We start from the raw sequence: 230,686 nt of genomic DNA on the forward strand, positions 1-230,686 counted from the left end.
CGGTGGTTCCGCATGGAAGGGCCATCGCTCAACGGATAAAAGCTACCCCGGGGATAACAGGCTTATCTCCCCCAAGAGTCCACATCGACGGGGAGGTTTGGCACCTCGATGTCGGCTCATCGCATCCTGGGGCTGTAGTCGGTCCCAAGGGTTGGGCTGTTCGCCCATTAAAGCGGTACGCGAGCTGGGTTCAGAACGTCGTGAGACAGTTCGGTCCCTATCCGTCGTGGGCGTAGGAAATTTGAGAGGAGCTGTCCTTAGTACGAGAGGACCGGGATGGACGCACCGCTGGTGTACCAGTTGTTCTGCCAAGGGCATAGCTGGGTAGCTATGTGCGGAAGGGATAAGTGCTGAAAGCATCTAAGCATGAAGCCCCCCTCAAGATGAGATTTCCCATAGCGTAAGCTAGTAAGATCCCTGAAAGATGATCAGGTTGATAGGTTCGAGGTGGAAGCATGGTGACATGTGGAGCTGACGAATACTAATAGATCGAGGACTTAACCATATAATATGAAGCAAATGTTATCTAGTTTTGAAGGAATATGCCTTCAATAGTTTGGTGATGATGGCAGAGAGGTCACACCCGTTCCCATACCGAACACGGAAGTTAAGCTCTCTAGCGCCGATGGTAGTTGGGACCTTGTCCCTGTGAGAGTAGGACGTCGCCAAGCAACCTTAAGACGAGTCAGAATGACTCGTCTTTTTTGTGTTTTTACATACTATTGTAAGTTTTACTAGATGTCTTATCAATTGAGAAAATAATACGGAATAAATCAGTTATACTATTGAAGAGAAAATATACCTTAATGAAACAATATGTATGAAAAGGGATTAGTGTTTTCTTTATAGCTTATTGGGAATTGAAGTTACAAACATATTCAACAGGGGAAAAATACATAATATATCTTTTTGAATGGGTGTGGAGATTTATGAAAGAGATAAGTATGTTACTGATAGCGATTATACTATGGGGAGTAGCGATTGCTCCAACAAAATGGGCGTTAGAGTCCATTCAACCATTCACCTTATTATTTCTTCGTCTTTGCTTTGCTGGTGGGATATGTTTATTGTTTTCTTTTCAGCAGTTACGAAAAAATATTATTAATGGGGATGTTCCGTGGAAACGGATAAGCGTATTATCTTTTACTGGTGTGGCAGGATACTTTATGTTTACCTCATATGGAATTTCTTTAACGAGTGGATTGCATGTTAGTATTATTGATGCTGCTTTACCGTTAGTTACGATAATCTTTTCGGCGTTATTTTTAAAAGAAAAGATTCAGTTAAACTATTGGATTGGGATTATATTAGGTTTTATTGGAGTAATATGTATTACTATTCCATCTGGTAACAATAATCAAAGTGCTTCTCTAGTTGGAGATATGCTTATTTTATTAAGTACTTTTTTATTTGCCTTTTATACAATATTATTAAAAACGCCAAAACAAGAAAAGAATCTATCAAATGAAGTGTTTACAACATTAACATTAATCATAGGGGCAATTATTCTATTCCCCTTTGCGATTATTGAAACTTTTTACAATGGTTTACCTCAAATAGATACATGGAAGGCTGGGCTTAGTTTTACGTATCTTGTTGTTTGTGCAACAATCCTATCTTATTGGTTTTGGAATAAGGCATTAGAAAGAGTTGCGGCATCAGTAAGTGGGTTATATTTAAATGCTCTACCACTTATAAGTATTATTGCTTCGATTAGTTTATTAAATGAATCCTTAACATGGAAAACTTTAATAGGTGGGGTGCTAGTTTTATGTGGAGTTATATGGGCCGATCAAGAAAAGCTACGCGTTCTAATAAAATCTGTAGATCGAAGAACTAAGGAATATAAAAAGTATAAAACATATTAATACAGAAATGTAAAAAGAGGATGTGTGATTCAGTGAATGCGACATCCTCTTTTTATTTGCTATAGTTATCGGTCTATCAGCAGGTTTTTTTGAAGAGGTTACTCGCTTTATTGCAATGCGCTTTTTTATGAAACAACGTGATTGGCAGTCTGAATTTTTATTCGGAGCAAGGCTATTTATCATTTCCCGACAGAAAACTCCCACCTCAAGGAATGGGTAGGACATGGTCCAATGAGTAGGTGGGAGATGAATGACGGTTAGATAAAAGTCTAACGGTTCTCCTTGCGGAAGAGTCAGTATGAGGCATCGGAATTTGTTCATTCCTATAGAAGGGAACTGATGCCGGAAGAAGTATTCTTACATATAAGGAATTGTTCCATTATAAAAGTCTTTCCATATGTATACATTTTTGAATGATGGCAGAGGAATTTCGACAAAAAAGAAGAAATGATACGAGAGAAGTATTTTTGAGTATATTCCGATATCGTTCTCATGCATATCGTGAAAAAAGCATGTAGAAAAACTAAAATAGAAAGTGGGGTGGAAAGTGGTGCTTGTCCATAAAGCGTATAAGTTCCGGATCTATCCTAATGCAGAACAAAAAATACGTATCGCAAAAACAATGGGGTGTTCTCGTTTTGTATTCAATTATTTTTTAGCAAAATGGAATGATAGATATAAAGAAACAGGGAAAGGATTCACCTATGGCACTTGTTCTTCGCAACTACCTGCCCTCAAAAAAGAATTTGTATGGCTCAAAGAAGTGGACAGCACGGCTCTTCAATCTTCTCTTCACAACCTCGCTGACTCGTATTCACGATTCTTCAACAAATAAAACAAAGCACCTCGGTTTAAGTCAAAAAACAATAAAGTCCAATCCTATACAACGAAGCACACAAATGGGAACATCGCGATAGTAGGGAATAAAATAAAGTTACCGAAACTGGGCCTTGTCACGTTTACCAAAAGTCGTGAGGTAGAAGGACGTATTTTGAGCGCTACTGTCAGAAGGAATCCAAGTGGAAGATATTTTGTCTCGATTCTTGCCGAAGTAGAAGTGCAAGAATTGCCAAAGACAGGTTCCGCTGTTGGTGTGGATGTTGGCATGAAAAACGTTGCGATTCTTTCAACGGGAGAAGTATTTGGTAATCCGAAATGGTTTCGGATATTAGAGAAGAAGCTCGCTCATGCCCAGCGCATTTTGTCTCATCGTACAAAAGGTGGAGCGAACTGGCATAAACGGCGAATCAAAGTGGCTCGTATACATGAACGAATCACAAATGCAAGAACTAATTACTTACAAAAACTATCTACGATGATCATCAAAAACAACGATGTGATTGGGATAGAAGATTTGCAAGTATCCAATATGTTACAGGATCACAAGCTCGCGAAAGCGATTCAAGAAGTATCTTGGTCACAATTCAGAGCGATAATTAATTTTATTTAATAAAAGCCATTGACTATTACTATATAGAAGTGTAATATTATACGAGTCGCCGATAGCAACAACGCAAAACGCGACAAACGAAATAAAAAACTTAGTTGACATTGAAATGAAGAAATGTTAACATAAGGAAGTCGCAAATAAGCGACAAACGAGTTCTTTGAAAACTGAACGAAACAAACAACGTGAAACGTCAATTTTTATTTTAGATGCTAGACAAACTAACTTTATTGGAGAGTTTGATCCTGGCTCAGGATGAACGCTGGCGGCGTGCCTAATACATGCAAGTCGAGCGAATGGATTAAGAGCTTGCTCTTATGAAGTTAGCGGCGGACGGGTGAGTAACACGTGGGTAACCTGCCCATAAGACTGGGATAACTCCGGGAAACCGGGGCTAATACCGGATAACATTTTGCGCTGCATGGCGCGAAATTGAAAGGCGGCTTCGGCTGTCACTTATGGATGGACCCGCGTCGCATTAGCTAGTTGGTGAGGTAACGGCTCACCAAGGCAACGATGCGTAGCCGACCTGAGAGGGTGATCGGCCACACTGGGACTGAGACACGGCCCAGACTCCTACGGGAGGCAGCAGTAGGGAATCTTCCGCAATGGACGAAAGTCTGACGGAGCAACGCCGCGTGAGTGATGAAGGCTTTCGGGTCGTAAAACTCTGTTGTTAGGGAAGAACAAGTGCTAGTTGAATAAGCTGGCACCTTGACGGTACCTAACCAGAAAGCCACGGCTAACTACGTGCCAGCAGCCGCGGTAATACGTAGGTGGCAAGCGTTATCCGGAATTATTGGGCGTAAAGCGCGCGCAGGTGGTTTCTTAAGTCTGATGTGAAAGCCCACGGCTCAACCGTGGAGGGTCATTGGAAACTGGGAGACTTGAGTGCAGAAGAGGAAAGTGGAATTCCATGTGTAGCGGTGAAATGCGTAGAGATATGGAGGAACACCAGTGGCGAAGGCGACTTTCTGGTCTGTAACTGACACTGAGGCGCGAAAGCGTGGGGAGCAAACAGGATTAGATACCCTGGTAGTCCACGCCGTAAACGATGAGTGCTAAGTGTTAGAGGGTTTCCGCCCTTTAGTGCTGAAGTTAACGCATTAAGCACTCCGCCTGGGGAGTACGGCCGCAAGGCTGAAACTCAAAGGAATTGACGGGGGCCCGCACAAGCGGTGGAGCATGTGGTTTAATTCGAAGCAACGCGAAGAACCTTACCAGGTCTTGACATCCTCTGACAACCCTAGAGATAGGGCTTCCCCTTCGGGGGCAGAGTGACAGGTGGTGCATGGTTGTCGTCAGCTCGTGTCGTGAGATGTTGGGTTAAGTCCCGCAACGAGCGCAACCCTTGATCTTAGTTGCCATCATTAAGTTGGGCACTCTAAGGTGACTGCCGGTGACAAACCGGAGGAAGGTGGGGATGACGTCAAATCATCATGCCCCTTATGACCTGGGCTACACACGTGCTACAATGGACGGTACAAAGAGCTGCAAGACCGCGAGGTGGAGCTAATCTCATAAAACCGTTCTCAGTTCGGATTGTAGGCTGCAACTCGCCTACATGAAGCTGGAATCGCTAGTAATCGCGGATCAGCATGCCGCGGTGAATACGTTCCCGGGCCTTGTACACACCGCCCGTCACACCACGAGAGTTTGTAACACCCGAAGTCGGTGGGGTAACCTTTTGGAGCCAGCCGCCTAAGGTGGGACAGATGATTGGGGTGAAGTCGTAACAAGGTAGCCGTATCGGAAGGTGCGGCTGGATCACCTCCTTTCTATGGAGAATTGATGAACGCTGTTCATCAATATAAGTTTCCGTGTTTCGTTTTGTTCAGTTTTGAGAGAACTATCTCTCAGAAATAAATGTATGTTCTTTGAAAACTAGATAACAGTGTAGCTCATATTTTTTAATTTTAGTTTGGTTAAGTTAGAAAGGGCGCACGGTGGATGCCTTGACACTAGGAGTCGATGAAGGACGGGACTAACGCCGATATGCTTCGGGGAGCTGTAAGTAAGCTTTGATCCGAAGATTTCCGAATGGGGAAACCCACCATACGTAATGGTATGGTATCCTTATCTGAATACATAGGGTAAGGAAGACAGACCCAGGGAACTGAAACATCTAAGTACCTGGAGGAAGAGAAAGCAAATGCGATTTCCTGAGTAGCGGCGAGCGAAACGGAATCTAGCCCAAACCAAGAGGCTTGCCTCTTGGGGTTGTAGGACATTCTATACGGAGTTACAAAGGAACGAGGTAGACGAAGCAGTCTGGAAAGGCTCGTCACAGAGGGTAACAACCCCGTAGTCGAAACTTCGTTCTCTCTTGAATGTATCCTGAGTACGGCGGAACACGTGAAATTCCGTCGGAATCCGGGAGGACCATCTCCCAAGGCTAAATACTCCCTAGTGATCGATAGTGAACCAGTACCGTGAGGGAAAGGTGAAAAGCACCCCGGAAGGGGAGTGAAAGAGATCCTGAAACCGTGTGCCTACAAATAGTCAGAGCCCGTTAACGGGTGATGGCGTGCCTTTTGTAGAATGAACCGGCGAGTTACGATCCCGTGCGAGGTTAAGCTGAAGAGGCGGAGCCGTAGCGAAAGCGAGTCTGAATAGGGCGTTTAGTACGTGGTCGTAGACCCGAAACCAGGTGATCTACCCATGTCCAGGGTGAAGTTCAGGTAACACTGAATGGAGGCCCGAACCCACGCACGTTGAAAAGTGCGGGGATGAGGTGTGGGTAGCGGAGAAATTCCAATCGAACCTGGAGATAGCTGGTTCTCCCCGAAATAGCTTTAGGGCTAGCCTCAAGTGTTAGAGTCTTGGAGGTAGAGCACTGATTGGACTAGGGGTCCTCATCGGATTACCGAATTCAGTCAAACTCCGAATGCCAATGACTTATCCTTGGGAGTCAGACTGCGAGTGATAAGATCCGTAGTCAAAAGGGAAACAGCCCAGACCGCCAGCTAAGGTCCCAAAGTGTGTATTAAGTGGAAAAGGATGTGGAGTTGCTTAGACAACTAGGATGTTGGCTTAGAAGCAGCCACCATTTAAAGAGTGCGTAATAGCTCACTAGTCGAGTGACTCTGCGCCGAAAATGTACCGGGGCTAAATACACCACCGAAGCTGCGGATTGATACTTACGTATCAGTGGTAGGGGAGCGTTCTAAGGACAGTGAAGTCAGACCGGAAGGACTGGTGGAGTGCTTAGAAGTGAGAATGCCGGTATGAGTAGCGAAAGACGGGTGAGAATCCCGTCCACCGAATGCCTAAGGTTTCCTGAGGAAGGCTCGTCCGCTCAGGGTTAGTCAGGACCTAAGCCGAGGCCGACAGGCGTAGGCGATGGACAACAGGTTGATATTCCTGTACCACCTCTTTATCGTTTGAGCAATGGAGGGACGCAGAAGGATAGAAGAAGCGTGCGATTGGTTGTGCACGTCCAAGCAGTTAGGCTGATAAGTAGGCAAATCCGCTTATCGTGAAGGCTGAGCTGTGATGGGGAAGCTCCTTATGGAGCGAAGTCTTTGATTCCCCGCTGCCAAGAAAAGCTTCTAGCGAGATAAAAGGTGCCTGTACCGCAAACCGACACAGGTAGGCGAGGAGAGAATCCTAAGGTGAGCGAGAGAACTCTGGTTAAGGAACTCGGCAAAATGACCCCGTAACTTCGGGAGAAGGGGTGCTTTCTTAACGGAAAGCCGCAGTGAATAGGCCCAAGCGACTGTTTAGCAAAAACACAGGTCTCTGCGAAGCCGTAAGGCGAAGTATAGGGGCTGACACCTGCCCGGTGCTGGAAGGTTAAGGAGAGGGGTTAGCGCAAGCGAAGCTCTGAACTGAAGCCCCAGTAAACGGCGGCCGTAACTATAACGGTCCTAAGGTAGCGAAATTCCTTGTCGGGTAAGTTCCGACCCGCACGAAAGGTGTAACGATTTGGGCACTGTCTCAACCAGAGACTCGGTGAAATTATAGTACCTGTGAAGATGCAGGTTACCCGCGACAGGACGGAAAGACCCCGTGGAGCTTTACTGTAGCCTGATATTGAATTTTGGTACAGCTTGTACAGGATAGGCGGGAGCCTTTGAAGCCGGAGCGCTAGCTTCGGTGGAGGCGCTGGTGGGATACCGCCCTGGCTGTATTGAAATTCTAACCTACGGGTCTTATCGACCCGGGAGACAGTGTCAGGTGGGCAGTTTGACTGGGGCGGTCGCCTCCTAAAGTGTAACGGAGGCGCCCAAAGGTTCCCTCAGAATGGTTGGAAATCATTCGTAGAGTGCAAAGGCATAAGGGAGCTTGACTGCGAGACCTACAAGTCGAGCAGGGACGAAAGTCGGGCTTAGTGATCCGGTGGTTCCGCATGGAAGGGCCATCGCTCAACGGATAAAAGCTACCCCGGGGATAACAGGCTTATCTCCCCCAAGAGTCCACATCGACGGGGAGGTTTGGCACCTCGATGTCGGCTCATCGCATCCTGGGGCTGTAGTCGGTCCCAAGGGTTGGGCTGTTCGCCCATTAAAGCGGTACGCGAGCTGGGTTCAGAACGTCGTGAGACAGTTCGGTCCCTATCCGTCGTGGGCGTAGGAAATTTGAGAGGAGCTGTCCTTAGTACGAGAGGACCGGGATGGACGCACCGCTGGTGTACCAGTTGTTCTGCCAAGGGCATAGCTGGGTAGCTATGTGCGGAAGGGATAAGTGCTGAAAGCATCTAAGCATGAAGCCCCCCTCAAGATGAGATTTCCCATAGCGTAAGCTAGTAAGATCCCTGAAAGATGATCAGGTTGATAGGTTCGAGGTGGAAGCATGGTGACATGTGGAGCTGACGAATACTAATAGATCGAGGACTTAACCATATAATATGAAGCAAATGTTATCTAGTTTTGAAGGAATATGCCTTCAATAGTTTGGTGATGATGGCAGAGAGGTCACACCCGTTCCCATACCGAACACGGAAGTTAAGCTCTCTAGCGCCGATGGTAGTTGGGACCTTGTCCCTGTGAGAGTAGGACGTCGCCAAGCAAAAACCTAAGTCATTTCGACTTAGGTTTTTTTGTGTATATTTTTATTCCGCTATTTACGGGTAGTAAGCCCCTTATCTCAAGATTCAGAGAGAAACGAGAAAGATGGGCGGGGGGGATCAACTAACTGCCCGTAAAAGCCCGATTGGTGAGGGATAATAATCAGTGAGGATGAAGAAAACCCCACTAATTAAAGTTTCACTTTATTTACCGAATGAAATAATCCATAAATTTAGCAATGCTAAGAATGAAAAAATAAGAAAGAAGAGGCTGTTTAAAATAATAGCAATTTGTTTTCGTTTCCCAGGCTTTCCGAACGAACTTAGAATAATTCCGATAATGGGACTAATTATTTCAATAAGCAGTATAGGTTTGAAGTAATGATAGTAGAAGAAATGAGATGTTATAAAAGAGGATTCAATAACTGCAGCAGTTACTGCGATAAAAAGAAATAAATATGACAACTTAGTAAGTTTCTGCATAATCAATCCACCTATAAATGAGTATGAGCTTATAGTAATAGTATCATAGGATTTACTTAAATATACAAAAACGTAATTATTTACACCTTGATTTGATCACTTTTTCATATGTTAAGATTATAAAGTAATATAGATTTGACAAAATAACGGTTATTGTAATGCGCTATAACTTTAGATAATTAAAATTCACTTAAATGATGGCTAAAGTATTGTATCGCTATACCACTAGATCCTCATGTAGTTACGCTTTGTATTCTTATCCTAATTTCCTTTCATACATGTATATATTTTCACTTCTTCTTTTGAATATAACTAAAACACGAACGTTATCAATTGCGAACAAAAAAACATTCGATTATTTGTTGACATTGTTCATGAAATATTGTTAATATAACCATAGAAACAATATTATATCGCACCTCATATAATCGCGGGGATATGGCCTGCAAGTCTCTACCTAACGACCGTTATTCGTTAGACTATGAGGGAAAGTCACTCGGTATTTTTCTATTCACAAGGGATACGTATGCCTGAGTAGAGCGCTTTCTCTCATAGTAAAAGAGAAAATGTTCTATGTCAGGCTTTTTTTATTTGAATCGGGGGGATTCTAATATGAAATCACTAGTTGGAGTCATAATGGGAAGCACGTCAGACTGGGAAACAATGAAATATGCTTGTGACATTTTAGATGAATTAAATATTCCGTATGAGAAGAAAGTTGTATCCGCTCATCGGACTCCAGATTATATGTTTGAATATGCAGAAACTGCTCGTGAACGTGGATTAAAAGTTATTATTGCTGGAGCTGGAGGAGCCGCTCACTTACCAGGGATGGTTGCAGCGAAGACAAATCTTCCTGTAATCGGCGTTCCTGTTCAATCAAAAGCGTTAAATGGTTTAGATTCATTACTGTCTATCGTTCAAATGCCAGGAGGGGTTCCAGTTGCCACTGTTGCGATTGGCAAGGCTGGTTCAACAAACGCGGGACTACTTGCAGCACAAATCCTTGGATCATTTCATGATGACATACATGATGCATTAGAACTGAGACGAGAAGCAATTGAGAAAAATGTGCGTGAAGGCAGTGAGTTGATATGACAAAAATCATTTTACCAGGAAAAACAATTGGAATTATTGGCGGTGGCCAGCTAGGAAGAATGATGGCGATAGCAGCGAAGGAAATGGGGTATAAAATTGCTGTTTTAGATCCAACAAAACATTCATCATGTGCACAAGTTGCTGATATTGAAATTGTGGCAGCATATGATGATTTGAAAGCGATTCAACATTTAGCAGAAATAAGCGATGTTGTGACATATGAATTTGAGAATATTGATTATAGATGTTTACAATGGCTTGAAAAACATGCGTATTTACCACAAGGCAGCCAGTTGTTAAATAAAACGCAAAATCGTTTTACAGAAAAGAATGCAATCGTGAGTGTTGGCTTACCAGTAGCACCATATAGACTTGTGCAGAGGCAAGACGAACTTTTAGAAGCAATTACGGAACTTTCCTTTCCTTGTGTGTTAAAGACAACAACAGGGGGATATGACGGAAAAGGACAAGTTGTTTTAAGAAGCGAAGCGGATGTTGCGAGAGCAACTGAACTTGTAAATCAAGCTGAATGTATTCTTGAGAAATGGGTGCCATTTGAAAAAGAAATATCAGTTATTGTAACTCGCAGTGTCAGTGGTGAAACGAAGGTATTTCCAGTAGCTGAAAATATTCACGTGAATAACATCTTACATGAATCTATTGTACCAGCTCGTATTACAGACGAACTTTCACAAAAAGGAATTGAATACGCACAGGTACTGGCGGATGAACTTCAGCTTGTGGGAACACTAGCGGTAGAGATGTTTGCTACAGCAGATGGTGAGATTTATATTAATGAATTAGCACCAAGACCTCACAATTCAGGACACTATACAATTGATGCATGTGAAACGAGTCAATTTGGGCAACATATTCGAGCAATCTGTAATTTACCTCTAGGAGAAACAAATTTGTTAAAACCAGTTGTCATGGTAAACATTTTAGGCGAACATATAGAAGGGGTCCTAAGACAAGTGAATAGATTTACCGGGTGCTATTTACACTTGTATGGAAAAGAAGAAGCAAAAGCGCAGCGCAAAATGGGGCATGTAAATATTTTAAATGAAAATATTGAAGTTGCTTTAGAAAAAGCGCAGAGTTTGCATATTTGGGACCATCAAGAACAACTTTTGGAGGGAAAAAGATGATTAGTCGTTATACACGCCCTGAGATGGGTGCGATTTGGACGGAAGAAAACAAATTTAAAGCATGGTTAGAAGTTGAAATTTTAGCTTGTGAGGCATGGGCTGAACTTGGTGATATTCCAAAAGAAGATGTAAAAAAACTTCGTGAGAATGCATCATTTGATATTGACCGTATTTATGAGATTGAGAAAGAGACACGCCATGATGTAGTTGCTTTCACTCGTGCAGTATCAGAAACACCAGCACTAGGTGAAGAACGTAAATGGGTACACTACGGCTTAACATCTACAGACGTAGTTGATACAGCGTTATCTTATATCTTAAAACAAGCAAACGAAATCTTATTAAAAGACTTAGAAAACTTCATTACTATCTTAGCTAACAAGGCAAAAGAGCATAAATACACAGTTATGATGGGAAGAACACACGGTGTTCATGCAGAACCAACTACATTTGGTTTAAAACTTGGTCTGTGGTATGAAGAAATGAAACGTAACTTAGAGCGCTTCAAACAAGCAGCTGATACAGTTCGCGTTGGTAAATTATCTGGTGCAGTTGGTACATACGCGAACATTGATCCATTCGTAGAAAACTTCGTTTGTGAGAACTTAGGATTAGAAGCAGCACCAATTTCAACACAAACATTGCAACGTGATCGCCATGCACATTACATGTCAACACTTGCATTAATTGCAACATCTATCGAAAAGATTGCGGTTGAAATTCGTGGCCTACAAAAGAGTGAAACACGTGAAGTAGAAGAGGCTTTCGCCAAAGGACAAAAAGGATCTTCTGCAATGCCGCATAAACGTAATCCAATCGGATCTGAAAATATGACTGGTTTGGCCCGCTTAATTCGTGGTTACATGCTAACTGCTTACGAAAACGTTCCATTATGGCACGAGCGTGATATTTCTCACTCTTCTGCAGAACGAGTTATCTTACCAGATGCAACAATCGCATTAAACTACATGTTAAACCGCTTTGGTAATATCGTGAAAAACTTAACGGTATTCCCAGAAAACATGAAGCGCAATATGCAAAGAACATACGGTTTAATTTACTCTCAGCGCGTAATGCTTACGCTAATCGACAAAGGTATGGTACGTGAAGAAGCTTATGATATCGTACAGCCTAAAGCGATGGAAGCTTGGGAGACACAAGTACAATTTAAAGAGCTTGTAGAAGCAGATGAGCGTATTACAAGCAAATTAACACAAGAAGAAATCAACGAATGTTTCAATTATGAACATCATATGCAACATGTTGATACAATCTTTGAACGTCTTGGATTGAACTAATTTGAAAATTTTATATGGCACAGAATAGAATCATTCTGTGCCATTTTTTATAAACATATTATTCATATTTTTCAAACTACAGGGGGCTTGCGAAATGCAAAAGCTAGAATTGCTGTATGAGGGTAAGGCAAAAAGAATTTATCGTACAGAAGCAGCAGATATGGTTTGGGTAGAGTACAAAGATAGTGCTACTGCTTTCAATGGGGAGAAAAAAGCGACAATTACAGGAAAAGGTCGTCTGAACAATGAGATTACAACTCTTTTATTCAGAAAGTTACAAGAAGTGGGAATTAAAACACATTTTGTTGAGAAGTTGTCAGATACAGAACAACTTGTGAAAAAGGTAAGTATTATTCCATTAGAGGTTGTCACAAGAAACGTAATCGCGGGAAGTCTTTCAAAACGCTTAGGAATGGAAGAAGGAACTGCACTTGCAGCACCAATCGTAGAATTGTACTACAAAGATGATGATTTAGGAGATCCGCTTGTAACAGAAGATCATATTCGTGTGTTAAACGTTGCAACGCCAGAGCAAGTAAGTACATTACGAGAAAAGGCTCTACAAATCAATCAAATATTGATTGAGCACTTCGCAAGCTGTCGTGTAAGATTAGTAGATTTTAAACTAGAGTTTGGACTAACAGAAGAAGGCGAAATCGTATTAGCAGATGAGATTTCACCAGATACTTGCCGCTTATGGGATGAAGCGAGCAATGAAAAATTTGATAAAGATGTATTCCGCCGTGATCTTGGCGATTTAACAGAGGCATATGAAGAAATTTTAAAACGTTTAGGGGGAGCTTCACATGTATAAAGTTAAGGTATATGTAACATTAAGAGAGAGCGTATTAGATCCACAAGGAACAGCAGTGAAAGGTGCTCTTCACAGTCTTTCATTCACAGAAGTGCAAGATGTTCGCATCGGTAAATATATGGAGTTAACAATTGATAAATCAGTGACTGATCTGGATACAAAGGTAAAAGAAATGTGTGAGAAACTATTAGCGAACGTTGTAATGGAAGATTTCCGTTACGAAGTTGAGGAGGTTGTCGCACAGTGAAATTTGCCGTAATCGTTTTTCCAGGTTCGAACTGTGATGTTGATATGTTTCATGCAATTAAAGATGAGCTTGGCGAAGAGGTAGACTACGTTTGGCATGATGCAGAGAATTTAGATGAATATGATGCAATTCTTTTACCAGGAGGTTTCTCTTACGGTGATTACCTTCGCTGCGGTGCCATTTCTCGCTTTGCAAATGCAATGAAAGCTGTGCAAAAAGCAGCTGAACAAGGAAAGCCAATTCTAGGTGTATGTAACGGATTCCAAATATTGGTTGAATCAGGGCTGCTACCAGGTGCATTAATGCGAAATAAAAACCTAAAGTTTATGTGCCGTACAGTGGGATTACGTGTTGAAAATAACGAAACGATGTTTACATCGCAATATGAAAAAGGTGCAGTAATCAATATTCCAATCGCACATGGTGAAGGGAATTACTACTGTGATGAAGCAACTCTTAAAGAATTAGAAGAAAAGAATCAAATTGCATTCCGTTATGTAGACAATCCAAACGGAAGCGTTTCAGATATTGCAGGTATTGTAAATGAAAAGGGAAATGTACTTGGCATGATGCCGCACCCAGAGCGTGCTGTGGATGAACTTCTTGGCGGCGCTGAAGGTTTAAAAGTCTTTCAATCTATTTTGAAACATTGGAGGGAAACATATGTCGTTAATGCTTGAACCAAATCCAACACAAATTAAAGAAGAACGTATATATGCGGAAATGGGGCTAACAGACGAAGAGTTTGCCATGGTTGAAAAGATTTTAGGACGTTTGCCGAACTACACAGAAACGGGACTATTCTCTGTTATGTGGTCAGAGCATTGTAGTTATAAAAACTCAAAACCTGTTCTTCGCAAGTTCCCAACAACAGGAGAGCGCGTATTACAAGGACCTGGTGAAGGTGCAGGGATTGTAGATATTGGTGATAATCAAGCCGTTGTATTTAAAATGGAAAGTCATAACCATCCTTCTGCAATTGAGCCATATCAAGGTGCGGCAACGGGTGTTGGTGGTATTATTCGCGACGTATTCTCTATGGGAGCACGTCCAGTAGCGTTATTAAACTCTCTTCGCTTCGGTGAACTACAATCACCACGTGTGAAATATTTATTTGAAGAAGTAGTTGCAGGGATTGCAGGATATGGTAACTGCATCGGGATTCCAACTGTTGGCGGAGAAGTACAGTTTGATTCATGTTATGAAGGAAACCCACTTGTAAATGCAATGTGCGTTGGTTTAATTAATCATGAAGATATTAAAAAAGGGCAAGCACATGGTGCTGGTAATACAGTTATGTACGTAGGTGCTTCAACAGGACGTGACGGTATTCACGGTGCAACTTTCGCATCAGAAGAATTATCTGAGAGTTCAGAAGCGAAACGTCCAGCGGTACAAGTAGGGGATCCATTTATGGAGAAACTTCTTATTGAAGCATGCTTAGAGCTTATTCAATCTGATGCTCTTGTTGGAATTCAGGATATGGGAGCTGCAGGATTAACATCATCTTCTGCAGAGATGGCAAGTAAAGCAGGAATGGGTATTGAAATGTACTTAGATGATGTACCACAACGTGAAACAGGTATGACGCCATATGAAATGATGTTATCTGAATCACAAGAACGTATGTTAATTGTTGTGAAAAAAGGTAGAGAGCAAGAGATTGTAGAGTTGTTTGAAAAGTACGGACTTGCGGCAGTTACGATGGGAAAAGTAACGGAAGATAAAATGCTTCGCTTATTCCATAAAGGTGAAATGGTAGCGGAAGTACCAGCAGATGCACTAGCAGAAGAAGCACCAATTTATCATAAGCCTTCAAAAGAAGCAGCGTATTTTAAAGAGTTCCAAGAAATGAAGATGGAAACACCGAAATTAGATAATTATAAAGAAACATTGCTAGCTCTATTACAACAACCAACGATTGCAAGTAAAGAGTGGGTATATGATCAATATGATTATCAAGTACGCACAAGCACGGTTGTTACACCAGGATCAGACGCAGCCGTTGTACGTGTGCGCGGGACAGAAAAAGCATTAGCAATGACAACAGATTGTAATTCTCGCTACATTTATTTAGATCCTGAAATGGGCGGTAAAATTGCAGTAGCAGAAGCAGCACGTAACATCGTATGTTCAGGTGGAGAACCGCTGGCAATTACAGATTGCTTAAACTTTGGTAACCCAGAAAAACCAGAGATTTTCTGGCAAATCGAGAAATCGGTAGATGGTATGAGTGAAGCTTGTCGTACACTACAAACTCCAGTTATTGGCGGAAACGTATCAATGTACAACGAACGTAGCGGTGAAGCTGTATATCCAACACCGACTGTTGGTATGGTAGGTCTTGTTCATGATTTAAAACATGTAACGACACAAGAATTTAAGCAAGCTGGGGATCTAGTTTATGTAATTGGAGAAACGAAAGCTGAGTTTGGCGGAAGTGAATTGCAAAAGATGGTATACGGCAAAATCTTTGGTCAATCACCAAGCATCGATCTAGAAGTAGAATCTAAACGCCAAAAGCAATTACTAGAAGCAATTCAAGCAGGACTTGTTCAATCTGCACATGATGTTGCAGAAGGCGGATTAGCAGTCGCAATTGCTGAAAGTGCAATTGGAGCTAAAGGATTAGGTGCTACTGTGAAATTAGCTGGAGAAGCAACAGCGGCGTTATTCGCGGAATCACAATCACGCTTTGTTGTAACAGTAAAACGTGAAAAGCAAGAAGCATTCGAGAAAGCAGTAGAAGCAATTCAAGTTGGGGAAGTCACAAATACAAATGAAGTAACAATTCGTAATGAAGAAAATGAAGTATTACTTACAGCAAATGTTGATGAAATGAGAAAGGCTTGGAAAGGGGCAATCCCATGCTTGCTGAAATAAAGGGGTTAAATGAAGAATGTGGCGTTTTCGGAATTTGGGGGCATGAAAATGCAGCACAAGTTACGTACTACGGATTGCACAGCTTACAGCACCGTGGACAAGAAGGCGCAGGCATTGTTGTAAATAATGGGGAGAAAATTGTTGGTCATAAGGGGTTAGGTCTAGTATCGGAAGTGTTTTCAAGAGGTGAGCTAGAAGGATTAAATGGAAAATCAGCAATTGGTCACGTACGCTATGCAACGGCAGGCGGAAGTGAGGTAGCGAATGTTCAACCACTACTATTCCGTTTTTCTGATCATAGTATGGCATTAGCTCACAACGGTAATTTAATTAATGCAAAGATGCTTCGCCGTGAATTAGAGGCAGAAGGAAGTATTTTTCAAACGAGTTCAGATACAGAGGTACTACTTCATTTAATTAAACGTAATACAAAAGGTTCATTAATTGAGAGTGTGAAAGATGCATTAAACAAAGTAAAAGGTGCATTTGCATATCTTTTATTAACAGGTAACGAAATGATTGTTGCGTTAGACCCGAATGGATTTCGCCCACTGTCAATCGGAAAAATGGGAGATGCATACGTTGTAGCATCTGAAACATGTGCTTTTGATGTAGTTGGTGCAACATACATTCGAGATGTTGAACCTGGAGAACTACTTATTATTAATGACGAAGGTATCCAAGTAGATCGTTTTACAAATGATGTAGAACATGCAATTTGTAGTATGGAATACATTTACTTTGCACGCCCAGATTCCAATATTGCTGGCATCAATGTTCATGCAGCGCGTAAAAGTATGGGGAAACGTTTAGCGGCGGAAGCTCCTATTGAAGCAGATGTTGTAACAGGGGTACCGGACTCTAGTATTTCTGCGGCAATTGGTTATGCAGAAGCAACTGGCATTCCGTATGAATTAGGATTAATTAAAAACCGTTATGTTGGTCGTACCTTTATCCAACCTTCTCAAGAATTGCGTGAACAAGGGGTAAAAATGAAGCTTTCGGCAGTACGAGGAGTAGTTGAAGGAAAGCGCGTCGTAATGATTGATGATTCTATCGTAAGAGGTACAACAAGTAAACGCATTGTCCGTATGCTTCGTGAAGCAGGAGCGACAGAAGTGCATGTGAGAATTGCTTCTCCACCACTTAAGTATCCGTGTTTCTATGGCATTGATATTCAAACGAGAAAAGAATTAATCGCAGCTAACCATTCTATAGAAGAAATACGTCAAATCATCGGCGCAGATTCTTTAACATTTTTAAGTGAAGATGGCTTAGTCGATGCGATTGGTCGTCCATATGAAGGGAAATACGGCGGCTTATGTATGGCGTACTTTAATGGGGATTATCCGACAGCCCTTTATGATTATGAACAAGAACTTTTAGAAAGTATGAAATAAAAAAGCGAGAAGCTTCTACTTGAGTTTAAGTAGAAGCTAGCTTTTTCCTAAAACATACTCTATAGAGAGTGCCCGCTTGGGTGGGAGAAATTAAAAGACGAGGTGTAAAAAACGATGGCGAATGCATATAAGCAAGCAGGAGTAGATATTGAAGCTGGATATGAAGCGGTATCTCGCATGAAAAAACATGTACAAACAACAATGAGAAAAGAAGTACTAGGCGGTCTTGGCGGTTTTGGGGGTATGTTTGATCTATCAAAATTTGCATTAGAAGAACCTGTATTAGTATCTGGAACAGACGGTGTAGGTACAAAGTTGATGCTCGCTTTCATGATGGATAAACATGACACAATTGGTATTGATGCAGTAGCAATGTGTGTAAATGATATTGTTGTCCAAGGAGCAGAGCCGCTTTTCTTCCTTGATTACATTGCTTGTGGTAAAGCAGAACCTAGTAAAATTGAAAACATCGTCAAAGGTATATCAGAGGGTTGTCGCCAAGCGGGTTGTGCGTTAATTGGCGGAGAAACAGCTGAGATGCCAGGTATGTATTCCACTGAAGAGTATGACTTAGCTGGTTTTACTGTTGGTATTGTTGATAAAAAGAAAATTGTAACAGGAAATTCTATTGAAGCAGGTCATGTATTAGTTGGCTTAGCATCTAGTGGTATTCATAGTAACGGGTATTCTTTAGTACGAAAAGTGTTGTTAGAAGATGGACAGTTATCTTTAGATCGTATACATGGTCGCCTAGAACTACCTCTTGGTGAAGAATTATTAAAACCAACGAAAATTTATGTCAAACCTATTTTAGAACTATTGAAGAAATATGAAGTGTATGGCATGGCACATATTACAGGTGGAGGATTTATTGAAAATATTCCACGTATGTTGCCGGAAGGAATCGGAGCAGAAATTGAACTAGGTTCTTGGCAAATTCAACCGATTTTCAGCTTACTTCAAGAGGTTGGAAAACTAGAAGAAAAAGAAATGTTCAATATTTTTAACATGGGTATTGGTATGGTAGTTGCGGTAAAAGAAGAAGATGCAGAAGCTGTTGTCAAGCTTCTTGCAGAACAAGGAGAAAAAGCACATATTATTGGACGAACTATTAAGGGATCGAGTGTTACTTTTAATGGAGGCACAGGACTATGAGTAGATTGGCAGTCTTTGCCTCTGGAAGCGGATCTAACTTCCAAGCATTAATGAATGCAGTGGAAGAAAAAAGCTTACATGCTGAAATTAGTTTGCTCGTATGTGATCAACCTGAGGCGCGTGTTATTGGACGGGCACATTATCATCATGTTCCGTGCTTTGCTTTTTCGGCGAAAGCATATGAATCAAAAGAAGCATTTGAAAATGAGATATTAAAAAAATTGCGAGAATACGAGATTGATTATGTTATTTTAGCAGGATATATGCGTTTGATTGGTCCTACATTACTGGAAGCATACGGCGGGAAAATCATTAACATTCATCCGTCATTATTACCAAGTTTTCCAGGGAAAGATGCTGTCAGTCAAGCGTTAGAGGCAGGAGTGAAAGTAACAGGAGTGACGATTCACTACGTAGATGCTGGGATGGATACAGGACCTATTATTGCTCAAGAAGCAGTAAAAGTTTCCGAAGCGGATACAAGAGAGAGTTTACAAAAGAAAATTCAGCAAGTTGAACATAGATTGTACGTAGCTACGGTGAACGAAATCGTTCAATCTATGAAAGAGAAGGCCGTTAAATAACATTCAACTAGGGGTGAAGGATAAATGAAAAAGCGTGCATTAGTAAGTGTTTCAAATAAAACAGGTGTTGTAGAATTTGTTAAAGGGTTACTTGAACAAGGGATTGAAGTTATTTCAACAGGTGGAACGAAAAAATTATTAGAGGAAAACGGCTTACAAGTAATTGGGATTTCTGAAGTAACTGGCTTCCCGGAAATTATGGACGGGCGTGTGAAAACATTACATCCAAACATTCATGGTGGTTTACTTGCAGTACGTGATAATGAAACACATGTGACGCAGATGAATGAATTAGGCATTCAGCCAATTGACTTTGTTGTTGTAAACTTATACCCATTTAAGGAAACAGTTGCTAAACCTGATGTGACATTTGCTGATGCAATTGAAAATATTGATATCGGTGGTCCAACAATGATTCGTTCAGCTGCGAAGAATCATAAATTTGTATCAGTAATCGTTGACCCAATAGATTATGATGTTGTACTAGTCGAGCTAAAAGAAAACGGCGAAGTTACAGACGAAACAAAACGTAAATTAGCAGCGAAAGTATTCCGTCATACAGCGGCATATGATGCATTAATTTCTAACTATTTAACGGAACAAATAGGAGAAGAAAGCCCAGAAACATTAACAGTAACATTCGAGAAAAAACAAGATTTACGTTACGGTGAAAACCCACATCAAAAAGCAACATTCTATAAAGCACCATTTGCAGCAACTTCTTCTGTTGCATATGCAGAGCAGTTACATGGAAAAGAGCTATCTTACAACAATATCAATGACGCGGATGCAGCGCTTAGCATCGTGAAAGAATTTACAGAACCAGCAGTGGTAGCAGTAAAACATATGAACCCATGCGGAGTTGGTGTTGGTACTGATATTCATGAAGCATATACACGTGCTTACGAAGCGGATCCAGTATCCATTTTCGGAGGTATTATTGCAGCTAACCGTGAGATTGATAAAGTTACGGCTGAAAAATTACATGAAATTTTCTTAGAGATTGTTATCGCACCTTCTTTCTCACAAGAAGCTTTAGAAGTGTTGCAAAGTAAGAAAAACTTACGCCTTTTAACTGTAAATATTGAAAAAGCAGTAAGTGCAAGTAAAAAATTAACTTCTGTACAGGGTGGCCTTCTAGTTCAAGAAGAAGATACGTTAGCGCTAAATGAAGATGCAATTACAATTCCAACAAAACGTGAACCAACAGAGCAAGAATGGGCCGATTTAAAACTAGCTTGGAAAGTTGTCAAACATGTAAAATCAAATGCAATTGTTTTAGCAAAAGATAATATGACAATTGGAGTGGGAGCAGGACAAATGAACCGCGTTGGTTCAGCGAAAATTGCAATCTCGCAAGCTGGTGACAAAGCACAAGGTAGCGCCTTAGCATCTGATGCATTTTTCCCAATGCCAGATACAGTAGAAGAGGCTGCTAAAGCAGGTGTTACAGCAATCATTCAACCAGGCGGATCGATTCGTGATGAAGATTCTATTAAAAAAGCTGATGAATATGGTATTGCTATGGTGTTCACTGGCGTACGTCACTTCAAACATTAATAGAGGAAGTTTAAAAAGTCCGGTCAAGATAACCTTCGCATTTCTTCGTTGCTTTGCCAGTCCGGTACTCATGTAGTAAAAGCTACACTCCGTATCCTCCTGGCCGCAGCGCCTTGAACTGCTCGGTTCTCTTGATCCTCCTTTTTAAATCCTTATTGTTAGAGGAAGTTTAAAAAGCCCGGTCAAGATAACCTTCGCATTTCTTCGTTGCTTTGCCAGTCCGGTACTCATGTAGTAAAAGCTACACTCCGTATCCTCCTGGCCGCAGCGTCTTGAACTGCTCGGTTCTCTTGATCCTCCTTTTTAAATTTTTATTGTTAGAGGGAGTTCAAAAAGTCCGATCAAGATAATCTTCTTTTTGAACAGGAACGAATAGAAACAAAATAAGAGCACTGCTCCTATTTTGTACTTATTTGAATAATGGAGGATAACATATGAATGTTTTAGTAATCGGCCGTGGTGGGCGCGAGCATGCTTTAGCTTGGAAGTTTGCACAGTCTGAGCAAGTTGAAAAGGTATATGTAGCACCGGGAAATGAAGGCATGAGAGATGTGGCAATGCCAGTTGATATTGATGAGAATGACTTTGACGCACTTGTTCTATTTGCGAAAGAAAATAATATAGGCTTAACGTTCGTTGGTCCAGAAATTCCTCTTATGAATGGAATTGTTGATCGTTTTGAAGCAGAGGGACTTCGCGTTTTTGGTCCGAATAAAGCAGCTGCTGTAATTGAAGGAAGCAAAGCTTTTACAAAAGAGCTTATGAAAAAGTATGATATTCCAACCGCAGCATATGAAACATTCACAAACTATGAGGAAGCGGTAGCATATATTCAAAAAGTTGGTGCACCTATTGTTATTAAAGCGGATGGTTTAGCAGCTGGTAAAGGTGTAACAGTAGCAATGACGTTAGAAGAGGCATTGCAAGCTGTAAAAGAAATGCTGCAGGATGTAAAATTCGGTGAAGCAAGTAAAAAGGTTGTTATTGAAGAGTTTTTAGATGGACAGGAATTCTCTTTAATGGCATTTGTAAATGGAAAAACCGTTTATCCAATGGTAATTGCACAAGATCATAAGCGTGCTTTTGACGGTGATAAAGGACCGAATACAGGCGGAATGGGTGCATATTCTCCAGTACCGCAAATTCCCGAATCAGCAGTTAGCGAAGCAATTGAGACAATTTTACATCCAACTGCTAAAGCGATGATTCAAGAAGGACGTTCATTTACAGGTATTTTATACGCGGGGCTTATTTTAACAAACGAAGGACCAAAAGTAATTGAATTCAATGCTCGTTTTGGTGATCCAGAAACAGAGGTTGTATTACCACGTTTAGAGAGTGATTTAGTCGACGTATGTAATTACGTATTAGATGGGAAAGAGCTAACACTTAAATGGTCTGAGGAAGCAGTTATTGGTGTAGTACTTGCTTCAAAAGGATACCCAGAAGCATATGAAAAAGGTGCTGTGATTTCTGGATTAGATACATTAGAAGATGCAATTGTTTTTCATGCAGGCACAGCTATGAAACATGGAGATTTTGTAACAAACGGTGGTCGTGTTTTATTTGTAGCTTGTAAAGGCAAGGATTTACAAGAAGCGAAGGATAACGTTTATAAAGAAATTAAGAAAATTGAGAGTGACGGTTTATTTTATCGAAGTGATATCGGATATCGTGCGGTTGCAAAGGTAGATTGTTAAGAGCTAACATAAATTATGTTAGCTCTTTTGATTTTATTTTGTATTTTTGGATAGGGAGGATTATATGTTTGCGATGGGAATTTTAATTATATATGTAATGATTTGTATCATACCTACAGCAGTATTAATTACCGGCTATGTATGGCAGAAGGAAAGAGGAAGAATATTCGGTGCGCTATGGACCTTAACAAATTCACTGTATGGAGGAATTTTATTACTCATTATAAGTTTCATAGGATACGTATATAATGCTTCTTTTTTTGGTGTGTTATCTTTTTTCTTAGTTATAGGTGGAATCATTAGCTTTGGAGAACATTGGAGAAAAAAGAAAATCAATTGATATAAACGGATACAGGGAATATTATTGATTACTAACTCTTTCCTGGATATAATTGTAAAAATATTTACAATTATATTATAATAGATATATGTTAAATATTGAGAGGAAGGTAGGGGGAACTATTGACTCAAATTCATGTACGTCCTGAAAAATTATTTCAACTGAGTAGAAAATTTACTCATTATGCTGAGGAAGTTAAACATGTAGAGCAAAAATTAGACAGTAACTATCAATCGATTCCATGGAGTGTAAAGGCTAAGTCAGTTGTAGATCAGTATTGGTATGAGGCACGAAGACAGATGAATGTGTCAATGCAAGTTGCTCATACATTAGCTCGTTCTTTAGAAGAGATTGCGAATAAATTTTTAGAAGTTGACAATCAGGGAACGGAAAAAGTTACTTCTGAGATGAAACAGAATGCAAAGGAAAAGAAGGAAGAAGGATTTTGGGAAAGTTTGAAGAACAAAGCCGAAGATTTTTTAGATAAAGCAACTGATAAATTAGAAGAAATTAGTGACTATATGGGGGATAAGGTGAGCGATGTCAAAGATTCTATTGAAAAAGGAGCCGATTTCGTAGGAGCAGCATGTACTGTAGCAACAAACTATTATATGAACAAAGTAGAAAATGCTTTTAAGACGATGAATACGATGACAAATATAATAAAAAATCATTACATAAGGGATTTTGAAATAAAAGTAAATGCTTTAAGAATGGGGGGGAATATGGTAATAAATCATTACGTAAATGAAGGGAAAAAGCTCTTTAATTATGTGACAGATCCAGACGGTCTATTAACTGATGTATCGACTTATGCTGGATACGCAGCAGCGGGCTTAGGCTTTCTTTCTGTGGCGACTTTATGGTTCCCTCCAGCTGCTGGTGCATTTGCAATAGGCTCTACTGCGGCAGGATTAGTAGCATTAGGTGCTGATAGTATACTATATTTTCTAGATAAAAAAGATGGTACAGCGGTAGCAGCCGATTTTTTAGGGGTTATTCCAGGTGTAGCTACAGCAGGAAAGACAATCCAAACTTTAAAAACTTTTACAGCTACTGAAAAAACGATAGGTTATTGGTTAAAACGGGGTATGACAGAAAAAGAAGCTATTGAACAGGTGAGAGACAATGTAACGGGTCTATGGAATTCAACTTTTGGAATGTGGGGGGCTACTAGGGATAGTACACCAAAGTAAGAGGAAGGCGTGAAAAAATGAAGTTACCAAAAAACTATTTTCCAGAACAGGCTACAAAGGAATACGGGAGCTTTTATGTATGGATGCGCTTTATTTGTATTATTGCATTTGCTAATACTGTATTAGTTTTAGGGTTCGGAAAATTAAATATTTTCACATTAGTAGTTATAATATTTTGTATTCCGTTTGGTTTTATTGGAGTTTATTTTGCGATCTTTCACTATATACGTTATTTAAGAAATTATATGAGACAAAAATAATAAAGGAGATAGACACAGTGCTGAGATTTATAAATGAAAGATATATTATGACGAGACAAATGAGATTAGATATTGAAGAATTTATGCCTCCGAAAGTCGGAGAAATCTTTATTAAAATTTATAAGTTAGCATTTTTAGTTTTTATATATCTTGGAATCATGTGCCTTGTGAATAATCTGATAGGAAAAGAGCATCCAATTAATGGACTGTTATTGAAAATAGAGATAATAGTAATTTCAATTATATCCATTTTTATCTTGTATTATTGTATATGCTATCGAGGTTATTATAAACGAAAAGAATAATATGTATTCTATATATAACTAAATATAGTATTCATTTGAAAGAAGGGAACTATAATGAGTGTGGAGACATGGTACCGATATACATTTCGGGAGAAACATTTTTCAATAGCTCTTCCCAATACATGGACATTAATGGAGACGGATCCTAAACATATAGAAAAGTTCACTTCAATATTTTTAGCTGAACAAGCCGAAGTGTTCCCACATATTGCTAAAAACTGGGAAGAGATCAAAAGGCAACTAGAATTTCTTCTTAAAAATCTAAAAGGAATGAAAGTGGAACTGTTTGCGTTACAAGGTCTTGTTGACGGAGAGAATGTTATACACTTTGCAGATGTGACAGTTTCAAGGTTTCCTTATGAAAAAGAGTATTCTTCTATTCAAAATATGGAAAAGCTACTAAAAGAAAAAGAGAAGAGTGAATTAGTATCGATTGAGGAGATTAAATCCCAGATTGGTAATGTCATACATATTCGTGAATTTACAACTGTTGAAATGGAAAATGAGAATATTAAAGCATGTACGAATCAATTTTTAATACCAGTATCTAAAGAGAATAATATATATAGTATTACGTTCTCTACATGGAATGTAGATGATGCAATGTTATTCGAACCTTCATTTTTTCAAATTGTAAATACGTTTAAACGAATGTCTCCCGAGAAAATAGGGCATTAGATGAAAAGCATCCTTTCTAAACAAAATAGAATTTAGAAAGGATGTTTTTTTAGGAGGAGAATATGAAATTACCAAAAAACTATTTTCCAGAACAGGCAGCAAAGGAATATGGAAGCTTTTATATATGGATGCGTTTGCTCATTATGAGTGCATGGGTAAGTGGTTTGTTAGCTTTAGGATATGGTCAATTCAGTATTATGGGATATACAGTTTTAATACCTCTTATCTTTTTTATAATAATCGGAGGCCATTTTATGATTTTTCACTATGTTCGTTACTTAAGAAACTATAAGAGACAAGAATAATTTATATTTTTGAAATAACATAACGTGTGCAAATTGCACACGTTATAAATTCTTGTTTTGCTATTGGTAGACAGTAATACTCCTACTTCAAAGTTCGGTGTAAGTAAGGAGATTAGGCGGGAGATAAACTTACTATAAGGTTAATTTGCGAGAGTTGAAGAAAATCTTTCATCATTACAGTTTCACGTCATTATAAATCCCGAGTTTCTCCATTTTTCTATATAATGTTCGTACACTAATCCCCAAAGCAGCCGCAGCTTGTTTTTTTCCTTCATAATCATAACCATAGTCATGAAGTTTTTGAATAATGCTTTCTTTTTCAGCTTCTTGCAATGCACCGTGTTGCTTTGTGGATGAGCACAGCAACTCCGAATGATTTTGAAGAAATGCTGGTAGTGATGATTCGGTTAATTGGCCACTTTTCTCCATATTCATGCTATATTCTAAAACATTCTCTAATTCACGAATGTTCCCAGGCCAGTGATATTGTTTTAATCTTGCTAGAAACGCCTCTGTGTAACTTTGAATGAATTTTCCTGTTCTTGTCTGTAATTTTTCAATTAAGAAAGGGACGAGTTTCTTTAAGTCTTCTTTTCGCTCGCGAAGTGGTGGTAAATGAATTGGAATCACATTGAGTCTGTAGTAAAGATCTGAACGGAATTGTTTAGATTCTATTAATTTTTCTAATGGTTGATTTGATGCAGCGATAATTCGGACATTCACTTTTTGGGGAAGCGTTCCACCAATTCTTTGTACAACACCATCTTGTAGTACTTTTAATAACTTTGGTTGTAAATGGAGAGGAAGATCTGCAACTTCATCTAAAAATAACGTGCCTCGGTCGGCCATTTCAAAGTAACCGGGCTTTCCTTTCTTTCTCGCCCCTGTAAATGCACCTTCCTCATAGCCAAAGAGCTCACTTTCAAATAAAGATTCAGGAATGCTGGCACAATTTATTTCAATGAAATCTCCCCTCTGGAATATGCTTTGTTCATGAATAAGCTTTGCCATCAAGCTTTTCCCCGTTCCCGTTTCTCCTGTAATAACGATGGATGAGGTACTACTTTTCATATTTTTTAAGATTTCTTTTATGTTTTGTAATGTATAACTGCTTCCAAGGATATATTCAGTTTGTTTTAATTTTGTCCCTATTTTGGAAGTAGAATAATTTGTTTCATGAATCATATCGGTAATAATCTCTTTTAACTTTTCCATCCAATAGATAAATTCTTTTTGCTGATCGAGTAATTTCTGTTGCTTATCTTTGGAAAAACTAACGAATGAAAGATAGCCATAGTGACGTTCATTTTGAATCATATTTTGTATAATTTCTGCAGTGGATGGACAGCTTTTTTGAAAGTGGCAACCATGACACATATTCATATGCCCCGGCTTATGTACAAAGGTAATAGGATGCTCGTATAGTTTTTGGAAAAAGGGGAGGTATACGCGTTCTCCTTTTTTCTTTTTATATTCTTCCGTTGAAGAAACTAATAGCCCTTCATGGTTGAAATAGGCGATTTCTATTTGTAAGAGTTCGGAAAAGGTATGAATCATTTTTGTGATTGCTGTGATTGTAGACAATTTTGAACCTCCTTTCTATTTATGTAATTATTGTATGATAATTCAGAAAAATACAAAAGTGTCAAATGTTTGTCAAAAATGTCAAATGATCGTATCAAAGTTGCTTACTACAATAAGGGTTTTTCACGTAATAAAATTGGCATGTTTTTTGCTTAATAAAAAGCAGATGCAAATAAAGGAGGTTTTTTTATGGAAAGAGATTATTTTCAATTAAAGGATAAAGTGGCGGTTGTAACCGGAGCGGCATCAGGAATTGGGTATGCGACAGCAACCATCTTTGCTGAAGTAGGAGCTACCGTCATTCTTTTAGATATTGATGAGGAAAAAGGTATGCAGGCCACGCAGAGTTTACGAGACGAGGGGCAGAGGGCAGAGTTTTTGAAGTGCGATGTAACAAGTGAATTAGATTGTAAGAATGTGAGTGAGCATATTAGGAAGGTATATGGAAGTGTAGATGTGCTGTTTAACAACGCTGGAGTTATTAGAAGAAAAACAGTTGTTGAATTAGAAGAAAGAGAGTGGGATTCAGTTATTAATGTGTCATTAAAAGGTGTATATCTTTTATCTAAATATATCATTCCAATTATGGCTGAAAAACAAGGGGGAAGTATTATTAACACTGGCTCTGGATGGGGACTAAAAGGGGGCGACAAGGCAGCTGCATATTGTGCTGCAAAAGCGGGGGTTGTGAACTTAACGAAGGCGATGGCAATTGATCATGGGTCGCAAAATATTCGAGTAAACTGCATATGTCCAGGTGATACAGATACGCAGTTACTACGCGACGAGGCGAAACAATTGAATGTAGAAGAAGGGTCGTTTTTGAAAGATTCAGCAATAAATCGGCCTCTATCAAGAATTGGTACGCCACGGGATATTGCAAAAGGTGTTTTATTTTTAGCTAGCGACTTGTCATCTTGGGTGACAGGGACAGAACTTGTTGTCGATGGCGGAGGCTTAGCATAATTGAATGAAATTTAACAAGGGGGTATTAAGATGACGAAAAAGGTACATCCTTACATTCCAAATATGGTACCTGAAGTAAAAGAAGAGATGTTAAAAGAAATCGGCGCTGAAACCGTGATGGAATTATACGCCTGCATACCAGAGGAACTCAAGTTAAAAGAGGAAATGAATATACCAAAGGCGCTTACAGAATATGAACTGCGTCGCCATGTTGAAGGGATACTTTGTAAAAATACGAGTACAAGTGAATATGTAAATTTTTTAGGAGCAGGTTGTTGGCAACACTTTGTACCAGCTGTTTGCGATGAAGTGAATCAGCGATCAGAATTTTTAACGGCATATGCTGGGGAACCGTATGAAGATCATGGCAGGTTTCAAGCTTTATTTGAATACCAAAGCTTAGTAGCGGAACTTGTTGATATGGATGTTGTAAACGTGCCTACATTTGATTGGGGGCAAGCAGCAGCTACATCAATTCGGATGGCTGCCCGTATAACGAAAAGAAAAAAGGTATTAGTAGCACAAACCGTGTCACCTGAGAGAATGAAAATTATCCAAAATTATGGGTCCCCAGATCTTGAATTTGTTTCTGTTGGTTATGATGATGAGAATGGTCTTCTAGATTTAGAAGATTTAGAGAATAAGATAGCTGCTAATGTAGCCGCAATTTATTTTGAAAACCCTTCCTATTTAGGATTTATTGAATCGCAAGGGATGGAAATTGCGGAAATTGCAAAGCAACATGATGCGCTAGTAGTTGTTGGTGTTGATCCGATATCGCTTGGAGTGCTAGCACCGCCAAGCCACTATCAAACAGATATTGTTTGTGGTGACTTACAGCCTCTTGGTATGCATATGAACTATAGCGGAGGGCAAGCTGGGTTTATTGCTACAAGAGATGAGGAAAAGTTTGTGAATGAATACCCTTCACGTTTATTTGGAATTGTCCCAACAGTAAAAGAAGGAGAGTACGGATTTGGAGATGTAGCGTATGACCGAACATCTTTTGCCCTTCGTGAAAAAGGAAAAGAATCAGTTGGTACACAAACAGCGTTATGGGGCATTACAGCAGGAGTTTATTTATCGTTACTTGGACCAAATGGTATGTATGAATTAGGTCAAACGATTATGCAAAATAGTCAATATGCAGTAAAACAATTGAACCAAATCCCTGGAGTGAGAGGTTCAAGATTAAGTTCTCCATTTTTTAAAGAGTTTCTTGTTGATTTTAATGAGACCGGTTTATCAGTAGAAACTATAAATAAGAGATTGTTAGAAAAACAGATATTTGGAGGAAAGGATATTTCGAAAGAGTTTCCTAAATTTGGTCAATGTGCCTTGTATTGTGTTACAGAAGTTCATACGAAGGAAGACATTGATCGGTTAGCTGCCGCTCTGCAAGAAATTGTGACAAATTAAAAAAGATGAACGGAAAGGAGAATCGACTGATGAAGAAAATTAAAAGGAATAGTAAAGTCCGTGACTTCCATCAAGCGAAATGGAATGAACCAATTATTTTTGAACTTCACCAGCAAGGAGAAAGGGGCGTAGAAGTTCCTGTAGCGGATGAAACAATTGTGAAAGAAGTTGGTGATGGAGTTTCAAAGATTCCTCATTCTATGTATAGAAAAGAAAGAGCGAGACTTCCGGAAATCGGTCAAGCACGTGTTTTAAGGCATTATGTGAGACTTTCACAAGAGACGCTAGGATCAGATTTCAATGTTGAAATTGGGCAAGGGACCTGTACGATGAAATATATTCCTAAAATTAATGAATTATTAGTACGGAATCCTAAAATAATGGAACTGCATCCTCTTCAAGATGAAAGTACGGTCCAAGGCATGCTAGAGATTATATACAAATTGGATCTTTGTATGAGAGAAATTTCTGGTATGGATCATTTTTCATTTCAACCGAGTGGTGGCACACAAGCCTTATTTGCTATGGCATCCATTGTAAGAAAATATCATGAATCTCGAGGGGAAGGGGAAAAGCGGAATGAAATTATTACAACCATTTTTTCTCATCCTTCACAAGCGGCTACAGCGGCTGTTAAAGGTTTTAAAATCATTACGCTTCATCCGGATAAAGATGGATTTCCTGACCTTGAAAAATTAAAAGCTGTTGTTTCAGAAAGAACAGCAGGATTTGTTGTAGCGAATCCTGAAGATACAGGGATTTTTAATTCGAAGATTAAAGAGTTTACGAGGGTTGTTCATGAAGCAGGTGGGATTTGCTATTACGACCAGGCAAATGCAAACGGCCTTCTTGGGATTACGCGGGCGAAAGAAGCAGGATTTGATATGTGTTTTTTTAATCTTCATAAAACATTTGCAGCTCCGCATATGTGTGGTGGACCAGCAACAGGTGCACTTGGTGTAAGTAAAGAGTTAAAAGAGTACTTACCAGGACCAATTGTCGAATGTGATGAGGAGAAATATTATTTAAATCATGAATTGAAACATTCGATTGGGAAAGTACGTGCTTTTCATGGTGTGGCACAAACGATTTTAAGGTCTTATGCATGGATTCGTGCTCTAGGACCAGAAGGGTTAAAAGAAGTGGCGACAACGGCTGTGTTAAACAATAATTATATGTATCATAAAGTACAAAAAATTCGTGGTGCAAGCGCTCCGTATGTGAAAGGGCAGCGGCTGGAACAAGTTCGTTATAGTTGGGAAGAGATGAACGATGAAACGGGTGTTACGACAGAAGATGTTCAGAGAAGGATGACGGATTTCGGTTTACACTACTGGACGAGTCACCATCCATATATCGTTCCTCAGCCGTTTACATTGGAGCCGACTGAGAGTTATTCTAAGGCAGATTTAGATGAGTATATTGCGGCACTTGAACAAATTTCGCAAGAGGCATATGAAAGTCCTGAAATTATTCGAAATGCTCCGCAAAATAGTACGATTCATAAATTAGATGAACAGGATTTTCTAGATGATCCGAAAAAATGGTGTATTACATGGAGAGCTTATCAGAAGAAAGTACAGTTACCGGAGTTAATTTAAGGTAGAGGGCAATCAAGAGATTTCTTGATTGTCTTTTTTCTTTCATGTTAAAGGATGTAACAATGATTGCTATTTGGAAAAATTAAACATTTTAAAAAATTCGAGGGTATTTTATATTTTTAGTACATCCATTTTCCAAAATAACATATGGAAAATAGTACTGAAATTGAAATAACTAATGTGATCGCAGCGCTATGTAAGTTCATTGATGAATGAAATTGTACAAGAGAATGCGAGAATCGAAAATATTCATAAGTAATGAAAAAAGACCGCTAAAACTTAGTGGTCTTTTTTCATTTAGGAATCTTGATCCTTTTTTAGTCTTCCCTTTTGTTTTGCCATTTCTCGAAGCAAATACTCGATGTGGGCGTTAACGCTGCGGAACTCATCATTCGCCCATTTTTCAATGATTGCGTGTAATTCAGGATCGATACGTAATGGGAAACTTTTCTTTTTAGCCATAATACCTACAACCTTTAATATAGACTTCCTGTATTAATAACTGGTTGTGCTCCTTTATCTGAAACGATGGCAACTAATAAGTTGTTAACCATGTTTGCCTTACGCTCATCATCTAAATCAAGTATGCCTTCTTCATCTAATTTTTGAATCGAGTCTTTCGCCATTTGAACGGCACCTTCAACAATTTCTTTACGTGCAGCCAATACAGCTTTCGCTTGCTGACGTTGAAGCATTGCATGAGCAATTTCTGTTGCGTAAGCTAAATGCGTTAGGCGAGTTTCTAATACTTCTACACCAGCAATTTCAAGACGCGCTTCTAACTCACGTTTTAATTCTTCAGAGATTTCTTCAGTATTTCCGCGTAACGTAACGCAATTATCATCTTGGAAATTGTCATAAGGATATTTTGTTGCAACGTGGCGGATTGCCGTTTCACTTTGGATTTCTACAAATCGATCATAATGTTCAACACCAAACATTGCTTTTGCAGAATCAACAACTTTATATACAATAACAGCTGCAATTTCAATTGGATTTCCCTCAACATCATTTACTTTTAATTTCTTACTGTTAAAGTTTTCAACACGTAAAGATACAGTTTGACGGAATGCGAATGGAATTGTTAAAAATAAACCATTTTGACGAATTGTTCCTAAATAATTACCGAAAAACGTAATTACTTTCGCTTGGTTTGGTTGAACAATTCCAATACCAGTTGCGAGAATCGCAGCTAAAAGAATAGTTAATGCTGCTACTATAAAAATTTCTTGCACAAGGCAGAATACACCGATAGTGGCTAAAATCAAAATCCCAATAATACCGAGAAAACCATTTACATAAAAAACTTGTTTTTCTTTCATATGATCGCCTCCTGATATAAAAATGATATCACTTTTATATCATTTTAAGCAAGGGGTTTATACCTAATTTTCTGAAAATATAACAAATAATTCCTGGTTACCTGTGTGATGGGTTTAAATATTACTTTTGCTTGTTAGATATTTTTTTCTAAAGTAATATATAAGGGTTATTTCAAGTTTTAATAAACAGCAGGGGGCGTACTTATGAAAAAAATGTTCAAATCATTGACTTTTATCATGATGATAGGGGTATTAATGAGCATGCTTACGGGATGTTCAAACCCAGATGATACTGTACAAGAATTTTTGACAGCAGTAAAAGGCGGGGACTTTAAAAAGGCCACTACTTTTGTGTACGAAAGCAATGATGGATACGATTTTAACAATTTAAACAAAGAGCAAGACGGTATTGATGGGAAGCAGATATTTAGCGTAATCGCAAAGAACTATAAATTTGAAAAGCCAGAGCAAGTGTCCAAGAAAGATGATACAGCAAAGGTTAAGGTAAAGATTACTTCGGTTGATATGGCTGTTGCCACTACAAAGACAATCGGAGAGATTATGCCTATGGCTTTTGCAAGTGCGTTTAGTGAAAACAAAGAGCAATCTGAAAAGACAATGGAGAAAATGATGACGACAACCCTTGTGAAGAACTTGTCTGATAAAGATGCGGCAATGGCAATTCGTGAAGTAACGCTGAATTTAAAGAAAGATAAAGAAGGTAACTATAAAATTGTTTCTGATGAAAATTTACAAGAAGCATTGCTTGCAAACTCAAAATCAATAGATAAAATGTTTGGCAATAAATAATTGCGATACATGGCGTTACAAAGAGATCACTCAAAGGTTTTGCTGCCGGGTGATCTTTTTGTTTACCGCGATAAAATGAAGAAGACTTAGCCGCCCACTGCAGCAGCTAAGTCCCTTTGAGAGCATCTTGCATCGTGACAAATGATTCAAAGCGGTTTTGCCAGGATTGCTTCCTCAATCGCTGACTCAATCTCTTTGTCAGAAGTATCATAACTTCCTTTTGACTTTTGTGTGTCATGGCTAGAAGTATGATTTACTTCTTCTTTAGCATTTCCCTTTTTATTAAAATCCATGCTAGGTATTTTAAAGGCACCCATGTTCATATATTTTCCAAATTTACATGCTTCCGTAATAGGACAGAAACGCAAGATTCCTTCTGCAATTTTCATTGCACTAAGCCATAGCAGAATCTTTGACCAAATGCACCATGGTTTGCGTGTAAGTTTAGCTGTGCTACAACTTAATACGACCAAACCGAGTGTAATACGAATTAGAGCATTCATTATGCCGATGTTTTGCTTTATCAAAGAAAACACTCCTTCTTCATCAGCTTAGAAATAGTAAACACTATTTCAGTTGTTATTATTCCATGTAAGTTTCGCGATATGTAATCCAACATTTGACGGTAAAAAAGATGTTGGATAGGGCGTGTGTATAGGTGTCTTTTTTTGTTATAATGTAAGAATGCATAAAAGGAAGTTTAAAAAGTCCGGTCAAGATAACCTTCGCATTTCTTCGTTGCTGTGCCAGTGCGGTACTCATGTAGTAAAGGCTACACTGCGTGTCCTCCTGGCTACAGCGCCTCGAACTGCTCGGTTCTCTAAATCCTCCTTTTTAAACGTGTGTTATAAAGGAAGTTTAAAAAGTCCGGTCAAGATAACAGTCTTTTTGAACAAGCGCATAAAGGTGATTAGATAAAAGAAAGGGTGTTTTCATGTACGATATTTCACAGTGGAAACATGTATTTAAGCTTGATCCGAATAAGGAATTAAGCGATGAACATTTAGAAATGATTTGTGAATCTGGAACAGACGCAGTCATTGTAGGCGGAAGTGATGGAGTAACAATTGATAACGTATTACACATGCTAGTAAGCATTCGTAGATATGCAGTTCCTTGTGTGTTAGAGGTTTCTGATCTTGAAGCTCTTACGCCAGGATTTGATTTTTATTACATCCCAAGTGTTTTAAATAGCCGAAAAGTGGAATGGATAACGGGAATTCATCATGAGGCATTGAAAGAATTTGGGGACATTATGAACTGGGATGAAATTTTCATGGAAGGATATTGTGTTTTAAATGCAGAAGCAAAAGTAGCTCAGCTTACAGCGGCGAAATGTGATTTAACAGAAGATGACGTTATTGCATATGCACGTATGGCAGACAAGCTTCTGAATTTGCCGATTTTCTACTTGGAATATAGCGGTACTTACGGAGATGTTGAACTTGTTAAAAATGTAAAAGCAGAATTACAACAAGCAAGGTTGTATTACGGAGGCGGGATTTCAAGTGCGAAAGAGGCAAAAGAAATGGCGCAGTACGCTGATACAGTCGTTGTAGGAAATGTAATTTATGATGATATAAAAGCAGCGTTACAAACAGTAAAAGCTGTAAAAGGAGAGTAGGTGTAGGCACATATGAGTATAACTGATAAATTATTAAGTGGTTTAAACCCTGAGCAACAAAAAGCGGTGCAAACAACAAACGGTCCACTTCTATTAATGGCGGGTGCTGGTAGTGGTAAAACGCGTGTGCTAACACATCGCATCGCATACTTACTTGGTGAAAAAGGGGTAGCACCTTGGAATGTATTAGCAATTACCTTTACAAATAAAGCAGCTCGTGAAATGCGTGAGCGTATCGATACGCTTGTCGGCCCGGAAGCAGAGGATATTTGGATTTCTACGTTCCACTCGATGTGCGTGCGTATTTTACGACGTGATATCGACCGTATTGGGATTAACCGAAACTTTACGATCTTAGATGCAAGTGATCAACTTACTGTTGTGAAGAAAATCATGAAAGAGCGAAACGTTGATCCGAAAAAATTCGATCCGCGTTCTATTTTATCTGGCATTAGCAATGCAAAGAATGAATTGTTATCTGCTGATAAATATGCAAAGCAAATTTCAATTGCTGATCCATTTGAGAAATTAATAAGTGATGTGTATATAGAATATCAAAAACGTCTTCTGAAAAATAATTCATTAGATTTTGATGATTTAATTATGACGACGATTCAATTATTTGAACGTGTTCCAGAAGTATTGGAATTTTATCAACGCAAATTCCAGTATATTCATGTTGATGAGTATCAGGATACGAACAGAGCACAATACATTCTTGTAAATAAATTAGCTGCTCGCTTTAAAAATCTTTGTGTTGTTGGTGATTCTGATCAGTCTATTTATCGTTGGCGCGGTGCGGATATTTCCAACATTTTATCGTTTGAAAAAGACTATGAGAATGCACAGGTTATCTTGTTAGAGCAAAACTACCGCTCATCACAAAATATTTTAAATGCAGCTAACGCTGTAATTGAAAATAATTCAAATCGTAAACCGAAAAAATTATGGACGGATAATCAAGTCGGAAGTAAGATTTCGTATTATCGTGCTGCAACAGAAAAGGATGAAGCATATTTTGTTGCGAAAAAAATTCGCGATGAAATTCAAATGGGGAATCGAAAATATACAGACTTTGCGGTTCTGTATCGTACTAATGCGCAGTCTCGTATGGTCGAGGAGATTTTCTTAAAGTCCAATATTCCGTATAAAATTGTCGGCGGTATCAAGTTCTATGACCGTAAAGAGATTAAAGATATTTTGGCTTACTTACGTTTAATCGCAAATCCGGATGATGAGATTAGCTTTGCACGTATTATTAACGTGCCGAAGCGGGGAATCGGTGCCACGTCTATCGATAAAATTATTAACTACGGCGTACAAAATGGTATTTCATTAACTGCTGTAATGGATGAAATTGAGCATGTTGGAGTAAGTGCAAAAATCACAAAAGCAGTAAAAGAATTTGCAAGTCAATTACACAATTGGGTAAATATGCAGGAATATTTATCTGTTACAGAACTGGTAGAGGAAGTTATTGAGAAAACAGGTTACCGCGATATGCTAAAGAATGAACGTACTTTAGAAGCGGAAGGAAGACTTGAAAACTTAGATGAGTTTTTATCTGTTACCCAAACATTTGAGTCACAAAGTGAAGATAAGAGTCTTGTCGCTTTCTTAACAGATTTGGCTCTTGTTGCAGATATAGATCGTGTGGATGAGGATCCAACTGCAGGTGAAGAAGTTATTTTAATGACGATGCACTCGGCAAAAGGGCTAGAGTTCCCGGTTGTCTTTATTATTGGCTTAGAGGAAGGGGTCTTCCCACATACTCGTTCTCTTATGGAAGAAGATGAGATGCAAGAAGAACGCCGTTTAGCTTATGTAGGTATCACTCGTGCGGAAGAAGAGTTATATTTATCAAATGCTCAAATGCGTACTTTATTTGGTAGAACAAATATGAATGCAGCATCTCGATTTATTTCAGAAGTTCCGGCGAATTTACTTGAACCATTAAATGAAACAACGCCAAAGCGCGAGACATTTAGTGCGAAAGGAAGGACAGCTGGGGCTGGGGCAACGACGACACGTTCTCGCTCTGCATTTGTGCGACCGGCAGTGAAAACAACAGGAGGAGAGCAAATTGGCTGGGCTGTAGGTGATAAAGCGTCCCATCAAAAATGGGGAGTTGGTACAGTTGTAAGTGTGAAAGGGGAAGGTGATGCAAAAGAGTTAGATATTGCATTCCCAAGTCCGATTGGTATTAAACGTTTATTAGCGAAATTTGCACCTGTAACGAAACAATAGAAAGGAGTAAGGATATGTCAAAAGAGGCGATAAAGCAGCGTATAGAAGAACTTCGTGATATGCTCAATGCATTCAACTATCAATATCACGTACTAGACAATCCTTCTGTTTCTGATGCGGAATACGACCGTGATATGCAGGAGCTTATAAAATTAGAAGCAGAGAACCCTGAATTTTTAACGGAAGACTCCCCAACTGTTCGAGTTGGAGGAGCAGTGCTTGATATATTTGAAAAAGTCACGCATAAATCACCGATGTTAAGTTTAGGAAATGCCTTTAATGAAGGAGATTTACGCGATTTTGATCGCAGAGTACGTCAAGGAATTGATGATTCAAATGTAAGATATATATGTGAACTAAAAATTGACGGTCTTGCTGTTTCCCTTCATTATGAAAAAGGACGCTTCGTTCAAGGAGCAACACGTGGTGATGGCGTAACTGGTGAGGATATTACGCAAAATTTAAAAACAATTAAAGCAATTCCTCTTCGTTTGAAAGAAGAAGTAACATTGGAAGCTCGCGGCGAGGCATATATGCCAAAGCGTTCATTTGTGAAATTAAATGAAGAGAAAGAGCAAAATGGTGAAGCTGTTTTTGCAAATCCACGTAACGCAGCAGCGGGATCACTACGTCAACTTGATCCGAAAGTAGCCGCGAAGCGCAAGCTATCTATGTTTGTGTACGGTCTTGCTGATGTGGAAGAAAAAACGATTGCATCACATAGCGAGTCATTGAACTTCTTAGGTGAACTTGGATTTAAAACAAATCCAAATCGTCGCACGTGTGAAACAATTGAAGACGTAATCGCTTATGTAGAAGAATGGCAGGAAAAGCGCCCAAATCTTGATTATGAGATTGATGGAATTGTAATTAAAGTAGATGATGTAGCTTTGCAAGAAAGCTTAGGAACAACAGCAAAGAGTCCGCGCTGGGCAATTGCTTATAAGTTTCCGGCAGAAGAAGTTGTAACGAGATTAACAGGTATTGAACTAAGTGTAGGACGTACTGGTGTTGTGACACCAACTGCAGAACTAGAGCCGGTTCGAGTCGCTGGAACAATTGTCCGCCGCGCATCTCTACATAACGAGGATTTAATTCGTGAAAAAGATATTCGAATTGGCGACTACGTTGTTGTGAAAAAAGCGGGAGACATTATTCCAGAAGTAGTTAACGTTATTTTTGATAAACGTACTGGTGAGGAAGATGAGTACCATATGCCAACGCATTGTCCAGATTGTGACAGTGAACTTGTTCGTTTAGAAGAAGAGGTAGCGCTACGTTGTATTAACCCAGCCTGCCCAGCACAAATTCGTGAAGGGCTGATTCATTTCGTTTCAAGAAATGCAATGAATATTGATGGCCTTGGAGAGCGTGTTATTACACAGCTTTTTGAAGCAGATTATATTCGGACATTTGCAGATTTGTATCCATTAACGAAAGAGCAATTGTTACAACTAGAGCGTTTTGGTGAGAAATCGGCATCTAAATTAGTACAAGCAATTGAAGCGTCTAAGGAAAATTCTTTGGAGCGTCTATTATTTGGACTTGGTATTCGTCATGTCGGTGCAAAAGCAGCTCGCACGTTAGCTGAGCATTTTGAAACGATGGACCACCTTGTGAAAGCAACTGAAGAAGAGTTAAAAGAGATTAATGAAATTGGCGAGAAAATGGCTCAATCAATCGTAACGTACTTTGATAATGAAGACGTGTTAGAGTTATTACAACAATTTAAAGAGTACGGTGTTAACATGGCCTACAAAGGCATAAAACGTGCTGATTTACAAAATATTGCATCTTACTTCGCTGGAAAAACAATTGTCCTAACAGGAAAACTAGAAGTCATGGGGCGCACTGAAGCGAAGAAAAAGATTGAAGAGCTAGGTGGAAAAGTAACAGGTAGTGTAAGTAAGAGTACTGATTTAGTCGTTGCTGGTGAAGCGGCAGGATCAAAATTAGCACAAGCAGAGAAACATAATATTGAGGTTTGGAATGAAGAGAGGTTCTTACAAGAGCTAAATAAGTAAGAGGTGCAAACTTACCATGAAAAAAATAGCATTAGCGGTATTAAGCCTAAGTCTACTTCTAAGTGGATGTAGTACAGGTATAAAAAAAGAAGAAAAAGTTATTGACAAATCGGGTAAATCAAAAGAACAAGCGATTGTTCCGAAATATTCTATTTCTGAGGATTATTACAAAACAACGGTGCCATTTGATCCAGGTTCTGCACGTGGCTTAGTTGTCCAAGGATTAAATAGCCGTCTGGATATAGATGAATTTGAAACAGGACTAATGCGTATTGCGAAAGAATCGTTTAGTACGAAAGATTATTTATTCCAGGGTGGTAAATTTTTAGAAAAAGAAATGGTTCAAATGCTTGTGAAAAGAAAGCGTACAGATGCTGAGCAAAAGGAACTAGAAGAGAAACTTGGTAAAAAAGAAGCAGATAAGCTTCCGAACATTGGATTGAACCCTGCTTTAGATCCAGGATCTGAATCATTAGAGGTACGCAATAGGAAAAAGCCAATTTATCTTTCGAATATTTTAGAACATGATTATTATGCGAGAAAAGGCGATCAAGTTGAATTAGGCGGAATTGTTATTGGTCTCGCGATGAATTCCGTTCATTATTACAATGAAGAACACGGATACCCACGTGAAGCTGAAATTAAGGAAGAAGAGATGCTAGCAGAGGGTAAACGCATGGCGCAAGAAATTTTATCTCAGTTACAACAGAAAAAGCCAGATGTGAAAAATGTCCCGATTACGTTTGCGATTTATCGTCAAGGAGCGAAATCAACACTTGTGCCAGGGAAATTTGTATCTTACGCTCAAGTCGATAAAGGTAGTGATAAAGTAGGAGATTGGAAAGCAATTAATGAAAAGTATTACTTGTTCCCTTCTGAATCAGCTAAGACGGATGTGCGTGAAGATTATACAACTGTAGAAAACTTTAAAGCAAAGCTGAGTGAGTATTTCAAAGGCGATTACACAGCTGTTGTAGGTACAGGATTTTATAAAGATGATCAATTAAAAGAAATGAAGATTGAAATTCCTGTTCAATTTAACGGAAAAGCAGAAGTGATTGGATTTACGCAATATGTGGCGGGACTTGTTATGCAATACTTCCCGAATTATGTGAAAGTACAGGTGACAATTAAATCTGTTGAACGTCCTGAAGCTATTATTATTCGTGATGCGAAGCAGGATGAACCATTTGTGAAAATTTTAGATTAAGAAAAAGCTGTTCCTTTCTGGAACGGCTTTTTTTCTTCTGTAATTTTGTTATAATTTCTAATGTTATGAACAAAAAGGGGTAAGGAGAAAAGACATGGATGAGTTAAGTTTACAGATTGTTGTATTACTCGTTGCTTTTGGTTTTTTGGCTGCATTTATTGATTCAGTTGTTGGAGGAGGGGGGCTCATTTCACTTCCTGCACTTATGTTTGTAGGATTACCACCAGCTTCGGCAATCGCTACAAATAAGTTAGCTTCGACAATGGGGTCATTAACAAGTACAGTTTATTTTATTCGTTCAAAGAAGGTTGATTTTCGTATAGTGGGAAAGTTAATCCCATTAACTATTATTGGGGCCATTATAGGAGCTTTAGTAGTAAAATTTATTCCACCGGATATTTTGCGTCCGCTTGTACTGGTAATGTTGGTATTTATTGCGATTTATATTATTGCAAAAAAGGATTGGGGAAGTGTTTCGACCTATAAAAAGATGACAAAAGGAAAAGCATTAATGTTTTACTTCGTTATTTTAATTATAGGATTTTATGATGGTTTTTTCGGACCGGGAACAGGATCTTTTTTAATTTTTGCATTTTTATTAATTGGTTTGGATTTTATTCGAGCAGCTGCGTCTGGAAAAGTTTTGAATTTTGTTAGTAATATTGTATCTTTAATTACATTTTTATTTTTAGATATTATTCATTTTGAATACGGTATTATTATGGGATTATCTATGATTTTAGGAGCATATTTAGGATCAAAGTTTGCTGTGCAAAAAGGTGTTGGGTATGTTCGTACTTTATTTTTACTAGTAACAATTTTATTAATTGGAAAAAATATTATGGAGTATGTTCATATTATTTAGCTTCATACGTACGTATGAAGCTTTTTTTTTATTTATTATATTTTAAAAATTAATTAATTTTTAAAATATAAGTCTAGGAATATTTGAATAAATCTAAATTATCGTGTAGAATAATGTTGTAAAATGTAAACGTTTTTCTAAGGGGAGGCTAAAAAGAATGGTAGTAGCATACAAACATGAGCCATTTACAGATTTTTCAGTAGAGGCTAACAAGTTAGCGTTTGAAGAAGGTTTAAAGAAAGTTGAATCTTATCTTGGACAAGACTATCCATTAATTATCGGGGAGAAAAGATCACTACAGACGAGAAAATCGTTTCTGTAAACCCTGCAAATAAAGAAGAAGTTGTAGGTAGTGTTTCAAAAGCAAGCCGTGAATTAGCTGAAAAAGCAATGCAAGTTGCGGATGAAACATTCCAAACTTGGAGAAAGTCAAAACCAGAAATGCGTGCAGACATTTTATTCCGTGCTGCAGCAATCGTTCGTCGTAGAAAACATGAGTTCTCTGCTATTCTTGTAAAAGAAGCAGGTAAACCATGGAATGAGGCAGATGCTGATACAGCAGAAGCAATCGACTTTATGGAATATTATGGTCGTCAAATGTTAAAATTAAAAGACGGTATTCCAGTAGAAAGCCGTCCAATTGAATATAATCGTTTCTCTTACATTCCATTAGGAGTAGGTGTAATTATTTCTCCTTGGAATTTCCCATTCGCAATTATGGCAGGTATGACAACAGCTGCATTAGTTTCTGGTAACACAGTATTATTAAAGCCAGCTAGTACAACACCTGTAGTAGCAGCGAAGTTTATGGAAGTTTTAGAAGAAGCAGGCTTACCAGCAGGCGTTGTAAACTTCATCCCTGGTAGTGGATCTGAAGTTGGTGACTACTTAGTAGATCGCCCTCGTACACGTTTCATTAGCTTCACTGGATCACGCGATGTAGGTATTCGTATTTACGAGCGCGCAGCAAAAGTAAATCCAGGTCAAATTTGGTTAAAACGCGTTATCGCTGAAATGGGCGGTAAAGATACAATCGTTGTTGATAAAGAAGCAGATCTTGAATTAGCTGCTAAATCTATCGTTGCATCAGCATTTGGATTCTCAGGACAAAAATGTTCTGCTTGCTCTCGTGCAGTAATCCACGAAGATGTATACGATCGCGTATTAAATCGTGCTGTTGAATTAACAAAAGAATTAACTGTAGGTAACCCAGCTGAAAAAGGCATGAACATGGGACCAGTTAATGATCAAGCTGCATTTGATAAAGTAATGAGCTATGTTGCAATTGGGAAAGAAGAAGGTAAAGTAGTAGCTGGTGGCGAAGGTGATGATTCTAAAGGCTGGTTCATCCAACCAACAATCGTTGCTGACGTTGCAGAAGATGCTCGCTTAATGAAAGAAGAAATCTTCGGACCAGTAGTAGCATTCTGTAAAGCAAAAGACTTTGATCATGCACTTGCAATTGCAAACAATACAGAATACGGTTTAACAGGAGCAGTTGTCTCTAACAACCGTGAACATATCGAAAAAGCACGTGAAGACTTCCACGTTGGTAACTTATACTTCAACCGTGGATGTACTGGTGCAATCGTAGGTTACCAACCATTCGGTGGCTTTAACATGTCTGGTACAGATTCTAAAGCAGGCGGACCTGATTACTTAGCACTTCACATGCAAGCAAAAACTACTTCTGAAACTTTATAAGAAATAGATGAAAAGGCCTTCCTATAATGGGGAGAGCCTTTTTCATGTAAGAAAGATTCCGATTAGAAAACAACTATCTTGCTTAAATAAAGTGTAAAAGAGTGAAAAGGAACAAAAGCGCTAAAAAATTAATTCATTCGTCATATTTTTCTGTATTATTTTTTTGAATTTCCTGTATAATTCAATTTGAAAGAAAATCTATGGTTAGACAAGAGAACACTGCTTTCAGTTTTGCTCACTGAAAGTAGTGTTTTTTATTTTAGCAGGTGTAACTTATAACAAATAGTAAGGTCGTAGTTCGCAAGGGGAGGTAGAGTGTAATACATAAAGTGGTGATGTTAAGCTGTAATTTGATACACTTCCTAGATCTTTAAAAGTTGAGTTCAATAGAAGTTCGGATCAAGCGGATGTAAATGTTGCTGGTCTGCTATATGAAGAGAAATTAAAGAATCAGTTGATTAGAGTAAGAGGTACAGGGAAAAATAAAGTGAAGAGGAAAGCGAGTTTGAGAGACTTCAAGTTATGATAACCTGTGAATAATAGTATAAAAGATCATGTCTTTATCCCGCCTTAACGGGAAGTAAGCCCCCACCTTAGGATTCAGAGATAGGCGGGGGATCAAGAACCCCACCACTGATTAAAGTTTCACTTTACAGACATAATCTTTTGTTTCAGATGGAGTTCCTAAAACTTAAAAGCTCTTCGGTACTCATAACATTTGCATATAGGTCATTTAAACTTGCTAAAATTGTATTATGGATATAGACAGCGGGAATCGTAGCATTTTTAAAGAGGAGATCTTTTGTTGCACATGCATCATGTACAACAGTGCAACGAAAACCGAAATCAAAAGCAGCTCTTACTGTGGCATCAATACACATATGAGTCATCATCCCACATATAATAACATGTTCAATTTCTAAGTTCTGCAATTGCTCTAGCAGGCCAGTTTCCCGAAAACTGTTTGGATAGTGTTTGAGAATAACAGTTTCATTCTTTAAGGGGCGAACATTTTCATGAATGTGAACACCTTCCGTATTCGGAAGAAAAAGGTAGCAGTTTCTTTAATAGATACATGTTGGATATGAAAAATAGGTTGGTTCACTTCTCGAAAATGCTGAAGTAGTTGACTTGCATACTCGCTAGCTTCAGCGGCACCACGTAGTTCCATCTTACCATTTGGAAAATAATCATTTTGAATATCGACGAGTAAAAGGGCTGTTTTCATATCAGTTATCGTCCTCCGTTTTATTTCTTATTCATGTAATGTTATTCAATTAGCAGCGGATATTTTCCTTTCCATAATCCTGATGAAAAATAAAGTTGTTATTTTCTGATATTTTTGTTGACTCTTACTTTTCAGAGTTTTATAATGGGACTTAATTAAACGACAATTAAATTGATACACTCTTATCCAGAGAGGTGGAGGGACTGGCCCTGTGATACCTCAGCAACGGATTATTTAATACCGTGCTAATTCCAGCAAGCTCTTAGAAGCTTGGAAGATGAGAAGATGTGAATGAGTATATAAGTGCTCTTCTTCTTATTTTTATTATGGATAAGGAGGAGAGCACTTTTTATTTTACCTCAAGGCTCTACTTCAAGTTGTTTCAGCATATAGGAGGGAAGACGATGATTTCTTTTAACAATGTAAGCAAAGTATATGAATCTGGTGGGAAACCTGTTCATGCGGTAGAAGATGTAACACTGTCGATTGGAAAGGGGAAATTTTTGGTATTATCGGTTTTAGTGGAGCTGGAAAAAGTACATTGTTACGTCTAGTAAACATGCTAGAAAGACCAACCGAGGGAACCGTTTTAATAGATGATAAAGATATTACATCATTAACAACGAAAGAATTACGAAAACTAAGACAAAGAATTGGGATGATTTTTCAAAGTTTTAATTTATTTAATTCAAGAACTGTTTTTGGGAATATTGCTTATCCATTAAAATTGGCGAAAGTACCGAAAAATGAAATAAAAGAAAGAGTAAATGAATTGCTAAAGTTTGTAGGTTTAGAAGATAAAGCGAACTATTATCCAGAACAGCTATCAGGTGGTCAAAAACAACGCGTTGGAATTGCAAGAGCGCTTGCAACATCGCCAGATATTCTCATTTGTGATGAGGCCACATCAGCGTTAGATCCAGAAACAACGACAGAAATTCTAAATTTATTAAAGAAAGTGAATCGAGAATATAATTTAACAATCCTTCTTATTACACATGAAATGCACGTTGTGAAAGAAATTTGTCACCGTGTAGCCGTTATGGAAAAAGGCAAAGTAATTGAAGAGGGAACATTATTCGATGTCTTTACGAAACCTAAAACGAAGACAACGCAAAATTTTGTGCGCTCTGTTATTAATGATCACTTACCAAAAAGTGTTTTGACAAAAATTCAAAATGGCGGAAGGATTTATCGCTTAACATTCACTGGTGAAGAGACGGGGCAACCTGTATTATCGTATATTGCTAAAAATTATAACGTGAATGTAAATGTACTCTATGGAAATATTATAGAACTACAAAATGTTCTATTCGGAAACCTTCTTGTAGAACTACAAGGAGAACAGAAAGAAATTCAAAAAGCGCTGCAACATTTAAGAGTGCAAGTACAATTGAAGGAGGTTGAAGCCCATGCGAGTTGATTGGAGTATATTTTGGCCTCGGATTTTAGATGCGGCAGGGGATACCCTTTTGATGGTAATTGTAACCCTTATATTCGCTATAATACTTGGTATACCTCTAGGTTTACTTTTATATGTAACGAGAAAAGGAAACTTTTTAGAAAACAAGCTGGTCTTTTCTATTCTTAATATTGTTATTAATACGATTCGTCCAATTCCATTTATTATCTTTTTAGTAACTTTAAGCCCAATAACAAGAACTGTTATTGGAACAACAATTGGAACGGCGGCAGCAATTTTTCCAATGACACTGGTCGCATCAATTGGAATTGCAAGAATGGTAGAAACAAATCTTGTTTCGGTTCCAAAAGGCGTGATTGAAGCAGCGCAAGCTATGGGAGCATCACCATTAAGAATTGTTTTCGAAATTCTTGTCCCAGAAGCAGTAGCACCATTAATTTTAGGGATTACATTTATGACAGTTGGTTTAATTGAATTTTCGGCAGTTGCTGGTCTTGTTGGCGGTGGGGGTCTTGGTGATTTAGCAATGACATATGGTTATCAACGTTTTGATACATCTGTTATGTTCGTGACAGTTGTATTACTTATTATTCTTGTGCAATTGGCTCAAAACTTAGGAAACTACTTTTCAAAAGTATTTTTACGTAGATCATAAAACGAAGAGGGGAAGAGAAGCATGAAGAAACTATTAGCATTTGCATTATCAACAATTGTAGGAATTACAGCTTTAAGTGGATGCTCAAGTGAAGATACAGGAGCAAAAGGAAAAGAAAAAGTAGTTCGTATCGGTGTAACAGGAACGGATGGAGACACTTGGACTATTCTTCAGAAGAAAGCTGAAAAAGAAGGGATTAAAATTAAACTTGTGGAGTTCTCTGATTATACAACACCAAATAAAGCATTAGCTGACGGTGATATAGAATTGAATTCATTTCAACATATTGCTTTCTTAGAGCAATTTAAAAAGGAGCATAAGTTAGATATTACAGCCGTTGGTACAACACAAATTGCGCCAATGGGATTATTCTCTGAAAAGTATAAAAAGACAAATGAAATTCCAGAGGGTTCAGAAATCGCAATTCCAAATGATCCAACGAACCAAGCACGTGCATTGAAACTTCTTGATGCATCTGGATTATTAAAATTGAAGAAAGACTTTGGACTATTTGGAGATCCAAGTGGTATTGCTGAAAATCCGAAAAAGCTAAAGATTACACCAGTAATTGCACAGCAAACACCACGTGTATTAAAAGATGTGGCAGCTTCCGTTATTAATAATGGTGTTGCGGGTCAAGCTGGTTTAGACCCAGTGAAAGACCCTATCTTCTTAGAAGATCCAAAAACGAAAATGCGAAACCATATATTAATATTTTCGCAGCTCGTACGAAAGATAAAGATGATCCAACGATCAAAAAAGTGATTGAATTGTACCATTCAAAAGAAGTAATAGATGCAATTAAGAAAGAAACAAAAGATGGTTCAATAGCAGTAAATCTTTCACTGGAAGAGTTAGAGAAAATCGTAAAATAATATGGGGTTAAACGGACTAACTGTAGGAACCCCTCCGTTGTTAGCTCGTTCGACATATAATCATACTTAACAGACGATACCCTAATTTTGTATCTTTCAATTCTGTATATCATAAAATCCAATGTTTGTTAGGTAAGATGAAAAGACCAGGGAAATTCCTGGTCTTTTTTATTTGATCAATTATTTTATTTATTCAATCGTAATGTTCTTTAAGTTACTAGTTGTAGGTCTCGTTGTTTCTTGCATACAAGAAGAAAGCTCTTCTTGTAAAATACTTAGCACTTTCTTTGCAGATTGCTGAACCGGAGTAGGTAATTCATTCATGATATACATTCCAACTTCCACCTTTGTACGAATTGCTTTTCTTAGTAAATCCTCACGCATGAACAGCACCTCCAAAGCGAATGTTTAATACATCCCCTTCAAATTTTGCACCTTGAACGGATAAGTGCGTTAATGTTTTGGGTAATGTAATGTTTCGTTTAACAGAGCCTGCGCGAATGATGAGTTCATCACCTTTTTGATTTAAAGAAAGCTCACTTTTATCTGAGAATGGAATAGAGAGAACAAAAATATATGCATCTCCATCTTTTTTACATATTGTGTACGCCCGTTAAATTTTACGGCGGTTGGTTCTGCATCATCTTTGAATAAAGCATCTCCTACACGCTCTAGCATAGGTAATCCAATTACTTCTTGTTCGAACATTGGAGCTTCATAAATAGGAAGTGGTTGAAAGCTATCTTGGATAAGTGCTTTATATTTCTTTTGGGCATCTTTCCATGCTTGGAAGTAGGAGTCAGTAACAGTATCAGGGATGACACGGTTAATCATGATGGCATCGACGTTATAATCATATAAATTTAAATAGGTGAAACTACGCTGTGCTTCTTTAATAACCATTTTTTCTGGATTTACAACAACGCGAATGCTCGTTACTTCTCGATTGGATAAAATATCCCGCATTTCCCCTAGCTGTTCAAGTGTATTCGTTAATTCATCCATAATATCATCAGTAGGGAGTGGGACGCCGAGGAGTGGTTGTGCAACAGGACGGACAACTTTTAAAACTTTTCTTTTAATCGGGAAGAGTTTTTCCATCCACCAACCGAGCATATCAGGAAAGCTTAACATAGCTAACGTTTCTCCCGTTGGTGCACAGTCAATAATGATGACATCATATGTTTTTTGTTTATAGTAATCGAGTACACGGAGTAAACTAATTAAGTCTTCCATACCTGGGAACATCGTTAATTCCTCAGTTGTAATATCGTCAGCTGCTTTTGATGTGAACAGCAATGTAATATACTTTTGTAATTTTCCCCAGCCTTTTTCCATTTCATAAATAGTATTGATTTCTTGCGCCCATAAATTTTCACGAATTTCTTGTGGTTCGGAAGATAATTTTATGCCGAATGAATCTCCTAAGCTATGAGCTGGGTCTGTACTCATGACTAATGTTTTTAGCCCTTGTTTGGCACTTTGAAGAGCCGTTGCTGCTGAAATGCTAGTTTTTCCTACGCCGCCTTTACCTGTATACAAAATAATTCTCATATTTATATCCCCTTTGTTTCGATTGTCGAATATTACGATTGTCGAAATATATTTGTGAATAAAAACCCATAAAGGGCTTTATTCGATCGGAATGTTTTTCATGTTAGGTGTAGAAAGCTTTTCGACCTGTTTTTGTTGTGACGTAGCGACGTGATTCATAATCTTTTGGAAGATTTGCAGTAAGAATGCCTTTTCTTCTTCTGATAATGCTCCTGTCACAAGATTAAAGTAATGAGCTGCGTTTTGTTTCACTTCTTGAACGAGTAACATACCTGCTTCTGTTAAGCGAATTAATACGATACGTCGATCGCTTTCATTTCGATAGCGCTCAATATATCCTTTTTCACAAGACGATTTACAACACCTGTTGTTGTACTCATTGGAATATCAAGAAGCTCAGTAATTTTTGTCATCGTAATATCTTTATTTCGCTCCATCCATAAGAGACAGAATACCTCCGTTTTAGAAAGTGATAAATCAAGGCTCACCCATTCTTCTGGATAGAAAAGCTTCTTGGCGTTATCTAGCAGTAAATCTAAAAAATGTTCATATTGCAACAATTATTTCCACTCCCGTATATTTCGAGATTCGTAATATTTATTTTTATTGTATGCATGTTTGAAATAAATGTCAAATGTATATTTTGTTTTTTTCAGATTAAATAAAAAATAAACTTTATAATAGAAAATAATTGTGATAGATCAGTATATTTTACATAAAAACCCATAACAGTAATATAATCACCTATAATTAATATGCAGCTACGAGGGGAGAACAATGAGAAGGAGAAATACGCAAGCGTTTACATTTTTAGCATGGACGTCCTTTGTTTGCGCACTTTCAGGTATGTTAATTGGTATTTATACATTAGATGAAACGCTTAGTGTAAAAGGGTACTATTTAATAGGTACATTATTTTTAACAATGTCATGTTTTGTGTTACAAAAAACAATTCGTGATAATGAAGAAGATAATGAAAGATTTCCCAAAAGCAAGCCGTCAGATAAAGAGTAATGTACGAAGAAAGGCAGAAGCCTTTCTTTTTTATGTAAAAATACTGTAAGTGCCGCGTGTTGACTTGCTTGAAGTACTGAAAATTTGGTATCATCAATAGTATTGTAGATTGAACGATATATTATGGAGGTGGCCTAGCCGTGTCAAGAATTTCCGTTGAAAATGTAAAGCATGTAGCGCATTTAGCACGTCTTGCAATTACAGATCAAGAGGCAGAAAAATTTCAAAAACAACTCGATGCAATTGTTACATTTGCAGAACAGTTAAATGAATTAGATACAACAAATGTAAAACCAACAACTCACGTATTAAATATGAGAAATATTATGCGTGAAGATGTACCAGAAAAAGGTTTACCAGTTGAAGAAGTATTAAAAAATGCACCGGATCACAAAGATAATCAAATCCGTGTTCCAGCAGTATTAGAATAGAGGAGGGAATTTCGATGTCATTATTTGATCATTCTGTATCAGAGTTACATAAGAAATTAAACAGCAAAGAAATTTCCGTTACGGATTTAGTAGATGAATCATATAAACGTATTGCGGATGTTGAAGACAACGTAAAAGCTTTTCTTACATTAGATGAAGAAAATGCACGCGTGAAAGCGAAAGAATTAGATGCGAAAATTGGTGCTGAAGATAATGGTTTACTATTTGGTATGCCAATCGGTGTGAAAGACAACATTGTAACAAATGGCCTTCGTACAACTTGTGCGAGCAAAATATTAGCAAACTTCGATCCAATTTATGATGCGACAGTTGTGCAAAAGCTAAAAGCTGCTGACACAATTACTATTGGTAAATTAAATATGGATGAGTTCGCAATGGGTTCTTCAAATGAAAACTCAGGTTTCTATGCTACGAAAAACCCATGGAATTTAGATTACGTTCCAGGTGGGTCTAGTGGTGGTTCTGCAGCAGCAGTAGCGGCAGGCGAAGTATTATTCTCTTTAGGTTCTGATACAGGTGGTTCTATCCGTCAACCAGCTGCATATTGCGGTGTCGTAGGTTTAAAACCAACTTATGGACGCGTATCTCGTTATGGTTTAGTTGCATTCGCATCTTCACTTGACCAAATCGGACCAATTACACGTACAGTAGAAGATAATGCATACTTATTACAAGCGATTTCAGGTATTGACCGCATGGATGCAACTTCTGCAAATATTGAAGTAGGCAACTATTTAGCTGGTTTAACAGGCGATGTAAAAGGTTTACGTATCGCTGTACCAAAAGAATATTTAGGCGAAGGTGTTGGCGAAGAAGCTCGTGAGTCAGTACTAGCTGCTTTAAAAGTATTAGAAGGCATGGGAGCGACTTGGGAGGAAGTATCTCTTCCACACTCTAAATATGCATTAGCAACGTACTACTTAATCTCTTCTTCTGAAGCGTCTGCTAACCTTTCACGCTTTGATGGCGTACGCTATGGCGTTCGTTCTGATAATGTGAATAACTTAATGGACCTTTACAAAAATACGCGCAGTGAAGGCTTCGGTGACGAAGTAAAACGCCGTATTATGCTTGGTACATTTGCGCTTAGCTCTGGTTACTATGATGCATATTACAAAAAAGCACAACAAGTACGTACATTAATTAAAAATGACTTTGACAATGTATTTGCTAATTACGATGTTATTATTGGCCCAACAACGCCAACTCCAGCGTTCAAAGTAGGCGAAAAGATTGATGATCCAATGACAATGTATGCAAATGACATTTTAACAATCCCAGTCAACTTAGCCGGTGTTCCAGCAATTTCTGTTCCATGTGGATTCGGTGCAAACAACATGCCACTTGGTTTACAAATTATCGGTAAACACTTTGATGAAGCAACAATTTACCGCGTTGCACATGCGTTTGAGCAAGCAACAGATTATCATACAAAAAAGCAAGTCTGTAAGGAGGCGAGCATAGATGAATTTTGAAACAATTATTGGTTTAGAGGTTCACGTTGAGTTAAAAACAAATTCGAAAATTTTCTCTGCGAGTCCAACAGAATTCGGAGCGGATCCAAATACACAAACAAGTGTAATTGATTTAGGATACCCTGGGGTACTTCCGACTTTAAATAAAGAAGCTGTTAACTTTGCAATGAAAGCTGCAATGGCATTAAACTGTGAGATTGCAACAGAAACGAAGTTTGATCGTAAAAATTATTTCTATCCAGATAATCCAAAAGCATACCAAATCTCTCAATTTGATAAGCCAATTGGAGAGAATGGTTGGATTGAAATTGAAGTAGACGGTAAAAAGAAACGTATCGGTATTACACGTCTTCATTTAGAAGAAGATGCAGGTAAATCAACGCATACAGGTGAAGGATACTCATTAGTAGACTACAACCGTCAAGGTATGCCATTAATCGAAATCGTATCTGAGCCGGATATGCGTACGCCAGAAGAAGCATATGCATACTTAGAAAAATTAAAATCCATCATTCAATATACAGGCGTATCTGATTGTAAGATGGAAGAAGGTTCCCTTCGCTGTGATGCAAACATCTCCCTTCGTCCAGTAGGGCAAGAGAAGTTTGGTACAAAAGCAGAGCTTAAAAACTTAAACTCATTCACTTATGTACAAAAAGGTCTTGAGTTTGAACAAGCTCGTCAAGAAAAAGAACTATTATCTGGTGGTATCATTCAACAAGAAACACGTCGTTATGATGAAGCAACGAAGAAAACAATCTTAATGCGTGTAAAAGAAGGATCGACGATTACCGTTACTTCCCAGAGCCAGACTTAGTTGAGCTTTACATTGACGATGAGTGGAAAGAAGAAGTTCGTGCTTCTATCCCTGAACTTCCAGATGCTCGTAAAGTACGCTATGTTGAAGAGCTTGGTTTACCAGCTTACGATGCACATGTATTAACATTAACAAAAGAGATGTCTGATTTCTTTGAAGCAACAATTGTGGACGGTGCAGATGCGAAGTTAACATCGAACTGGTTAATGGGTGAAGTACTTGCATACTTAAACAAACAACAAAAAGAATTAAAAGACGTAGCATTAACACCAGCTGGCCTATCTAAAATGATTCAATTAATTGAAAAAGGTACAATTTCGTCTAAAATCGCGAAAAAGTATTTAACGAGTTAATTGAAAAAGGTGGAGACCCAGAAGAAATCGTTAAAGCGAAAGGTCTTGTTCAAATTTCTGACGAAGGTACACTTCGTAAGGTTGTAACTGAAATTCTTGATAATAATGAACAATCTATTGAAGACTTCAAAAACGGTAAGGACCGTGCGATTGGCTTCTTAGTTGGTCAAATTATGAAAGCAACAAAAGGACAAGCTAATCCACCACTTGTTAACAAAATCTTGTTAGAAGAAATCAATAAACGCTAATAACGAGATAGCTTAGCTCGTAGAATCAAGAAGTTATTAAACAACAAAGATTAAACAGAGAAAGCACCCATATTTGGGTGTTTTTTCTGAGTTAATCAAACGTTTGTTTAAATTCAGAAATTATTTAAACAAACGTTTGATTAACTGACAAAAGTGAAAAAATGTTTGTATAGCAACTATGGTATGATAGTTGCAAAAAGGTGGAAATAATGATAAATCTAGACATAGAGAGTTTTTTCATCTCGTGAAATAATGGATAATTGTTAACTCCTTGTTTTATATGCAAGAAACAGAAAGTACTATGAAGAATGAAATGATATATATTGTCGATGTAAAGTGATAAGAGCCTAGGTTCTTACTTGTCCTTTTAAATGGGCTAAAAGAAGGATATGGAGATGAGAGGAGGTAGGCATAGGAACGCTGAATAAAAGTTTGGTGTATTCTTTTTCATAAAGAAGGAAATTCCTGTGCTAATGAATGATGAAGCGAGCAAGAATAATTTATAACCCTACTTCTGGTCGTGAGTTATTTAAAAAGAGCTTACCAGAAGTATTACAAAAATTAGAACAAGCTGGATATGAAACATCTTGTCATGCGACAACGGGTCAAGGAGATGCGACTGTGGCAGCGAGGCAAGCGGTAGAGCGTAAGTTTGATGTTGTCATTGCAGCAGGTGGTGATGGAACGCTAAATGAAGTCGTAAATGGTTTAGTAGGGCATGAACATCGTCCAAAGTTCGGTATCATTCCAGTTGGAACGACAAATGATTTTGCACGTGCAATTGGTGTGCCTCGTTCTATTGAAGAGGCTGCTGATATTATTTGCGAAGGTAATACAGTTCCGCTAGACCTTGGTAGAGCGAACGATACATATTTTATTAACATTGCTGGCGGCGGACGTATTACAGAATTAACATACGAAGTACCGAGTAAGTTGAAAACGGTATTAGGACAACTTGCATATTATTTAAAAGGTATTGAAATGCTACCGTCACTACATCCAACATATGTTGAAATCGAGTATGATGGAAAGCTATTGCAAGAAGAGATTACGATGTTTTTAATTACGAATACGCGCTCCGTTGGTGGATTTGAAAAGGTTGCACCATATGCCTCTATTAACGATGGCTTATTTGACTTATTAGTGCTAAAGAAGGGCTCTATTGCTGATTTAATTAAAGCAGCAACACAAGCACAGCGCGGTGAGCATATTAATAATCCAAAGGTTTTATATACGCAGGCAAATCGTATTAAAGTTCATTCGCCAGATAAATTAATGATTAATTTAGATGGTGAATATGGCGAGGATGCACCAATGGAATTTGAAAATATATATCATTGTCTAGAACTATTTGTTCCGAAGCATCAAGAGGATACCTTATAAAGGTATCCTTTTTATTATTCATACAGGAGCGTGCCCATGGAATATTTTCATAAATTTCTTTTGTAAATTGGGAGTAGTTTTGATTTTTATGGTATTTTTACAATTTTTTCATCCTACATCCACATTTACTTGTTACACTGAATGTAAGAAGCGCAGAAAGGTAGGGTGTTATGGAGAAAGTAAGAGCGATACTATTTGATAAAGATGGAACATTAATGGATTTTCATTCTATTTGGATAAAGGTAGCGGAAGAGCTTGTAGTTGAATTTGTACAATTATACAAATTGCCTGCATCACTGCAGGACGTTCTTTTACAAGAAATTGGTGTTGAAGGAGTGTTGGTTAATCCACATAGTGCATTAGCAGCAGGAACAAGTCTTGATATAGCACAAATCTTTTGTAAACATATATCTTCTATTGAAGAGTGTGACATGCATCATTGGATAAGTGAAAAAATATTTAAGCTTATGTACGAACATCGTTCACATATAAGAATGACTGCAGATTTACCAATAATTTTACAAACACTAAAAGATAAAGGATTTATTTTAGGTATTGTGACAGCTGATGATTTGGCGCCGACTGACCTCTTTTTAAAGCAGTGTCACTTAGAATCGTTTTTTGACTATATTGTAGCTTCAGATACATTTCCAGCCCAAAAGCCAGACAAGCAAATTGTAGAATCATTTTGTGAAAAGTTTGGATTATCTCCAAGGGAGGTAGTTGTTGTTGGAGATACGCCAACAGATTTACATTTAGCGAAAAATAGCGGGGCTTGCTATGCAATTGGTGTTCTTTCTGGGACGGGTGATCGTCAAACATTAGCACCACTTGCAGATATTATATTAGATTCTGTCGGTAATTTTATTTCTGATTCTGGAGAACTTATTTGGGAACGAGAAAAGTCTAATCTATAAATAAAATAAGTCTATATTGACTCGTAATGAGTCGATATAGACTTATTTTTATGTCGAAATCCTGAGAAAACTAGAAGTTTATTGTATTCATTAAATTGGCATACATCTTGCAATATAGAAAAAGAAAATCATAGCATAGAAAAGGATGGGAGAAACGATGAATACAAAATTTGCTAAAGTAAACGAACAAATTCCAGGACCGAAAGCAGCTTCTTTATTAGAACGCCGTCAAAATATCGTACCAAGGGGCGTGAGTAATGGAATTCCAACATTTGTACAATCAGCAGATGGAGCGCTTGTAACAGATGTAGATGGAAATCAATTTATCGATTTTGCGGGAGCAATTGGAACAATTAATGTAGGACATTGTCACCCTGCTGTGAAGGAGGCGCTTCATAAACAAGTAGATCAATATATTCATACTGGCTTTAATGTCATGATGTATGAGCCATATATTGAACTAGCAGAGAAGCTTGCTGCGTTAGCGCCTGGAAATTTTGAAAAACAAGTACTATTTTTAAATAGTGGTGCTGAAGCAGTTGAAAATGCTGTGAAAATTGCTCGTAAATATACGAAGCGCCCTGGAATTATTGCTTTTACAAAAGGATTTCACGGCCGCACTTTGATGACAATGACGATGACAAGTAAAGTAAAGCCTTATAAATTTGGATTTGGTCCATTTGCACCAGAAGTATATAAAGCGCCATTCCCATATGAATACCGTCGTCCAGAAGGCTTAACAGATGAGCAATATGATAACTTTATTATTGAAGAGTTTAAAAACTTTTTAATATCAGAAGTTGCACCAGAAAGCATAGCGGCCGTTGTGATGGAGCCAGTCCAAGGTGAAGGTGGCTTTATTGTTCCAAGTAAAAAGTTCGTACAGGAAGTACGTCGTCTTTGCTCTGAGCATGGCATCTTATTTGTAGCGGATGAAATTCAAACAGGCTTTAGCCGTACGGGAAAATACTTTGCAATAGATCACTATGATGTCGTTCCAGATTTAATTACTGTTTCGAAATCATTAGGAGCAGGAGTACCAATTAGTGGTGTTATTGGACGAAAAGAAATTATGAATGAATCCGCACCAGGGGAACTTGGTGGAACATATGCTGGAAGTCCATTAGGATGCGCTGCGGCATTAGCTGTTTTGGATATTATAGAGAAAGAAAAATTAAATGATCGAGCTGTACATGTAGGAAAAGTTGTAATGGGTCGATTTGAAGAAATGAAGAAAAAATATAACTGTATTGGTGATGTACGTGGTTTAGGGGCGATGTGTGCGTTCGAACTTGTTAAAGATCGTACAACGAAAGAAGCAGATAAAGTATTAACAGCAAATTTATGTGCTGAAGCAAATAAACGAGGCCTCCTCTTATTATCTGCTGGAACGTATGGGAATGTAGTTCGTGTCTTAATGCCACTTGTCATTACAGATGAACAATTAGAAGAAGGGCTTACAATTATTGAAGATTCCTTGCAAGCTTGTTATGAGCAAGCAGATATCGCTCGTGTGTAAATAATACGATATAAAAACCTTTCTTTTTTGGGGTGAGAGCATCTGTCGTGCATGGAAGCGGTCAGGTTCTCCTCTTGCCCCATACTAAGTGAAAATAAAGAGAAAAAATGAGCACGGGCCACGTTTTGTTTTTCGTAACAGTGATGTATATGCTGGAAAATCAAAATGAATATAAAACATATTTGTGACCATTCTAATTTGTCTCTTGAAAAAACAGAAAATTCCCTTAAATACAAGTTTCACTTTATAATGAAATATAAGCGATAATAAAGTGAAGCAATGGAACCTGAATTTGAGGAGTGGCTGGAATGGTTGCAGAAAAGGAACGAGCATTTATGGATTTAAAAGATGTATTTGAATATGCATTTGATGAGATCTTTGTTACGGATGAGGAAGGAACCGTTGTTCGTGTAAATAGTACATGTGAAAGGCACTATCAATTATCTGCTGAGGAGTTAGTAGGTAAGCATGTAAAAGAGTTACAAAAAGAAGGGATTTTTATCCATCTGCAACGTTGGAAGTAATTGAGAAGAAAAAGCCGATTGAACTTGTTCAGACAACAAAGTCGGGAGAGTATTTACACGTCCGTACAAGGCCTGTGTTTGATGAACAAGGGAATTTGCGAAGAGTCATTAGTTATTCTCGTGATCTCACTGAACTCTACCAATTAAGAAAAAAGTAGAGGAGATGGATAATCAGTTAAAGACATATAAGAAAGAGTTAAGAGAAACATATGAATATGAAGGGCTCATTTTTAAAAGTGTAGCTATGCAAAAAATAGTCGCAACAATCAAAAAGTATCTATGGTAGATAGCACGGTCCTTATTTTAGGTGAAACCGGAGTCGGGAAAAGTAGATTAGTGCGTCATTTACATGAAGTGAGTCATCGTAAAAATGAAATGTTTTATGAAATTAATTGTGCGGCATTGCCAACAAACTTAATCGAATCGGAACTGTTTGGCTATTCGGGTGGTTCATTTACAGGTGCAAATCGTGAAGGGAAAAAGGAATTTTAGAGCTAGCTCATAAAGGGACTCTTTTCTTAGATGAAATCGGTGAAATGCCGCTTGAAATTCAAGCCAAACTGTTACAAGTACTGCAGGAAAAAACATTCCGCGCAGTAGGAGGTAGGGAACTAAAGAAAGTAGATGTTCGTATTGTGGCAGCTACGAATAGAGATTTAGCTGAAATGGTAAGACAAGGTACTTTCCGAAAAGATTTATACTATCGTTTGAATGTAATACCGATTCAAATTCCTCCACTTCGCGAGCGAACAGAAGATATTTTACCGTTAGTCTATCATTATTTACATCACTTTAACGAAAAGTATGGACGTGATGTGAAATTGGCCCCTAGTACTTTACAAATGTTTGTAGGGTATCCTTGGGAAGGGAATAATAGAGAAATAGAAAATGTAATTGAAAGGATTGTTATTACTGCAGATGATATTGTCATGATAGAAGACTTACCATTATCTATGCAAGGGTCAACAGTTGAGCAGTCCGGTCAAAGCCTCTATAAAATGTTGGAAGAAGTAGAGCGGAATATTATCCTCAAAGCATATAAAACATATGGATCAAGCTATAAAGTAGCAGAGTTTTTGAAAATAAGCCAGTCTGCAGCAACTAGGAAAATTAAGAAGTTTATAGGAGAGGAAATTATATAAATACAGATTGAAAGCAGGTATATAATCTTTCTTTTTAGATGAGAGAGTACCCGTTCATGCATAGAAACCATCAGCATCTTTTTTGTCGAGGAGAAAACGAGTAGAGGTTACTTTGCGTACCTCATGGCAGTAACTTATATGTTGAAAAATCAAGGTGGATTTATATAGCTATAAGGATGGCTAATGACATTTGGATGAAAGTTTTTGGAGGGTATTTCTTTGTTCGAACGCCTTTTTGAAAGTATGATAGAAATATGGAAAAAAATGAAGTGAATATAAAGGAGGAAGAAAATAGTGAATAAGAAAGCGGCGTATGTAAATTTAGAGCAGAAAGCTATGTATATAAATGGAGAATGGATTCAGTTGCAGGAACAAATTGAGATTAATAATCCGGCGACGCAGGAAATCTTTGCAACTGTTCCAAAGGGCGGAGTCACTGAGGCAAAGCAGGCGGTAGATGCTGCACATGAAGCTTTTAAATCATGGTCAAAATTAACAGCAGCTGATCGTGCGCAAAAACTAAAAAAGTGGTTTACATTAATTGATGAAAACAAAGAAGAAATTGCGGTGATTATGACAAAGGAACAAGGGAAGCCATTTGCAGAAGCACTTGGGGAAGTGAACTATGCGAATAGTTTTGTAGAGTGGTATGCGGAAGAAGGGAAACGAGTATACGGTGACATGATTCCAGCTTCTCATCCGAATAAACGCATTTTAGTAACGAAGCAGCCTGTAGGCGTTATTGCGGCGATTACACCGTGGAATTTTCCAGCTGCAATGATTACAAGAAAAGTGGCACCAGCACTTGCAGCAGGCTGCACAGCAGTTGTAAAACCTGCAAGTCAAACACCGTTAACTGCATTGAAATTAGCTGAACTTGCACATGAAGCCGATATTCCAAAAGGTGTTTTAAATATTGTCACTGGTAGCGCCAAGGCAATTGCTGATACTTGGATGGAGGATGGACGCGTAAGAAAGGTTTCATTTACAGGATCAACTGAAATCGGAAAAGAATTAATGTCTGGAGCTGCGAAAACAATGAAGAAAGTTTCGCTTGAGCTAGGTGGCCATGCTCCATTTATTGTAATGAGCGATGCGGATTTAGATAAAGCGGTAGAAGCAGTAATTGGTTCGAAATTCCGTAATGCTGGACAAACATGTATATGTACAAATCGCGTATTTGTGCAAGAAGGGGTTTATGCAGAATTCGCGGAAAAATTCCAAAAAGCAGTAGGGCAGCTTAAAGTAGGCGATGGATTTGGAGAAGGTACGACTGTAGGGCCACTTATCGATGCGAATGCTGTAGAAAAAGTACAGGAGCATATTGAAGATGCAATCAAAAAAGGCGGCGAAATTCTATATGGAGGCCAAACACTTACAGAATTAAATGGCCATTTCATTGAGCCAACTGTCATTGGAGGCGCAAATGACACAATGTTATGTATGACTGAAGAAACATTTGGTCCTGTTGCACCAGTTGCGAAATTTGAAACGGTGGAAGAAGTTATTGAGCGTGCGAATAACACACCGTATGGCTTAGCGGCTTATGTATTTACAAAAGACATTAGCCAAGCATTCCAAATTAGTGAAGCATTAGAATACGGTATTATTGGTTTAAACGATGGACTTCCATCTGTTGCACAAGCGCCATTTGGCGGATTTAAAGAAAGTGGGATTGGTCGTGAAGGCGGTTATTTTGGAATCGAGGAGTATTTAGAAATTAAATATATTTCACTAGGATTATAATAAGGTGAAACTTTAATCAGTGGGAGCCTTACTACCCGTTAAAGCGAGGTAAAATGAAAAAGAGCTGTTTTCTAAGAAAGCAGCTCTTTTTCATTCAATCATTTATATTTTTAGAATGCCCAGTTTCCTTTACGGAAGATTGGCTCATGTCTTCCATCAGCTGTAATACCGTCGATATCAAGCTCAGCTGACCCGATCATAAAGTCTTCGTGTGTAATACTAGAGTTTGCCCCATTTTCAGCAAGCTCTTCTTTTGTCATTGTTTTACCGCCTTCTAAGTTAAATGCATAAGCATTTCCAATTGCTAAATGGCAAGATGCATTTTCATCAAATAACGTATTATAGAACAAAATATTTGTGTTAGAAATTGGCGAGTCGTGAGGTACCAATGCAACCTCTCCTAAGAAATGAGATCCTTCATCTGTCTCTACTAAATGTTTTAAAGCTTCTTCGCCAGTATCAGCTTTATAGTTTACAATACGTCCATTTTCGAATGTAAGTGTAAAATTATCAATGATGTTGCCTCCAAAAACTAATGGTTTCGTACTTGATACTTGTCCGTTTACACCTGCTTTTAATGGCATTGTAAATACTTCTTCTGTTGGAATATTAGCCATAAATGGTACGTTTTTTCATTTAAGCTTCCAGCTCCAGCCCATACATGTTTTTCTGGAAGTTCAATTGTTAAATCTGTCCCAGGCCCTGTATAATGAAGAGCTTTATAATGTTTTTCATTTAAGTAGTCTACTTTTTCATGTAATGTGTCATCATGTTCTTTCCATGCTTCCACAGGATTTTCTAAATTTGCACGAGTTGCTTGGAAAATTGCATCCCATAGCTTTTCTTCTTGCTTTTCTGGCGCAACATCAGGGAATACTTTTGCAGCCCATTCTTTCGTAGGTACAGAGATCACGCACCAGCTTACTTTATCTGCTTGTACATAATCGCGGTATACTTTCATTGCTTCACCAGCAACCTTATGAGCACTTGCAATTCGCTTTGCATCTACACCTTTTAATAGATCTGGATTCTCTGCATAGATAGACATAAATGCAGCGCCTTCTTTTGCAAGCTCTTCACGTGCATGTGCCTTCCAGGCAGGGAATTCTGAGAATGCTTCTTCAGGAGCTAAGTCAAATTTTAAACGTGTTAATACTTCATCGTTCCAATCTACATATACATGCTTTGCGCCTGATTTATATGCTTTTTCTGTAACAAGGCGGACAAATGGAGCTGCCTCAAGTGGCGCATTAATAGATAATGTTTGCCCAGGTTGAATATTAACACCGACATTTACTGCAAGAGCAGCATACTTTTCTAATGTTTGTTCAAATGACATATGTACGATCTCCTTTATTCAAAAGATTTATTATATACATAATACAAGAAAAATTCAAAAATATAAATAGAACTCAAATGAGATTGAGTTCTATTTTTTAGTTATTTAATAGAGCGTGTAAATTGTTCCACTGTTGTGGAATGATGTATGCGAACACGCTTCATTTTGAATAATTCGTTAGGCTCACCTTTCGTAATAAACCGTCCTGGCTTTGTCGTTGTTGCAAATTGATGATATTTTTTGTTTCTTCGACAACTTGATCATTTACATGACCAAATGGGTATGCGAAGGCAATGACAAGTTTGCCAGTAATCTTTTCAAGTTTTTCTTTTGGGGCTTTCAGCATATGTTGCTGTGTGTGATTGGACAGAGAATATACCTGAATCAACCATTTCTTTTATATTCGCGGTGGATAAAGAACCTTCTGCATCGACGTTATCAACAATCACATATTCGGTTGCAGTTGGCTTAAATGTAGCGTCTTTTTCTTTTTATAGGTTTGTTAATCGTGATAATAATGTAGCCGACAACAAATATGAAAGGGATTAAAAATACATAAATAGGGATGCCAAGAACATAATGACTTTTAATGCTTAAAAATAATAAATGTAGAAAATCCAAAAGAGCATGTAATTTCATTAAAGCCTCCAATAAACTTTTTACAAATTATAGCATTTGAAGGGAGGAAGCTACATGTTTAAGCCTATAATTTAAGCTAATTTTAAAGTTGGAGAATGAAATGGGGGAGTGACAGGATTGCTGTCATAGACCGCAAAGTAACTTTTGAAATTCCGAATAATCCGCAGATCCGCTTTTTCAACATCTTATATCTCCTTGTTCGATATTGTCATCTTTCATTGTCATAATTGAGAAATTGGGATTTATGCAACTATATGGACCGATTGCTGAAAAAGAAGTTCATTTTTTCTGAAAAATGTATATAAATTCAAAATGGATAATAAATAACCGAAATAGATTTTATATTTTCTTAATTTATTCCTTTTCATCTACATGAATCATTTATTACAACAGCTTTCACGCATAAAATAAGATGTTTTAACAAAGAATAATATAAGTATCTTTATAATGATTTTCCAATATAGTCAATGTGTTAATCAAAGGAACTCTGTGTTATTTTTGCTTTGCTACTAACTAATACAGCTTCAAATAATGGACAAAATTGCTACGTGCCAAATGTAATTTATTATTCATTCAAAATTTTATTTATTCAATTTTTCTAAAAATAAAAAAATATTAAACTCATAAATATACAAGTTATAATGAGGGCGTCGAGAGATAATCTATTACCTCGAAGAAAATATTAAACTTGGTTCGGATACAAAAATTTTAAAGACCTTGCAAGTAATCTTCTAAAATTGGACATACTGATACGATTTTTTCTCTAAGAAAGGTGTGTGATCAGAAGGGAAATTCATTCAACATGAAAATGGAAACGTTATCAGCTAGATTTTATTTTGAATTGGTCACTCTAATAACTTAGATTCAACTGCAATTAAAAATAATAAATGATGGGGGTGCTTATATAAACATGAATGTAGTATCTATTAAAGAAAAAAGGTTGTTAAATACAAAAGTTGTTTTGATGTAATTGGGCCGGTAATGATAGGTCCTTCAAGTTCGCATACTGCAGGTGCTTTAGCTATTGGAACAGTTGCCAATAAATTATTTCAAGGTCTTCCAAAAAAGTCGTGGTAAGGTATTATGAATCATTTGCTGAAACCCATAAAGGACACGGAACTGATTTTGCAATTATTGCTGGGATATTAGGATTTGCTGCCGATGACAGCAAAGTGCCAGATGCTATTAAAATAGCAGAATCTAAAGGAATTGATATTACCTTTATTGAAAAAGCAGGTGATAGTCCTGCCGGTCATCCAAATACGGCAGATGTATATTTAGAGGATGAAAATCGAAGTATTAGAACAGTGGGTATTTCGGTCGGCGGCGGATTAATTGAAGTCAAACATGTTGAAATTGACGGATTTAGCCTAGATTTACAGGGGCCATTACCAGTTATTATTGCGATTTCCGAAAGAGCTGACTTTGAATTTGTCTTACGCAGAATCTTTAAACAATATGATGTGGAAATTAACAACTTTCATAGTTTAGAAGAAAACGGAAAATATTTATATGTATTCGCTTTGGATTCGCTATTGCCTGGTAATGCTCAAAAGGAATTGGGAAGTGTAAGCAGTATAGCTAATATCATTATTCTTTAGTTATTAAGAGGTGAAAAAATATGTATATGACCATAAAAGAAATTGTAGATGCAGCTAATAAAAGGCAAAAGCCAATTTATGAATTAGCAATCGAACAGGAAATTGAACAAACTAAAACTTCTTATGAAGAAGTTTGGAGTAAAATGGAAAAAAACTTAGCGACTATGGAAAATGCCGTAAATAAAAGTATCGAGGGCAACGGGGTATTTTCTCCGACCGGTTTAACCGGAGGTGATGCTGTTAAAATAAAAAATATCGAGAAAGTGGAAAAACTCTTTCTGGAGATTTGATGGTGTTAGGGATTCAAAGTGCTATCGGTGTTAATGAAGTAAATGCTTCATTAGGAGCTATTTGTGCAACTCCAACAGCAGGTGCGAGTGGGACGATCCGGGAGTCCTATTTAGTATTAAAGATACGTTGCAGTTAAGCCATGAAGATATGGTCCATTTTCTATTCACTTCATCTTTATTTGGAATGATAGTCGCAAATAACGCTTGTATTTCCGGAGCGTACGGAGGATGCCAAGCTGAAGTAGGCAGTGCCTCAGCAATGGCTGCTGCAGCAGCGGTAGAAGCTGCCGGAGGAACAGCGCAGCAATCTTCTGAAGCTTTCTCAACCGCATTACAAAATTTACTCGGTTTAGTTTGTGATCCGGTCGCTGGTTTGGTAGAAATTCCTTGTGTAAAGAGAAACGCTATTGGAACGGCCAATGCTTTAGCAGCAGCGGACATCGCATTAGCCGGTGTAAACAATATCATCAATGCTGACGAAGTTATTGAAGCGATGTATAGAGTTGGAAGACAGATGCCTCGCGAATTAAGAGAGACAGGTTTAGGTGGAATTGCAGCCACACCTACAGGGATTGCCATTAAAAGTAAAATCTTTGGAGAGAAACAATTAAATAAATAAACAGTTATTGGAAATATTGTGAAATAGTTAACAATTCTATTCTCTATTGTTCTCCTAAGGGCGTCAGTATGCTAAAAGCCATTATCACTAAAATATACTACTATACAATTAAAGTATACTAATATATTATATAATTGAGTTGTTTTGTAAACGCTAACAAATCTATCAGGTTGGACATACGATGTGGCGCACCTTGTAAGCAATTCATTATTCAAGAATGGTCTATATTCCTAAGCCTTAAAAAGAGACGTAAGAATAGGATATAAGGAGGAATTATTATATGAATGGAAATACTGCAAAAAAATAGAATTTCAAGATGAAAACACTGCAGTAAAAAATGAGAAATATCTAGATCCTAAAAAGTGGCATAAACAGGATACTACCTGGGCATTGAGCCTTTTTGGAACAGCAATTGGAGCAGGAGTACTCTTTTTACCTATTAATGCAGGTTCAGGTGGTTTATTATCATTATTGTTAATTACCATACTTGCATATCCTGTTATGTATTACTCACATAGAGCGCTTGCTAAAATGATATACGCTTCTAATTCTGCTGATGAGGGGATTACAGGTACAATAAGAGAGTATTTCGGAAATAAGGCAAGTATAATTTTTAACATAGTATACTTCGTCTCAATTTATACGATCGTGCTGATGTATTCGGTTGCACTTACAAATACTGCAAGTAGTTTTATTGTGAATCAATTGCACATGCCAGAGCCTCCAAGGGCCATTTTATCGCTTGTATTAGTACTCGGTCTTATAGCTATACTAAATTTTGGACAAGATATCACCGTAAAGATAATGAGCATGCTAGTATATCCTTTCATAGCTTCTCTACTTTTTATCGCAATATCTTTGATTCCACAGTGGAATACGTCAATGCTTAGTTTTTCAAGTGTTTCTACTGCTTCAACAGGAACGGGATATTTAGGAACGATATTGATGATACTACCAATCGTAGTATTCTCGTTTAATCATTCTCCTATGATTTCATCATTTGTTATGAAACAGAGAGCAACCTATGGAATAGAAGCTACTGATGCCAAATGTGCTCAAATACAAAAAGCTTGTTATATCATGACATTCGCTGTTGTTATGTTCTTTGTTTGGAGCAGTACATTAAGTTTGACTCCAAGTGATCTTATAAAAGCAAAAGAAGAGAACTTGTCAATTCTATCATATCTTGCTAATGAGCTTAATTCGCCTATAATCACTATTGCAGCTCCTATCATTGCTTTTACGGCTATAACAAAGTCCTTCCTTGGCCATTATATAGGAGCATATGAGGTAATGCGTGACGTGATTATCAAGTTCGGTAAAAAACGCGGAAAAAATATGGGAGAAAAAACAGTTAAGACAATAATCCTTACTTTTGTCGTATTAACATGCTGGTATGTTGCTTATGCAAATCCAAGTATTCTTGGAATCATTGATGCTCTTAGTGGTCCGTTAGTTGCTGCTATCTTATGTCTATTACCAATGTATGCGATCCGCAAAGTACCAGTACTAGCTAAATACAGAGGGAAAGCGAGTAATGTATTTGTCATTATTATAGGTATACTTACTGTCCTAGCAAGTATTAAGTCATTATTCTAATTCACTATTGTAGGTTCTGGTGCAAAAATAGTGAGATATGAAAAAAGAACGAAAGATTCTTAGCGGAATTGAATTATATGCTGTTAAACCAAAGAGATCATGGATAAGATATATCTGTTTTTGGACAGACTTCTCACCTTGGAGAGTTTGTCCCTTTTTGGTCATATGCATAACTTTTATTCCAGCAACCACTTTTTAGCTGTTTGCAATGATTTTAATCCAAGCATATTGGGGTGCCGCCCCACATCTATCAACTTAAGGATTTAGACTATTTTTGAATTAAAAAGCACGTTACTATTCTCTTATGCTAATGAGAATAGTAACGTGCTTTTATGAATATGAACCAAAAACAAGCATTATCTTTATTGACCGAAGAGTTATATCGATATATGTCTCCCACTACACTTCCTTATCATTATGGTACTGGCTGTATTCAAACGGAAAGATAAACAAAAAGGTTCTTTATGTAAATGATATAACGGACTAAAGCAGCAAGCTGTGATTACTCCATGCCCATCAACTTAAAAATTCAAAATTACCCTAAAACGAAAAAAGCCTTACCTCTGTAGGTAAGACTCCACTAGTGTAGTTATATAGTATTTACATAACAATTAAGAAACTGTAAACATATAACACCAAGTAGCAGAACCCTAACATTCCGCCTACAGCTAATACCTGTTTAACCCAGCTCTTGAGTTTCAGATTACTATAAATCACTTGCATTCTTTCCATATCGTTTCCTCCTATTAAGGAGAACCCTTAAAGACTCTCACCTCGCTATGGTACCATTAAAGAATGAGTAATAGGGGTCTAATTTTTGTCTAAACGTATAAATATGTAATATTGCATATAGAAATGTATTGTTATAAATGTAAGCGCTTACTATAATAAAGGTATAAAGATTCACCACATCTTAATACGAAACAAGAGGAGGAAATAATATGGAAATCGCAATGACAGTTTTAAAGTTTATAGGTGGAGCAATCCCATTAGTTCAAGAACTTCTAAAAACATTTATGTAAATTCATTATTTAGCAATTATCTATAAAATTATCATAGCTTAATACGAACAAGAGGAGGAAATAATATGGAAATCGCAATGACAGTTTTAAAGTTTATAGGTGGAGCAATCCCATTAGTTCAAGAACTTCTAAAAACATTTATGTAAATTCATTATTTAGCAATTATCTATAAAATTATCATAGCTTAATACGAACAAGAGGAGGAAATAATATGGAAATCGCAATGACAGTTTTAAAGTTTATAGGTGGAGCAATCCCATTAGTTCAAGAACTTCTAAAAACATTTATGTAAATTCATTATTTAGCAATTATTTATAAAATTATCATAGCTTAATACGAAATAAGAGGAGGAAATAATATGGAAATCGCAATGACAGTTTTAAAGTTTATAGGTGGAGCAATCCCATTAGCTCAAGAACTTTTAAAAGCATTTATGTAAATTCATTATTTAGCAATTATCTATAAAATTATCATAGCTTAATACGAACAAGAGGAGGAAATAATATGGAAATCGCAATGACAGTTTTAAAGTTTATAGGTGGAGCAATCCCATTAGTTCAAGAACTTCTAAAAACATTTATGTAAATTCATTATTTAGCAATTATCTATAAAATTATCATAGCTTAATACGAACAAGAGGAGGAAATAATATGGAAATCGCAATGACAGTTTTAAAGTTTATAGGTGGAGCAATCCCATTAGTTCAAGAACTTCTAAAAACATTTATGTAAATTCATTATTTAGCAATTATTTATAAAATTATCATACAAATGATCTGTATATCAAAAATAAATTGATATGCAGATCATTTGTGTGAGCAAAGTCCCTTTAGCATGATTAAGGGACTTTTTCAAATCCATCATTGGCAAAATATCAAACAAGAGCGATTAGAATGTCACATTTATGGAAAGCTTATTGCTATTTTCCTATGTTCTTCTACAATGTTTAAGATGCGACAATTGATTTTACAAAAGAAACAAAAGGAATTAAGCGAATATAAAGCCATTGGAATGATACAAGATCATCTATACATCTTGTATCAAGCTATACAACAAAATACTCAAGAAATAACGAAAATCTTGTGCCGTCTATTCAACCCCTTACTGAAAAATGGACGAAAATCTCACCGATATGAGAAAAAAACATTCTTTGATATCCTGGGTGTTATTTATGAGTATAGTGGATTGGAAAAACAAAAGAAAAGGCTACTTTTTCATAAAAAGTAGCCTGAAAAATGATTAATACTTTTCTTTTACAAGTGAGATGAACTGCGCCATTGTTGTGTTAGGACCAACAAAATGACGTTTAATTAAGTATTGTTCGTTCGGTGAGCCTTTTGTAATGTGAGTTCCATGATCTGTCGTTACTGCAAATTGGTAATGTTTCTTTGTTTCTTCCACAGCTGGATCATTATAAGAACCTACTGGATAGGCAAGGGCGATGATTTTTTTGCCTGTAAGATTTTCAATTTTTTCTTTAGATTTACGTAATTCTTCATCATAGTTGTTTGTATAAGCCAACATTGCATGGTTAGCGGTATGAGATTGAATAGAAAAAATACCTGAATCAAGCATTTGTTTTACCTCGTCTGTTGTAAGACGATTTGGTTTATCAATATCATTTGAAACAAGGAATTCTGTTGCCGCTGGTTGGAATCTATCATCTTTTAATTTTTGTAAAATATGAAGAGCATTCATATTATTTTTTCGACCATCATCCATTGTTATAAAGATAGGTTTATTGACACGATTTATGTCACCCCAACGTTCAAACGTTAACATTGTATAACCGTTATCTTTTAAATACTGCATATGCTTTTCAAATTGCTCTGGTGGCACATATAAACCTAAATCGCCATCACTTGGTCCAGGGTATTTCTCAATGGCATGATACATAAGGAAAGGTACATACTGTTGGAATGTAATCGTAGATTTCACTAGAGGAACTTCTGTGTTATCTTCTTTTAATCCCACTGTTTCAATTTGAAATTCCCCGCGTTTTAAATGAAATGATTGTAAATGAAATGGGAGAGCGAAATCACGAGCTTTGTCGTGTGATACAAATGTTTGTTTACTTGCAGGTCCATCAGCTGTACGCCAAATATTGTAGCGCACTGTTTTAAATGAATCTTTTAAGTTTTTAGTGTAGAGTGTGGTGTTTTTTGCGTTGTAATCAAAGGGATCCCACGAAATAAGTCCTTGTGTTACAGGTATTTCTACTGCTTTTGCCTGTACTTCTTGCGTTTCCTTTTGCTTCTTGTAAGTTACTTCTTTTGTCTGCTTCTCACTAATGGTGCTAGTGTTACAACCTACGAGAATAGTAGAAGAAAGTAAAGCAATACGAGCATATTTTTTCATAATATCATCCTTCTATTGTGTTTTTATCGTGCTGTCTCTCATATGTAATCGATTCTTTATCTTTTTTGATTACAAGAGACTATGCATTCAAATATTTCTATTTGAATAATACCCTTGTTCATCATATCACTATGGCATATAGAGGGGAATATCTCTTTTGGGGGAATTCGACAAAGGTGATGTTCATTTACATAGGCTTTGTCTTATGTGAAATTTTTGTGAAGAAAAATAATTGTATGTATATATTACTTGATGAAAAAAGATACCTCCGAAAATAGCTATTTTCGAAGGTATCTTTAAAAACGTTTTTTCTTTTGGGGTTTTGATGTTGGATATTTCTTTCACTATAAACAGACAAAACATATCTTAGTGCCAATACTAGTATATATTTCTTTCTTGATTTACAAAAGAGAAATTGTGCTGAAGAGTGTATGCAATTTTGCATATCGTTACATTATTAGAATCGCTACTTTTGATTAAAAAAAATCACCCCTCTCCCTAATAAAAGGAGAAGGGTGATTCATTATTAAATAAATAATCCAGCAATCGTAGCGGATAAAATAGAAGCAAGTGTTGATGCAAATAACATTTTCCAACCAAACTTAGATACAACGCTTCCTTGTTTTTCAGAAAGGGCACGGATTGTACCAACAATCGCACCAATTTGGCTAATACTTGCGAAGCTAATTAAGAATACAGTAACGATTCCAACTGTACGTGGAGATAACGTTGTAGCAACTTCTTTTAAATCAAGAATAGCTACGAATTCATTTAAAACAATTTTTGTTCCCATGATTCCGCCAGCTGGGATAATATCATGAGCTGGAATACCCATTAGGAATGCAAATGGAGCAAGAATATAACCGAAGATTTGTTGCAGTGTAACAGCATGTCCCATTGCGCCTGAAGCTGCACTAATCACATAGTTTACAACTTCCATAACGCCAATAAATGCAATCATTAAAGCGGCAACGATACCAGCTACTTTTAAACCATCTAATGCACCGTTAATCATTGCACCGATCAAGCTGTCACCGAATAGACTTCTTTCAAATTTTTGAACCGTTTCTTCTTCTTTTTTCGTATCAACTGGTGTTAATAATGAACAAACAATTAAGCTAGAGAATAAGTTCAGTGGGAGTGCTGCTAGTACATATTTCGCATCTAGCATCATCACGTATGAAGCTGTAACAGAAGCTGAAACTGAGCTCATTGCTGAACAGCAAATGATAAACATACGGTTTTTATTAAAGTGTTTTAGGTCATTTTTAATTACGATTAATGCCTCGCTGGAACCGAAGAATACAGAGTTTACTGCATGGAATGATTCAACGCGTGGTAAACCAGTAATTTTGGAAATCGCACCACCGACAACGCGAACGATGAATGGTAAAACGCCTAAATAACTAAAAATAGAAAGAAGTGTTGAGAAAAAGATAATAATTAATAGCACGTTGAAGAAAAAGACAAAGTCTCTTTGAATTCCATTAAATAGGAAGTCAACACCTGTTGTACCAAGCTTAATCAACTTGTTGAAGACTTTACTAATAAAAATGATGATCTCTTGGCCAATTTTTGTGCCAAACATAAACCAACCAATTAAAATCTGGAAACCAATCATAATAGCAATTGCACGGAAGTTGATTTTACTTTTGTTGTTTGACAAAGCAAAACATAAACCTAACACGGCAAGAATACCGATAATGCTTATTACATATTGCATGTAGTAGCCCCTTTCAGAAGTTCGTATAAAGTTTTTACATAAAACGCTCGTTATATAACTAATAAATAAAAGTAGTAGAGGTTTCATGTCATACGTAAGATGTCTGACCTTTTAGAAAAGTGAAAAATAAAAAAAGACCCATATGGATTTACTTTCATCTATGAGAGAAAGCTAATCAATATGAGTCTTTGTATACACAAAAAAGCTAATATTCATTAGTTTCCCCATAGTCCAGCAATTTTCGGTTGCCGGGTAGAAACTCTCGATCCATATTATCGAGTATATATGAGGTAACATCGTCCGTATTAAATTAGTAGTAGCGTAACACTAATAGAGAAGCATCGTCAATAGGTTTTTTTCTTCCAATAGAAAAAGACTATATAAGTATGATAAAATGTAACGCAGTGTTATGAAAAAGAGAGGTCGGAAGATGAGTACTAAAATGAAGCCACCAGTTGAAAAAAACGAGTTTATAGATGTAGTATTTGAAGATTTAACACATGATGGTGCCGGTGTTGCGAAGGTAAAAGGATATCCTATTTTCGTAAAAAACGGATTACCAGGCGAAGAAGCACAAATTAAAATTATTAAAGTAAAGAAGAATTTCGCATTTGGTCGTTTAATGAAGCTTCATACAGAAAGCCCATATCGCAAAGATGCAGAATGCCCAGTATACAACCAATGCGGTGGTTGCCAGCTTCAGCATTTAACATATGAAGGACAACTAAAGGCGAAAGAAAAACAAGTGCGTGACGTGATGCAACGCATCGGCGGACTTCACGATGTACCAGTTCATCCGGTTCTTGGTATGGAAAATCCTTGGGTGTATCGAAATAAAGCACAAGTACCGATTGGAGAACGTGAAGGCGGGCTTGTAGCTGGTTTCTATCGTCAAGGCACGCATGAGATCATTAATATGGAAACATGCTTAATTCAAGCAGAAGAAAACGATACGTTAATTCAAGAAGTAAAACGTATTTGTGAAAAACACGGAATCACAGCGTACAACGAAGAACGTCATAAAGGCACACTTCGTCACGTAATGGCCCGTTACGGACAAGTAACAGGGGAAATTATGCTTGTCTTCATTACACGTACGGCAGAACTTCAAAATAATAAGACAATCATCGAAGAAATTACAGCGAAGTTCCCAAATGTAAAATCAATTGTTCAAAACGTAAACACGAAACGTACAAACGTAATCTTTGGAGACACAACAACAATCCTATACGGATCGGAATATATTTATGACTTTATCGGCGATATTAAATTTGCTATCTCGGCACGTTCTTTCTATCAAGTAAACCCAGAACAAACGAAAGTGCTATATGACAAAGCATTAGAATACGCAAAACTAGCTGGAAATGAAACAGTTATCGACGCATACTGCGGAATCGGATCAATCTCACTATTCCTAGCGCAAAAAGCGAAGAAAGTATATGGCGTTGAAATTGTTCCAGAAGCAATTGAGGATGCAAATCGAAATGCGGCATTAAACAACATGACAAACGCCGAATTTGCAGTAGGGGAAGCAGAAGTAGTTATTCCAAACTGGTATAAAGAAGGTGTAATCGCAGACACAATCGTTGTAGACCCACCGCGTAAAGGCTGCGATGAGTCCTTATTAAACACGATTATTGATATGAAGCCGAAGCGTGTTGTATATGTATCATGTAGCCCGGCGACACTTGCACGTGACTTAAAAGTATTAGAAGAAGGCGGATATAAAACGCAGGAAGTACAACCTGTTGATATGTTCCCGCATACTACTCATGTGGAGTGTGTGGCTTGGCTTAAGTTGGTATAATAGAAAAGCAGTTGATATAGAAAAAATCTATACCATCTGCTTTTTGGCTTATAAAAATACCATTTAGGCCCGATTGTAGTTAAAATAAACATTGCCGATTTTCACAAATTATAAATGTCCATATGTATTTGTGTTTGTGTTTGATAATAAGTTATGAAGTATGATATAAGTGTAACATTTGGCTTTATATTTTTTGACCGAGAGTTTGAAGTTTTGATCATAGTGAGAGGATTTGAGTTTGAAATGATAGATAATTTTTGGCGTGATTTACCACGACCATTTTTTGTACTTGCACCAATGGAAGATGTGACAGATGTTGTTTTTCGTCACGTAGTAAGTGAAGCCGGGCGACCGGATGTCTTTTTCACAGAGTTTACAAACTCGGATAGCTATTGTCATCCAGAGGGTATGAAAAGTGTGCGTGGCCGTTTGATTTTTACAGAAGATGAACAGCCAATGGTGGCACATATTTGGGGGGATAATCCTGAATATTTCCGTCAAATGAGTATTGGCATGGCAGAGCTAGGATTTAAAGGCATCGATATTAATATGGGCTGCCCTGTACCGAATGTGGCATCAAGAGGAAAAGGTAGTGGCCTTATTCTGCGTCCAGACGTTGCGGCAGAACTTATTCAAGCAGCAAAAGCGGGCGGACTGCCTGTCAGTGTGAAAACACGACTTGGCTATAAGGAGTTAAATGAGTGGGAGGCGTGGCTAACGCATATTTTAAAACAGGATATTGCGAACCTTTCTATTCATTTACGTACAAGAGAGGAAATGAGCCAAGTAGATGCGCATTGGGAGCTAATCCCGGAAATCAAAAAATTACGTGACCGTATCGCACCAAATACGCTACTAACAATCAATGGAGACATTCCTGACCGTCAAACTGGGCTGCAACTTGCCCAGCAATATGGTATTGATGGCGTTATGATCGGGCGAGGTATTTTTAAAAATCCTTTTGCTTTTGAAAAAGAGCCAAAAGAGCATAGCAGTAAAGAATACCTTGATCTTTTAAGACTACAGCTGGATCTTCAAGATCAATATGCGGAAGTACTACCACGTTCAATTACAGGGCTTCATCGCTTTTTCAAAATTTATGTAAAAGGATTCCATGGAGCTGCTGAATTAAGAAATCAATTGATGAGTACGAAATCAACAGATGAAGTGCGTGCATTGCTTGATAACTTTGGAAAAGAACAGTGTATTTGAGAAATCAAAGCACTGTTTTTTCTTTTATTTAATGTTAAGAGAGAAACCTTTTTATTAGCATACAACGAACAAGTAAGAGATCCATAGATACAATGGTGGAGAAAAGTTCGAGGGAGACTATAAAACCTATCTTTAAAATGTTAAAGTATTAATTTGGCAGACATTAACTGAAAGGTTATATTAAACATAATAGTTTAAAGCATGTTAGAGGATAAACTTTAACAGCTGTATAAATAATCAATATTTTAGGAGGACTAACAATGGCAATGAGCAACAACGATATATTAAAAAGAGTAAGATATGCTATGGATATAAAAGATATAGATATGGTAGAGATATTTAAACTTGGTGGCATGGAAGTAACGAAAGAAGAAGTAGTTGATATGCTTACAAAAGTAAAGAAAAGTCCACAACATGAAGCTGAAAATGCGGATGTAGTCGAAGATGATTATGTATTAACATGCGATATGATGATGTTAGAATCATTTTTAAATGGCTTTATTACTTTAAAAAGAGGAAAGCAAGATCCGAAACCGGGGCAACCTGCAGGACAAGCAGCACCTTTACAGGGTAATGAGAGTGCCAATAATCTTCTTTTAAAGAAAATGAAAATAGCACTATCATTAACGAGTGAAGATGTACTTGCTATATTAGATAGCGTGGGTGTTAAGGTGACAAAAGGAGAGTTAGGCGCTCTATTAAGAAAGAAAGGCCACAAGAATTACAAAGAGTGTGGTGATAGATACGCAAGGAATTTCTTAAAGGGATTAGCTGTAAAGTATAGAGGATAAGCATTGTAACATTCATGGTAAAGCAGTAAATGATATAATAGGTAGAGTAGGACGTTTATAGCCTACTCTTTTTTATTTGTAAAATAATAAGAACAAATACACTAGGTGATGAAATGATACATACATATATAGGTGAGACGATTAATTTTCATATAAATTATAAGAAGAAAAAATCCGTACGTCTTTATGTAGATTCTTATGGGAATGTTGAAGTGCAAGCTCCGAAAGGGACGCCAGTTGAATATATAATTCAATTGTTAGAGGAGAAATGGGATTGGATTCAGAGAACACGTAAGGAAATGCAGGAGCGAGTGCTTGGACCGCAGGAAAAGGCTTATGATCAAGGAGAGGGTTTTCTGTATTTAGGAAACACATATCCGATACAAATCTCTCAAGATGCAAGTATTGGGCAAGACAATGCAGTGTTTGAAGGTGATAAGCTGCATATATGTGTGAAAGAACTTGAAGATGAGAAAATAAAACAAGCTTTAAAACGGTTTTATTATAAGCAGTGTAAAGCGTTAGTAGAGAAGAGTATTAAATCGTATCAAAGCAACTTTAAAACAAAACCGCGTTCCATCCGTATTTCAGATAGTAACCGTACATGGGGAACTTGTGATTCAAATCTACAGTTAACATTTAATTGGAAGCTGGCAATGGCACCACAGAGGGTGATCGACTATGTAGTCGTTCATGAAATGTGCCATATGGTTCATCTAAATCATGATCGCTCTTTTTGGCGCCTTGTTGGGAAGATAATGCCTGATTATAAGGAGATGGAAAACTGGTTAGCGTTATCAAGTTGGAAGATGACTGTTTAGTGGCGGTTACTATTACTCTGGACATGTAGAGTATATGGCTTAAAATAACGTAGAACCCTAATTTATCCAGCTATTTGCGGGCAGTAATATTTCCGCTTCAAAACTGAGTGAAAGCATCGTCCAGTTCCAGTGGCTAGAATGTTCCGTGGCTTCGCTTCTTCCTGCGAGGTAAAAAACACCTCTACTTCAGAAGCTCCATCCCCTCACATTCTGGACGAGCCACTTCCACTTTTCTTTAAGAAGTTAGGCGGGAGATAAACTGCCCGTAAAAGCCCGATTGGTGAGGGCTAATAATCAGTGGGGGATGAAGAAGACCCCCACTGATTAAAATTTCACTTTATTGTCCAAACTTCACAATAAAATTCTCATCTATTTTCTCCATCTTATACCCACGATACCCCTCCGCAAGTAATGTCTGTTGTTCACTAGTATTATTCATCGGAACGCTTTTAATATCCGTCCAATCTCTTTCCTTATCTTTACGCAACTCCTTTACAAAAACATACCGCATACTACCGCCATACTTCTCCTTCAGCGCCGCAATTTCCATTCCTTGCGCAAATTTATCTTTTAAACTCGGAATGTTAAATGGCGCAACGGTGCAACAAACGTAATCGAATTTACCATCGGCTTGTTGTAACTTTTTCATAATGACTTTCGCTAATATTCTTTGCATGCCATTGCCACGATAGTCAGGGTGGACGTTTGAAATTTCTTGATAGATAACCCGCTCTAATTCTTCATGTGTTAAACCAATATCAAGTCCTAAATGATCCTCATCAATAGGAGGGACTAATAGGGCACGGAATGCGATCAATTGGTCTCCTGCAAAGGCACCTATCATCATGCCATTACTGTTTAATATGTATTGAAATTCTTCTAGTGTCAGAGGCTGCAGACGATCCTTATTTTCTAATGCTTCAATTATGATATCCTGTAATGATAGGATTTCCTCAACGTGATTTAACGATAATGTTGTAACTTGAAAGTTTTGCTCATTTTGTTTTAATGTTCCTTCATAAAGAATATCCATGGTGTAGTCCTCCTTTAGCGAACAACGTCTTGAAAGACAGTTAATTCACGTAATGTATCCTCGTTAACCTCAATACCTAATCCTGGCTTTTGGTTTAAACGAATAAATGGTATGTCGTAAGATAAATCTCCAATGTCTTTCGTGAATTTTAATGGTCCGGTCAGCTCAACACTTGTAATGATTTTTTTAGAGAAGGCAACATGAAATCCTGCAGAAGATGCAACAGATGATTCAACCATGGAACCAACTTGACATTCAATACCTGCCATTTCCGCTTGATGAGCGAGTTTCACAGCGGGGTATATACCGCCGCATTTCATTAGTTTTATATTTACCTTATCGGCTGCTTCCAGTTTAATAATTTGGCGCATTTCACGAGAGCTTTTTAGTCCTTCATCAATCATAAGGGGGATGTCTGTTTTAGAGCGAATATGAGCCATTGCATCAATATCATCTGCTACAACAGGTTGTTCAATCCAGTCGATGTTCAAATGCCCTAATGAACGAAGTGCTGTTAATGTATTTGCGCTATTTTTCCAACCTTGGTTTACATCGACACGAATGGCGATATCATTTCCTACACGCTTACGTACAGCTTCAATTCTTTTTACATCTTCTTTTACATTTGTACCGACCTTCATTTTGAAAGATTGGTAGCCTTTTTGAATCATGGAAGCAGATTCTTCTGCCATATCTTCTGGAGAAGCGATGCTTAAGACATGAGTGACAGGGAATTTTTCATGGTAGCGTCCGCCAATTAGTTGATATACAGGTTGGCCAAGTTTTTTCCCCGTTACATCAAAGCAGGCGATATCAATCGCAGCTTTTGCAGTAGGTACACCGTAAATTGTTTGACTCATGATGTCGTGTATTTTTTCGATATTCATTGGGTTTTTCCCAATTAGTGCTGGAGCCAACGTGTGTTTTAAAACATGGAAAGTACTTTCCCATGACTCACCTGTAACGTGATCATCAGCAACTCCCTCGCCGTAACCGATAATGCCCTCATCTGTTTCCAATTTTACGATAATAGATGGCATATCAGGATAAGAGCCATAGCTAATAACAAATGGGTTACGAAGTGGTAAACGAATTGCATAAATGTGAATAGCTGTAATTTTCATTGTATAATTCACGTCCTTTGTGTCATAGATTTAAAGTTATACGTATTCATAAGGAGTTTAGATAAATGATGAGTGATTTAAAAAGAATTTTCAGAATTTTAATCTTAATTATCTTATTATATTTCAAAAGAAATGAAGGGACAATCTCTTGACATTTAAGTGAATATTCAATATGTTTTTCGAAATAGGATTTTTTATAAACGAAAAACTGCTTCGAATTTAGGAAGGAGACTGGAAGGTTGAAAACTTTAGAGCTACAAGAGCGTTTAACAGAAATTTTTCAGCATTTACACGAAAACCCTGAAGTGAGTTGGAAGGAATATGAGACAACAGCTTATATTACTCAATTTCTAAAAGAAGAAGGAATTTCATATAAAACATTTGATGATTGCCCTGGAGTGATCGCAGAGGTTGGGGATGGGAAGCCAGTTATCGCGATTCGAGCTGATATGGATGCATTGTGGCAAGAAGTAGATGGAGAATTTAAAGCGAATCATTCATGTGGTCACGATGCCCATATGACGATTGCGATGGGGCTTATTTTACAATTGAAAAATGCCAGTTGGAAAAGCGGAACAGTTAGATTTATTTTCCAACCTGCAGAAGAAAAAGGGAACGGCGCTTTAAAAATGGTGGAGAAAGGTGTGGTTGATGACGCTGATTTCTTATTTGGTGTTCATTTACGTCCAATTGAGGAATTACCTTTTAAAAAAGCAGCACCATCTATCCGTCACGGAGCAGCAGGCTTCTTAGAAGCGAATATACATGGGGAGGATGCACATGGGGCACGACCGCATCAAGGTGTGAATGCAATTGATGTCCTTTCTATGATTAATATCGGATTAAAAAATATATGGCTATCTCCGCAAAAATCATATTCTGTCAAAATGACGAAATGCCAAGCTGGTGGCGATAATTTAAATATCATTCCAGGGAATGGACAATTCGGTTTAGATGTAAGAGCTGAGAATAATGCATTGCTCGAGGAGTTAATGAAAAAGATAGAGCATGTCATTCAGTCAGCTGAATCAATGGGAACAAAGATTTCTTACGAATGGGTTGATATTGCGCCTGGGGCACAGGTTTCGGAAGAGGCAGAACAAATCATGCGCAAAGGGATTATTGAAATATATGGGAAAGAAGGTTGTGCACCACCGCTTTATACTACAGGAAGTGATGATTTTCATTATTATACAGTCAAGAGACCGCATTTAAAAGCCGTTATGTTAGGATTAGGAGCAAATTTAAAGCCAGGGTTACATCACCCTTATATGAAATTCGATCATGCTTGCATAATGGATGGAGTAGAAATAATGAAGCAAACTGTGTTGGAAGTTTTAAACTAGTATTGTTTTTATTTTTTACATTTGAATCAATTTCATAATTGATCCTTTGCCTTGTTAGAGGACAAAAATTCAAATCGATAGAAATACAAACTAGCACAAATAGTTCCCGGTATTTCTATGAGAAAATTTTTTGAGTATAAGAATAACATTATAATTTCTTTACTTTATCGCGCTATCCCTACTTCAATGAGGAGGTAGGGATAGCCTGATTGGTTAGAGTTAATCATCAGATGGGGATGAAGAAATCCTCATCTGATGAAATCCCTGCTTTCTTCTAAAGAATTTCTTATCTTAATCCAATGATCTGATGTTGGGAAGGACACGTTCCCAAGAACGACAGCGTTTTTTGCACCTGTAGCATTTGGAACGTTACTTACATTACCATGGTAGGTTTCATTTGCAAGAAGAGCAAACGCTATAGCCTCTTTAGCCTCCGAAGAGTATCCTAATTCCTCTTGGGTGTAAATTTGAATTGACTCCCCAAGTAGTGATTGAATCATTTTCAGTAAAGTTGTATTATAGCTGCCACCGCCTCCAATAATGACTTCATCGATTTTAACTTGTGGAAGGATAAAGTTGCGATAGTTCTCTACAATAGATTGCGCTGTAAACATTGTTACAGTTGCTACTATATCGTGGCTTGAAAGATTATTAAACTTATTTAATAGTTTTTCAACATATTGCTTACCAAACAATTCTCTTCCTGTTGTTTTGGGAGGAGGGCTCATAATATAAGGGTGATTTATGCAGTATGATAGGAGCTGTTCATTTATTTTCCCTTGTTTCGCTAAATTACCACCTTCATCGTATCCTATGTTAAACAATTGGCGACATACCTCATCAATAATCATATTTCCAGGTCCTGTATCAAAGGCATATATGTTATCTAGTGAAGATTGCTTAGGTAAAACAGTTACATTTCCGATGCCCCCGATGTTTTGTAACAACCTTCCCTTTGTTTCACTCCGGTAAAGAACATATTCAGTATAAGGTACTAAAGGAGCACCCTGTCCACCCGCTGCTATGTCCATAGTACGGAAATTAGATATTACGGTTGTATTTGTTTCGTACGCAATTACCGAAGGTTCTCCAATTTGCAGAGTTGAGGGGACCAAGTTTTGTTCTTGCAAGGGCTGATGGTAAATCGTTTGCCCATGAGATCCTATAAGATCCAGCTGATCTAAAGGAAATCCGGCTTTTTTGCAAACTTCCTTTGTAGCATCTGCAAATAATTTTCCTAGTTTAAAGTTTAAACTACAAATTAGCTGCACGTTAGATGTATCTACAGACAATGACTGTATAATTTCTTCTCTAACATCTTTTGGAAAAGGATGTGTTATAAATTCAATCACTTCTAACTCGGTGTTTAGTTTGCTATTATTCACACGGACAAGCACAGCATCAATACCATCCAATGATGTTCCAGACATTAACCCAACAATGTACATTATCATAACACCTACTTTGCATAGATTTTTTTAATTCCTTGCTAAGCGACAATGGTGATTCTTATAAAACCATGATGAAACTTTAAGTGGAAGTAGTAGTGATTCACCTAAAAAATTCATATTGCCAATGAACCTAATTTTTTTAGAAATGTTTTCTTTACTTAATGGTATACATCCTTTTCTTATTTTTAGTTTATAAAAAATGTAAGCGTTGACAATTAGTTATTATACTCGCTAGTTTTCTAATTGTGTAGATTTATTGAAATTTTATTTTAAAATTATTTTTGATTATTGAAATTTATTTTTAACGATGCTATAGTCTTATTAAAGAAAGCGGTTTCAAAAAGCTTTTAGATTACGAATGATAGAAGGATGATTTATATGCTAGAACATTTAACAACGGAAGGGCGTAATGAAAAGACTATATTTTTAGATGAAATGAAAACGCTTAATCTATTGGAGGTGATGAATGAAGAAGATATGAAAGTTGCTTACTGTGTTCAAAAAGAACTTCCTCAAATTGCAAAAGCTGTAGAGATGATTGTTGCGGCGATGAAATGCGGCGGTAGATTAATCTATATGGGTGCGGGAACAAGCGGGCGCATTGGATTGTTGGATGCTGTAGAATGCCCGCCAACGTTCAATACTGATCCTAGTAAAGTAGTAGGTTTAATCGCAGGTGGAGAAAGTGCATTTATTAAGGCAGTTGAGGGCGCAGAGGATAGTTTTATATTAGGCCGTCAAGATTTAGAAAAAATCCAATTAACGAGTAACGATGTTGTAGTAGGCATTGCTGCGAGTGGGCGTACGCCTTATGTTATTGCGGGGCTAAATTATGCAAATCAACTTGGGGCAGGCACAGTAGCGATAAGTTGCAATAAGGAATCAGAAATTGGAAAAATTGCTGCAATTGCCATTGAAGTTGTAAATGGACCTGAAGTACTTACAGGATCCACCCGCTTAAAAGCTGGAACAGCTCAAAAATTAGTATGTAACATGCTCTCAACAGCTTCAATGGTTGGGATTGGAAAAGTTTATGGGAATTTAATGGTAGATTTGCAGTTAACAAATGAAAAGTTGGTTGAACGTGCAAAACGTATTGTTATGGATGCCACTGAATGCAGTTATGAAGTAGCAGAAAAATACTTAGTAAAAGCAAATAATCAACCTAAGGTTGCCATTGTTATGATTTTAACAAATGTTTCTTATGAGGAAGCCGTAGAGCGTTTAAACGCAGCAGAGGGGTTTATAAGAAAAGCAATTTAAAGCTTCTATATAAAAATATTATGAGGGGGAGTAAAAATGAAAGTATTATTTGTATGTTCAGGTGGAATGTCGAGTGCGATTGTTGTAAATGCGTTGAAAAAAGAAGGGGAAAAGCATGGTCAAAATTTAGAAGTATTAGCTGTTGGTACGCAAGAATTTGATTCAGAGGTTCGAAACGGTTGGGATGTTGCTATGGTTGCCCCACAAGTAAAACATCGATTTGATGGTTTTAAAGCTTCTGCAGATGAAGCAGGAGTCCCATGTTTAATGATTCCTGCTCGATCATATAGTCCCCTTGGTGGACCTGCTCTATTAAATTTAATTAATGAAATAATACAATCAAATTAAAGTTGTTATTTATTTTGTTATTCGCGGGTAGTAAGACTTCTACCTCAAGAATCAGAGAGGAACGAGGAAGGTAGGTGAGAGATTACCTACCCGTAAAATCCCGATTGGTGCAGACTCATTGGGGGATGAGAAAAAATAACTGCTGGAAGTTTCACTTTATTCGTTTGTGGATAGTAAAAACATAATCTAGCAAGAAATCTTAACTACTAATCAATCTAAAGGGGAAAATACAAATGAACAAATTTGTAGCTTTTTTAGAAAATAATTTATCGACACCTATGGCTAAATTGTCTGAGCAGAAGCATTTACGTGCGATACGTGATGGTGTAGTTTCTGCTTTGCCATTCATCATCTTCGGGAGCATATTTCTTATCATTGCTTTCCCACCCGTGGCAGCAGATTCCGCAATAGGTCAATGGGCAGCAAAACATATCGCGGAGATTTTAATACCTTATCGATTAACAATGTTTATTATGACCCTATATATTACTTTTGGAATCGGTCATAGTCTGTCTCAAAGCTATAAGTTAGACCCTTTATCAGGAGGATTATTATCGGTAGCTGCCTTCTTATTCACAATAGGCGTAAAAATGGTGAAAGATATAGGTTTTGTATTGCCAATGACAAACCTCGGTGGGCATGGGCTCTTTGTAGCGATGATTGTTTCTATATTTTCGGTTGAAATGATACGTTTATGTAAGACTAAAAATATTACAATAAAAATGCCAGATTCTGTTCCAACTTCCGTATCTCGTTCATTTGAAGCGCTAATACCAGTTACAATCGTACTCTCTATTATGACATTAATTACAGTAGTTGCAGGTGTTGATCTACATTCACTTGTTGATAAAGCTGTTGCACCACTTATTAAAGCTGGGGATACATTACCAGGTGTATTAATTCCAGTCTTTTTAATAACATTTTTCTGGTCATTCGGTATTCATGGTGTATCAGTTGTAGGTGCTGTTGCTCGTCCAGTTTGGGAAGTTTACTTGGCTAATAACTCAGCGGCAGTTGCTGCTGGTGAGACGATCCCTCACGTAGCTCCTGAGACATTCTTCCAATGGTTTATTTGGATTGGGGGATCTGGTGCAACATTAGGATTAGTAATTGCGATGTTATTAACAGCAAGATCTACTTATAGTAAGACGATGGCAAGAGCAACAATTGTTCCAAGTATATTTAACATCAATGAACCTGTTATTTTTGGGATGCCAATTGTGCTAAACCCAATTTTAATTATTCCATTTGTCGTGACACCATTAATTGGTGCAACAATTGCGTATGTCGCGACATCAATCGGATTAGTAAATCCGACATATGTAATGGTTCCATGGACATTACCAGCCCCAATAGGTGCCTACCTTTCAACGGGTGGTGACTGGAGAGCAATTATTCTTGTATTAGTCAATATTACGATTTCAGTTCTTGTTTATCTACCATTCTTTAAAATGTATGATCAAAAGCTATTAGCACAAGAAAATCCAACAGAAACAAAAGAGGACACAAACGTAGCCTTATAAAAATACATGAAAGGAGGTTTGGGACTAATTGCTCCAAACTTCCTTTCATATAAAAGAGAGAAGGGAGATAAAAATGAATTCAACATCTAGAATTCACTTTTTTAGTTATAAAAGTGCGTTTCTATTTTTTAGTTTTATTCTTGTTTTTAATCTTATCTTTAATCCTTTAATGAATGCAGTTGGAATAGACAAACGCTTGTCACTGTATCTAGATAATATCTTTGCAATCAGCGCAGGGTTAACTCTTGTTCTTATTTTTGTTGAAGGTAAGTTTAAAAACAAGAAACAAGCGCTAATTTTGTTCTTGTCTTTATTAGTAGCGAGTGCACTGATTTGTTACCCAATTGTCTATGCGTAAATGAAAAAAGTAAGTTATCTAAAATGAGGTGTTAGTGAAATGGAAAAGCGAAACGGAATAAAAATTGCCACAATTGGTGGTGGATCTAGTTACACGCCAGAATTAATTGAAGGTTTTATTAAACGTTATGATGAGCTACCAGTTAGAGAACTTTGGTTAGTGGATATTGAGGCCGGAAGGGAAAAACTTGAGATTGTAGGGAACTTAGCACGAAGAATGGTTGAAAAGGCAGGAGTTCCTATGGAAATTCATTTGACGTTAGACCGCCGTCAAGCTTTACAGGATGCTGATTTTGTGACAACGCAAATGAGAGTTGGTTTACTAGATGCCCGAATTAAAGACGAGCGTATTCCTTTGCAACTAGGGTTAATTGGGCAAGAAACAAATGGTGCAGGAGGCCTCTTTAAAGCATTACGAACAATCCCTGTTCTTCTAGAAATCGCAGAAGAAATGCAAGAACTTTGCTCAAATGCATGGTTAATTAACTTTACAAATCCAGCTGGAATGGTAACAGAAGCACTCCTTCGTTACGGCGGGCATAAAAAAGTAATCGGTGTATGTAATGTACCATTTAATATGCACATGTCTATTTCGAACATGTTAGGTGTTGAAATGGAGAGAGTACACATTGATTTCGCTGGATTAAACCATATGGTATTCGGAACACATGTATATGTTGATGATCAAGAAGTAACAGAGAAAGTACTTGAAATGCTAGGGAATCCAGCGATACAAATGTCAATGAAGAACATTGCTCCACTGCCTTGGAATCCAAGATTTTTGAAATCATTAGGCGTAGTACCTTGCCCCTATCATCGTTATTATTACAAAACAAAAAATATTCTAGATGAAGAATTAGAAGCATTTAAATCAGGGAAAACGCGTGCTGAAATTGTCAAGAAATTAGAGGAAGATCTATTTGAGTTGTATAAAGATGAAAAGCTAGACATGAAACCTCCACAATTAGAAAAGCGGGGTGGTGCATACTATAGTGATGCAGCGTGTAATGTAATTTCTTCTATCTATAATGACAAAAAGGACATTCAAGTATTAAATATTCAAAACAAAGGCGCAATTAATGAGATTGATTATGATTCAGCGGTTGAAGTGAGTTGTATTGTAACAAAAAATGGACCAGTTCCTTTGACGATGGGGAAATTGCCTATTCAAATTCAAGGATTAATTCAGCAAATCAAATCATTCGAAAGAGTAGGCGCTGAGGCAGCCGTAACGGGTTCTTATGATAAGGCTTTATTAGCTTTAATAATTAATCCACTTATTCCAAGTGATGATTTAGCGGAAGCTGTATTACAGAAATTATTAGAAGCCCATAAAGAGTATTTGCCTCAATTTTTTAGATGATTAGGAGAATAATAAATTTAATATGAAAGACAAATTGAGACATGATATTTTCTGAAACGTAATTTCAGTTAGAGAATATTGTCCCATACTTTACTACGATATGGAGTGTTATGATATGTCAACGGAAATCAATAATAACGAAATGGAAATTTTTGAAATTATTTCTCATGGTGGAAATGCAAGAGGTTTAGCTTATGAAGCATTAACAGCTGCAGAGGAATTTGACTTTGAAAGAGCAGCGAATCTTATTAACCAAGCTGCACAAGAACTTAGCTTGGCTCATAAGACACAAACAAAGTTAATTCAAGCTGAATTGAACGGAATTCCAGGTGAAAAAACGTTGCTAATGATTCATGCTCAAGATCATTTAATGACCGCGATAAGCGAACAAAAATTGATTGAACATATGATCCGTATCATAAAAAAACTGGCGCCACAACAATAATTGGGATGTGGGAAGGTAAAGGTGATGTAAAGATGAGAAAATTAGGTATCTCCATTTATCCAGAACATTCAACCGTAGAAAAAGATATAGAGTATATTGCACTTGCACACAAATATGGATTTAAAAAAATCTTTACTTGCTTGCTGTCAGTAGAAGGTGATAAGGAAAAAATTATGAGGGAATTTAAAGAAACAATTGCATTTGCAAATCAATTAGGTATGGAAGTAATGGTTGATATATCTCCTCGTGTATTTGGAGATTTAGATATTTCCTATAAAGACTTATCATTCTTTGCTGATTTAGGAGCGTACGGAATCCGTCTAGATATGGGATTTACAGGAACTGAAGAGTCCATTATGACACATAATCCCTATAATTTAAAAGTTGAAATTAATATGAGCAATGCAACGCATTATTTAGATAATCTCATTGCTTATAAGCCTAATAAAGAGAATTTAGTAGGGTCACATAATTTCTATCCTCATCGTTATGCGGGATTAAGCTATGCTCATTTTCTAAAATGCTGTGAGCAATTTAAACACCATAATATTCGTACAGCAGCATTCATTAGTTCACAAGCAGCAACTTACGGACCTTGGCCGGTAACAGAAGGTTTATGTACATTAGAAATGCATCGTGAATTACCAATTGTAACGCAAGCCAAACACTTATTTGCAACTGGAGTAATAGATGATGTGATTATTGCTAACGCATATGCATCAAAGATTGAATTAGAAGCCCTCAGTACATTAAACAGTAAATTGCTAACGTTTCATATAGAACTATATGACACGATTACAGAGTTAGAGAAAAAGATTGTGCTGGAAGAATTTCATTTTTATCGTGGAGACGTTTCAGAATACCTTATTCGCTCGACTCAATCACGTGTAAAATATAAACGAGAAGAACTTAAACCAACCTATACCCCTGATATTAGAAGAGGAGACATTTTAATTGAGAATGAGCTATATGGACAATACAAGGGTGAATTACAGATTGCGTTGAAAGACATGGAGAATTCAGGTAAAACGAATGTGGTTGGCCGGATAGTTGAAGAAGAAATTTTTCTCCTTGATTATCTCGATCCTTGGGAGAAATTCCAATTTTCAATTAAGTGATTTTATCGAGAAAAACCTCAAAGTAAGGGAAAGGGAAGGGACAGAACGCTCCTTCCCTTTTTATTTATACTGTCCGTAAAAGCCCGATTGGTGAGGGCTGATAATCAGTGGGGGATGAAGAAAACCCCCACTAATTAAAGTTTCACTTTATACACAAGGAGGAACCTGTATGAGTTATATTATTGGAGTAGACGGTGGAGGTACTAAAACGGAAGCGGTAGCTTATAATTTAAATGGTGAAAAAATAAGTGAAGGTAAAGCAGGGTTCGGAAATTTACTTTTAGATGAAAAACAAGCTATGCATAATATTATTAGTGCGATTGAACAATGCTTAGTTCCTTTAAAAAAGGAAGAATGCCAGTATATATGCCTAGGATTGGCCGGGTATGGAGGGGTTAAAAATACAAAAGGTATAAAAGATGCTCTCTCTGAGGCGTTTCATATTCCGTTTACGATTGTCAATGATGGAATTATTGCACATGCAGCTTTACTAAAAGGGAAAGATGGTATTTTAACAATTTCAGGAACCGGTTCTGTTAGTATTGGAATTCATAATGGTATTGAAAAATTAGCAGGTGGTTGGGGACATATTCTTGGAGATGAAGGAAGTGGGTATTGGATTGCTATGCAGGCTTTTATTAAAATGACGCAAGAGGAAGATGGGGAAGGGAATTATAGTGACCTAACTAAGTTGGTACTAACAAAACTTGGTTATCAGAATGTACTAGAATTAAAAACATTTATTTATTCCTCAACTAAAGCGGATATTGCGTCATTTGTTCCAATAATCGTTCAACAAGCAAAAGCAGGAGATGATTTTGCAGAGAATATTCTCAAGCAAGCGGGCTATCACCTTGCCAAGACTACGCTTGCTGTTTGGAAGAAACTAAATTTTGATAACAATGTTACAATTGCTATTAAAGGGGGTATATTAACTAATATACCGTCTGTACAAACCGCCTTTATTGAAAATATTAAACAAGAAAAACCGAAAGTCCAATTTATTTTAGAAGATGTATCATCTACATTAGGGGGATATTATTTAGCTCTGAAATATATGAGTTAATTAAAAGGTAAGGGAGCCATTCAATATGCATGTTGTAAATGTATTGTTAAAAATCGAGAGTTTATTACATCAATTACCAAAGTCTGAAGGGAAAATAGCACAATATATTTTAGACAATCCTCAAGAAGTGATTAGAATGACTATACATGAATTAGCTGCGCATGCTAATGCTAGTAGTTCGGCGGTCACTAGACTTTGTCGTTCTATCGAAATTGCTAGTTTTTCGGAGTTAAAGGTATCTCTATCATCGTATATCTCACAACCAGAGAAGAAAGGTTTTTATGATATTGAACCAAATGAAACAATAGCGGAAATTAAAGAAAAAATAGTCTCTAACTCTGTACAGGCGATACAAGAAACAGCGATTTATTTAGATGAAGTTATTCTTAATCAAATTGTTGAAACTATGAGAAATGCTGATGTTATTTATGCCTATGGATTAGGAGCTTCATGGCTTGTTGCGGAAGATATTACTCATAAATGGTTACGTTTAGGAAAGATTGTAAGTGCAAATCAAGACGCACATATCATGGCGACAGCACTTGCTGCATCCACAAAAAATTGTGTTTTTTTCAGTATATCTAATAGTGGAGAAACTGAAGAAGTACTGCAACTTGTTGATATTGCTAAAGCATCTGGTATTCAAACAATTGGATTATCACGATTTGGTAATAACAGATTAACTAACAAAGTCGATATGTCTTTGCAACATGTTCGTGCACCAGAGGCAAAATTTCGTAGTGCAGCAACTAGTTCGTTATTCGCACAATTTCTGACTATTGACATAATCTTTTATGCATATGCATCAAAATATTATGATGAAAATATTAAAGAAATTGAACGTTCAAGAGAATCAGTATTAAGATTCACAGGAAAAAAATCCTTCTAAGATATAAAGTGTAATAAATCTCATTACAAATTATTTACCTGTGATTTTCGCTGCGTAGTTATTGAACTGTTATTTAAAGAGCCTATGTCTATTTAAGATAAGGCTTTTTTCTTTGTATAACTTTTACTATTAGAAGAATCATAGCATCGCCATCAAGATAAGATTTTGAAGTACTTTCGATAGGAGGTTCGATGATCAAGATAGAAAAAACGTTTGGAATCGTCTTATTAGCTCTAAATCATATAATAGGCATAGAGGAAATTAACGGCTTCTCTTGTTTGTGGTTTGTGTCGTTATTTGCATTATACAAAAATTTGGAATAGTACTCCTTTTTGTGTCCTCAAAATCCTTGGTATATTAGAATTGGAAATTATGAAATTGATTCATATGATAAAATTGGATCGCATGTAATTTGGATTCCGTAGAAAATAAAAGGCGGAAAATCGAAAAGATTCTGGATTGTATCAAGATTCTTTTTGTAGAGAGTAGGGTGAACACATGAACGAACAATATTATGACGCGGTATTAAATATAAAAACAGTTGGAGAACAAAAAGGATTTAATAAATCTTTACATTATCATCGCTATGAACCAACGCCATATAGTGGTCTAGAAGAACTGTTGAATCAATATGAAATAAGTAGTAATGATCGAATAGTAGACTTTGGGTGCGGGAAAGGGCGACTAAACTTTTATATGCATCATAAGTGCGGTGCTTCAGCAGTTGGGATTGAAATGAATGAAGAGTTCTATAAGGAAGCAATGGAAAACCGTGAGCGTTATGCAAGAAAATCGAAGAATATTAAGGATAAAGTTCAATTTCAATGTTGTTTAGCACAAGAATATGAAATTGATCCACGTGATAATCGATTTTATTTCTTTAATCCATTTTCAGTGCAAGTATTTATGAACGTAGTGAATAACATTTTGCTTTCGGTAGAAGAAGTAGAGAGGGATGTTGAACTTATTTTGTATTATCCGTCGGAAGATTATATCTTTTTCTTAGAGAATCAGACTGCTTTTGACCTGAACAAGGAAGTTAGATTGCCTGGAGCTTATGAGAAGAACGGGAATGAGAGGTTTTTAGTTTATAGATTAGAATTATAAAGAAAGCAGGTGTCGATAAGACACCTGCTTTTGTAAAGCTCATATCAGTTCATTAATTTCGGATTAGATAATCAAATGCACCTAAAGCTGCATTCGCTCCTGATCCCATAGAAATAATGATTTGTTTGTACGGATTATTTGTACAGTCGCCTGCAGCAAACACTCCCGGTACATTTGTAGCACCGTGCTTGTCTGTTACGATTTCACCGCGAGCACGTTCAACAGTATCGCCTAACCAATCTGTGTTTGGTACAAGACCGATTTGAACGAATACACCCTGAAGCTCAATATGATGAACTTCTTCAGTTTCACGATCGATATAAGAAATACCGTTTACTGTGTCAGTACCAGTAATTTCTTTTGTTTGAACGTTCTTTAGAACCGTTACGTTAGGTAGGCTGTAAAGACGTTCTTGCAAGACAGCATCAGCTTTTAATTCTGGCATGAACTCAAGAACAGTTACGTGTTTTACGATACCTGCTAAGTCGATTGCAGCTTCAATACCAGAGTTACCGCCGCCGATAACTGCTACGTGTTTTCCAGCGAATAGTGGACCGTCACAGTGAGGGCAGTATGCTACACCTTTGTTTTTGAACTCAGCTTCACCTGGTACGCCAACATTGCGCCAACGAGCACCTGTTGAAATGATTACGCTCTTACTTTTTAGAACAGCGCCATTTTCAAGTTCCACTTCAATAAGTTCTTTCTTTTCTAAACGTTTCGCACGTTGTAATTTCATTACATCAATATCGTACTCTTTTACGTGCTCTTCAAGGCTTGCTACTAGCTTAGGACCTTCAGTGCGTTTTACGCTAATGAAGTTCTCAATGCCCATTGTATCCATTACTTGACCACCGAAGCGCTCAGCAACGATACCTGTGCGGATGCCTTTACGTGCTGCGTAAATTGCTGCACTTGCACCAGCTGGACCGCCACCAACAACAAGAACATCGTATGGATCTTTATCAGAAAACTCTGATGCGTCAGGACCATTACCCATCTTAGCTAGAATTTCTTCAAGTGTCATACGACCACTGCCGAAGGATTCACCATTTAAGTAAACAGTGGGTACTGCCATGATGTCTTTGCTTTCCACTTCTTCTTTAAATGCAGCGCCGTCAATCATAGTATGTGTAATACCAGGGTTAAGAACGCTCATTACATTAAGTGCTTGTACAACATCCGGGCAGTTATGACAGCTTAAGCTGATATAAGATTCAAAATGATATGCACCTTGAATGTTTTTAACTTGATCGATTACTTTTTGTTCAACCTTTGGAGTACGTCCACTCACTTGTAGTAACGCTAACACTAATGAAGTAAATTCGTGTCCTAAAGGAATACCAGCGAAAGTTACCCCAGTGTCTTCACCGATGCGATTTACGCTAAAGCTTGGTGTTCTTTCAAGTTCAGCTTTTTCCACTGTAATCTTAGATGACATAGTAGCTAATTCATCTACTAGAGCTAACATATCTTTAGATACGTCATCGGATCCTGCGCTAACTTTAAGTAGAATATCGTTCTCCATTAATTGAAGGTATTGGGTTAGTTGTGTTTTTATATCTGCATCTAGTATCATTTTGATCAGGCTCCTTAGATTTTGCCTACAAGGTCAAGGCTTGGTTTAAGTGTTGCAGATCCTTCTTTCCATTTAGCTGGGCAAACTTCGCCTGGATTGTTACGAACGTATTGTGCTGCTTTAATTTTGTTAGCAAGGATGCTTGCATCGCGGCCGATACCGTCAGCATTGATTTCCACAGATTGGATAACGCCGTCTGGATCGATGATGAATGTAGCACGAGCAGCAAGACCTTCTTCTTCAACTAATACGTCGAAGTTGCTAGTGATTGTGCGAGTAGGGTCGCCAATCATAATGTATTCGATTTTGCCGATAGTTTCTGAGCTATCATGCCATGCTTTATGTGTGAAGTGAGTGTCTGTAGATACAGAGTATACTTCAGCGCCTAGTTCTTTTAAAGCCCCGTATTGGTTTTGTAAATCTTCAAGTTCAGTTGGGCATACGAATGTGAAGTCTGCTGGGTAGAAGCAAACTACGCTCCATTTTCCTTTGAAACTTTCGTCAGTAACTTGGATAAACTCTCCATTATGGTAAGCATTCGCTTTAAACGGTTTTACTTCTGTTCCGATTAATAACATATTAAAATTCCTCCTAAATGTGGGTTTTGAGCACTATAGATTAGCTTGCTCATAGAATAAAGTTTTTAAATTAACAATAATAATTCTAATTCGATATTAATTATCATATAAAATTGTTTATTTTGTCAAGGGAAATGTATAACTTTATTGAAAATAATTATCAATTGTTTTAGAAATGTAATGTTTTTTCCCTTAAAATAGATGCGATACTGGTAAAATTTATTGTTTCCTTTCATTCTATTATAGTAAAAGATACCATCAATAACGCTAACTCTAATTTGAATATTATTTGAAATTTCAAGCCGGTCTTTTTCCATAACCTCATTTAGTGAAAATTTTTATCTGTTAGGGGAGCTTCTTTAAAACAGTATTTAGAGTCAATTTATATTGATAAAGCCTTTATTTCAAGTAAAACGCTGAGCTTTCATGAAGGTTTGACAGATACGTCTATCGATGAAGGGGAAGCGAAACAAGCAATGCTTAGCAAATCAAGTGAACAAAAAACCCCTTGAGAAAAAATTCATTCTCAAGGGGGGGTTTTATTTTTTAAGTAACAAATACATAAAATAAGGAGCTCCAATTAAAGCAACCATAATCCCAGCAGGAATACCGCTTGGTTCTACAATATTACGACCAACCGTGTCTGCCAGTAACAATAACCAGCCACCGATTAGAATGGCTACAGGAATAAATAATTGATGTCTCGGCCCGACTAAAGATTTTGCGATGTGAGGAGCCATGAGTCCGATAAAGGCGATTCCTCCTGTGACCGAAACGGCAGAAGCAGCTAATGCAACGGCTGCTATAAGGAGTGAGCGGCGTTCTTTTTCGAGTGCGACACCAACACCAATTGCTACATGCTCGTTTAATGCAAGGAGATTCAATCGATTTGCTTTATAGAGAGTAAATGGAATGAGCACAGCTAACCATGGAAGGAGTGCGAAAACAAAAATCCAGTCGTCCCCCCAAATGTTACCAGCAATCCACTTTGCGATAAAGTCTACTTTTGCACGTTCAGCAGATGAAATAAGTACAATCATTATTCCAGAAAGAGCGAATGAAAATCCAATTCCTGTTAGTGTCAGTCTTATCGGCTGAAGTCCGGCAGTTTTACTATATGAAAATGCATAGATGAGACAAGCTGTAATAAAGGCGCCGATAAATCCAACAATTGGTAGTAAGTAAACAAATGACCCTGCATCTATTGGAAAATATAAAAAGAAAAGGGCAATTGCAACACCTGCTCCTGAATTAATACCGATAATACCAGGTTCAGCTAAATCATTACGCGTTATGCCTTGTAGTATAGCTCCTGATAGTGCAAGAGCCATACCAGCTAATAGTGTAATTACAATTCTAGGTAATCGAAGAGAAAATAAAATAAACTCTTCTTTAAATGTGCCTTGGCCAAAAAGTGTCGGCAGTAGCCTATCATAGGATAGCGAAGCAGCCCCTAGGCCCATTCCAATTGTGATGGTTGTTGCAATAAGTATAAGTAAGATGAGCACAATTACTCGTTGTTTTTTAGATTGTTGAATCATGAGAACGATCTTCCTCCTTTACGTACGATAAATAGGAAGAATGGTAAGCCTACTATTGCGGTAATTGCAGCGATTGGCGTCTCATACGGTGCGTTGATTGTACGTCCAAGTGTGTCTGCTAATAACATAAAAGAAGCACCGGTAATGGCAGACATCGGTATAACAAACCGATAGTCAGGTCCGACAATAGGACGGACCATATGAGGTACCATTAAACCTATAAATGCCGTATTTCCAACAAGTGCAACAGAAGCACCAGCAAGTAAAATGATAACGATAAAAAGAATGATTTTAATGACGATAATTTTTTGACCTAATCCGACTGCAACTTCTTCGCTTAGGCTAAGAATAGTCAGTTTCTTTGAAAATAAGATTGCTATGAATATACTAATTGAAATAACTGGAACAATGACCTGCAGTTGGCTCCATGATGTTCCGATTACTCCTCCGGCAGTCCACATAGATACATCTTGTGAAATTTTAAAGTAAATCCCAATGCCCTCTGAAATCGCGATTAAAAATGCTGAAACCGCGGCACCAGCGAGTACAATACGAAGAGGAGAAAGGCCACCTTTTTTCATCATACCAATTCCGAAGACCATAATGGCCCCGACAGCGGCACCAATAAAACAAGCAATCATTATATGAAGATAGTTTGCAGAAGGGATAAAGGCAATTGTAATCGCCAAGGCAGCGTTGGCGCCACCAGTTAGCCCAAGTAATCCTGGATCAGCGAGTGGGTTTCGCGTTATGCCTTGCATAATTGCACCAGAAACAGCGAGCCCAGCTCCAACAAAAATGGCTGCAATTTCACGGGGTAGCCGAAGTTCACGGATGAGGGAGAGCTTTTCTCCAGTAGCGTTAGAAGTAAGTGCGGTCCATACATCTTGTATGGTGGTATCTGCTGCGCCAAATACCATGGCAATCATAAAAATAAGGAAGAACATAATGATTCCTAAAATGAACTTGTATATAAAGGAGGTGGAACGTAGATTGTCTTTTGTCATCAGTTTCACATCTTTTCTTTTCATAGAATAAAGGAAGAGGAATTCTTAAAATAAGAATTCCTCATTGTTGTATTATTTACCAAGAAAGCTTTTTTTGAAGAAATCTAATTGAAAATCTAACGTAATTGGATCATTAAAGTAGAATTCTTTTGCATTTACTTCAAAAACTTTATTGTTTTTAACAGCTGGAATATTTTTATACGATTCTGTTTCTTGGAATGAATTATTTGCATCATTGTTTTTACTTACGATTAAGTAATCTCCAGCATATTCAGGTAGAACCTCAGCAGATAATGCATAGTATCCATCTTTTTGCGCTTTTTCTTTTACTTTTTCAGGCATTTTTAATTTCATTTCTTGATAAAGAATTTCCGTTCCACGTCCCCAGTTATCACCAAATACATAAATTTGTTTGTCAAAGTTTTCGATAACAGAAACGGTTGTATCTTCACCAATTTTTGCTTTAATATCTTTTCCTGCAGTTTGTGCACGTTTTTTGAAATCATCGACCCAAGCTTGTGCTTCTTTTTCTTTATTTAGTAGTTTACCGATTTCTAAATGTTGTGTTAAGTAGTCTACTTTTCCATATGTGAATGTTACAGTAGGGGCGATTTTCTTTAACTTATCTATATTTTTAACGTTTGATAAACCAATGATTAAATCTGGATTTAATTCGATGATTTTTTCAATATTTTCATCAGATACTTCTGTAACATCTTTTAATTGTTTCTCGAAACGTGGATTCATTTTAGACCAAGAATCTACACCAACAAGATTTACACCTAAAGACATTACGTTACCTGCGAATGATGATAGTACAACAACACGTTTTGGATTTGCGGGAACTTCAACTTTCCCGTTTTCAGATTGGTATGTAATTGTTTCTGTTTTACTTTCCTTTGCATTTGAAGCATTTTTCTTATCTGTAGAGCCATTGCTACAAGCACTCATAACGAGTACAAATAGAACTGTAAGTGAAATGAATAATTTTTTCATTTTTCTTCTCCTTCTATAAAGTGTTTGTAATGTATAGATTTTTAACAAGCTAGGTGTCTCGCTATTAATTATTCTTATAAATCTTGATATCGAGATTTATAAGAATAAAATACTTGATTGATCTAAAAATGAATCTTTATTTTCCCACCAATTTTGTTAATAGTTTACATATTGATAATGATTATCAATATTAACTCTTTAAATAATATAATTTTATCTTTTTGTCTTGTCAATAGTATTTTTAATTGTAAATTTAACGAAAAAAAGATATATTTTATTGATAATGATAATCAATTTTGTTCAATGAATGAGGAGTGAACGGAAATGAATCAAGAAGAGTTATTTGATGTGACCGTGATTGGAGGAGGTCCAGCAGGGCTTTACTCAGCGTTTTATAGTGGACTAAGAGAAATGAAAACAAAGATAATTGAATTTCAGCCACAGTTAGGTGGAAAGATACATGTTTATCCGGAAAAAATGATTTGGGATATCGGGGGATTGCCACCAGTTACTGGAGCGCGGTTAATTGAGCAACTTGTGGAGCAAGGGTTAACATTTCATCCAAAAGTAGTGTTGAATGAAAAGGTAGAATCAATCACTCGAAATGAAGAGGGAATTTTTATACTAACAACTTTCTCTGGTCAAAAGCATTTTTCAAAAACAGTTATTGTAGCTACTGGAAGTGGAATATTGAAACCACAAAAGTTAGCAATCGAAGGTGCAGAGAGGTTTGAAGTCTCAAATTTAAATTATACTGTAAAATCCTTAAAGCGTTTTAAAGATAAGACTGTAATTATTTCAGGAGGAGGAAACTCTGCGATAGATTGGGCAAATGAATTAGAACCCATTGCGAAAAAGGTTTATTTAACATATAGAAAAGATGCTTTAGCTGGCCACGAAGCACAAGTTACTCAACTTATGAATAGTTCGGTAGAGTGTTTCTTTAATACGTCTATTACAAAGTTGATGGCTGATGATAATCACGAAGTAATCGAATATATTGAGTTAACGAATCAAGAAACAGGTGAAGTTTCTCATTTATCTATTGATGAAATCATTATTAATCATGGGTATGAACGTGATATGACGTTATTGGAAAATAGTGAGCTAAATGTTGAAATCGTTGATAATTATTTTATTGCTGGGAGTGCAAGCAGTGAATCTTCCATAGAAGGGTTATATGCTGCTGGGGATATTCTAAAGCATGAAGGGAAATTGCACTTAATTGCTGGGGCCTTCCAAGATGGTGGCAATGCTGTAAATAAGGCGAAACAATTTATTCAACCAGATGCGAGTGAATATGGAATGGTTTCTTCACATAATGATGTTTTCAAACAGCGTAACCGAGAACTTATTAAGCAAATGGTGAAATAATGGGTTGTGCTGAGAAGGCCAAAGAAAAGAAAGAAATGAATAGAGAAAAATGCGTAAATGAATGATGAGGGATTTGAAATAAATATCTTTGTAATAGATAAACACCCAGTTACTTTCTTATCTTTATTAAGTAAGGAAGTAGGCTGGGTGTTTATCTGTTTTCTATCTTTTTTCTCATTTGTATTACACCGGTTTCTTCAGTGCACGTCTTTTACATGTATTTTGAAAGAAGAGAGTATAGAGACGTGAACGATTTATTTATAAATCCTTTGTTTGTTTATCTACTTTCTTAAGGCAAGGAAAATCATGCTGTTCCTTGTGCGTAATGATCAGGAAATTGCTTGTTTTGCACAGAGGCAATGTATTGTTTACCATGTTTTCTAGCAACAGATTCTAGTATGTGGCGTACACGTTTTGTAAGTCGGCCCTGATTTTGTAATGCCTCGCAGTATGCATCATAGTAAGCATATTTAGCCCAAAGAAAATCATCTTGTTGGAATAAGAAATGATTTTGATACCATTCTCCAATTGTACTATAGTTCACGTTTTCATTTATAGCCTTTCTTTGCTCAATAATTCTTTTTGGTAAATCTTTAGAAAGCTGAGCAGCGGTGTTTGTTGTTTCAGATTGTAATGCTTGCTCTAACATTGTAATGATGTGATGAGTAGCCATATGTTAACTCCCCTTTTTGTAAATGGATAAGTGCCATCTGTATTTTTTATATCCTCTATATTACTATACAAGATATGGAATGCATCTACCTGCTTTTTGATTTGTATTTACAAAATCTTTTATAATGATCTAGACATAAAAAATAATAAGGGAATGAAACAATTGTATATAACGGTAAAAGAAGCAGCAGAATATTTAAATCTTCCGGAAGCTTACATTGAAGAATTGATTCAGCAAAAACGGATTCGAGCCGTATATGACGGTGAGCAATATTTGCTGAATAAAGAACAGTTCAATACGCATTTAGAGCAGATGGAAAAATATAAACAGTTAGTAGAGGAAATATTAAATGAGCCAATTCCAGAGGATATGGATGTAAAAGACGAAGATTAAAATTCATGGGTCTATGGTGTAGTATCCTATGAAAAGCTATACAGAATCATTTTTAAAAATACCGTTTCAAGATGTGTAGAATCAGTATCTTGAAACGGTATTTTTTTATGCGGAAATAGTAAAAGAATGTGCATAAATGGAGGCCGATATCATGCTAGGTATTGATAGGAGCCCTGTTAGTCTTTTGTACATAAGAGACATACATATTGGATAAATGTACCTCCGTGTTAAAAACATATTTTTATATAATGGGACAATCATAGAGAACGTAACATGTACAGATACATATACTATCAGTGCAAACGACTTATAAATGAATGAAAGGAGTTTTCTCATGAGCGAGCTTAGTAGTGATTTGCTGTATGGATTGATTGGAGAGAGTGTTAGAGTGAATCGAGGTGGACCAGAGTCCCAAAAAGGTACAGTGATTTCGGTTTATTCTGATTACTTTGTCTTGTTAAGTGAAAGTGGAACGGTTTTCTATTATCAGTTAGAGCATATTAAAAGTATTACAAGGAATGTAAAGGAGAGCGGTGTGGAAATTGTAAGTTTACCAACATTTGTAGAAAGTGATGATTTTCACGGCTTACTCCAAAACTTAAAATATCGTTGGGTGAAAATTAATCGCGGTGGTCCTGAAAAAATTGAAGGGATTTTACAAGATGTATCTTGTGAATTTGTAACATTAATCGTAAAAGAGGAAGTTGTACAGATTGCTCATTATCATATTAAAAGCATAAATTACGGTTTACAAGTACAAGCAGAAGAGGATGAAGATAATCAATCAAATAATCAACAATATAGAGCAAGAGCAACAAGACAGTCGAGTCGAAACCGATAATGATAAAGAAGGAAAAAGAGGAAAAGGAGGAGCGGAATTGAAAAATATACAGCCTTTCAATCAAATTAAAGGCTTGGTGTATCAAGGAGTAAAAGTGAACCTCGGCGGACCAGAGAGTCGCACTGGTGTGTTGTTAGCGGTTGGAGATGACTATCTTGTTCTTCAAGCCAATACAGGTGAAGTTGTTTATTATCAACAAGAGCATGTTAAAAGCGTGATAAATAAAGCAAAAGAACTAGGTGTTGCCGCTAATTTTATCGAGCAGCCATATGTGACGGGGCAAGCTTTTCAAGATATACTTGCTACTTTGAAGCATAAGTGGGTAAAAATTAATCGTGGTGGTCCAGAAAGTGTTGAAGGTATATTAAGTGAAGTGAATGATGAATATATTACATTAGTGAACCGCGATGAAGTGATTTACATTGTTACATTTCACATTAAAAATGTAAATCAAATTACTAAAAATAAGAAAAATGAAGAAGAAAATTAATTATTAAAAATAAGAAGGGGCATATGGAAACAAGGGTCGAGAATGGAGACTGCTCAATAGGTCTTGTTTTTTCTTATAATATTGGTTACATGTCCCGCACATTTTTTGTGAGAAATGGATCATGTTTGTATTCCGTCATTAGAAATGTGAAAAAGCAATGTGTGCTATAAATAGGCCATAATCAATCTTATTTTTAGCGATATTGTCAAAATTAGTATTTGTAGAAAGGAGGACACAGATGAATGACCTAAGCAAAAATATTGGAGAATATATCTATGTTAAATTAATCGGTGAGAAAAGGTTTAAAGGATTATTAATTGATGTAGGCAATGATATTGTCGTTATTTATGATGGGAAAGATTATATCTATATTTCTTCATATCATATTCAATATTATAAATTTTTGGAGAGTCCTATGGCCGAAATACAAAAGCCAGAAACAGATTCTGTTATTAAAAGAGAGTCACCATCAATTTCTCTAAGGAAAGTCTTGAGTACATCAAAAGGGATTTTTACGGAGATTTATGTAGCTGGTGATTACGCTATTCATGGTTATGTTACAAGTATTATGAATGACTATTTAGTATTCTATAGCCCCGTGTACAAAACAGTATATGTTTCTTTAAAACATTTAAAATGGTTAATCCCCTATCAAGAAAATCAAATTCCGTATGCCCTCAATAAAAATGAACTTCCAGTTAATCCATTAAATATTACACTAGCTAGAACATTTGAAGAACAGCTAATCAAAGTAGCAGGGAAAATTATGGTGTTCGATTTAGGAGAGCGCTCAAATAAAATAGGGAAGATGACAAAAATTGAAGACGGTCATATTGAATTGATTAAGGCGCGTGATGAAAAAGTATATTTAAATATTCAACATGTAAAATCGGTTCATTTTCCGTAAGTTTGTTATGATGGCTCGACCTTTTCTTTTATGCATGTAAAAGAAAAGGTCGAGCCTATTTTTGTCTTCCCATTCGGATGGGGAGTAGTACTTCAACCTAAAAAGAAAGGTTGCATGTCGTTTTTTCAATTTGTATTTATAGAGTTATGAATTAATAAGGCATATTTTCATAATAAAAAATGTGTACGAGCATGTTTATTATGTCCAAGCTACCCTTTCAAAATTGAATAAATTATGTATTATCTAATTAAATATTAAAGGAGTTTTCAAAGTGAGTCAGCTTAAACATTCATTTTCAATTACATTACTTGGTAGTGGCGGTGGAGCAGCTAAAGCAGTATTGGCAGTGTTAAACCAATCTGTGGTAAATATCAATGATCCTATTTATTCCGTGATAAAAGATTTAAAGTTTCATCTTGTTGATATAAAGCAAAAGGAAAAAAATTATTATGATGAATTATTTCCAAACTTGAAGGACAAATTCTTTCTTCATGAAATAAATCTTCAAAATTCGGTACTGTTTAAACAGCATTTACAGCAAACGGATACTGGTGTAGTTATCGACGTTTCTGGAGCAGATACAATTAGTATACTGAGTTGTTGTAATGAATTAGGAATTTCTTATATAAATTCAGCTTTAGAGAATGAACAGGTTGATCAAGATGATAGTTTAATGGGGTTTCAGCTTACGGAACGCTATACGAGATTTGAAAAGGAAAAAAATAAATTTACAAACACAAGAGCTATTATAGGATCAGGAATGAATCCCGGTGTTGTTCAATGGATGGTTGTACAGCTTATGAAAGAACAACCAGAGAAAAAACCACGAGCATGTTATATTATAGAGCATGATTATTCTTTCTTTGCAGACCAAAATCTTATAAAACCCAATACTCTTTATGCTTCATGGGCTGTAGAACGTTTTCTTGATGAAGCGATATTAAGTTATCCAATGTATGTAAGTCATCATCGACCAATCTATTTTTATGAGGATGTATATGCTTCGGAGTATAAGGTGAGATTAGGAGAGAAAGAGTTTCATGGTTGTCTAATGCCACATGAAGAAGTTCTTATTCTTGGAAAAACATTTGATATGGAAGTAGGTTTCCTTTACCGTATTAATGAATATACAACAGATTTAATTCGAAAAAATCTAGATGATGTGGATAAATTATGGAATTGGAATCGAAAGGTTTTTAATCCGGCAGAGGACGAAATAGCTGGAGAGGATTTAGTTGGTGTGTTACTTGTTTATGAAGACAATGAAAAATATATGTATAATGTAATGAATAGTAGTGAGGTTTTTCAGAAATATAAGACGAATGCAACTTATTTTCAGGTTGGTTGTGGCATTTATGCTGGTTTGTCCAGCCTGCTGTTAGATATATTTTCACCAGGTGCATATTATGTTGAGGAATTATTACTTAATACAAAAAGCAAATATGGTGAATATTTACGTGTTTATATGAACGATTTTGTGATAGGTGATAATTCATTTACAGATGGATTGCTTCATGAGCGAGTGAAGTGGATCTAATTAACTATTTGTTAAAGAAGGGGCACTCCCTTTATTATATTGATACAGGGAAAAAGCCAAGTAACCTTGCCAAATATATAGAATTTAAAAACAAGAGCACTTTTCAGAAAAGTGCTCTTGTTGTGTAAATATAAACATTTTATGAAAAGTTATAAGAATGCTTTTTTTTATAAAATACTTAGTTTATAATGGAGGAAAATATCGACATGAAGTTTTATTACTCATGTACCGGTTTGTAGTTTTTACTTGTACGAATGGTTATAACAAGTTGGGTTTATGTGAATTAAAAAAGAGGGGTGCACATGCATCCTTTTTTCTATGTTGATATTATGACAGAGGTGGTACGATGGAACTAACATTAAATTCGACCGTATGTTTACACACGATTCAATTTCAAAAAGATCAAAAGAATTATATTGTAAAAGATACAATTACAGGAGAAAAATATGAAATGCCGCCACTTTGTGTTGATGCACTTGCAATGATGCGTGACGGCTTTTTATTGGGAGAAATTGAAGAAAAGCTAAAGGAAGAGTATCCAAAAGAAGAAGTAAATATTTTGGAATTTGCGAGGCAATTGTTAGAACTAGAGCTTGTCGGAATGGTTGATGGAGAAGAAATTATTTGTGCGAAAAAGAAAGATAAAGACTATTTTGCCTGGATTCGTCCTCGGGTTGAACAGTTTTTTCTTAACTTGAATCGAAAATATCGAAGCAGAGATCAATGATGATCTCTGCTTTTTTGTTGAATTAGAAAATAACCGCGAATGCTCTAGCAAAAGCACCGTCACTATTTTTAATGGTGCTGCCGAAAAGAAAAAGCGTTTTGTTTCAAGAATAAAAATAGGTATTCACCCAACTAAGGATTCCAGCATATGGTGGTTTATGTAAGTAAACTGCTGCAAAGGAGTGAGTGCAGTGACAGGGAAGATTTTAAATTATTATGCTGGTGGTAATACAGCTAGAGGTTTTTATAGCCTATACGAGGAAAACTTAAGTGGATTGGAAAGGCTTTTCATCTTGAAAGGTGGTCCAGGGACAGGGAAATCCTCACTGATGAAAGCAATTGGGCATGAGTGGACTGGAAGAGGATATGATATTGAATTTTTGCATTGTTCTTCTGATAACAAATCCATCGATGGTGTTATTATCCCCAAATTAAAAGTAGGAATTGTAGATGGAACAGCACCACATGTCATTGAGCCAAAAACACCTGGAGTTGTAGAAGAATATGTAAACTTAGGCGTTGCGTGGGATTCAGAAAAGTTACGAAAACATAAAGATGCGATTACACGTTATATATCGGAAGCCAGCGGTGCCTTTCAATCAGCGTATGCTTGTTTCAAAGAGGCATTAGCTATACACGATGATTGGGAGAAAATTTATATTGATAATATTGATTTTGAAAAAGCGAATGAAGTAACAAATCAGCTTATACAAAAGTTATTTGCAACTAACAAAGGAATGCAGGCGGTTGTAAAGCACCGTTTCTTAGGAGCAGCGACACCAAAAGGTGCGGTTGATTTTGTTCCGAATTTAACTGAAGGGATTCCTCATCGTTACTTTATAAAAGGGCGCCCTGGGTCAGGGAAATCTACGATGTTAAAAAAAATAGCAGCGGCAGCAGAAGAAAAAGGTTTTGAAGTTGAAGTATATCATTGTGGATTTGATCCATATAGTCTAGATATGATTATTGTAAGAGAGTTGGGATTTGCAATCTTTGACAGCACAGCACCACATGAGTATTTTCCAGAGCGAGAAGGTGACAAGGTTATTGATATGTATGATCTCATTGTTAATCCCGGAACAGATGAAAAATATGCTACAGAAATTCGCAATGTTTCGATTCAATATAAAACAAAAATGAATGAGGCGATGTCCTTCTTGGCAAAAGCAAAAGCAGTACGAGATAAGTTAGAGCGGATTTATATTGCTGCTATGGACTTTTCAAAGGTAGAGGAATATAAAAAAGAAATACAAAGAGAATTTGAGCGACTTGCAGAGGTTGATACTCAGAAGCAAAAGTAGGAAGGTTTTGGGCTGTCAGGGAATTCCTGACAGCTATTTTGAAATGTAGTAGAATTAGTATTATAGTTGTCGAATTTCCAGGGAAATGATCAGAATATGAGGGTGATACATATGAGAGATAAAATTCAATTGGAATTAGAGAAAATCGAGAAAGAGAACGATGTGAACATTTTATTTGCAGTAGAATCTGGAAGCCGGGCATGGGGATTTCCGTCGAAAGATAGTGATTATGATGTTAGATTTGTATATATTCATCAAGTAGATTGGTATTTATCTATTAATGAGAAGCGTGATGTCATTGAATATCCAATTAGTGATGCATTGGATATAAGTGGCTGGGATATTCGAAAAGCCTTGCAGCTATTTGCAAAATCAAATCCTGCATTATTAGAGTGGATCCGTTCGCCAATCTTTTACTCTAAGAACTCGGATCTTCCAGAACGTTTACAAAAAATAAGCGAAGATGATTTTGATCCAAAGGCAACAATGTATCATTACTTACATATGGCTTCAAAAAACTATCGTGAATTTCTACAAGAAGAGAGTGTGAAGTTAAAAAAATACTTCTATGTATTACGTCCTATTTTAGCTTGCAAATGGTTAGAAGAGAAAGGGACATTGCCGCCTGTAGAGTTTGAGAAGTTAATGAATAAACTGGCGTTAAAACAAAATCTTCTAGCTGAGATTAATGATTTACTAATAAAGAAAAAAAGTGGTGTCGAGCTGGATGCTGGCCCGAAAATTACATTATTAAATGAATTTTTGGAGGAGCAGATTTCTTATTATCAAGAATATGTAAAAGAAATTGAAAAAGGAAAGGGCATTGAAGTTGAGAAGTTGAATGATTTATTTAGGGATATATTATTTAAGAGGGGAACAGAGCACCGATAATTTGGTGTGTTGCTTTTTTAGATGATATGTCAAAACAAAGTGAGAGCTAGAGAATTAGGTAGGAGATAAACTCTCTGTAAATCCCCACTGATGTACGTTTCGCTTAAATAAGTGTACTTACATAATAAATTGACTCATACAAAAAGAAACGTTTTTCTGTATGAGTCAATTTTAGCTTACAGGAATTTATTCTCCATCAACCCGTTTTAATGGCTTATCCGCAGGCCCTTCAATCACATCTCCTTCAATTGAAAAACGTGATCCGTGACAAGGACAATCCCACGTACAATCACCGCCGTTCCATTCTACTTCACAGCCAAGGTGTGTACATGTCGTATCAACAATATGTAGTTTTCCTTCATCATCTTTATAAGCACCTGCCCGTTTTCCGTTTACTCTTACAACGGCACCCTCGCCATTTTCAAGGTCTTCTGGTTTACGCAAAGCAAACTCTAGCTTGCCTTCAATTAAATGTTTTGCCACATCAAGATTTTGAGAAACAAATGTTTTTATATCTGAATCTGCATGGAATCGTGATGGAGCAAAGAGTTCTTTGTAGGGACTATCCGTTTTTGTAATCGAGGCTTTTAATAGCTGCGCTGCAGCGGTTCCCGTTGTCATCCCCCATTTCCGATAGCCTGTTGCAACAAATATGTTTGGATTCCTTTCATTGATATGCCCAATGTAAGGAAGTTTATCTAGAGTAATTAAGTCTTGTGTGGACCATCTATAAGGAATTTCATCTATTCCAAATGTTTCTTCTGCGAAAGAGTACAGTGCTTCATAATGAAGCATTGTATTGATTCCTTGTCCTGTTTTATGGCTTTCACCACCAACAAGAATAAGTTTTTCTCCATTCATTGTTGTGTAGCGTAAGGAGCGTGTAGGGTTGTCTATGCTTAAATACATGCCTCCGGGATAATCTTTTTTCGCTTTGATTGCTAGAACATAGGAACGCTCTGCATACATTCTTGCGAAGAAAAAGCTGTTCGCATCATAGAAAGGAAAATGGGAACAGGAAACGACATATCCACATGTAATGCGATGACCATCTTTTGTAATGACTTGTGGATAGAAACCTTTTTCGATATCAATTGCAGTGGTTTGTTCATAGATTGTTCCACCTGCTTCAATAAACTGTTCTACTAGATTTTTTAAATAATGAAGAGGATGGAATTGTGCTTGGTTTTTCATAACAAGTGCCGCCTGAACTGAGATCGGAAGTGGAATGGACTCTACATAGTCACAAGGAATATTTAGCTTTTTATAAGCTTCGTATTCTTTTGTTAATTTCCGTAATCCGTCATTGCAGTTTGTATATAAGTAGGCATCTTCTTCAGTAAAATCACAGTCAATGTTATTTGTTTTAACTGTTTCTTTTATAAATTGTAATGCTTTTTCATTTGCCTCATAGTATAGGCGAGCTTGATCAGCCCCCAAATGATGAATTAGCTCATCATAAATGAGATCGTGTTGTGCTGTAATCTTTGCGGTCGTATGGCCTGTCGTTCCATTTAAAATATTTCCAGAATCGATTAAAACAACTTTCAAGCCCTCTTTTGCAAGTAAATAAGCAGTTGTGATACCTGTAATTCCAGCGCCGATAATCGCGACTTCTGTTTTTATATTTTCGGATAACTTGGGGAAAATAGGGAGTGAAGTAGAGTCACGCCAATATGGCTCTGGAAATTTGGGAAATGAATGGTTTGTCATCGTATGATCCTCCTGTTTTAAAATAATGTACTACTTAATTTTTCCAACTTTTATCAAATTCATGTAGATTACTTTTACTTCAGAAGAAGGGATACTGTACAGTTAAGAATAAGTTTTAAATATTTGTAAAACAAAAATATTATTTTGATATAATTTAAAATGTGTGTTTTGTCATAAAGATATTTTAAATGATGGCCAATTTTATAAAGGATTATTTATGCTCACATATAAGCTACTCTTGTATGAAGCTGATTTTCGTATATGTGAAAGTATTTATATATATAATGGATAAAAGCTTATGAAATCTATGTTTTTCCTTTGGTGAAATAAAATATTATTATGAAAATACAACCACATTTTATTACTAGGTCATAAAAGTTATTGACAATACAGAAAGTCTATTGATATGATTCATCATGTGGAAAGGTTGATAAAGAGTAAAAAGAGAAATGTTTTTCATTGATAATAAAAGCGAAAATGAGTGAGTATGATTTGCTTATTATAAATGCTTTTTGTAATTACCTAGTGTTATCAATCTGGAAACAAGAATTGATTTATGCAAGTTGCGTAAGCGCGGCATAAGAAAGGGGCAAAAGGATGAAGGAGCTTCATACGTTTGGATGGTATGCAGCGCGTGTATCGCCGCATTTGCCAAAAAAAGCATTTAAACCAGTTCCAACTCGTTTATTTGGTGGACTGGCTTATTTACTTGTGGCGGTAGCTGGGTTAATAACGATTGGTTTATTTGACTTGAATGTGTGGGCAAATCTTGGGATTGCAATTGTTCTCGGATTATGTTTTGCCTCACTTGGATTTTTAGGACATGAAATTTTGCACGGAACGGTTGTAAGAAAAGCATGGCTTCGTGATTTTTTAGGGGCAATTGCATTTATGCCATTGTCTACAGGGCCGAAACTATGGAGAAAGTGGCATAATGCGACGCACCATGTGCATACACAACATGAGGAACATGACCCGGATGCGTGGCCAACACTTGAAAAGATGAAGAAGAGTAAATTTTTAAGATGGGTGTATCGTATGCCACTTCATGTACGTTCTTTCTTCAGTTTTCTGTCACTAACAATTCAATTTACAATACATTCAACTCGTATGTTCTTTCATTTTATAAAAGAGTTTAAGTCATCGAATCAGAAGTCTGTATGGCTTCAACTTGTCTTGCCGTGGACGGTTTGGATTAGCTTATTATTTATTATGGGGCCTGCGAAGTGGTTATTTGCATACGTGATTCCATTATTAATTGCAAACTTTATTGTAATGGCATATATTGCAACAAATCACCGCTTAAATCCAATTGTTCCTGTAAATGATCCATTAGCTAACTGTTTATCTGTAACAGTGCCGCGCTGGGTTGATGTTTTGCATTTTAATTTCTCATATCATACGGAACATCATTTGTTCCCTGCTATGAGTTCAAAGTATTACCCATTAGTAAAAGAAAAAATTAAAGAAATGTGGCCGGAGCGTTATCATGAAATGCCGATGACGAAAGCATTAGCAGCGCTTTGGAACACACCTCGTGTATATTATCAAGGCAGTGAATTAGTTGACCCTCATAAAGAACATTTCTATGGTTCTTTAGGGAATGGGTTAGATCCTGATAATATTTCATATCGTGAGGAGCATATAGACGAGCAGGAAACTATTAAAAAAGTGAATCCATGATTGTGGAGTAGATTATTTAGAACCCTTTAACTATAAAAAAGCAAACTACCTAAAAAGTAGTTTGCTTTTTATTTTGTATTTTGCCATGTTTTTTTGTATGTAATAGTAACTTTTCATGCATTTTTTCAATCTAATAGATGAAAGATTTTTTGCGGTTTTTCCTATAAAGAGAGTGCTTTTTCTTTCTTTTTATTTACGTGCAAAGAATTACTTTGTTTACGTTGAAGCCTTTTTTCTAAGAGGTTTACGAGATAGGTAAATAAAAGTACGAGTGCAAGATAATAGATACCAACAACAATATATGTTTCTAATTGTTGAAAATTACCAGCTGCTATAGAGAGACCAGAGCCCCATAATTCTGACATACCTACATAGGCAACAAGTGAAGAATCCTTTAACCCAATAATAAATTGGTTTCCTAGGGGCGGAATAGAGAGCCGGAATGCTTGTGGTAAGATAATGCGCCGCATAGCAAGTGGATAAGACATTCCAAGGGAACGGGCAGCTTCTAATTGTCCACGATCGACGGATTGAATAGATCCACGAAAAATTTCTGTAATATATGCTCCATTATGAATAGCTAAAGCGATTGCCCCCGCCCAAAAAGGGGTGAAGACAATGATAGATGTAATCCCGAAGTAAAGAATAGCAATTTGTACGATTAAAGGTGTACCACGGATAATAGCAATATAAACATGTGCAATACTATTTAATACTTTATTATTAGAGATACGAAAGAAGGCAAATAGTAGTCCGATTAATGAACCGAGTAGTAAGGAAGTTAACGTTAATTGTAATGTTATACCAACAGCCTTTAAAAGTGTTGGATACGTAGATATGAAAATTTCAAACATTAGAGTCACCTCAATATAGAATTTATTTTAAGGAATAGATGTGAATGCCCCACGGCTGAGGTGGGGCATCGCTTATGAATGAAAAATGATTTGTTTTTTAGAAGGGCACATCCTTTTATTTTGTTTTTTCCTCTTCTCCAAGAATATTTTTTCCAAACCATTTTTTACTGATTTTTTCATATGTGCCATCTTTAATAATTTCCTCCAACGCTTTGTTTACTTTCTTCACCATTTCTTTATCGTCTTTACGAATTGCAATTCCCATTTCCTCAAGATTTAATGGTTTGCCAGCTTCTTTTATATTTGATTTTCCCTCTTTTATCATACGAAGACCAACCATTTGATCCGTAATAACAGCATCTACTCGGCCTGGTTCTAAATCCATAAGAGCTGTAATGTCACTGTCGTATTCAGTGATTTGATCTGTATGTTTTTCCACAAGTGTTTTAAATGTACTAGCTTTTACAACACCGATTTTTTTTCCTTTTAAGTCTTCTACTGAAGAAATGGAATTGTTCTTTTTAGCTACGAAAATTTGTGCACCAGAGCGATAGTATGGATTCGTAAAATTAACGGCTTTTAGGCGGTCTTCTGTAATTGCCATACTTCCTAATATGACGTCATATTTTTTTGCTTTTAGACCTTGAATTAATGTTTCCCAAGGATTTGTCACTGGAACAGGCTTCATTCCCATCTTCTTTGCGAGTGCCTCACCAATTTCGACATCAAAGCCAACTAGTTTTCCGTCATTTTCTTTGAAATTAAAAGGTTTATATAAACCGCTCATTGCATAACGAAATTCGTTCCCTTCATTTGTTGAAGTTTCCTTACTACAGGCTCCAAGTATGAAAGAGACACATAGTGTAATTGTTGCAAAAACAGTAAGTATTTTCTTTTTCATCAAAACCCCTCCTATATATTTATCCTGCACATACGGGTTGCATCGCCGTATTCGTATTTTATATAGAAAGTTTCTAAGGGTGGGGTAATTTAGGCTACCCGTATGAGTTTTAATGCTTTAAGTATTCGTTGGGAGCGAAGTCCATCTCTATAAAATGTTTCGTAAAAACTGTTTTGCTCTCTCGTTTGACGGTGCTGAAAAAAATTGTTCTGGTAGTGCATCCTCTACAATTTGTCCATCATCCATGAAAATGACGCGATCTGCTACATCTCGTGCAAAGTTCATTTCATGGGTGACGATTACCATTGTCATTCCTTCACCAGCCAGCTCTTTCATAACTTGGAGTACTTCTCCAACAAGTTCAGGATCAAGAGCTGATGTAGGCTCATCAAATAGCATGATTTTTGGATTCATTGCAAGTGCGCGTGCGATTGCAATACGTTGCTTTTGTCCACCAGATAGAAGGTGAGGTGTTACGTTTGCTTTGTCTTGTAATCCGACCTTTTTTAAAAGGTCATTACCAATCTCTTTTGCTTTTGTTTTGTCTATTTTTTTCACATGAATAGGTGCTTCTATGATGTTTTCTAATGAGGTCATATGTGGAAAGAGGTTAAAATGTTGAAATACCATTCCAACATTTTCGCGGACTTTGTTTAAATTTGTACTTTTGGGATCGATTCGTTCACCTTGTAAATGAATCGATCCTTCATCGTACATTTCTAAAAAGTTGAGGCAACGAAGTAAAGTACTTTTTCCTGAACCGCTTGCGCCAATTAAAACAACAACTTCTTTTTCTTTTACTTCTAAATCAATTCCTTTTAAAACGTCTAATGAGCCAAATGATTTTACTAGATTTTGAACTTGAATCATACCAATCCCCCAGTCAAATTTGTATTTTACAAATGTTGTCTCTTATTTTTGTTATTAGTCATAAAGTGCCAAAACCCTTTATTTTTTGCGAAAAACATTGTCTGAGGGACGTGGAATTAGGAAGAGAATTACTCCTAGTAAGGTGATAAAAAGAGGTTGAAAATAAAAATGTGTGTTTTATTTGTGGAAGGGAGGGATACTTTGTGGGAATCGAAAAACATTACAAGGGTCGTATACTGTTTTTATTTTACGTAACCTTGTAAAGTTGGTGCCATAGTAAGTGTTTTGCCAATCTGTAATATCAATATCAGGCCAATTGACATAATCACCTAATGTATAAGGTGCCATAGCATTTCGTAAATTTTTAATCCAACGTATATTTTGTTGTTCCTCATTGTCGCATTTCCAAGAAGTAAGGTATTCTTGAGCAATAATTGCCTTTCGATGGAAATAAGCTGTTTCACTAGGAGCAATGTCTTCTACAGTTCCTATCAGTGATTGATGCCAAACGCTGGTTGAAGGGTTTGGGGCATGACTAAGAAAATGTTTTAGAACTTGAATACCTTTAAGTGGAATCGTCTTATATACATAAGAACCAGAACGTTTGAATTTTTCTGGGATGTTACCACTATTAAAGAATTCAACTGCTTGTATATAAGGGACTTCTTCTATGAACAGAGAAGGGGTTCCAGCTTGTAATAAAGGTGCCAATAAATCGAGGAGTTCAGAAGGATGACCAACATATTCCCCTTGCACTTTAATTTTATTTCTCTGTTTAGAAAATAATTCAATAGATGAAGTAAGACGCTCGTCTATATAAGGTGCCCAGTTTTGCCAAGCTTGAAATGCGGTAATAAAGTCTTTCCATTCCCAAGTGAGTGAAAAAATAGAGACGTTTTGAATAGGATGAACACGAAATGTTAAAGATGTAACAATTCCGAAGTTCCCACCGCCACCACCGCGGCATGCCCAAAATAAATCAGCGTTTTCTCTTTCGCTGGCACGAATAGATTTCGCTCCAGATTTACCGACTGCTTGCACCATTTCTATTTCTAGTAGTTGATCACAAGTTAATCCAAATAAACGTGATAACATACCAATGCCACCGCCAAGTGTTAATCCAACAATTCCAACGCTAGCACTGGTGCCGGCTGGTAATGTGACGCCATATTTCCACAGCTCTTTATAAACAGCACCAAGATTCGCTCCAGCTCCAATGGTTGCTGTCAAGCTGTCTTGCTGGACTATAATTCGATTCATTTCACTTACATCAATAATAAGTCCACGATTCAAAAGAGAAAAATTTTCATAGCTATGGCGACCACTTCGTATACGAAATGGTATATGACGTTCACGGGCCCACTTCAAGGCATTGCATACATCTTGAGTATTTTGACAGAAGACAATTATGCAGGGGAGTTTTGGAATACTTAAATTTAAGTTTATGCGGGCTACATCATACTCAGGATCTTCTGGAGTTACAATGCGCCCTGTTAATTTTGTTTTTGTCATTATATTGTTCCTTTCCATATAAGATTGGTTTTTACTATTGTATGAGAAAGCTTGTTTAGGAGTGTTTACACTATAGATAGAAAATAAATATTATGAAGGCAATACAATCATTGGTGCTGGTCATTCGTATGCAGATATATTTGCTATTGTAGAGGAAGCGCAACGAAAAGGTGTACATACTGGGTTTTGTATCTTTATATTCTAGAAAATAATACTTTGGATAAAGATTAAAAACTATGAACGTTTCCGCAACATTTACCCTTGTCTCTTTCGAATGGAAATTATAGCAAGATATAATAAAGTTATAATATTTGAAAGGGTGTCTTTTATGAAAAAGGAAAAAAGACAACGGCTAATAAAACAATTGGTAAGAGAGTATGAAATAGATACACAAGAGAGATTAGTAGAATTATTAGAAGAGCATGGTGTGTTAGTTACACAGGCCACTATTTCGCGAGATATTCGTGAATTAAATTTAATAAAGGCAACTTCTTCAAACGGTTTAACTATATATAAGGTTTTCTCAGAGGATAATTTACAAACTGATACGAAGTTAAAGAAAAAGTTAAGAGAAGTTGTCGTAAAGATTGATTATGTAGATCAATTAACGGTTATTAAAACGTTACCTGGTAATGCTCACGTTATCGGTGCCTTATTAGATTCTTTAGATTGGAAAGAAAAAGTAGGATGTATATGTGGAAATGATACATGCCTTGTAATTTCTCAATCAGAATCGGATAGGAAAGTTTTAGAAGAAAGGTTGAAATTAATTATGTAGGTGAAAGTCCTGTTTCTAATTGTTACTAGAAACAGGACTTTTTTTAGGATTTTAATATAAATTAGGGAAATCGATATTCACTATATATGCGTAATATATAGCTGTTTTACAAAATAGGGAGCGAAAAACCTTATAAAAATACAAATATATATTATTTTAAAAAATAACTTGTGAAATATTTAACTTGATAGTGTTAGCGTTTTCACAAAGAGGGAAGCACGTACCGTTTATTATGTACTTGTAGACATCAAACAAATTTAAAAGGAGGTACAACAAATGAAACATCCGATACATGTTACTTCAGAAATTGGGGAATTACAAACGGTTTTATTAAAACGTCCAGGTAAAGAAGTGGAAAACTTAACGCCAGATTATTTGCAACAATTATTATTTGACGATATCCCATATTTACCAATTATTCAAAAAGAACATGATTATTTTGCACAAACATTACGCAATCGGGGTGTTGAAGTTCTTTATTTAGAAAAACTAGCAGCTGAGGCGTTAGTTGATAAAAAACTTCGTGAAGAATTTGTTGATCGTATTTTAAAAGAAGGACAGGCTGACGTAAATGTTGCACATCAAACTTTAAAAGAATATTTACTTTCCTTTTCAAATGAAGAATTGATTCAGAAAATTATGGGGGGCGTACGTAAAAACGAAATTGAAACTAGTAAAAAAACGCACCTGTATGAATTAATGGAAGATCATTATCCATTTTATTTAGATCCAATGCCAAATTTATATTTTACTCGTGACCCAGCAGCTAGTATAGGTGACGGTTTAACAATTAACAAAATGAGAGAACCAGCACGGAGACGTGAATCATTGTTTATGGAATATATCATTAAACATCATCCACGATTTGCAAGTCATGATGTGCCAGTTTGGTTAGATCGTGATTATAAGTTTCCAATTGAAGGCGGCGACGAGCTCATCTTAAATGAGGAAACAATTGCAATTGGAGTATCTGCTCGTACTTCAGCTAAAGCAATTGAGCGTTTAGCTAAGAATTTATTTAGCCGTCAAAATAAAATTAAGAAAGTGCTAGCAATAGAAATCCCAAAATGTCGTGCATTTATGCATTTAGATACAGTATTTACAATGGTCGATTATGATAAATTTACAATTCACCCAGCTATCCAAGGACCAAAAGGAAATATGAATATATATATTTTAGAAAAAGGACAGGATGAAGAAACTCTTAAAATTACACATCGTACATCTTTAACTGAAGCGTTAAAAGAAGTGTTAGGTTTAAGTGAATTAGTACTTATCCCTTGCGGAGGAGGAGATGTGATTGCTTCTGCTCGTGAACAATGGAACGATGGATCTAATACATTGGCGATTGCGCCGGGAGTAGTTGTTACATATGATCGCAACTATGTATCAAATGCTTTATTACGTGAACATGGTATAGAAGTTATTGAAGTATTAAGTTCGGAATTATCACGCGGTCGTGGGGGTCCACGTTGCATGAGTATGCCGATTGTTCGAAAAGACATTTAGTATAAATAACGGAGAAAGTAGGGATGAATCATGTTGATGACTAAACCAAACTTAAAAGGAAGAAGTTTTCTTGCGGAAAAAGATTTTACAGAGGAAGAAATGTTATATTTTCTAGATTTAGCAGCAGAATTAAAAGAGAAAAAGAAAAATGGTATTCCGCATCGTTATTTAGAAGGTAAAAATGTAGCCCTTTTATTTGAAAAAACTTCCACTCGTACACGGTGTGCATTTACGGTGGCATGTACGGATTTAGGGGCAAATCCTGAATACCTAGGTAAAAATGATATTCAGCTTGGGAAGAAAGAATCAGTTGAAGATACAGCAAAAGTTTTAGGACGTATGTTTGACGGAATTGAGTTCCGTGGTTTCGCTCATGCAACAGTGGAATCTTTAGCTGAAAACTCCGGTGTACCTGTATGGAACGGTTTAACAGATATGTGGCATCCAACCCAAACACTTGCAGATTTGTTAACAATTAAAGAGCATGTCGGACGTTTAAAAGATGTTAAGCTTGTATACGTTGGAGACGGACGGAACAACGTAGCAAATAGCTTGTTAGTTGGCGGAGCGATTGTAGGGATGAACGTATGTATTTGTACGCCAGAATCATTATTCCCAGCACAAGAAATAATCGATACAGCTAAAAAATATAATGATCAAGTTATGGTAACAAGTAATGTAGATGAAGCCGTTGCCGGTGCAGACGTAATTTATACAGATGTATGGGTATCAATGGGAGAAGAAGACAAATTTGCTGAACGTATTGAACTATTGGCACCTTATCAAGTAAATATGGAGATGATTAGAAAGACTGGAAATGATAATGTGATGTTCTTACATTGTTTACCTGCATTCCATGATGTAGAAACAGCGTATGGGGAAGATATATATGAAAAATATGGATTAAAAGAAATGGAGGTAAGTGACGAAGTATTCCGCAGTAAGCATTCAAAAGTATTTGATCAAGCAGAAAATAGAATGCATACAATTAAAGCGGTTATGGCTGCTACTCTAGGAAATATGGAGTAAAGAAGGAAGGAGATCTTCCTTCCTTCCTTCCTTCTTTACTCCTTTAGACACTATCATTCACTATTGAGTTTATTCTTATTGCAATTAAAGAGAGGTGAGTGTAATGGGTGAAGAAAAGAAATTAGGATTATTTACTTTAACAGCTCTTGTTGTTGGTTCCATGATAGGTGGTGGGGCATTTAACTTAGCAAGCGATATGGCAAAAGGTGCTGGCTCCGGGGCTATTATTATCGGTTGGGTGATAACGGGAATCGGGATGATTGCTCTTGGATTATCATTTCAAAATTTAACGGTAAAAAGACCAGATTTAGATGGCGGTATCTTTAGTTATGCAAAAGCAGGATTTGGTAATTTTATGGGATTCAATAGTGCGTGGGGGTATTGGCTGTCTGCTTGGCTTGGTAATGTAGCTTACGGTACATTGCTATTTTCTTCACTTGGATATTTTTTTCCGGTTTTTGAAGGTGGACAAAATGTAGCATCGATTATCGGAGCGAGCGTATTGCTATGGTGTGTTCACATGCTAATTTTACGCGGTGTACAATCAGCAGCACTAGTAAATTTAGTCACAACAATTGCAAAATTAGTGCCTGTATTTGTATTTATTGTGGTGGGTATTTTCGCTTTTCATATTGATATTTTCTTAGATGGATTTTGGGGCCAAGCAGGTTCTTTTTCTTGGGGAGCGGTAGGAAGCCAAGTTAAGAGTACAATGCTTGTAACTCTTTGGGTATTTATCGGTGTAGAAGGGGCTGTTGTCTTATCCAGTCGTGCTAAAAGCCGAAGTGATGTTGGGAAAGCAACTGTTATCGGATTAATTGGCACACTTATCATTTATATTTTACTTACATTATTATCACTTGGACTTATGCAACAAGCAGATGTTGCGAATCTAAAAAACCCAGCTATGGCGTATTTATTTGAAAGTGTTGTCGGAAAATGGGGCGCTATCTTTATTAACTTAGGTTTAGTTATTTCTGTATTAGGTGCTTGGCTAGGATGGACTTTACTTGCATCTGAAATTCCGTATTTAGCTGCTAAAGACGGAGTGTTTCCAAAGTGGTTTGCGAAAGAAAATAAAAACAAAGCTCCTGTAAATTCATTATGGATAACAAATGGCTTAATTCAAGTTTTCTTATTAACATTTGTTGTTTCAGATCAAGCATATAACTTTGCATTTTCTCTTGCTTCCTCGGCTATTTTAATTCCTTATGCTTTGTCAGCATTCTATCAATTTAAGTATAGTTTACAATCTGAAGAAAAAGATCGAACAAAAAATATAATCATTGGTTTGGTGGCAAGTATTTATGGAGTTTGGTTAGTGTATGCAGCGGGTTTAGATTATTTATTACTAACAATGACATTATATGCGCCAGGTATTTTCATCTTTTACAATGTTCAAAAGCAAACGAATCCAAAACAAATATTTACTCGTGTGGAACTGGCATCTTCTGTAGCTATTGGTGCCTTAGCATTTTTTGCGATTTACGGATTGATTACAGGAAGTATTACTTTATAAACTTTTGTGAAAATGAAATCAATTGGAGGGTTGAAATATGACACGAAGAAAAATTGTAGTTGCACTAGGGGGAAATGCTATACAATCTGGAAAGGCTACTGCTGAGGCGCAGCAAGAAGCGTTAGAAAGAACGGCAGAGCAACTCGTTAAAATTATGGAAAACGATGTGGATGTTGTTATTGCACATGGCAATGGTCCGCAAGTAGGTAACATTTTATTGCAACAAAAAGCTGCCGATACAGAAAAAACACCGGCAATGCCGTTAGATACTTGTGGTGCTATGAGCCAAGGAATGATTGGGTATTGGATGGAAAATGCAATTGAGAAGGCTTTGAAAAAGCGTAAAATAAAGAAAGAGGTAGCAACGGTTATAACACGTGTTGTCGTGGATGAAAAGGATGAAGCTTTTCAAAATCCTACAAAGCCAATTGGGCCTTTCTATACAGAAGAAGAAGCGAGAAAGTTAATGGAAGAAACAAAAGCTGTATTTAAAGAGGATGCAGGAAGGGGCTGGAGACGAGTTGTTCCATCACCAAAGCCTGTGAGTATTCATGAGCATAAAATAATCAATTCATTAGTAGAAGATAGAAATATAGTCATTGCTGTTGGAGGTGGCGGAATCCCAGTTATTGACTCTGAGGAAGGTTTAACAGGTACTGAAGCTGTTATTGATAAAGACTTTGCAGCTCAAAAGTTAGCAGAATTAGTAGATGCTGATACGCTAGTCATTTTAACTGCAGTTGATTATGTTTATGTGAATTTTAATCAACCTGATCAAAAGAGATTAGAGGCTGTTACAGTTGATGAATTAGAAGGATATATACAGGATCATCAATTTGCAGCAGGTAGTATGCTCCCAAAAATTGAAGCTGCTATAAACTTTGCTAATACAGATCCAAAACGAAAAACAATTATTACTTCTTTAGAAAAGGTATATGAAGCATTAGAAGAAAAGGCAGGTACTATTATTTCTAATCAGGATGCATGTGTGTGTGTATAAATATAGCTCTTTCATTACTAGTAAGTAAAAAAGAATGGAGTTAATAACTTCATTCTTTTTTACTTATGAGTAATTTTTTGATAACTAATGTTCATAAAGTATTCATGATAAGATCAAGATATATAGGTTAACCATGATAAAATAAACTTGAATGCGCTTTCCTGACGTTTCACTCCAACATATAGCAAGAGAGAGGGAGTTCTATGAATAGACGGAATGTAGTTAAAGATCTAAAGCAGTTTGAATTATTTTCGCATGTAACAGAAAAAAAATTGAAAGGCCTAACAGAGTTTGTTTATTGGCGAACTTATAAGAAAGGTCAATTTTTATTTTTAGAAGGTGATTCAAGAGAAAGAATTTATTTCATGCTAGATGGTTTTGTAAAGTTAGAGCGAGTGAATCAAAGCGGGAATTTATTATATGAAGACTATGTAAAACGACTTTCTATTTTTCCTTATGGTGGTATGTTTACTGATGAGAGATATAATTATACAGCTGAAGCAATGACAGATGTAGAAGTATATTATATTCCTACAGTGATTTTTGAAGATATGATGAAGTCAAGCAGAACACAGCTCATGTATGTTGTTCAGCAGTTATCTTCTATATTAACAATTAACGAAAATCGTGTGCAAAATATTACAATCCCCAATGCACAAGATCGCGTCATTCAGACATTAAATTATTTAATGAACGATTTAGGTGAGCAGAATGGTCAAGAGATTGTAATTTCATGCCCGCTCACGACAATTGAAATTTCCAAAATATCTGGAACTTCTCGAGAGACTGTGAGTAGCGTATTAAAACAGTTAAAGAATGATAGTATTGTTACGGTTTTAGGTAAAAAAATTACAATACATGATCCAACTTATTTTGAGGAAATTTCGATGTGAAAACTGCATAATAAATAGTAGATAAGAGAAGTATTATTAAAATAGTAAAATTACATATTAATTCTCTTATTCGTATTATATATTAATAAAGTTCTTTATATATTTATAAGGAACTTTTTTATGTTATTCCCTATAAAAAGATTGTATATTCTGATAATTTTAGCTAAAATCGATAATAAAAAACAAGGGGAAGGGAGAAAGAATGATTCGGATTGAATACGATCGATTAGTAGCTATTTTTTATAGTATTGGAGTATTACTATTAATAAAAATACCAAACGACAATGAATTAATCGGGGAAAAACTATTTCATACATATGGAATTCCAGTAGATACATATATTTATATGGGGTATAAGATTTCGAATATCTGGATTTGTTCTTTAGTATTACAAGTAATTTCTTTTCTATTTCTTATAAAGTGGTTAGAAAAGAATGATTCGAATTGGTTAAAGAAGCTTAATAAAATAAAAGTAGTGTGCATAAGTAGTTTGATTATAATGATGCCATTTACTTTAAATAAAGTACTTCAAACCCTTGATAAAACATGGCACTATACAGGAAAAAAAGGACTAGAGGCAATTGAATATAAAAAAGAAGATAGTCAATGTAAGATGGAAAAAAAGGGAGAGCATTTTAAGCAAAATTGCGTCGTCACTTTAAAAAATTATCGTAATCATTCACAATCGCTACAACTAGTTCTATATCAAGATGAAAACAAGAAAGTGAAAAGTTATCAAGTACCAACACCTGTTTATTTACAGCGCCATGAAACAAAGAAAGTTGAATTTCAAATTCCAGTTGGCAATGGGGAGACTGTATTAGAAAATAAAGTACCAAATATCGAATTGCAGTTATTGAATGAAAATCATAAGATATATAATTAGCTTAGTATAACAAGGGAATTGTTGGGAGAAATAATTAAAAATGAAAGAGATAAGAAAACTTTAATCATCCAAAATGTTACGGGAAATCGGACATAAATTGGATGATTTTTTATTTGTGCTTATATTCATGAGAAAGGAGGGTTAAAAATTTGGAGCAGTATAAAAAATGTGTAAGGTCAATCAGAAGAGAGTATTGTTTCTTAATGAAAAGTAGATATTTAATAATAAGATAAAAATTCTCGTTGCAAACTCCTCATATTTTGTTATGATAGTGTTACGAAAACGTTTGCATAAATTTCCGAAGGGATGCAAAAGGAGAGAACTATTATGAATAAAACATGGTGGAAAGAAGCTGTTGCTTATCAAATTTATCCACGTAGCTTTATGGATTCTAACGGTGACGGTATTGGAGATTTACAAGGCATTATTGCAAAGCTTGATTATTTAAAGGATTTAGGAATAGATGTAATTTGGATTTGTCCAATGTATAAATCACCGAATGATGACAATGGTTATGATATTAGCGATTATCAAGACATTATGGATGAGTTTGGTACAATGGCTGATTTTGATGAATTACTAGATGAAGTGCATAAACGTGATATGAAGCTTATTATTGATTTAGTGATTAACCATACGAGTGATGAACATCCGTGGTTTGTTGAATCACGTTCTTCTAAAGATAATCCAAAACGTGATTGGTATATTTGGCGTGATGGTAAGGATGGAGAAGAGCCGAATAACTGGGAAAGTATTTTTAGTGGTTCTGCTTGGGAATATGATGAAGTAACGGATCAATATTTCTTACACATATTCTCACGTAAACAACCAGATTTAAACTGGGAGAATGCAGAAGTCCGTGAAACCTTATATGATACTGTAAACTGGTGGTTAGATAAAGGAATTGATGGTTTCCGTGTAGATGCAATCAGTCATATCAAAAAAGAAGAAGGTCTAAAAGACATGCCAAATCCAAAAGGCTTAAAGTATGTTCCTTCTTTTGATAAACATATGAATGTAAATGGAATTCAGCCACTTTTAGAAGAACTTAAGGAAAATACATTTTCAAAATACGATATTATGACTGTTGGGGAAGCCAATGGTGTCAAAATTGAAGATGCAGACCTTTGGGTTGGAGAAGAGAATGGTAAATTCAATATGGTATTTCAGTTTGAGCATTTAAGTTTATGGGATGCAGAAAAGAAAAAAGAACTTGATGTTGTGGAACTGAAAAAGGTGTTAACAAAGTGGCAAAAAGGATTAGAGAATAAAGGGTGGAATGCACTTTATATTGAGAACCATGATAAACCGCGTATAGTCTCCACATGGGGAAATGATAAACAGTATTGGCGTGAAAGTGCAACGGCTTTAGGAGCAATGTACTTCTTTATGCATGGAACACCATTCATTTATCAAGGTCAAGAAATTGGTATGACAAACGTTCAGTTCCCGAATATTGAAGATTATGATGATGTAGCAATTAAGAATTTATACCGCGAGAAAATTGCTGAAGGTGTACCTCATCAAGAGATGATGGAAATCATTTGGGCGTCTTGTCGTGATAATTCACGTACACCAATGCAATGGAATAATGAAGAAAACGCTGGTTTTACAACTGGTACACCGTGGTTTGGAATGAATCCAAATTATAAAGAAATTAATGTTCAAAAACAGCAAGTAGAGGCTAATTCTATTTTTAATTTCTATAAAAAGATGATTGCACTTAAAAAAGAGCATGATGTATTTAATTATGGAACATATGATTTAATCTTAGAGGACGATTCACAAATTTATGCGTATACGCGTACGTTAAATGATGAGAAAGTTATTGTAATTAGTAATATATCTAAAGAGAACGCGGTGTATAATGAGGATTCATTCGCACTAGAACGCAAACGTTTGCTCTTAAATAACTATGAAGTAACGGAACATAACAAATGTACTACAATTACTTTAAAACCTTATGAAACAAGGGTTTATCGTATTTCTTGATAAAAAAAGATGCTCTCGTAGCATCTTTTTTTATGAAAAATAATAAATTTATATTGCAATGTGAAAACGCTTTTATTAAAATAGGTTTATGAAAACGTTTGCGTTAAAAAAGAGGTATCGTTTTCATAAAAAAAGAAATTATTATCTATATCATTAGGGATTTTATAAATAAGAGGGAGGAAGAAACAGATGAAAATTACGTCTTTTGATTTTTGGCAAAAGTTCGGGAAAGCATTGCTAGTTGTTGTAGCTGTTATGCCAGCTGCTGGTCTAATGATTTCCATCGGTAAGCTAATTGGCATGTCTGCTGGGGATGTAAATGCAGTACATACAATTGCTAGAGTAATGGAAGACATCGGTTGGGCAATTATTACAAACTTGCATATTTTATTCGCAGTAGCAATTGGGGGATCCTGGGCGAAAGATCGGGCAGGTGGTGCATTTGCAGCGCTATTAGCATTCGTCTTAACAAACCGAATTACAGGAGCTATATTCGGTGTGAACGCTGAAATGTTAGCGGATTCAAAAGCGAAAGTTTCTTCATTATTAGCAGGGGATTTAATTGTAAAAGATTATTTCACTTCTGTACTTGGTGCACCAGCATTAAATATGGGAGTATTCGTAGGGATTATTACAGGGTTCTTAGGGGCTACCTTATACAATAAATATTATAACTATAATAAATTACCACAAGCGTTAGCATTCTTTAATGGAAAACGATTTGTACCATTCGTTGTAATTGTTTGGTCTACAATTACTGCTATTGTTTTATCACTTTTATGGCCATTCATCCAAAGTGGATTAAACGAATTTGGTCGTTGGATTGCGGCATCAAAAGACAGTGCACCAGTTGTTGCACCGTTCGTATATGGTACATTAGAGCGTTTGTTATTACCATTTGGATTACATCATATGTTAACGATTCCGATGAACTATACAGAGCTTGGCGGAACGTATACGATGTTAACTGGAGCAAAAGTTGGTCAGGTTGTAGCAGGACAAGATCCGTTATGGCTTGCATGGATTACTGATTTGAATAATTTATTAGCAAATGGTGACACAAAAGCGTATAACGATTTATTAAATAATGTTGTTCCAGCTCGCTTCAAAGTTGGGCAAGTGATTGGTTCAACTGCATCATTAATCGGTATTGCGTTTGCAATGTTCCGTAATGTTGATAAAGATAAACGTGCAAAATATAAACCAATGTTTTTATCAGCTGCATTAGCAGTATTTTTAACAGGTGTAACGGAACCTATTGAATTTATGTTCATGTTTATTGCACCGGTATTATATATTGTATATGCAATTACAACAGGACTTGCATTTGCATTAGCAGATCTTATTAACTTACGTGTTCATGCGTTTGGATTTATTGAATTGATTACACGTACACCAATGATGGTTAACGCAGGATTAACAAGAGACTTAATTAACTTTGTAGTTGTCTCAGCAGTATTCTTCGGTTTAAACTTTACATTATTCAATTTCTTAATCAAGAAATTCAATTTACCAACACCGGGTCGTGCAGGTAACTATATTGATAACGAGGATGAATCAGAAGAAAGCACAACGAATGTAAAAGAAGGCTCATTAGCAACAAAGGTTATTGATTTGTTAGGTGGGAAAGATAATATCGCTGATGTAGATGCTTGTATGACACGTCTGCGTGTAACAGTAAAAAATCTAGATGTAGTTGCACCAGAGGCACAGTGGAAGCAAAACGGAGCTTTGGGACTTATTGTAAAAGACAAAGGTGTTCAAGCAGTATACGGTCCGAAAGCTGATGTGTTGAAATCAGACATTCAGGATATGTTAGGTGCATAATAAATGAAATTACTTACTTTAAACTGTCATTCTTGGCAAGAAGAGAATCAAATAGAGAAAATAAGACATCTCGCTAAAACGATTCAAGAAGAAGATTACGATGTTATTGCCTTGCAAGAGGTCAGCCAGTCTATAAAAGCTCAAAATGTATGCCGTAATAAGAAAAAGGATAACTACGGCCTTGTATTACTTGCAGAGCTTGAGAAGTTAGGCTTAAGAAATTACAATATCGTTTGGGATTTCTCGCATATTGGTTATGACATATATGAAGAAGGTTTAGCTATCATCACGAAACATCCGATTGTGAAGCAAAATTCTTTCTTTATATCAGAAAGTAAGGATATCTCTTATTGGAAAGCACGGAAAATTGTTAGTGTAACAATCTCTTATAAAGGGAAGAATATAACATTGTATTCTTGTCACCTCGGCTGGTGGAATGATGAAGAAGAGCCGTTTCAAGACCAAGTAGATTGTTTAATCAAGAATGTGAATGGAAATGAACTTTCATTCTTAATGGGTGATTTTAATAATAATGCTCGTTTGCAAGGTGAAGGATATGATTACCTTATGCAAAAAGGGTTTTATGACACATATGAGTTAGCTTTGAAAAAAGATGAAGGAACAACTGTACAAGGGAAAATTGCTGGTTGGGATGAAAATAAGCAGAACTTACGAATTGATCTTATTTTAAGCAACAAACCAACAACAGTTCTTTCTTCAAAAGTTATTTTCAATGGTGTAAATCGAAATGTTATTTCAGACCATTTTGGAGTAGAAGTTCAGTTGGATATATAATATAGAAGGAATCCTCATGGCCATGTAAGCGCTGTGAGGATTTTTTTTTTCTGCAAATACAAGTATTTCCAAGATAAAATACTTGTATTTCTTATGACATTTCCTATATATTTGTTATTACTGAATGTAAAACCGATTTGGTCATTTTGTATGAATACTTTATCGGTTTCGTTATATAATGAAGTAAGTAAAAGATTTTTGGAAAATAGTACATTTTCTTTTAATCGACAACGAGGAAAATGATATAATTGCAAAATGCATGCATCATTTTCTAAAGAAGGAAAAATATATAATTAGGTGATAGCTTATATGAAACAGATATGGCGTATTTATACGACGGACTTACGGAATGTAGCCAAACATTGGGCTGCGATTGTAATTGTAATAGGGCTTATGATTTTACCATCTTTATATGCATGGTTTAACATTAAAGCTTCATGGGACCCATATGGGAACACGAAAGAGATCCCGATTGCAGTTTCTAACCAAGATGTTGGATCAAACCTACGAGGAAAAGATATTAACATCGGGAAAGAAATTATAGATTCACTTAAGAAAGACAAGAATTTTGGTTGGAAATTTGTTGATGAAAAGCAAGCGATTTATGGAGTAGAGCGTGGAGACTATTATGCAAGCATTACGATTCCAAAAGATTTCTCTGAAAAAATTACAACAGTCATTAGCGATAATCCACAAAAACCAGAGCTGAACTATTTTGTAAATGAAAAGGTTAATGCCATTGCACCGAAAATTACGGCAAAAGGTGCATCAGGTATAGCAGAAGAAATCAGTAAAAACTTTGTTAAAACAGCAAATGGTGAGATTTTTAAAATCTTCAATGATCTTGGAATCGATTTAGAAACAAACTTACCAAGTATTGAAAAAGTAAAAGATCTTGTGTTTAAGCTAGAAGCACAATTCCCGGAAATGTATACACTTGTGAATACGGCATTAGATGATGCTGGTAGAGCGCAAGACCTTGTGAAAGTTGCGCAAGAGGATTTACCGGTTGTGGAAAGTGTGATTAATGATGGACAGGAAACATTGAAAAGTTTAGATGAATTTTTCGCACGAAATGATGAGACTTTAAAGAACGCACCAGGAACAATTAAGAGAGATTTAACGGTTCTACAAAAAGGCATGGATGATGCAGCGGCCATAACTGACTTTTTAATGGGTCCAGGAGTTAACTTAGATGTTCCTAATTTTTCTCAGTTGCCTAAACTTCCTGAGTTTCCGGCAATGCCACAACTTCCAGAGTTGAATACTGAGGGATATAAAAATATTGCGAGAAATATTAATCAAACTGTGAACACTGTGTTGAACTCCGCACGCACAGGAACTGCATATGCACAAAGTGTGATGGATGGGTTACAAAATGGAAGCATTGATCCGGAAATAGCAAAGAAAAATATCACAACTGTTTCTAATAATTTTCAAACGCATATAGATAATCTTTCTTCAATTATTACTATGATGTCTACACTTCAGCAGAATGCAACAACTGATTTCGGTAAGAAGTTTTTTGGGGATAGAGTAGCACATTTAACAGCTATTAGAGATGGTCAACAAGACTTGAACAATCGATTTAAACATCTTAATGACCTAATTAGTACAGGTCAAGAAGTAAAACAAGATGTGAGAGATGGAATTAATCAAAAGCTAAATGCAGTAAATGGTTTAATTGATCAAGCTGAAAAAGATTATAACGAAACATTTGTAGCAGATTATCAAAAAGCAGTTAGCACTGGTGACCAAATTAAAAATCAAGCAACTAATACAATAAATGAAACATATGAAAAGACAAAGAACGAATATAATAAGGTAAGAGATGGTATTGAAGGTTTAAAATCTGACGCTCAAAAAGCAATGGAAGACCTACAAAATAAAGGTATTAATGGGTTAGATTCAACAAAAGTAGCTTTAAATAGCTTAAACGGTCAATTCCAAGCAGCTTCAAATATGATTGGTGACATGATACCTGTCTTAGAGAATGCCAACAAAGTTTTAGCTGATGTAAATAGCGATAAAAACTTTAATGATCAAATTGCGAAGCTGAAAAAAGCTAAAAGTGGTTTACAAAAAGGCATGGAGTTAACTGATAAAGGAATTGACGCTATTAATAAAGGACAACAACCAGCAAAAGATGTAATCCAAAGTATTAATGAAGTATCGAAAAATGTTTCAGCTGAATTAGGTGACATTTTAGCAAAATACGATTCCGAAATCGTGCCGAACTTCAATGCAGCAATCGCTCGTACAAAAGAGATGTCGAAAAATACATCTAAAATTTTGAACGATACAGATAAAAAGCTTCCAGATGTTAAAAAACTGCTAGAAGATTCATCAAAAGGCTTAGTAGAAGGTACAAAGAAAGTGGAAGATATTAAGGCAGAAATGCCAGCTGCTGAGAAGAAAATTAAAGAATTAGCAGATAAGATTCGCCAATTTGAGTCGGAAGAGGATGTAAAAGATATCATCCGTTTATTGAAAAATGATGTTGAACAGCAAAGTGATTATTTTGCAAAACCAGTAAATTTAAAAGAAAATAAATTATTTGCGATGCCAAACTACGGTTCGGGGATGTCACCATTCTATACAGTGCTTGCATTATGGGTAGGGGCACTTTTAATGGTTTCATTATTAACAGTAGAAGTACATGAGCCAGACGCAAATTATAAGAGTCATGAGATTTACTTTGGACGTTTCTTAACGTTCTTAACGATAGGTCTTGCACAGGCATTTATTGTAGCGATGGGAGATATTTTCTTACTTGGTACGTATGTAGTTGATAAGTTTTGGTTTGTTTTATTCAGCTTATTTATTGGTGGAGTCTTTGTTTGTATCGTGTATTCACTTGTTTCTGTTTTTGGAAACGTTGGGAAATCGATGGCAATCATTCTACTCGTACTACAGGTGGCTGGATCGGGTGGAACATTCCCAATTCAAATGCTTCCAAAATTCTTCCAAACAATTTATCCGTTCTTACCGTTCACATATGCAATTAGTGCAATTCGTGAAACAGTGGGTGGGATGCTTTGGGATATTGTGATAAGAGATCTTCTCGTATTGAGTGTCTTTGTGGTAATTATGCTTGTACTTGCACTCGTACTGAAAACACCGATTAATAAATCGAGTGAAAAATTCGTTGAGAATGCAAAAGGAAGTAAAATCATTCATTAAAAATAAGAGGTTCCTACTGAAAACGGTAGGAACCTTTTTGTTTAATCAAATTTTAATTTCTTTAACGCTTCTGCAAGTGCATTATTTAATGGCTCTTCTTCTTTTTGTTGCTGTTTCATATATTTTTGAACGTCGCGTTTATCTGCTTTATTACCGGATTCTTTCTTACGACGTTCTTGGAAAGTGGATAACTTTTCACGATATCCGCACTTACACGCGAAAATTTGGCCAGCACCTTCACCACGTAGTTCTAATTTTTTCTTACATTGTGGGCAACGGGCATTTGTCGTACGAGATACATTTTTACGATGTCCACATTCGCGGTCTTGGCATACGAGCATTTTGCCTTTTTTACCGTTTACTTCAAGCATTGGTTTACCGCAGTCTGGACAAGACTTCGTTGAAATGTTGTCATGTTTATACTTTTTATTGCTCGCTTTAATTTCAGTAACAATTTCTTTCGTATAGTTTTTCATTTCAGCAATGAATACTTCTTTTTTTAATTTACCTTTTGCGATCGCTTCAAGTTTTTGCTCCCATTCACCAGTTAGTGTAGGAGATTTTAGTTCTTCCGGTACTAAATCAAGTAACTGACGGCCTTTTGATGTAATGTGAATATCTTTACCACGTTTTTCAATTAAGAATGAATTGAATAGCTTGTCGATAATATCAGCTCGTGTGGCTACAGTACCTAATCCACCAGTTGACTTTAATGTGTCAGCAAGTTGTTTGTTTTGCGTATCCATGTATTTTGTTGGGTTTTCCATCGCTGAAAGTAATGTTGCTTCATTAAAGCGTGCAGGTGGTTTTGTTTGACCTGATGTTTGTGCAATTAGTTTTACGTTTAATGTATCGCCTTTTTCAATACGAGGTAAAATTTGCTCTTTTAAATCTTCACCTGCATCGTCATCCTCAAATCTGTTTTCATATACTTCTTTCCAACCGGAATGTAAAATTGTTTTACCGCGTGCGACGAATGTTTCATCACCAATTTTTGTGCGTAATGTTAGTTGTTCATATTCGAAGGCTGGGAATAAAACTGCTAAGAAGCGCTTTACAACTAAATCGTAAATTTTACGTTCCTTATCTGTGAAAGCTGAGAAATTCACATAGCTTTCCGTTGGGATAATTGCGTGATGATCGCTTACTTTACTATCATCAACAAATGCCTTAGAAACTTTTATAGATTTATTTAAAACCTTATGAGCTAAAGGACGATATTCTCCTACTCCACACGCTTTTAGACGTTCTGGAAGTGTTCCGACAATATCGGATGAGATATAACGTGAATCTGTACGAGGATACGTTAATACTTTGTGCTGCTCATACAATTTTTGCATAATATTTAGCGTTTCTTTTGCAGAGTAACCAAAAATTTTATTCGCATCACGTTGTAGCTCTGTTAAATCATAAAGACCAGGAGCAAATGATTTTTTCTGCTTTTTCTCAATGTCAACGACAGTAGCATTGTGCTTGTCGAGTTTTTTCACAACGGCATCGACTTTCTCTTTATTAAAGCTACGACTATTGCCTTTCGCATCTTGCCAAGTTAGCTTTAATTTGCTAGCTGTTTGAGCTTCAATACCATAGTATGTTTGTGCTTTGAAGTTTTTTATTTCATCTTCACGACATGCAATGATAGCCACAGTAGGTGTTTGTACACGACCACAGTTTAGTTGAGCATTAAACCTTGTAGTTAATGCACGTGTTGCATTTAGGCCGATGTACCAGTCAGCTTCTGAACGAGCGACAGCTGAAGCGTATAAATTGTCATATGCTTTACCTGGTTTTAAGTTTACGAATCCGTCTTTGATGGCTTTATCGGTAACAGATGAAATCCATAGACGTTTGATAGGTTTATTAATTTTAACTTTATCAATAATCCACCGGGCGACTAATTCCCCCTCGCGACCTGCGTCTGTAGCTACAATAATTTCATTTACATCTTTTCTAATCAGTTGGCTTTTAACGGCATTAAACTGTTTGCCAGTTTGCTTAATCACTGTTAATTTCAAACGTTCAGGTAGCATTGGTAAATCTTCTAGATTCCACTTTTTGTATTTTATATCATAGCTTTCTGGGTCTGCTAATGTAACGAGATGCCCTAAAGCCCAAGTAACGATATATTTATTACCTTCAAGATAACCGTTACCTTTTTTATCACACTGTAGTACACGTGCAATATCACGTGCGACAGAAGGTTTCTCAGCAATTACAACACTTTTTGCCATATTTAAAACATCCTTTCAAATTTCCATAAGTTAAATATAGCATACATCCTTTTTTGATTCAGTTATGCTGAAGATTCTAACCTTTTGTTAGTCATTAAATACTCTACATCTTTGAATAGTAGGGTATGTTTTTCGTTTTTATGGAAAAGTATCGAAGCGTGATGTGGCGAAGTGGTGGAAGTGATAAAAGATGATGTGCCAAAATATCTTTCTAAATATAAAGATAAAAAATATACAAACTTGTTATTTTATTAGAATAAGAGTAGACTCTGAATTAGACGAATAAGGACACATGGGAGTTTGCGGATGCAGACTGAGAGTACGACTAATCTGTTGTTGACCATTAGAACCTGTTGGATAATGCCAGCGTAGGGAGAGTGTAACAGCACATGTTCAGGCACTTTGCATACGCAAAGTGTCTTTTTGTGTATCTCCCACTATTAAGTTAGGAGATGAAGAGAATGAATATACAAGAAATCGCAAAAGTAGTGGAAACAGTAAGATGGGCTAATCCTCTTGTGCATAATATTACAAATGTCGTTGTGACAAACTTTACAGCCAATGGCTTACTTGCATTAGGAGCATCACCTGTGATGGCGTATGCAAAAGAAGAAGTGGCAGAAATGGCTAGCATTGCAGGAGCGCTCGTTCTAAATATGGGTACGCTTCGCCCTGAAGAAGTGGAAGCGATGCTCATTGCTGGAAAATCTGCAAATACACATCATGTACCAGTATTATTTGATCCAGTTGGCGCAGGGGCTACTTCTTATCGAACAGAAGTAGCAAGATATATACCGAGTGAAGTGAAATTAGCAATGCTTCGCGGAAATGCAGCGGAAATTGCCAATGTAATTAATGAGAAATGGGAAATTAAAGGCGTCGATGCTGGAACTGGAAACGGTGATGTTGTAGGAATTGCGGAACAAGCAGCGGGTGAACTAGATACAGTGGTGGTGGTTACTGGAAAAGAAGACGTTGTAACAGATGGTGAGCGAACTGTTATCGTTCGTAACGGCCATCCGATTTTAACGAAAGTCACAGGAACAGGCTGTCTATTAACTTCTGTAATGGGAGCATTCGTAGCAGTTGAAAAAGATTATGTGAAAGCGGCAGTTGCTGCATTAACATTTTATGGTGTAGCAGCAGAAATTGCTGCAAGTAAAACGGTAGAGCAAGGCCCAGGGAGTTTCCAAATTGAATTTTTGAATCAGCTAGCTAATGTTACTGCAAACGATGTTGAACAATATGGAGAAGTAGAAGAGGTTCGCTAAGGGGGGATGAGAGAAATGCCACGCATAGATAGACAACAAATATCTAAGTTATTACAAGTCTATTTTATTATGGGAAGTAATAACTGCCAAAAGGATCCACTGCAAGTTATGAAAGAAGCGCTAGATGGTGGAGTGACCCTTTTTCAATTTCGTGAAAAGGGTGAGGGAGCTTTAACTGGTCAAGAACGGGTTCATTTTGCAAAGCAGCTACAAACGCTTTGTAAAGAATATGATGTTCTATTTATCGTGAATGATGATGTGGAATTAGCAATTGAATTAGATGCAGATGGTGTTCATGTCGGCCAAGATGATGAAGGAATTACATCCGTTCGTGAAAAAATGGGAGATAAAATCGTTGGGGTATCTGCCCATACGATAGAAGAAGCGCGTTTTGCGATTACAAATGGAGCGGATTATTTAGGAGTAGGACCTATCTTTCCAACAAGCACGAAAAAGGATACAAAAGCAGTACAAGGAACAAAAGGATTGCGTCATTTTAGAGAGTCAGGAATTATGATCCCAATTGTTGGGATTGGTGGAATTACAACTGAAAACGCCGCTTCTGTTATAGAGGCAGGGGCAGATGGATTGTCCATTATTTCAGCGATAAGTTTAGCAGATTCACCTTATGAAAGTACGAAGAAACTTATGGAGCAAGTAAATAAATAAGAAAAAGAAAGCAGCTTAAAAAGAAATAAGCTGCTTTTCTTATATAGTAATAGGCTATTTTGAAAGAGCGAGTATCATTTTAATACATCTATGAAATTGTATATCATTATATTATTCCTTTTTATGGTAATACAAAAAATGGTATGTTATAATCGTTTTGTTAAAACTGATTATTCTATTTTTTTCGAAAAAGGTGATTGCCAAGATGACAAAAATTATAGTAACACCAGAGAAATTATATCAGTTAGCAAAGAAGATACAGGAGTTTGCTTACTTTATCGAACAAACAGATGGACAACTTCGAAGTTCGTATGCCCAAATACAATGGGAAGTAAAGGTAAGGAGTCGGATTGAACATGAAATGCAACAAGCTTCTACTGTGGCTAAAAATATTAGTAAGCAATATTATGAGCTCGGAGATAAACTAAGACAGAAGGCTGAAGAGTTTGAGAAGGCAGATAGAGAAGGGGCACTTTCACAGCAGAAAAGTAAGGGCATTTCTAATTTAAATGCAGATAATGCGTTAGGTTTAGGGAAATTATATAAAACATTAAGTGGTGCCTACTATAAAGTGATTATACCTGGATATGGTTCAATTGCGAAGGGCTTAAAGATAAAGCCGGATGCTGTGAAGGGAAAAACATACTTATATGGGCAAAAAAGACCATTTACTGGATTTTCAGATGGAGGAAAATTAAAGAAAAGTGCAGGGTTTTTTCTAAAAATAGTAGATAGGCAGTATTTAGGGTGGAAGAAAACATCTGGTTTAAATGGGACGAGATATAACTATGATAATACAAAAGTAGGAAAATATTATAGTTTGGGAAATGGTGTGAAAGGTGCATTAAAAGAAAGTTTTGATGTAACGAGTCTGTTTAAAAAAGGTAAAAGTGTAGAAGCGATAAAAAATATTATGAAAGGGAAAGGTTTATTTGGGACTTTATTAACTGTAGGTGGTACAACAAAAGAATATCTGTCTAATGGAAAAGGCTTACTAAGTACTGAATATGCATCTGCACTTACTGTGGATTTAGGCAGAGCAGCTGTATCTGTAGCTGCTGGGGCAGCTGCAACTGCAGCATCAGGGGCCTTGATGGGAGCAACAATTGGCTCTGTAATTCCAGGGGTTGGAACAGCAGTTGGTTTCTTGGTTGGTTTAGGTGCCAGTTATATCCTATCTTCTGGAGGGGTAGGAAATTTTATAGATAATACTGTTAAAAAAGGAGTAAACGATTTTCTAAAAGGTTCATCAGCAGTTATAAAAGATGTTGGAAATTCGATTTCAGATAAAGTAAAAGGAATTGGAAATTCAATTGGAAAATCCGTAATCTCAATCTTCTCTTGAAAGATTTATATAACCTATATAGGGAAGTGAAAATTTGAACACAAAAAAAGATATAAGGCTATATAAAGGAATTTATTATAGTGTTTTTTTTCCGTTCGTTTTTGGGTGTGCATGTTTAGTTACATGGCCGGATAGTATGTTATATGTTATTTCTGGCTTGCTTTTAAACTTTTTGTTAGCTGTACTCTCTTATGTATTTAAGTGGGAGAAGTATTTAGGTTGGCGAATTTATTTTGGTATTATTCAGTTTGATTTATCTTGCATATTTACTTTGATGGCAACGTGGTATAGATGGGGAAGTATGTGGGAAATTGGTGTTGGAATGGTAGGGTGTTTTCTTATATGTAAAATAATAGGTTATAAATTCCGGGAAATTATTTTAAAAGAAGCAATAAATCCTAAAACAGTAATTGGAAAAATTATTTATGGATTAGGTTTTTTAGGGGGTGGAACTGCAGGGTTTGCGGGACATTTTTTAAATACAGAGCTGCAGGGAAGATATGGAGAACATGTAGGCGGTGGAATTGTATTAGGAATATTATCGGTGGGACTTTTATTACTCTCAATGTTTTTTCAAGCTACACATTATAAAATTGATCATCCGAATTTTGATGCTTTTGGAAAGGGCAATCCAAAATTTAATGGGTTTTAATTTAGGGAGGGAGAAATTTGATTAAGCATGACATTATAAAAATAGATGATGCATTAAAAAGTAATCCAGATAATATAGAAGAAATTGTACAGCAATTATTCGAAGGGGATTCAGTGGAGAATCAGTCTTTAAGACCAGAGGTTGTGCGAGAAGTTAATTATCTATATGAAAATGTATGGATGGGTTTATTTTGGTATTTACACCGATACACAGGGGAATGGATTCAAGCAGAACCGTTAGTAGAAGAATTAAATGAAAAAGTTCAAGAGGCTGAATCATTAGAAGAAGCGGCAACAAATGCGATATATATATTACAGTCATGGGGAGAACAAGTAGTATTTGACTTTATGGGAACGCTCTGCATGCTAGAAGCAGATTTGGTGACAAGAGACGGAAAAATAGATGAATTATTACATATTATTCGAACTTTTGAAGGTAGTTATTCAGGGTATGTGAGAGAAAGAGAAAAACAGCTTGTAATGGCAGTAGATGAAGATATTCAGCCAGGTATGGGGTATTATATTGCACAATCAATTATTCAAGAGGCACCTGCTTTTGCTGTTTGGGTTCAAGCGGTTTTACAAGTTGCCTTAGACCAAAGAAGAGGTCTAATTAAAGACGCTCTTAGTTCTATATCTTTTAAAAGAGGCAGCTATGAAGAATTTATATTGAAAATCTCAATGGCAATTCAAGGAGTCATTGAAGATACAGCTTTGTTATGTGGCTATATTGCGGTAAAGGTTTTTCAATTACAAAGGTATTATACATTTCATATTTGATGTATGTAGTTTTTATAGAAGTAAGGGTTTTAGCAAGAACTTTGGTGCATTAATATTCTTATCTTAAAATTTCTAGAAAGCAAAGCGGTGAAGTAAGAGATTAATGTTCAGCAAAGTTCTAATTCATGATATAGAAGTAGTCAGGGGAAGAAATTCCACGGATTAAAGTTTTACTTTTCAGCATAAAAACATTGGTGCCGCTCAAACTAACGTGTATGAACATATATTGTTTCGGAGGCGACAACATGATTTCTTTACAAGATATTATAGCTGCTCATGAGAAAATGAAAGGCATTGTACATATGACACCACTAGATTATTCAAGTACATTTAGTGAATTATCAAAGAATGAAGTGTATTTAAAACTGGAAAATTTGCAGAAGACGGGTTCTTTTAAGGTGCGTGGTTCTTATAATAAGATGGTTTCTCTTGATAAAGGTGAAATGGAGAATGGAGTCATTGCTGCGTCAGCTGGAAATCATGCTCAAGGAGTCGCCTATTCTAGTAATATGCTCGGCATTCCTTGCACGATTGTGATGCCAAAAGGTGCACCGCTTAGTAAAGTGCTGGCGACGAAGCGATATGGTGCACATGTGGAATTACAAGGGGATGTATTTGATGATGCTTTAGCTTATGCGCTAGACTTGAAAGAACAAACGGGAGCGAAATTTGTTCATCCGTTTGATGATGAAGCGGTGATTGCTGGTCAGGGTACCGTAGGCTTAGAAATCTTGCAGCAGCTTGATGATGTAGAAGCTGTTATTTGTCCTATTGGAGGCGGTGGCTTAATCGCAGGTGTTGCGATGGCGATTAAAGAGCAAAAGCCATCGGTGAAAATATATGGTGTACAAGCACTTGCCTGTCCAGGTATGAAGCAATCTATCGAAGAAAAGAAAGTAATTACAGTAGAATCTTCACCAACTATGGCAGATGGAATCGCGGTGAAAAGGCCAGGAGAGCTTACTTTTCAGCTTGTAGAGCGTTACGTAGATGATATTTTTTGTGTGGATGAAATGGAAATAGCGCGAACGATGTTAATGCTACTTGAACGCAATAAGCTATTAGTAGAGGGATCGGGTGCTAGTTCATTAGCAGCTTTACTTTATCAAAAAGTACCTGTGAAAGAGAAAAAAGTTGTGTCAATATTAAGCGGAGGTAATGTCGACGTAAACTTCATTACTCGTATTATTGAACATGGAATGGTTGAAGCAGGGCGATTCGTTCATATTGCAACGATGATTAAAGATAAACCAGGACATTTGCAACACTTACTGGAAATTGTAACAAGTTTTGAAGCAAACGTGTTGCATATTCATTTAGAGCGGATTGGAACAAAGGTATTCCCAGGTTATGCGCAGCTTCATTTATCGCTAGAAACGAAGGATAAAAATCATATTGAAGAAGTATTAAGTGGGATAGAAAAGAAAGGGTATAACGTAGAAATTATTGAATGAAAAATTTAAACAAACGTTTGATTAAATGAAAAAGCACAAACTTTATTCAAAAAAAGTTTGTGCTTTTATATGTTAAAACATAATTGAAATGAGTAGCATTCCAATTCCAATGGAGGTAAATGTTGCAACCAAACCAGGAATCATAAAGCTATGATTTAATACATATTTACCAATACGTGTTGTTCCTGTGCGATCAAAGTTAATCGCAGCAACAATTGTTCCGTAGTTCGGAATGAAGAAATATCCGTTTACTGCAGGAAACATCGCAATAAGAAGTGCTGGTGAAATACCAAGTGATAATCCGAGTGGCACTAACGCACGTACTGTTGCTGCCTGGCTATACAGTAAAATAGATAGAATAAATAATGCAATAGCGAATAACCATGGTGCACTTGTTACTAAGTGTTGAATCGATCCTTGAATGGTATTTAAGTTTCCATTGAAGAATGTGTCTCCCATCCAAGCGATACCGAAGATTGCAACAACAGCTGTAGCGCCTGCTTTAAAGACATTACCAGATACAATGCTTTCTACATTTGGTTTACAGAAGATAATAATAAGAGCAGCAATTGTAAGCATAACCATTTCAATTGTATTTGGCATTGAAAGACGAACTAATTTTCCATCTACCATCCATCCTGGACGAAGTGCTTCGAATGAACCAAGAAGGACAACAAAAAGAGTAGCGAATAAGAAAAGAATAACAGATAACTTGGCACCTTTTGCACCGATAAATTCTTTCTTTTCTTCAAGTTTCGGAATCATGCCTTCTTTCAATCGTTTTAAGTATTCTGGGTCTTCATTTAACTCTTTACCCATTTTGCTCGCAACGAAAGCAGCTAGCATACAAGCGATAAAAGTAGAAGGAATACTTACTTTTAAAATATCTAACAATGTAATTTTATAATCAGCTAGCATCGCTAATAGGGCCACAGTTGCAGCTGAGATTGGGCTTGCTGTGATTGCCTGTTGTGAAGCGATTACGGCAATGGACATTGGGCGTTCCGGTCTAATTCCTGATTCTCGTGATACTTCTGCGATAACAGGAAGTACAGAATAGGCAACGTGACCAGTTCCAGCACATAACGTAAATAAATAAGTTACAATAGGAGCAAAGAATGTAATGCGCTTTGGATTTTTACGTAGTGCTTTTTCTGCGAGATGGACAAGATAATCCATTCCACCCGCAGCTTGCAGGGCACCCGCAGCTGTAATGACTGCTAAAATCATCAGCATAACGTCAATAGGAGGAGCTGTTGGTTGTAAGTGGAAGACAAATACGAGTATTGCCATACCAACTCCGCCCATTACTCCTAGTCCAACTCCACCAAGGCGTGCACCGATAAAAATACAGAGAAGCAAGGTAAGAAATTGTAGCCAAAACATGATAAACTACCTCCGAAATTCATATGGTAAGATATTTTTGAATAATTTAAATTTAACTGATAATTATTAAATTAAACAAAGAGAAAGTTGTTATATAAACCTTTTTTATTATATAACACGTAAAAAGTAACATTCACTACATTTTGTGACATTATTTCAAGAAAATTAAGTGTAAAGTGATGAAAAAATGTGATTTGTTTGTTTGAAAAAATAAATCATGCTACAATGAAAACGAATTAAAACCGGGGAGCCAATTGGCTGAGAGGATGTAAGTGAGCATCGACCCTCAACCTGATCTGGATAATGCCAGCGTAGGGAGTTACTTAAAGTGATGTAAGCAGATGTTATTGTATAATAACTTGCATGCAAGGCTTTCCTACGTATTTCGTGGGAAAGCCTTTTCTTTTTACAAAACATATTTTGCAAGGGGGATTTTAGTATGTCACAACAAGTTACCATTTCATTTTCAGTCGTACCACAAGCAAAAACGAAAGATGTGTATGCCGTTGTTGATAAAGCAATTGAAGTCGTACAACAATCTGGTGTTCGTTATGAAGTAGGTGCGATGGAAACAACGCTAGAAGGAGAATTAGATGCGCTTCTCGACGTGATCAAACGTGCACAACAAGCTTGTGTTGATGCTGGCGCAGAAGAAGTGATTACGTCTATTAAAATTCATTATCGTCCAAGCACTGGTGTAACGATTGATGAGAAAGTTTGGAAGTACCGTGATGAATATGAAAAACCAGAAACGATCTAATATAACAATTACAGCGCTTTGGCTAATCCTTCTCATTGCCATATGGGAAGGATCTGTTTCATTATTTCAAATTGAACAGTGGATTTTGCCTAAACCTTCTGCTATTGTACAGGAACTGATTGGAATGAAGGATTTATTACTACCAAATATAATACAAACATTGCAAGAGGTTATCATCGGATTATTCTTTGCGATTTTACTTGGAACGAGTATTGCAATTATTATGGACGTTATTCCATTGTTTCGTTTGTTAATTAATCCGTTACTCGTTATTTCACAAACCATTCCGATTGTCGTGCTAGCACCTTTATTTATTATTTGGTTTGGATATGGGATGCTTCCAAAGGTGATGGTCGTTATTCTTGTTTGTTTCTTTCCAATTGCTCTTAGTATTTTAGAAGGTTTTCAAACAGTAGATAGAAATATGCTCAAGTTACTACAAACAATGCGAGCGTCGAAATGGCAAATCTATCAGAAGGTAAAATTCCCAGCTGTGCTCCCGTATTTTTTCTCAGGACTAAAAATAGCTGTTACATATAGTGTGATGGGAGCAATTATTGGGGAATGGCTTGGTGCGAGTGAAGGATTAGGTGTCATGCTTACGCGTGCAACAAAATCCTTTTTAACAGCCCGTGTATTTGGTATCGCAGCAATTATTGTCATGGTCACATTGTTCTTGTATTTTATTGTAGAATTTATGGCAAGACTAACAGCACCATGGATATACAGAAAGGACGGCAGAAAATGAAAAAAGGTTTAAAAGTTATGCTAGCCGCAATACTTGCAGTTGGTGTTGTCGGTTGTAATGCAGCGAAGAAAGAAGAGAGTACAGATAAGGAAAAGAAAGTAAAAGTTGTTTTGGACTGGTTTCCAAATACAAACCATACTGGTTTATATGTAGCAAAGACGAAAGACTACTATAAAAAGCAAGGTTTAGATGTAGAAATTATTCAGCCAGGTGATAACGTATCGGTAGAGCAAATGATTGCATCAGGAAAAGCGGATTTCGGTGTGAGTTATCAAGAAAATGTAACATCAGCTCGTGTTGAAGGAATACCAGTTGTTTCGATTGGAGCAATTATTCAACATAACACATCTGCATTTGCATCGTTGAAAAAAGATAATATTACTTCTCCGAAAGATTTTGAAGGAAAGCGTTATGGGGGCTGGGGAGCGCCAGCGGAAGAAGCAACACTGAAAACAATTATGAATAAACATCAAGCTGATTTTAATAAAGTAGAAAAGATCGTTCTTGGACAAACAGATTTCTTTAAATCAATTGGTAGAGATGCAGACTTTGAATGGATTTATTATGGCTGGGACGGTATTGAAGCAAAACGACAAGGAAAAGAATTAAATACAATCATGGTAAAAGATCTAGATCCAGCACTAGATTTCTATAGCCCTGTCATTATCACAAGTGAAAAGAACACAAAACAAAATAAGGATTTTGTGAAAAAATTCATGAACGCAACGGCAGAGGGATATAACTTTGCAATTAAAGAGCCAAAAGAAGCGGCTGATATTTTAATAAAAAATGTACCGGACATTAATAAAGAGTTAGTACAAGAGAGTCAAAAGTGGTTAAGTACGAAGTATCAAGATGATGCGAAAGCATGGGGAGTACAGAAGGAAGAAGTTTGGACGAATTACATGAATTTCTTACACGATAATAAAGTGATTAAAAAGAAAATTGATGTAAAAGATGCATTTACAAATGAATTCCTTCCAAGTGAAAAATGAGCGGATTACAAATAAAAGATGTTGTGAAAGCATTTGATGGAAAAAATGTACTAGAAAAGATTAGCGCTTCTATACAAGAAGGTGAGTTTGTCTCATTTGTAGGCCCAAGTGGTTGCGGGAAAAGTACGTTATTAAATCTGATTGCGAGTGTTGAAGAGGCGACTAGTGGTCAGGTAATTTACAACGATACTCTTGTTCAAAAACAGGATATTGTAAGCTATATGCCGCAGCAAGATCTATTGCTTCCGTGGCGCTCAGCACTACAAAATATTGTTCTTCCATTAGAAATTGATGGGAAGCCAAAGAAAGAGCGACTTGCAGAAGGAATGGAAGCCTTGCAGCAGTTTGGTTTAGCTGAATATGCAAATCATTATCCAGATGCATTGTCTGGTGGTATGCGTCAGCGGATTAGTTTTCTTCGTACTTATTTATGTGAAAAGCCGATTATGTTACTTGATGAACCGTTTGGTAAGTTAGATGCATTTACAAAAATGGAAGTGCATCATTGGCTTTTAGATTCATGGCATCAAGAGAAGCAAACGATTGTAATGGTAACGCATGACTTAGATGAAGCGATTCTGTTATCTGATCGTGTATTCATTATGTCACAAAGACCAGCAACAATTGTAGGTGAGGTGAAGGTTAATTTACATCGTCCTCGGACGATGGATATGTTGACATCCCTTGAGTTAAAAGAAGATAAAGCAGAGATTTTAGGGATATTAGCTCCTTATATGCGGAAGTAATGAAAGCTTCTTAACAGTTTTTGCGACTGTTAAGAAGCTTTTTGTTTTAGAGGAAGAAACAGAGGAATCAATGATTGAACAAAGAGTGGATTCACTCACTTTAGATTTTATAAGTCTGTATGCAATGGAGAAAATGCCTAAAGAAATTTTTAAAGAAAAAGAGGAACAAACAGATTTATAACGAATAAAATATAAGAGCATGGTATATGCTTGTTATAGAACAATAATGATTTACAAAGGAGTGAAAGGATAAAATGACTTTATCAACTGTTCTTCAAATGGTTTTAGCTTGATATGGGAGAAGTCTGCCCATTTTTAAAGTTTAGGCCAAATTGAAGACAGCAGGTAAAGAACCTTAATCCTTTTTTACTATAATAAAGTGAAATTGTAATGGGTAAGGTGTATTCACCTTACCCATTTTTTCATGTATACACAATTAAATAAGATCTTTATTTTGCTGTTCTCTCTATTTGGCTTGTTAGTTATAAAGAAAAGGAGAGAACAAAAATGAGCGTATTAACAGTAGAAAATCTTATGCATATGTATGGAGATAAAAACATTTTATATAATGCTTGTTTTCGATTATTACAAGGGGAGCATGTTGGACTTGTTGGAAGTAATGGTGCAGGAAAGTCAACATTGCTTCGGCTTTTAACAGGAGAAATTTTGCCTGATGCTGGAACGATTGAATGGTTTCCACATGTGAAGATCGGTTTCTTACAGCAACATATTGATTTACAAGAGGGAACAACGATTGAAGAATATTTACAAAGCGCTTTTTCTCATCTTTATGAAATTGAACGTGAAATGGTAACACTTGCTGAAAAGATGGGAAAGGAAACGGAGTTAGAAAAGTTATTAGTGAAATATGGAGAATTACAAAATATATTGGAAGGCTCAAATTTTTATCAAGTTCATACAAAAATAGAAGAAGTAGCAGCTGGCTTAGGTTTGTTAGACTTAGGTATGAAAAAAGATGTTTCAAAACTAAGTGGCGGTCAGCGTACAAAGTTATTACTTGGAAAGCTTCTTTTAGAGAAACCACATGTCTTATTGCTGGATGAGCCAACGAATTATTTAGACACAGTTCATATTGATTGGTTAAGGGCATATTTACAAGCGTATGAGCATGCTTACATTGTCGTTTCACACGATGAGTCATTTTTAAATCACATTACAAATGTTATTTATCATTTAGAAGGGCAAACAATAAAGCGATACGCAGGAAATTATGAAAGGTTTTTAGAAAGCTACCAACTTCAGAAGCAACAATTACAAGTAGCTTATACAAGACAGCAAAAAGACATTGCAAATTTAGAGAGTTTTATCCAAAAAAATAAAATTCGAAAAGCGAAACAAGCAAAAAGTCGTGAAAAGGTATTGGAGAAAATAAAAAAGGTTGAAAAGCCTAACGATGTAACAAAGCCATATTTTCATTTCAGCATTCACACTGAGCCTGTGAGCCGTATATTACAAGCACAACAGATTCAAATTGGTTATGCGGAACCATTATTTTCATCTTTTAATTTACAAGTGAAAAGAGGCGAAAAGATTGCAATTGTTGGTCATAATGGAATTGGAAAAACAACAATGTTAAAAACGTTACTAGGACAACTAGAACCATTAAACGGAGCAGTTCATATTGGAGAGAGAGTACAGCCGGCATATTTTGCGCAAGAAGAGTTTGCAGCTGAAATTACACCACTTGAGCAAGTATGGTCAAGGCGTCCGGATATGACGCAAAAAGAAATTCGGCAATCTTTAGCACGATGTGGGTTAAAGGCAGATCATATTTGGCAATCTCTATGTTCTTTAAGTGGCGGAGAACAGACAAAAGTGCGTTTATGTGAGTTGATGCTAATGAAAAGCAATTTTTTAATTTTAGATGAACCAACGAATCATTTAGATATATATGCGAAAGAGGCATTAAAGGAAGCATTAGAGCAATACACGGGAACGATTTTACTTGTTTCTCATGAACCTTCTTTTTATGAGTCTTGGGTGACTCGAGTTTGGAATCTGGAGGAAATGGATGTTACTAAAAGATAAGAGGGAAATTTATTTGGAAGTGTAATGGGTGAGGGATAGATTATTTTAGTGAGAGATTATGAAAGCAGCTACGTGTTACGTGGCTGCTTTCGTATTATTTACTGGTTTACTTGTAATCGTTCTTGTATGAATAGTAGCAATTTAACAATGCTATCTTCCGTATAAATATCAAATTTTTGTCGATGAAATTCACCATGTTCGTGATAAAAAATCAGTTCCCCTTTCCCAGCAACTTCGTTTATTAACATATGAAAACTAAGTGGTGTTGCTACAATTGATCCATTATCATCTCTTAAAAGAATTTGGCAGAGCGTTTTTTGTTGTGCAACCTCATATAAAAAATCGTAATGAAAGGATTGGGCTAGCTTTTCTATCTGGGATAATAGTAGAGTTTGTATAGCATGATTTTCGTGCATACAATGTAACCTCTTTTCGTTTGTATGTATAAAGTATTTACTGTTATTTAGTATATTAATTCTGAGTATCATTTGTATACCATATTGTGGTACCATTTAAAATTTTCATGTAAAATAATAGTAAAAATATGTAAGGGGGGGATTATGTGGGTTTTGTGATAGCAACATTATTATTTTTAGTATTAATTGGAATGATTGCCAAATCGATCAAGAAAAATAAACGAAAAGTAAATCTTTATAAAACAGGTAATGGTGATAGTACCGCTTCTACACCAGTATTCTTTGCAGGATCAGATAATGATAGTTCACATGATTGCGGAAGTTCTTTTGGAGGCGATAGCGGTTTTTCAGGCGGTGACGGCGGTAGCTGTGGCGGCGGTGGAGATTAAGGAGAAGCGCTCTTTATGGGCGTATTTCTTTTTAAACAAACGTTTGATTAGTGGACTTGAACTCGTATAGAATCAGCTAAACAAACGTTTGTTTAAGTATAATGTATCGATAAATAAGGGATATATGATGTTATAAGGGGAATGAGCATGGAGAAGAAACCAAAAGTTAAAAATAAAGAAAGGTAGCATTATTTTTATTAGTTGCCGGTGGAGTATGTATTGTCAAACTTGGTTTTAAGATTGGAGTTATTCATACACTTCGAATCTGGTTTGAAAACACATTTTCCTAAATAAGGAATATAGCCTCTTGTAATAGAGGTTTTATATTTGTTATTATTAGACTGAACGGTCGGTTTTGTGAGGTGTGAGCATGAGAAAGAGTGCAGAAGAGATAAAAAGGGAAATAGCGTACCAAGCGGAAGAGTTATTTTCACAAAAAGGATACGCTGCAACATCTATGGAAGACATTTGCGAAATTACAGAACGTAGTAAAGGTAGCATTTATTATCATTTTAAAAGTAAGGAAGAATTATTCTTATTTGTGGTAAGACAACATACGTATGATTGGCTTGAAAAGTGGAATGAAAAAGAAAAACAGTATCGTACGAGTACCGAGAAATTATATGGACTTGCAGAGTACCATGTAGAGGATACACAGCATCCTATTTTTAGTGCAGTTGAAGAGTTTTCCATGAGTCAAGTTGTAAGCAAAGAGATTTTAGATGAAATGCTTGTTCTAGCAAGAGAATCATATGGTGTTTTTGAGAAATTAATTGAAGAAGGCATAAAATCTGGAGAATTCCGTCAAGGAGATATCCGGGATCTTATGTATATTGTGAATGGTTTACTATCTGGGCTTGGTATACTTTACTACGAGTTAGATTCTGTAGAAATGAAGCGAATTTACAAAAAAGCAATTGATGTATTATTACAAGGACTGGCAGCTGAATCATAAATCAGCAGCTTTTCTTTCATATTAATTTAGACTGAACGGTCGGTTTACAAAGGGAGGAATAACATGAAAGAGTTATTTAAAAATCGGGCATTTATGCTTGTTATGGCGTCTGATATTTTACAGCAGTTTGCGATTTGGATTCGAAATATGGCATTGTTGTATTTCATTATGGAGCGAACAAATAATGATCCTGTTTCAGTTTCATTATTATCGGTTATGGAATATGCACCTATTTTTATTTTTTCATTCATTGGTGGTGCGCTAGCAGATCGTTGGAATCCTAAGAGAACGATGGTAGCTGGAGATATGCTAAGTATGTTATCCATTATAGGGATTATTTCACTGTTAAAAATGGATTATTGGCAGGCTATATTTTTTGCAACTCTTGTTTCAGCAATTGTTGGGCAATTTTCTCAGCCTTCATCGTCACGTATATTTAAACGTTACGTAGAAGAAAAACATGTTGCAAACGCAATTGCTATTAACCAAACGTTACAGTCGTTATTTCTAATTTTTGGTCCGGTTGTAGGTTCGATTGTATATACACAACTTGGATTGTTCGCATCACTATATAGTTTAATCGGCTTATTCGTGTTATCTGCTATTACTCTTTCATGTTTACCCAGATGGGTTGAAAAAGAGAGAACGGAGAGTATTTCATTATGGAATGATATAAAAGAGGGCTGGAGATATGTCCTTCAAACCAAAAATTTATGTATGATTACAATTACTTTTGCAATTATGGGTTTAGCAGTAGGGCTCACAAATCCATTAGAAATATTTCTTGTTATTGAACGATTAGGTATGGAGAAGGAGGCCGTTCAATATTTAGCAGCAGCTGACGGGATAGGTATGCTAATTGGAGGCGTCGTTGCAGCAGTTTTTGCTTCAAAGGTACATCCGAAAAAAATGTTTGTGTTTGGTATGATTGTATTGGCTATGTCACTTCTAGTAGAAGGGCTGTCTACATCATTTTGGGTTACTAGTTTGATGCGATTGGGAACGGGAATTTGCTTAGCTTGTGTTAACGTTGTTGTTGGAACGCTTATGATTCAGCTTGTACCAGAGAATATGGTAGGGCGTGTAAATGGTACGATTTTACCGCTTTTTATGGGAACTATGTTACTTGGAAATTCACTAGCTGGGGGATTAAAAGAAGCGACCTCACTTATTATTGTATTTTGTATAGCGATGTCACTTATTCTACTCGCGATTTTGCCAATTTTACGTATGAGAATAAATGAAGAAGCCAGAAATAAAAAAGAGGATACGAATCAAAAGGGGGTTACGGATTCTTTGATGTAGGAATTTTACTGGAAAAGGAGCCTTAGGTTCTTTTTTGTATGGTAATTTTTTGACAACTATATGTACCGAATATATACTGATGTTGTAAAAAGGATTTTACAGGTTAGGAGAAATGATGTGGAAAATCAAATTTGCGCATTACGCACTGAAAAGAATATTTCACAAGGTGCATTAGCTGATAAATGTAAAGTATCAAGGCAGACAATAAATGCAATTGAAAATAATAAATATGATCCAAGTTTAGCCTTGGCATTTCGTTTAGCAGAAGTATTAGGGACGACGGTTGATCAATTATTTTTGTATAAGTAGTAAAAATTTTAGTGGTGAAAAGGTATCGATGGAATAAGAGAAAATGTCCCTTTCTGCATGCAGAAAGGGACATTTTCTCTTATAGTGTTTCTGATTTTGGAGTAGGTGGTGTAACAGAAGCCACATTTTCCGGTACGCGTGTTAGTATGAATCCGCCCAGTATAAATAAAATGATAATGCTTAGTACACCAGCATTTGTTCTTCCAGTTAGCTGAGTTGTTACACCGACTAATAAGGGTCCCATAATAGCTGCGAACTTACCGAAAATATTATAGAATCCGAAGAATTCGTTTGCAGATTCTTTTGGTACCAACTTTGCAAAATAGGAGCGACTGAGTGCCTGAATCCCGCCCTGAGAAGTTGCAACTAACATTGCTAAAATCCAAAAGTCGAGAGTTGTTTTTAAGAAATAAGCATATATGCAAATAATGATATAAATAATAATACCGACATATATCATTTTCTTGTCTTTGAACGTTTCAGATAGTTTCCCATACAACAAGGCGAATGGACAAGCGACAATTTGTGTTACAAATAAAATAATAAGTAAGTTTGTCGCACTGATACCAAGGTCTGTGCCATAAGCTGTGGACATTGTAATAATTGTATCGACGCCATCAATGTAGAAGAAATAAGCAAGCAAGAACAAAAATACAGTGCGATATTGACGGATATTTTTAAATGTATTAGCTAAGCGCTTAAAGCTCATTGTGATGGGTTTTGGATGACGTTCAATATAATGCGTTTGTTCCACATTCTTGAGCATCGGAATCGTAAATAATCCCCACCAAAGAGCTGTAATTGCAAAGGAAATTTGACTGGCAATACCAACTGATAATGGGATTGTTCCTTTTTGGGCAAGGATAATTAGAGTCATGCATCCAATAAAAGGAATTGTACTTCCGATATAGCCTAATGCAAAACCCCGAGTCGAAATCCGAGTCATTCGATCTTCTGTTGTGATATCTATTAAAAATGCATCATAGAAAATGTTTGCTCCAGCAAATCCAACTAAGGCGAGCATATAGCAACCTAGTAGTAAATACCACTGTGAAGTTGGCACAACAGCTAGCATACTTGTAAATATAATACCGAGTCCAAAAAAGAATGTGAAAAAGCGCTTTTTAAATCCTTTATAATCGGCAATTGTACCGAGAATAGGGGCAAGGATAGAAATTAGAAGCGTAGCGAAAGAATTTGCATATCCCCAAAAAGCTGTTGAGGTCGCTCCGGACAGACCTGCTTCTTTTGCTGCAGCTTTGAAATAAATAGGAAATAGTGCAGTTGTAATAACGAGAGAATATACCGAGTTTGCCCAGTCATACAATATCCAGCTTTTTTCTTGCCTGGACATTTTCTTCATATAGTGTTCCTCCTTAAGTTTGTTCTAACAATAGTGTACAAAAATAAAAGTTGTAAAAAGAGAAACAGAGATAAGTTTTACGTAATTTTTACATATATACACATTTCTTTACAATTGAAGTAAATCCTCTATTACAGTTCCATCGGTTTCACCAAGGTGTAATCCGAGTAACCGTGCGATGGTAGGTCCTTCGTCAATGAGACGCATATAGGGAATAATCGTACCTTGACGAATGCCTTTTCCAGCAGCCATGAAGATGGTTTCATAGTTTGGTTTTATTGGAGAATAGCCATGTGCACCAAACGTGTATTTTTTACTAGGGGTTACATCTTTTCCCGTGATTTCCTTTATAAAGCCTCCTGTATAGTTTTGGGTGAAGTAATAGCCTTCACGTGCTTCAAGCATAAAAAGGCAATTTGCATCTGCACCGCGGTCTTTTGCATCTTCATCATGGAGTATAAATTCAATTCCATTTTGTTTATCTTGAAGAAGTTCGTCAAGAAGACGTCGGACAGTTTGTATAGTGTGGATATCATTTTTATCCTTTACATACACGTAAGCGGAGCCATCACAGCTTTGACAATAAGCTTTCCAATCTAGTAATTTTCCTTTTTTATTAACAGAGATGAGTCCCTTTTGATGAAAAAGAACGTTTAGTTGAATTGCTTTGTTTTCACTTAGAGCGCTATGATCACCAAGGGCGATAATGGTACATTCCTCGTATATGTTACTATCCTTCAATGCATGAATAATTTTTCCTAGTCTTTCATCGTGCCTATGGATAGCAGCCCTTGTTTCCTTAGAAGAAAATCCGTAATAATGCCTTTGTGTATCTAAATCTGTAAAATGAACAAACATAACATTAGGTTTTTTTGTTTGAATGGTGTACACAGCGGAAGCGAGAACGAAATCATCAAGTTCAGGTTGTGACAATCCGTTTCTAATATGGCCAAAACGATGATTTAAATCTAGTTGATACAATGGGCTGCCACTAAATAATGAAACCAGAATTTGATTTTGCCACGGTCTATTTGGAAAGATTTCAGGTAAATTGTAGTCAATCTTTGCTCTTCCGGTAACAGGCCATAAAAGGGCAGCGGTTGTTAAATTTGCTTTTCGTGCCTCGTCATATAATGTTGTTCCTTTAATAGAACGACGATACCAATGCCAATCTGGTGATTCCTTGCCGGGCTGAAGTAATGTATTATTTACAACACCATGTTTGTTAGGATAGTTACCAGTTACGATCGTGGCATGACTGGGATATGTTACAGAAGGATAAATGGCTTCTACTTTTTTTGCAATTGCACCTCGTTCGATTAAAGAACGAAAGTGAGGGAGCTCTTGTAATATAGGCAGATCTAAAGCTGATAAGCAGTCAAAAGATAAAACAATTACATGGTTTGTTAATGGCTTTTCCATTATATATCCCTCCTAATTATATATAATCTATTATCATATATTACTATTAATACCTAGTCACAAAAATTTATTCTTAAAGAAAGTTTATTGTTTATTTTTAGAATTTTAAAACATATAATGAATTATAAGGGAATGAATGGAAGGAGGGAATGGCATGAATGGATTTGAAGTGTTTTTTATAATTGGAGCTGTGACAATCTTTATTGTATTTACTGTTTCATTTTTATTAAAGAAGCAATTTCCACAGAAATCGTTTGATATTATATTTGCACTTATTTTAATTCTTATTTGTTTAGCTTTCTTTCCAGTTACAATCTTCGCTATTGGCGGATGGGATGGAATGGGTTACGGTATTGCATGTTTCTTTGTTTTAGTGGGAACACTTATCGGTATGATTACTCATCAAATTATGAAACTCTTTCGAAAAACCTATGTGTAGACTTAGTATAAAACAGAAAAAAATGAAAAGAATATATAAAAATAAGAAAATTAGCCATTGTTTTAAAATGGAATTTATATTATGATATTCAACAAATTTATCTTGTTATAACGATGAAAAAGGATTAGTACATGTCCCACCTTTTTTGCAGAGAGAGAATCCATTTGGCTGCGAGATTCTTAAAAAGGCGATATGGAACCTACCTTTGCGTTCTGCATGTGCAGCGGGAAGTCCCGTTATCAAAAAGAGAGCATGTACAAATTTATTTGTACATGAATCAGGGTGGTAACGCCGGCAAAAGCTCGGTCCCTATTTTGGGGACATGGGCTTTTTTTATTTTCTAAAGGAGGAAGAATGAATATGGCAAAAGAACAAGTACAAGCCATTACGAAAATGGAAGAAGACTTTGCTCAGTGGTATACCGATATTGTGAAGAAAGCAGAGCTTGTTGATTATTCAAGTGTAAAAGGCTGTATGATTTTACGTCCATACGGATACGCATTATGGGAAAATATGCAGCGAGTGATGGATGAGAAATTAAAAGAATCTGGTCATGAAAATGTGTATATGCCAATGTTTATTCCAGAGAGTTTACTTCAAAAAGAGAAGGATCATGTGGAAGGGTTTGCTCCTGAAGTAGCGTGGGTTACACATGGAGGAGATGAGAAGTTAGCAGAAAGGCTCTGTGTGCGTCCAACATCTGAAACATTATTTTGCGAGCATTTCTCAAAAATTGTTCAGTCTTATAATGACTTACCGAAATTATACAATCAGTGGTGTTCAGTTGTTCGTTGGGAGAAAACGACGAGACCATTTCTTCGCACAACCGAGTTTTTATGGCAAGAAGGTCATACAATTCATGAAACAGCAGAAGAATCTCAAGAAGAAACTTTAAACATTTTGAAACTATATGCTTCTTTCTGTGAGGACTACTTAGCAATTCCGGTAATTAAAGGGCAGAAAACGGAAAAAGAAAAATTTGCAGGGGCAAAAGCAACATATACGATTGAAAGTTTAATGCATGATGGAAAAGCACTTCAAACAGGAACGTCTCATAATTTCGGTACGAATTTCTCTGAAGCGTTTGACATTAAATTTTTAGATCGTAATGGAAAATGGCAATACGTACATCAAACATCTTGGGGAGTATCAACTAGAATGATCGGTGGACTTATTATGGTTCATAGCGATAATAATGGACTAGTGATGCCACCAAAAGTAGCGCCAATACAAGTTGTCATTGTACCAATTGCTCAGCATAAAGAAGGGGTATTAGAAAAGGCAATCCAGTTACAAGAGCGTATTCAAAAAGTTGCCCGCATAAAAATAGATGCTAGCAATAAAACACCAGGCTGGAAATTTAATGAGTATGAGATGAAGGGGGTTCCAATTCGATTAGAAGTTGGTCCGAAAGATATAGAGAAGAATCAAGTGGTACTTGTTAGACGAGATACGAAGGAAAAAGAGTTCGTATCAATGGATCAATTGGAAGAGCGTATCACATTATTACTGAGTGAGATTCATGATTCTTTATTGAAGAAAGCCAAGGCATTTCGCGATGAAAACACGTATAGTGTTACAACCTTTGAAGAAATGAAGCAAGCGGCTGATGAAAAGCAAGGATTTATCAAAGCGATGTGGTGTGGTGAGCTTGCGTGTGAAGAAAAATTAAAAGAAGAAGCAGGCGTATCATCGCGTTGTATACCATTTGAGCAAGAAGAATTAGCACAAGAATGTATATGCTGTGGTAAAAAAGCAGAGCATATGGTGTATTGGGGCAAGGCGTATTAATTATATAAGTTTTCAAATAGACCTTTATTTCGAATTTGAAAAATTTGAGATAAAGGTCTATTTATATGTTTGTTTCAATTTACAGTATATATTTTGTGGGATGAAATGATGTTATTTTCATTATTTCACTCGTTTTCTACGAACAAATAGAGCAATACCGAAAAGGAACGGTAGTGAATGTGTTAAGATTAAATAGTAATTTGAGTTTGGCAAGGGAGGGTTGAAGAATATAAAAGTATTTATATTCTTATAAATAAATGAGGAAAACAACGAAACAAATCATAACAACTACATTTTTAGCGACTGCAGCATCTCTTATTTCCACAAATGCTTTTGCACAAGAGGAAAATTCAGCGACAGTGAATGCAACGAATTTGAATATACGTGAACAGCCGACAACGCAAAGTAAAGTTGCGGGAAAATTAAAGAAAGGGACAACAGTACAGGTTTTAGGAAAAGAAAAAGATTGGGCTAAAATTTCTCATGATGGGAAAGAAGGCTATGTTTCATTACGATTTTTAAAGATGAAAGTATCAGAGCCAAATGTTGAAACAAAACAACAACCAACAATTAATAGTGAAAAAAAAGAAACAGGTGTTGTTACAGCAACACGGTTAAATGTAAGAAATAATCCTGTTTTGGGAAGTTCGATTGTTGGATATGTTACAAAAAATGAAAAAGTAACAATCTTAGGAAAAGCAAATGGATGGGCGAAGATTAATTACAAAGGAAGAGAAGGATACATCTCGTTAGAATTTGTAAAGCTAGAATCAGAGAAACAAGAAGAGAAGCCAGGAAACATTACAAATGGTGCCCAAGAAAGTGGAACAATTAACGCAACAAGTCTGCGAGTAAGAAGCCAAGCGAATACAAGCAGTGCAATCCTTGGAAACTTGAAAAATGGTGAAAAAGTAACAATCCTAGGAAAAGCAAATGGATGGGCGAAGATTAGTTATAAAGGAAGAGAAGGGTACATCTCGTTAGAATTTGTAAAGCTAGAATCAGAGAAACAAGGAGAGAAACAAGAAGGGAAACAAGAAGAGAGACCGGGGAACATTACAAATGGTGCCCAAGAAAGTGGAACAATTAACGCAACAAGTCTGCGAGTAAGAAGCCAAGCGAATACAAACAGTGCAATCCTTGGAAGCTTGAAAAATGGCGAGAAAGTAACAATCCTAGGAAAAGCAAATGGATGGGCGAAAATTAGTTATAAAGGAAGAGAAGGATACATCTCGTTAGAGTTTGTGAAATTAGAAGGTGGAAAACAAGAAGAGAAGCCAGGAAACATTACAAATGGTGCCCAAGAAAGTGGAACAATTAACGCAACAAGTCTGCGAGTAAGAAGCCAAGCGAATACAAGCAGTGCAATCCTTGGAAGCTTGAAAATGGCGAGAAAGTAACAATCCTAGGAAAAGCAAATGGATGGGCGAAGATTAGTTACAAAGGAAGAGAAGGATACATCTCGTTAGAGTTTGTGAAATTAGAAGGTGGAAAACAAGAAGAGAAGCCAGGAAACATTACAAATGGTGCCCAAGAAAGTGGAACAATTAACGCAACAAGTCTGCGAGTAAGAAGCCAAGCGAATACAAGCAGTGCAATCCTTGGAAGCTTGAAAAATGGCGAGAAAGTAACAATCCTAGGAAAGCAAATGGATGGGCGAAGATTAATTACAAAGGAAGAGAAGGGTACATCTCGTTAGAGTTTGTGAAATTAGAAGGTGGAAAACAAGAAGAGAAGCCAGGAAACATTACAAATGGTGCTCAAGAAAGTGGAACAATTAACGCAACAAGTCTGCGAGTAAGAAGCCAAGCGAATACAAGCAGTGCAATCCTTGGAAGCTTGAAAAATGGCGAGAAAGTAACAATCCTAGGGAAAGCAAATGGATGGGCGAAGATTAATTACAAAGGAAGAGAAGGGTACATATCACTAGAGTTTGTTCAAATTGGAATGAATCCTACAAATCCAACTAATCCTGGACAAGTTATAGAGGAACGAGCAGTTGTAAATGCTTCTTTATTAAATGTTCGTAAAGGTCCATCTACAGGAACCGCAATCATTGGTCATTTGAAAAATGGCGAGACCGTTACTATTGTTGCTAAAGAGAATGGCTGGGCAAAAGTTCGTTTTAGTGGGGGAGAAGGTTATGTTTCATTACAATTCTTAAAAATGACACAAGGTTCTTCTTCGTATGAAATTGTTACTTCATCTCAAAAGATCCAAAAGCCAAATGAAGTAGAAGCTGAGCAAATTATGAAAAATATGAAAGAAGATGCTTACATTACAAGCGGTGGCAAAATTGTGAATATGAAGCAAGGGTTTGTTCGAGCAAATGGTGTCATTAATATTTATGATATTGCAACAGGGAAGAAAGTTACATATGTAAAAGGTGGAGCAGACTTAGAGTTTGTAAAAGCAGTAGGTAATCGTATTCATGTGAAAATTGATGGATTGACAGGATATGTGAATATAGATGATGTAACATTACATCCGAAAATGACAGGGGCAGCAACTTCGTATTATTCAGCGAAAAATGGAAAATTGTATCATTATGTGTATAATTCTTCTACTGGTAAATATGCAACGTATCAAATTGGAAATGCGCCAAAGCATTTAAAAGAAGGCGAACGCTATGAGGCATTCGATAAAACAAAAATCGGTGGACAAGATAGCTATCAATACTTTGAATATGTACCGTTACGTGTAACTTCTACGTATACAGGTGAAGAAATTGATAATTTCTTACGCGAATCTAATGCTAATAGTCCTCTGATTGGATTAGGCAAGTATTTTGTAAGTGCGGCAGAGAAATATAAGATGAATGCAGGATACTTGGTATCACATGCAATTTTAGAATCTGGTTGGGGTACGAGTCGCATTGCACAAGAAAAGAAAAATTTATTTGGATTTAGAGCAGTAGATTCGGATCCGTATAACGGAGCAACGGCATTTAAAACATGGGAAGAAGGCATTGATTTTTGTGCAGCATATATTGACAAGCATTACTTGACACCAAGTGGAAACACGTATAACGGTGGAAACTTAGGAGATAAGGCACAAGGTATGAATGTCATGTATGCGAGTGATGAGAACTGGGGACAACAAATTGCATCGCTTATGTATAGAATAGATTCAATGAATGGTAGCAAAGATTTAAATAAATATCGTCTTGGAACATTGAAAGCAGGTTCTGAAGTGTTCAAAAACTTAGGAAGCGGACAAACTGGATCGACATCTCGCAATATTATGGTAGCTATTAAAAATACGGTTCATACTGCACAAGGAACTTACTATGAAATTGTTTCAGATAATAAAGCCTATAGCAGTGTTTATGTAAAAACAGAATCAGTAAATCTTATAAACTCTTATTAAACATAGACCTTAAGATTTCATCATTTCAATGCAAGGGAATAAAAGTCATAATGTTAGAGGAAGTGACAGAATGAAACAATATATTGCATTTGATATTGGTGGCACAGAAATTAAGTATGGAATTGTTTCAGAAATAGGAACATTACTAGAGCACCAAACGGTTTCTACAGAGTCGCATTTAGGCGGTGAACAAATTGTTCAAAAGCTAATTTGCTTGTCTCAAGAGCTAATGAATCAACATGCCATTTCTGGAATTGGTATTAGTACAGCAGGAATAGTTGATATTCATAAAGGAATGATAACTGGCGGCGTGGATCATATTCCACGCTATGCCGGAATTCCTATTATTGATAGATTGCAAACTACGTTAACGGTCCCCGCCTCAATTGAGAATGATGTGAATTGTGCAGCATTAGGAGAGACGTGGCAAGGAGTGGGAAGACAAAAGGAAAATTGTATTATGCTTACTCTTGGAACGGGACTTGGTGGGGCTATTGTTATCAAAGAGGAATTATATCGAGGACATTCGTTTAGTGCTGGTGAATGGGGAAACATGTTAGTTGAAGGGAAACGCTTTGAAGAAATCGCATCTATTTCAGGGTTAGTTCATCTTGTGAAGCAATATAAAGGTGATGGCAATTGGAATGGAAAAACAATTTTTGAGTTATACGATAAGAAGGATACAGAGGTTATACAGGCAGTTCAAGTGTTCTTGAAACATTTGGCAATTGGAATTAGCAATCTTGCCTATATTTTTAACCCGCAAACAATTATTATTGGTGGCGGTATCACAGCGAGAGGTACTAAGTTTTTAGAGGAAGTGAAAGAAGAGGTAAGAAAGTATTTGCAGCCAGAATTTTATAATACATGTGAAATTAGTCTGGCACAAAATCGCAATCATGCCGGAATGATTGGAGCAATTTACCACTTATTACATCGTCATGAATAAATGACGTAAATGTTTTCGTATAATTGAAAATTTATTCTTTTTTTCAATTGACAAATAGTGCTACAATATAAGAGAAGAATACAATATTTTCCCATTTGGAAAATACCTTGTAGAAAGGAAGAAACTTCATGCCTATTATTTTAGAAAAAGGACAGAAGATTGATTTAACGAAGGGACAACCAAGAGTAGCAAAATTACAGGTCGGCTTAGGATGGGATCCAATTGGACAATCGGGTGGATTTCTATCTTCGTTATTTGGAAGCAAACCAAGCGTCGATTGTGATGCATCTGTTATTATGCTAGAAAAGGATCGTTTTTTAAATAAAAGTGATCTTGTTTACTTTGGGAATAAGCTATCTGCTTGTGGAAGCGTTATTCATTCAGGTGATAATTTAACTGGTGAAGGTGCTGGTGATGACGAAACGATTTTCGTAGAATTACATAAAGTTCCGAGCCGTATTAATCGTTTAGTATTTGTTGTAAATATTTATGATTGTGTGAATCGTCGTCAAGACTTTGGAATGATTCAAAATGCATATATTCGTATTCAAAATCCACAAACACGTGAAGAATTAGCACGTTATAATTTATCGGAAAATTACGGCGGGAAAACAACGTTAGTTGCAGGTGAAATGTATCGTCAAGGCAGTGAGTGGAAGTTTTCTGCAGTTGGAGAAGGTACACAAGATAAAAATTTAAGTGAAATTGTATCGCGTTATCAGTAATACAATTTAAGGAGGAATAATACATGGCATCGATCTCGTTAAAAAAAGGACAGAAGGTAGATTTAACAAAAACAAATCCAGGTCTTTCTAAAGCTCTTGTAGGCCTTGGTTGGGATACAAATCGTTATGATGGGCAAAATGATTTTGATTTAGATGTAAGTATTTTCTTAGTAGGTGCAAACGGTAAAGTATCAGGTCCAGAAGATTTTGTTTTCTATAATAATCCAAAGGGTGCAAACGGTTCTGTAGAGCATTTAGGAGATAATCGTACTGGTGAAGGTGAAGGCGATGATGAAACAATTAAGGTGGACTTGAAGAATGTTCCAGCACATATTGAGCGTATTTGTTTCACAATTACAATTTATGATGGAGAAAGTCGCAGCCAAAACTTTGGACAAGTATCTAATTCTTTCGTACGTATTATAGATGAAGAAAATGGCGCAGAGCTAATTCGTTATGATCTTGGTGAGGACTTCTCAATTGAAACAGCAGTAGTTGTCGGTGAATTATATCGTCATGCTGGTGAATGGAAGTTTAATGCAATTGGAAGTGGATTCCAAGGTGGATTAGGTGCTTTATGTAATAACTTTGGTTTAGATGTAGAGTAATAAGACAGATATATATGAGTGGACATGTGCTTCACTCATGTATATATTTTTAGAATCATAGCATAAGAGGTGAATATATATGGTTATTCAATTACAAAAAGGACAGAAAATTGATCTAGGTAAGACAAGTCCAGGTCTTACAAAAGCAGTTATCGGTCTTGGCTGGGATATTAAATCATATGATGGTGGATCCGATTATGATTTAGATGCATCTGCCTTTTTATTAGATGCAAATGGAAAATGTACGAAAGAAACAAATTTCATTTTCTATAACAACTTACAATCTCCATGTGAATCGGTTTTACATACAGGTGATAACCGCACGGGTGAAGGCGACGGCGACGATGAGCAACTTGTTGTGGATTTAACTAAAGTTCCAGCAGATGTGCACAAAATTGCAATTACAGTTACGATTTATGATGCAGAAGGGCGTAATCAAAACTTTGGACAAGTTGCAAATGCATTTGTTCGTTTAGCAAATGAAGAGACGAATGAAGAAGTTCTTCGTTTTGATTTAGGGGAAGATTTCTCAATTGAAACAGCAGTTGTCTTTTGTGAGTTATACCGTCATAATGGACAGTGGAAGTTTAATGCAGTAGGAAGTGGATTCCAAGGCGGATTAGGTGCGCTTGTAAGAGCGTATGGCTTGGATGCATAAGAAGGAAACGAACTTCGTTTCCTTTTTTTGACCTTTCTATAAATCTAGCAAAGAATAGGGGAAAACAGTAAGATGAGTATTTTACAGGGAATCCTTGATACGTATGCCCAATTTTTTGACTTGGACATGTGGATTAAAGTATTACAAGATCCTGTATCTTGGGGATTAATTGGTACACTTGTTGTACTTGAAGGATTATTATCTGCCGATAACGCCCTTGTGTTAGCGGTAATGGTAAAACATTTACCAGAAGAAAAGCGTAAAAAGGCATTGTTTTATGGGTTAATCGGTGCATATGTATTCCGTTTTATTGCGATTGGAATCGGTATGTTCTTAATTAAATTATGGTGGGTAAAAGTATTAGGAGCATTGTACCTTGCATGGCTTTCTGTTAAATACTTCATTGATAAACGAAAAGAAAATGAAGAAGAAGAAGAAGAGCATGGCTTGAACCAAAACGGTATTCTCTTTAGAATGTTTGGCGTATTCTGGGGAACAGTTGTAATGGTTGAGCTAATGGATATTGCATTTTCAGTAGATAGCGTTCTTGCAGCATTTGGTGTTTCCAATGAAGTTTGGATTCTACTATTAGGTGGAATGCTTGGTATTTTAATGATGCGTGGTATCGCAGGTGTATTCTTAAGATTACTAGAACGTATTCCAGAGCTTGAATCAACGGCATATATTTTAATTTTAATTATTGCAGCGAAGATGTTGTTATCTGTTATTCACATTGAAGTGCCACACTGGTTATTCTTTATGATTTTAGTTATCGCATTTGGTTTAACATTTATTTTGCATTATATGCGACAAGGACAAGCCAGAGAAGAGATTGCAGCTACTAAGAAAGAAGATAAATAATTGAAATGGGTTTGCTCGTTATAAGAGCGCCCATTTTTTATAACCTAAAATAGTTTATAATAAAGAGATAAGATATTAATTCTTAAAAAGTAAATGTTTTTTGGAGGTGAACTGTCGTGTTTTCGCGTTTTACACTTCATCCACATGCATTAAAAGACGAAGCGGATTTAAAACAATTTGAAACGATTTTAGAAAAGCGCCCGCAGTATGAATTAACAGAGAATGAGATGAAATTTAGCTATATAGCTTGTCGTATTCTTGGTGTCCCAAACGATGTAGATGAATATTTTAATGAATTATTTGATTATAGTGAAGCAAAAGGAATTACTGTACTACACGAACAAAATTTAAATAAAGTGATCGATTCTGAGAAGCTCCGTCATATTCAAGAAGTATTCACACTGCATCAGGAAGCACCGAATGGTCTTACAGTAAATCGTCTTGTTGCGCATTTATCAGGAAAACAGTTGTTGCCTAAAGTTGATAATCCTGATTTACAACACTATATACATACAACATTTATTGCTATATTAACCTTGTATGAGAAACAACATAATCAATCTTTAAAAACAGAAGGTTTTCGTCGTTTCTTAATTGATATAATTAAATTAAGCGAAAATTATGTAGCACAATGGTTTTCGACAATTAATTATAAGAAACAAATGCCTCGCATCGTTTGGTATGGGGATGCGAAGGAGAGTCGTATATATTTCTTATATTTCCTTATTATGCTCGGGTGTGATGTATTATATTATCATCCGGAAGGAAAAGATGGCTTTGAAAGCATTGATAATGAAGAGAAGACCTTTGTTATTTCACATCCAGGTCGTATTTCATTAGAACCATTTCCAGATAGACGCCGGGAGCGAGTTGCAACAGTAGCTTATCAAGCGTCTAAAGAAATTGAACAAGTACTTCATCATGACAATTCCTTATTATATAAACCGTGGCAATTCCGTACGTACACACCCGTAGCACGCACGCTGAAAACAACATACGATGAACTCTTTTTAATTACGAAAGAAAAGGCATTTGTTCGTCCTACGTTCTTTGTAGAAAATAAACATATTTATATTCCATCTTTATTTGCGAAAGTGTCAGGTGTTTCCAAAAATGATAAAGAATATTTTCAGCGACTGAAGGCTGTGACATCATTTGATAATAGTTTATTAATTAATACATTCCCATTTACAAAAGAACAAAAAGCAAATTTTCAATTTCATTATCGTGATGCATTAGACCGCGGGGGGAACCTTCATCCAGATTTAATTATGAATAGTCATTGGTGGCCGCATAAACGCTTGCCAGAAGGCTTGCAACATGGAATTGCAGAAGCGATTATTCACACATGCGAAAGTGAACTTTGTAAACCAGTTGGGAAAGAAACAAAACAAGAGGTAGCTTTGTATGTTTTTGCACAACTTTCCCAAATTCCACCACATATTTTAGAGTTACTTGAGAAATTTGATTATTCGCAAGAAGTGCCAAAAATTGTTATATTTAATAATGAAAAGAGTGGGGAATTAAATCGTTCTGATGCTGTTTTATTATTATTTTTAAATCAAATTGGAATTGATGTACTACACTTTAATCCAACAGGAAGAAATGATATTGAACCATATATTGAAGGAGCAGCATTTGATTCACATTGGCTCGAGGAAGTGAATTTTGATCTTGAATTTCAGGGTCCGTCAGCCTATAAAAATTTATCACAAACAATTAAAGGACTATTTCGTCCATTTTTATAAGGAAAGGGAGAAACACATATGAATAATCCAGTTGTACTAGATTCGAAAACAGAATTGAATGAGCAAACTGCGCAAGATGTTCGTTTGCAGCTAAGACAAGATGCCGAAGTTCAGCGTATTTATAATGCTGTTGATATTAAAGACCAGTTAGAATTAATCGAACTTGGTAAAGAGCCTTCTATGGAGATTTCACGTTTTGCAGATCAGATTTTACATACGATGTCCTTATCCAAGATAGAGGATTCTGGTGAATTATTAAAGCAACTTGGTAAAATTATGGATAGATTTGATAGTAAAGATTTCGCGGAGGAGAAAAGCGGATTTTTCTCTCGTATGTTTAAAAAAGCAGATAAAATGATTGAACAAATCTTTAGTAAGTATCAAACGATGGGCCGTGAAATGGACAAAGTGTACGTGGAAATTACGAAATACCAAGATGAAATGAAAAAATCAATTGGTACGTTAGATGGCTTATATGAACAAAACTTAAAATATTATTTAGACTTAGAGAAATATGTAGTAGCGGGAGAAATGTTACTAGAACGTCTAAATACAGAATTAGTTCCAATGTATGAGGAACGTGTTCGTAATAATGATCAATTGGCAGGTATTGAATTAGAATCTTTGAGAAACTCTGTTGAAATTTTAGAGCAACGCATTGATGACCTAGAAAAGGCTCGTATGGTGGCATTATTAACAGCACCACAAATTCGTATGATACAGCGTGGTAATAACAAATTAATCGGTAAAATTAATACAGCGTTTATTACAACGATTCCTATCTTTAAAAATGGAATTATTCAAGCTGTGAATGCAAAACGTCAAAAGCTTGTTGCTGATTCTATGGCTGAGCTTGATCGTCGTACAAATGAGTTACTTAAGAAAAACGCACAAAATATCGCAACGCAAAGTGTAGAGGTAGCAAGACTTTCTGGCTCTTCTAGTATTAAAATGGAAACACTTGAAGAAACATGGAATATTATTTCAAGAGGTATGCAAGAAACGCAGCAAATTGAAGAGCAAAACAAACGTGAACGTGAAGAAAGTCGTAAACGTATGGCAGAACTAACAGAGAATATTAAAAAAGAATTACAAGGGTAACTAAAAGGCAATGAGGAGATTCCTCATTGCCTTTTAATTTCTTTTAAACACTTTTATAATCTCATTTACAACAAGTGGAATAATACTTAGTACTATAACAAATCCCCAATCTTTTAATGTTAAGGCATGTACCCCAAAGATATTGGCAATCGGCGGTATTGAGATAATACATATTTGCATAAGTACACCGATAAGTAGGGAGAAAACTAAGTATTTATTTGTGAATATTCCAATTGAAAAGATTGATTTCGTATTTGATCGTAAGTTGAATGAATGAACGAGCTGTGAAAAACTGAGTACAACAAACGCCATCGTTTGAGCGTGTAATAAAGCATCATCATCAATTTGCGACGGGAACAGTGGGAAGATATTTGTATCTCCTGTATAGAGCTTTGCTCCAAAGATAAAGGCGATTAAAGTGATGAGTCCTATTACAACCCCGTTTAGAATAAGAAAAGAAACACTACCTTTAAACAAGCTTTCTTTTGCACCACGTGGCTTGTCTTTCATCACATCTGGGTCTTCTGGATCAACACCTAGCGATAGAGCTGGGAGTGTATCTGTGATCAAATTTACCCATAAAATATGAATAGGACGAAGTGGGGTAGCCCAGCCGAGTAAAATAGCTAAAAATAGTGCAATAATTTCTCCAAAGTTGCAAGAAAGTAAGAACAGAATTGATTTTTTTATGTTGCGATAAATGTTTCTGCCTTCTTCAACCGCTTTTACAATAGATGAGAAGTTATCGTCTGTTAAAACCATGTCAGCTGCTCCTTTAGCCACATCTGTTCCGGTAATCCCCATTGCAACTCCAATATCTGCTTGTTTCAAAGATGGAGCGTCATTGACACCATCCCCAGTCATCGAAACAATATTTCCTTTTGCACGTAATGCTCCTACAATTTTCACTTTATGTTCAGGAGAAACACGCGCAAAAACATTTAAATGATCCATTTCATTTGCTAGTTTTTCGTCTGAAATACGATCTAATTCTGTTCCAATCATAACTTCGGATTCTTTTTCAGCGATACCAAGTTCTTTTGCAATGGCAAAAGCGGTATCTTTATGATCACCTGTAATCATAATAGTACGAATCCCCGCGCTCTTACATTCTGCAATAGATATTTTTACTTCTGTTCGAGGTGGATCTATCATACCAACAAGCCCTATAAATATAAGATTTTCTTCCATGTGATCGGTGTTAACGTTTTGTGTATCATACTGTTTGAAAGCGAAAGATAGTACACGCAAAGCTTTTTGAGACATCATTTGGGCAGCTTCTAATATTTGTTCTTTTTCTGCCTCGGTTAAGATTTCTGCTCTACCATTTATAAAGATATGGGTACAGCGAGGTAAGAGTTTATCAATTGCTCCTTTTGTCATACTGTAATAGTTTTCACCATATTCATGTAGTGTTGACATCATTTTGCGTTCGGAGTCAAATGATAATTCGTTCACACGTCTATGTTGAGCTTCTACAGCAGCTTTTTGAAAGTCAAAGTTGCTACCGGCAACAAGAAGGGCAATTTCTGTTGGATCACCAGTCTGTGAGTCAGCTGTATAAGATGCGTCGTTACATAACATCATATTTTCTAATAATAAGCGTTGAGCATCATTGTTTACGTCTAACTTTTCTAATTTGTCATATGTACGGTCACTATAGAAATGAGTCACTGTCATTTTATTTTGTGTTAATGTACCAGTTTTATCTGAACAAATAATCGTAACAGAACCCAGTGCTTCTACGGCTGGAAGTTTGCGAATGATAACGTTTTGTTTAATCATACGCTGTACACCAATTGCGAGAACGATGGAAACTATTGCTGGTAATCCTTCTGGAATCGCAGCTACAGCTAAGCTAATAGCGGTCATAAACATTTCTAACGTATCTCGACCTTGGAAATATCCAATGAGGAACATAATGATACAAATTGCAACTGCTACAAAACCTAAATATTTTCCGACTTGTGCTAAGCTTTTTTGAAGTGGTGTTGCATCATCATCGGCTTCATGTAAGAGAGTTGCAATCTTTCCAATCTGTGAGTTCATTCCTGTTTCAACAGCAACACCAACGCCTCGGCCATAAGTAACGAGTGTTGACATAAATGCCATATTTTTTTGATCACCTAGTGGTACCTGCTCTCCATTTTGAAGAGAAGGATGATAAAGTGAATCTTTATCAACAGGAACGGACTCACCTGTTAACGCTGATTCTTCAATTTTTAAATTTGCAGTTTCAATAAGTCGTAAGTCACAAGGAATATAGCGCCCTGCATCAAGCATAACAATATCCCCTGGAACAACATCTTCTGATGGAATTTCTTTTTGTTCACCATCACGCTTAACAATTGCCTTTGGTGTTGCCATCTTTTTTAATGCTTCTAAAGCTTGTTCTGCTTTCGATTCTTGAATGACGCCAATTACAGCGTTTAAAACAACAACAAGAGCAATAATGCTAGCATCGGCCCATTCACCTACAAAGGCAGAGATAAGAGCGGCAATTAAAAGAACATAGACGAGAACATCATTAATTTGGGCGAAAATACGTTGCCATAAAGTCCGTCTTTGTTTGGTGATGAGTTCATTTCGACCATATTTTTTTAACCGAATTTGTACCATATCTTCTGTTAAACCATGCCGTTCATTTGTTTCAAGTTCAAGTATTGTGTGATCTTTCGTTTTACTGTACCAATTGCTCATAGATAAACACCTCCGGTAAACACAGCTGGCAATGGTAATGTGGCGAGTATTAGATGTGGAGTCTATGGTGAGGTTCTCTTTTTATTGTACAGTATTTGGAAAATAAATGTTGGAAAGCGAAAGGATGTCATGAATTTGTTGGAAATAAAAAAGTCCCTTTGTATAAGGGACTCCTCTTTATTTTTTGATTAATGTACCTAATTCTTCTGTAATAGCTTGCATTTCACTAATGCTAAATGTTTCACGCTTCATTACATGATTATAAATGTCACGTAGATCTTCGTACATTTCTGCATTAAAGCTTTCAGCGCGCATTGCTCCTGCATTTACCATGCGTAACTTTTCCTTAATGGCTTCTACCATATATTCAACATTTTCTTGCGATTTTACGGATAAATCCACCGAAGTGTCCCCCTTTGAAATAACATAAGGATATCTTAACATTTTTTATCATTTTCGTTAATGTAACTTTTCAATCCAATTAAATTAGTAGGGATTTCCTTTATAATTAATAATTGGTTGTTTATACTATACGTATATATAAGAAATGCGCAAGAAAGGAAGAAACAAATATGATTCAAGTATTGTTTGTTTGTCTTGGGAACATTTGTCGTTCTCCGATGGCAGAAGCAATTTTTCGTGATCTTGTCGTGCAAGAGGGATTAGAAGATAAAATTCAAATTGATTCCGCGGGGACAGGCGATTGGCATATTGGTCATCGACCTCATGAAGGAACACAAAAAATTTTAAAAGAAAATGAAGTTTCTTTTGAAGGAATTAAAGCACGTCAAGTAGAAAAAGAAGATTTAACAAAGTTTGATTATATTATTGCCATGGACAACAAGAATATAGCGGATTTAGAAAGTTTAGGTAAAGCTGGAGGCTATATTGGTAGACTGTCCGATTTTGTTCCAGAAGGTGGCTGGACAGATGTTCCTGACCCTTATTTTACAGGGAACTTTCAAGAAGTATATGACCTTGTAACAGAAGGGTGTACAAAATTGTTAGCATTCATTCGAAATGAGCAAGGAATCTGAGAAAGCTTAGAAAGAAATACTTTCTAACATAAGAAACGGAAGGGTGAAGGAATATGGCAAAGAAGAATAAGATAGCTCGAAATATTGCAATTGGGGTAGCAGCAGGTGTAGCTGTTTCCATGCTTAAGAAAGAAAATCGCGAGAAAGTAAAAAATACAGCAGAAAAAGCAAAATCAAAAATGATTGAAATTGGCGAGAATGCAAAGATAAAAGAAAAGGTGCAAACTGTTACAGATAAAGGGCGCGAACTTGCAGATTTTAATGTAGTAAAGGCGAAGGTAGCGGAAATTAAAAAATTAACACCAGCTGTTGTTGAAACACTAAAAGAAACGAAAGAAATTTTTAGTAAGAAAAAAGCTGAGCCAGAAGGAAAAACAGAAACAATTGAAATTCAAACAATTTCTCCAACATTAGAAGAGGTAACGGGAGAAGAACCAGTGATTGCTGAGGAAAAAAAAACAGAAGCATATATTGAGTTGAAGCAAGATAAAGAAGAGAAGCAAAGTGTTTAGAGACATATGAAAAAATTTCTAGAGAAAGCAAGGGGAAATCGTGTCTTTTCGTTTGGGAAGGATTTATACGACCGAACGATGCGAGATGATGTAGCGGGCTTAGCAGCACAGCTCGCTTATTTCTTCTTGCTTGCTATTTTTCCTGGGCTTGTTTTTTTAATTACGCTTCTTGGATTTATTCCCATTCATACAGAGGATGTGCTCAGTTTATTAGAGAATTATGTGCCAGAAGATGCAATGAATTTAATTGAAGTGAACGTTGATAGCGTTGTAAACAAACAAAATGGTGGTCTGTTATCATTTGGTTTATTATCTATGCTATGGTTTGCATCAAATGGTGTAAATGCAGTGATGAATGCTTTTAATCGTGCTTATGACGTAAAAGAAACACGCTCTTACATTACAACGAGAGCGTTATCTATTGTACTTACACTAGCAATAATTTTTATGATTGTCTTTGCGTTAATTGTCCCTGTTTTTGGACAGGTAATTGGAGCAGCTGTTTTTAAAGCGCTCGGTTTGTCAGAAAGCTTTTCTTTTGTATGGAGTATTACACGATTAGTAGCCAGCTTTTTAGTGTTATTTGCCTTATTTAGTTTCTTATATACATTTGCGCCTGATCGAAAGTTAAAGAGAAAAGAGGTTGTATCAGGAGCATTATTTGCAACAATTGGGTGGATTGTGGTATCGTACTCATTTGCTTATTACGTAGACAAATTTGCAAATTATGCAAATACATATGGTGGTCTCGGTGGTATTATCATTTTAATGTTATGGTTCTATTTAACGGCCTGGGTTATTTTACTTGGTGGTGAAATTAACGGTCTCTTGTATTCTTATCGAGCAAGTGACAATAATTCCCGTGATGGAAAATAGCGTTCTGTTCCATAATAAAAAGGAACAGGGGGGATTTGATATGAGCAACAATAAAAAAAATCACAATAATAAAAACCAAGGTAAAAAAAATAGTAGTTCGCATCCAAAACATAAAACGAGCAGCAGTGCGAATGGGCATAATGGCTACCATTAAAAGTGCAAGCTGCTGAAGCTAGATATTAAAAAACGGGTTCCCTTTTGGGAACCCGTTAGTTATTTCCTTTTAATAATCGCAATCCATTTAGTATAACAAGGATTGTACTTCCCTCATGGCCGATAACACCAAATGGAAGTGCTAAAAATTGTAAAAAGTTAGAACAAATAAGCATTGCAATTACTGTTAAAGAAAAGATAATGTTTTGTTTCACAATACGATTCATTCGTTTTGATAAACGAATGGCCTGTGCAAGACGAGAGAGTTCATTTTTCATTAAAACAACATCTGCTGTTTCTAAGGCAACGTCTGTCCCTTCACCCATAGCAACGCCAATACTTGCTGTAGCGAGTGCAGGAGCATCGTTAATACCGTCGCCCACCATTGCTACTGTTCCGTATTTTTCTTTTAGTTGTTTCACTGTTTCTACTTTTGTTTCCGGCAAGCATGATGCGTAGTATTCTTTGATGTTGCTTTCATTTGCAATTGCTTTAGCTGTCTGTTCATTATCACCAGTAATCATGATGGCTTCGACACCAATGCTTTGTAAATCGCGAATGGCAGCAATTGTTTCTTGGCGTAACGTATCTTTTAAAGCGATAATCCCAAGAATTCCTTCTTCATCACTGATATAGACAACAGTTTTTCCTTCTTGTTCAAGTGTATTAGCGATACCATTATGAAATACTTTCGCTTCTTCACCAATAAAATCGGCCTTTCCAATTTTATAAGCTGTATTTTCTAAAATTCCTTTTAAGCCGAATCCAGTGACATCTTCTACACTTTCTGGTTTCGTTAATGTAATGTCGTATGCATGTTTTGCGTACTTGACGATAGCTTCTGCAAGCGGGTGTGTGGAGTGACTTTCGATAGAGGCTGTAATATACAACACCTCTTTTTCTGATATTTCATCACGTACGTAAACATCTGTTACAGTCGGCTTTCCTTGTGTTAATGTTCCTGTTTTATCAAAGGCAATTGCTTTCACTGAGGCAAGACGTTCTAGATGGATACCACCTTTAAATAAAATACCGCTTCGCGCACCGTTAGAGATGGCAGATAATATTGCTGGTGTAATCGAAGCAACGAGTGCACAAGGAGAAGCAACAACGAGTAAAATCATAGCGCGATAAAATGTTTCGTTCCAGCTCCAATCTAGTATAAAGTGAGGAACAAACAACATTAGAGCAACAATAATAAGTACACCTTTTACATATGTTCCTTCAAATCTTTCAATAAAAAGTTGTGAGGGTGACTTTTCACTTTGCGCATTTTGAACGAGACGAATGATTTTTTGGAACAGTGTTTGATCACTGCGTTTTGTAATTTTAACTTCAATGGCTCCACGTAAGTTTACGGTTCCAGCGAATACTTCATCACCCAATCTTTTCTCATTCGGGATAGGTTCCCCAGTGATAGCTGCTTCATCGATATTCGTTTCACCGCTATGAATTGTACCATCCGCAGGTACGCGTTCACCTGGTTTAATTAAAATGATGTCATCAATTTCTAACTGACCTACCGGAATGCGTTCTTCTGTTCCATGTGAAATGCGTAAAGCTTCTTCAGGCTGTAAATCCAGCAATGCTGAAATTTCCTTTTGGCTTTTACTCAACGTATAAGATTCCATTGCGCCACTTAGTGCAAAGATAAATATTAAGATTGCACCCTCTGCCCAGTAGCCGATAATAGCGGCACCGATGGCAGCGAAGAGCATTAACATTTCCACATTCAATTCCTTTTCTTCGATCGTATCTTGGATGCCTTCTTTGGCTTTTGCATATCCACCAATTATATAGGCGAGGATATAAAAAACTACTCCAGCAGTTGTTGCTTCGTTTTTTGTGAGTAACCAGCCAGATAAAATGAAAATCCCCGATAGGATTGCAAAGATTAGTTCATAATGTTTTTGAAATGACTGACTCCAAGATGGGCTAGACATATTATTTTTTGATGGTAATGTTTTTACTTCTGAGTTCATTATTACTCGCTCCTTCCAATTTCTTATTGAGAAAAAGAATCAAAATCGAAACCCCTATAAAACGACGAAAGCTGCCATCCGTAAGGATAGCAGCATTTCTATTGAAAAATTTTATCAGTTATTATCTTGTAATTATTACATATTATATCATATCATATGTTGCTACTTGAAGATATGTTTTTACGTATATGAAAAATTGAAAAACTTGTTTTTTTGCTCTTCCTTTGGTATATATGAATCTTGTTCATAAAAAGGTCGGAAAGGAAGACAGCAAGTGAAAACAGAGAAATTTTTTACTCATCCGATTGGTGTATTTGTTGCAGCACTAGCAGCGACATTTCTATGGGGAAGCGCATTTCCTTTTATTAAATTAAGTTATGTTGAACTTGGAATTCAGCCACATGAAGTTGGCGAGCAAATCTTATTTGCTGGCTATCGCTTCTTCTTATCAGGTGTAATGCTCTTATTCTTTTTTAAAGCAATAGGAAAAGATATGCACTTCAAAAAAGAAACAGGAAAGCAATTAGTGCAAATTGGTTTGTTTCAAACATTCCTACAATATGTGTGTTTTTATATTGGTATGAGTTACAGTTCAGGAATTGAAGGTGCTATTATTTCTGGGACATCATCTTTTTTCCAAATCATACTCGCACATTTTTTGTATAAAGATGATTCATTAAATATTCGCAAAGTGATCGGTGTGTCTATCGGTTTCTGTGGTGTGATTCTTGTGAATGTTCCAAGTGATGGGAGTATGGCGTTTCATTTTGGAATTGGTGAATTATTACTTTTGGTGGCCGCGATGATGTATTCATATGGAAATATATTAGCGAAAGAAGGAAGTAAAACATTAGATGTTGGGTATATGACAGCGTACCAGATGATTTTTGGATCTATCGGATTATTATGTATTGGTATTTTTCAAGTTGGATTTATGCCTTTTGCATTTAATACAAAAGCACTATTTATGTTACTGTACTTATCCTTCTTATCAGCGGCAGGTTTCTGTATTTGGAATACAGTTATGAAATATAACAAGGTTGGAAAAGTATCGATGTATATGTTCTTTATACCGGTATTTGGTGTCATGTTATCTAGCCTGATTTTAGGAGAAGCAATCCATTCATTCGTTTTATTTGGATTAGCATGTGTAGCAGCTGGTATTATCGTAGTAAATCGAAGACCAAATGTGAAAAAAACGGAACAAGAGAAAAAAGTAGCTTAAAGGAAAGGAATTATTCCTTTTAAAAAAGAAGTATTCTTCTTTTTTTTTTAATTTGGTAAGATAAAAACAGGAAAAAGCAAGTTATATCACGAAGAAACATTATTATCTATTCATTAAGGAGTATATGTTATGAATGAAATTTACATATTATTAATTGGACAGATTATTTTATTTATTGTTGGTGCGCTTTTTGCCATGAAAAAGACAAAGCAAACTATGAAAAATGAGCCATTACCGTTGTTCATCCGTCTTATCCTTAGTTTTTCTTTAACAGGTGGTGCAATCTGGATTTGGTTACAAGATCCATCTGTAGAGTATCGTCAGTGGGCTGCAATTGGTATGACTTTATCTACGCTGGGTGATTTATTTATGGCGGGGCTCATTCCATTTGGGCATCGGTTAATCGGCGGTATGGTTGCCTTTGCAATTGCGCATTGTTTTTATGTAACAGCATTTTTGCAAACAGGTATTTCATGGAGCGGATTCTGGATTGGGGTAGCAGCATACGGTTTATTTTTAATAATTGGCTGGTTCTTTTTTATTCGGAATCAAAAACAAGATAGGCTATTTACAATTGGTGCGCTCGTATATGGTTTATGGGTTGGGGGAATGGCGTGCTTTGCCTTTGCATTATACTATGCACACAACGGAATGTGGTGGATTCCGGCAGTTGGTGGATTGTTATTTGTGATTTCTGATTTTATTATTGGTATAACGGATATTGGTGGTCGCAAAGTAAAGTATGATCCACTTTGGATCTGGGTAACGTATGTTGCTGCACAGATGTGTATTATTTATGCTGAAATATAGGAAATGAAGAACCGCTTGTGAGGGCGGTTCTTTTTTATTCATACTGGACATTGAGTTTGCTATTACCACTTGTTAATGTACGATAAATAATACAAATAATTGACAGATAATATAGAATTTATTTACAAATGAGTTCTATAATAGAAGGACAAGAGAGAAAGGGGAAATAAATGAAAAAGAAAAATCGCTTTCGTGAGCTTTTTGAAATACTAGCTATTGCGTGTTTGTTGGTTTTTTTAGTGAAGATTTTTGTGTTTTTTCCAACAACTGTGCAGGGAGCATCTATGAGGCCAACATTGCAAGATGGGGATAAAGTAATTATTAATAAGTTAGCAAAGAGATTTGAGACGTATGAGCGTGAAGATATAATTGTAGTAAAGACTGATAATTTTTATGTGAAGAGAATTATTGGGTTACCTGGAGATGTAATTGAGATGAAGAATGATCAATTATATGTAAATCATCAAGTGAAAAGTGAACCTTACCTGGATAAGAATAGAGGGCATGCGAAACAACTTCTTATTAATTTAACTGAAGACTTTGGTCCTATTACAATTCCAAAGGATAAGATTTTTGTTATGGGTGATAATCGGTTAGTAAGTAAAGATAGTCGTAATGGCTTAGGACTTATCGATAAAACAGAAGTGCTTGGAACGCTAAAAGCAATTTATTATCCGTTCGATCATATGAAAATTATAAACTAGAAAGAAGGGACAATATGGAGGATATTATCGGACATATTCTAGTAGGAGTTAGTCGCGGAGTAATTGCATTAGGTGAACTATGTGCTGATGCAGGGAAAGGAATTGTTAGAGGAACAGTCAGTATTGTAAAAGTAGCTGGGGACTTTATGTTAGATGAAGTAGTAGAGGGAGCGTTAGAAAGATTAGCTGAGCGAGAAGAACGGAAAAAGAAAAGGATACAGCGGCATATAGAAAAGCTGAAACAGTATACATGGTTTAAAGTTTTACATGAGAATAAGAGCTGCCAGGAAGTTCTAAATTATAATGAAGCATGTAGGAAGTTATTAAGTAAGCGCCGATATGTTCATAAGTTAATTCATAATGAAGCAGAGAGAAAGAACTTCATTAAGCGTGTGAGAATTGATGCGAAGGTTGATGATGTTATTTGGGATATGTGTGTGAAAGAGAAGAGAGGCAAAAAACCAAGCAATGATTAAGTTGCTTGGTTTTTTGCTTGTAACTCGTCTTAATGGCATGCATTTTGTTTAAACTATTGGTGTTTCGTCAATTATTAATCTTGATGAGGAAGTTGAGTCATTGTTACTATTTTTATTTAACATGAATTTGTATTGTAATAACTGTAATTTAAATAGTGTTAAAGGATCGTGATACGTTTCTGGGTTTGTTCTTAGTTTTGTTAATGTACTTTCGTCCTGCTCTATCTCTAAATGTGCTGCTTCTACAGTTTGTTTTAAGATACTAAGAGGTTCTTTAAAGAACATCATAATATCACGTTCTAATGCACTTTCGAATAATTCAAATTGAAGGAAGAACTGTTCAGAAATAGTTGTTGTTACCTCTGTATAGTCTTCGGTCTCAATATAATTTTTATATTTGTTATAGAGCATAGATTGATTCTTCTGCATGTTACCGAATAATTTCCCAGCACTTTTTAATAGAAATTGTGTTGGTGTAAAGCGTAGTAAAATATTTACGTCACCAACGTTGATTCGGTTTGTCATTCTTGCAACATCTCGGCGCCAATCATCAAGTAATTGAAAATCACACGGCAGTTTCATTCGCTCTTCTTCGTATAAGTTATTAAATGTTTCACTCATTTCATCTAAATAAGATTGACTTTGAATAAATTCATTATGTGCTTTTTCAATCCATTCCTGAATAGAATGCGTAAACTTAGGTAATATCATTTGTTGTAAATGCTTTTGGATTCTTTCATTCATTGCTTCATTTAGTTCTTCATGAACTTGTTTAAAGTCACTATCTTCCTGAATTAAATCAGAACAGCTCTGCAATAATTCAGGAATTTGATTATGGAGATCATGTATAATTTCATCTTTTGTTAAACGATACGAGTCTGTGATAGAACGAGTCTTATCTTTTTCAATAGCAGTCAGGTTATTAATAAAGCCATTTAGTTTCACTAAAATGTGTTTGTTCCAACGGATTGACTTTACTAATGTATTTTCTAATTGTACGCGTTCATTTAAGAGATATGTAATGGTCTTTTGAATAAACCATAATAGTTTTTCTATGCGCTCTGTTTTTATATCTCTATTCGTAAAGCTTGAAGTAATAGATTCTGTTAAATCACTTAGTTGCCCGTTGTTCTCATCTAAAGATGAGTAAGGGAATACTCGTGCATTTGGGAAATGTACACGTATTTTAGACTCAGTTTCGGTTAGCGTTTTATTTGCTGTTTCATCAGTAAGAATTGTATCGATTGTATTTAAAACAAAATGAACTTGTAAAGTCGGTATTTGTTCACGTATGTACAATAGTGTATTGATTTCTTCATCAAGTAAAGGTGAAGAGACATTAAGAATATATAATAGATTATCGGATACATGTAAGTATTCAAGATTTGTAGTTTCTTTATTGTCATTTCCATCAAAACCTGGTGTAACGATAAATGAGAATTTGTTTTTCCGTAAAAATCTACTTGGTAGTTTAAATTCAATACATTTCTGTTCAGATTCTGATTTTGGAGGGACAGCTATCATCTCATAAAATTCATCTAAATTAGAAGCATTTCTTATTGTTAAATCTGTGAGTTCCGTAATTTCTGTCTGTGGATTATCCTTAAAGGCGATAGCAGCTCTAGAAGTATTTTTTAGTATCCTTTCCCCTAATATAGAATTGATAAAGGCTGATTTACTATCATCATTCGTACCCGTAATGAGAATTTGTTGTACGTTTATATCGGAAAGTTCTCGAACAAGCCATGTGTAAGAATGACCTAAGTCTACATCATTCTTTTCTGCCCATACAACAATAGTTTCAAAAAGATTTGCAGTCTTTTCTAGTTCAACTGCGTTATATATTGTTGAGCTAGAAAGTAGCGTTTCAGCGCTTTTTACAAGTAATGTATCAAGGCTCTTAGGTGAAACCTCATTCCATGCTAATGTCGCAGCGGAAACAAATAGAGAATGTTCTGCTTTTGTTAAGCTAAACCAATTCGTTAACAAGTCTGGAATAAGTTCCTGTAGTTCATGCATCAAGTATTTTCCTGTAATTAATTCACAGTATGTTTCTTGATAAAGAGTAACGATTTCATCCCATGAGTCGTAAGAATCTACCTCGATATGTAAAAATAGGTGATTGATTGTTTGAATCCATACTAAGTTGGTCGACTCATCTTGATAGATTTTCCAAAATGATGAGATAAGTTGCTTAAATTGGTCTGAATCGATTGTATATAAAACTTTTAGTGCCTCATAAAAATATTTTGGTTTCATTTGTTTTGTGAATCCTTGGTTCACATAACTTGTTAAAATTTCAAACCAATGTAATGATTTTGTTCGAATTCCTTCGTGAATAGCAAGATCAATAGCGTTGTTCCAATCCTGCTGTTTTTCATAAAAGGAGCGGGCAATGGCAGTAATATTTGGATAGTCTGGTTGGAATGCAACTGCTTCACTAATGACCTTAAAAGCAAGTCCTAAACGATTTTGTTCAATGTACAGAGAAAGAAGTTGTAATGACACTTCCATTGTCAGTGTTATATCGTCCGTTTGAATTGATGTATAGATTTCTTCTGCGATTGAAAGCAATCCTAATTCAAAATAAGCATCTGCTATATTTTTTTTTGCCCATAGAGAGAGGTCATTGTTTACTTTCTCCCACTTGAAGATGGCTGTTTCAAAATCTTTATGATGATAGTAAACTTCTCCTTGTGCGAAACGAATATTAGCGATATTGGAAAATTCATTTTCAGCTTCATTTACATATGCTTCCCCAAGCGTTTGAGGAGCTTGAACAGAACCTTGTTCAGTTAAGAATGTTTCGTAATATACCTTTTGAATCAATTGTTTTTCTATGGTCATGTTTTTTCCCCCTGTATGATTTAGAAAAATGATTATTATGTAAAAGGGTGCATAGTACTCTACATGGATAGAAGATGCATGTTATTGTTTTAAATTATATTTTTTCCTACCTATATCATTTTTCTTGAGAGTCAAACCGATGCTAAATGTAACTTTTCTTTATTGTAACAAAAAACCTGCTTGTGAAGGCGGATTTTCTTATAATTATGAGGCAAAGTATGGATTTATCCCACTATTTACGGGCAGTAAGACTCCAACTTCAAGATTCAGTGAGAAGCAAGGAAGAGAGGTGAGGGTTTTATATAAGTGGAGGATGAAGAAAAAATATTTATGGAAGTTTTACGTTATTCCGCTTTGTATGAACAATATGTATCCACATCTCAAGGTTCTGAAAAGTGAAGATTAAAAGCAGTGAAAAGTTTCATTACAGATCAGATGAATAGGAGTAGAGTTCATTATAAAAACGATGTATAGTGAATATGTATACCATGTTTGCTTAAAGGATAGAGAGGGCACAATATGGAATAACGATCGTGCATAGGATGTGTCATCCGAATGGAACAGCATATTGGTGAGTTAATCGCACATTATGGATATTTAGGAATTATTATAGCTCTTGCAGGCGGAATAGTTGGTCTACCGATACCAGATGAGTTTTTGCTGACGTTTGTTGGTTATAATATTTCGAAAGGAACTATGTCAGGGACAGCTGTTTTTCTAAGTGGAATGGCTGGTTCGGTACTTGGAATTACTTTAAGTTACATACTTGGGTTAAAACTTGGACTACCTGTATTAAGAAAGTATGGTCCAAAGATAGGAATTAAAGAACAGCAAATTGATAAAACGCATGTTTTATTTGAAAAATATGGCCCCTTTTTATTAATGATCGGATACTTTATACCAGGAGTTCGTCATTTAACTGCGTATTTCGCTGGTATGTCTAATTTAACGTTATGGAGATTTTGCTTATACGCATACGGTGGTGCTTTCATTTGGATTAGCGTTTTTATTGGGCTTGGATGGAAACTTGGAGAGAAGTGGCGTTTTGTTGAATATAGCCTGCATCATTATGGAATGTTGATTTTAATTATCTCAGTAGTAGTCATACTTATTGTATGGGTCTACATAAGAAGAAAAAAAACCGCTATTTAGCGGTTTTTTAGCTGAAAGCAATGAAGAAAACATCTGATGTAATACATATAACACTTAATTTATCTACAGGAGCAACTTGTGAAACATTTCCTGTTTTTAAGGAGAGAGAATAAAATAGCTGGTGCTTTTTTATTTAATAGAACGTCACTAATATTTTGAAACTTTCTTTGTATCATAATTACACCTATCATGAATAGTGCCGTGATGATGGAACGGGTAGTTGCCGCTACATTGGCATTGATCCCTTACAATCCAACTTTCCCGAAAATGAACACAAGTGCTGCAGCGATTGCTGGTAATAATGAATAGATGAAAGGCCCACCTGACAGGTGGGCCTTTCATCTATTATTCTGCAATTTCTTCATATAAAAAGTACGTTACATTATAAATATGTTCAACTTCATCATCTGTCATAAATAAAAGTTCTTCACGCTCCATTCCTTTTTTCTTTTCAATAAACTCGATCATATTCTTCCGTTCTTCTCTTTTCATCATTTTTATTTCTCCTCCCATTCTGTTTTAATACAGTTTATTTAAGTTGATACTATTATATAACAGAATCTTTAGAATGTTCCACCTTTTTTGTGTTTTTTTTGATGAGAACTTTTCGACAAAACAAGCCCTTTTGAAGGGGCTTGTTTTTGGATTATAGTCGTAAAAACTCTGGCTGAGTCGTACCAGCACTATCAATGTAGTAAATTGTATTGGGATTGATTTTTATAAGTACATAGTTAGGATCTTCGGGACCGAGTAACCAGCGTTTTAAGTTGTTGCTCCAAAATTTATTTTTTAATGTTTGATCTTCTTCAATTGAAGCGATGCCTTCTACTTCAATATAATCTTCATCCCATTTCTTTCCTTCTCTTCCAAGTAGTACGTGCACGTTTGAATTTTTTTCAATATCTGCTACCTTTTTTGAATTACGATCTGTTGGTGCGTATAATACAAAATCTTCATGAAAAAACATCATAAAACAGCTATGTGGCTTATTCTCACGAACGGTAGCTAATACACCTGTTCTTTGTCCTTGAATAATAGTTGCAATTTTTTCTTTTAAATGCATTTTTGATGCTCCTTTCAGTTATCCGTAATTTCACCTTGTAAAAACTTGCCCTTAAAATTTTTTACGATCTTTTATACTTTTTTCTTCAATCCCACTTTTTAAACGTATTTGTGATGAAATGGGACAAGTTAGGAGAAGAATAATAATAGTAGTGGAGAGAAATACATACGATGGAAGGATTGAAAATATGTTTAATAAAATTTTCTTAATACTTGCACTGGTTGGAGTGCCGCTTTCGATTATTGGAAATACGCTACATTGGCCACAAACAATCATGTTTGCGGTATATTGCATTACAATTATTGCTCTCGCTGCTTTTATGGGAAGAGCGACAGAAAGTTTAGCTATTGTTTCTGGGCCAAGAATTGGTGGGTTATTAAATGCAACCTTCGGGAATGCGGTTGAACTTATTATTTCAATTTTTGCATTGCAAGCAGGGTTAACTGAAGTTGTACTTGCTTCATTAACTGGTTCTGTTCTTGGAAACTTATTATTAGTTGGAGGTCTTTCCTTTTTTGTAGGAGGGCTTAAGTATAAAAGACAAAGTTTCAATGTGTACGATGCAAGACATAACTCTGCTCTTCTAATATTTGCAGTTGTTGTAGCATTTGTTATTCCAGAAGTTTTTTCAATGAAGATGGGTATAGAGAAGACATATCAATTAAGCATTGGGGTTTCAATCATCATGATTGTCATGTATTTAGCAGCACTATTTTTCAAACTGGTTACACATCGCGGTGTATATCAGCATAAAAGTGATGAAGTAGAACATGAGGAGGAACCTGAATGGTCAAAGAGAAAAGCACTACTTATTTTAGCGATTGCAACAGCGGCTGTTGCTTACGTATCTGAGGCGCTTGTTCATACATTTGAAACGGTAGCGAAATCATTTGGATGGTCGGAACTATTTATCGGGGTTATCATTGTTGCGATCGTTGGTAATGCTGCAGAGCATGCCTCTGCAATTATTATGGCTTATAAAAATAAAGTGAATATTGCAGTTGAAATTGCAGTCGGTTCAACATTGCAGGTTGCTATGTTTGTCGCCCCTGTTCTCATCATACTTTCGATGTTTTTTACAGTGAAGATGCCCCTTGTATTTACAATGCCGGAACTTGTGTCCATGATTACGGCGGTATTTTTAACAATTGCAATTTCAAATGACGGAGATACGAACTGGTTTGAGGGAGGAACATTATTAGCTGCCTATTTCATTATGGGAATTGGCTTTTACTTGTTATAAAAAATGGGATAACAATGTCATGGAGGGAAAACAATAGGGATAGTTAATTGCTATTTAAATGGTTTATACACTTTTAAATTAGGAAGGGGTAAAGCAGATGAAACGAGTGTGCAGCATATGTTTTTCAACTATGGTCTCGTTTATTTTATTATTTCCTTATAGTAGTTTTGCAAAGACAACAATCAACGTAAAGATGCCGTCATCTGTTTTGAACATTTCAAAAGACAATACGTATCCGAATGCAACGCAAGATTTACCGCGTTTGCAGCCAAGTGAATTTGCGAAAGAACTACTGAAAACGTCAACGACTCGAATAGAAAACCCAGATTTAATTCGGATGTTTAACGAAACTTCGATTTCAAATGCGCCTCTTGCAGTCGGATATAGGGCGAAAATTTATTTAGGTCAATGGCCGTTGAATTATGAATCAACAGATACAACGATAAATTGGGAATATAAGCAAGTAAATCGTAATGTGTATGATAACCGCGGTGTGGAGAGGTTGTATCCGCTTCGGTACAAACAAGAATCACAAAAAACGATAGAAGGTGGTTTAACAGCTTATATTAAAGATGCAGATGATGTGAAAAAGATGATTCTTTTAAAGGCGATGGAGAAAGTACAGCTACCCCTGTCTTTTAAAACAACAATTGGTTATGGTACCGGGAATGAACGTATATATAATATCAGCCCGAAACAACTTGGGTATTTATATGCATATACACCAGCGGTAAATGAAAAAGGAAAAGTTACATTTGGAGAAGTATATCTTGTTTTAAAAGGGAATCAAAAGAGGCTTGTAATTAAAAATATTACTTCCCAAGGAATTGGAGCATCTATTCCTGTACAAGATTATGTATCCTTTAAATTTATTTCATCACCTTATCCGCGATAACATAAAAAACGTCAGCTAAATATGCTGACGTTTTTTGTTACAGTGTGATATTCGATTCTTTTGTTAAGAAGTCCTCAGTTGGATAATAGCTGTTTTTTACAAGAATATTTGGTCCAAGGCATTTTACAGCAGGACAGTGACAGCTTAATGATTTCGCTGTTTTCGAGTTGCACCATTTGTCATATGCTTCTTGCAATGTATTTGTTTGAATGTTGCCAAGCAGTGGAATATCACCAAAGTCCGTTACGATAATGTTACCATCAAAAATATTTACATTTAGGCGAGAACGTCCATCTGGATCATTACGTACAGTTACGTTTTTACTTTCGTGTAGTTTTTTTAATGTAACTAAATCAGGTTCATCATTACTGCATGCGTAAAATGGTAACGTACCAAATAACATCCACACATTCTCATCACGAATCTCTAATAAGTGCTCAATTGCACTGCGAATTTCATCTTTTGTTAAAATTTCAAGGTTGCTAGCAAAATCACTTGGGTACATCGGATGTACCTCATGACGCTTACAACCCATTTCTTCTACAATTTGGCGGTGAATGTGTTCAATATGTGGCAATGTACGTTTGTTTAGCATAGTTTCTGCTGATACGAGAACACCAGCTTCTGATAAAGCTTTACTATTTGTAATCATCCGTTCAAATAGTTTTGCGCGCTGTTCATAAGTAGGTTTGCGCTCCATCATTGCAAAGCCACCCTCAACAAAATCATCAATTGTTCCCCAGTTATGTGAAATATGTAGCACGTCTAGATACGGAACAATTTGTTCATAGCGGGCTAAATCTATAGTTAGGTTTGAATTAATTTGAGTGCGAACGCCTCGTTCATGGGCATATTTTAAGAGTGGTGTTACATAGTTGTCGACGGATTTTTTTGAGAGCATTGGTTCTCCGCCAGTAATACTTAAAGAACGTAAATGAGGAATCTCATCTAATCGTTTTAATAAAAGTTCCATCGGAAGCGGATTTGGATCTTTCGGCTGTAATGTATAACCAACAGCACAATGCTCGCAGCGCATATTGCATAACGTTGTCGTTGTAAACTCAACGTTTGTTAATAGTAATTTGCCGTACTCTTCAAGGTCCATATACGCTTCCCATGGATCGTAAGAAGGAGTAATCGGCTTCATTGTTTGTGATATACTCATATGAAATACTCCTTTGACTATTGAAATAACAATTTGTCCATTCTCTATAATAGAAGAATATAAGCTATTTATAAAGTGAAACTTTTTGTAACAAAGATTTCTCTATCTATAAAATGTGGTAGGGAGTAGTAATTGCTTCAAGATAAAAGGTATGACAAATTTGCTAAAAATTCATGTTCGTGATGCTCATTTTTGCGGTATAATAAAAGTAACTCGAATAAAAAGGAGAGTGCCTTCGTGGGAAAAGCAATTCAAGATAAAGATTCACAACTAGTATATTTAAAAGAACGTTTAAATATGTTCATCGAAGTGATTGATACAATTGAACCGGAAGAAGTGGAATTAGAAGATGTAGATCGTCTTCTTTCAATGCTAGATGAGTTAGAACTAAAATGTGAGCAATTTAAAAAAGATCAATAATATATTTTTAAAGCGGCTGCCAATCCTGTCTTGGTAGCCGCTTTTTATATGGCAAGCTATCCTAAAAGAGCGCTACAAACAATCTTTTGGGATAATCTTCAAGAAAGCCTGTTTCAGTTTGCTACTTTACAGTATGAATAGACAGAAAATATAGTTTATAATATGAAGGTAGGGAGGAGGAATTATATGGAATATCATTTGGTGAAGCCTGTATTACAAGGAAAAAAAGCAAGAGAAACAAAAACGTACAATATTTATAATTTTTTCATAATCGGACTTATTTTTGGGATTATTCCGATTATGATTTTAGGAACTTGCAATGCGATTTGGTTAAAAGAGCCCAAAAAGAAAATATACATACTTCTTATGATAGGAATAATGACTTTATTAGCAATGTTCATCTGTGCCGCTCTAATTGGTAATATATATGTGCTAAAGATTGCTTCTCGAATAGCTGCTGCAGTTGTAACAGGTGTGTATATATATGCGCTGCGGGAACGGTTTCGAATTCATAATTTAGTAAATGAAAGTACGGAGTCATTACGGTGGATAGGTTTAATCATTGGAATAGTTGGGATCATGGCCCAAACGGCATTGTTGGTAGGAGGGGAGATGCTGTATGTCAACTTCACAGAGTGAAACGATGTTGTTACAAGAGGCACTGCATTATTACGGGATTGGTCATATTGAAACAGCACAGCAGAAATTAGAAACACTGCTTTCTTATAATCCACAGCATGCTGAAGCATTGTACAGTTTAGGATGCTGCTATGCAGATTCAGAACAATATGATGAAGCAAAAGAGCTTTGCATATCAGCGTTGCAGCATGGTTTTGAGCCCGAAGAAGTGTATTATACACTTGGACATATATATACATATACGAATGAACTTGAAAAAGCGGAGCAAAGCTTTTTGAGCGTTCTGTATTCAGATCCTTCCCATGCGCAAGCAATGGCGAAATATGCATTTATTTTATTAAAAACAGGTTATATTGAAAAAGCTAAGCAACTCATGCAAAAGGCAGTAGAAATTAACCCCAATCATCCTACCGTTCTTCATTATCAATTTGTGTTATTACTTGCAATAGGAACGAAACAAGAAATAGAGGAATCCTTAAAAGATAATTATTATGGATCAACTAACGAAGTTCACTTTTTAGTACAGTTAGGAATCCATGCAGCAACAAGGAAGAGGTATAGGGAAGCATACAAATATTACCGACAAGCGTTTTTGTTGGCACCTAATAATAAAGAATTACTTGAAATCTTAGAAGAAGCAGAAGAACTGATTCATCCGATTTTCTTTCCGAATGTTCTTGTGAATAAAGTGGGTGGTCCGCTTATCTTTTGGGCAATATCTTTTGGAACATTAGGTTTATTCTCTGCATTAGACTGGAGAAATATGGCTAGTTTTGCGATTTTATTTTATCTCATCATTTGTATATGGAGCTGGCTATCTACACCGATGTACAAATTGTATAAAAAAATAAAAAAATCATGAAGGGAGAGAATACGGTGAATAAAATAGATGTATTAAAGCAAGTGCTAGCACAAGACGAAGAAAATGGATCAATTTGGTATTTAATTGGAGTCGAGTACAAAGAACAGGGAGATATAGCAAATGCGCTGCAAGCTTTATCGAAAGCTCTTCAGTATGGTGATCAAGAATGGAAGAATAAAGTTGCGGCTGAACTGGAAGCTTTATCACAAGTGCTTACAAATCCGAAAGAAACAATATATGTAACAGAAGAGGAAAGCCAGTGTGAAAACAATGAGGATCACGTAATAGAGCAAGATCCAGAAAAGGAAAAACAGCTACATGCAGTCTATGCAAATGAAAATATGGAAGAAAATGTGGTTTCGATGAACGTGCTTCAAGGCGGAAGAAGCAAGCAAAAACGGGAACAAGAGCAGATTACATTTGAGGATGTCGGCGGTTTGCATGATGTGAAAAAAGCGATTCAAATGAAAATTATCAAACCGTTTACTTCACCAGGATTATTTGAGCGTTTTAAGAAAAAAGTTGGCGGCGGCATTTTATTATACGGTCCTCCTGGCTGCGGAAAAACATATATTGCCAAGGCAACTGCAGGGGAGTGCAGAGCACATTTTGCAACGATGAGCATTACCGATATTCTTGATCCGTATGTTGGAGTGAGTGAACAAAATGTACGGGAAATTTTTCGATATGCTCGTTCCCAAAAGCCATGTATTTTATTTTTAGATGAAATGGATGCGCTTGGATTTAATCGGAGCAAAGCGTCGGGAAATCCGACACTAAGAACAGTTATAGATCAATTGTTAACAGAGATTGAAGGTATTGATACGAATACAGACAAACTATTGTTAATTGGTGCGACTAATATGCCTTGGGACATTGATCCTGCATTTAAAAGACCGGGGCGCTTTGATAAAATGATTTTCGTTTCCCCACCTGATTTAGAAGCACGGAGCAGTATTTTTCAAATTAAGTTGGCAGGAAAACCGATTTCAACAATGGATTACGATATGTTAGCTAAAGAAACAGAACTGTATTCGGGTGCTGACATTGAAAATGTAGTAGAGCTGGCCGTAGAAAATGTTTTAGGAGAAATTATGACAACAGGTGTGGAGCGAGCGGTTACAATGAAGGACATAACCGATGCTATAGCAGAAACGAAGTCGTCTACGTTGGAGTGGTTTCGTACAATTAAAAATTATATTAAATATGCAAATGAGAGCGGCGCATACGATGATGTACAAGCATATTTAAAAAGATATAAAAAAATATAATCCCGTTCAAACGCTATTGAAATAGAAGGAATAAGAAAAAAAGAGTATAATCAATTGATGAAAGATTTTAAAGCGTTTTGGTAGCGTTCACAATTGAGGGGGAAGTAACAATGGAAAAGCTTCAAGAAAGTATGTATCAACTGATTGTTGAAACATCGACGAATTTACCGAAAGATGTTCGTCGTGCTATTCAACAAGCAAAGGAACGAGAAAATGCAGGGACTCGTTCTGCAATGGCACTTGGCACGATTACAAATAACATTAAAATGGCAGATGAAAACATCTCGCCAATTTGCCAAGATACAGGAATGCCAACTTTCAAAATCTATACACCAGTTGGCGTAAATCAATTACAAATGAAAGAAGCAATTTACAGTGCGCTTGAGCGGGCGACAAAGGACGGAAAACTTCGTCCAAACTCTGTTGATTCTCTTTTCGGGGACAATAGTGGTAACAACTTAGGACCAGGTACGCCTGTCATTAAGTTTGAGCAGTGGGAGAAAGATTATATTGATGCTCGTTTAATTTTAAAAGGAGGTGGCTGTGAGAATAAAAATATTCAGTACAGCTTACCTTGTGAATTAGAAGGACTTGGACGAGCTGGCCGTGATTTAGAAGGGATTCGTAAATGTCTTCTTCATGCGGTATATCAAGCACAAGGACAAGGGTGTAGTGCAGGAGTAATCGGCGTTGGTATCGGGGGAGACCGTACGTCAGGTTATGAATTGGCAAAAAATCAACTATTTCGTACATTAGATGATGTGAATCCAATTCCAGAATTACAAAAGCTTGAAGAATACGTATTAGAGAATGCGAACAAGCTTGGTATTGGTACGATGGGATTTGGCGGTGAAACAACTTTACTTGGTTGTAAAGTTGGTGTATACAATCGTCTGCCAGCGAGTTTCTATGTATCTGTTGCATATAATTGCTGGGCATATCGTCGTCTTGGTATAACAATTCATCCTGAAACGGGTGAGATTATCGATTGGTTATATCAAGAAGGTGAAAATACGCTTCAACAAGAAGAGGAACAAGACAAAAGTGAACAACGCGAAATTGTACTGCAGGCGCCAATTACAGAAGAGCAAATTCGTGAACTTCGCGTTGGTGATGTTGTAACAATTAATGGCATGATGTACACAGGTCGTGATGCAATCCACAAGCATTTAATGGATAACGATTGTCCAGTAGACTTAAATGGACAAATCATTTATCATTGCGGACCAGTTGTAGTGAAGGATGAAAATGAAAATTGGGAAATTAAAGCGGCAGGCCCAACGACAAGTATTCGTGAAGAACCATATCAAGGGGACATTATGAAGAAATTTGGTATTCGGGCTGTCATCGGTAAAGGCGGTATGGGAGCGAAAACATTAGCAGCACTAGCTGAACATGGCGGCGTATATTTAAATGCAATCGGTGGTGCTGCGCAGTATTATGCAGAATGTATTAAAGAAGTGAAAGATGTTGACTTCTTACAATTTGGTATTCCAGAAGCGATGTGGCATTTACGTATTGATGGTTTTAAAGCTGTTGTAACAATGGATTCTCATGGAAACAGTCTACATGCAGATGTAGATAAAACATCACTTGAAAAATTAGCAAGCTTTAAAGAACCGGTATTTAAATAATAGGAAAAATGCATCTCAAATAATTTGAGATGCATTTTTTGTTGGTATATATGGAAAAACATGTTCAGCATGAAACAAGTATTGAGCACAGAAACTACAGGTACGATTATATATGGAAAGGAGACTATTTATGAAATATAAATGGTTATATATAGGTCTCATTTTTTCACTTATGATGGCACTTGTTCCGGTTTCAGCATTTGCTTATACAAATACACCACATAACTGGGGAATTCCGCGACCTAAAAATGAAACGGCGCCAGATGCAGGGAAATTATATACAGAATTACTACAAAAAAATGGTGGTTTTTACTTAGGCGATACGAAGAAGAAAGATATTTATTTAACATTTGATAATGGATATGAAAATGGGTATACAGGGAAAATCTTAGATGTACTGAAAGAGAAGAAAGTACCAGCGACCTTTTTTGTGACAGGGCATTATATAAAAACGCAAAAAGATTTATTATTAAGGATGAAAAATGAAGGGCATATTATTGGAAATCATTCTTGGAGTCATCCAGATTTTACAGCGGTAAATGATGCAAAACTTCGTGAAGAATTGACGAGTGTAACGGAAGAAATTAAAAAAGTAACTGGACAAAAAGAAGTAAAATATGTACGTCCTCCGCGAGGGGTGTTTAGTGAAAGAACGTTAGCACTTGCGAAAGAAATGGGATATTATAACGTATTTTGGTCCCTTGCATTTCTTGATTGGAAAGTAGATCAGCAAAGAGGATGGCAATACGCTCATAATAATGTCATGACGATGATTCATCCAGGATCTATTTTATTACTTCATGCGATATCAAAAGATAATGCAGAGGCGCTTGCAAAAATCATTGATGATTTGCGCGAGAAAGGGTATCATTTTAAAAGCCTAGATGATTTAGTAAAAAGCAATCAGCCGTAAGCATGTATGCTTACGGTTTTCTCATGCTATAATGATGTGTAAAAAGGATGGGGAAACGTATGTGGAGCGAACATGTTACGTTAAAGTATCCGTATCATTTTGAAGAAGTATTAAGGCGTTTATCTTTTGATCCGCTAAATGTTGTTCAGTTAGAAGAAAAGATTGTTTATGTTCCACTTTCCATAGATGAAGAACAGATTGTTGTTCGGGTACAAGGGATTGGTACGCTTCAAAATCCACAATTTTGGGTTTCAAGCCAGACTGGTGAACAAGAGAAAGTTATGAAACGCGTCTATTCCATTTTTCAATGGAATGAATCTTTTCAAGATATACAAACTCATTTTAGAAACACATCATTACGTCCACTTTTTGAAACATATGCCTATACACCACTTATTTTAGAGTTCGATTATTTTGCGTGTCTTCTTCGTTGTATTATTCATCAACAAGTACATTTGAAATTTGCTACTGCACTTACAGAACAATTTGTAAAACAGTATGGAACAGAGAAGAATAGCGTTTTCTTTTTTCCAACACCAGAAAGAGTGGTAAATATTTCAATAGAAGAGCTCAGAAATCAGAAGTTTAGTCAAAGAAAGGCCGAATATATGATAGGACTAGCAAAACGTATCGTGGAAGGAAAGCTGGATTTAGTGGAACTAGAAAAACAAACAGATGAAGAAGTTTCAGCACAATTGTTACCAGTGCGAGGTATTGGTGCATGGACAGTACAAAACTTTTTATTATTTGGACTTGGTCGGAAAAATATGTTTCCGAAAGCAGATATCGGGATTCAGCGTGCACTTCAAGGGTTATTTCAACTAGAGAATAAACCGGATGATGCGCTGTTAGAAAAAGTAAAACAAGAATGTGATCCATACTGCAGTTATGCAGCGTTATATTTATGGAAAAGTATAGAGTAGAGGTGTAACAATAATGCAAAAGCAACATGAGAGTAAGTTGGAAGTTGGTCAAACGTTTCCTGTGACAATTAAGCGTCTTGGGATTAACGGAGAAGGCGTTGGTTATTTTAAGAGACAAGTTGTTTTCATTCCAGGGGCATTACCAGGAGAGGAAGTTGTTGCGGAAGCAACGAAAATTAAGCGTGGCTTCGCTGAAGCAAAAGTGAAAAAAATTCGTAAAGCATCGCAGCATCGCGTAAAGCCACCATGTCCGGTATATGATGAATGCGGCGGCTGTCAACTGCAGCATTTAGATTATCAAGAACAGTTAAATCAAAAACGTGATATTGTTGTACAAGCGTTTGAAAAGTATATGAACGGAAGCATGGAAGTTGATATTCGTCCAACACTTGGTATGGGAAATCCATGGCATTATCGTAATAAAAGCCAATTACAAGTAGGGCGTAAAGACGAAAAAGTTATTACAGGATTATATAAACAAAATTCACATCAATTAATTGATATTTCCCATTGTATGATTCAACATAAGGCAACAAATGAAGCGACAAAGGTTGTAAAACGTATATTAGAAAAACTAAATGTTTCTATTTACAATGAGAAAAAACAAAAAGGTTTAGTACGTACAATTGTGACACGTACTGCGGTCCAAACAGGAGAAGTACAGGTTACACTCATTACAACAAAAGAAGAGTTACCAAATAAAGAGCAATTTATCGCAGAAGTACAAAAACAGATGCCAACTGTTAAATCGATTATGCAAAACGTGAACTGGCGTAAAACATCAGTTATCTTTGGTGATAAAACATTCCGCTTAGCTGGGAAAGAAGTTATTCAAGAGACACTTGGTGATTTATCATTTGAATTATCAGCACGTGCATTCTTCCAGCTGAACCCAGAACAGACGGTGGTTCTTTACAATGAAGCAAAAAAAGCAGCTGCGTTAACAGGTACAGAAAAAATCGTTGATGCCTATTGTGGTGTTGGTACTATTGGACTATGGCTTGCAAATGATGCCGATGAAGTTCGCGGTATGGATGTCATTCCAGAAGCGATTGCAGATGCAAGAAAAAATGCGAAGCGCCACGGATTTACAAATACGAAGTACGAAGCTGGTAAAGCAGAAGAATGGCTGCCAAAATGGGTGAAAGAAGGCTGGCGTCCAGATGTAATCGTTGTTGATCCGCCTCGTACAGGTTGTGACGATAAGTTACTCGAAACAATTTTAAAAGTACAACCAAAGCAAGTTGTTTATGTTTCTTGCAACCCTTCATCATTAGCGCGTGATGTGAAAGCATTAATGAAGAGTTATGAAGTGGAATATGTACAACCGGTTGATATGTTCCCGCATACAGCGCATGTGGAGAATGTAGTGAAGCTTGTTAGAAAAGTAAAGTAAAGATGTGACAGTGATAGGCCTTATCGAAAAATCGATAAGGCCTAATTTTTATGATGAATTACCCTAAACCGCGTCATAAGTAAACCGATAGTGATTTGATTTTAAAAATGAATTGTTTATTTTAGGTTTATCAAAATAATTTTAAATAAAAATTGGAATTAAGAAATTAGCACTAATCTTTGTATGATGGAGTGCTTTTTTATTGCTATATCAATTCCGATCACTTTTAATTCGCATGTAATTAAATAGTGGGATAATTATACAAATATTGGGTGAAACGAAGTATACTCAATAAAGATGAATATAATTAATTTAATTAGGAGTGATTTTTATATTTAGGCAAAATGCAAAAAGGATACTTATATTATTATTAACAAACCCTATATTAGTAATCGGATACTGGATTTTTTGCTATGAGTTAGCTTTGTACTGTAAGTATGGAAGAATGAATTATAATATTTATATTTTATTATTATGTGTAGTGTTTTTTGTAGCTATAACTACATTTACTACAATGAGAGTGATAAAAGATAGAGAATATGAATCTAAAAAATTAATTAATTCAACTGCATGGAAATACATTTCTATTATCATTATTGTTGTAATCACATCATTTTATGGTGTGAAGATTTATAAAAGTGCAATAAATTATGATGGCAAACTGGCATGGTTTATAGAAAAGTTAAAACATGAAAGATCAGTTAAATTTAAACATAATAACATATATGAATATGGAGTAGAAGGTATTTTTGAAGATATAAATAAAAAATATACTTTGCCAAAGAAATTATATATGGCAACTGATTTTGATCTTACATTTCGTTCAGATGGAACAATCACGGCGTTTGATACATTTGTTTATGGGAAAAATGCTGATGGGAAAGAGGAAACTTATTTAATATCTTATAATAAGAAGAAATCAGAAGATATTACTGTAATACGAGATGGGTATGCAAATCCCGATTATGATGAGGATAAACTAGTAGAACCTCTAATTAAAACGGTTAAGGCTATTCCAGTTAAGCGAACGGTTAGTAAGTGGAATGAAAGTAAGTATGGGTTGATCTATTATGGGAAAAGGAATTGGGGATACAATACAGAGGGAATTATTAATATTACTGAGGATGGTAAGGAGCAAAATCTTAAAGAAGCAGCTTCTGAAATCATTGGATATACTGTATCTATATTTGTTCCTGGAAAAGAGAAAGAGCTAGTACCTGCTAGATATAATTTAATATGTGACGCAAGTTGGAGTAAATCAAAGATTCCTCCAAATAAAGATAAGTTTAAAGAGAAGAGACAAGATTCAACGAATGAAAAGGAGCAGTTTTTCCTATCAAAAGAAGTTGGTTATAAACTAAATATGACGGAAAAAGCATTAGGGAGTGCTTTTTATTCACTAAGCAAGACTAGTGATGGAGGTAAAACATGGGAGGTTATCAATACGGACCCATTTAATAGAGGGATTGGTAGTGTATCAGGAGTAACCTTTCTAAATGATAAACTTGGGTTTTTAGGAGCAATTAGACCTTCTGGTAATGAGGGAGAGTTATATCGTACAGATGATGGGGGCTTATCTTTCAGACAGGTAAATTATCCCCCGCATGAAGTGAAATTGGATCATACACAGTCTACCATAAGTCCTTTTGATTCTCCTGGTATGCCTTATGAGAAAGATGGAGTCTTTAATATGTTAGTTGGACAAGGGGCAGATGGAGACTACAATGGCGATAGTAGTGCACTTTATCAGTCAAAAGATCAAGGAGAGACGTGGGAATTTATAGAGGAGGTTAAAAAAAGTTAGAGTTAGTACTAAAGTTAAATAAATTATAAAAACAAAGAAGCAGAAAATCACTTAGGATTTCCTGCTTCTTTGTTTTTATAAAGAAAATACTTGATATGCTAGTACACGATAACCGGTTCATAAGTGCTGAGATTATCATACACAGTTTTCGCAACACTAGGATGAAGGTTAACACATCCGCCTGAACCTCCAGTTAAATAGGCATTATTGGCCCAGTTTGTCCGCCAGCCGGCATCATGGAACCCTTGTCCGCTATTTGTGAACGGAGCCCAGTAATCTACCTTAACGGAATAATCAGGTTTACCTACTGCGCTACCTTTGAGTGTGTACGGTGATCGTTTATAGAGGATATACCACACACCTGGTGATGTATCTTCACTCGTGCTATGTTTACCTGTTACTACATTCGTTGAAACTGCCAATTTTCCATCTTTGTAAATCCAAATTTGTTGTTCCGCAATCGACACTTCCGCATACGTGTCTCCAATGCCATTATTCGCTGTTGTTTCATAACCGATGCCTTCGTTATTCCAACCATTTCCGTAAATGTTAGAGGCAGAAAGCGATTTTTCCCCTTTTTCGAAGGCTTCTTGGATTCGTTTTGCTTCTTTTTCAACATTTATTGCCCAGCCATAGCCTTGTCCTTTTACTGATATAACCGAACCAGAATGGGTTTTAAATGTGAAGTCTTTATTTAATGTCGATTGAGAATTGTTAATTTCAGTAATCTTGTTCTTAATGTCGCTCGAGTCGATTGTAGCCTTCATATCTTTTGACATAGAGGCGTTTTTAATTAGATCTTTAGCTTTTAAAGAGTAAACTTCATTCTGTACCTTATAATCAATGGTTTGTTGGAGAAGATTCTGTAGTGCTTTCTCTTCTTTTTTTATAATCGGATTGTTTTCTTTAATAGGCTGTATGTATACAGGCTTCAGATGGATTTCACTTTTATACTTCTGCTTGTCGTAATCCTTTAATAGATTAGCAACATCATACTGTTTTCCATCAATGCTTTTTGAGATAACAACTTTTCCCTGTTCGAGCTTCGCCATAGCATCTTGAGGCGCTTTTAAACCTTTATTGATAGAGATGAGCTTTTCTTCTACAAGTTTTTTCATTGTTTCACTTCGGTACTGATCCGCCTTTTCTGGTAGCAATGAATAATTTTTTTCCTTTGAGGAAGGGAAAAACGTCCACTGGCTTTTTAATAGTTTTTTAACTTGAGGCAAATCTTTTTCCGTAAGTTCAGTTTGTGTATCTTCTTCATCTAAAATTTGTTGTTGGCCGACATAGACTTTATTTTCTAATCCAGATGTTTTTAATCTCTGCATTGCCTGATCAGCAGTCAGACCGCCGACTTTTGTATCATTAATCGTAACCTGTGAATTGAAACGAGTTGCCTGATAATAACTCATTCCTCCAATTAGAAGTGCAATTATAACGCCGCCACCCGCTGTGATAAGCTTCCAATTTTTAAAACGTTTGCTTGAGTGTGCTCGTTTTCTATCAACTTCTTCAACTGATTCATTTATTGTGTTGTTATTCATAAATATTTCCTCCACATACCTAATATAGCCCCGGTATCAACGACAACGGACTTTAAACTAATGTTTTTGTATCTAAAACCATTGATTAGTTTACCTTATTATTCTTAAATTTTCACTATTTTTTTACCAAATTTTACAGTGTTGACTCGGTCAAATTTGGATTTGTGTCAATAGAATGAACGTGTTAATAACCAGTAGATAGAGAAGTTTCTAAAGGAGTGCGAAGAGTGGAAGAAAAATATACAGCCTGAAGAAGAGTTGCAGAAGTTCCTGCAGGAACATGGATGGCGTACGTGAACTGGATTGTAAATGATTGGTTTAACATGTATAGTCTATTGGCAGAAGTAGACACTAAATGGGCTCTCTTGTGTTACTATGAGAAGAAGATTACGAAAAACATCATAGAATGCTTACAATTTTTGTTTTATGTAACGGAAAAAGAAAGGCGGTGAGTCTGTTAATAAAAACATGAATAGGCAAATGTCTATGTTTTTAATAGCAGAAAACAATGAACAACTATAAATTAACAATTCAATATGACGGCGGCCGCTATAAAGGCTGGCAACGTCTTGGAAATAATGATAATACGATTCAAGGGAAAATCGAAAGTGTATTATCAGAAATGGTCGGACATGAAATAGAAATCATCGGATGTAGCAGGACAGATGCCGGTGTACACGCTTTGAATCAAATAGCGAATTTCAAGGTCGATGAAAAATTAGCAGAACCGAAAATTAAAAAGTATTTAAATCAATACTTATCAAATGATATTAGTATTAAGGATGTGGAGTTAGTCTCTGAACGTTTCCATGCTCGTTACAATTCGAAAGCAAAGACGTATTTATATAAGATTTGGAATGAAGAACATACGAATCCCTTTATGCGTAAATACAGCATGCACGTTCAGAAAAAGTTAAATATTGAAAGTATGAAAAAGGCAGCTCAATACTTAATTGGTTCACATGATTTTACAGCTTTTTCAAACGCTAAATCTAAGAAAAAGTCTATGGTGCGAGAAGTATATATGCTTGATATTGTGGAAAGTGCAGGTTTTATTCAAATTAGAGTGAGCGGAAATGGATTTCTTCATAATATGGTAAGAAAGATTGTTGGGGCGTTAATCGAAGTGGGATTAGGGCAGTTAGACTCTGAAGTAATACCACAAATTTTAGCAGAAAAACAACGAAACCAAATTAATTGTCTCGCGGATGCAAGTGGATTGTATTTGGAGAAGGTAGATTTTTAGGCAACTGGATGTGTAAATTCACTAGTTCCTATACACTTGAGATATGTGGGGATTATTGTGTAGTTGATATAACTATAAATCAAAAGGGGAAGAGTTGATAATTCTTCCTCTTTTAATTGTACTAATAGAAACGAAAAAGAAATCAAGATAATGTATAGATTTTTCAACGGTTTAAATTAAATTTTTTAAGTCGATATTGCAAGTTTTGTCTACTCAGCCCTAAAAATTTTGCGGTTTGTGAGATATTACCTTTATTTTCTTTAAGAATTTGATTGATGTATTCTTTTTCCATTTCTTTTATTGTGTGCTTTAAAGGTTTAGGGATATCATCTGTATTCCGAATAGTTAACGGTAGTTGGAAGTCATATTCTCTTTTAGTTAGTTCATAAAAGCGTGTAGGTATATGGAACGTTGTAATGATTTCTTCATCTTCTATTAAGTTCATAGAGCCTTCAATCATATGTTCTAACTCCCTTACATTACCAGGCCATTCGTAGTTATAAAAACATTCTTTTACACTAGAATCGATCCCTTTTACTTTTAAGTCAAATTGGATATTATACTTTTCAATAAAGTGATGAACAAGAATGGAGATATCTTCTTTTCGCTCTCTTAAAGGTGGTAAAAATAAAGTCACAACGCCTAACCGATAATATAAGTCTTTCCTTAATCGACTATGTGTTATGGCTTCAATAGGGTCTTCATTAATGGTTGCTATGATTCGGACATCCACTTCTTTTTCTTGTGCGCCTCCAACTCTTCGTATTGTTTTATCTTGGATAGCACGCAATAATTTTGCTTGAAGAGCTGGATTTAATGAGTTGATTTCGTCTAATAACAAAGTCCCACCATTCGCTTCTTCAAATAAACCAGGTTTATCTATTGCACCTGTAAAAGCCCCTTTGTTCGTTCCAAATAATAGGCTTTCCATTAGGGTTTCTGGTATAGCAGCGCAGTTTTGTGAAATAAAAGGCTTTGCGGAACGGTGACTTTCATTATGAATGCTTTGTGCAAACAATTCTTTACCAGTTCCCGTTTCTCCCACGATAAGTATGGAGGACGATGTACGTGTTACTTTTTTTGCTTCTGTAATGATAGATTGGGTCGCCCTAGAATTACCTATTATATGATTAAAGGTAAATTTAGTATTTTGTTTTCGAGGAAGACTTGTTTTAATCGTTTGCTTTAATTGAGTAATGTCTTTTGAAATTTCAATCGCACCTTTGATTTTTCCATTTTCTATTATAGGGAAGGTATCATTAATTGTTGTAATCTCTTTTCCTTTATTATTAAAATAAGTTTGTTTTATGTTTCTTTTTGTTTTTCCTAGTTTTAGTGCCTCTATGAGTGTACTACTTCGGTTTTCCTCAAATACAAATACCTCTAAAGGGTTTTTATGTAATATATCTTTAGGATCCATGGATTCAATTTCCATCATTTTACGATTGTAGATTATTGTTTTACTTTCTTCATTAATAATATGAATTCCAATATCAAGTTCATTTAGCAAAGTTTCATATAGCATATTCATTTCAATTAATTTTTTGAAATTGATTTCTTCTGTATGCATGTATCATCTTCTCCTTGTTATACCCTATGAAGACTGACTTTTTTTAATTTTATTAAAATTCACTTAAAAGCGCAAAACTTTTTGCGCTTTTTTGATTAAAAATGATAGAAAAAATTTTGCGCTTATTAAGTTTTTTTGCAAGTATCTCTAATTTTACAGGGGGAATTGAAGTTGGTATGCATTTTGCATTCATAGTAAGTGAAAGCTCTAAATTTAAAGACTAGAGGTGAGTTGAAAACTTTATAGGGTGTATAACTTTTCTTAATAAAAAAGAGGAGGTTACAAAATGAAGGCAGTTATAGAAGACGTGTACAGTCCTTGCTATGGGAAAGTAGAAAAAATATTTATTACTGAAAGCTCTTATGTATATGAGTGGGAGAAATTAGCATTAATTGAAACGATAGATAAACAGAAAGTAGAAATTAAAGTGGGAATTAGTGGCTATATTGAATTGCTAGAAGTGGAAGAGGGACAAGTTATCACTGATAAAACACGTTTAATAACAGTAAGGGATGACCTGTTAATAACAGGTAGTGATTAATATAAACTGTATGGAGTATGTACCGTTTTCTAGCGTGCTTTTAAATAATCATGTTCATTTATGCTAATGTCAATTAAGTCATAGGAAAGGCTAAGGGTGGGTTATCGTGTTATGGTTTATCCCACATTAACGGGCAGTAAGACCACCACCTCAAGATTTAGAGAGCAACAGGGAAGAGAGGTGGGGACAACTGCCCATAAAAGCCCGATTCGTTCAACTAACCATCAGTGAGAATGGAGACAAAAGCCACACTGATGGAAGTTTCGCCTTATTTTCTTGGATTGGGAGATTGACTTTCGAAAGATCTCCTTCCTATTGTGAATCTTTAATAAAAATGCAAGCTATTATCTTTTTATAGTTTAACTTTCTTTTTCAACTTATTTTTAAAGCGTTTACATTCAGGAGGATTTGCAAACAAAAAGGGGGATTTATATGGCAAGTCAAAACCAGGAGTTAAAACGAGAGCTGAAAAGTCGACACATATTTATGATTGCACTTGGGGGAGTTATTGGTACCGGACTTTTCTTAGGATCAGGTTATACAATTCATGAGGCGGGGCCTGGAGGAGCGATTGTAGCTTATCTTGTTGGAGGATTTGTTATGTATTTAACTATGCTCTGTCTTGGAGAGCTAGCAGTTGCCATGCCTGATGCAGGGTCTTATCAAACATATGCTACAAAGCAGATTTCACCTGCAGTAGGTTACGTAGTGGGATGGATGTCATGGTTAAACTGGTCCGCTACGATAGGGATTGAGTTGATTGCAGTTAGTATCTTAATGAAACGTTGGTTTCCAGATGTATCTTCTTGGATTTGGTGCATAGTTTTTGCTGTTCTACTTTTTGCTATTAATGCATTATCTTCAAGAAGTTTTGCAGAGGTCGAGTTTTGGTTTGCGAGCATTAAAGTTATTACGATTATTGCATTTATTATTTTAGGCGGGGCAGCTATGTTTGGTTTCCTTGATATGAAAGGGAATGAGCCAGCACCAATGCTTTCTAGTTTTACTGATTACGGAGGACTGTTTCCAAATGGGCTGACAGCTATTTTAGTTACAATGATTGCAGTTAATTTTTCCTTTCAGGGAACAGAACTAGTTGGTATTGCGGCTGGAGAGAGCGAAAATCCAGAGAAAACCATTCCGAAAGCTATTAATAATACAGTTTGGCGTATCCTTGTTTTCTTTGTACTGTCCATTTTTATACTTGCTGGGCTATTCCCTTGGCAACAAGCTGGAGTGATAGAAAGCCCATTCGTAGTTGTATTTGATAAAATTGGTATCCCTTATGCGGCAGATATTATAAATTTCGTTATTATTACAGCGGTACTATCAGTGGCGAATTCTGGATTATATGCAACTTCTCGTATGTTATGGTCTATGTCTAATCAAGGGATGATTAGTCCGATTTTTGGTAAGTTATCTAAAAATGGTGTTCCAATTTATGCATTGATTGCAAGTACTATTGTTGGTTGTCTCTCTTTATTATGTGGTATATATGCAGAGGATACAGTTTATTTATGGCTTCTTTCCATTGCAGGATTCGGTGCAATATTGGTTTGGGCATCTATCGCTTTATCTAATTTCTTGTTTAGAAGAACATACTTAAAGCAAGGTGGGGATATTAAGGATCTGAAATTTAAAACTCCATTGTACCCGCTTGTCCCTCTTCTTGCTTTGGTATTAAATATAACGGTAATTGTTGGTATGGCGTTTATTCCGGAACAACGCATGGCATTGTATTGCGGGATTCCATTTATGATTGTTTGTTTACTGTTTTACCGTGTTACAAAAAATAAGAAGAGTAAAATGGAACATATCGAAAAGACCAACACAACAGGGGCACAAAGTTTATGATGAATATTTAGGTATGATTTTTATCCTGCTATTCGCTGGCAGTAACACGCCCACCTTCAAATTCAGCGAAAGAAAAGTAGGTAGGCGGAGGATGAACTACCAGTAAAAGCTTGATTAGTGAGGGCTCATAATCAGTAAAGTCCTCACTAATTAACGTTTTACTTTACGTATGCGAGGAATTGCGTTATACGAGGTCATATATGTAGAGAATGGTAGGATAAAATCAAAAGAAAAAACGAGCTCTAATCTAATAGATAGCTCGTTTTTTTCTGAAAAATACATCTTGGCTAAGAGGACTGCTCTCTTTTTATTTTTAGTTTCACCGTCCAAAAAGCAGCAAGCATAATCGCTGCGATACAGCCGCTAATTGTACCTATTAATTTAGCGTACGGAAGGCTATTCATGTCGCTATTGAGAAAAAACATTATGCATAGGATTGCAGGGAAAAGATATAGATAATATAGGCGCTTTAGTCGTTTATCTTTCATCATGTACTCAGCCCTCTCTATTATTTAATATCCTTATTGTAGCACAAAAATTACCATTTTTTTGTAATATCCTAATTTAAAAATTAGCCAGTTAGTTGAGTTTACGAAAGTTATTACTGCTTTTAAATACGAATGGCGTCATACACAAAAATAAGAAAAATTAAGGTTTTCATCAGAAAAAGATAAGATTCATCGTGTAATATAAAAAGTACCTGTCGTGGAATCGTACAAACTTTGATGTTTGTACGATTTTTTTTAGAAAAGAACTATTTCAAATACTAGTGAAACTAGAAATTTTGGAATAGCCCTTTTGTCTTCAATAAAGCCATCTAAGTTTTCTTCTTTATATCAGCTAATTTTTCTTTTGCTAAATTCAATGCAATTGCATCGTCTAAATAGCCAATTGGATTGCATTATTCATTTCAGATTTTATCATATTTAGCGAGAAGACCCTTACCTCAAGCGTGTAACGGTAGGTGGGGGTAGTTCAATGCAAATCTAATTGGAGCAATTGTACTTAGTGTAATTGGAGTATTTGCTTTATGTCAGCCAGTATTAAATAAACAAGATGATACGCATAAGAAGAAAGGGAATATGTTTATGAGGGTACTGCGTAATCCGGAGAATGCTGATTTCGATGGTTCTAAAACAATTAGCCTTTCCGAAGCACTTGTATTAGGGGCGCATTATCAATTAATAATATTGCAGGAGGATTTGATGCAGGAATAACAAATTTGAATCTTTGGTGGACTGCAATTGTTTCTGGAGTTTTTAGCTTCGCTTGTATTAGTGGTTTTTCATATGTAGGGAAGAGGTTTTTAGCGGAATACTTAGGGAAATGGGCAACGATTATTGTTGGCATTTTACTCATTCTTATCGGAATTGATCAATTGATGTGAGAGGAGATTGGAAAACAATATTCGCATATTTCCTCGGAAATACAACAAAATACTGCATATATCGATATGTTTTTCTTCATACTAACATTGATTTCTTTTAAAGAAAGGGGGATAAGTATGGGACGTGGTAAAGCATTTGATCATAAGAAAAAAGGTCATGATCATCAGCCGCCTAAAGGGGCATTTATTCATAAGGATGTAAATGAGCATACGTTAGAAGAGGAAGAATTACCAGTTAATATTGAAACGTACAAAAATAGTTTGAAAAAACATTAAAGCACCTATATAGGTGCTTTTTAGCGTATGTCCTCAATTAATTGCTTTGATTCTTCATACATGCCATATTCCCCTAGAACTTGGATACAACGCCATTTTAATTCCTCAATACTTGGTTCAAGTTCTTCCGGGAGGACATGATGAATGTCTTCAAGCCCCATTCCAAAATGAATAAGCTCTAGCACTTGATCATCAATATTTCGATCCATTAGTAATTCTAATACTTCTAAATTGAATATGTATCGATAAGCTTCATCGGGGGAAACAACTTTTAATTTTAAGCTTTCTACAATACTGAGTATAAAAAGAAGAATGGTTTTTTCTAGGACAGGCTGGTCCTCCATTTGAAAAATAAGTTTCATTTTTTACACCTCCACCGAATAGCGTTAGGTTGTACTATATTATTCGGGAGGGGGGGAGAAATATGCATAATAAAAAAAGTTATCCTGCCAAAAGCGAACAGGATAACTTCATATTTAAAAAATACTCCAGCCTTCTTGAGCGGAAAGAAGTTCAAGAATTTTAAAACCAGCGATACTATTTCCATTTGCATCTAAAGCCGGTCCAAAAATACCGATTCCCATTTCGCCTTTTACGCATCCGAAAATACCACCAGCTACACCACTTTTTGCAGGAATACCAACGCGAATTGCAAATTCACCAGATTCGTTATACATGCCACATGTTACCATAAATGTTTTGCAAATCTTTGTTATATGTTTTGGAATAATTTGTTTTTTCTTATATGGATCGTAGCCATCCATTGCGAAGATTAAGCCAATACGTGCTAAATCAATACAGTTTACCTGGATAGCACATTGACGTGTATATAAATCCATTAATTCTTCGATATTACCATCAATGATGCCGTTTTGCTTCATGTAGTAGCAAAGAGAACGATTTAAGTAAGCTGTTTCTAGTTCAGAGATGGCTACTTTTGAAGAGTAATTAATTGTAGGATTATCTGTAATATCACGTACAAAGCGGAGAATCCGTTCCATCTTTTCTTCATTACTATCTCCTGTAAGCATACTTGTAATAGCTAATGCACCCGCGTTAATCATTGGATTAAGAGGTTTAGAAGGGCTAGTTGTTTCTAGCTTAATAATAGAATTAAATGGGTCCCCAGTGGGTTCCATCCCAACTTTAGAGAATACATATTCTTCACCACGATCTAAAAGAGCGAGTGCAAGTGTGATTACTTTTGAAATACTTTGAAGGGTGAAGAGTGTTTGTGAGTTACCAGCATGGATATATTCTGTCTCTCTATGGTAGATAGCAATCCCTAAATCATCTGGATTTGCATTTCCTAGTTCGGGGATATAAGTAGCAAGTTTACCTTTTTTTGTATATGGTTTTACTTGATCTAACAGTTGTTGTAAGTTATTTGTCTCGATACACTGCATAATACCAACGCTCCTGTTCCTTTTTCACTAAGTTTACTGTTCCCTATAAACTTGGAAATAAATAATAACATGAAAAAGTGGAATGATAAAATGAAACTTCCATTTTAAATAAAAATTGCAAAACAGGAATAAAATCTTTCTTTTTAGGTGGTAGAGAAGCAGTTAGAGCCTCTGAGAACGAGTGCAGGTCATCATTTGTTCTACATAGCAACGGCTTATATATTAAACAATCAAAATGGATACATAGGTTCCGGCTGCCTAGTTTTTAATCATATTCGTTATTAGAACGGAGAATTTTCCTTTTATATAACAGTTTGGCAATAGAAAAGATATCTATAAAAAGTTCAAAAATAAAAACTACACATCTATACAACTATATGTTATCATGATTATGTAATAGAAAGCGTTTTCTAAATCATACTTATTAATGATAACGATTTCATAAATTGAATAGGGGGAATTACAATGTTGCAGTTTTTACAACGCATTGGTAAAGCGTTAATGCTTCCAATCGCAGTACTGCCAGCAGCAGGACTGTTGCTTCGTTTAGGTCAACCAGACGTATTTGATATTCCTGTTATGGCACAGGCCGGTGCAGCAATTTTTGATAACTTAGCACTTATTTTTGCAATTGGTGTTGCAATCGGTTTGTCTGTTGATGGTAGTGGTGCCGCAGGTCTTGCAGGTGCGATTGGTTATCTAGTTATGAAGAATACAACGAATACTTTAAGTATTGGTTATTCAACAGCAGAATTAAATGATAAATTAAAAAGTGTTCAAGATTTATTAGGAACAGTTGATCCAAGTAAGTTAGCGGATACAATGACAAAAGTTTCAAAAGCAGCGACTTTAACGCCGAAGATAAATATGGCTATACTTGGCGGTATTATTGCTGGGGTTGTTGCCGGGTTATTATATAACAAATTCTATAAAATTAAATTGCCAGAATGGTTAGGGTTCTTTGCGGGAAAACGTTTTGTACCAATTATTACTTCTGTTGTCATGCTTCTTTTAGGATTAGTATTCGGTCAAATTTGGCCAACAATTCAAAGTGGTATTGATGCGGTAGCACACGGTATTGTAAACTTAGGTGCGATTGGCGCTGGACTATTCGGTTTATTAAACCGTCTATTGATTCCAATTGGTTTACACCACGTAATGAACACATATTTCTGGTTTGTACTTGGTGACTTTACAAATGCAGCAGGTGATGTTGTTCATGGTGATATTGCACGTTTCTTTGCGCAAGATCCATCAGCAGGTATGTTTATGACTGGTTTCTTCCCAATCATGATGTTTGGTTTACCAGCAGCATGTTTTGCAATGATTGCAGCTGCGAAACCGGAAAAACGTAAAATGGTTACAGGTATGTTAGGTGGACTTGCATTAACTTCATTCTTAACTGGTATTACAGAACCAATTGAATTTTCATTCATGTTCTTATCACCAGTATTATATGGTATCCATGCTATATTAACGGGTATTTCTTTATTTGTTACAACAACACTTGGCATTCATGATGGTTTCTCATTTAGCGCCGGTGCGATTGATTATTTCTTAAACTTAGGTATTGCAACAAAACCGTTATTATTAGCGGGAATTGGTTTAATTTATGCAGTAATTTACTTCGTGGTATTCTATTTCCTAATCAAGAAATTTAATTTGAAAACTCCAGGTCGTGAAGACGATGAAGAGTTAGTGGCAGAAGATGATGCACCAGTTGCAGGATCGATTGGTGAAACTTACGTAGCAGCTTTAGGTGGAAAAGACAATTTAACAGTCATTGATAACTGTGCGACTCGTTTACGCATACAAGTAAAAGATGCAAACTTAGTAAATGAACCAGCATTAAAACGTGCCGGTGCAAAAGGTGTTATGAAGTTAAGTAATACAAGCGTACAGGTTATCGTAGGTACAAACGTTGAGTCTGTAGCTGATGATATGAAAAAACACGTATAAATGATTGTGAAAGAGGATGTTCAAAAAGATCGGTAAAATTGATCTTTTTGAGGACATCCTCTTTTTTTATGAGAAGTTTATCCGGAATCTTACCTTTGAAAATATTCTTTTTCTTTTTTGTACATATTGGTTGGTAATACGTTCGGCACATGATAAAGTAAGGATGATATAAAATGAAATTTCCATTAGTTAGGGAAAACTAGGGAGCATATTTTTATAAATTGATTAAATTATTGGTAAATAAGGGGAAAGCAACCATGAATGAAGAAAAGGATAGTGTCAGTATGGTGGCTCGTCGTAGTCGTAGACGTAGACGTGGACCGATTACATATATAAAAAGAACAGCCATTTTCTTTGTATTGTTTTCACTTGTATATTTAGGGTATACAAAAATCACTTCACATAGTAAGAAAGAGAATGCCTCAAAAGCAACTACAGAAGTAAAGAAAGAAACGGTACAAAAACAGCCAGAACAGCTTCCAAAAGTGCCGGAGCAAGCTAAGGCGGCGGAACAATCAGCCGAAGGCCCCCCACAAGAAATTAATGAGAATGCTGAGTTAGATGAGTATTTAAAGAGCAAAGGTTTTAGTGGAACAGCAGTTGTTGTAAAAAATGGAAAAGTACTCCTGAATAAAGGGTATGGGCTGGCAAATCGAGAAAAAAATATACCAAATAATGCAGAAACAACATTTTACATCGGTTCGATTTCAAAAGCATTTGTAGCAACAGCAATTATGCAGCTGAAAGATCAAAAGAAAATTCAACCAGAGGATACGGTAGCGAAATATATTCCTGATTTTCCAAGAGGTGGAGAAATCAAGCTGGTTCATCTATTGACACACACATCTGGAATTCCTGAATATGAGACAGGGACAGATGATATTTCTCATGAGGAATTGTTGAAGCGAATTGGACAGCAAAAACGTTTGTTTAACCCAGGTGAAAAATGGAAGTATTCGGATTCAAACTATTCAATACTTGGTTACATCGTTGAGAAAGTTAGTGGGCAACCGTTAGAAGAATACATTAAACAACATATTTTTGATGTTGTGGGCATGAAAAATTCAGGCTTTGGTACTGAATTAGAGAAAACAAAGTATCCTTCTACGGGTTATAAGGTTGTAAATAATAATATGACAGTACCTCCTATTCCTAGCATGTCACAATTATATGGGAATGGCGATATATATACGAGTGCAAATGATTTATATTTATTTAATGAAGCACTATTTTCTGGTAAGCTAATATCCAAAGAGAGCTATGATCAAATGTTTACAACATTTAAAAAAGATTATGGATTTGGATGGTATGTAAACCCTGGAAGCTACTCTAATCACGGTGTAATGCCAGGGTGGAATTGTTTAAATGGATTTAGTAGAAGTGGCAATGTATATGTTATTTTATTATCTAATATTCAAAATAACATTAAATCATTTGGCTCTTTGAATAATGATATTTATACGATGTTACAGCATATTGAAGTGTAAAAGACTATCTTTTGAGATGGTCTTTTTTTCATGTGAATCGAGAAAGAAGATATTTATAGAAAAAGTAGATGATTCCTCATCTACTTTTTTCTATAAAATGTACTATTTATCTATCACAATAAAATAGTAATTGTATATATTGAAATGTATATATTTAATACCTATAAAATCTAACATTAGTAGGAGGAAAAAAATATGTGTCTATTTACAGGATATTGGAAGAGGTTAGAGACGATTTTTAATAGACAATTGGATTGTCTTTTAGATCGTAAGCTAGTGCCTGCCCTTGAAAAGATTTTATTTTCGAGAAAATTTTCGGAATTTATTCAGAGAAGCTCTAAGCAAGCTACGGAAGAAATAATAGAATCAAATAAATTTCAATCTATTATTTGCGCGATTTTAAAAGAATGTGCGACTTCACCTTTTAAAGAAATCGCTGAACAACTCTTAGGAAAAGAGGTAGAAATAGTGACAACGGTTGGTCAGTTAACGGGTGTGATTATAGAAGTAGGGGATGATTTCCTGACGCTTCAAGAAAGTATAGGGACGACAGTTTTATTACCATTTACAAGTATTATCTCAATTTATGAAATATAAGAAAGGAGAGTTCTTTATGTTATTTGTCAATGAGTTACGTAAACATGTTGGAGAACTTGTGCAAGTTGTAACAGTTGTAGAAGTGGTAGCGGGAATTCTTTTATCAGTAACAGATGGGGTGGTAATTGTACGTACGTCTCCATCTTATGGTCCACCAGAAGATGTGCTTGTACGGATTCCAGTTATTGCGTATGTTCGTTTGGAGAGCTAAGGAGGACAAGTTATGAGGATATCGGTTATTATTCCTACGCATAATGAAGCTGAAACGCTTGGAGCAGTTTTAGAAGAAGTAAAGAAATTGCATCCATATGAGATTATTGTCGTAGATAATGGGTCAACAGATCGGACGAAGGAAATTGCATTAGATTATGAATGTCATGTAATTCATTATAAACATTCATTAGGTAATGATGTAGGACGAGCAATTGGCGCTAGAGAAGCAATAGGAGAAATTGTATTGTTTTTAGATGGTGACATTGTAATCAGTAATTATGATTTACAGTGTTTTGTGAAAGGAATTAAGCAGGGACATCAAATCATCGTGAACAATTTAAACTGGTCTGTGTATTTAAAGATGCGTCCTCATTATACAACAGTTGGAAAATATATGCTTAATCGTTATTTAAATCGAAAAGAGTTAGTTATAGGTTCTTTAATTGCAATCCCTCATGCAATGAAGCGAGAAGTAATAGAACAAATTGGATGGTGGAATTTAGCGGACCCAGCATTATTTCAAGCAATGGTTATATCGAAAGGGATCTGTATTGTTGATACTGCATCAGTCGATGTTATTCATACAAATAAAATTCGTCCTGTTCATACTGGGGCTTCTCCGAGTTCTCCTTTTCCAAAAGCTACAAGTCGTATTATGGGAGATCATTTACGGGCATTACAATATGTAATTGAAATGTATGGTGCACGTGGAGGTTTTTCTGAAGGAAAGCGGGATAGAGATTTTATAAAGAACTATGAACCTATGATATTAAAAAATAAGAAAGCAAAATATAGTGCAATAATACCCGTCGTAGAAGAAAAAATGACGATACGATCAGTTATAAAAGAAGTGAAAAAAGCCGGCGTTGATGAAATTATTGTTGTTGCAAATGGAGCAGATCAGGAGACGATTAGGCAAGCGGAATTGGAACATGCTACGGTGATTCAATTTCCAAATGCGCTTGGTCATAATGTTGCACGAGCGATTGGGGCGATGCATGCTACAGCTGATATTTGTTTATTTGTAGATGGTGACTTTGCTATTCCAGCAAAAAAACTCGTTCCTTTTTTAGAGGCTGTTGAAACTGGTACTGATGTTGCATTAAATGATTTGCAAATCTTGTTAGATACCTTTTATCCAGCTGACCCAATTAGTATGGGGAAATATTTTGTGAATTTGGTCGCAAAGCGTCCGGATTTGTGGAATAGTTCACTAACTGCAGTACCGCATGCTATGCATAAAAAGGTAATAGAAGAGATTGGATATGATTCCTTAATTATTCCACCGTTGGCTCAAATGAAGGCAATTTTAGCGGGATTTACTATGAAAGCAGTGCAATTTGTAGATGTAATAAAAACAAACCGTATTCGTCCTGATCAGCATGAAATTGTGAACGGTCGCATTCAGGCGTTTGATCGTATTTTTGGTGACCAGTTGGAGGCGATTTCTTATTTATTACAAAATACAAATGAGCGAGGCAGTTTTACCGATGGAGAAAGAAATAGAAAGATTATACAGCAACTGAGAAAGGAAGAAGAAAATACAAATGGATGATAGTAGCATTGTAACAATCATTGGCTTAGGGTACGTAGGTCTTCCTTTGGCAATTCATTTTGCTGAAAGAGGATATACGGTAATCGGATTAGATAAAGATGAACAAAAAATAGAATTAATTACAAAAGGGGAAAGTTATATTCCCGACGTCCCTTCAAGTGTGTTAAAGAGTTTAATACAAAATAATCAACTAGTAGCATATACACCGAATAACGGTATAAAAGATTTTCAAAACAGTACCTATGTCATTGTTACTGTACCAACACCTATTAGTGAAAATAAAGAACCAGATTTGACTGCCCTCATCGCTGCCTCACATTATATAAAAGAAAATCTTCAAGCAGGACAAACCTTCATTTTTGAAAGCTCCACATATCCAGGTACGTTAGAAGAAGTTATTATTCCTATTATCTCTCAAACAGGTAAACAGGCCGGCGTAGATTATTATATTGGTTATTCTCCTGAGCGAATAGATCCAGCAAATGATCAATATACAGTACAAACAATTCCAAAAGTAATTAGTGGTCAAACAGAAAAGTGTAGAGAAAAAATACAAAATTTGTATAGTCACGTATTTGATACAGTGATTCCAGTTAGTTCTCCAAAGGTAGCGGAGATGTGCAAGTTATTTGAGAATATTCAACGTTTGGTTAATATTTCGCTTGTGAATGAACTGGATATATTATGTGGGAATTTGAAAGTGGATTTTCGTGAAGCACTTGAAGCAGCTGCGACAAAACCGTTCGGTTTCACACCATATTGGCCTGGGCCAGGAATTGGTGGACATTGTATTCCTATTGATCCGTTATATTTTCAATGGAAAATAAACCAACTGGGGTTATCAAGTCAATTGATTGAAGCAGCCCATGTTATTAATGAAGAGATGCCGGGAGAAATTGTAAAAAAAGTGAAAGATGTGACGGGGCCTCCTGCGACAGTTTTTGTTGTTGGCGTTGCTTATAAGAAAGATGTGAATGATTTAAGAGAATCTCCTGCACTTCCGATTATCCAGTTATTAATAAAAGAGGGATATAAGGTGCAATATTATGATCCTCATATTTCATCTGCAGAAATTGGAGAGATCATCTATCAGTCCGTTCCATTAGAAGAAAAAGTATTAAAAGAAGCTGATTGTGTTTTAATTTTAACAGATCATTCTAGTATTGATTGGAAGTTATTTGAAGGATTACATCATGTAGTAGACACACGAGGTACTGTAAAGAAGGTGAATTTATGAGTAAGCGTTGTTTAATTACAGGTGGAGCAGGGTTTATTGGATCTCATTTAGCAGAAGAACTTCTTAAAAGAGGGCATCAAGTAACAATAGTTGATAATTTTTATAAAGGGAAAAATAAATATCATATAGAGCTAATGAAGTCTATTCCAATTATTCCAATTAGCATTTTAGCTAAAAGTGAAATTTATGAATTGGTAGGTCAACATGATGTTGTATTTCATTTAGCAGCCATTTTAGGTGTGAAAGCGACAATGGAAAAAAGTATAGAATTGATTGAAACGAATTTTGATGGAACGCGTAATATTTTACAAGCTGCATTAAAAGGAAAAAAGAAAGTTATTTTTGCATCTACTTCTGAAGTATACGGAAAAGGACAACCACCTTTTTTAGAAGAAGGTGATCGCTTATATGGTTCAACATCAAAAATACGTTGGAGTTATGCACTTTGTAAAACATTAGAAGAAACGCTGTGTTTAGGGTATGCGTTACAAGGGCTCCCTGTCACAATCGTTCGCTATTTTAATATTTATGGTCCAAGAGCAAAGGATGGTCCATATGCTGGAGTAATTCCACGGTTTGTTCGTGCGGCATTGCAAGGTGAAGATATTCTTGTTTATGGGGACGGAAAGCAGACACGCTGTTTTACGTATGTAAGTGATGCGGTAGAAGCAACAATTTGTGCAATGGATGAGAAAGTAAATGGAGAAATCATTAATATCGGCTCCGAAAATGAAAAAAGCATACAGGAAGTAGCACAAGATGTTCAAAGATTCACGAATTCTTCTTCAGAAATCTTGCATGTTCCATTTGAAAAAGTATATCCACATGGCTTTGAGGAGATCCCGAATAGAAAACCGGATGTAACAAAATTAAAAGAAGTATTACAATTCCAACCTAGTGTGTCATGGGAACAAGGATTGGAGAAAACCATTGAGTGGTTTCGTGAGGGATATCATGGCTAAATCACTATCTGTTATTATTCCGGTTCATAATGAAATTGATAGTATTACTGATGTTATTCATTCTGTCCAACTTTTACAACCATTAGAAATTATTGTAGTAGCAAATGGGTGTACAGATGGTACGGATAAAATAGCTGAAAACCTAGGGTGTACAGTTCTTGTATATAAAGAAGCGCTTGGAAATGATGTTGGACGTGCGATTGGTGCGAAATGTGCAAAGGGCGATGTCTTATTATTTTTAGATGGGGATTTTGTGATAAAAACTTCCCAATTACAATTATTTCTCAATCCAATTTTGTATGATCAAGCAGATGTGGTGTTAAATAATTTTGATGCATTATTTTCAAAAAAACAAAGGCCACACTCTATTACTGTATGGCGTCAAATCTTGAATGCAATGTTGGAGAGAGAAGATTTAAAAATTGATTCCATTTTATCGGTTCCTCATGCATTTACAAGAGAGGTAGCACAGAGCATAGGGTATGATGCTTTTGTAAATCCGATTGTAGCCCATGTTCGTTTATTGCAGAACAAATGGAGGATTAGCCGTCATCATCAAATAGATGTAATTACCCCAAATAAGTTTCGGCCAGTTGAGCATGATGCGTACGGAACAAATCTTTCTCATTCAGAACAAAGAATGATAGGTGATCATATAGAGGCAATAGCAGAGTGGATGGAAACACGAGATAAACGTGGTGGGTATTGTGATGGGAAAAGACGAAGAGAGAGCATTTATCATACTTTAGAGTTTGCAAAGTTTTATCAGGGATGGGGAGTACAATCGAAATTATATAAAGGAAAACAGTTATCTATTGTTATTCCTGTACAAAATGAGGAAAGCACGATAGGTAAGGTTATAGAGGAAGTGCGTAAAATTGAGCCATTAGAGATTATTGTTGTTGTCAATGGATCTTCAGATGAGACGGCAAACATTGCTAGGAAAAATGGTGCAAAGACAATTGTGTATGAAGAGGCGCTTGGGAATGATGTAGGTCGTTCGATGGGAGCATATTTTGCTAAGGGCGATATTGTTCTATTTATAGATGGAGATTTTATTATCCCGGCACGTGATTTATATCCCTTTGCTAAAGCAATTGCAGATGGAAAAGATGTTACATTAAATGATTTAAATCATTATTTAGATTTACGAATTCCACTTCATCTTGTAACAGCATTTAAATACGCAATAAATCTTGCATGTAATCGAAAGGATTTAGGTGTGGGTTCTCTTATTGCTGTTCCGAATGCATTTAGTCGTAAGTGTTTAGAAGGTATTGGATATGATTCTTTATTATCCCCATGTGTAGCACAAATAAAAGTAATTCTCTCTGGTTTTGAGATTTCATGTGTAAGCCGCATAGATGTAGATGGAATGAATCGTATTCGTCCCAATCAACATTTCTCATCAATAGGACATCCTCCAGCTGTATTACGAATCATAGGTGATCATATAGAAGGGATAGATCAATTGGTGGAGGTAAAAGGTATTAGAGGAGGATTTCATGATGGAGGAAGAAACAGAAAGGTACTATAATTTTGGGACATCTTTTTTGGGTAGAAAAATTGTAGGAGAGAGTCTTTTCCATCTTGATGTTGTTATTATTGTAAATTAGGCATTAAAAGTAATGCATATTTATTACGAAAAAAAGTGTACCAAACAGGTACACTTTTTTCTATTCTGTTTTAAAAAAACTATAACAGAATAGGAGGTAAGGGTGTTACAGTTTAAAACGGGTATGATTCTTTATACTACAGAATATGATTCGTTTATAAGAGTACCAAAAAAATACAGTTAAGGAAAGACTTAATTTAAAAGAGTTTAAATCGCAGTTAACACTGTGTACATAGTAATATGCTCAATGTTTCACAAATGTGTCACAAGTATTCCGTTCGCTTTTTAAAAAAAGTAGTATTCTAAATGTGTAAGCTGTTATATAAAAAATCTTAGTCCTGTACTAATCAAAAAATGGAGGAGATTAGGATGACTGAAGTATTAGAAAATGTAAAAAATGCATGGGAAAACTTTAAAGGTGAAAAGTGGAGAGCAGAGATTGATGTTCGCGACTTCATTTTAAATAACATAAACGTTTATGAAGGTGATGATTCCTTCTTAACTGAAGCAACAGAAGCGACGAAACAACTTTGGGATCAAGTAATGGAGTTAACGAAACAAGAACGTGACAATGGCGGCGTCCTTGACATGGATACAGAAATTGTTTCTACTATTACATCACATGGTCCAGGATATTTAAATAAAGATATTGAAAAAGTAGTTGGTTTCCAAACTGACAAACCATTCAAACGTTCATTACAACCATTCGGTGGTGTTCGTATGGCAGAACTATCTTGTGAAGCTTACGGATACGAAATGGACAAAGAACTAAGCCGTATTTTCAGAGACTATCGTAAAACGCATAACCAAGGTGTATTCGATGCTTATACTCCAGAAATGAGAGCAGCTCGTAAATCAGGCGTTATTACAGGTCTTCCAGATGCATATGGTCGTGGTCGTATTATTGGTGACTATCGCCGTGTTGCATTATACGGTATTGATCGTTTAATCGAAATGAAAAAAGCAGATTTAAACTTAACAAGCAGTGTAATGAGCGAAGAGACAATTCGTTTACGCGAGGAGTTATCTGAGCAAATTCGTGCCCTTCAAGAATTAAAACAAATGGCAGCTTCTCATGGTTTTGATATTTCTAAACCAGCAACAAATACACAAGAAGCATTCCAATGGTTATATTTTGGTTACCTTGCAGCGATTAAAGAGCAAAACGGTGCAGCAATGAGTCTTGGCCGTACATCTACTTTCTTAGATATCTATGTTGAAAGAGATTTAGCAAACGGTACATTAACAGAAGAAGAAGTACAAGAAATTGTTGACCACTTCATTATGAAATTACGTCTTGTGAAATTCGCAAGAACACCTGATTATAATGAATTATTCTCTGGTGATCCAACTTGGGTAACAGAATCTATCGGTGGTATTTCACTTGATGGTCGTCCATTAGTAACGAAAAACTCATTCCGATTCTTGCATACATTAGACAACTTAGGACCAGCTCCAGAACCAAACTTAACAGTTCTTTGGTCTAAACAATTACCAGAGGGCTTTAAAAACTACTGTGCGAAAATGTCTATCAAAACATCTGCAATTCAATATGAAAATGATGACATTATGCGTCCAGAATATGGTGATGACTATGGTATTGCTTGCTGTGTATCTGCAATGAGAATTGGTAAACAAATGCAATTCTTCGGAGCACGTGCAAACTTAGCGAAAGCATTATTATATGCGATCAACGGTGGTAAAGACGAAAAAACAAAAGCACAAGTTGGACCTGAATATGCACCAATTACTTCTGAAGTATTAGATTATGAAGAAGTTATGCGTAAATTCGATGTGACAATGGAATGGTTAGCAGGCCTTTACTTAAATACTTTAAATGTAATTCATTACATGCATGATAAATACAGCTATGAGCGTATCGAAATGGCACTTCATGATACAGAAGTTCTTCGTACAATGGCAACAGGTATCGCAGGATTATCTGTAGTAGCTGACTCTTTAAGTGCAATTAAATATGCGAAAGTAAAACCAATTCGTGATGAAAATGGTATTGCTGTTGATTTTGAAATCGAAGGCGATTTCCCTAAATACGGTAATAACGATGACCTTGTAGATGAAATGGCAGTAAGCCTTGTAAAAACATTTATGAACAAGCTTCGTAAACATAAAACATATCGTAACTCTGTTCATACAATGTCAATCTTAACAATCACATCTAACGTTGTATACGGTAAGAAAACTGGTAACACACCAGATGGCCGCCGCGCTGGCGAACCATTCGCACCAGGTGCAAACCCAATGCACGGACGTGATACAAAAGGTGCACTAGCATCATTATTATCTGTTGCGAAATTACCATATGAAGATGCACAAGATGGTATTTCTAATACATTCTCAATTATTCCAAAAGCACTTGGTAAAGAAGAAGATGTACAAGTTCGTAACTTAGTATCTATGTTAGATGGATATGCAGTAAAAGAAGGACATCACTTAAATATTAACGTATTTAACCGTGAAACATTAATGGATGCAATGGAACATCCTGAAAAATATCCACAATTAACAATTCGTGTATCTGGTTACGCTGTTAACTTCATTAAATTAACTCGTGAACAACAAATTGATGTAATTAACCGTACAATGCATGAAAGCATGTAAGTAAAAAAGTTTCCCTCTGTTTTTCGTAGGGCGGAGGGGAGCTGTTTTAATAGAGGAGGAAGTAACATGGTAAAAGGAAGAATTCATTCTGTTGAGTCTTGTGGAACTGTTGACGGCCCAGGGATTCGTTATATCATCTTTACGCAAGGGTGTTTACTACGTTGTCAATATTGTCATAATGCGGATACGTGGGAAATTGGTAAAGGGAAAGAAATAACAGTCGAAGAAGTGATGCAGGATGTTACATGTTACATTCCTTTTATGGAAGCTTCCGGCGGTGGTATTACTGTAAGTGGCGGTGAGCCGCTATTACAGTTAGACTTTTTGATTGAACTGTTTAAGAAATGTAAAGAGATCGGCATTCATACGACAATTGATTCTTCGGGTGGTTGCTACTCTGAAGAGCCAGAATTCCAAAGAAAATTAGATATTTTAATGGACTATACAGATTTAGTATTATTAGATTTAAAACATATCGATCCTAAAAAGCACCGTAAATTAACTGGTAAAACGAATGAACACATTCTACAATTTGCTCGTTATTTATCTGATAAACAAAAACCAATTTGGGTAAGACACGTATTAGTTCCAGGTGTTACTGATAGTGAAGAAGATTTGCAGAGATTATCTAATTTCATTCAAAGCCTTTCTAACGTAAAGAAAGTAGAAGTCTTACCATATCACAAACTTGGTGTATATAAATGGGAAGCGCTTGGACATAAGTATCCTCTTGAAGGGGTAGAACCTCCAACAGAAAAAAGTGTTCAAAATGCAAAAAATATTTTACAAGCAGTCTAATCCATTTGGATTAGACTTTTTGCTTTCTTTTAATAAAATCTAGAGTATATCTGAAGAAAAGAGTATACTGAAAGTAGAATATCCATATTTTTGTAAAGAAATAAGAGGATAAATTTACATAATTGTAAAGGGAAAACCAAATAGTACCAAGAATTAAGAAGTAGCAGGGCGAGTATCATGAAATATGATCATTTGTAAGTTATTGCGAAAGCCCTTATAGGAAAGTATAATATAAAGATATGAGCACAGATAGGATTAAGGGGTCAATCTTATATGCTTTGCATATCCACGACAGGTACATAGCTAACATGAAAGTGTTGGAATCCAAACATGTAATTTTTTTTAGGAAAATGTTTTTCCTATTGTCGTATATGCAATATGGGAAAGCGAAAAAGCTAGGAGTGGATTTGTTTGATAAAAAACCCCAAGGTTTTAATATTAACTGCACATTACGGTAATGGTCATGTGCAAGTAGCAAAAACATTAGCACAAACATTTCGTCAAAAAGGAATTGAAGATGTGATTGTGTGTGATCTATTTGGAGAGTCACATCCGGTCATAACAGATATTACAAAATATTTATACTTAAAAAGCTATACAATAGGAAAAGAGCTATATCGCTTATTTTATTATGGTGTAGAAAAGATTTACGATAAGAAGATTGCATCGTGGTATGCGAATTTTGGAAGAAAACGTTTAAAAGCATTATTACATGCAGAAAAACCAGACATCGTTATTAATACATTTCCAATTATTGCAGTGCCAGAATTGAAAAAACAAACAGGTTTTTCAATTCCTGTTTATAATGTGTTAACGGATTTTTGTTTACACAAAATATGGATTCATCGTGAAGTAGATCGTTATTTTGTAGCGACAGATCAGGTGAAAAAAGTAATGGTTGAAATTGGTGTACCTTCAGAGCAAATCGTAGAAACTGGGATTCCAATTCGTAAAAACTTTGAGTTAACCATTAACCCAGAAATCCTATATAGTAAATATCAGTTATCTCGTGAGAAAAAGATTTTGCTTATTGTAGCAGGTGCTCACGGTGTATTAGGAAATGTAAAAGAATTATGTCAATCATTTATGACAATCCCTAATCTTCAAGTAGCTGTCGTTTGTGGGAAAAATGAAACTTTAAAACAAGAGTTACTAGGAATTAAGGAACAAAATCCTGAGGCATTAAAAGTATTTGGCTATGTAGAGAATATAGATGAGCTATTCCGTATTACCTCTTGTATGATTACAAAACCAGGAGGCATTACGTTAAGTGAAGCAGCAGCTTTACAAGTACCTGTCATTTTATATAAACCAGTACCAGGACAAGAAAATGAAAATGCAATGTATTTTGAAAAAAAAGGAGCTGCACTTGTCATTCGCGAAGATGAGGATGTTTTTGCGAAAACAAAGGCACTATTAGAAGATGATATGAAGCTCCTGCAAATGAAAGAAGCGATGAAAAGTATCTACCATCCAGAGCCGGCTTGTCACATTGTAGATACAATTTTAGAAGAAAATCATGTGCAGCCTAATCATATACCAATTAAGTCACCGGCTCTTGCTCAATCTTTTACGTAGAATGAAACCCTCTTTTTATTTTGGAAGGGGGTTTTTGTTTTGTGTGAATTCCGTATAGTAAATAGAGTTAGTAAGAATGTATCCATGCATTGATGGTTAATAAAGTTGTATGTTATCCACAAAAGAAAAAGATTTTAATAGCCGGTAAAGTCGGAATATTAACAATGATATCCACATTATCCACAATTTTCAGAAAAAATATCCACAAATTAAACATCATATATGTGATTACTTTTATCCCGTCTTAACAGGCAGTAAGACCCTACGTCTCAAGATTCAGAGAGAAATAAAAAAGATAGGGGGGAGATCAACTGCCCGTAAAGGCCCGATTGGTGAGGGCTAATAATCAGCGGGGGATGAAGAACCCCCACTGATTAAAGTTTCACGTTATAGTAATCCAAAAGAATTACTTAATTTATGCACAATTCTATTAACTCTGTGGATAAAGTTTTCCACAAAAAATACTCCTTATAGTATAAGGAGTAAATCTTTACTTTGTTATCCATAAAGTAAATGGTATGGATTGGTAGGGGAGAGTTGGAGATCTCCTCAATTTTCACTTTATGATTATACACCTTTAGGACGGTACCCAGCTGCACGATCTGCTCTTCGAAACTCTCGCTGATAAAGGACCTCTTGTGTACTATTTAATGTATTTCTTGCTTTCTCACGTTTCTTTCTATCCATTACAGATCACCTCGTGTCATAAAGTTATTACCTATCGTTTCCAATGACACAAGGAGATATACATAATAAACAAGTATATTCATTTTATAATTCGTTATATATTACGCTTCTTTTAAATGATGTGTATCTTGAAATGCAGTATCACGCATTGTAGTAAGTGTATATTGATCTTTAACAATTTCATATAAATTATACACTTCTTCATTTGCATTAATTTGATCATAAACAGCTTTTCTAGTCTCATTCGCTAGGTTTATATATGGTAGTTTTTCAGCTGCTTTAATCGAACGAATATTCACTTTACGAATGCGCATAAAAATTGTTTCAACATCCAATTCATAGAACAGCTCGCTGAAAAACGCATCTTTTGCTAATTTATTATAACCCTGTCCGTGATAAGGTTTCCCAAGCCATGTGCCAAGAAAACCAGCTTTTTCTTGCACATCAAATAAAGTAATCGTGCCAATAGGGTTTCCCCATTCATCTAAAATTGTGCGTGAAATTAATTCACCACGCTCTTCAGCTTCTATTGTTTGCTTTGTTAAAAATAAAAATTCTTCGTATGAATAAGCTTTTTGACGCACAAAAGGGAAGACAGCAGGATCCACCATCAAATCGTATAGAACGTGGCTGTCGTGTAAGTCGCGTTTTTTTAACATACTAACTCCTCCTCACATGAGGGTAGCATGACGAAAAAACACCCCACCCTCGAAATTTTTATATCAAACTTTAAAAAATTTCGGGGTGGGAATCGAACCCACTAGAACCAGTCTATAACGCTGGTGGCGCACCATTTGCCTTCCCCATTCATCAATTTGAAATGAATATCACGACACAAATTGATTATGGTTTCATTCAGTTTATAATCGTATAATACTTTATCTAGTCAAAAAAATAAACTAGTTTTTTTTATTTTTTCTATAAATTATTTTTCCATCAATCATAGTTAATACGGGCTTGGCTAAATAATGAAATGGATGATGTGTCCATAACACAAGATCAGCATCTTTTCCAGTTTCGATACTTCCAATTCTTTCCTCTAAACGTAGATTTCGAGCAGGGAGGATTGTAATGCCTTCTAATGCAATTTTTTCATCTAACCCTTCCCTGACAGCGATGGCTGCACAAACATTTAAATATTGAATGGGAGTATAGGGATGGTCTGTTGTAATGGAAACTTCTATCCCATATTTTGATAAAGTATGGTACGTATCCCATGATTTATTTTTTAGTTCAATTTTTGAGCGACGTGTTAATGTCGGACCAACAGAGATTTTTAAGTTTTGGTTGGCAAGCTCATTTACAATGAAGTGTCCTTCCGTACAATGTTCAATGCGTAAATCAAGATTGAATTCTTTTGCAAAGCGAAGAGCGGAAAGAATGTCGTCCGCCCGATGAGCGTGCATACGTACTGGGATTTCTCGGCGCAGTGCTTTTAGAATAGGAAGCATTCGAAAATCGGCTTCGTTTCCATAATGTTGTGCTTCGTAGAAAGATTCTCGAAGCAAGCCCATAATCCCCATACGGGTAATCGATTCTTTGGTGCCATTACTATGAACTCGTTTTGGATTTTCTCCAAATGCAATTTTTAACCCTGCAGGTTCTTGAATGATCATATGATCGATACAGGTTCCGGCAGTTTTAATTACACATGTTGTCCCGCCAATAATATTTTGGCTTCCAGGCATAACGTGGGCAGTTGTAACACCATTTTGAACCGCATCTTGAAAAGCAATATCAAAAGGGTGGATGCCATCTAAAGAACGGATATGTGGTGTTAATACTTCGGATGTTTCATTAGCATCATTTCCAGCCCATCCAGTCCCTTCATCGTATAGGCCAAGATGAGTATGCACATCGATAAATCCTGGTAAGAGGTGAAGGGCTCTTGCATCGATAACGGTCATATCTTGAGTTGGTTCAATATGTGGCTTTATCGCAGCGATTTTATTGTGTTTAACCAATACATCTCCTTGAAATTTAGAAGAAGTAATGGGATATACAATGGCTTGCTTAAATAGGGTTTTCATAGATACCTCTTTTCCATTGGCTAATAACCTTTAAATAATTAGTAAATAGAACAATTTTAATGGACGTATTTTAGAAGTACTACAGTGTATGCGATAGTATATTTTGTAATGCATGGTTTAATGTAGGAAAAGAATACTGATATCCATACTGTATTGCTTTGTTAGGCAATACATGTTGTCCTTGCAAAACAAGCATACTCACTTCTCCAAGTAAAGCGTGTAGTGCAAATGCTGGGACGGGAAGCCAGTGTGGGCGATGCATGACAATTGAAAGTGCCTTTCCAAACTCTTTCATTGTTGTAGGATTTGGAGACGTAATATTAAGAGGTCCTTCTATTTCTTTTGTATTTATTGCAAAATCAATCATGCGAATGGCATCATCTAGATGAATCCAAGATAGCCATTGATTGCCCGAGCCGATTGTTCCACCAATAAATAATTGATAGGGAAGCAACATTTTTGGAAGGGCACCACCATCTTTTCCTAAAACAATTCCAAAGCGTGTATAGACGGTTCGAATCCCGAGAGAGGTTGCGTGGGCGGCTGCTTCTTCCCATAGTTTTACTGTGGCTGCTAAAAAATCACTGCCATTTTCTTTGTTCTGTTCTGTGAAAATTTTTGTTTCAGAAGTCCCGTAATAACCAATTGCGCTAGCGTTAATAAAAGTATGGGGTTTCTTCTGTAATGTTTGTAATTGTTTAATGAGACTATTTGTTGTATGAAGACGACTCGCTATAATGCTTTCTTTCTGCTTTTTTGTCCATCGACCGTTATTAATAGATTCTCCAGCTAGATTCACAAGCACATCAATAGAAGAAAGAGGGAATTTATGTGAATGTGCATCCCATTGGATGTATTGAATGTTAGAATTGAGAGGATTCTCTCTTTTTTTTCGGGTAAGAATGTAAATTGTGTATCCTTCTTTTAGGCTTAAAAAATTAGCTAATGCTTTACCGATAAAACCAGTTCCCCCAGAAATTGCGATTTTCAACTGAACTTCCTCCTCATTATATATATTCATGAAAAGCAAAATTGTTCCACAACTATGTTAAAATAGTAGCGAGGTGAAGAATATGGCTGTCATTACAAAAATAGAAGTACAAAAACGAATGAAAGACCGATTTAATATTTATATTGATAAAGGTCAAGGTGAAGAATACGGATTTAGTGTGAATCAAGTCACCTTAATCAAGCATGGTTTGCAAAAGGGGTTAGAAATTGATGAAGTAGAGTTAGCAAATATTTTGTACAATGAAGAAGTGCAAAAAGCATATTTACAAGCAATTTCTTATTTATCCTATCAAATGCGTACGAAACAGGAAGTAGAAGAATACTTACGAAAAAAAGAAATTGGACAAGCCATCATCTCTGAAGTTATTTCGAAGTTATTACATGATCGCTATATTAACGATAAAGAGTATGCCATTTCATATGTACGAACTCATAGCAATGTGAATCAAAAAGGACCGACTACTATTAGACGGGAACTTCTTGGTAAAGGTATTCAAGATATAATTATTACTCATAGTTTACAAGAATATCCGAAAGAGAAGCAAATTGAAAATGCCTTTGAGCTTGTAGAGAAAAAGAAAAAGTCCTATCAAAAGCATTCTTTTTTACAAATGAAACTGAAGCTAGAAGAAATGTTAGTACGTAAAGGATATAATCGTGATGTGATTCAAATTTGTCTAGAAGAATTAAAAGAGGAAAAGGATAGCGCGCAGCAACAAGAGGCGTTGTTATATCATGGGAATAAGTATCATGAGAAGCATAAAAAACATGATGGATGGACATATGAAAATAAGATGAAACAAGCATTATATCGAAAAGGTTTTTCCATTGATGAGATAGATACATTTTTACAAATGAAACGTGAAGAGGGATGAGAGAATATGATGAATGTGCCAAAACGCTATAGTGAAATGACAAAACATGAGCTAAGAGAGGAAATTGGCATTTTAAAAGAAAAGGCTGTGAAGGCAGAACAACTGGGTATAGTAAATGAGTTTGATGTATTAATGAGAAAAATAGCAATGGCTCGTGCTTACATGCTAGATATAAACGCATTTCAGATTGGCGAAACGTATGAACTGATAGAGGAACCGGGGGTATTATTTACGATTACGTATTTCAATGGAGTATTTGCTTGGGGACGTAAACAAAATGACACAGAGGAGATTGGTATTCCTATTTCGCTATTACAAGAGAGATAAAAAACCAGAGAGCCTTGGCTGCTCTGGTTTTCATTTTTGGTAGTTGTTAAAGGAGATAGGCATTTAAATTTGGCGTTTTCTCATTTCATTCGCTAAAATAATGAGAGACTGGGTTTGTTGCGTTTGTCCGTTTACTTGCGCTTTTGCATGTTTCGGACGCGCCCAGGTAGGGTTGAATAATTCAGAACGACGATCTAAATGATTACGGTAGCTCATCTTTATCACCTCATATAGGAAGTTAATTGCAATAACTCTTTAGAAATTACTATTGTTTTTACTCTTCCTGATGATTTGCGGCACGCATACGCTCTTGTGGGTGCGTGTTAATTGTGCCATTAGGTCTTTTCGAAGCAAAACGAGCTTTTGCTTTCGTTGGACCATCGATTTTGCTGTTGTTTTTTGATTCAGACCAAAATTCAGCTTGTCTACCCAAGAAAAACGCCCCCTCATTATTAATGATACTTGTTAAGAAGTATCGTTAATAGAATGTGCAAAATAGAGAAAATTATGCTTGAACATAAAATGAAACTTCTGTTGGCGATGAGAGAGGTTCATGAATGAGTGTATGCTTTTATTTATAATTTTGCTGTGGCAGTGAGGCTGCAGGGGAAAGTAGGAAATTAATTAAAGGAGAAATAAATAATGAATGATAAATATGAAGTATTAACAAAAGAATTACTTGAAAAAAATAGCTTTCTGTCTTATTCTCAGGCACGCGCATGGATTGAGCTATTGTGGGAGGACTTCCAAGTCACGTATGCAAAGTCTGGTCGTTATCAAGGTGAAGAAATGACGGAACAAATTGTAAGAGCATGGATTAATAACCATGGCGAACGTCTTCATGAAATTCGTACGAATAATCCGAAATACAGTCATTTGATTAATCAAGATGATCATTTAAAGCATTAAGAAAAGCGACCGAAGTTGGTCGCTTTTTTTAATGTGGAATCAATTCTAATTTTTTACGAAGTTTTTCTTCACTAAAAATCCAGCCAGTGTAGGAATTAATGATGTTTAAATTTTGATCTAGTTGGACGATTGCAACGAATGGGTAATAGTCTTTACTACGGTACCGTAAATCGATAAAACGCACTTCATAATAGTTGTCGTAATCAAAAATGTCCCAGCGATATACAGGTGAAAAAGATAAAAAAGCAGAAATGTTTTCATCTTTTTGTGCAGCCTGCATAATTTTATTATCTGGAAGTGGAATACGATTAAATTTATCATGTACCATAATATGGCCGCGGTGCCAACGCGCGACATAGTATTTGTCTCTTGTAGTAATTGCCAAATGATAATGATAAAAACGATAGGAAGGAGAAATGATGACTTCCTCTACATTTTCAAATCGTTTGTAAACGACACTTTTGATATTTTGTCTCATTACAATCCGACCAATATAGTAGACAAACATTAAAACATATGCAGCTAAAGCAGTATATCCTTTATGTGAGCCGACGAGCATGCAGGCGATAGCGAGTATGTGGATAAAGAAGATTACGGCATCGAATGTATTAATTACACCTAATGCAACCCACTTTTTTGTGAAAGGCCGTAATGCTTGTGTACCATAAGCATTAAAAATATCAACAAACACGTGAAGAAAGACGGCAATAAATGACCAAAGTAGTAGATGGATATATGGAGCTTCTGTAAAGAAGGCAAAGGCAATTCCACTTATAAGGAAAGACCAAATAATAACAGCAGGAATGGAATGAGTAATTCCACGATGGTTTCGTATATATTTTGCGTTATTACGTAATTTTAAGACGGTATCAATATCAGGAATATTGGAACCGGCAATCGTTGCAAGCATAACAGCTTGTGGTCCGAAATCACTCTGGCTAATGGCTGGATCTAACGTTGCTAAACCACCTAATGTGACGCCCATAACAAGGTGAGTGGCTGTGTCCATGAAAACACACCTCCGTTTTTTATTAATGTAACTCTTTTTATTCGATATCTCAAGGCATTTGCCTTCAATTTCCTATATCATCTTACTTAAATTTTTTCCTAAAATCTTTATAATAGTACGTATATGCAAAAAAATGAGGGGGATCAAGTTTGACACTTGAAATATTAGATGATTTTAACATAGAGAAGTTTCAACATGATTTAATTAGTTGGTTTGAGAAAGAACAGCGTGACTTACCGTGGCGTAAAAATAAAGATCCGTATCGTGTTTGGGTTTCTGAGATTATGCTGCAACAAACAAGAGTAGAAGCTGTAAAACCATATTACGCAAATTTTATGAGAAAGTTCCCGACATTAGAAGCATTGGCATCGGCAGAGGATGAAAAGGTATTAAAAGCATGGGAAGGCCTCGGTTATTATTCTAGAGCTCGCAATTTACATGCAGCAGTTAAGGAAGTAAAGGAAGTATATGGTGGGAAAGTACCAAGTGATGTAAAGAAAATTGAAAAATTAAAAGGCGTTGGTCCATACACAAAAGGTGCGATTTTAAGTATTGCATACGGTATACCAGAGCCAGCTGTAGATGGAAATGTAATGCGCGTTTTATCCCGTATATTATCGGTTTGGGATGATATTGCGAAACCTAAGACACGAAAAGTATTTGAAGAAATTGTACGTGAAATTATTTCAAAGGAAAATCCATCCTATTTTAATCAAGGATTAATGGAGTTAGGTGCGCTCATTTGTATTCCAAAAAATCCAGCTTGTTTACTTTGTCCAGTTCGGGAACACTGTCGTGGTTATGCAGAAGGTGTACAGAAAGAGTTGCCAGTCAAAAGTAAAGCGAAAGCTCCTAAAATGGTACCACTTGTTGCGGGGGTATTGCAAACAGAGGATGGAAATTATGTAATTAACAAAAGACCAAGTACAGGATTACTTGCGAACATGTGGGAATTTCCGAATGTTGAAATCAATGGCGGGATTCGGAATCAAAAACAACAACTCATTGATTACATGAGGGAACAATTTTCCTTATCTATTTCCATTGATGAATATGCAATGAATGTCCAACATACGTTCACGCATCGTACATGGGATGTATTTGTATTTTATGGAAAAGTAACAAGTACTATTAAAGAAACAGATACATTAAAAGTTGTATCTAAAGAAGAATTTGAGAAATTACCTTTTTCTAAATCGCATCGTACGATTTATGAAGAATGTGTGGAAAAACTTCAACCTTAATGGTTGAAGTTTTTTCGACATAAACATAACAATTACTTACAAATATTTCATATCCCCTTAACAAATGACAAATACAATGGAAGTTGTAATGAAAAAATTTAAAGGGGGATAGGAAATGCTAAAAAAAGTAATCAGTTCAGCAGTTATAGCGACCTTTTTGCTTCAAACAGTAGCTGGGTCAGGCTATATCACTTTTGCTGAGGAGAAGGAACAAAGTCAGCAAGTTCTCATTTCAGAAGTGCATTATACAGATGATCTACGCTATATCGAATTATATAACTCATCAGAGAAAGTTATGGACATGAGGAATGTTCAACTGAAGGTCAATGGAAAAGTGCTAAAATTTAAAGATGAAAATGAAAAGCAATCTGTACAACCAAAAGAAACGAAGTTAATCTTATTTGGAAATAATACAGTTAATAAGATTAATGAGCGTTATAAGACAGAAATAAAAGAAGATCAAGTTTTGTTTGCTACTGAGGATTTAAGTGATGAACAAATTAGAATTGAAGTAACGAACGAGAAAAATAAAACGGTAGATGTCATTGAGACAAGAAAAGAGAATAAAGATATATCCATTCATTCTTTTTGGAATGAAACAAAGAAAGAAATAAAAAATGAAATACCATCGCCAGGAACTTATACTACATTCCAATCGCAGGGGAAAGAACCAGCATCTACAGAATCTCCACAAAAAAAGGCAGTTCAGTCAGATTCAAAACAACTAGAGCCAGTACCACCGAAAGCTGCACCTACAGAACCTACACAACCTAACTCTAAAGAAACGATAGAAAAGCAAACCGCACAAAAAGAAAAGCTGTTACAAGAAACAGCGCATGTACCTAAAACGAAAATTAATGCACATGAAGATTTACCGATTGAACTTCAGTTGGCAAGTGTATATGATGCGGCAAAAGTAAACCTAGTATATCGTAGTGCTAACGGTTTGTTAATGAAAAAACTGGAAATGAACAAAGGTGAGAATAATTTGTATTCTACTGTTGTTCCAAATCTAGATGTTTGGTCTGATACGTTTACATATTGGTTTGAGATTGAACAGGATGGGAAAATGATCACATTTCCAGAAAAAGAACAATTTAAGAGTACTATTGAACATCAAACTGAAGATTACACCAAAAATGGGACAGTTATGATTACTGAGCTCATGCCAGATACGATAAATGTGAACGGGAAAGATGGATATGAATTTATAGAGATATACAATAATTCAAGTGAAGCAATGCAATTGAAAGACTATAAACTTATTTATAAGTACTCAGAAGCAGGAAGTGAAGATTGGCATTTTACAGAAAATGCGACAATCCCATCAAAAGAAACGAAAGTGTTTTGGATTAAAAATGAAGGAAATGTAGAGTTATCAAAACAAGATTTTATTCAAGCATACGGTGGAAATATAACGGAAGAACAAGTGCTTCAAATTGAATCAGACGGAATGTCTAATAGCGCTGGAAGAACCATTCAATTGGCTGATCAGTATGGAACAGTTTTATCATCTGCAACATATGAGAAATCGGATGTAAAGGTTGGGCAGAGTGTTGCTTATACATACAAGCCTGAAAGTGTTGGAATGCAAAAAGTAGGTTTGTTTGAAAAAGGAACACCTGGTGTGCAAATACCATTTCAAGTACCGTTAGAGCCAGTAAAACAAACAGATCAAGTTGGCGTTACGATTGAGCATACGGCATCACCTACTCATACAGAGGCGGAAGATTTAACTATTACTGCAACGATTAAAGGTGGGGAAAATGTAGCTGTTTTGTATACTCAAGATGGCAAATTAACACACAAAAAATTGCAGATGAACAAAGACGGAAATAGCGATATTTATAAGGTGACAATTCCTCAAAAAGAGCTATGGGGGAACTCATTATTCTATAAAATTGTCGTACAAGGGAATCAAGAAACAATTGAAAAATCCTATGAAACAAAAGTAGAACATAAAAAAATAGATCCGCAAAGCGCATCGCCATTTTTGATTACCGAAGTGACGCCAGACACGACGAATGTTGGGAAAGCAGATGGATATGAATTTATTGAAGTATATAACAATAGCGAGCAGGATCTTAATTTTAAGGATTATACAATTCGATATCGATATCCATCTGAAGGACCAGAGGGGGATCTCATTTGGGGATCCACTCCCGATGATGTTGTAATTCCATCGGGGCAGTCTCTCGTATTTTGGGTTATAAATGGTGAAAATAATGAGAAGAATGTAGCCGATTTTAATAAACAATTTGGAGCGAACTTAGTAGAAAATAAAAATATTGTTAGAGTATATTCAAATGGAATGGCGAATGGAAGTGCCCGTGGCATTGTCGTTGCAACAAAGACGGGGAAAGAAATAGCAGCTGCTTATTACAATGATCAAGCAAACCAAGCTGATGTGAAAGCGAATAAGGGGATTTTATATCGCTATCCTCAAGATGGCTCACAAATTATGCAAAAGATTAGTAGTGCAGAGCATAATGCATCTCCTGGAACTGTATTCGAAGGGCAAGTACCGACTGAGCGAGTTGCTTTGAAGGCAGATGCAATTCCGCCGACAATTTCACATAAACCGGCAGAAGGGCTAATTTCTGAATTTCGAGATCATAAATTAAGTTTTTCTGTTCTTGATAACGAACAAGTAAAAAGTGTGAAACTATATTACAAAATGAATTCTAATGCAGAATATAAAGTAGAAAATTTAGTAGAGAATCATGTAGATAAACAATATCATTATACCGTTTACTCACCTGAACTAATTGGAAAAGAGAAAATAACATATTACTTGGAAGCCTCTGATGGCTTAAATGTAGTAAAAAGTGATATGTACTCAGTGCAAATAGATGGTGAGAAAGATAAAGGCCCTCTTCGTCTTAATGTAAAAGATGATGAGGTAGTTGCAAAGCAAGTCTTATTAAAAGGAACTTCATCGTCGGTTGGATCTGAACAACTTTCTCTTTTGGTGGATGGACAGAAAGTAGAGACGAATACATATCGCGCTTTAGAGAAGCCTGCCTATTTTGCTTTTGATGTAAAGCAAACTGATTTGTATTTTAAAAACGCGGTTACGATTGGGAAGGACGTATTGCGTGTATTTGACGATACGTATAGTGATTATGTCACATTAACTGTAAAAATTGATCAATCAAAAATTAAATATAATGAACCGTTCAAAATTGATATTCGCTCTGGCACAAAAACGTCTCCATTTGATGATCGAGTTCAAGAGAACAAAGATGATTTTTATTTAAAAAATGTTCGCCTTGTATTAGCAGATGGAACGACTTTATATGATCCGAACTTTGCAAATCCAACTCAGGAGTTATCAGTTGGTGATGGAGATACATCAACACCAGTATTTACGTTTGAATTCAAAGTTCCAGAAGAAAAATTTATTTCGAATGCGTACTTATGGGATACAAAGCAAGTGAAGGACGGGAAACATCGAATTGCAGTGCAAGATGGTGTGAATAAAGAAACTGTTGCGAATGTAAAAGTTGATAATACACCGCCACAGATTTCTACTACAATACAGAATAAGAAATATAAAGGGAAAATTCCAATTGATGTAACAGTTACAGATGATATAGCAGGAATAAAGAGTAAAAAAGTGATTTTAGATGGGAAAGAGATTGAAACTCCATATGAAACGTCCTCTGGGAAATTAGCAGCAGGAAAGCATGAGCTACATATGGAGGCGGAGGATCAAGTGGGAAATCGTCAAGAAAAAACAGTTATGTTTGAAACTTGGGCAGAAAATCCAACCGACCCTACTCCGATTGCACCTAAAGACGGAGAGGGAAATGTGAGTACGAGTCCGACACTTGAAGCAAAAGTAACCGATCCAACAAACGATGCAATGAAAGCAACATTTTATAAGGGATATGCGTATAAGCCGAATGATACGGAACATATGAAAATTACCGAAAATTCGATAGAACAAGAACCACCACAAGCTTTTGCTGTAAATGGTGAGAAAAGTTTCGATCAAGAGAAGTTAAGTAAAGTTAGTAAAAAAGATGGGGAATATTATACAACGGAATCAACAGAGAAATTTCCATATCATCGCTTTGACGTAACTGTTGCAGATGATGTGAAAAATGATGATATGGTGGAAGTAAAATGGTATGGACATTCTCTAGAAGGAAGAAAAGTTACGATGTATGCTTGGAACTACATGACAAATAAGTGGACAGAACTTACATCGAAAATTGCTGGGGATAAGGACTTTGAATTAAAAGGTGCTGTAATAGCGAAAGAATATGTAAAAGATCAAAAAGTAAGTGTAATTGTGCAAGACCAAATCCCAAGTTCGCCAAACAAGTTTGATTACACATTTGTCTGGATGTCGGATACACAGTATTACTCTGAAAGTTATCCCTATATTTACAAAAGTCAGGTTGACTGGATTGCTGCACAAAAAGATCCATTAAATATTAAATATGTATTCCATACGGGAGACCTTGTTGATAAATCATATCAAGAATTTCAATGGCAGCGTGCAGATGAATATATGAAAGTGCTTGAGAATGCGAAAGTACCATATGGTGTGTTGGCTGGAAATCATGATGTAAATCATAAAGACGAAGACTATACAGCATACTCGAAATATTTTGGAGACTGGCGTTTTAAAGATAAGCCATTTTACGGTGAAAGTTATAAGAATAACCGTGGACACTATGATTTGATTTCAGCAAAGGGAAACGACTTTATTATGCTGTATATGGGATGGGGCGTCACAGATGAAGATATTCAATGGATGAAGGAAGTGTTACAGAAATATCCGAATCGAAAAGCGATTTTATCATTCCATGAATATTTACTTGTATCAGGTAATCGTAGTCCAATCGGCGATAAAATTTATAATGAGGTAGTTAAACCAAATAAAAATGTGTTAGCTGTGTTAAGTGGACATTATCATGATAGTGAGACACTAGTTGATGAAATTGATGATAATGGAGACGGCATCGCAGATCGTAAAGTATATCAAATGCTGGCGGATTATCAAGGAGGACCAGAGGGTGGACAAGGATATATGCGCCTTTTACAATTTGATACAACTGCGAACAAAATGTATGTCAAAACGTATTCTCCATATTTAAATGAATATAATTTTTATAAACCAGAAGAGTATCCAGGAAAAGATGAATTTGAATTAGACGTTGATTTAAAACCTGCGATAAAACAAGTTGCAACAGACTATGTAGAAGTAAACGTGTACACGAATGAAGTAATTGGTAAAGATGATTTTGTGGCAAATTGGCGCAACGCAAAAGTAAAATGGGAGAACTTAAAGGAAAATACAACGTATCACTGGTATATAAAAGCTGAAGATCGATATGGCGGTCGAGTAACTTCACCCGTTTGGTCTTTTACAACAGGTAAAAAGGGGTGGAGATGGAGCGTGTTCCCGAGTTAGGGAACACGTTTTTTAATCATAAGAAATTTTTGTACCGTGTGTCCAATCCGCTTCGTTTTTTTGAAGACCGCCTCGTGATTCAATTTCTTTTATGATTTCTTTATAAATCGTTTGGCCTTCTACATTTAAATAAGGCATGATTTGTTGCAAGGAATGGTGAAAATAAGCCAATTCATCTTGTTTCCATTCTTCTTTCGAAATCATAGATAGTTCCGTCATATCGCGTCCAACGTACATGTGTACACCTCCATCATATGTAGTTTGAATGAGCCAAGGAAGATATATGCACCAATAAAAAAATAATTTTACGGATATCTTTTAGAAGGGTTGGTTACATTATTGGTTGTGGAGGTGAGAAAGATGAGTAAAAAACAACAAGGTTATAACAAAGCAACTTCTGGTGCTAGTATTCAAAGTACAAATGCTAGCTATGGTACAGAGTTTGCAACTGAGACAAACGTACAAGCAGTAAAGCAACAAAATGCGCAATCAGAAGCAAAAAAAGCACAGGCTTCTAGTGCTGGCGTTCAAAGTGCAAATGCTAGCTATGGTACAGAGTTTGCAACTGAGACAAACGTACAAGCAGTAAAGCAACAAAATGCGCAATCAGAAGCAAAAAAAGCACAAGCTTCTAGTGCTGGCGTTCAAAGTGCAAATGCTAGCTACGGTACAGAGTTTGCTACTGATACGGATGTACAAGCAGTAAAACAACAAAACGCAAAATCAGCAGCGAAAAAATCACAATCTTCTAGCACGAATCAATAACAAAGAAAAACACTTCTCGATTCAAGAGAAGTGTTTTCTTTATTTGCAGTGTAGTGACGAAAGACAAAGTTTTGTTACTAGTGAAGGTCTCATACTATTCAAATCGATTGCTTTGAGAATTTTGTTGAGAGAGGCGACATAACTTCTAATAAGTCAACAAATGTAGTCAAAGGAGAAGGAGTTGGGAAATTAGAAAATAGTTAATAGAGATGTATCCCGTATTAATAGATAGTGAGAATTTATTTGAAACAGGGGGGGAAATAATGAATTCATTTGATAAGTTAGTAGGAGAGCAGTTACAGACAATGGATGAGTTATTGAAATTACAAGCGCATTTAGAGAAGTACCAACAGATCGAAACAAATGAGCAGGATACGTATGATAAAAAAGATTTACATTTTATTCGTCAAGAAATACACAAAACGGAAGAAGCTTTGAAGCTTTTGCATGAAAAATTTGAGCGACAAACAAATGAAGTGATTCATTCTTTTGAAGCTGAAAAAATAATTTCTAACTAAAGAAGTGACGTGTTCTAATATTTTAGATGGAGAAGTCCTTTTTAAATTCATGAAAAAGGGCTTTTTGGTACATCCTGATTTGCCAATGAAGAGTAATTCATTGGCGCTTACGAAAGTTGGATTGTATCGGTTTAGTTTTAAAATTTTGACAAAAAAGTTATAATAGAAAAAAAGTGAATTCGGCTCAATACGTTTTTAACAGGAACGATACGAGTTAAGACAACTTTAGAAGAGCGTTCACAGTGAAAGAAGGGAGCACGTATGGGATTTCCCAAAGAAGGAGAAAAAGTACAAATACATAGTTATAAACATAATGGCTCCATTCATAGAATGTGGGAAGAGACTACAATTTTAAAAGGTACGCAAAGTCTTGTAATTGGTGCAAATGATCGGACTGTAGTAACCGAATCAGATGGTCGGACATGGATTACGCGTGAACCTGCAATCTGTTATTTTCATTCGAATTATTGGTTTAATGTAATCGGTATGTTAAGAGAAGAGGGAGTATACTACTATTGTAATTTAAGTTCTCCATTTGCATATGATTCTGAAGCATTAAAGTATATTGATTATGATTTGGATATTAAGGTGTATCCAGATATGACATATACACTTTTAGATGAAGATGAGTATGAAAAACATAGTCAGATTATGAACTATCCTCCAGTTATTGATACAATTCTAAAGAGAAACGTAGAGTATTTAACGCAGTGGATTCATCAAAGAAAAGGA

General features: G+C 36.1%; 190 protein-coding genes, 5 rRNA genes, 23 pseudogenes, 5 riboswitches and 1 other annotated feature (2 of these 224 only partly in view). Of the genes and pseudogenes, 162 read left to right on the top strand and 56 right to left on the bottom strand.

From position 1 onward, the window contains the following. The 8 genes and pseudogenes from QRY57_RS03250 to rrf (QRY57_RS03285) form a co-directional block, all read left to right on the top strand. Positions 1-505: ribosomal RNA gene (locus tag QRY57_RS03250) — 23S ribosomal RNA — on the top strand; it begins 2,416 nt to the left of the window's first position. Positions 506-555: 50 nt separating this feature from the next. Continuing rightward, positions 556-671 (top strand): 5S ribosomal RNA (rrf, locus tag QRY57_RS03255). 258 nt (positions 672-929) lie between these two features. Continuing rightward, the gene (locus QRY57_RS03260) at positions 930-1,868 is read left to right on the top strand and encodes a DMT family transporter (protein WP_286016638.1); all 939 of its coding nucleotides are present in this window, start codon (positions 930-932) and stop codon (positions 1,866-1,868) included. A 52-nt stretch (positions 1,869-1,920) separates the two neighbouring features. Further along, positions 1,921-2,037: pseudogene (locus tag QRY57_RS03265) on the top strand (YhfC family glutamic-type intramembrane protease); the annotation flags it as partial. A gap of 381 nt (positions 2,038-2,418) precedes the next feature. Further along, positions 2,419-3,312: pseudogene (gene tnpB, locus QRY57_RS03270) on the top strand (IS200/IS605 family element RNA-guided endonuclease TnpB); the annotation flags it as partial. Positions 3,313-3,542: 230 nt separating this feature from the next. Then, a 16S ribosomal RNA gene (locus QRY57_RS03275) occupies positions 3,543-5,093 on the top strand. A 145-nt stretch (positions 5,094-5,238) separates the two neighbouring features. After that, positions 5,239-8,159, top strand: a 23S ribosomal RNA gene (locus QRY57_RS03280). A gap of 50 nt (positions 8,160-8,209) precedes the next feature. After that, positions 8,210-8,325: ribosomal RNA gene (gene rrf, locus QRY57_RS03285) — 5S ribosomal RNA — on the top strand. Together the 16S, 23S and 5S rRNA genes form the textbook arrangement of a ribosomal RNA operon. 202 nt (positions 8,326-8,527) lie before the next feature. On the opposite strand, the gene QRY57_RS03290 is transcribed toward rrf (QRY57_RS03285), so the two are convergent. Next, positions 8,528-8,806 carry a hypothetical protein gene (locus tag QRY57_RS03290; RefSeq protein ID WP_286016639.1) on the bottom strand — a complete coding sequence of 93 codons (279 nt, stop codon included), beginning with the start codon at positions 8,804-8,806 and terminating at the stop codon, positions 8,528-8,530. A gap of 400 nt (positions 8,807-9,206) precedes the next feature. After that, positions 9,207-9,308, top strand: a riboswitch (purine riboswitch). 110 nt (positions 9,309-9,418) lie between these two features. Here QRY57_RS03290 and purE point away from each other — a divergent pair. The 18 genes from purE to QRY57_RS03380 all read left to right on the top strand — a co-directional run bounded on the left by purE (position 9,419) and on the right by QRY57_RS03380 (position 25,777). After that, entirely contained in the window at positions 9,419-9,904 is a 486-nt protein-coding gene (gene purE, locus QRY57_RS03295; RefSeq protein ID WP_026593310.1) for a 5-(carboxyamino)imidazole ribonucleotide mutase, read from the top strand. After that, a complete protein-coding gene (gene purK, locus QRY57_RS03300) occupies positions 9,901-11,052 on the top strand; it encodes a 5-(carboxyamino)imidazole ribonucleotide synthase (RefSeq protein ID WP_286016640.1) in 1,152 nt (383 codons plus the stop codon). Before purE ends, purK begins: the two co-directional genes overlap by 4 nt. Then, positions 11,049-12,350, top strand: coding sequence for an adenylosuccinate lyase (purB, locus tag QRY57_RS03305; protein WP_286016641.1), 1,302 nt, complete (start codon positions 11,049-11,051; stop codon positions 12,348-12,350). Before purK ends, purB begins: the two co-directional genes overlap by 4 nt. A 94-nt stretch (positions 12,351-12,444) precedes the next feature. Beyond that, the gene (gene purC / locus QRY57_RS03310; protein ID WP_026593307.1) at positions 12,445-13,164 is read left to right on the top strand and encodes a phosphoribosylaminoimidazolesuccinocarboxamide synthase; all 720 of its coding nucleotides are present in this window, start codon (positions 12,445-12,447) and stop codon (positions 13,162-13,164) included. Further along, positions 13,157-13,411, top strand: a complete 255-nt coding sequence (gene purS, locus QRY57_RS03315) for a phosphoribosylformylglycinamidine synthase subunit PurS (protein WP_026593306.1) — start codon at positions 13,157-13,159, stop codon at positions 13,409-13,411. Before purC ends, purS begins: the two co-directional genes overlap by 8 nt. Continuing rightward, positions 13,408-14,091 (top strand): phosphoribosylformylglycinamidine synthase subunit PurQ, encoded by a 684-nt coding sequence (gene purQ, locus QRY57_RS03320; protein ID WP_026593305.1) that lies wholly within the window; start codon positions 13,408-13,410, stop codon positions 14,089-14,091. The genes purS and purQ overlap by 4 nt, the downstream gene beginning before the upstream one ends. After that, positions 14,075-16,294 (top strand): phosphoribosylformylglycinamidine synthase II, encoded by a 2,220-nt coding sequence (gene purL, locus QRY57_RS03325; RefSeq protein WP_286016642.1) that lies wholly within the window; start codon positions 14,075-14,077, stop codon positions 16,292-16,294. The genes purQ and purL overlap by 17 nt, the downstream gene beginning before the upstream one ends. Further along, positions 16,279-17,694: an amidophosphoribosyltransferase gene (gene purF, locus QRY57_RS03330; protein ID WP_286016643.1), complete on the top strand. Its 1,416-nt coding sequence runs from the start codon at positions 16,279-16,281 to the stop codon at positions 17,692-17,694. The genes purL and purF overlap by 16 nt, the downstream gene beginning before the upstream one ends. Before the next feature lie 114 nt (positions 17,695-17,808). After that, a complete protein-coding gene (gene purM, locus QRY57_RS03335) occupies positions 17,809-18,849 on the top strand; it encodes a phosphoribosylformylglycinamidine cyclo-ligase (protein ID WP_286016644.1) in 1,041 nt (346 codons plus the stop codon). Then, positions 18,846-19,433, top strand: coding sequence for a phosphoribosylglycinamide formyltransferase (gene purN / locus QRY57_RS03340; RefSeq protein ID WP_286016645.1), 588 nt, complete (start codon positions 18,846-18,848; stop codon positions 19,431-19,433). The genes purM and purN overlap by 4 nt, the downstream gene beginning before the upstream one ends. Positions 19,434-19,457: 24 nt before the next feature. Next, complete coding sequence (gene purH, locus QRY57_RS03345) at positions 19,458-20,993, top strand: bifunctional phosphoribosylaminoimidazolecarboxamide formyltransferase/IMP cyclohydrolase (RefSeq protein ID WP_286016646.1); 1,536 nt, start codon at positions 19,458-19,460, stop codon at positions 20,991-20,993. Positions 20,994-21,427: 434 nt separating this feature from the next. Next, positions 21,428-22,693: a phosphoribosylamine--glycine ligase gene (gene purD / locus QRY57_RS03350; protein ID WP_286016647.1), complete on the top strand. Its 1,266-nt coding sequence runs from the start codon at positions 21,428-21,430 to the stop codon at positions 22,691-22,693. Between the two features lie 64 nt (positions 22,694-22,757). Continuing rightward, positions 22,758-23,033, top strand: a complete 276-nt coding sequence (locus QRY57_RS03355; protein WP_286016648.1) for a hypothetical protein — start codon at positions 22,758-22,760, stop codon at positions 23,031-23,033. Positions 23,034-23,155: 122 nt separating this feature from the next. Next, positions 23,156-24,229 carry a hypothetical protein gene (locus QRY57_RS03360; RefSeq protein ID WP_286016649.1) on the top strand — a complete coding sequence of 358 codons (1,074 nt, stop codon included), beginning with the start codon at positions 23,156-23,158 and terminating at the stop codon, positions 24,227-24,229. A 17-nt stretch (positions 24,230-24,246) separates the two neighbouring features. Beyond that, complete coding sequence (locus QRY57_RS03365; RefSeq protein WP_098303145.1) at positions 24,247-24,489, top strand: hypothetical protein; 243 nt, start codon at positions 24,247-24,249, stop codon at positions 24,487-24,489. 17 nt (positions 24,490-24,506) lie between these two features. Beyond that, entirely contained in the window at positions 24,507-24,794 is a 288-nt protein-coding gene (locus QRY57_RS03370) for a hypothetical protein (RefSeq protein WP_286016650.1), read from the top strand. Between the two features lie 54 nt (positions 24,795-24,848). Further along, positions 24,849-25,472, top strand: coding sequence for a hypothetical protein (locus QRY57_RS03375; RefSeq protein ID WP_286016651.1), 624 nt, complete (start codon positions 24,849-24,851; stop codon positions 25,470-25,472). A gap of 62 nt (positions 25,473-25,534) precedes the next feature. Next, positions 25,535-25,777, top strand: coding sequence for a hypothetical protein (locus QRY57_RS03380; RefSeq protein ID WP_208019022.1), 243 nt, complete (start codon positions 25,535-25,537; stop codon positions 25,775-25,777). Between the two features lie 174 nt (positions 25,778-25,951). Here QRY57_RS03380 and QRY57_RS03385 read toward each other — a convergent pair whose 3' ends face one another. Then, a complete protein-coding gene (locus QRY57_RS03385; protein WP_286016652.1) occupies positions 25,952-27,361 on the bottom strand; it encodes a sigma-54 interaction domain-containing protein in 1,410 nt (469 codons plus the stop codon). A 189-nt stretch (positions 27,362-27,550) separates the two neighbouring features. On the opposite strand from QRY57_RS03385, the gene QRY57_RS03390 reads away from it, so the two are divergent. The 3 genes from QRY57_RS03390 to gcvPB are packed head-to-tail and all read left to right on the top strand — an operon-like array spanning position 27,551 to position 31,347. Then, positions 27,551-28,327, top strand: coding sequence for an SDR family NAD(P)-dependent oxidoreductase (locus QRY57_RS03390; RefSeq protein ID WP_286016653.1), 777 nt, complete (start codon positions 27,551-27,553; stop codon positions 28,325-28,327). 30 nt (positions 28,328-28,357) lie between these two features. Next, positions 28,358-29,746 (top strand): aminomethyl-transferring glycine dehydrogenase subunit GcvPA, encoded by a 1,389-nt coding sequence (gene gcvPA, locus QRY57_RS03395; protein ID WP_286016654.1) that lies wholly within the window; start codon positions 28,358-28,360, stop codon positions 29,744-29,746. A 29-nt stretch (positions 29,747-29,775) separates the two neighbouring features. Then, entirely contained in the window at positions 29,776-31,347 is a 1,572-nt protein-coding gene (gene gcvPB, locus QRY57_RS03400; RefSeq protein ID WP_286016655.1) for an aminomethyl-transferring glycine dehydrogenase subunit GcvPB, read from the top strand. A 297-nt stretch (positions 31,348-31,644) separates the two neighbouring features. On the opposite strand, the gene QRY57_RS03405 is transcribed toward gcvPB, so the two are convergent. After that, the gene (locus QRY57_RS03405; protein WP_035415543.1) at positions 31,645-31,809 is read right to left on the bottom strand and encodes a type II toxin-antitoxin system antitoxin; all 165 of its coding nucleotides are present in this window, start codon (positions 31,807-31,809) and stop codon (positions 31,645-31,647) included. 14 nt (positions 31,810-31,823) lie between these two features. After that, positions 31,824-32,669, bottom strand: a complete 846-nt coding sequence (locus QRY57_RS03410; RefSeq protein WP_026593289.1) for an SPFH domain-containing protein — start codon at positions 32,667-32,669, stop codon at positions 31,824-31,826. A 204-nt stretch (positions 32,670-32,873) separates the two neighbouring features. Here QRY57_RS03410 and QRY57_RS03415 point away from each other — a divergent pair, with 204 nt between their 5' ends. Beyond that, positions 32,874-33,479 (top strand): hypothetical protein, encoded by a 606-nt coding sequence (locus QRY57_RS03415; protein WP_098303150.1) that lies wholly within the window; start codon positions 32,874-32,876, stop codon positions 33,477-33,479. A gap of 146 nt (positions 33,480-33,625) precedes the next feature. On the opposite strand, the gene QRY57_RS03420 is transcribed toward QRY57_RS03415, so the two are convergent. Then, positions 33,626-34,003, bottom strand: a complete 378-nt coding sequence (locus tag QRY57_RS03420) for a YgaP family membrane protein (RefSeq protein WP_090692657.1) — start codon at positions 34,001-34,003, stop codon at positions 33,626-33,628. A gap of 410 nt (positions 34,004-34,413) precedes the next feature. Here QRY57_RS03420 and pcrB point away from each other — a divergent pair, with 410 nt between their 5' ends. The 6 genes and pseudogenes from pcrB (at position 34,414) to pruA (ending at position 43,153) form a co-directional block, all read left to right on the top strand. Next, on the top strand, positions 34,414-35,103 hold the full coding sequence (pcrB, locus tag QRY57_RS03425) for a heptaprenylglyceryl phosphate synthase (protein WP_286016656.1): 690 nt from the start codon (positions 34,414-34,416) through the stop codon (positions 35,101-35,103). Between the two features lie 12 nt (positions 35,104-35,115). Next, positions 35,116-37,350, top strand: a complete 2,235-nt coding sequence (pcrA, locus tag QRY57_RS03430) for a DNA helicase PcrA (RefSeq protein WP_286016657.1) — start codon at positions 35,116-35,118, stop codon at positions 37,348-37,350. Between the two features lie 14 nt (positions 37,351-37,364). Further along, the gene (gene ligA / locus QRY57_RS03435; RefSeq protein WP_286016658.1) at positions 37,365-39,374 is read left to right on the top strand and encodes an NAD-dependent DNA ligase LigA; all 2,010 of its coding nucleotides are present in this window, start codon (positions 37,365-37,367) and stop codon (positions 39,372-39,374) included. Between the two features lie 16 nt (positions 39,375-39,390). Beyond that, the gene (locus QRY57_RS03440) at positions 39,391-40,584 is read left to right on the top strand and encodes a CamS family sex pheromone protein (RefSeq protein ID WP_286016659.1); all 1,194 of its coding nucleotides are present in this window, start codon (positions 39,391-39,393) and stop codon (positions 40,582-40,584) included. Positions 40,585-40,678: 94 nt separating this feature from the next. Continuing rightward, positions 40,679-41,449 carry a TSUP family transporter gene (locus QRY57_RS03445; protein WP_026593313.1) on the top strand — a complete coding sequence of 257 codons (771 nt, stop codon included), beginning with the start codon at positions 40,679-40,681 and terminating at the stop codon, positions 41,447-41,449. Positions 41,450-41,606: 157 nt separating this feature from the next. Further along, positions 41,607-43,153: pseudogene (gene pruA / locus QRY57_RS03450) on the top strand (L-glutamate gamma-semialdehyde dehydrogenase). 671 nt (positions 43,154-43,824) lie between these two features. Here pruA and QRY57_RS03455 read toward each other — a convergent pair. Beyond that, a pseudogene (locus QRY57_RS03455) lies at positions 43,825-44,381 on the bottom strand (cysteine hydrolase family protein). Positions 44,382-44,560: 179 nt separating this feature from the next. Further along, positions 44,561-44,665, top strand: a riboswitch (SAM riboswitch). A 120-nt stretch (positions 44,666-44,785) separates the two neighbouring features. Between QRY57_RS03455 and QRY57_RS03460 the strand changes: the two are divergent. From QRY57_RS03460 to QRY57_RS03470, 3 genes and pseudogenes are all read left to right on the top strand, one after another. Continuing rightward, a pseudogene (locus tag QRY57_RS03460) lies at positions 44,786-45,804 on the top strand (methionine ABC transporter ATP-binding protein). Continuing rightward, a complete protein-coding gene (locus QRY57_RS03465; protein ID WP_208019012.1) occupies positions 45,794-46,459 on the top strand; it encodes a methionine ABC transporter permease in 666 nt (221 codons plus the stop codon). Before QRY57_RS03460 ends, QRY57_RS03465 begins: the two are co-directional and overlap by 11 nt. A 21-nt stretch (positions 46,460-46,480) precedes the next feature. After that, a pseudogene (locus QRY57_RS03470) lies at positions 46,481-47,334 on the top strand (MetQ/NlpA family ABC transporter substrate-binding protein). 189 nt (positions 47,335-47,523) lie between these two features. On the opposite strand, the gene QRY57_RS03475 reads toward QRY57_RS03470, so the two are convergent. The 3 genes and pseudogenes from QRY57_RS03475 to QRY57_RS03485 form a co-directional block, all read right to left on the bottom strand. Continuing rightward, positions 47,524-47,718, bottom strand: a complete 195-nt coding sequence (locus tag QRY57_RS03475) for a DUF3926 domain-containing protein (RefSeq protein WP_090692610.1) — start codon at positions 47,716-47,718, stop codon at positions 47,524-47,526. Further along, positions 47,711-48,888, bottom strand: a pseudogene (locus QRY57_RS03480) (ArsA family ATPase). The gene QRY57_RS03475 and the pseudogene QRY57_RS03480 overlap by 8 nt, the downstream one beginning before the upstream one ends. A 78-nt stretch (positions 48,889-48,966) precedes the next feature. Further along, a pseudogene (locus QRY57_RS03485) lies at positions 48,967-49,448 on the bottom strand (MarR family winged helix-turn-helix transcriptional regulator). 217 nt (positions 49,449-49,665) lie between these two features. Between QRY57_RS03485 and QRY57_RS03490 the strand changes: the two are divergent. The 9 genes and pseudogenes from QRY57_RS03490 to QRY57_RS03530 all read left to right on the top strand — a co-directional run bounded on the left by QRY57_RS03490 (position 49,666) and on the right by QRY57_RS03530 (position 60,478). Beyond that, a complete protein-coding gene (locus QRY57_RS03490) occupies positions 49,666-49,902 on the top strand; it encodes a YiaA/YiaB family inner membrane protein (RefSeq protein WP_026593322.1) in 237 nt (78 codons plus the stop codon). Positions 49,903-50,042: 140 nt separating this feature from the next. Next, the gene (gene gatC / locus QRY57_RS03495; RefSeq protein ID WP_026593323.1) at positions 50,043-50,333 is read left to right on the top strand and encodes an Asp-tRNA(Asn)/Glu-tRNA(Gln) amidotransferase subunit GatC; all 291 of its coding nucleotides are present in this window, start codon (positions 50,043-50,045) and stop codon (positions 50,331-50,333) included. A gap of 14 nt (positions 50,334-50,347) precedes the next feature. Further along, positions 50,348-51,829 (top strand): Asp-tRNA(Asn)/Glu-tRNA(Gln) amidotransferase subunit GatA, encoded by a 1,482-nt coding sequence (gene gatA / locus QRY57_RS03500; protein WP_286016660.1) that lies wholly within the window; start codon positions 50,348-50,350, stop codon positions 51,827-51,829. After that, a pseudogene (gatB, locus tag QRY57_RS03505) lies at positions 51,819-53,247 on the top strand (Asp-tRNA(Asn)/Glu-tRNA(Gln) amidotransferase subunit GatB). The gene gatA and the pseudogene gatB overlap by 11 nt, the downstream one beginning before the upstream one ends. 477 nt (positions 53,248-53,724) lie before the next feature. After that, positions 53,725-54,630: a diacylglycerol kinase gene (locus tag QRY57_RS03510; protein ID WP_286016661.1), complete on the top strand. Its 906-nt coding sequence runs from the start codon at positions 53,725-53,727 to the stop codon at positions 54,628-54,630. 170 nt (positions 54,631-54,800) lie between these two features. Further along, positions 54,801-55,547 carry an HAD family hydrolase gene (locus QRY57_RS03515; protein WP_286016662.1) on the top strand — a complete coding sequence of 249 codons (747 nt, stop codon included), beginning with the start codon at positions 54,801-54,803 and terminating at the stop codon, positions 55,545-55,547. A gap of 157 nt (positions 55,548-55,704) precedes the next feature. Then, complete coding sequence (gene gabT / locus QRY57_RS03520; RefSeq protein WP_286016663.1) at positions 55,705-57,066, top strand: 4-aminobutyrate--2-oxoglutarate transaminase; 1,362 nt, start codon at positions 55,705-55,707, stop codon at positions 57,064-57,066. A 308-nt stretch (positions 57,067-57,374) separates the two neighbouring features. Beyond that, positions 57,375-58,732, top strand: a pseudogene (locus QRY57_RS03525) (sigma-54 interaction domain-containing protein). 294 nt (positions 58,733-59,026) lie between these two features. Further along, complete coding sequence (locus tag QRY57_RS03530) at positions 59,027-60,478, top strand: NAD-dependent succinate-semialdehyde dehydrogenase (RefSeq protein ID WP_286016664.1); 1,452 nt, start codon at positions 59,027-59,029, stop codon at positions 60,476-60,478. A 110-nt stretch (positions 60,479-60,588) separates the two neighbouring features. Here QRY57_RS03530 and QRY57_RS03535 read toward each other — a convergent pair. Continuing rightward, positions 60,589-61,817, bottom strand: a pseudogene (locus tag QRY57_RS03535) (aminopeptidase). 101 nt (positions 61,818-61,918) lie between these two features. After that, positions 61,919-62,308, bottom strand: a pseudogene (locus QRY57_RS03540) (polysaccharide deacetylase family protein); the annotation flags it as partial. 1,052 nt (positions 62,309-63,360) lie between these two features. Here QRY57_RS03540 and sdaAB point away from each other — a divergent pair. The 3 pseudogenes from sdaAB to QRY57_RS03555 all read left to right on the top strand — a co-directional run bounded on the left by sdaAB (position 63,361) and on the right by QRY57_RS03555 (position 66,565). Further along, positions 63,361-64,057 (top strand): annotated as a pseudogene (gene sdaAB, locus QRY57_RS03545) (L-serine ammonia-lyase, iron-sulfur-dependent subunit beta). 20 nt (positions 64,058-64,077) lie between these two features. Then, a pseudogene (gene sdaAA / locus QRY57_RS03550) lies at positions 64,078-64,966 on the top strand (L-serine ammonia-lyase, iron-sulfur-dependent, subunit alpha). 280 nt (positions 64,967-65,246) lie between these two features. Next, positions 65,247-66,565 (top strand): annotated as a pseudogene (locus QRY57_RS03555) (amino acid permease). Between the two features lie 78 nt (positions 66,566-66,643). Here the strand turns inward: QRY57_RS03555 and QRY57_RS03560 are convergent. Both QRY57_RS03560 and QRY57_RS03565 read right to left on the bottom strand, forming a co-directional pair. Beyond that, a pseudogene (locus tag QRY57_RS03560) lies at positions 66,644-66,795 on the bottom strand (IS6 family transposase); the annotation flags it as partial. 370 nt (positions 66,796-67,165) lie between these two features. Then, positions 67,166-67,297 carry a hypothetical protein gene (locus QRY57_RS03565; protein ID WP_286016666.1) on the bottom strand — a complete coding sequence of 44 codons (132 nt, stop codon included), beginning with the start codon at positions 67,295-67,297 and terminating at the stop codon, positions 67,166-67,168. A 1,117-nt stretch (positions 67,298-68,414) separates the two neighbouring features. Here QRY57_RS03565 and QRY57_RS03570 point away from each other — a divergent pair. After that, positions 68,415-68,813 (top strand): annotated as a pseudogene (locus QRY57_RS03570) (IS4 family transposase); the annotation flags it as partial. Between the two features lie 12 nt (positions 68,814-68,825). Here QRY57_RS03570 and QRY57_RS03575 read toward each other — a convergent pair. Together QRY57_RS03575 and QRY57_RS03580 are read right to left on the bottom strand one after the other, a co-directional pair. After that, positions 68,826-69,944: a polysaccharide deacetylase family protein gene (locus QRY57_RS03575; RefSeq protein WP_286016667.1), complete on the bottom strand. Its 1,119-nt coding sequence runs from the start codon at positions 69,942-69,944 to the stop codon at positions 68,826-68,828. A 526-nt stretch (positions 69,945-70,470) separates the two neighbouring features. After that, positions 70,471-71,667, bottom strand: coding sequence for a NupC/NupG family nucleoside CNT transporter (locus QRY57_RS03580; RefSeq protein WP_286016668.1), 1,197 nt, complete (start codon positions 71,665-71,667; stop codon positions 70,471-70,473). Positions 71,668-71,874: 207 nt separating this feature from the next. After that, positions 71,875-71,976: riboswitch (purine riboswitch) on the bottom strand. 121 nt (positions 71,977-72,097) lie between these two features. Between QRY57_RS03580 and rlmD (QRY57_RS03585) the strand changes: the two genes are divergently transcribed. The 4 genes from rlmD (QRY57_RS03585) (at position 72,098) to QRY57_RS03600 (ending at position 76,298) form a co-directional block, all read left to right on the top strand. Then, entirely contained in the window at positions 72,098-73,474 is a 1,377-nt protein-coding gene (gene rlmD, locus QRY57_RS03585; protein ID WP_286016669.1) for a 23S rRNA (uracil(1939)-C(5))-methyltransferase RlmD, read from the top strand. Between the two features lie 243 nt (positions 73,475-73,717). After that, positions 73,718-74,686 (top strand): tRNA dihydrouridine synthase, encoded by a 969-nt coding sequence (locus QRY57_RS03590; protein WP_026592612.1) that lies wholly within the window; start codon positions 73,718-73,720, stop codon positions 74,684-74,686. Between the two features lie 260 nt (positions 74,687-74,946). Further along, entirely contained in the window at positions 74,947-75,477 is a 531-nt protein-coding gene (locus tag QRY57_RS03595) for a YehS family protein (protein ID WP_026592611.1), read from the top strand. 113 nt (positions 75,478-75,590) lie between these two features. After that, positions 75,591-76,298, top strand: coding sequence for a M48 family metallopeptidase (locus QRY57_RS03600; RefSeq protein ID WP_286016670.1), 708 nt, complete (start codon positions 75,591-75,593; stop codon positions 76,296-76,298). Positions 76,299-76,635: 337 nt separating this feature from the next. Here the strand turns inward: QRY57_RS03600 and QRY57_RS03605 are convergent, their stop codons facing one another. Then, positions 76,636-77,331, bottom strand: a complete 696-nt coding sequence (locus tag QRY57_RS03605) for an N-acetyltransferase (RefSeq protein ID WP_286016671.1) — start codon at positions 77,329-77,331, stop codon at positions 76,636-76,638. 14 nt (positions 77,332-77,345) lie between these two features. Further along, positions 77,346-78,455 carry a mandelate racemase/muconate lactonizing enzyme family protein gene (locus QRY57_RS03610; RefSeq protein ID WP_286016672.1) on the bottom strand — a complete coding sequence of 370 codons (1,110 nt, stop codon included), beginning with the start codon at positions 78,453-78,455 and terminating at the stop codon, positions 77,346-77,348. A gap of 239 nt (positions 78,456-78,694) precedes the next feature. Here QRY57_RS03610 and QRY57_RS03615 point away from each other — a divergent pair, with 239 nt between their 5' ends. Then, positions 78,695-79,801: a M20 peptidase aminoacylase family protein gene (locus QRY57_RS03615; protein WP_286016673.1), complete on the top strand. Its 1,107-nt coding sequence runs from the start codon at positions 78,695-78,697 to the stop codon at positions 79,799-79,801. Between the two features lie 248 nt (positions 79,802-80,049). Here QRY57_RS03615 and anmK read toward each other — a convergent pair whose 3' ends face one another. Beyond that, entirely contained in the window at positions 80,050-81,249 is a 1,200-nt protein-coding gene (anmK, locus tag QRY57_RS03620) for an anhydro-N-acetylmuramic acid kinase AnmK (RefSeq protein WP_286016674.1), read from the bottom strand. A 372-nt stretch (positions 81,250-81,621) separates the two neighbouring features. On the opposite strand from anmK, the gene murQ reads away from it, so the two are divergent. The 10 genes from murQ to QRY57_RS03670 all read left to right on the top strand — a co-directional run bounded on the left by murQ (position 81,622) and on the right by QRY57_RS03670 (position 90,731). After that, positions 81,622-82,515, top strand: a complete 894-nt coding sequence (gene murQ, locus QRY57_RS03625; protein ID WP_286016675.1) for an N-acetylmuramic acid 6-phosphate etherase — start codon at positions 81,622-81,624, stop codon at positions 82,513-82,515. 36 nt (positions 82,516-82,551) lie between these two features. Continuing rightward, positions 82,552-82,863: a PTS sugar transporter subunit IIB gene (locus QRY57_RS03630; protein ID WP_026592604.1), complete on the top strand. Its 312-nt coding sequence runs from the start codon at positions 82,552-82,554 to the stop codon at positions 82,861-82,863. Between the two features lie 233 nt (positions 82,864-83,096). Further along, positions 83,097-84,386, top strand: coding sequence for a PTS sugar transporter subunit IIC (locus QRY57_RS03635; protein ID WP_286016676.1), 1,290 nt, complete (start codon positions 83,097-83,099; stop codon positions 84,384-84,386). Positions 84,387-84,459: 73 nt separating this feature from the next. Then, the gene (locus tag QRY57_RS03640; RefSeq protein WP_026592602.1) at positions 84,460-84,744 is read left to right on the top strand and encodes a hypothetical protein; all 285 of its coding nucleotides are present in this window, start codon (positions 84,460-84,462) and stop codon (positions 84,742-84,744) included. A gap of 39 nt (positions 84,745-84,783) precedes the next feature. After that, complete coding sequence (locus tag QRY57_RS03645) at positions 84,784-86,106, top strand: 6-phospho-beta-glucosidase (RefSeq protein WP_286016677.1); 1,323 nt, start codon at positions 84,784-84,786, stop codon at positions 86,104-86,106. A 115-nt stretch (positions 86,107-86,221) separates the two neighbouring features. After that, positions 86,222-86,551 carry a PTS lactose/cellobiose transporter subunit IIA gene (locus QRY57_RS03650; protein ID WP_286016678.1) on the top strand — a complete coding sequence of 110 codons (330 nt, stop codon included), beginning with the start codon at positions 86,222-86,224 and terminating at the stop codon, positions 86,549-86,551. Positions 86,552-86,583: 32 nt separating this feature from the next. Continuing rightward, positions 86,584-87,669, top strand: coding sequence for a DUF871 domain-containing protein (locus QRY57_RS03655; protein ID WP_098962542.1), 1,086 nt, complete (start codon positions 86,584-86,586; stop codon positions 87,667-87,669). 169 nt (positions 87,670-87,838) lie between these two features. After that, entirely contained in the window at positions 87,839-88,735 is an 897-nt protein-coding gene (locus tag QRY57_RS03660; RefSeq protein WP_286016679.1) for an N-acetylglucosamine kinase, read from the top strand. A gap of 25 nt (positions 88,736-88,760) precedes the next feature. Then, complete coding sequence (locus QRY57_RS03665) at positions 88,761-89,624, top strand: MurR/RpiR family transcriptional regulator (RefSeq protein ID WP_026592597.1); 864 nt, start codon at positions 88,761-88,763, stop codon at positions 89,622-89,624. Positions 89,625-90,122: 498 nt separating this feature from the next. Further along, entirely contained in the window at positions 90,123-90,731 is a 609-nt protein-coding gene (locus tag QRY57_RS03670) for an SAM-dependent methyltransferase (RefSeq protein WP_026592596.1), read from the top strand. A 52-nt stretch (positions 90,732-90,783) separates the two neighbouring features. On the opposite strand, the gene ahpF is transcribed toward QRY57_RS03670, so the two are convergent. After that, the gene (gene ahpF, locus QRY57_RS03675) at positions 90,784-92,310 is read right to left on the bottom strand and encodes an alkyl hydroperoxide reductase subunit F (RefSeq protein ID WP_286016680.1); all 1,527 of its coding nucleotides are present in this window, start codon (positions 92,308-92,310) and stop codon (positions 90,784-90,786) included. A 14-nt stretch (positions 92,311-92,324) separates the two neighbouring features. Then, positions 92,325-92,888 (bottom strand): alkyl hydroperoxide reductase subunit C, encoded by a 564-nt coding sequence (gene ahpC, locus QRY57_RS03680; RefSeq protein WP_026592594.1) that lies wholly within the window; start codon positions 92,886-92,888, stop codon positions 92,325-92,327. 353 nt (positions 92,889-93,241) lie between these two features. Here ahpC and QRY57_RS03685 point away from each other — a divergent pair. Then, positions 93,242-93,400: pseudogene (locus tag QRY57_RS03685) on the top strand (DeoR/GlpR family DNA-binding transcription regulator); the annotation flags it as partial. A gap of 27 nt (positions 93,401-93,427) precedes the next feature. On the opposite strand, the gene QRY57_RS03690 reads toward QRY57_RS03685, so the two are convergent. From QRY57_RS03690 to QRY57_RS03700, 3 genes are read right to left on the bottom strand one after another with little or no spacing between them, the layout of a single operon-like run. Then, entirely contained in the window at positions 93,428-94,429 is a 1,002-nt protein-coding gene (locus QRY57_RS03690; RefSeq protein ID WP_090692544.1) for a FecCD family ABC transporter permease, read from the bottom strand. Then, a complete protein-coding gene (locus tag QRY57_RS03695) occupies positions 94,426-95,460 on the bottom strand; it encodes a FecCD family ABC transporter permease (RefSeq protein WP_286016681.1) in 1,035 nt (344 codons plus the stop codon). Before QRY57_RS03695 ends, QRY57_RS03690 begins: the two co-directional genes overlap by 4 nt. A gap of 48 nt (positions 95,461-95,508) precedes the next feature. Continuing rightward, entirely contained in the window at positions 95,509-96,432 is a 924-nt protein-coding gene (locus QRY57_RS03700; RefSeq protein WP_098962540.1) for an iron-hydroxamate ABC transporter substrate-binding protein, read from the bottom strand. A gap of 324 nt (positions 96,433-96,756) precedes the next feature. On the opposite strand from QRY57_RS03700, the gene QRY57_RS03705 reads away from it, so the two are divergent. Further along, positions 96,757-97,806: an NAD(P)/FAD-dependent oxidoreductase gene (locus QRY57_RS03705; RefSeq protein WP_026592590.1), complete on the top strand. Its 1,050-nt coding sequence runs from the start codon at positions 96,757-96,759 to the stop codon at positions 97,804-97,806. 304 nt (positions 97,807-98,110) lie between these two features. On the opposite strand, the gene QRY57_RS03710 is transcribed toward QRY57_RS03705, so the two are convergent. Continuing rightward, on the bottom strand, positions 98,111-98,479 hold the full coding sequence (locus QRY57_RS03710) for a hypothetical protein (protein ID WP_026592589.1): 369 nt from the start codon (positions 98,477-98,479) through the stop codon (positions 98,111-98,113). Between the two features lie 153 nt (positions 98,480-98,632). Here QRY57_RS03710 and QRY57_RS03715 point away from each other — a divergent pair, with 153 nt between their 5' ends. From QRY57_RS03715 to QRY57_RS03750, 8 genes are all read left to right on the top strand, one after another. Beyond that, complete coding sequence (locus tag QRY57_RS03715) at positions 98,633-98,872, top strand: helix-turn-helix domain-containing protein (RefSeq protein ID WP_090692530.1); 240 nt, start codon at positions 98,633-98,635, stop codon at positions 98,870-98,872. A gap of 334 nt (positions 98,873-99,206) precedes the next feature. Beyond that, positions 99,207-99,713, top strand: coding sequence for a spore coat protein (locus QRY57_RS03720; protein ID WP_286016682.1), 507 nt, complete (start codon positions 99,207-99,209; stop codon positions 99,711-99,713). Between the two features lie 37 nt (positions 99,714-99,750). Next, positions 99,751-100,203, top strand: a complete 453-nt coding sequence (locus QRY57_RS03725; protein ID WP_090692528.1) for a spore coat protein — start codon at positions 99,751-99,753, stop codon at positions 100,201-100,203. A 238-nt stretch (positions 100,204-100,441) separates the two neighbouring features. Then, positions 100,442-101,110 carry an LSm family protein gene (locus QRY57_RS03730; RefSeq protein ID WP_286016683.1) on the top strand — a complete coding sequence of 223 codons (669 nt, stop codon included), beginning with the start codon at positions 100,442-100,444 and terminating at the stop codon, positions 101,108-101,110. A 271-nt stretch (positions 101,111-101,381) separates the two neighbouring features. Beyond that, positions 101,382-102,647 (top strand): S-adenosylmethionine decarboxylase related protein, encoded by a 1,266-nt coding sequence (locus QRY57_RS03735; protein WP_090692523.1) that lies wholly within the window; start codon positions 101,382-101,384, stop codon positions 102,645-102,647. 346 nt (positions 102,648-102,993) lie between these two features. Continuing rightward, positions 102,994-103,374, top strand: a complete 381-nt coding sequence (locus tag QRY57_RS03740) for a hypothetical protein (RefSeq protein WP_286016684.1) — start codon at positions 102,994-102,996, stop codon at positions 103,372-103,374. Between the two features lie 190 nt (positions 103,375-103,564). After that, positions 103,565-104,674 (top strand): PRK06851 family protein, encoded by a 1,110-nt coding sequence (locus tag QRY57_RS03745; protein ID WP_286016685.1) that lies wholly within the window; start codon positions 103,565-103,567, stop codon positions 104,672-104,674. A 111-nt stretch (positions 104,675-104,785) separates the two neighbouring features. Then, the gene (locus tag QRY57_RS03750) at positions 104,786-105,565 is read left to right on the top strand and encodes a nucleotidyltransferase domain-containing protein (protein WP_286016686.1); all 780 of its coding nucleotides are present in this window, start codon (positions 104,786-104,788) and stop codon (positions 105,563-105,565) included. 186 nt (positions 105,566-105,751) lie between these two features. Here the strand turns inward: QRY57_RS03750 and QRY57_RS03755 are convergent, their stop codons facing one another. Next, positions 105,752-107,278, bottom strand: a complete 1,527-nt coding sequence (locus QRY57_RS03755; protein ID WP_286016687.1) for an FAD-dependent oxidoreductase — start codon at positions 107,276-107,278, stop codon at positions 105,752-105,754. 597 nt (positions 107,279-107,875) lie between these two features. Between QRY57_RS03755 and desB the strand changes: the two genes are divergently transcribed. Beyond that, positions 107,876-108,961, top strand: coding sequence for a Delta(10) desaturase DesB (gene desB, locus QRY57_RS03760; protein WP_026592579.1), 1,086 nt, complete (start codon positions 107,876-107,878; stop codon positions 108,959-108,961). A gap of 161 nt (positions 108,962-109,122) precedes the next feature. Here the strand turns inward: desB and QRY57_RS03765 are convergent, their stop codons facing one another. From QRY57_RS03765 to QRY57_RS03780, 4 genes are all read right to left on the bottom strand, one after another. Continuing rightward, positions 109,123-109,815, bottom strand: a complete 693-nt coding sequence (locus tag QRY57_RS03765) for an amino acid ABC transporter permease (protein WP_286016688.1) — start codon at positions 109,813-109,815, stop codon at positions 109,123-109,125. 115 nt (positions 109,816-109,930) lie between these two features. Beyond that, positions 109,931-110,716, bottom strand: coding sequence for an ABC transporter substrate-binding protein (locus tag QRY57_RS03770; RefSeq protein WP_026592577.1), 786 nt, complete (start codon positions 110,714-110,716; stop codon positions 109,931-109,933). A gap of 147 nt (positions 110,717-110,863) precedes the next feature. After that, a complete protein-coding gene (locus tag QRY57_RS03775; protein WP_286016689.1) occupies positions 110,864-111,586 on the bottom strand; it encodes an amino acid ABC transporter ATP-binding protein in 723 nt (240 codons plus the stop codon). A gap of 177 nt (positions 111,587-111,763) precedes the next feature. Further along, positions 111,764-113,098: an FAD-binding oxidoreductase gene (locus QRY57_RS03780; RefSeq protein ID WP_286016690.1), complete on the bottom strand. Its 1,335-nt coding sequence runs from the start codon at positions 113,096-113,098 to the stop codon at positions 111,764-111,766. A 328-nt stretch (positions 113,099-113,426) separates the two neighbouring features. Here QRY57_RS03780 and argR point away from each other — a divergent pair, with 328 nt between their 5' ends. The 11 genes from argR to QRY57_RS03835 all read left to right on the top strand — a co-directional run bounded on the left by argR (position 113,427) and on the right by QRY57_RS03835 (position 128,509). Then, positions 113,427-113,876 carry an arginine repressor gene (gene argR, locus QRY57_RS03785; RefSeq protein ID WP_286016691.1) on the top strand — a complete coding sequence of 150 codons (450 nt, stop codon included), beginning with the start codon at positions 113,427-113,429 and terminating at the stop codon, positions 113,874-113,876. A 276-nt stretch (positions 113,877-114,152) separates the two neighbouring features. Next, positions 114,153-115,385, top strand: a complete 1,233-nt coding sequence (gene arcA, locus QRY57_RS03790; RefSeq protein WP_286016692.1) for an arginine deiminase — start codon at positions 114,153-114,155, stop codon at positions 115,383-115,385. Positions 115,386-115,415: 30 nt separating this feature from the next. Beyond that, positions 115,416-116,414 (top strand): ornithine carbamoyltransferase, encoded by a 999-nt coding sequence (gene argF, locus QRY57_RS03795; RefSeq protein ID WP_090692504.1) that lies wholly within the window; start codon positions 115,416-115,418, stop codon positions 116,412-116,414. A gap of 103 nt (positions 116,415-116,517) precedes the next feature. Continuing rightward, positions 116,518-117,933, top strand: coding sequence for an arginine-ornithine antiporter (gene arcD / locus QRY57_RS03800; RefSeq protein WP_208018626.1), 1,416 nt, complete (start codon positions 116,518-116,520; stop codon positions 117,931-117,933). Positions 117,934-117,970: 37 nt separating this feature from the next. Continuing rightward, the gene (gene arcC / locus QRY57_RS03805) at positions 117,971-118,933 is read left to right on the top strand and encodes a carbamate kinase (RefSeq protein WP_026592570.1); all 963 of its coding nucleotides are present in this window, start codon (positions 117,971-117,973) and stop codon (positions 118,931-118,933) included. 203 nt (positions 118,934-119,136) lie between these two features. Then, entirely contained in the window at positions 119,137-119,826 is a 690-nt protein-coding gene (locus QRY57_RS03810) for a Crp/Fnr family transcriptional regulator (protein WP_026592569.1), read from the top strand. 202 nt (positions 119,827-120,028) lie between these two features. Next, positions 120,029-120,712: an ABC transporter permease gene (locus QRY57_RS03815; protein ID WP_090692496.1), complete on the top strand. Its 684-nt coding sequence runs from the start codon at positions 120,029-120,031 to the stop codon at positions 120,710-120,712. A gap of 327 nt (positions 120,713-121,039) precedes the next feature. Further along, on the top strand, positions 121,040-122,704 hold the full coding sequence (locus tag QRY57_RS03820; RefSeq protein ID WP_026592567.1) for a glycoside hydrolase family 13 protein: 1,665 nt from the start codon (positions 121,040-121,042) through the stop codon (positions 122,702-122,704). A 189-nt stretch (positions 122,705-122,893) separates the two neighbouring features. Continuing rightward, complete coding sequence (locus QRY57_RS03825) at positions 122,894-124,531, top strand: PTS transporter subunit IIBC (RefSeq protein ID WP_026592566.1); 1,638 nt, start codon at positions 122,894-122,896, stop codon at positions 124,529-124,531. 3 nt (positions 124,532-124,534) lie between these two features. Further along, positions 124,535-125,326 (top strand): endonuclease/exonuclease/phosphatase family protein, encoded by a 792-nt coding sequence (locus QRY57_RS03830; RefSeq protein ID WP_286016693.1) that lies wholly within the window; start codon positions 124,535-124,537, stop codon positions 125,324-125,326. 309 nt (positions 125,327-125,635) lie between these two features. Beyond that, positions 125,636-128,509: a YhgE/Pip domain-containing protein gene (locus tag QRY57_RS03835; protein WP_286016694.1), complete on the top strand. Its 2,874-nt coding sequence runs from the start codon at positions 125,636-125,638 to the stop codon at positions 128,507-128,509. 41 nt (positions 128,510-128,550) lie between these two features. On the opposite strand, the gene QRY57_RS03840 is transcribed toward QRY57_RS03835, so the two are convergent. Then, positions 128,551-130,740, bottom strand: a complete 2,190-nt coding sequence (locus QRY57_RS03840; protein ID WP_286016695.1) for a DNA topoisomerase III — start codon at positions 130,738-130,740, stop codon at positions 128,551-128,553. Positions 130,741-131,022: 282 nt separating this feature from the next. Continuing rightward, a riboswitch (TPP riboswitch) is annotated at positions 131,023-131,132 on the top strand. A gap of 69 nt (positions 131,133-131,201) precedes the next feature. On the opposite strand from QRY57_RS03840, the gene thiM reads away from it, so the two are divergent. The 6 genes from thiM to ilvA all read left to right on the top strand — a co-directional run bounded on the left by thiM (position 131,202) and on the right by ilvA (position 136,910). Continuing rightward, positions 131,202-132,011 (top strand): hydroxyethylthiazole kinase, encoded by an 810-nt coding sequence (gene thiM, locus QRY57_RS03845; protein ID WP_286016696.1) that lies wholly within the window; start codon positions 131,202-131,204, stop codon positions 132,009-132,011. Positions 132,012-132,026: 15 nt separating this feature from the next. Further along, entirely contained in the window at positions 132,027-132,680 is a 654-nt protein-coding gene (gene thiE, locus QRY57_RS03850) for a thiamine phosphate synthase (RefSeq protein WP_490715734.1), read from the top strand. 205 nt (positions 132,681-132,885) lie between these two features. Continuing rightward, positions 132,886-134,025: a WXG100 family type VII secretion target gene (locus QRY57_RS03855; protein WP_286016698.1), complete on the top strand. Its 1,140-nt coding sequence runs from the start codon at positions 132,886-132,888 to the stop codon at positions 134,023-134,025. A 136-nt stretch (positions 134,026-134,161) separates the two neighbouring features. After that, positions 134,162-134,677 carry a hypothetical protein gene (locus tag QRY57_RS03860; protein ID WP_139265564.1) on the top strand — a complete coding sequence of 172 codons (516 nt, stop codon included), beginning with the start codon at positions 134,162-134,164 and terminating at the stop codon, positions 134,675-134,677. A 17-nt stretch (positions 134,678-134,694) separates the two neighbouring features. Further along, positions 134,695-135,456: a hypothetical protein gene (locus QRY57_RS03865; RefSeq protein WP_286016699.1), complete on the top strand. Its 762-nt coding sequence runs from the start codon at positions 134,695-134,697 to the stop codon at positions 135,454-135,456. Positions 135,457-135,701: 245 nt separating this feature from the next. Then, positions 135,702-136,910, top strand: a complete 1,209-nt coding sequence (gene ilvA / locus QRY57_RS03870; RefSeq protein ID WP_286016700.1) for a threonine ammonia-lyase — start codon at positions 135,702-135,704, stop codon at positions 136,908-136,910. A gap of 72 nt (positions 136,911-136,982) precedes the next feature. Here the strand turns inward: ilvA and QRY57_RS03875 are convergent, their stop codons facing one another. Continuing rightward, positions 136,983-138,296, bottom strand: a complete 1,314-nt coding sequence (locus QRY57_RS03875; protein WP_026592556.1) for an anaerobic C4-dicarboxylate transporter family protein — start codon at positions 138,294-138,296, stop codon at positions 136,983-136,985. A 233-nt stretch (positions 138,297-138,529) separates the two neighbouring features. Further along, positions 138,530-138,631, top strand: a riboswitch (TPP riboswitch). A 104-nt stretch (positions 138,632-138,735) separates the two neighbouring features. Here QRY57_RS03875 and QRY57_RS03880 point away from each other — a divergent pair. The 5 genes from QRY57_RS03880 (at position 138,736) to QRY57_RS03900 (ending at position 143,594) form a co-directional block, all read left to right on the top strand. Beyond that, the gene (locus QRY57_RS03880) at positions 138,736-139,056 is read left to right on the top strand and encodes an MTH1187 family thiamine-binding protein (RefSeq protein ID WP_286016701.1); all 321 of its coding nucleotides are present in this window, start codon (positions 138,736-138,738) and stop codon (positions 139,054-139,056) included. Further along, positions 139,028-139,804 (top strand): ABC transporter permease, encoded by a 777-nt coding sequence (locus tag QRY57_RS03885; protein ID WP_286016702.1) that lies wholly within the window; start codon positions 139,028-139,030, stop codon positions 139,802-139,804. Before QRY57_RS03880 ends, QRY57_RS03885 begins: the two co-directional genes overlap by 29 nt. Further along, entirely contained in the window at positions 139,801-140,799 is a 999-nt protein-coding gene (locus QRY57_RS03890; RefSeq protein WP_098302391.1) for an ABC transporter substrate-binding protein, read from the top strand. Before QRY57_RS03885 ends, QRY57_RS03890 begins: the two co-directional genes overlap by 4 nt. After that, positions 140,796-141,545 carry an ABC transporter ATP-binding protein gene (locus QRY57_RS03895; RefSeq protein WP_286016703.1) on the top strand — a complete coding sequence of 250 codons (750 nt, stop codon included), beginning with the start codon at positions 140,796-140,798 and terminating at the stop codon, positions 141,543-141,545. The genes QRY57_RS03890 and QRY57_RS03895 overlap by 4 nt, the downstream gene beginning before the upstream one ends. A gap of 507 nt (positions 141,546-142,052) precedes the next feature. Then, positions 142,053-143,594 (top strand): ABC-F family ATP-binding cassette domain-containing protein, encoded by a 1,542-nt coding sequence (locus QRY57_RS03900; protein WP_286016704.1) that lies wholly within the window; start codon positions 142,053-142,055, stop codon positions 143,592-143,594. 98 nt (positions 143,595-143,692) lie between these two features. Here QRY57_RS03900 and QRY57_RS03905 read toward each other — a convergent pair whose 3' ends face one another. Continuing rightward, complete coding sequence (locus QRY57_RS03905) at positions 143,693-144,010, bottom strand: hypothetical protein (RefSeq protein ID WP_026592550.1); 318 nt, start codon at positions 144,008-144,010, stop codon at positions 143,693-143,695. Between the two features lie 146 nt (positions 144,011-144,156). On the opposite strand from QRY57_RS03905, the gene QRY57_RS03910 reads away from it, so the two are divergent. The 5 genes and pseudogenes from QRY57_RS03910 (at position 144,157) to QRY57_RS03930 (ending at position 146,968) form a co-directional block, all read left to right on the top strand. Further along, positions 144,157-144,399 (top strand): hypothetical protein, encoded by a 243-nt coding sequence (locus QRY57_RS03910; protein ID WP_026592549.1) that lies wholly within the window; start codon positions 144,157-144,159, stop codon positions 144,397-144,399. A 147-nt stretch (positions 144,400-144,546) separates the two neighbouring features. After that, positions 144,547-144,689 (top strand): annotated as a pseudogene (locus tag QRY57_RS03915) (histidine kinase). 80 nt (positions 144,690-144,769) lie between these two features. Beyond that, a complete protein-coding gene (locus tag QRY57_RS03920; protein ID WP_286016705.1) occupies positions 144,770-145,354 on the top strand; it encodes a TetR/AcrR family transcriptional regulator in 585 nt (194 codons plus the stop codon). Positions 145,355-145,417: 63 nt separating this feature from the next. Then, the gene (locus QRY57_RS03925; protein ID WP_349775670.1) at positions 145,418-146,659 is read left to right on the top strand and encodes an MFS transporter; all 1,242 of its coding nucleotides are present in this window, start codon (positions 145,418-145,420) and stop codon (positions 146,657-146,659) included. 60 nt (positions 146,660-146,719) lie between these two features. After that, positions 146,720-146,968 (top strand): helix-turn-helix transcriptional regulator, encoded by a 249-nt coding sequence (locus QRY57_RS03930; RefSeq protein ID WP_349775671.1) that lies wholly within the window; start codon positions 146,720-146,722, stop codon positions 146,966-146,968. A gap of 79 nt (positions 146,969-147,047) precedes the next feature. Here the strand turns inward: QRY57_RS03930 and QRY57_RS03935 are convergent, their stop codons facing one another. Then, positions 147,048-148,331 (bottom strand): MFS transporter, encoded by a 1,284-nt coding sequence (locus tag QRY57_RS03935; protein WP_026592545.1) that lies wholly within the window; start codon positions 148,329-148,331, stop codon positions 147,048-147,050. 108 nt (positions 148,332-148,439) lie between these two features. Beyond that, entirely contained in the window at positions 148,440-149,753 is a 1,314-nt protein-coding gene (locus QRY57_RS03940; RefSeq protein ID WP_286016707.1) for an alkaline phosphatase family protein, read from the bottom strand. Between the two features lie 154 nt (positions 149,754-149,907). Here QRY57_RS03940 and QRY57_RS03945 point away from each other — a divergent pair, with 154 nt between their 5' ends. From QRY57_RS03945 to QRY57_RS04000, 12 genes are all read left to right on the top strand, one after another. Beyond that, positions 149,908-150,192 carry a YesK-like family protein gene (locus QRY57_RS03945; RefSeq protein WP_098302394.1) on the top strand — a complete coding sequence of 95 codons (285 nt, stop codon included), beginning with the start codon at positions 149,908-149,910 and terminating at the stop codon, positions 150,190-150,192. A gap of 104 nt (positions 150,193-150,296) precedes the next feature. After that, positions 150,297-150,506: a binding site (T-box leader), on the top strand. A gap of 46 nt (positions 150,507-150,552) precedes the next feature. Continuing rightward, complete coding sequence (proS, locus tag QRY57_RS03950) at positions 150,553-151,983, top strand: proline--tRNA ligase (protein WP_098302395.1); 1,431 nt, start codon at positions 150,553-150,555, stop codon at positions 151,981-151,983. Positions 151,984-152,240: 257 nt separating this feature from the next. Beyond that, positions 152,241-153,383 carry an SH3 domain-containing protein gene (locus QRY57_RS03955; RefSeq protein WP_286016708.1) on the top strand — a complete coding sequence of 381 codons (1,143 nt, stop codon included), beginning with the start codon at positions 152,241-152,243 and terminating at the stop codon, positions 153,381-153,383. 74 nt (positions 153,384-153,457) lie between these two features. Continuing rightward, positions 153,458-153,682, top strand: coding sequence for an SH3 domain-containing protein (locus QRY57_RS03960; protein WP_286016709.1), 225 nt, complete (start codon positions 153,458-153,460; stop codon positions 153,680-153,682). Between the two features lie 5 nt (positions 153,683-153,687). Next, positions 153,688-155,352, top strand: a complete 1,665-nt coding sequence (locus QRY57_RS03965; RefSeq protein ID WP_286016710.1) for an SH3 domain-containing protein — start codon at positions 153,688-153,690, stop codon at positions 155,350-155,352. Positions 155,353-155,422: 70 nt separating this feature from the next. After that, the gene (locus QRY57_RS03970; protein WP_286016711.1) at positions 155,423-156,301 is read left to right on the top strand and encodes an ROK family protein; all 879 of its coding nucleotides are present in this window, start codon (positions 155,423-155,425) and stop codon (positions 156,299-156,301) included. Between the two features lie 128 nt (positions 156,302-156,429). Continuing rightward, a complete protein-coding gene (locus QRY57_RS03975; protein ID WP_090693560.1) occupies positions 156,430-157,026 on the top strand; it encodes a TerD family protein in 597 nt (198 codons plus the stop codon). A gap of 23 nt (positions 157,027-157,049) precedes the next feature. Next, complete coding sequence (locus QRY57_RS03980) at positions 157,050-157,634, top strand: TerD family protein (protein ID WP_026592469.1); 585 nt, start codon at positions 157,050-157,052, stop codon at positions 157,632-157,634. 79 nt (positions 157,635-157,713) lie between these two features. Beyond that, the gene (locus tag QRY57_RS03985; protein WP_026592470.1) at positions 157,714-158,292 is read left to right on the top strand and encodes a TerD family protein; all 579 of its coding nucleotides are present in this window, start codon (positions 157,714-157,716) and stop codon (positions 158,290-158,292) included. 72 nt (positions 158,293-158,364) lie between these two features. Continuing rightward, positions 158,365-159,153, top strand: coding sequence for a TerC family protein (locus tag QRY57_RS03990; protein ID WP_286016712.1), 789 nt, complete (start codon positions 158,365-158,367; stop codon positions 159,151-159,153). A gap of 116 nt (positions 159,154-159,269) precedes the next feature. Continuing rightward, positions 159,270-160,901, top strand: coding sequence for a YceG family protein (locus QRY57_RS03995; RefSeq protein ID WP_208018649.1), 1,632 nt, complete (start codon positions 159,270-159,272; stop codon positions 160,899-160,901). Positions 160,902-160,919: 18 nt separating this feature from the next. Next, the gene (locus QRY57_RS04000) at positions 160,920-162,002 is read left to right on the top strand and encodes a toxic anion resistance protein (protein ID WP_026592473.1); all 1,083 of its coding nucleotides are present in this window, start codon (positions 160,920-160,922) and stop codon (positions 162,000-162,002) included. Between the two features lie 33 nt (positions 162,003-162,035). Here the strand turns inward: QRY57_RS04000 and QRY57_RS04005 are convergent, their stop codons facing one another. Next, positions 162,036-164,702 carry a cation-translocating P-type ATPase gene (locus QRY57_RS04005; RefSeq protein WP_286016713.1) on the bottom strand — a complete coding sequence of 889 codons (2,667 nt, stop codon included), beginning with the start codon at positions 164,700-164,702 and terminating at the stop codon, positions 162,036-162,038. Between the two features lie 177 nt (positions 164,703-164,879). Continuing rightward, a complete protein-coding gene (locus QRY57_RS04010; protein WP_286016714.1) occupies positions 164,880-165,104 on the bottom strand; it encodes a DUF1128 domain-containing protein in 225 nt (74 codons plus the stop codon). 170 nt (positions 165,105-165,274) lie between these two features. Between QRY57_RS04010 and QRY57_RS04015 the strand changes: the two genes are divergently transcribed. Genes QRY57_RS04015 through QRY57_RS04025 form a run of 3 tightly spaced genes read left to right on the top strand, consistent with a single transcriptional unit; the run spans position 165,275 to position 167,127 of the window. Next, a complete protein-coding gene (locus QRY57_RS04015) occupies positions 165,275-165,739 on the top strand; it encodes a low molecular weight protein-tyrosine-phosphatase (RefSeq protein ID WP_026592476.1) in 465 nt (154 codons plus the stop codon). 53 nt (positions 165,740-165,792) lie between these two features. Further along, positions 165,793-166,251: a DUF4075 domain-containing protein gene (locus QRY57_RS04020; protein WP_026592477.1), complete on the top strand. Its 459-nt coding sequence runs from the start codon at positions 165,793-165,795 to the stop codon at positions 166,249-166,251. Positions 166,252-166,257: 6 nt separating this feature from the next. Further along, the gene (locus QRY57_RS04025) at positions 166,258-167,127 is read left to right on the top strand and encodes a YihY/virulence factor BrkB family protein (RefSeq protein WP_026592478.1); all 870 of its coding nucleotides are present in this window, start codon (positions 166,258-166,260) and stop codon (positions 167,125-167,127) included. A gap of 209 nt (positions 167,128-167,336) precedes the next feature. Here QRY57_RS04025 and QRY57_RS04030 read toward each other — a convergent pair whose 3' ends face one another. Then, entirely contained in the window at positions 167,337-169,262 is a 1,926-nt protein-coding gene (locus QRY57_RS04030) for a heavy metal translocating P-type ATPase (RefSeq protein ID WP_286016715.1), read from the bottom strand. A gap of 274 nt (positions 169,263-169,536) precedes the next feature. On the opposite strand from QRY57_RS04030, the gene QRY57_RS04035 reads away from it, so the two are divergent. From QRY57_RS04035 to QRY57_RS04050, 4 genes are all read left to right on the top strand, one after another. Next, a complete protein-coding gene (locus QRY57_RS04035) occupies positions 169,537-170,487 on the top strand; it encodes a DMT family transporter (RefSeq protein WP_286016716.1) in 951 nt (316 codons plus the stop codon). A 129-nt stretch (positions 170,488-170,616) separates the two neighbouring features. Further along, positions 170,617-171,297 carry a lysoplasmalogenase gene (locus tag QRY57_RS04040; protein WP_026592481.1) on the top strand — a complete coding sequence of 227 codons (681 nt, stop codon included), beginning with the start codon at positions 170,617-170,619 and terminating at the stop codon, positions 171,295-171,297. A gap of 170 nt (positions 171,298-171,467) precedes the next feature. Next, on the top strand, positions 171,468-172,001 hold the full coding sequence (gene lepB / locus QRY57_RS04045) for a signal peptidase I (protein WP_098302056.1): 534 nt from the start codon (positions 171,468-171,470) through the stop codon (positions 171,999-172,001). 14 nt (positions 172,002-172,015) lie between these two features. Next, a complete protein-coding gene (locus tag QRY57_RS04050; RefSeq protein WP_286016717.1) occupies positions 172,016-172,477 on the top strand; it encodes a hypothetical protein in 462 nt (153 codons plus the stop codon). 48 nt (positions 172,478-172,525) lie between these two features. On the opposite strand, the gene QRY57_RS04055 is transcribed toward QRY57_RS04050, so the two are convergent. Next, positions 172,526-175,324 (bottom strand): P-loop NTPase family protein, encoded by a 2,799-nt coding sequence (locus QRY57_RS04055; protein ID WP_286016718.1) that lies wholly within the window; start codon positions 175,322-175,324, stop codon positions 172,526-172,528. 139 nt (positions 175,325-175,463) lie between these two features. On the opposite strand from QRY57_RS04055, the gene QRY57_RS04060 reads away from it, so the two are divergent. Both QRY57_RS04060 and QRY57_RS04065 read left to right on the top strand, forming a co-directional pair. Continuing rightward, positions 175,464-175,730, top strand: coding sequence for a hypothetical protein (locus QRY57_RS04060; protein ID WP_026592484.1), 267 nt, complete (start codon positions 175,464-175,466; stop codon positions 175,728-175,730). A gap of 149 nt (positions 175,731-175,879) precedes the next feature. Next, the gene (locus QRY57_RS04065) at positions 175,880-176,476 is read left to right on the top strand and encodes a DedA family protein (RefSeq protein ID WP_286016719.1); all 597 of its coding nucleotides are present in this window, start codon (positions 175,880-175,882) and stop codon (positions 176,474-176,476) included. 7 nt (positions 176,477-176,483) lie between these two features. Here QRY57_RS04065 and QRY57_RS04070 read toward each other — a convergent pair. The 3 genes and pseudogenes from QRY57_RS04070 to QRY57_RS04080 all read right to left on the bottom strand — a co-directional run bounded on the left by QRY57_RS04070 (position 176,484) and on the right by QRY57_RS04080 (position 177,539). Further along, positions 176,484-176,787: pseudogene (locus tag QRY57_RS04070) on the bottom strand (EamA family transporter). Positions 176,788-176,821: 34 nt separating this feature from the next. Further along, on the bottom strand, positions 176,822-176,968 hold the full coding sequence (locus QRY57_RS04075; RefSeq protein ID WP_026592486.1) for a BH0509 family protein: 147 nt from the start codon (positions 176,966-176,968) through the stop codon (positions 176,822-176,824). Between the two features lie 154 nt (positions 176,969-177,122). Next, entirely contained in the window at positions 177,123-177,539 is a 417-nt protein-coding gene (locus QRY57_RS04080) for a pyridoxamine 5'-phosphate oxidase family protein (protein WP_286016720.1), read from the bottom strand. 187 nt (positions 177,540-177,726) lie between these two features. Here QRY57_RS04080 and cax point away from each other — a divergent pair, with 187 nt between their 5' ends. Both cax and QRY57_RS04090 read left to right on the top strand, forming a co-directional pair. After that, positions 177,727-178,782: a calcium/proton exchanger gene (gene cax, locus QRY57_RS04085; RefSeq protein WP_286016721.1), complete on the top strand. Its 1,056-nt coding sequence runs from the start codon at positions 177,727-177,729 to the stop codon at positions 178,780-178,782. Positions 178,783-178,879: 97 nt separating this feature from the next. Continuing rightward, positions 178,880-179,677 carry a YfkD famly protein gene (locus QRY57_RS04090; RefSeq protein WP_026592489.1) on the top strand — a complete coding sequence of 266 codons (798 nt, stop codon included), beginning with the start codon at positions 178,880-178,882 and terminating at the stop codon, positions 179,675-179,677. Between the two features lie 37 nt (positions 179,678-179,714). Here QRY57_RS04090 and yfkAB read toward each other — a convergent pair whose 3' ends face one another. After that, on the bottom strand, positions 179,715-180,842 hold the full coding sequence (gene yfkAB, locus QRY57_RS04095) for a radical SAM/CxCxxxxC motif protein YfkAB (protein ID WP_286016722.1): 1,128 nt from the start codon (positions 180,840-180,842) through the stop codon (positions 179,715-179,717). Positions 180,843-181,079: 237 nt separating this feature from the next. On the opposite strand from yfkAB, the gene QRY57_RS04100 reads away from it, so the two are divergent. From QRY57_RS04100 to QRY57_RS04140, 9 genes are all read left to right on the top strand, one after another. Next, on the top strand, positions 181,080-181,262 hold the full coding sequence (locus QRY57_RS04100; protein ID WP_026592491.1) for an SE1561 family protein: 183 nt from the start codon (positions 181,080-181,082) through the stop codon (positions 181,260-181,262). Positions 181,263-181,448: 186 nt separating this feature from the next. Continuing rightward, a complete protein-coding gene (locus QRY57_RS04105; RefSeq protein ID WP_208018656.1) occupies positions 181,449-181,901 on the top strand; it encodes a hypothetical protein in 453 nt (150 codons plus the stop codon). Beyond that, positions 181,882-182,763 (top strand): tetratricopeptide repeat protein, encoded by an 882-nt coding sequence (locus QRY57_RS04110; protein ID WP_286016723.1) that lies wholly within the window; start codon positions 181,882-181,884, stop codon positions 182,761-182,763. The genes QRY57_RS04105 and QRY57_RS04110 overlap by 20 nt, the downstream gene beginning before the upstream one ends. 14 nt (positions 182,764-182,777) lie before the next feature. Continuing rightward, the gene (locus QRY57_RS04115; RefSeq protein WP_286016724.1) at positions 182,778-184,034 is read left to right on the top strand and encodes an AAA family ATPase; all 1,257 of its coding nucleotides are present in this window, start codon (positions 182,778-182,780) and stop codon (positions 184,032-184,034) included. A 110-nt stretch (positions 184,035-184,144) separates the two neighbouring features. Next, complete coding sequence (gene fumA / locus QRY57_RS04120) at positions 184,145-185,668, top strand: class I fumarate hydratase (protein WP_035415155.1); 1,524 nt, start codon at positions 184,145-184,147, stop codon at positions 185,666-185,668. Between the two features lie 130 nt (positions 185,669-185,798). Further along, positions 185,799-186,581, top strand: a complete 783-nt coding sequence (gene pdaA / locus QRY57_RS04125) for a delta-lactam-biosynthetic de-N-acetylase (protein ID WP_090693602.1) — start codon at positions 185,799-185,801, stop codon at positions 186,579-186,581. A 59-nt stretch (positions 186,582-186,640) separates the two neighbouring features. Then, positions 186,641-187,504, top strand: a complete 864-nt coding sequence (locus QRY57_RS04130) for a DNA-3-methyladenine glycosylase family protein (RefSeq protein ID WP_286016725.1) — start codon at positions 186,641-186,643, stop codon at positions 187,502-187,504. Between the two features lie 10 nt (positions 187,505-187,514). Further along, positions 187,515-188,900 (top strand): 23S rRNA (uracil(1939)-C(5))-methyltransferase RlmD, encoded by a 1,386-nt coding sequence (gene rlmD / locus QRY57_RS04135; protein WP_026592498.1) that lies wholly within the window; start codon positions 187,515-187,517, stop codon positions 188,898-188,900. Between the two features lie 322 nt (positions 188,901-189,222). Further along, positions 189,223-190,704, top strand: a complete 1,482-nt coding sequence (locus tag QRY57_RS04140; protein WP_286016726.1) for a WD40/YVTN/BNR-like repeat-containing protein — start codon at positions 189,223-189,225, stop codon at positions 190,702-190,704. A gap of 98 nt (positions 190,705-190,802) precedes the next feature. On the opposite strand, the gene QRY57_RS04145 is transcribed toward QRY57_RS04140, so the two are convergent. Beyond that, positions 190,803-192,251 (bottom strand): L,D-transpeptidase family protein, encoded by a 1,449-nt coding sequence (locus QRY57_RS04145; RefSeq protein ID WP_286016727.1) that lies wholly within the window; start codon positions 192,249-192,251, stop codon positions 190,803-190,805. 201 nt (positions 192,252-192,452) lie between these two features. Between QRY57_RS04145 and QRY57_RS27070 the strand changes: the two are divergent. Beyond that, positions 192,453-192,548 (top strand): annotated as a pseudogene (locus QRY57_RS27070) (DnaD domain-containing protein); the annotation flags it as partial. Positions 192,549-192,759: 211 nt separating this feature from the next. Beyond that, on the top strand, positions 192,760-193,497 hold the full coding sequence (gene truA / locus QRY57_RS04150) for a tRNA pseudouridine(38-40) synthase TruA (RefSeq protein WP_286016728.1): 738 nt from the start codon (positions 192,760-192,762) through the stop codon (positions 193,495-193,497). Positions 193,498-193,660: 163 nt separating this feature from the next. Here the strand turns inward: truA and QRY57_RS04155 are convergent, their stop codons facing one another. Further along, positions 193,661-195,067, bottom strand: a complete 1,407-nt coding sequence (locus QRY57_RS04155) for a sigma-54 interaction domain-containing protein (RefSeq protein ID WP_286016729.1) — start codon at positions 195,065-195,067, stop codon at positions 193,661-193,663. Positions 195,068-195,353: 286 nt separating this feature from the next. Between QRY57_RS04155 and QRY57_RS04160 the strand changes: the two genes are divergently transcribed. Both QRY57_RS04160 and QRY57_RS04165 read left to right on the top strand, forming a co-directional pair. After that, complete coding sequence (locus QRY57_RS04160) at positions 195,354-195,608, top strand: biotin/lipoyl-containing protein (protein ID WP_286016730.1); 255 nt, start codon at positions 195,354-195,356, stop codon at positions 195,606-195,608. Between the two features lie 432 nt (positions 195,609-196,040). Then, entirely contained in the window at positions 196,041-197,462 is a 1,422-nt protein-coding gene (locus QRY57_RS04165) for an amino acid permease (protein WP_286016731.1), read from the top strand. Positions 197,463-197,749: 287 nt separating this feature from the next. Here QRY57_RS04165 and QRY57_RS04170 read toward each other — a convergent pair whose 3' ends face one another. After that, positions 197,750-197,953 (bottom strand): hypothetical protein, encoded by a 204-nt coding sequence (locus QRY57_RS04170; protein ID WP_090693626.1) that lies wholly within the window; start codon positions 197,951-197,953, stop codon positions 197,750-197,752. Positions 197,954-198,279: 326 nt separating this feature from the next. Continuing rightward, positions 198,280-198,357: pseudogene (locus tag QRY57_RS04175) on the bottom strand (DNA-binding protein); the annotation flags it as partial. 79 nt (positions 198,358-198,436) lie between these two features. Between QRY57_RS04175 and QRY57_RS04180 the strand changes: the two are divergent. After that, a pseudogene (locus QRY57_RS04180) lies at positions 198,437-198,849 on the top strand (manganese efflux pump); the annotation flags it as partial. Between the two features lie 117 nt (positions 198,850-198,966). Continuing rightward, positions 198,967-199,125 (top strand): hypothetical protein, encoded by a 159-nt coding sequence (locus tag QRY57_RS04185; RefSeq protein ID WP_000532411.1) that lies wholly within the window; start codon positions 198,967-198,969, stop codon positions 199,123-199,125. A gap of 20 nt (positions 199,126-199,145) precedes the next feature. Here the strand turns inward: QRY57_RS04185 and QRY57_RS04190 are convergent, their stop codons facing one another. Both QRY57_RS04190 and glsA read right to left on the bottom strand, forming a co-directional pair. Further along, positions 199,146-199,487: a DUF3969 family protein gene (locus QRY57_RS04190; protein ID WP_026592506.1), complete on the bottom strand. Its 342-nt coding sequence runs from the start codon at positions 199,485-199,487 to the stop codon at positions 199,146-199,148. A gap of 114 nt (positions 199,488-199,601) precedes the next feature. Next, a complete protein-coding gene (glsA, locus tag QRY57_RS04195; protein ID WP_098302067.1) occupies positions 199,602-200,531 on the bottom strand; it encodes a glutaminase A in 930 nt (309 codons plus the stop codon). A 465-nt stretch (positions 200,532-200,996) separates the two neighbouring features. Between glsA and nagE the strand changes: the two genes are divergently transcribed. The 11 genes from nagE to QRY57_RS04250 all read left to right on the top strand — a co-directional run bounded on the left by nagE (position 200,997) and on the right by QRY57_RS04250 (position 215,151). Continuing rightward, entirely contained in the window at positions 200,997-202,490 is a 1,494-nt protein-coding gene (gene nagE, locus QRY57_RS04200; RefSeq protein ID WP_286016732.1) for an N-acetylglucosamine-specific PTS transporter subunit IIBC, read from the top strand. Between the two features lie 257 nt (positions 202,491-202,747). After that, entirely contained in the window at positions 202,748-203,977 is a 1,230-nt protein-coding gene (locus QRY57_RS04205) for a serine hydrolase domain-containing protein (protein ID WP_286016733.1), read from the top strand. Between the two features lie 195 nt (positions 203,978-204,172). Next, positions 204,173-204,574, top strand: a complete 402-nt coding sequence (locus QRY57_RS04210) for a DUF2642 domain-containing protein (protein ID WP_286016734.1) — start codon at positions 204,173-204,175, stop codon at positions 204,572-204,574. A gap of 16 nt (positions 204,575-204,590) precedes the next feature. Then, entirely contained in the window at positions 204,591-204,785 is a 195-nt protein-coding gene (locus QRY57_RS04215; RefSeq protein WP_026592511.1) for a hypothetical protein, read from the top strand. A gap of 12 nt (positions 204,786-204,797) precedes the next feature. Continuing rightward, on the top strand, positions 204,798-206,342 hold the full coding sequence (locus tag QRY57_RS04220; protein WP_286016735.1) for a glycosyltransferase family 2 protein: 1,545 nt from the start codon (positions 204,798-204,800) through the stop codon (positions 206,340-206,342). After that, positions 206,335-207,579 carry a nucleotide sugar dehydrogenase gene (locus tag QRY57_RS04225; protein ID WP_286016736.1) on the top strand — a complete coding sequence of 415 codons (1,245 nt, stop codon included), beginning with the start codon at positions 206,335-206,337 and terminating at the stop codon, positions 207,577-207,579. The genes QRY57_RS04220 and QRY57_RS04225 overlap by 8 nt, the downstream gene beginning before the upstream one ends. Beyond that, the gene (locus QRY57_RS04230; RefSeq protein ID WP_286016737.1) at positions 207,576-208,541 is read left to right on the top strand and encodes a UDP-N-acetyl-alpha-D-glucosaminuronate decarboxylase; all 966 of its coding nucleotides are present in this window, start codon (positions 207,576-207,578) and stop codon (positions 208,539-208,541) included. Before QRY57_RS04225 ends, QRY57_RS04230 begins: the two co-directional genes overlap by 4 nt. Further along, positions 208,534-210,078 carry a glycosyltransferase family 2 protein gene (locus QRY57_RS04235; RefSeq protein ID WP_026592515.1) on the top strand — a complete coding sequence of 515 codons (1,545 nt, stop codon included), beginning with the start codon at positions 208,534-208,536 and terminating at the stop codon, positions 210,076-210,078. The genes QRY57_RS04230 and QRY57_RS04235 overlap by 8 nt, the downstream gene beginning before the upstream one ends. 447 nt (positions 210,079-210,525) lie before the next feature. Next, a complete protein-coding gene (pflB, locus tag QRY57_RS04240) occupies positions 210,526-212,775 on the top strand; it encodes a formate C-acetyltransferase (RefSeq protein WP_026592516.1) in 2,250 nt (749 codons plus the stop codon). A gap of 66 nt (positions 212,776-212,841) precedes the next feature. After that, positions 212,842-213,573, top strand: coding sequence for a pyruvate formate-lyase-activating protein (pflA, locus tag QRY57_RS04245; RefSeq protein ID WP_208018670.1), 732 nt, complete (start codon positions 212,842-212,844; stop codon positions 213,571-213,573). A gap of 411 nt (positions 213,574-213,984) precedes the next feature. Beyond that, positions 213,985-215,151: a diglucosyl diacylglycerol synthase gene (locus tag QRY57_RS04250; RefSeq protein WP_286016738.1), complete on the top strand. Its 1,167-nt coding sequence runs from the start codon at positions 213,985-213,987 to the stop codon at positions 215,149-215,151. A gap of 567 nt (positions 215,152-215,718) precedes the next feature. Here the strand turns inward: QRY57_RS04250 and QRY57_RS04255 are convergent. The 4 genes from QRY57_RS04255 to QRY57_RS04270 all read right to left on the bottom strand — a co-directional run bounded on the left by QRY57_RS04255 (position 215,719) and on the right by QRY57_RS04270 (position 218,859). After that, positions 215,719-215,838 carry a YfhE family protein gene (locus QRY57_RS04255; RefSeq protein WP_003194890.1) on the bottom strand — a complete coding sequence of 40 codons (120 nt, stop codon included), beginning with the start codon at positions 215,836-215,838 and terminating at the stop codon, positions 215,719-215,721. Between the two features lie 101 nt (positions 215,839-215,939). After that, the gene (locus QRY57_RS04260) at positions 215,940-216,497 is read right to left on the bottom strand and encodes a GNAT family N-acetyltransferase (protein ID WP_026592519.1); all 558 of its coding nucleotides are present in this window, start codon (positions 216,495-216,497) and stop codon (positions 215,940-215,942) included. A 240-nt stretch (positions 216,498-216,737) separates the two neighbouring features. Next, complete coding sequence (locus QRY57_RS04265) at positions 216,738-217,868, bottom strand: amidohydrolase (protein WP_026592520.1); 1,131 nt, start codon at positions 217,866-217,868, stop codon at positions 216,738-216,740. Between the two features lie 79 nt (positions 217,869-217,947). After that, positions 217,948-218,859, bottom strand: a complete 912-nt coding sequence (locus QRY57_RS04270) for a TIGR01777 family oxidoreductase (RefSeq protein ID WP_286016739.1) — start codon at positions 218,857-218,859, stop codon at positions 217,948-217,950. An 82-nt stretch (positions 218,860-218,941) separates the two neighbouring features. Between QRY57_RS04270 and recX the strand changes: the two genes are divergently transcribed. Both recX and QRY57_RS04280 read left to right on the top strand, forming a co-directional pair. Then, positions 218,942-219,754 (top strand): recombination regulator RecX, encoded by an 813-nt coding sequence (recX, locus tag QRY57_RS04275; protein ID WP_286016740.1) that lies wholly within the window; start codon positions 218,942-218,944, stop codon positions 219,752-219,754. 9 nt (positions 219,755-219,763) lie between these two features. Next, entirely contained in the window at positions 219,764-220,081 is a 318-nt protein-coding gene (locus tag QRY57_RS04280) for a YfhH family protein (RefSeq protein WP_090693694.1), read from the top strand. Between the two features lie 63 nt (positions 220,082-220,144). On the opposite strand, the gene QRY57_RS04285 is transcribed toward QRY57_RS04280, so the two are convergent. Continuing rightward, positions 220,145-220,297, bottom strand: a complete 153-nt coding sequence (locus tag QRY57_RS04285) for a YpzG family protein (protein ID WP_000122139.1) — start codon at positions 220,295-220,297, stop codon at positions 220,145-220,147. A gap of 58 nt (positions 220,298-220,355) precedes the next feature. After that, complete coding sequence (locus QRY57_RS04290; RefSeq protein ID WP_018767248.1) at positions 220,356-220,514, bottom strand: small, acid-soluble spore protein K; 159 nt, start codon at positions 220,512-220,514, stop codon at positions 220,356-220,358. A 209-nt stretch (positions 220,515-220,723) separates the two neighbouring features. On the opposite strand from QRY57_RS04290, the gene QRY57_RS04295 reads away from it, so the two are divergent. Next, positions 220,724-220,990: a YfhJ family protein gene (locus QRY57_RS04295; RefSeq protein WP_090693653.1), complete on the top strand. Its 267-nt coding sequence runs from the start codon at positions 220,724-220,726 to the stop codon at positions 220,988-220,990. Positions 220,991-221,018: 28 nt separating this feature from the next. Here QRY57_RS04295 and QRY57_RS04300 read toward each other — a convergent pair whose 3' ends face one another. After that, entirely contained in the window at positions 221,019-221,999 is a 981-nt protein-coding gene (locus tag QRY57_RS04300; RefSeq protein ID WP_026592525.1) for a metal-dependent hydrolase, read from the bottom strand. A 149-nt stretch (positions 222,000-222,148) separates the two neighbouring features. Between QRY57_RS04300 and mutY the strand changes: the two genes are divergently transcribed. Together mutY and QRY57_RS04310 are read left to right on the top strand one after the other, a co-directional pair. Then, positions 222,149-223,243 (top strand): A/G-specific adenine glycosylase, encoded by a 1,095-nt coding sequence (gene mutY / locus QRY57_RS04305; RefSeq protein WP_208018673.1) that lies wholly within the window; start codon positions 222,149-222,151, stop codon positions 223,241-223,243. A gap of 115 nt (positions 223,244-223,358) precedes the next feature. Beyond that, positions 223,359-228,671 carry a lamin tail domain-containing metallophosphoesterase family protein gene (locus QRY57_RS04310; RefSeq protein ID WP_286016741.1) on the top strand — a complete coding sequence of 1,771 codons (5,313 nt, stop codon included), beginning with the start codon at positions 223,359-223,361 and terminating at the stop codon, positions 228,669-228,671. A gap of 12 nt (positions 228,672-228,683) precedes the next feature. Here the strand turns inward: QRY57_RS04310 and QRY57_RS04315 are convergent, their stop codons facing one another. After that, complete coding sequence (locus QRY57_RS04315; RefSeq protein ID WP_026592528.1) at positions 228,684-228,908, bottom strand: mother cell protein YfhS; 225 nt, start codon at positions 228,906-228,908, stop codon at positions 228,684-228,686. A gap of 123 nt (positions 228,909-229,031) precedes the next feature. Here QRY57_RS04315 and QRY57_RS04320 point away from each other — a divergent pair, with 123 nt between their 5' ends. The 3 genes from QRY57_RS04320 to ntdP form a co-directional block, all read left to right on the top strand. Further along, positions 229,032-229,436 (top strand): gamma-type small acid-soluble spore protein, encoded by a 405-nt coding sequence (locus QRY57_RS04320; protein WP_081811053.1) that lies wholly within the window; start codon positions 229,032-229,034, stop codon positions 229,434-229,436. A gap of 263 nt (positions 229,437-229,699) precedes the next feature. Continuing rightward, positions 229,700-229,954: a YgaB family protein gene (locus QRY57_RS04325; RefSeq protein WP_026592529.1), complete on the top strand. Its 255-nt coding sequence runs from the start codon at positions 229,700-229,702 to the stop codon at positions 229,952-229,954. Between the two features lie 261 nt (positions 229,955-230,215). Continuing rightward, on the top strand, positions 230,216-230,686 hold the 5' portion of the coding sequence (ntdP, locus tag QRY57_RS04330) for a nucleoside tri-diphosphate phosphatase (RefSeq protein WP_026592530.1). Its footprint extends 60 nt past the window's final position; the window shows 471 of its 531 coding nt (coding positions 1-471); the start codon lies at positions 230,216-230,218; the stop codon falls past the right edge of the window.

It is taken from the genome of Bacillus arachidis, assembly GCF_030285945.1.
Taxonomy (GTDB): domain Bacteria; phylum Bacillota; class Bacilli; order Bacillales; family Bacillaceae_G; genus Bacillus_A; species Bacillus_A arachidis.

What these genes read in the sequence shown, in the direction of transcription:
- QRY57_RS03260 (WP_286016638.1), top strand. Translation starts at nt 930, where the DNA reads ATGAAAGAGATAAGTATGTTACTGATAGCGATTATACTATGGGGAGTA.
- QRY57_RS03290 (WP_286016639.1), bottom strand. Translation starts at nt 8,806, where the DNA reads ATGCAGAAACTTACTAAGTTGTCATATTTATTTCTTTTTATCGCAGTA.
- purE (WP_026593310.1), top strand. Translation starts at nt 9,419, where the DNA reads ATGAAATCACTAGTTGGAGTCATAATGGGAAGCACGTCAGACTGGGAA.
- purK (WP_286016640.1), top strand. Translation starts at nt 9,901, where the DNA reads ATGACAAAAATCATTTTACCAGGAAAAACAATTGGAATTATTGGCGGT.
- purB (WP_286016641.1), top strand. Translation starts at nt 11,049, where the DNA reads ATGATTAGTCGTTATACACGCCCTGAGATGGGTGCGATTTGGACGGAA.
- purC (WP_026593307.1), top strand. Translation starts at nt 12,445, where the DNA reads ATGCAAAAGCTAGAATTGCTGTATGAGGGTAAGGCAAAAAGAATTTAT.
- purS (WP_026593306.1), top strand. Translation starts at nt 13,157, where the DNA reads ATGTATAAAGTTAAGGTATATGTAACATTAAGAGAGAGCGTATTAGAT.
- purL (WP_286016642.1), top strand. Translation starts at nt 14,075, where the DNA reads ATGTCGTTAATGCTTGAACCAAATCCAACACAAATTAAAGAAGAACGT.
- purF (WP_286016643.1), top strand. Translation starts at nt 16,279, where the DNA reads ATGCTTGCTGAAATAAAGGGGTTAAATGAAGAATGTGGCGTTTTCGGA.
- purM (WP_286016644.1), top strand. Translation starts at nt 17,809, where the DNA reads ATGGCGAATGCATATAAGCAAGCAGGAGTAGATATTGAAGCTGGATAT.
- purN (WP_286016645.1), top strand. Translation starts at nt 18,846, where the DNA reads ATGAGTAGATTGGCAGTCTTTGCCTCTGGAAGCGGATCTAACTTCCAA.
- purH (WP_286016646.1), top strand. Translation starts at nt 19,458, where the DNA reads ATGAAAAAGCGTGCATTAGTAAGTGTTTCAAATAAAACAGGTGTTGTA.
- purD (WP_286016647.1), top strand. Translation starts at nt 21,428, where the DNA reads ATGAATGTTTTAGTAATCGGCCGTGGTGGGCGCGAGCATGCTTTAGCT.
- QRY57_RS03355 (WP_286016648.1), top strand. Translation starts at nt 22,758, where the DNA reads ATGTTTGCGATGGGAATTTTAATTATATATGTAATGATTTGTATCATA.
- QRY57_RS03365 (WP_098303145.1), top strand. Translation starts at nt 24,247, where the DNA reads ATGAAGTTACCAAAAAACTATTTTCCAGAACAGGCTACAAAGGAATAC.
- QRY57_RS03375 (WP_286016651.1), top strand. Translation starts at nt 24,849, where the DNA reads ATGAGTGTGGAGACATGGTACCGATATACATTTCGGGAGAAACATTTT.
- QRY57_RS03380 (WP_208019022.1), top strand. Translation starts at nt 25,535, where the DNA reads ATGAAATTACCAAAAAACTATTTTCCAGAACAGGCAGCAAAGGAATAT.
- QRY57_RS03390 (WP_286016653.1), top strand. Translation starts at nt 27,551, where the DNA reads ATGGAAAGAGATTATTTTCAATTAAAGGATAAAGTGGCGGTTGTAACC.
- gcvPA (WP_286016654.1), top strand. Translation starts at nt 28,358, where the DNA reads ATGACGAAAAAGGTACATCCTTACATTCCAAATATGGTACCTGAAGTA.
- gcvPB (WP_286016655.1), top strand. Translation starts at nt 29,776, where the DNA reads ATGAAGAAAATTAAAAGGAATAGTAAAGTCCGTGACTTCCATCAAGCG.
- QRY57_RS03405 (WP_035415543.1), bottom strand. Translation starts at nt 31,809, where the DNA reads ATGGCTAAAAAGAAAAGTTTCCCATTACGTATCGATCCTGAATTACAC.
- QRY57_RS03410 (WP_026593289.1), bottom strand. Translation starts at nt 32,669, where the DNA reads ATGAAAGAAAAACAAGTTTTTTATGTAAATGGTTTTCTCGGTATTATT.
- QRY57_RS03415 (WP_098303150.1), top strand. Translation starts at nt 32,874, where the DNA reads ATGAAAAAAATGTTCAAATCATTGACTTTTATCATGATGATAGGGGTA.
- pcrB (WP_286016656.1), top strand. Translation starts at nt 34,414, where the DNA reads ATGTACGATATTTCACAGTGGAAACATGTATTTAAGCTTGATCCGAAT.
- pcrA (WP_286016657.1), top strand. Translation starts at nt 35,116, where the DNA reads ATGAGTATAACTGATAAATTATTAAGTGGTTTAAACCCTGAGCAACAA.
- ligA (WP_286016658.1), top strand. Translation starts at nt 37,365, where the DNA reads ATGTCAAAAGAGGCGATAAAGCAGCGTATAGAAGAACTTCGTGATATG.
- QRY57_RS03440 (WP_286016659.1), top strand. Translation starts at nt 39,391, where the DNA reads ATGAAAAAAATAGCATTAGCGGTATTAAGCCTAAGTCTACTTCTAAGT.
- QRY57_RS03445 (WP_026593313.1), top strand. Translation starts at nt 40,679, where the DNA reads ATGGATGAGTTAAGTTTACAGATTGTTGTATTACTCGTTGCTTTTGGT.
- QRY57_RS03465 (WP_208019012.1), top strand. Translation starts at nt 45,794, where the DNA reads ATGCGAGTTGATTGGAGTATATTTTGGCCTCGGATTTTAGATGCGGCA.
- QRY57_RS03475 (WP_090692610.1), bottom strand. Translation starts at nt 47,718, where the DNA reads ATGCGTGAGGATTTACTAAGAAAAGCAATTCGTACAAAGGTGGAAGTT.
- QRY57_RS03490 (WP_026593322.1), top strand. Translation starts at nt 49,666, where the DNA reads ATGAGAAGGAGAAATACGCAAGCGTTTACATTTTTAGCATGGACGTCC.
- gatA (WP_286016660.1), top strand. Translation starts at nt 50,348, where the DNA reads ATGTCATTATTTGATCATTCTGTATCAGAGTTACATAAGAAATTAAAC.
- QRY57_RS03510 (WP_286016661.1), top strand. Translation starts at nt 53,725, where the DNA reads ATGATGAAGCGAGCAAGAATAATTTATAACCCTACTTCTGGTCGTGAG.
- QRY57_RS03515 (WP_286016662.1), top strand. Translation starts at nt 54,801, where the DNA reads ATGGAGAAAGTAAGAGCGATACTATTTGATAAAGATGGAACATTAATG.
- gabT (WP_286016663.1), top strand. Translation starts at nt 55,705, where the DNA reads ATGAATACAAAATTTGCTAAAGTAAACGAACAAATTCCAGGACCGAAA.
- QRY57_RS03565 (WP_286016666.1), bottom strand. Translation starts at nt 67,297, where the DNA reads ATGGAAAGAATGCAAGTGATTTATAGTAATCTGAAACTCAAGAGCTGG.
- QRY57_RS03575 (WP_286016667.1), bottom strand. Translation starts at nt 69,944, where the DNA reads ATGAAAAAATATGCTCGTATTGCTTTACTTTCTTCTACTATTCTCGTA.
- QRY57_RS03580 (WP_286016668.1), bottom strand. Translation starts at nt 71,667, where the DNA reads ATGCAATATGTAATAAGCATTATCGGTATTCTTGCCGTGTTAGGTTTA.
- rlmD (WP_286016669.1), top strand. Translation starts at nt 72,098, where the DNA reads ATGAGTACTAAAATGAAGCCACCAGTTGAAAAAAACGAGTTTATAGAT.
- QRY57_RS03590 (WP_026592612.1), top strand. Translation starts at nt 73,718, where the DNA reads ATGATAGATAATTTTTGGCGTGATTTACCACGACCATTTTTTGTACTT.
- QRY57_RS03595 (WP_026592611.1), top strand. Translation starts at nt 74,947, where the DNA reads ATGGCAATGAGCAACAACGATATATTAAAAAGAGTAAGATATGCTATG.
- QRY57_RS03600 (WP_286016670.1), top strand. Translation starts at nt 75,591, where the DNA reads ATGATACATACATATATAGGTGAGACGATTAATTTTCATATAAATTAT.
- QRY57_RS03605 (WP_286016671.1), bottom strand. Translation starts at nt 77,331, where the DNA reads ATGGATATTCTTTATGAAGGAACATTAAAACAAAATGAGCAAAACTTT.
- QRY57_RS03610 (WP_286016672.1), bottom strand. Translation starts at nt 78,455, where the DNA reads ATGAAAATTACAGCTATTCACATTTATGCAATTCGTTTACCACTTCGT.
- anmK (WP_286016674.1), bottom strand. Translation starts at nt 81,249, where the DNA reads ATGTACATTGTTGGGTTAATGTCTGGAACATCATTGGATGGTATTGAT.
- murQ (WP_286016675.1), top strand. Translation starts at nt 81,622, where the DNA reads ATGATTTATATGCTAGAACATTTAACAACGGAAGGGCGTAATGAAAAG.
- QRY57_RS03630 (WP_026592604.1), top strand. Translation starts at nt 82,552, where the DNA reads ATGAAAGTATTATTTGTATGTTCAGGTGGAATGTCGAGTGCGATTGTT.
- QRY57_RS03635 (WP_286016676.1), top strand. Translation starts at nt 83,097, where the DNA reads ATGAACAAATTTGTAGCTTTTTTAGAAAATAATTTATCGACACCTATG.
- QRY57_RS03640 (WP_026592602.1), top strand. Translation starts at nt 84,460, where the DNA reads ATGAATTCAACATCTAGAATTCACTTTTTTAGTTATAAAAGTGCGTTT.
- QRY57_RS03645 (WP_286016677.1), top strand. Translation starts at nt 84,784, where the DNA reads ATGGAAAAGCGAAACGGAATAAAAATTGCCACAATTGGTGGTGGATCT.
- QRY57_RS03650 (WP_286016678.1), top strand. Translation starts at nt 86,222, where the DNA reads ATGTCAACGGAAATCAATAATAACGAAATGGAAATTTTTGAAATTATT.
- QRY57_RS03655 (WP_098962542.1), top strand. Translation starts at nt 86,584, where the DNA reads ATGAGAAAATTAGGTATCTCCATTTATCCAGAACATTCAACCGTAGAA.
- QRY57_RS03660 (WP_286016679.1), top strand. Translation starts at nt 87,839, where the DNA reads ATGAGTTATATTATTGGAGTAGACGGTGGAGGTACTAAAACGGAAGCG.
- QRY57_RS03665 (WP_026592597.1), top strand. Translation starts at nt 88,761, where the DNA reads ATGCATGTTGTAAATGTATTGTTAAAAATCGAGAGTTTATTACATCAA.
- QRY57_RS03670 (WP_026592596.1), top strand. Translation starts at nt 90,123, where the DNA reads ATGAACGAACAATATTATGACGCGGTATTAAATATAAAAACAGTTGGA.
- ahpF (WP_286016680.1), bottom strand. Translation starts at nt 92,310, where the DNA reads ATGATACTAGATGCAGATATAAAAACACAACTAACCCAATACCTTCAA.
- ahpC (WP_026592594.1), bottom strand. Translation starts at nt 92,888, where the DNA reads ATGTTATTAATCGGAACAGAAGTAAAACCGTTTAAAGCGAATGCTTAC.
- QRY57_RS03690 (WP_090692544.1), bottom strand. Translation starts at nt 94,429, where the DNA reads ATGATTCAACAATCTAAAAAACAACGAGTAATTGTGCTCATCTTACTT.
- QRY57_RS03695 (WP_286016681.1), bottom strand. Translation starts at nt 95,460, where the DNA reads ATGAAAAGAAAAGATGTGAAACTGATGACAAAAGACAATCTACGTTCC.
- QRY57_RS03700 (WP_098962540.1), bottom strand. Translation starts at nt 96,432, where the DNA reads ATGAAAAAATTATTCATTTCACTTACAGTTCTATTTGTACTCGTTATG.
- QRY57_RS03705 (WP_026592590.1), top strand. Translation starts at nt 96,757, where the DNA reads ATGAATCAAGAAGAGTTATTTGATGTGACCGTGATTGGAGGAGGTCCA.
- QRY57_RS03710 (WP_026592589.1), bottom strand. Translation starts at nt 98,479, where the DNA reads ATGGCTACTCATCACATCATTACAATGTTAGAGCAAGCATTACAATCT.
- QRY57_RS03715 (WP_090692530.1), top strand. Translation starts at nt 98,633, where the DNA reads ATGAAACAATTGTATATAACGGTAAAAGAAGCAGCAGAATATTTAAAT.
- QRY57_RS03720 (WP_286016682.1), top strand. Translation starts at nt 99,207, where the DNA reads ATGAGCGAGCTTAGTAGTGATTTGCTGTATGGATTGATTGGAGAGAGT.
- QRY57_RS03730 (WP_286016683.1), top strand. Translation starts at nt 100,442, where the DNA reads ATGAATGACCTAAGCAAAAATATTGGAGAATATATCTATGTTAAATTA.
- QRY57_RS03740 (WP_286016684.1), top strand. Translation starts at nt 102,994, where the DNA reads ATGGAACTAACATTAAATTCGACCGTATGTTTACACACGATTCAATTT.
- QRY57_RS03750 (WP_286016686.1), top strand. Translation starts at nt 104,786, where the DNA reads ATGAGAGATAAAATTCAATTGGAATTAGAGAAAATCGAGAAAGAGAAC.
- QRY57_RS03755 (WP_286016687.1), bottom strand. Translation starts at nt 107,278, where the DNA reads ATGACAAACCATTCATTTCCCAAATTTCCAGAGCCATATTGGCGTGAC.
- desB (WP_026592579.1), top strand. Translation starts at nt 107,876, where the DNA reads ATGAAGGAGCTTCATACGTTTGGATGGTATGCAGCGCGTGTATCGCCG.
- QRY57_RS03765 (WP_286016688.1), bottom strand. Translation starts at nt 109,815, where the DNA reads ATGTTTGAAATTTTCATATCTACGTATCCAACACTTTTAAAGGCTGTT.
- QRY57_RS03770 (WP_026592577.1), bottom strand. Translation starts at nt 110,716, where the DNA reads ATGAAAAAGAAAATACTTACTGTTTTTGCAACAATTACACTATGTGTC.
- QRY57_RS03775 (WP_286016689.1), bottom strand. Translation starts at nt 111,586, where the DNA reads ATGATTCAAGTTCAAAATCTAGTAAAATCATTTGGCTCATTAGACGTT.
- QRY57_RS03780 (WP_286016690.1), bottom strand. Translation starts at nt 113,098, where the DNA reads ATGACAAAAACAAAATTAACAGGGCGCATTGTAACTCCAGAAGATCCT.
- argR (WP_286016691.1), top strand. Translation starts at nt 113,427, where the DNA reads ATGAAAAAGGAAAAAAGACAACGGCTAATAAAACAATTGGTAAGAGAG.
- arcA (WP_286016692.1), top strand. Translation starts at nt 114,153, where the DNA reads ATGAAACATCCGATACATGTTACTTCAGAAATTGGGGAATTACAAACG.
- argF (WP_090692504.1), top strand. Translation starts at nt 115,416, where the DNA reads ATGTTGATGACTAAACCAAACTTAAAAGGAAGAAGTTTTCTTGCGGAA.
- arcD (WP_208018626.1), top strand. Translation starts at nt 116,518, where the DNA reads ATGGGTGAAGAAAAGAAATTAGGATTATTTACTTTAACAGCTCTTGTT.
- arcC (WP_026592570.1), top strand. Translation starts at nt 117,971, where the DNA reads ATGACACGAAGAAAAATTGTAGTTGCACTAGGGGGAAATGCTATACAA.
- QRY57_RS03810 (WP_026592569.1), top strand. Translation starts at nt 119,137, where the DNA reads ATGAATAGACGGAATGTAGTTAAAGATCTAAAGCAGTTTGAATTATTT.
- QRY57_RS03815 (WP_090692496.1), top strand. Translation starts at nt 120,029, where the DNA reads ATGATTCGGATTGAATACGATCGATTAGTAGCTATTTTTTATAGTATT.
- QRY57_RS03820 (WP_026592567.1), top strand. Translation starts at nt 121,040, where the DNA reads ATGAATAAAACATGGTGGAAAGAAGCTGTTGCTTATCAAATTTATCCA.
- QRY57_RS03825 (WP_026592566.1), top strand. Translation starts at nt 122,894, where the DNA reads ATGAAAATTACGTCTTTTGATTTTTGGCAAAAGTTCGGGAAAGCATTG.
- QRY57_RS03830 (WP_286016693.1), top strand. Translation starts at nt 124,535, where the DNA reads ATGAAATTACTTACTTTAAACTGTCATTCTTGGCAAGAAGAGAATCAA.
- QRY57_RS03835 (WP_286016694.1), top strand. Translation starts at nt 125,636, where the DNA reads ATGAAACAGATATGGCGTATTTATACGACGGACTTACGGAATGTAGCC.
- QRY57_RS03840 (WP_286016695.1), bottom strand. Translation starts at nt 130,740, where the DNA reads ATGGCAAAAAGTGTTGTAATTGCTGAGAAACCTTCTGTCGCACGTGAT.
- thiM (WP_286016696.1), top strand. Translation starts at nt 131,202, where the DNA reads ATGAATATACAAGAAATCGCAAAAGTAGTGGAAACAGTAAGATGGGCT.
- thiE (WP_490715734.1), top strand. Translation starts at nt 132,027, where the DNA reads ATGCCACGCATAGATAGACAACAAATATCTAAGTTATTACAAGTCTAT.
- QRY57_RS03855 (WP_286016698.1), top strand. Translation starts at nt 132,886, where the DNA reads ATGACAAAAATTATAGTAACACCAGAGAAATTATATCAGTTAGCAAAG.
- QRY57_RS03860 (WP_139265564.1), top strand. Translation starts at nt 134,162, where the DNA reads ATGTTATATGTTATTTCTGGCTTGCTTTTAAACTTTTTGTTAGCTGTA.
- ilvA (WP_286016700.1), top strand. Translation starts at nt 135,702, where the DNA reads ATGATTTCTTTACAAGATATTATAGCTGCTCATGAGAAAATGAAAGGC.
- QRY57_RS03875 (WP_026592556.1), bottom strand. Translation starts at nt 138,296, where the DNA reads ATGTTTTGGCTACAATTTCTTACCTTGCTTCTCTGTATTTTTATCGGT.
- QRY57_RS03880 (WP_286016701.1), top strand. Translation starts at nt 138,736, where the DNA reads ATGTCACAACAAGTTACCATTTCATTTTCAGTCGTACCACAAGCAAAA.
- QRY57_RS03885 (WP_286016702.1), top strand. Translation starts at nt 139,028, where the DNA reads ATGAATATGAAAAACCAGAAACGATCTAATATAACAATTACAGCGCTT.
- QRY57_RS03890 (WP_098302391.1), top strand. Translation starts at nt 139,801, where the DNA reads ATGAAAAAAGGTTTAAAAGTTATGCTAGCCGCAATACTTGCAGTTGGT.
- QRY57_RS03895 (WP_286016703.1), top strand. Translation starts at nt 140,796, where the DNA reads ATGAGCGGATTACAAATAAAAGATGTTGTGAAAGCATTTGATGGAAAA.
- QRY57_RS03900 (WP_286016704.1), top strand. Translation starts at nt 142,053, where the DNA reads ATGAGCGTATTAACAGTAGAAAATCTTATGCATATGTATGGAGATAAA.
- QRY57_RS03905 (WP_026592550.1), bottom strand. Translation starts at nt 144,010, where the DNA reads ATGCACGAAAATCATGCTATACAAACTCTACTATTATCCCAGATAGAA.
- QRY57_RS03920 (WP_286016705.1), top strand. Translation starts at nt 144,770, where the DNA reads ATGAGAAAGAGTGCAGAAGAGATAAAAAGGGAAATAGCGTACCAAGCG.
- QRY57_RS03925 (WP_349775670.1), top strand. Translation starts at nt 145,418, where the DNA reads ATGAAAGAGTTATTTAAAAATCGGGCATTTATGCTTGTTATGGCGTCT.
- QRY57_RS03930 (WP_349775671.1), top strand. Translation starts at nt 146,720, where the DNA reads ATGTACCGAATATATACTGATGTTGTAAAAAGGATTTTACAGGTTAGG.
- QRY57_RS03935 (WP_026592545.1), bottom strand. Translation starts at nt 148,331, where the DNA reads ATGAAGAAAATGTCCAGGCAAGAAAAAAGCTGGATATTGTATGACTGG.
- QRY57_RS03940 (WP_286016707.1), bottom strand. Translation starts at nt 149,753, where the DNA reads ATGGAAAAGCCATTAACAAACCATGTAATTGTTTTATCTTTTGACTGC.
- QRY57_RS03945 (WP_098302394.1), top strand. Translation starts at nt 149,908, where the DNA reads ATGAATGGATTTGAAGTGTTTTTTATAATTGGAGCTGTGACAATCTTT.
- proS (WP_098302395.1), top strand. Translation starts at nt 150,553, where the DNA reads ATGGCAAAAGAACAAGTACAAGCCATTACGAAAATGGAAGAAGACTTT.
- QRY57_RS03955 (WP_286016708.1), top strand. Translation starts at nt 152,241, where the DNA reads ATGAGGAAAACAACGAAACAAATCATAACAACTACATTTTTAGCGACT.
- QRY57_RS03970 (WP_286016711.1), top strand. Translation starts at nt 155,423, where the DNA reads ATGAAACAATATATTGCATTTGATATTGGTGGCACAGAAATTAAGTAT.
- QRY57_RS03975 (WP_090693560.1), top strand. Translation starts at nt 156,430, where the DNA reads ATGCCTATTATTTTAGAAAAAGGACAGAAGATTGATTTAACGAAGGGA.
- QRY57_RS03980 (WP_026592469.1), top strand. Translation starts at nt 157,050, where the DNA reads ATGGCATCGATCTCGTTAAAAAAAGGACAGAAGGTAGATTTAACAAAA.
- QRY57_RS03985 (WP_026592470.1), top strand. Translation starts at nt 157,714, where the DNA reads ATGGTTATTCAATTACAAAAAGGACAGAAAATTGATCTAGGTAAGACA.
- QRY57_RS03990 (WP_286016712.1), top strand. Translation starts at nt 158,365, where the DNA reads ATGAGTATTTTACAGGGAATCCTTGATACGTATGCCCAATTTTTTGAC.
- QRY57_RS04000 (WP_026592473.1), top strand. Translation starts at nt 160,920, where the DNA reads ATGAATAATCCAGTTGTACTAGATTCGAAAACAGAATTGAATGAGCAA.
- QRY57_RS04005 (WP_286016713.1), bottom strand. Translation starts at nt 164,702, where the DNA reads ATGAGCAATTGGTACAGTAAAACGAAAGATCACACAATACTTGAACTT.
- QRY57_RS04015 (WP_026592476.1), top strand. Translation starts at nt 165,275, where the DNA reads ATGATTCAAGTATTGTTTGTTTGTCTTGGGAACATTTGTCGTTCTCCG.
- QRY57_RS04020 (WP_026592477.1), top strand. Translation starts at nt 165,793, where the DNA reads ATGGCAAAGAAGAATAAGATAGCTCGAAATATTGCAATTGGGGTAGCA.
- QRY57_RS04025 (WP_026592478.1), top strand. Translation starts at nt 166,258, where the DNA reads ATGAAAAAATTTCTAGAGAAAGCAAGGGGAAATCGTGTCTTTTCGTTT.
- QRY57_RS04030 (WP_286016715.1), bottom strand. Translation starts at nt 169,262, where the DNA reads ATGAACTCAGAAGTAAAAACATTACCATCAAAAAATAATATGTCTAGC.
- QRY57_RS04040 (WP_026592481.1), top strand. Translation starts at nt 170,617, where the DNA reads ATGAATGAAATTTACATATTATTAATTGGACAGATTATTTTATTTATT.
- lepB (WP_098302056.1), top strand. Translation starts at nt 171,468, where the DNA reads ATGAAAAAGAAAAATCGCTTTCGTGAGCTTTTTGAAATACTAGCTATT.
- QRY57_RS04050 (WP_286016717.1), top strand. Translation starts at nt 172,016, where the DNA reads ATGGAGGATATTATCGGACATATTCTAGTAGGAGTTAGTCGCGGAGTA.
- QRY57_RS04055 (WP_286016718.1), bottom strand. Translation starts at nt 175,324, where the DNA reads ATGACCATAGAAAAACAATTGATTCAAAAGGTATATTACGAAACATTC.
- QRY57_RS04060 (WP_026592484.1), top strand. Translation starts at nt 175,464, where the DNA reads ATGCTAAATGTAACTTTTCTTTATTGTAACAAAAAACCTGCTTGTGAA.
- QRY57_RS04065 (WP_286016719.1), top strand. Translation starts at nt 175,880, where the DNA reads ATGGAACAGCATATTGGTGAGTTAATCGCACATTATGGATATTTAGGA.
- QRY57_RS04075 (WP_026592486.1), bottom strand. Translation starts at nt 176,968, where the DNA reads ATGAAAAGAGAAGAACGGAAGAATATGATCGAGTTTATTGAAAAGAAA.
- QRY57_RS04080 (WP_286016720.1), bottom strand. Translation starts at nt 177,539, where the DNA reads ATGCATTTAAAAGAAAAAATTGCAACTATTATTCAAGGACAAAGAACA.
- cax (WP_286016721.1), top strand. Translation starts at nt 177,727, where the DNA reads ATGTTTAATAAAATTTTCTTAATACTTGCACTGGTTGGAGTGCCGCTT.
- QRY57_RS04090 (WP_026592489.1), top strand. Translation starts at nt 178,880, where the DNA reads ATGAAACGAGTGTGCAGCATATGTTTTTCAACTATGGTCTCGTTTATT.
- yfkAB (WP_286016722.1), bottom strand. Translation starts at nt 180,842, where the DNA reads ATGAGTATATCACAAACAATGAAGCCGATTACTCCTTCTTACGATCCA.
- QRY57_RS04105 (WP_208018656.1), top strand. Translation starts at nt 181,449, where the DNA reads ATGGAATATCATTTGGTGAAGCCTGTATTACAAGGAAAAAAAGCAAGA.
- QRY57_RS04110 (WP_286016723.1), top strand. Translation starts at nt 181,882, where the DNA reads ATGTCAACTTCACAGAGTGAAACGATGTTGTTACAAGAGGCACTGCAT.
- fumA (WP_035415155.1), top strand. Translation starts at nt 184,145, where the DNA reads ATGGAAAAGCTTCAAGAAAGTATGTATCAACTGATTGTTGAAACATCG.
- pdaA (WP_090693602.1), top strand. Translation starts at nt 185,799, where the DNA reads ATGAAATATAAATGGTTATATATAGGTCTCATTTTTTCACTTATGATG.
- QRY57_RS04130 (WP_286016725.1), top strand. Translation starts at nt 186,641, where the DNA reads ATGTGGAGCGAACATGTTACGTTAAAGTATCCGTATCATTTTGAAGAA.
- QRY57_RS04145 (WP_286016727.1), bottom strand. Translation starts at nt 192,251, where the DNA reads ATGAATAACAACACAATAAATGAATCAGTTGAAGAAGTTGATAGAAAA.
- truA (WP_286016728.1), top strand. Translation starts at nt 192,760, where the DNA reads ATGAACAACTATAAATTAACAATTCAATATGACGGCGGCCGCTATAAA.
- QRY57_RS04155 (WP_286016729.1), bottom strand. Translation starts at nt 195,067, where the DNA reads ATGCATACAGAAGAAATCAATTTCAAAAAATTAATTGAAATGAATATG.
- QRY57_RS04160 (WP_286016730.1), top strand. Translation starts at nt 195,354, where the DNA reads ATGAAGGCAGTTATAGAAGACGTGTACAGTCCTTGCTATGGGAAAGTA.
- QRY57_RS04165 (WP_286016731.1), top strand. Translation starts at nt 196,041, where the DNA reads ATGGCAAGTCAAAACCAGGAGTTAAAACGAGAGCTGAAAAGTCGACAC.
- QRY57_RS04170 (WP_090693626.1), bottom strand. Translation starts at nt 197,953, where the DNA reads ATGATGAAAGATAAACGACTAAAGCGCCTATATTATCTATATCTTTTC.
- QRY57_RS04185 (WP_000532411.1), top strand. Translation starts at nt 198,967, where the DNA reads ATGGGACGTGGTAAAGCATTTGATCATAAGAAAAAAGGTCATGATCAT.
- QRY57_RS04190 (WP_026592506.1), bottom strand. Translation starts at nt 199,487, where the DNA reads ATGAAACTTATTTTTCAAATGGAGGACCAGCCTGTCCTAGAAAAAACC.
- glsA (WP_098302067.1), bottom strand. Translation starts at nt 200,531, where the DNA reads ATGCAGTGTATCGAGACAAATAACTTACAACAACTGTTAGATCAAGTA.
- nagE (WP_286016732.1), top strand. Translation starts at nt 200,997, where the DNA reads ATGTTGCAGTTTTTACAACGCATTGGTAAAGCGTTAATGCTTCCAATC.
- QRY57_RS04205 (WP_286016733.1), top strand. Translation starts at nt 202,748, where the DNA reads ATGAATGAAGAAAAGGATAGTGTCAGTATGGTGGCTCGTCGTAGTCGT.
- QRY57_RS04210 (WP_286016734.1), top strand. Translation starts at nt 204,173, where the DNA reads ATGTGTCTATTTACAGGATATTGGAAGAGGTTAGAGACGATTTTTAAT.
- QRY57_RS04215 (WP_026592511.1), top strand. Translation starts at nt 204,591, where the DNA reads ATGTTATTTGTCAATGAGTTACGTAAACATGTTGGAGAACTTGTGCAA.
- QRY57_RS04220 (WP_286016735.1), top strand. Translation starts at nt 204,798, where the DNA reads ATGAGGATATCGGTTATTATTCCTACGCATAATGAAGCTGAAACGCTT.
- QRY57_RS04225 (WP_286016736.1), top strand. Translation starts at nt 206,335, where the DNA reads ATGGATGATAGTAGCATTGTAACAATCATTGGCTTAGGGTACGTAGGT.
- QRY57_RS04230 (WP_286016737.1), top strand. Translation starts at nt 207,576, where the DNA reads ATGAGTAAGCGTTGTTTAATTACAGGTGGAGCAGGGTTTATTGGATCT.
- QRY57_RS04235 (WP_026592515.1), top strand. Translation starts at nt 208,534, where the DNA reads ATGGCTAAATCACTATCTGTTATTATTCCGGTTCATAATGAAATTGAT.
- pflB (WP_026592516.1), top strand. Translation starts at nt 210,526, where the DNA reads ATGACTGAAGTATTAGAAAATGTAAAAAATGCATGGGAAAACTTTAAA.
- pflA (WP_208018670.1), top strand. Translation starts at nt 212,842, where the DNA reads ATGGTAAAAGGAAGAATTCATTCTGTTGAGTCTTGTGGAACTGTTGAC.
- QRY57_RS04255 (WP_003194890.1), bottom strand. Translation starts at nt 215,838, where the DNA reads ATGGATAGAAAGAAACGTGAGAAAGCAAGAAATACATTAAATAGTACA.
- QRY57_RS04260 (WP_026592519.1), bottom strand. Translation starts at nt 216,497, where the DNA reads ATGTTAAAAAAACGCGACTTACACGACAGCCACGTTCTATACGATTTG.
- QRY57_RS04265 (WP_026592520.1), bottom strand. Translation starts at nt 217,868, where the DNA reads ATGAAAACCCTATTTAAGCAAGCCATTGTATATCCCATTACTTCTTCT.
- recX (WP_286016740.1), top strand. Translation starts at nt 218,942, where the DNA reads ATGGCTGTCATTACAAAAATAGAAGTACAAAAACGAATGAAAGACCGA.
- QRY57_RS04280 (WP_090693694.1), top strand. Translation starts at nt 219,764, where the DNA reads ATGAATGTGCCAAAACGCTATAGTGAAATGACAAAACATGAGCTAAGA.
- QRY57_RS04285 (WP_000122139.1), bottom strand. Translation starts at nt 220,297, where the DNA reads ATGAGCTACCGTAATCATTTAGATCGTCGTTCTGAATTATTCAACCCT.
- QRY57_RS04295 (WP_090693653.1), top strand. Translation starts at nt 220,724, where the DNA reads ATGAATGATAAATATGAAGTATTAACAAAAGAATTACTTGAAAAAAAT.
- QRY57_RS04300 (WP_026592525.1), bottom strand. Translation starts at nt 221,999, where the DNA reads ATGGACACAGCCACTCACCTTGTTATGGGCGTCACATTAGGTGGTTTA.
- QRY57_RS04310 (WP_286016741.1), top strand. Translation starts at nt 223,359, where the DNA reads ATGCTAAAAAAAGTAATCAGTTCAGCAGTTATAGCGACCTTTTTGCTT.
- QRY57_RS04315 (WP_026592528.1), bottom strand. Translation starts at nt 228,908, where the DNA reads ATGTACGTTGGACGCGATATGACGGAACTATCTATGATTTCGAAAGAA.
- QRY57_RS04320 (WP_081811053.1), top strand. Translation starts at nt 229,032, where the DNA reads ATGAGTAAAAAACAACAAGGTTATAACAAAGCAACTTCTGGTGCTAGT.
- QRY57_RS04325 (WP_026592529.1), top strand. Translation starts at nt 229,700, where the DNA reads ATGAATTCATTTGATAAGTTAGTAGGAGAGCAGTTACAGACAATGGAT.